This window comes from Mangrovimonas spongiae (assembly GCF_003944795.1).
In the GTDB taxonomy this organism is placed as follows: Bacteria; Bacteroidota; Bacteroidia; order Flavobacteriales; family Flavobacteriaceae; genus Mangrovimonas; species Mangrovimonas spongiae.
Window position 1 is genome coordinate 1 of the sequence record NZ_RWBG01000002.1, and the last position, 230,686, is coordinate 230,686.

The 230,686-nt window shown below is 33.9% G+C and carries 199 protein-coding genes and 3 tRNA genes (1 of these 202 cut by a window edge); 84 read left to right on the forward strand and 118 right to left on the reverse strand.

Annotated elements, in window-relative coordinates:
• Positions 1 to 2,680, reverse strand: a 2,680-nt coding sequence (locus tag EJA19_RS04380) for a hypothetical protein (protein ID WP_206075159.1), incomplete at its 3' end; no start/stop codon positions are given.
• Between the two features lie 439 nt (positions 2,681 to 3,119).
• Positions 3,120 to 5,030, reverse strand: coding sequence for a molecular chaperone DnaK (dnaK, locus tag EJA19_RS04385; protein ID WP_125467142.1), 1,911 nt, complete (start codon positions 5,028 to 5,030; stop codon positions 3,120 to 3,122).
• Positions 5,031 to 5,252: 222 nt separating this feature from the next.
• Here dnaK and EJA19_RS04390 point away from each other — a divergent pair, with 222 nt between their 5' ends.
• Positions 5,253 to 6,326 carry a BamA/TamA family outer membrane protein gene (locus EJA19_RS04390; protein ID WP_125467143.1) on the forward strand — a complete coding sequence of 358 codons (1,074 nt, stop codon included), beginning with the start codon at positions 5,253 to 5,255 and terminating at the stop codon, positions 6,324 to 6,326.
• 132 nt (positions 6,327 to 6,458) lie between these two features.
• Complete coding sequence (locus EJA19_RS04395) at positions 6,459 to 7,883, forward strand: L-serine ammonia-lyase (protein ID WP_125467144.1); 1,425 nt, start codon at positions 6,459 to 6,461, stop codon at positions 7,881 to 7,883.
• Here the strand turns inward: EJA19_RS04395 and EJA19_RS04400 are convergent.
• Complete coding sequence (locus tag EJA19_RS04400) at positions 7,880 to 8,338, reverse strand: nuclear transport factor 2 family protein (RefSeq protein ID WP_125467145.1); 459 nt, start codon at positions 8,336 to 8,338, stop codon at positions 7,880 to 7,882. The genes EJA19_RS04395 and EJA19_RS04400 overlap by 4 nt on opposite strands.
• A gap of 122 nt (positions 8,339 to 8,460) precedes the next feature.
• Between EJA19_RS04400 and panB the strand changes: the two genes are divergently transcribed.
• Together panB and EJA19_RS04410 are read left to right on the forward strand one after the other, a co-directional pair.
• A complete protein-coding gene (gene panB / locus EJA19_RS04405; protein ID WP_125467146.1) occupies positions 8,461 to 9,279 on the forward strand; it encodes a 3-methyl-2-oxobutanoate hydroxymethyltransferase in 819 nt (272 codons plus the stop codon).
• A gap of 2 nt (positions 9,280 to 9,281) precedes the next feature.
• Positions 9,282 to 9,980 (forward strand): RluA family pseudouridine synthase, encoded by a 699-nt coding sequence (locus EJA19_RS04410; protein WP_125467147.1) that lies wholly within the window; start codon positions 9,282 to 9,284, stop codon positions 9,978 to 9,980.
• Here EJA19_RS04410 and EJA19_RS04415 read toward each other — a convergent pair.
• From EJA19_RS04415 to EJA19_RS04470, 13 genes are all read right to left on the reverse strand, one after another.
• Entirely contained in the window at positions 9,977 to 10,777 is an 801-nt protein-coding gene (locus EJA19_RS04415; protein ID WP_125467148.1) for a sensor histidine kinase, read from the reverse strand. The two genes, EJA19_RS04410 and EJA19_RS04415, sit on opposite strands and share 4 nt — an antisense overlap.
• Positions 10,753 to 11,472: a hypothetical protein gene (locus EJA19_RS04420; protein ID WP_125467149.1), complete on the reverse strand. Its 720-nt coding sequence runs from the start codon at positions 11,470 to 11,472 to the stop codon at positions 10,753 to 10,755. The genes EJA19_RS04415 and EJA19_RS04420 overlap by 25 nt, the downstream gene beginning before the upstream one ends.
• 6 nt (positions 11,473 to 11,478) lie before the next feature.
• The gene (locus EJA19_RS04425) at positions 11,479 to 11,982 is read right to left on the reverse strand and encodes a hypothetical protein (protein ID WP_125467150.1); all 504 of its coding nucleotides are present in this window, start codon (positions 11,980 to 11,982) and stop codon (positions 11,479 to 11,481) included.
• 93 nt (positions 11,983 to 12,075) lie between these two features.
• Positions 12,076 to 13,614: a YifB family Mg chelatase-like AAA ATPase gene (locus tag EJA19_RS04430; RefSeq protein ID WP_125467151.1), complete on the reverse strand. Its 1,539-nt coding sequence runs from the start codon at positions 13,612 to 13,614 to the stop codon at positions 12,076 to 12,078.
• A 47-nt stretch (positions 13,615 to 13,661) separates the two neighbouring features.
• The gene (locus EJA19_RS04435) at positions 13,662 to 14,513 is read right to left on the reverse strand and encodes a phosphatase PAP2 family protein (RefSeq protein WP_125467152.1); all 852 of its coding nucleotides are present in this window, start codon (positions 14,511 to 14,513) and stop codon (positions 13,662 to 13,664) included.
• Between the two features lie 7 nt (positions 14,514 to 14,520).
• Complete coding sequence (locus EJA19_RS04440; protein ID WP_125467153.1) at positions 14,521 to 16,389, reverse strand: CocE/NonD family hydrolase; 1,869 nt, start codon at positions 16,387 to 16,389, stop codon at positions 14,521 to 14,523.
• A 55-nt stretch (positions 16,390 to 16,444) separates the two neighbouring features.
• Positions 16,445 to 18,067, reverse strand: coding sequence for an adenine deaminase (gene ade / locus EJA19_RS04445; RefSeq protein WP_125467154.1), 1,623 nt, complete (start codon positions 18,065 to 18,067; stop codon positions 16,445 to 16,447).
• An 83-nt stretch (positions 18,068 to 18,150) separates the two neighbouring features.
• Positions 18,151 to 20,154, reverse strand: coding sequence for a protein-disulfide reductase DsbD family protein (locus EJA19_RS04450; RefSeq protein ID WP_125467155.1), 2,004 nt, complete (start codon positions 20,152 to 20,154; stop codon positions 18,151 to 18,153).
• A 2-nt stretch (positions 20,155 to 20,156) separates the two neighbouring features.
• Positions 20,157 to 21,473 (reverse strand): tRNA lysidine(34) synthetase TilS, encoded by a 1,317-nt coding sequence (gene tilS / locus EJA19_RS04455; protein ID WP_125467156.1) that lies wholly within the window; start codon positions 21,471 to 21,473, stop codon positions 20,157 to 20,159.
• Between the two features lie 16 nt (positions 21,474 to 21,489).
• Positions 21,490 to 22,785 carry an aminodeoxychorismate synthase component I gene (pabB, locus tag EJA19_RS04460; RefSeq protein WP_125467157.1) on the reverse strand — a complete coding sequence of 432 codons (1,296 nt, stop codon included), beginning with the start codon at positions 22,783 to 22,785 and terminating at the stop codon, positions 21,490 to 21,492.
• A 156-nt stretch (positions 22,786 to 22,941) separates the two neighbouring features.
• On the reverse strand, positions 22,942 to 23,769 hold the full coding sequence (locus EJA19_RS04465; RefSeq protein ID WP_125467158.1) for a mechanosensitive ion channel family protein: 828 nt from the start codon (positions 23,767 to 23,769) through the stop codon (positions 22,942 to 22,944).
• 12 nt (positions 23,770 to 23,781) lie between these two features.
• On the reverse strand, positions 23,782 to 23,958 hold the full coding sequence (locus EJA19_RS12735; RefSeq protein ID WP_170160049.1) for a hypothetical protein: 177 nt from the start codon (positions 23,956 to 23,958) through the stop codon (positions 23,782 to 23,784).
• Between the two features lie 2 nt (positions 23,959 to 23,960).
• Complete coding sequence (locus EJA19_RS04470) at positions 23,961 to 24,500, reverse strand: RNA polymerase sigma factor (protein ID WP_125467159.1); 540 nt, start codon at positions 24,498 to 24,500, stop codon at positions 23,961 to 23,963.
• Between the two features lie 560 nt (positions 24,501 to 25,060).
• Here EJA19_RS04470 and EJA19_RS04475 point away from each other — a divergent pair.
• A complete protein-coding gene (locus EJA19_RS04475; protein WP_125467160.1) occupies positions 25,061 to 25,651 on the forward strand; it encodes a hypothetical protein in 591 nt (196 codons plus the stop codon).
• Between the two features lie 54 nt (positions 25,652 to 25,705).
• Here the strand turns inward: EJA19_RS04475 and lpdA are convergent, their stop codons facing one another.
• Both lpdA and EJA19_RS04485 read right to left on the reverse strand, forming a co-directional pair.
• The gene (lpdA, locus tag EJA19_RS04480) at positions 25,706 to 27,106 is read right to left on the reverse strand and encodes a dihydrolipoyl dehydrogenase (RefSeq protein WP_125467161.1); all 1,401 of its coding nucleotides are present in this window, start codon (positions 27,104 to 27,106) and stop codon (positions 25,706 to 25,708) included.
• A gap of 92 nt (positions 27,107 to 27,198) precedes the next feature.
• Positions 27,199 to 27,657 carry an Lrp/AsnC family transcriptional regulator gene (locus EJA19_RS04485; protein WP_125467162.1) on the reverse strand — a complete coding sequence of 153 codons (459 nt, stop codon included), beginning with the start codon at positions 27,655 to 27,657 and terminating at the stop codon, positions 27,199 to 27,201.
• Positions 27,658 to 27,824: 167 nt separating this feature from the next.
• Between EJA19_RS04485 and EJA19_RS04490 the strand changes: the two genes are divergently transcribed.
• The 10 genes from EJA19_RS04490 to ribB all read left to right on the forward strand — a co-directional run bounded on the left by EJA19_RS04490 (position 27,825) and on the right by ribB (position 38,720).
• A complete protein-coding gene (locus EJA19_RS04490) occupies positions 27,825 to 29,024 on the forward strand; it encodes an aminotransferase class I/II-fold pyridoxal phosphate-dependent enzyme (RefSeq protein ID WP_125467163.1) in 1,200 nt (399 codons plus the stop codon).
• Between the two features lie 118 nt (positions 29,025 to 29,142).
• Entirely contained in the window at positions 29,143 to 30,624 is a 1,482-nt protein-coding gene (nhaC, locus tag EJA19_RS04495) for a Na+/H+ antiporter NhaC (protein ID WP_125467164.1), read from the forward strand.
• A gap of 215 nt (positions 30,625 to 30,839) precedes the next feature.
• Positions 30,840 to 31,484, forward strand: coding sequence for a peroxiredoxin (locus EJA19_RS04500; RefSeq protein WP_125467165.1), 645 nt, complete (start codon positions 30,840 to 30,842; stop codon positions 31,482 to 31,484).
• 5 nt (positions 31,485 to 31,489) lie between these two features.
• Complete coding sequence (locus tag EJA19_RS04505) at positions 31,490 to 31,798, forward strand: thioredoxin family protein (RefSeq protein ID WP_125467166.1); 309 nt, start codon at positions 31,490 to 31,492, stop codon at positions 31,796 to 31,798.
• 6 nt (positions 31,799 to 31,804) lie between these two features.
• A complete protein-coding gene (locus tag EJA19_RS04510; protein WP_125467167.1) occupies positions 31,805 to 32,062 on the forward strand; it encodes a DUF6952 family protein in 258 nt (85 codons plus the stop codon).
• A 103-nt stretch (positions 32,063 to 32,165) separates the two neighbouring features.
• Entirely contained in the window at positions 32,166 to 32,534 is a 369-nt protein-coding gene (locus EJA19_RS04515; RefSeq protein WP_125467168.1) for a diacylglycerol kinase, read from the forward strand.
• 63 nt (positions 32,535 to 32,597) lie between these two features.
• Positions 32,598 to 34,991 carry a DNA translocase FtsK gene (locus tag EJA19_RS04520; protein ID WP_125467169.1) on the forward strand — a complete coding sequence of 798 codons (2,394 nt, stop codon included), beginning with the start codon at positions 32,598 to 32,600 and terminating at the stop codon, positions 34,989 to 34,991.
• 20 nt (positions 34,992 to 35,011) lie between these two features.
• A complete protein-coding gene (locus EJA19_RS04525) occupies positions 35,012 to 35,650 on the forward strand; it encodes a LolA family protein (RefSeq protein ID WP_125467170.1) in 639 nt (212 codons plus the stop codon).
• 7 nt (positions 35,651 to 35,657) lie between these two features.
• Positions 35,658 to 37,526 (forward strand): LptF/LptG family permease, encoded by a 1,869-nt coding sequence (locus EJA19_RS04530; protein WP_125467171.1) that lies wholly within the window; start codon positions 35,658 to 35,660, stop codon positions 37,524 to 37,526.
• A 39-nt stretch (positions 37,527 to 37,565) separates the two neighbouring features.
• The gene (ribB, locus tag EJA19_RS04535) at positions 37,566 to 38,720 is read left to right on the forward strand and encodes a 3,4-dihydroxy-2-butanone-4-phosphate synthase (RefSeq protein WP_125467172.1); all 1,155 of its coding nucleotides are present in this window, start codon (positions 37,566 to 37,568) and stop codon (positions 38,718 to 38,720) included.
• Here ribB and EJA19_RS04540 read toward each other — a convergent pair.
• The 11 genes from EJA19_RS04540 to EJA19_RS04590 all read right to left on the reverse strand — a co-directional run bounded on the left by EJA19_RS04540 (position 38,717) and on the right by EJA19_RS04590 (position 57,589).
• Positions 38,717 to 39,676, reverse strand: coding sequence for a hypothetical protein (locus tag EJA19_RS04540; RefSeq protein ID WP_125467173.1), 960 nt, complete (start codon positions 39,674 to 39,676; stop codon positions 38,717 to 38,719). The two genes, ribB and EJA19_RS04540, sit on opposite strands and share 4 nt — an antisense overlap.
• 129 nt (positions 39,677 to 39,805) lie before the next feature.
• On the reverse strand, positions 39,806 to 40,219 hold the full coding sequence (locus EJA19_RS04545; RefSeq protein ID WP_125467174.1) for a hypothetical protein: 414 nt from the start codon (positions 40,217 to 40,219) through the stop codon (positions 39,806 to 39,808).
• An 11-nt stretch (positions 40,220 to 40,230) separates the two neighbouring features.
• Entirely contained in the window at positions 40,231 to 40,695 is a 465-nt protein-coding gene (locus EJA19_RS04550) for a T9SS type A sorting domain-containing protein (protein ID WP_125467175.1), read from the reverse strand.
• 268 nt (positions 40,696 to 40,963) lie between these two features.
• Positions 40,964 to 43,636: a tail fiber domain-containing protein gene (locus EJA19_RS04555; RefSeq protein ID WP_125467176.1), complete on the reverse strand. Its 2,673-nt coding sequence runs from the start codon at positions 43,634 to 43,636 to the stop codon at positions 40,964 to 40,966.
• 109 nt (positions 43,637 to 43,745) lie between these two features.
• Positions 43,746 to 45,470 carry a MopE-related protein gene (locus EJA19_RS04560; RefSeq protein ID WP_125467177.1) on the reverse strand — a complete coding sequence of 575 codons (1,725 nt, stop codon included), beginning with the start codon at positions 45,468 to 45,470 and terminating at the stop codon, positions 43,746 to 43,748.
• A 272-nt stretch (positions 45,471 to 45,742) separates the two neighbouring features.
• The gene (locus EJA19_RS04565) at positions 45,743 to 49,735 is read right to left on the reverse strand and encodes a hybrid sensor histidine kinase/response regulator transcription factor (protein ID WP_125467178.1); all 3,993 of its coding nucleotides are present in this window, start codon (positions 49,733 to 49,735) and stop codon (positions 45,743 to 45,745) included.
• 379 nt (positions 49,736 to 50,114) lie between these two features.
• Positions 50,115 to 50,549 (reverse strand): hypothetical protein, encoded by a 435-nt coding sequence (locus EJA19_RS04570; protein WP_125467179.1) that lies wholly within the window; start codon positions 50,547 to 50,549, stop codon positions 50,115 to 50,117.
• Between the two features lie 94 nt (positions 50,550 to 50,643).
• Positions 50,644 to 51,483 carry a DUF4412 domain-containing protein gene (locus tag EJA19_RS04575; protein WP_125467180.1) on the reverse strand — a complete coding sequence of 280 codons (840 nt, stop codon included), beginning with the start codon at positions 51,481 to 51,483 and terminating at the stop codon, positions 50,644 to 50,646.
• 251 nt (positions 51,484 to 51,734) lie between these two features.
• Positions 51,735 to 55,640, reverse strand: a complete 3,906-nt coding sequence (locus EJA19_RS04580; RefSeq protein WP_125467181.1) for a two-component regulator propeller domain-containing protein — start codon at positions 55,638 to 55,640, stop codon at positions 51,735 to 51,737.
• Positions 55,641 to 55,679: 39 nt separating this feature from the next.
• Positions 55,680 to 56,873: a DegT/DnrJ/EryC1/StrS family aminotransferase gene (locus EJA19_RS04585; protein ID WP_125467182.1), complete on the reverse strand. Its 1,194-nt coding sequence runs from the start codon at positions 56,871 to 56,873 to the stop codon at positions 55,680 to 55,682.
• Between the two features lie 86 nt (positions 56,874 to 56,959).
• Positions 56,960 to 57,589: an NAD(P)H-dependent oxidoreductase gene (locus tag EJA19_RS04590; protein ID WP_125467183.1), complete on the reverse strand. Its 630-nt coding sequence runs from the start codon at positions 57,587 to 57,589 to the stop codon at positions 56,960 to 56,962.
• A gap of 150 nt (positions 57,590 to 57,739) precedes the next feature.
• Here EJA19_RS04590 and EJA19_RS04595 point away from each other — a divergent pair.
• Positions 57,740 to 57,824 (forward strand) — tRNA-Ser (locus tag EJA19_RS04595).
• A gap of 49 nt (positions 57,825 to 57,873) precedes the next feature.
• On the opposite strand, the gene EJA19_RS04600 is transcribed toward EJA19_RS04595, so the two are convergent.
• Positions 57,874 to 58,038, reverse strand: coding sequence for a hypothetical protein (locus EJA19_RS04600; protein WP_240640212.1), 165 nt, complete (start codon positions 58,036 to 58,038; stop codon positions 57,874 to 57,876).
• Between the two features lie 191 nt (positions 58,039 to 58,229).
• Here EJA19_RS04600 and EJA19_RS04605 point away from each other — a divergent pair, with 191 nt between their 5' ends.
• The 5 genes from EJA19_RS04605 to EJA19_RS04625 all read left to right on the forward strand — a co-directional run bounded on the left by EJA19_RS04605 (position 58,230) and on the right by EJA19_RS04625 (position 63,037).
• Positions 58,230 to 59,012 carry a DUF3108 domain-containing protein gene (locus EJA19_RS04605; RefSeq protein WP_125467184.1) on the forward strand — a complete coding sequence of 261 codons (783 nt, stop codon included), beginning with the start codon at positions 58,230 to 58,232 and terminating at the stop codon, positions 59,010 to 59,012.
• Positions 59,013 to 59,016: 4 nt separating this feature from the next.
• Complete coding sequence (locus EJA19_RS04610) at positions 59,017 to 59,454, forward strand: DUF2232 domain-containing protein (RefSeq protein WP_125467185.1); 438 nt, start codon at positions 59,017 to 59,019, stop codon at positions 59,452 to 59,454.
• 88 nt (positions 59,455 to 59,542) lie between these two features.
• On the forward strand, positions 59,543 to 60,586 hold the full coding sequence (locus tag EJA19_RS04615; protein ID WP_125467186.1) for a M20/M25/M40 family metallo-hydrolase: 1,044 nt from the start codon (positions 59,543 to 59,545) through the stop codon (positions 60,584 to 60,586).
• A gap of 97 nt (positions 60,587 to 60,683) precedes the next feature.
• Entirely contained in the window at positions 60,684 to 62,246 is a 1,563-nt protein-coding gene (locus EJA19_RS04620) for a M28 family peptidase (RefSeq protein ID WP_125467187.1), read from the forward strand.
• Between the two features lie 83 nt (positions 62,247 to 62,329).
• Positions 62,330 to 63,037: a class I SAM-dependent methyltransferase gene (locus EJA19_RS04625; protein WP_125467188.1), complete on the forward strand. Its 708-nt coding sequence runs from the start codon at positions 62,330 to 62,332 to the stop codon at positions 63,035 to 63,037.
• Positions 63,038 to 63,077: 40 nt separating this feature from the next.
• Here the strand turns inward: EJA19_RS04625 and EJA19_RS04630 are convergent.
• The 4 genes from EJA19_RS04630 to EJA19_RS04645 form a co-directional block, all read right to left on the reverse strand.
• Positions 63,078 to 63,153, reverse strand: a tRNA-His gene (locus tag EJA19_RS04630).
• Positions 63,154 to 63,211: 58 nt separating this feature from the next.
• Positions 63,212 to 63,934, reverse strand: a complete 723-nt coding sequence (gene bshB1 / locus EJA19_RS04635; RefSeq protein WP_125467189.1) for a bacillithiol biosynthesis deacetylase BshB1 — start codon at positions 63,932 to 63,934, stop codon at positions 63,212 to 63,214.
• A gap of 43 nt (positions 63,935 to 63,977) precedes the next feature.
• The gene (locus tag EJA19_RS04640; protein WP_125467190.1) at positions 63,978 to 65,045 is read right to left on the reverse strand and encodes a PCMD domain-containing protein; all 1,068 of its coding nucleotides are present in this window, start codon (positions 65,043 to 65,045) and stop codon (positions 63,978 to 63,980) included.
• A gap of 11 nt (positions 65,046 to 65,056) precedes the next feature.
• A complete protein-coding gene (locus EJA19_RS04645) occupies positions 65,057 to 65,761 on the reverse strand; it encodes a hypothetical protein (protein WP_125467191.1) in 705 nt (234 codons plus the stop codon).
• A 292-nt stretch (positions 65,762 to 66,053) separates the two neighbouring features.
• Between EJA19_RS04645 and EJA19_RS04650 the strand changes: the two genes are divergently transcribed.
• The 4 genes from EJA19_RS04650 to EJA19_RS04665 are packed head-to-tail and all read left to right on the forward strand — an operon-like array spanning position 66,054 to position 71,205.
• Positions 66,054 to 66,734 carry a TetR/AcrR family transcriptional regulator gene (locus EJA19_RS04650; protein WP_125467192.1) on the forward strand — a complete coding sequence of 227 codons (681 nt, stop codon included), beginning with the start codon at positions 66,054 to 66,056 and terminating at the stop codon, positions 66,732 to 66,734.
• Complete coding sequence (locus tag EJA19_RS04655) at positions 66,724 to 68,385, forward strand: peptidase domain-containing ABC transporter (protein ID WP_125467193.1); 1,662 nt, start codon at positions 66,724 to 66,726, stop codon at positions 68,383 to 68,385. The genes EJA19_RS04650 and EJA19_RS04655 overlap by 11 nt, the downstream gene beginning before the upstream one ends.
• A gap of 5 nt (positions 68,386 to 68,390) precedes the next feature.
• On the forward strand, positions 68,391 to 69,755 hold the full coding sequence (locus tag EJA19_RS04660; RefSeq protein WP_125467194.1) for an HlyD family secretion protein: 1,365 nt from the start codon (positions 68,391 to 68,393) through the stop codon (positions 69,753 to 69,755).
• Positions 69,756 to 69,774: 19 nt separating this feature from the next.
• Positions 69,775 to 71,205: a TolC family protein gene (locus EJA19_RS04665; RefSeq protein WP_125467195.1), complete on the forward strand. Its 1,431-nt coding sequence runs from the start codon at positions 69,775 to 69,777 to the stop codon at positions 71,203 to 71,205.
• A gap of 95 nt (positions 71,206 to 71,300) precedes the next feature.
• On the opposite strand, the gene EJA19_RS04670 is transcribed toward EJA19_RS04665, so the two are convergent.
• From EJA19_RS04670 to mnmE, 7 genes are all read right to left on the reverse strand, one after another.
• Complete coding sequence (locus EJA19_RS04670; RefSeq protein ID WP_125467196.1) at positions 71,301 to 71,801, reverse strand: heavy-metal-associated domain-containing protein; 501 nt, start codon at positions 71,799 to 71,801, stop codon at positions 71,301 to 71,303.
• Positions 71,802 to 71,835: 34 nt separating this feature from the next.
• On the reverse strand, positions 71,836 to 73,539 hold the full coding sequence (locus EJA19_RS04675) for an efflux RND transporter periplasmic adaptor subunit (protein WP_125467197.1): 1,704 nt from the start codon (positions 73,537 to 73,539) through the stop codon (positions 71,836 to 71,838).
• Between the two features lies 1 nt (position 73,540).
• Positions 73,541 to 76,045 (reverse strand): heavy metal translocating P-type ATPase, encoded by a 2,505-nt coding sequence (locus tag EJA19_RS04680; RefSeq protein ID WP_125467198.1) that lies wholly within the window; start codon positions 76,043 to 76,045, stop codon positions 73,541 to 73,543.
• 2 nt (positions 76,046 to 76,047) lie between these two features.
• Complete coding sequence (locus tag EJA19_RS04685) at positions 76,048 to 77,283, reverse strand: TolC family protein (RefSeq protein ID WP_125467199.1); 1,236 nt, start codon at positions 77,281 to 77,283, stop codon at positions 76,048 to 76,050.
• Complete coding sequence (locus tag EJA19_RS04690; protein ID WP_125467200.1) at positions 77,280 to 81,011, reverse strand: efflux RND transporter permease subunit; 3,732 nt, start codon at positions 81,009 to 81,011, stop codon at positions 77,280 to 77,282. Before EJA19_RS04690 ends, EJA19_RS04685 begins: the two co-directional genes overlap by 4 nt.
• A 128-nt stretch (positions 81,012 to 81,139) precedes the next feature.
• Positions 81,140 to 81,553: an HYC_CC_PP family protein gene (locus EJA19_RS04695; protein WP_240640214.1), complete on the reverse strand. Its 414-nt coding sequence runs from the start codon at positions 81,551 to 81,553 to the stop codon at positions 81,140 to 81,142.
• A gap of 78 nt (positions 81,554 to 81,631) precedes the next feature.
• Positions 81,632 to 83,020, reverse strand: coding sequence for a tRNA uridine-5-carboxymethylaminomethyl(34) synthesis GTPase MnmE (gene mnmE, locus EJA19_RS04700; RefSeq protein ID WP_125467201.1), 1,389 nt, complete (start codon positions 83,018 to 83,020; stop codon positions 81,632 to 81,634).
• A gap of 109 nt (positions 83,021 to 83,129) precedes the next feature.
• On the opposite strand from mnmE, the gene EJA19_RS04705 reads away from it, so the two are divergent.
• Positions 83,130 to 84,260 carry a redoxin domain-containing protein gene (locus EJA19_RS04705; protein ID WP_125467202.1) on the forward strand — a complete coding sequence of 377 codons (1,131 nt, stop codon included), beginning with the start codon at positions 83,130 to 83,132 and terminating at the stop codon, positions 84,258 to 84,260.
• A 54-nt stretch (positions 84,261 to 84,314) separates the two neighbouring features.
• On the opposite strand, the gene EJA19_RS04710 is transcribed toward EJA19_RS04705, so the two are convergent.
• Complete coding sequence (locus EJA19_RS04710) at positions 84,315 to 84,965, reverse strand: rhomboid family intramembrane serine protease (RefSeq protein ID WP_125467203.1); 651 nt, start codon at positions 84,963 to 84,965, stop codon at positions 84,315 to 84,317.
• A gap of 62 nt (positions 84,966 to 85,027) precedes the next feature.
• Here EJA19_RS04710 and EJA19_RS04715 point away from each other — a divergent pair, with 62 nt between their 5' ends.
• Positions 85,028 to 85,918, forward strand: coding sequence for a lysophospholipid acyltransferase family protein (locus tag EJA19_RS04715; RefSeq protein ID WP_125467204.1), 891 nt, complete (start codon positions 85,028 to 85,030; stop codon positions 85,916 to 85,918).
• A 5-nt stretch (positions 85,919 to 85,923) separates the two neighbouring features.
• Here the strand turns inward: EJA19_RS04715 and glmM are convergent, their stop codons facing one another.
• Positions 85,924 to 87,312 carry a phosphoglucosamine mutase gene (glmM, locus tag EJA19_RS04720; protein WP_125467205.1) on the reverse strand — a complete coding sequence of 463 codons (1,389 nt, stop codon included), beginning with the start codon at positions 87,310 to 87,312 and terminating at the stop codon, positions 85,924 to 85,926.
• Positions 87,313 to 87,385: 73 nt separating this feature from the next.
• On the opposite strand from glmM, the gene EJA19_RS04725 reads away from it, so the two are divergent.
• The 8 genes from EJA19_RS04725 to EJA19_RS04760 all read left to right on the forward strand — a co-directional run bounded on the left by EJA19_RS04725 (position 87,386) and on the right by EJA19_RS04760 (position 99,760).
• On the forward strand, positions 87,386 to 87,988 hold the full coding sequence (locus EJA19_RS04725; protein WP_125467206.1) for an acyl carrier protein phosphodiesterase: 603 nt from the start codon (positions 87,386 to 87,388) through the stop codon (positions 87,986 to 87,988).
• A 106-nt stretch (positions 87,989 to 88,094) separates the two neighbouring features.
• Positions 88,095 to 90,926, forward strand: a complete 2,832-nt coding sequence (uvrA, locus tag EJA19_RS04730) for an excinuclease ABC subunit UvrA (protein ID WP_125467207.1) — start codon at positions 88,095 to 88,097, stop codon at positions 90,924 to 90,926.
• Between the two features lie 38 nt (positions 90,927 to 90,964).
• On the forward strand, positions 90,965 to 91,654 hold the full coding sequence (locus tag EJA19_RS04735) for an LOG family protein (RefSeq protein ID WP_125467208.1): 690 nt from the start codon (positions 90,965 to 90,967) through the stop codon (positions 91,652 to 91,654).
• A gap of 164 nt (positions 91,655 to 91,818) precedes the next feature.
• Positions 91,819 to 94,605, forward strand: a complete 2,787-nt coding sequence (locus EJA19_RS04740; protein WP_170160050.1) for a gluzincin family metallopeptidase — start codon at positions 91,819 to 91,821, stop codon at positions 94,603 to 94,605.
• A 182-nt stretch (positions 94,606 to 94,787) separates the two neighbouring features.
• A complete protein-coding gene (locus EJA19_RS04745) occupies positions 94,788 to 97,199 on the forward strand; it encodes an alpha-ketoacid dehydrogenase subunit alpha/beta (RefSeq protein WP_125467210.1) in 2,412 nt (803 codons plus the stop codon).
• 74 nt (positions 97,200 to 97,273) lie between these two features.
• Positions 97,274 to 98,884 carry a class I SAM-dependent methyltransferase gene (locus tag EJA19_RS04750; RefSeq protein WP_125467211.1) on the forward strand — a complete coding sequence of 537 codons (1,611 nt, stop codon included), beginning with the start codon at positions 97,274 to 97,276 and terminating at the stop codon, positions 98,882 to 98,884.
• A gap of 10 nt (positions 98,885 to 98,894) precedes the next feature.
• Positions 98,895 to 99,275, forward strand: coding sequence for a DoxX family protein (locus EJA19_RS04755; RefSeq protein WP_125467212.1), 381 nt, complete (start codon positions 98,895 to 98,897; stop codon positions 99,273 to 99,275).
• A gap of 5 nt (positions 99,276 to 99,280) precedes the next feature.
• Positions 99,281 to 99,760, forward strand: coding sequence for a hypothetical protein (locus EJA19_RS04760; RefSeq protein WP_125467213.1), 480 nt, complete (start codon positions 99,281 to 99,283; stop codon positions 99,758 to 99,760).
• Here the strand turns inward: EJA19_RS04760 and holA are convergent.
• Positions 99,757 to 100,761, reverse strand: a complete 1,005-nt coding sequence (holA, locus tag EJA19_RS04765) for a DNA polymerase III subunit delta (protein ID WP_125467214.1) — start codon at positions 100,759 to 100,761, stop codon at positions 99,757 to 99,759. The two genes, EJA19_RS04760 and holA, sit on opposite strands and share 4 nt — an antisense overlap.
• 26 nt (positions 100,762 to 100,787) lie before the next feature.
• Here holA and EJA19_RS04770 point away from each other — a divergent pair, with 26 nt between their 5' ends.
• From EJA19_RS04770 to EJA19_RS04780, 3 genes are all read left to right on the forward strand, one after another.
• On the forward strand, positions 100,788 to 101,234 hold the full coding sequence (locus EJA19_RS04770) for a type I restriction enzyme HsdR N-terminal domain-containing protein (RefSeq protein ID WP_125467215.1): 447 nt from the start codon (positions 100,788 to 100,790) through the stop codon (positions 101,232 to 101,234).
• Entirely contained in the window at positions 101,231 to 102,211 is a 981-nt protein-coding gene (locus EJA19_RS04775) for a glycosyltransferase family 2 protein (RefSeq protein WP_125467216.1), read from the forward strand. Before EJA19_RS04770 ends, EJA19_RS04775 begins: the two co-directional genes overlap by 4 nt.
• Positions 102,212 to 102,317: 106 nt before the next feature.
• Entirely contained in the window at positions 102,318 to 103,178 is an 861-nt protein-coding gene (locus EJA19_RS04780; RefSeq protein ID WP_125467217.1) for an OmpA family protein, read from the forward strand.
• A 53-nt stretch (positions 103,179 to 103,231) separates the two neighbouring features.
• On the opposite strand, the gene EJA19_RS04785 is transcribed toward EJA19_RS04780, so the two are convergent.
• Complete coding sequence (locus EJA19_RS04785) at positions 103,232 to 103,852, reverse strand: L-threonylcarbamoyladenylate synthase (protein WP_125467218.1); 621 nt, start codon at positions 103,850 to 103,852, stop codon at positions 103,232 to 103,234.
• A gap of 59 nt (positions 103,853 to 103,911) precedes the next feature.
• Between EJA19_RS04785 and EJA19_RS04790 the strand changes: the two genes are divergently transcribed.
• Positions 103,912 to 104,775: an alpha/beta hydrolase gene (locus tag EJA19_RS04790; RefSeq protein ID WP_125467219.1), complete on the forward strand. Its 864-nt coding sequence runs from the start codon at positions 103,912 to 103,914 to the stop codon at positions 104,773 to 104,775.
• A 5-nt stretch (positions 104,776 to 104,780) separates the two neighbouring features.
• Here the strand turns inward: EJA19_RS04790 and EJA19_RS04795 are convergent, their stop codons facing one another.
• A complete protein-coding gene (locus EJA19_RS04795; protein WP_125467220.1) occupies positions 104,781 to 107,099 on the reverse strand; it encodes an ATP-dependent helicase in 2,319 nt (772 codons plus the stop codon).
• A 141-nt stretch (positions 107,100 to 107,240) separates the two neighbouring features.
• Between EJA19_RS04795 and EJA19_RS04800 the strand changes: the two genes are divergently transcribed.
• Positions 107,241 to 108,800, forward strand: coding sequence for an FMN-binding glutamate synthase family protein (locus EJA19_RS04800; RefSeq protein WP_125467221.1), 1,560 nt, complete (start codon positions 107,241 to 107,243; stop codon positions 108,798 to 108,800).
• Positions 108,801 to 108,865: 65 nt separating this feature from the next.
• Positions 108,866 to 109,384 (forward strand): DUF7935 family protein, encoded by a 519-nt coding sequence (locus tag EJA19_RS04805; RefSeq protein ID WP_125467222.1) that lies wholly within the window; start codon positions 108,866 to 108,868, stop codon positions 109,382 to 109,384.
• A gap of 2 nt (positions 109,385 to 109,386) precedes the next feature.
• Here EJA19_RS04805 and EJA19_RS04810 read toward each other — a convergent pair whose 3' ends face one another.
• Together EJA19_RS04810 and EJA19_RS04815 are read right to left on the reverse strand one after the other, a co-directional pair.
• On the reverse strand, positions 109,387 to 110,277 hold the full coding sequence (locus tag EJA19_RS04810; RefSeq protein ID WP_125467223.1) for a patatin-like phospholipase family protein: 891 nt from the start codon (positions 110,275 to 110,277) through the stop codon (positions 109,387 to 109,389).
• 3 nt (positions 110,278 to 110,280) lie between these two features.
• Positions 110,281 to 112,239, reverse strand: a complete 1,959-nt coding sequence (locus tag EJA19_RS04815) for a M1 family metallopeptidase (protein WP_125467224.1) — start codon at positions 112,237 to 112,239, stop codon at positions 110,281 to 110,283.
• A gap of 82 nt (positions 112,240 to 112,321) precedes the next feature.
• Here EJA19_RS04815 and recG point away from each other — a divergent pair, with 82 nt between their 5' ends.
• Positions 112,322 to 114,442, forward strand: coding sequence for an ATP-dependent DNA helicase RecG (recG, locus tag EJA19_RS04820; protein ID WP_125467225.1), 2,121 nt, complete (start codon positions 112,322 to 112,324; stop codon positions 114,440 to 114,442).
• Between the two features lie 58 nt (positions 114,443 to 114,500).
• Here recG and EJA19_RS04825 read toward each other — a convergent pair whose 3' ends face one another.
• From EJA19_RS04825 to EJA19_RS04835, 3 genes are all read right to left on the reverse strand, one after another.
• Positions 114,501 to 115,073 (reverse strand): hypothetical protein, encoded by a 573-nt coding sequence (locus EJA19_RS04825; protein ID WP_125467226.1) that lies wholly within the window; start codon positions 115,071 to 115,073, stop codon positions 114,501 to 114,503.
• A gap of 20 nt (positions 115,074 to 115,093) precedes the next feature.
• On the reverse strand, positions 115,094 to 115,303 hold the full coding sequence (locus EJA19_RS04830; RefSeq protein ID WP_125467227.1) for a hypothetical protein: 210 nt from the start codon (positions 115,301 to 115,303) through the stop codon (positions 115,094 to 115,096).
• An 84-nt stretch (positions 115,304 to 115,387) separates the two neighbouring features.
• The gene (locus EJA19_RS04835; protein ID WP_125467228.1) at positions 115,388 to 116,545 is read right to left on the reverse strand and encodes a THUMP domain-containing class I SAM-dependent RNA methyltransferase; all 1,158 of its coding nucleotides are present in this window, start codon (positions 116,543 to 116,545) and stop codon (positions 115,388 to 115,390) included.
• Between the two features lie 91 nt (positions 116,546 to 116,636).
• On the opposite strand from EJA19_RS04835, the gene EJA19_RS04840 reads away from it, so the two are divergent.
• The 4 genes from EJA19_RS04840 to EJA19_RS04855 all read left to right on the forward strand — a co-directional run bounded on the left by EJA19_RS04840 (position 116,637) and on the right by EJA19_RS04855 (position 119,808).
• The gene (locus tag EJA19_RS04840; protein WP_125467229.1) at positions 116,637 to 117,368 is read left to right on the forward strand and encodes a class I SAM-dependent methyltransferase; all 732 of its coding nucleotides are present in this window, start codon (positions 116,637 to 116,639) and stop codon (positions 117,366 to 117,368) included.
• Positions 117,369 to 118,052, forward strand: coding sequence for a ZIP family metal transporter (locus EJA19_RS04845; protein ID WP_125467230.1), 684 nt, complete (start codon positions 117,369 to 117,371; stop codon positions 118,050 to 118,052).
• Between the two features lie 16 nt (positions 118,053 to 118,068).
• The gene (locus EJA19_RS04850; RefSeq protein ID WP_125467231.1) at positions 118,069 to 118,500 is read left to right on the forward strand and encodes a DUF4268 domain-containing protein; all 432 of its coding nucleotides are present in this window, start codon (positions 118,069 to 118,071) and stop codon (positions 118,498 to 118,500) included.
• Positions 118,501 to 118,668: 168 nt separating this feature from the next.
• Entirely contained in the window at positions 118,669 to 119,808 is a 1,140-nt protein-coding gene (locus EJA19_RS04855) for a PorT family protein (RefSeq protein WP_148101710.1), read from the forward strand.
• Between the two features lie 58 nt (positions 119,809 to 119,866).
• On the opposite strand, the gene trhA is transcribed toward EJA19_RS04855, so the two are convergent.
• On the reverse strand, positions 119,867 to 120,493 hold the full coding sequence (gene trhA, locus EJA19_RS04860; RefSeq protein ID WP_125467233.1) for a PAQR family membrane homeostasis protein TrhA: 627 nt from the start codon (positions 120,491 to 120,493) through the stop codon (positions 119,867 to 119,869).
• Between the two features lie 9 nt (positions 120,494 to 120,502).
• Positions 120,503 to 121,177, reverse strand: coding sequence for a DUF4294 domain-containing protein (locus EJA19_RS04865; protein ID WP_394342045.1), 675 nt, complete (start codon positions 121,175 to 121,177; stop codon positions 120,503 to 120,505).
• Positions 121,178 to 121,308: 131 nt separating this feature from the next.
• Here EJA19_RS04865 and EJA19_RS04870 point away from each other — a divergent pair, with 131 nt between their 5' ends.
• The 8 genes from EJA19_RS04870 (at position 121,309) to EJA19_RS04905 (ending at position 129,887) form a co-directional block, all read left to right on the forward strand.
• A complete protein-coding gene (locus EJA19_RS04870) occupies positions 121,309 to 122,397 on the forward strand; it encodes a M42 family metallopeptidase (RefSeq protein ID WP_125467234.1) in 1,089 nt (362 codons plus the stop codon).
• A gap of 33 nt (positions 122,398 to 122,430) precedes the next feature.
• Entirely contained in the window at positions 122,431 to 122,982 is a 552-nt protein-coding gene (locus tag EJA19_RS04875; RefSeq protein WP_125467235.1) for an NUDIX hydrolase, read from the forward strand.
• 4 nt (positions 122,983 to 122,986) lie between these two features.
• Entirely contained in the window at positions 122,987 to 123,658 is a 672-nt protein-coding gene (locus EJA19_RS04880; protein ID WP_125467236.1) for a PrsW family intramembrane metalloprotease, read from the forward strand.
• Positions 123,659 to 123,700: 42 nt separating this feature from the next.
• Positions 123,701 to 125,623, forward strand: coding sequence for a DUF294 nucleotidyltransferase-like domain-containing protein (locus tag EJA19_RS04885; protein WP_125467237.1), 1,923 nt, complete (start codon positions 123,701 to 123,703; stop codon positions 125,621 to 125,623).
• Positions 125,623 to 126,288 carry a 3'-5' exonuclease gene (locus EJA19_RS04890; protein ID WP_125467238.1) on the forward strand — a complete coding sequence of 222 codons (666 nt, stop codon included), beginning with the start codon at positions 125,623 to 125,625 and terminating at the stop codon, positions 126,286 to 126,288. Before EJA19_RS04885 ends, EJA19_RS04890 begins: the two co-directional genes overlap by 1 nt.
• A 77-nt stretch (positions 126,289 to 126,365) precedes the next feature.
• Positions 126,366 to 126,848 (forward strand): acetyl-CoA carboxylase biotin carboxyl carrier protein subunit, encoded by a 483-nt coding sequence (locus tag EJA19_RS04895; protein ID WP_125467239.1) that lies wholly within the window; start codon positions 126,366 to 126,368, stop codon positions 126,846 to 126,848.
• 49 nt (positions 126,849 to 126,897) lie between these two features.
• Positions 126,898 to 128,346 carry an acetyl-CoA carboxylase biotin carboxylase subunit gene (gene accC / locus EJA19_RS04900; RefSeq protein WP_125467240.1) on the forward strand — a complete coding sequence of 483 codons (1,449 nt, stop codon included), beginning with the start codon at positions 126,898 to 126,900 and terminating at the stop codon, positions 128,344 to 128,346.
• Positions 128,346 to 129,887 (forward strand): acyl-CoA carboxylase subunit beta, encoded by a 1,542-nt coding sequence (locus tag EJA19_RS04905; protein WP_125467241.1) that lies wholly within the window; start codon positions 128,346 to 128,348, stop codon positions 129,885 to 129,887. The genes accC and EJA19_RS04905 overlap by 1 nt, the downstream gene beginning before the upstream one ends.
• Positions 129,888 to 129,929: 42 nt before the next feature.
• Here EJA19_RS04905 and EJA19_RS04910 read toward each other — a convergent pair whose 3' ends face one another.
• From EJA19_RS04910 to EJA19_RS04930, 6 genes are all read right to left on the reverse strand, one after another.
• Entirely contained in the window at positions 129,930 to 130,307 is a 378-nt protein-coding gene (locus EJA19_RS04910; RefSeq protein ID WP_125467242.1) for a hypothetical protein, read from the reverse strand.
• Between the two features lie 26 nt (positions 130,308 to 130,333).
• Positions 130,334 to 130,726 carry a GreA/GreB family elongation factor gene (locus tag EJA19_RS04915; protein ID WP_125467243.1) on the reverse strand — a complete coding sequence of 131 codons (393 nt, stop codon included), beginning with the start codon at positions 130,724 to 130,726 and terminating at the stop codon, positions 130,334 to 130,336.
• A 13-nt stretch (positions 130,727 to 130,739) separates the two neighbouring features.
• On the reverse strand, positions 130,740 to 132,032 hold the full coding sequence (locus EJA19_RS04920; RefSeq protein ID WP_125467244.1) for a Glu/Leu/Phe/Val family dehydrogenase: 1,293 nt from the start codon (positions 132,030 to 132,032) through the stop codon (positions 130,740 to 130,742).
• Between the two features lie 15 nt (positions 132,033 to 132,047).
• Positions 132,048 to 132,218, reverse strand: a complete 171-nt coding sequence (locus tag EJA19_RS12700) for a hypothetical protein (protein ID WP_158611352.1) — start codon at positions 132,216 to 132,218, stop codon at positions 132,048 to 132,050.
• A gap of 190 nt (positions 132,219 to 132,408) precedes the next feature.
• Positions 132,409 to 133,725, reverse strand: a complete 1,317-nt coding sequence (locus tag EJA19_RS04925) for a sigma-54-dependent transcriptional regulator (RefSeq protein ID WP_125467245.1) — start codon at positions 133,723 to 133,725, stop codon at positions 132,409 to 132,411.
• A gap of 5 nt (positions 133,726 to 133,730) precedes the next feature.
• Positions 133,731 to 134,822 carry a sensor histidine kinase gene (locus tag EJA19_RS04930; RefSeq protein ID WP_125467246.1) on the reverse strand — a complete coding sequence of 364 codons (1,092 nt, stop codon included), beginning with the start codon at positions 134,820 to 134,822 and terminating at the stop codon, positions 133,731 to 133,733.
• 137 nt (positions 134,823 to 134,959) lie between these two features.
• Here EJA19_RS04930 and EJA19_RS04935 point away from each other — a divergent pair, with 137 nt between their 5' ends.
• Entirely contained in the window at positions 134,960 to 136,186 is a 1,227-nt protein-coding gene (locus EJA19_RS04935) for a multidrug effflux MFS transporter (RefSeq protein ID WP_206075160.1), read from the forward strand.
• Between the two features lie 24 nt (positions 136,187 to 136,210).
• Here EJA19_RS04935 and EJA19_RS04940 read toward each other — a convergent pair whose 3' ends face one another.
• From EJA19_RS04940 to EJA19_RS05005, 12 genes are all read right to left on the reverse strand, one after another.
• Positions 136,211 to 136,771 (reverse strand): YceI family protein, encoded by a 561-nt coding sequence (locus tag EJA19_RS04940; protein ID WP_125467247.1) that lies wholly within the window; start codon positions 136,769 to 136,771, stop codon positions 136,211 to 136,213.
• A gap of 107 nt (positions 136,772 to 136,878) precedes the next feature.
• Positions 136,879 to 137,463: a Crp/Fnr family transcriptional regulator gene (locus EJA19_RS04945; protein ID WP_125467248.1), complete on the reverse strand. Its 585-nt coding sequence runs from the start codon at positions 137,461 to 137,463 to the stop codon at positions 136,879 to 136,881.
• Positions 137,464 to 137,535: 72 nt separating this feature from the next.
• Entirely contained in the window at positions 137,536 to 139,443 is a 1,908-nt protein-coding gene (gene acs / locus EJA19_RS12765; protein ID WP_125467249.1) for an acetate--CoA ligase, read from the reverse strand.
• Between the two features lie 21 nt (positions 139,444 to 139,464).
• Positions 139,465 to 141,363 carry an acetate--CoA ligase gene (locus EJA19_RS12770; protein ID WP_125467250.1) on the reverse strand — a complete coding sequence of 633 codons (1,899 nt, stop codon included), beginning with the start codon at positions 141,361 to 141,363 and terminating at the stop codon, positions 139,465 to 139,467.
• 273 nt (positions 141,364 to 141,636) lie between these two features.
• Positions 141,637 to 142,002, reverse strand: coding sequence for a response regulator (locus tag EJA19_RS04965; protein WP_125467252.1), 366 nt, complete (start codon positions 142,000 to 142,002; stop codon positions 141,637 to 141,639).
• Between the two features lie 16 nt (positions 142,003 to 142,018).
• Positions 142,019 to 144,706: a sensor histidine kinase gene (locus EJA19_RS04970; RefSeq protein WP_125467253.1), complete on the reverse strand. Its 2,688-nt coding sequence runs from the start codon at positions 144,704 to 144,706 to the stop codon at positions 142,019 to 142,021.
• A gap of 282 nt (positions 144,707 to 144,988) precedes the next feature.
• Positions 144,989 to 146,767, reverse strand: a complete 1,779-nt coding sequence (locus tag EJA19_RS04980; protein WP_125467255.1) for a sodium:solute symporter family protein — start codon at positions 146,765 to 146,767, stop codon at positions 144,989 to 144,991.
• Between the two features lie 24 nt (positions 146,768 to 146,791).
• The gene (locus tag EJA19_RS04985) at positions 146,792 to 147,052 is read right to left on the reverse strand and encodes a DUF4212 domain-containing protein (protein WP_125467256.1); all 261 of its coding nucleotides are present in this window, start codon (positions 147,050 to 147,052) and stop codon (positions 146,792 to 146,794) included.
• A gap of 12 nt (positions 147,053 to 147,064) precedes the next feature.
• Positions 147,065 to 148,315 carry a hypothetical protein gene (locus EJA19_RS04990; protein ID WP_125467257.1) on the reverse strand — a complete coding sequence of 417 codons (1,251 nt, stop codon included), beginning with the start codon at positions 148,313 to 148,315 and terminating at the stop codon, positions 147,065 to 147,067.
• 111 nt (positions 148,316 to 148,426) lie between these two features.
• On the reverse strand, positions 148,427 to 148,846 hold the full coding sequence (locus EJA19_RS04995; RefSeq protein ID WP_158611354.1) for a transposase-like zinc-binding domain-containing protein: 420 nt from the start codon (positions 148,844 to 148,846) through the stop codon (positions 148,427 to 148,429).
• Positions 148,847 to 148,979: 133 nt separating this feature from the next.
• Positions 148,980 to 149,351, reverse strand: a complete 372-nt coding sequence (locus tag EJA19_RS05000; protein ID WP_125467259.1) for a DUF779 domain-containing protein — start codon at positions 149,349 to 149,351, stop codon at positions 148,980 to 148,982.
• 70 nt (positions 149,352 to 149,421) lie between these two features.
• Positions 149,422 to 150,918: an aldehyde dehydrogenase family protein gene (locus EJA19_RS05005; RefSeq protein WP_125467260.1), complete on the reverse strand. Its 1,497-nt coding sequence runs from the start codon at positions 150,916 to 150,918 to the stop codon at positions 149,422 to 149,424.
• Positions 150,919 to 151,146: 228 nt separating this feature from the next.
• Between EJA19_RS05005 and EJA19_RS05010 the strand changes: the two genes are divergently transcribed.
• Positions 151,147 to 152,061, forward strand: a complete 915-nt coding sequence (locus EJA19_RS05010; protein ID WP_125467261.1) for an AraC family transcriptional regulator — start codon at positions 151,147 to 151,149, stop codon at positions 152,059 to 152,061.
• A gap of 24 nt (positions 152,062 to 152,085) precedes the next feature.
• On the opposite strand, the gene EJA19_RS05015 is transcribed toward EJA19_RS05010, so the two are convergent.
• Positions 152,086 to 153,033 (reverse strand): phosphoribosylaminoimidazolesuccinocarboxamide synthase, encoded by a 948-nt coding sequence (locus EJA19_RS05015; RefSeq protein ID WP_125467262.1) that lies wholly within the window; start codon positions 153,031 to 153,033, stop codon positions 152,086 to 152,088.
• Positions 153,033 to 153,986: a PhoH family protein gene (locus EJA19_RS05020; RefSeq protein ID WP_125467263.1), complete on the reverse strand. Its 954-nt coding sequence runs from the start codon at positions 153,984 to 153,986 to the stop codon at positions 153,033 to 153,035. The genes EJA19_RS05015 and EJA19_RS05020 overlap by 1 nt, the downstream gene beginning before the upstream one ends.
• Positions 153,987 to 154,096: 110 nt before the next feature.
• Between EJA19_RS05020 and EJA19_RS05025 the strand changes: the two genes are divergently transcribed.
• The 4 genes from EJA19_RS05025 (at position 154,097) to dnaN (ending at position 158,829) form a co-directional block, all read left to right on the forward strand.
• The gene (locus EJA19_RS05025) at positions 154,097 to 154,933 is read left to right on the forward strand and encodes an SAM hydrolase/SAM-dependent halogenase family protein (protein ID WP_125467264.1); all 837 of its coding nucleotides are present in this window, start codon (positions 154,097 to 154,099) and stop codon (positions 154,931 to 154,933) included.
• A 2-nt stretch (positions 154,934 to 154,935) separates the two neighbouring features.
• On the forward strand, positions 154,936 to 155,232 hold the full coding sequence (locus EJA19_RS05030) for a putative quinol monooxygenase (RefSeq protein WP_125467265.1): 297 nt from the start codon (positions 154,936 to 154,938) through the stop codon (positions 155,230 to 155,232).
• A gap of 6 nt (positions 155,233 to 155,238) precedes the next feature.
• On the forward strand, positions 155,239 to 157,620 hold the full coding sequence (gldG, locus tag EJA19_RS05035) for a gliding motility-associated ABC transporter substrate-binding protein GldG (RefSeq protein ID WP_125467266.1): 2,382 nt from the start codon (positions 155,239 to 155,241) through the stop codon (positions 157,618 to 157,620).
• A gap of 90 nt (positions 157,621 to 157,710) precedes the next feature.
• Positions 157,711 to 158,829 carry a DNA polymerase III subunit beta gene (dnaN, locus tag EJA19_RS05040; protein WP_125467267.1) on the forward strand — a complete coding sequence of 373 codons (1,119 nt, stop codon included), beginning with the start codon at positions 157,711 to 157,713 and terminating at the stop codon, positions 158,827 to 158,829.
• Between the two features lie 157 nt (positions 158,830 to 158,986).
• Here the strand turns inward: dnaN and EJA19_RS05045 are convergent, their stop codons facing one another.
• From EJA19_RS05045 to EJA19_RS05150, 22 genes are all read right to left on the reverse strand, one after another.
• Positions 158,987 to 159,544 carry a hypothetical protein gene (locus tag EJA19_RS05045; RefSeq protein ID WP_125467268.1) on the reverse strand — a complete coding sequence of 186 codons (558 nt, stop codon included), beginning with the start codon at positions 159,542 to 159,544 and terminating at the stop codon, positions 158,987 to 158,989.
• Between the two features lie 9 nt (positions 159,545 to 159,553).
• Complete coding sequence (locus EJA19_RS05050) at positions 159,554 to 162,088, reverse strand: T9SS type A sorting domain-containing protein (protein ID WP_125467269.1); 2,535 nt, start codon at positions 162,086 to 162,088, stop codon at positions 159,554 to 159,556.
• A 105-nt stretch (positions 162,089 to 162,193) separates the two neighbouring features.
• Positions 162,194 to 162,946, reverse strand: coding sequence for a LytR/AlgR family response regulator transcription factor (locus tag EJA19_RS05055; RefSeq protein WP_125467270.1), 753 nt, complete (start codon positions 162,944 to 162,946; stop codon positions 162,194 to 162,196).
• 4 nt (positions 162,947 to 162,950) lie between these two features.
• Positions 162,951 to 165,869, reverse strand: coding sequence for a sensor histidine kinase (locus EJA19_RS05060; RefSeq protein WP_240640217.1), 2,919 nt, complete (start codon positions 165,867 to 165,869; stop codon positions 162,951 to 162,953).
• Positions 165,870 to 165,997: 128 nt separating this feature from the next.
• A complete protein-coding gene (locus EJA19_RS05065) occupies positions 165,998 to 166,336 on the reverse strand; it encodes a DUF4870 domain-containing protein (RefSeq protein ID WP_125467271.1) in 339 nt (112 codons plus the stop codon).
• Positions 166,337 to 166,410: 74 nt separating this feature from the next.
• A complete protein-coding gene (locus EJA19_RS05070) occupies positions 166,411 to 166,824 on the reverse strand; it encodes a YeeE/YedE family protein (protein ID WP_125467272.1) in 414 nt (137 codons plus the stop codon).
• Position 166,825: 1 nt separating this feature from the next.
• Positions 166,826 to 167,380, reverse strand: coding sequence for a YeeE/YedE family protein (locus EJA19_RS05075; protein ID WP_125467273.1), 555 nt, complete (start codon positions 167,378 to 167,380; stop codon positions 166,826 to 166,828).
• Between the two features lie 53 nt (positions 167,381 to 167,433).
• A complete protein-coding gene (locus EJA19_RS05080) occupies positions 167,434 to 167,628 on the reverse strand; it encodes a YgaP family membrane protein (protein ID WP_036122771.1) in 195 nt (64 codons plus the stop codon).
• A 16-nt stretch (positions 167,629 to 167,644) separates the two neighbouring features.
• Entirely contained in the window at positions 167,645 to 167,950 is a 306-nt protein-coding gene (locus tag EJA19_RS05085) for a hypothetical protein (RefSeq protein WP_036122768.1), read from the reverse strand.
• A 1-nt stretch (position 167,951) separates the two neighbouring features.
• Complete coding sequence (locus tag EJA19_RS05090) at positions 167,952 to 171,146, reverse strand: efflux RND transporter permease subunit (protein WP_125467274.1); 3,195 nt, start codon at positions 171,144 to 171,146, stop codon at positions 167,952 to 167,954.
• Between the two features lie 241 nt (positions 171,147 to 171,387).
• Positions 171,388 to 172,464: an efflux RND transporter periplasmic adaptor subunit gene (locus EJA19_RS05095; RefSeq protein WP_125467275.1), complete on the reverse strand. Its 1,077-nt coding sequence runs from the start codon at positions 172,462 to 172,464 to the stop codon at positions 171,388 to 171,390.
• Between the two features lie 79 nt (positions 172,465 to 172,543).
• Positions 172,544 to 173,851, reverse strand: a complete 1,308-nt coding sequence (locus EJA19_RS05100; protein WP_125467276.1) for a TolC family protein — start codon at positions 173,849 to 173,851, stop codon at positions 172,544 to 172,546.
• A 319-nt stretch (positions 173,852 to 174,170) separates the two neighbouring features.
• On the reverse strand, positions 174,171 to 175,628 hold the full coding sequence (locus EJA19_RS05105; protein ID WP_125467277.1) for an NAD(P)/FAD-dependent oxidoreductase: 1,458 nt from the start codon (positions 175,626 to 175,628) through the stop codon (positions 174,171 to 174,173).
• Positions 175,629 to 175,826: 198 nt separating this feature from the next.
• Complete coding sequence (gene cydB / locus EJA19_RS05110) at positions 175,827 to 176,903, reverse strand: cytochrome d ubiquinol oxidase subunit II (RefSeq protein WP_125467278.1); 1,077 nt, start codon at positions 176,901 to 176,903, stop codon at positions 175,827 to 175,829.
• Positions 176,904 to 176,905: 2 nt separating this feature from the next.
• On the reverse strand, positions 176,906 to 178,237 hold the full coding sequence (locus EJA19_RS05115; RefSeq protein WP_125467279.1) for a cytochrome ubiquinol oxidase subunit I: 1,332 nt from the start codon (positions 178,235 to 178,237) through the stop codon (positions 176,906 to 176,908).
• A gap of 103 nt (positions 178,238 to 178,340) precedes the next feature.
• Positions 178,341 to 179,066: a peroxiredoxin gene (locus tag EJA19_RS05120; RefSeq protein WP_125467280.1), complete on the reverse strand. Its 726-nt coding sequence runs from the start codon at positions 179,064 to 179,066 to the stop codon at positions 178,341 to 178,343.
• A 168-nt stretch (positions 179,067 to 179,234) separates the two neighbouring features.
• Positions 179,235 to 179,867 (reverse strand): DUF2202 domain-containing protein, encoded by a 633-nt coding sequence (locus tag EJA19_RS05125; protein WP_125467281.1) that lies wholly within the window; start codon positions 179,865 to 179,867, stop codon positions 179,235 to 179,237.
• A 181-nt stretch (positions 179,868 to 180,048) separates the two neighbouring features.
• Positions 180,049 to 180,633 carry a methyltransferase domain-containing protein gene (locus EJA19_RS05130; RefSeq protein ID WP_125467282.1) on the reverse strand — a complete coding sequence of 195 codons (585 nt, stop codon included), beginning with the start codon at positions 180,631 to 180,633 and terminating at the stop codon, positions 180,049 to 180,051.
• A complete protein-coding gene (trxA, locus tag EJA19_RS05135; protein WP_125467283.1) occupies positions 180,633 to 180,929 on the reverse strand; it encodes a thioredoxin in 297 nt (98 codons plus the stop codon). The genes EJA19_RS05130 and trxA overlap by 1 nt, the downstream gene beginning before the upstream one ends.
• Before the next feature lie 11 nt (positions 180,930 to 180,940).
• Positions 180,941 to 181,939 carry a c-type heme family protein gene (locus EJA19_RS05140; RefSeq protein ID WP_125467284.1) on the reverse strand — a complete coding sequence of 333 codons (999 nt, stop codon included), beginning with the start codon at positions 181,937 to 181,939 and terminating at the stop codon, positions 180,941 to 180,943.
• Positions 181,940 to 181,945: 6 nt separating this feature from the next.
• Complete coding sequence (locus EJA19_RS05145) at positions 181,946 to 182,215, reverse strand: heavy-metal-associated domain-containing protein (protein ID WP_125467285.1); 270 nt, start codon at positions 182,213 to 182,215, stop codon at positions 181,946 to 181,948.
• Positions 182,216 to 182,225: 10 nt separating this feature from the next.
• Positions 182,226 to 182,567, reverse strand: coding sequence for a rhodanese-like domain-containing protein (locus EJA19_RS05150; RefSeq protein WP_125467286.1), 342 nt, complete (start codon positions 182,565 to 182,567; stop codon positions 182,226 to 182,228).
• Between the two features lie 142 nt (positions 182,568 to 182,709).
• On the opposite strand from EJA19_RS05150, the gene EJA19_RS05155 reads away from it, so the two are divergent.
• Positions 182,710 to 183,708: a metal-dependent hydrolase gene (locus EJA19_RS05155; RefSeq protein ID WP_125467287.1), complete on the forward strand. Its 999-nt coding sequence runs from the start codon at positions 182,710 to 182,712 to the stop codon at positions 183,706 to 183,708.
• Between the two features lie 38 nt (positions 183,709 to 183,746).
• Here EJA19_RS05155 and EJA19_RS05160 read toward each other — a convergent pair whose 3' ends face one another.
• The 3 genes from EJA19_RS05160 to EJA19_RS05170 form a co-directional block, all read right to left on the reverse strand.
• Positions 183,747 to 185,165, reverse strand: coding sequence for an MBL fold metallo-hydrolase (locus tag EJA19_RS05160; RefSeq protein WP_125467288.1), 1,419 nt, complete (start codon positions 185,163 to 185,165; stop codon positions 183,747 to 183,749).
• 72 nt (positions 185,166 to 185,237) lie between these two features.
• Complete coding sequence (locus EJA19_RS05165) at positions 185,238 to 186,032, reverse strand: sulfite exporter TauE/SafE family protein (protein WP_125467289.1); 795 nt, start codon at positions 186,030 to 186,032, stop codon at positions 185,238 to 185,240.
• A 56-nt stretch (positions 186,033 to 186,088) separates the two neighbouring features.
• The gene (locus EJA19_RS05170) at positions 186,089 to 186,718 is read right to left on the reverse strand and encodes a Crp/Fnr family transcriptional regulator (protein WP_240640218.1); all 630 of its coding nucleotides are present in this window, start codon (positions 186,716 to 186,718) and stop codon (positions 186,089 to 186,091) included.
• Positions 186,719 to 186,890: 172 nt separating this feature from the next.
• Between EJA19_RS05170 and EJA19_RS05175 the strand changes: the two genes are divergently transcribed.
• Complete coding sequence (locus EJA19_RS05175; RefSeq protein WP_125467291.1) at positions 186,891 to 187,262, forward strand: hypothetical protein; 372 nt, start codon at positions 186,891 to 186,893, stop codon at positions 187,260 to 187,262.
• 81 nt (positions 187,263 to 187,343) lie between these two features.
• Here EJA19_RS05175 and ccsA read toward each other — a convergent pair whose 3' ends face one another.
• The gene (gene ccsA / locus EJA19_RS05180) at positions 187,344 to 190,532 is read right to left on the reverse strand and encodes a cytochrome c biogenesis protein CcsA (protein ID WP_125467292.1); all 3,189 of its coding nucleotides are present in this window, start codon (positions 190,530 to 190,532) and stop codon (positions 187,344 to 187,346) included.
• A 103-nt stretch (positions 190,533 to 190,635) separates the two neighbouring features.
• Positions 190,636 to 191,022, reverse strand: a complete 387-nt coding sequence (locus EJA19_RS05185) for a group III truncated hemoglobin (RefSeq protein WP_125467293.1) — start codon at positions 191,020 to 191,022, stop codon at positions 190,636 to 190,638.
• Between the two features lie 49 nt (positions 191,023 to 191,071).
• On the opposite strand from EJA19_RS05185, the gene EJA19_RS05190 reads away from it, so the two are divergent.
• The 9 genes from EJA19_RS05190 (at position 191,072) to EJA19_RS05230 (ending at position 200,915) form a co-directional block, all read left to right on the forward strand.
• Positions 191,072 to 191,830, forward strand: coding sequence for a Rossmann-like and DUF2520 domain-containing protein (locus EJA19_RS05190; RefSeq protein WP_125467294.1), 759 nt, complete (start codon positions 191,072 to 191,074; stop codon positions 191,828 to 191,830).
• On the forward strand, positions 191,820 to 192,350 hold the full coding sequence (locus EJA19_RS05195; protein ID WP_125467295.1) for a KdsC family phosphatase: 531 nt from the start codon (positions 191,820 to 191,822) through the stop codon (positions 192,348 to 192,350). The genes EJA19_RS05190 and EJA19_RS05195 overlap by 11 nt, the downstream gene beginning before the upstream one ends.
• An 8-nt stretch (positions 192,351 to 192,358) precedes the next feature.
• Positions 192,359 to 193,273 carry a geranylgeranylglycerol-phosphate geranylgeranyltransferase gene (locus EJA19_RS05200; RefSeq protein WP_125467296.1) on the forward strand — a complete coding sequence of 305 codons (915 nt, stop codon included), beginning with the start codon at positions 192,359 to 192,361 and terminating at the stop codon, positions 193,271 to 193,273.
• Complete coding sequence (locus tag EJA19_RS05205) at positions 193,273 to 193,857, forward strand: Maf-like protein (protein WP_125467297.1); 585 nt, start codon at positions 193,273 to 193,275, stop codon at positions 193,855 to 193,857. Before EJA19_RS05200 ends, EJA19_RS05205 begins: the two co-directional genes overlap by 1 nt.
• 60 nt (positions 193,858 to 193,917) lie before the next feature.
• Positions 193,918 to 194,460: a mechanosensitive ion channel domain-containing protein gene (locus EJA19_RS05210; protein ID WP_125467664.1), complete on the forward strand. Its 543-nt coding sequence runs from the start codon at positions 193,918 to 193,920 to the stop codon at positions 194,458 to 194,460.
• 23 nt (positions 194,461 to 194,483) lie between these two features.
• Positions 194,484 to 195,551 (forward strand): magnesium/cobalt transporter CorA, encoded by a 1,068-nt coding sequence (gene corA, locus EJA19_RS05215; protein ID WP_125467298.1) that lies wholly within the window; start codon positions 194,484 to 194,486, stop codon positions 195,549 to 195,551.
• A gap of 77 nt (positions 195,552 to 195,628) precedes the next feature.
• Entirely contained in the window at positions 195,629 to 198,151 is a 2,523-nt protein-coding gene (locus EJA19_RS05220; RefSeq protein ID WP_125467299.1) for a PIG-L family deacetylase, read from the forward strand.
• A 110-nt stretch (positions 198,152 to 198,261) separates the two neighbouring features.
• Positions 198,262 to 199,938, forward strand: coding sequence for a sodium:solute symporter (locus tag EJA19_RS05225; protein ID WP_125467300.1), 1,677 nt, complete (start codon positions 198,262 to 198,264; stop codon positions 199,936 to 199,938).
• Complete coding sequence (locus EJA19_RS05230; RefSeq protein ID WP_125467301.1) at positions 199,935 to 200,915, forward strand: Gfo/Idh/MocA family protein; 981 nt, start codon at positions 199,935 to 199,937, stop codon at positions 200,913 to 200,915. Before EJA19_RS05225 ends, EJA19_RS05230 begins: the two co-directional genes overlap by 4 nt.
• A gap of 60 nt (positions 200,916 to 200,975) precedes the next feature.
• Here EJA19_RS05230 and EJA19_RS05235 read toward each other — a convergent pair whose 3' ends face one another.
• The gene (locus tag EJA19_RS05235; RefSeq protein ID WP_125467302.1) at positions 200,976 to 201,821 is read right to left on the reverse strand and encodes a DUF2911 domain-containing protein; all 846 of its coding nucleotides are present in this window, start codon (positions 201,819 to 201,821) and stop codon (positions 200,976 to 200,978) included.
• A gap of 186 nt (positions 201,822 to 202,007) precedes the next feature.
• Here EJA19_RS05235 and EJA19_RS05240 point away from each other — a divergent pair, with 186 nt between their 5' ends.
• Genes EJA19_RS05240 through EJA19_RS05260 form a run of 5 tightly spaced genes read left to right on the forward strand, consistent with a single transcriptional unit; the run spans position 202,008 to position 205,324 of the window.
• Positions 202,008 to 202,520, forward strand: a complete 513-nt coding sequence (locus EJA19_RS05240; protein WP_125467665.1) for a glutathione peroxidase — start codon at positions 202,008 to 202,010, stop codon at positions 202,518 to 202,520.
• The gene (locus tag EJA19_RS05245) at positions 202,520 to 202,984 is read left to right on the forward strand and encodes a TspO/MBR family protein (protein WP_036122694.1); all 465 of its coding nucleotides are present in this window, start codon (positions 202,520 to 202,522) and stop codon (positions 202,982 to 202,984) included. The genes EJA19_RS05240 and EJA19_RS05245 overlap by 1 nt, the downstream gene beginning before the upstream one ends.
• Positions 202,985 to 203,449: an SRPBCC family protein gene (locus tag EJA19_RS05250; protein WP_036122691.1), complete on the forward strand. Its 465-nt coding sequence runs from the start codon at positions 202,985 to 202,987 to the stop codon at positions 203,447 to 203,449.
• On the forward strand, positions 203,446 to 204,027 hold the full coding sequence (locus EJA19_RS05255; protein WP_125467303.1) for a pseudouridine synthase: 582 nt from the start codon (positions 203,446 to 203,448) through the stop codon (positions 204,025 to 204,027). The genes EJA19_RS05250 and EJA19_RS05255 overlap by 4 nt, the downstream gene beginning before the upstream one ends.
• Positions 204,020 to 205,324, forward strand: coding sequence for a cryptochrome/photolyase family protein (locus EJA19_RS05260; protein ID WP_125467304.1), 1,305 nt, complete (start codon positions 204,020 to 204,022; stop codon positions 205,322 to 205,324). The genes EJA19_RS05255 and EJA19_RS05260 overlap by 8 nt, the downstream gene beginning before the upstream one ends.
• A 53-nt stretch (positions 205,325 to 205,377) precedes the next feature.
• Here the strand turns inward: EJA19_RS05260 and murA are convergent, their stop codons facing one another.
• The 3 genes from murA to EJA19_RS05275 all read right to left on the reverse strand — a co-directional run bounded on the left by murA (position 205,378) and on the right by EJA19_RS05275 (position 207,687).
• Positions 205,378 to 206,688, reverse strand: a complete 1,311-nt coding sequence (gene murA, locus EJA19_RS05265; protein ID WP_125467305.1) for a UDP-N-acetylglucosamine 1-carboxyvinyltransferase — start codon at positions 206,686 to 206,688, stop codon at positions 205,378 to 205,380.
• A 9-nt stretch (positions 206,689 to 206,697) separates the two neighbouring features.
• Complete coding sequence (locus EJA19_RS05270; RefSeq protein ID WP_125467306.1) at positions 206,698 to 207,330, reverse strand: DUF4290 domain-containing protein; 633 nt, start codon at positions 207,328 to 207,330, stop codon at positions 206,698 to 206,700.
• A 63-nt stretch (positions 207,331 to 207,393) separates the two neighbouring features.
• Positions 207,394 to 207,687 carry a DUF493 family protein gene (locus tag EJA19_RS05275; RefSeq protein ID WP_125467307.1) on the reverse strand — a complete coding sequence of 98 codons (294 nt, stop codon included), beginning with the start codon at positions 207,685 to 207,687 and terminating at the stop codon, positions 207,394 to 207,396.
• Positions 207,688 to 207,779: 92 nt separating this feature from the next.
• Between EJA19_RS05275 and EJA19_RS05280 the strand changes: the two genes are divergently transcribed.
• The 5 genes from EJA19_RS05280 to EJA19_RS05300 all read left to right on the forward strand — a co-directional run bounded on the left by EJA19_RS05280 (position 207,780) and on the right by EJA19_RS05300 (position 212,327).
• Positions 207,780 to 208,322, forward strand: coding sequence for an AAA family ATPase (locus EJA19_RS05280; protein ID WP_125467308.1), 543 nt, complete (start codon positions 207,780 to 207,782; stop codon positions 208,320 to 208,322).
• The gene (locus tag EJA19_RS05285; protein ID WP_125467309.1) at positions 208,322 to 210,226 is read left to right on the forward strand and encodes a RecQ family ATP-dependent DNA helicase; all 1,905 of its coding nucleotides are present in this window, start codon (positions 208,322 to 208,324) and stop codon (positions 210,224 to 210,226) included. The genes EJA19_RS05280 and EJA19_RS05285 overlap by 1 nt, the downstream gene beginning before the upstream one ends.
• Positions 210,223 to 211,173, forward strand: coding sequence for a methionyl-tRNA formyltransferase (gene fmt / locus EJA19_RS05290; RefSeq protein WP_125467310.1), 951 nt, complete (start codon positions 210,223 to 210,225; stop codon positions 211,171 to 211,173). The genes EJA19_RS05285 and fmt overlap by 4 nt, the downstream gene beginning before the upstream one ends.
• A gap of 195 nt (positions 211,174 to 211,368) precedes the next feature.
• The gene (locus EJA19_RS05295; protein ID WP_125467311.1) at positions 211,369 to 211,641 is read left to right on the forward strand and encodes an HU family DNA-binding protein; all 273 of its coding nucleotides are present in this window, start codon (positions 211,369 to 211,371) and stop codon (positions 211,639 to 211,641) included.
• A 125-nt stretch (positions 211,642 to 211,766) separates the two neighbouring features.
• Positions 211,767 to 212,327: a YqgE/AlgH family protein gene (locus tag EJA19_RS05300; RefSeq protein ID WP_125467312.1), complete on the forward strand. Its 561-nt coding sequence runs from the start codon at positions 211,767 to 211,769 to the stop codon at positions 212,325 to 212,327.
• Here EJA19_RS05300 and EJA19_RS05305 read toward each other — a convergent pair.
• Both EJA19_RS05305 and EJA19_RS05310 read right to left on the reverse strand, forming a co-directional pair.
• Positions 212,320 to 213,165 carry an aminotransferase class IV gene (locus EJA19_RS05305; protein ID WP_125467313.1) on the reverse strand — a complete coding sequence of 282 codons (846 nt, stop codon included), beginning with the start codon at positions 213,163 to 213,165 and terminating at the stop codon, positions 212,320 to 212,322. The genes EJA19_RS05300 and EJA19_RS05305 overlap by 8 nt on opposite strands.
• Positions 213,166 to 213,233: 68 nt before the next feature.
• Positions 213,234 to 213,620, reverse strand: a complete 387-nt coding sequence (locus tag EJA19_RS05310; protein WP_125467314.1) for an START-like domain-containing protein — start codon at positions 213,618 to 213,620, stop codon at positions 213,234 to 213,236.
• 131 nt (positions 213,621 to 213,751) lie between these two features.
• Here EJA19_RS05310 and EJA19_RS05315 point away from each other — a divergent pair.
• From EJA19_RS05315 to EJA19_RS05325, 3 genes are all read left to right on the forward strand, one after another.
• Positions 213,752 to 213,825 (forward strand) — tRNA-Met (locus EJA19_RS05315).
• A gap of 54 nt (positions 213,826 to 213,879) precedes the next feature.
• Positions 213,880 to 215,253, forward strand: coding sequence for a tyrosine-type recombinase/integrase (locus EJA19_RS05320; RefSeq protein ID WP_125467315.1), 1,374 nt, complete (start codon positions 213,880 to 213,882; stop codon positions 215,251 to 215,253).
• A gap of 3 nt (positions 215,254 to 215,256) precedes the next feature.
• Entirely contained in the window at positions 215,257 to 215,907 is a 651-nt protein-coding gene (locus EJA19_RS05325; RefSeq protein ID WP_125467316.1) for a hypothetical protein, read from the forward strand.
• Between the two features lie 292 nt (positions 215,908 to 216,199).
• Here the strand turns inward: EJA19_RS05325 and EJA19_RS05330 are convergent, their stop codons facing one another.
• From EJA19_RS05330 to EJA19_RS05385, 12 genes are all read right to left on the reverse strand, one after another.
• Positions 216,200 to 217,183, reverse strand: a complete 984-nt coding sequence (locus EJA19_RS05330; RefSeq protein ID WP_125467317.1) for a type II toxin-antitoxin system HipA family toxin — start codon at positions 217,181 to 217,183, stop codon at positions 216,200 to 216,202.
• On the reverse strand, positions 217,183 to 217,509 hold the full coding sequence (locus EJA19_RS05335) for a HipA N-terminal domain-containing protein (RefSeq protein ID WP_125467318.1): 327 nt from the start codon (positions 217,507 to 217,509) through the stop codon (positions 217,183 to 217,185). Before EJA19_RS05335 ends, EJA19_RS05330 begins: the two co-directional genes overlap by 1 nt.
• Positions 217,509 to 217,724, reverse strand: a complete 216-nt coding sequence (locus EJA19_RS05340; protein ID WP_125467319.1) for a helix-turn-helix domain-containing protein — start codon at positions 217,722 to 217,724, stop codon at positions 217,509 to 217,511. The genes EJA19_RS05335 and EJA19_RS05340 overlap by 1 nt, the downstream gene beginning before the upstream one ends.
• Before the next feature lie 368 nt (positions 217,725 to 218,092).
• Complete coding sequence (locus tag EJA19_RS05345) at positions 218,093 to 218,530, reverse strand: hypothetical protein (protein ID WP_125467320.1); 438 nt, start codon at positions 218,528 to 218,530, stop codon at positions 218,093 to 218,095.
• A complete protein-coding gene (locus EJA19_RS05350; protein ID WP_125467321.1) occupies positions 218,530 to 219,048 on the reverse strand; it encodes a helix-turn-helix domain-containing protein in 519 nt (172 codons plus the stop codon). Before EJA19_RS05350 ends, EJA19_RS05345 begins: the two co-directional genes overlap by 1 nt.
• Before the next feature lie 29 nt (positions 219,049 to 219,077).
• Positions 219,078 to 219,626 carry a hypothetical protein gene (locus tag EJA19_RS05355; RefSeq protein WP_125467322.1) on the reverse strand — a complete coding sequence of 183 codons (549 nt, stop codon included), beginning with the start codon at positions 219,624 to 219,626 and terminating at the stop codon, positions 219,078 to 219,080.
• 55 nt (positions 219,627 to 219,681) lie between these two features.
• Positions 219,682 to 222,804 (reverse strand): type I restriction endonuclease subunit R, encoded by a 3,123-nt coding sequence (locus EJA19_RS05360; protein ID WP_125467323.1) that lies wholly within the window; start codon positions 222,802 to 222,804, stop codon positions 219,682 to 219,684.
• A complete protein-coding gene (locus EJA19_RS05365; RefSeq protein ID WP_125467324.1) occupies positions 222,797 to 223,843 on the reverse strand; it encodes a PD-(D/E)XK nuclease family protein in 1,047 nt (348 codons plus the stop codon). Before EJA19_RS05365 ends, EJA19_RS05360 begins: the two co-directional genes overlap by 8 nt.
• Before the next feature lie 41 nt (positions 223,844 to 223,884).
• A complete protein-coding gene (locus EJA19_RS05370; protein WP_125467325.1) occupies positions 223,885 to 224,511 on the reverse strand; it encodes a photosynthetic reaction center family protein in 627 nt (208 codons plus the stop codon).
• Between the two features lie 3 nt (positions 224,512 to 224,514).
• Complete coding sequence (locus tag EJA19_RS05375; RefSeq protein WP_125467326.1) at positions 224,515 to 225,789, reverse strand: restriction endonuclease subunit S; 1,275 nt, start codon at positions 225,787 to 225,789, stop codon at positions 224,515 to 224,517.
• Positions 225,786 to 227,327 (reverse strand): class I SAM-dependent DNA methyltransferase, encoded by a 1,542-nt coding sequence (locus tag EJA19_RS05380; RefSeq protein ID WP_125467327.1) that lies wholly within the window; start codon positions 227,325 to 227,327, stop codon positions 225,786 to 225,788. The genes EJA19_RS05375 and EJA19_RS05380 overlap by 4 nt, the downstream gene beginning before the upstream one ends.
• 1,066 nt (positions 227,328 to 228,393) lie before the next feature.
• Positions 228,394 to 230,686: the 3' portion of a zinc-dependent metalloprotease gene (locus tag EJA19_RS05385; protein ID WP_158611356.1), read on the reverse strand. Its footprint extends 578 nt past the window's final position; only the last 2,293 of its 2,871 coding nucleotides appear in the window; the start codon falls outside the window, past its right edge; the stop codon is at positions 228,394 to 228,396.

The window sequence follows — 230,686 nt, forward strand, 5'->3', positions numbered from 1 at the left end:
CGGAACCATCGTCTACTCCACCATCGGAAGTGATTGATCCGCCATCGGAACAGTTATCGCTCCAAGTGGTATCTAAACTTTCTGGCCATGCTGTGTTACAGCCGTCTAACATATAGTCGTCTATATCGGCTATCGTTGGATCTGTCTCGTCGTACATTCTTGAGACACGTACCGTTTCTGTGGCATCGTTACCACAAGCATCAGTCACACTAAAGGTGTATAATCTATATTGGATACAACCGTCAGAACCATCGTCTACTCCGCCATCGGAAGTGATTGATCCGCCATCGGAACAGTTATCGCTCCAAGTGGTGTCTAAACTTTCTGGCCATGCTGTGTTACAGCCGTCTAACATATAGTCGTCTATATCAGCTATCGTTGGATCTGTCTCGTCGTACATTCTTGAGACACGTACCGTTTCTGTGGCATCGTTACCACAAGCATCAGTCACACTAAAGGTGTATAATCTATATTGGATACAACCGTCGGAACCATCGTCTACTCCGCCATCGGATGTGATTGATCCGCCATCGGAACAGTTATCGCTCCAAGTGGTATCTAAACTTTCTGGCCATGCTGTGTTACAGCCGTCTAACATATAGTCGTCTATATCAGCTATCGTTGGATCTGTCTCGTCGTACATTCTTGAGACACGTACCGTTTCTGTGGCATCGTTACCACAAGCATCAGTCACACTAAAGGTGTATAATCTATATTGGATACAACCGTCAGAACCATCGTCTACTCCGCCATCGGAAGTGATTGATCCGCCATCGGAACAGTTATCGCTCCAAGTGGTGTCTAAACTTTCTGGCCATGCTGTGTTACAGCCGTCTAACATATAGTCGTCTATATCAGCTATCGTTGGATCTGTCTCGTCGACTGCAACAGTAAATGTAGTTTCGCAAAATTCTTCTTGATCACATTCGTCTGATACAGTATACCTTATTTTAGCAACACCTCCATCACAAAAGTTAGGCGCAACAAAATTTTCTAACGCAACCTCTACATCATCTAAATAGTATGTATAAGCTTCGGTTACAACACCACCGCCTCCAGTATATGAAAATCCTGAATTATCCATCCATGCTGTAAAAGCTGTTGCGATATCATCCTCACAATCTACATTCACATTAGTAGGACATGAAGGTACTAATATTTCAGCTTGTGTTCCTTGAGTAACAGTTGCTGGATTACTTTCTGCTGTACAACCAGCTATACCATTTCTTATAATTGTAGCTTCTGCCATATAAGTTCCAACGGTCGCTTCATAAGTACTATTTACAGCACCTGGAATAATATCCCATGATTCCGTTGCTTCATTCCATTCATACCATTGATAATCATAAGAAACTCCTGGTGGACTTGAAGGAGGTACTGTTGTTACTGTTAGAGTAGCTGAAGTTTCAAAGCACTCATATTCGGCATCATCTACTTCTACAACAATTTCTGGTTGATCACCTAAATTAAATGGTCCTGCCATATCTTTTAATGATGATGTAAATGACGCTGAAGATCTTGATTTTACAATAACACTTCCTAATGGGTTTTCACAGGATCCGCTTTCTGATTGTGTGTCGAATCCTAATAATGTAGAGTTAATCGCGAATTCTACAAACGTATCTGTTGGATATTCAAATACTTGATCTCCTCCAGAGTCTATAGTTCCCCATGGTGGAGCTGCCGTAGGACCAGTATTGTTTAATTGCGAAAATACTGGTACTTGAGAAATTCCTTGTCTTAAGGTAATTCTTGCATAACCAAAGTTAGACTCGTCGCCTTCTATAGAATTGGTACAAGCAGCAAAAACATAGCCATTACCATCATCATAAAAATCAAAAGGTCTGTCTCCTAAGGTGTTGAAATTATCAAAATCTGCATCGGTAGGGAAGTCATTTTTATCAATCCATACTAATAATGTTATATCTGCTTCTCTACCGCCTTGTTTATAATCTACTGAAAGTAAAATATCACCATGCTCTTCCACATTACCGGTGGCTCCAAATTTATATGTGGTATGTCCACAATCTAGTCCTTCTTCAGTAGGGTTTTCATAAACTATATTAAACCCATCTAATTGGATTCGTTTTCTAAAATATTCAAAATCTAAGTGATTACTACCATCTGCATCTGAGGTTGAGGCTGCAATATAAGCCCATTGAAATGTAATTGGAAAGTCTCTTCTTAAGTGGGCATAAACATCAATAATATCAGTTTTTGCAGGTACATCACCTACTTTTAACTCCCATGCTCTTGGATCATCAAAATTTTTATTGATGGATTGATCAAACACTGTTGCATCTTGGTTACTTCCTGCCACGTATTGATCTCTATAAAACGCTGCATCAATCCATATACGACCATCGCCTTCGGGTGTTGAGTACAGTGGGGCTGATTGTCGTAGTTCAGCAAAGTTATTCTGACCAGAATTAATTCCAGAAATAGCAGATAACGCTTCTGGTGAAAAGATATCGATAATTCCAGCTCCAGTAGCTGTGTTACCGTCTGGTTCTGTATCTAACCAATCATCAATTCCTAATGCTTGAGTAACATAAGGAGGCTCTATTAAAGGCCAATAAGATAATTGATCATCATACACATCACCGTCGATACCAAAATCGGCATGAACGGACGTACCAGTATCAATAGTCTGGGATTGAAGTGTGTTAGTAAAACACATACAACAGACTATAACAAAAAAGATCATGAATTTTTTCCAGAGAACCTCCCTAAAAAAAAGCATTGTAATGTTGTTAGCATTCATGGTTAAATAGTTTTAAGATTAAACAATAACCATAAACATTAGCTAACGCTAAGAACAAAAAGTAGCTTGAGCAAAAATCTAACTCTTTATATTACGAAGAGTTAAATACTGCTATTAATCATAATTTTATGCTATTATATATTTAGTAAAGGTATGTAACAAATATATATATATTTTGAATTTAAAACTAAGAAAAACACAATAACTTTTTGATTTATAGGAATTTACGCACACTATAAATGATTAAAAAAAACTCTAAAACCCTTATTTTAAAGTCGTTTTGCAATATTGACCTAAACAAAAAAGCGCAACCATAATGGTTGCGCTTTTTAAAATAAATTTAGTATAAAAAACGTTATTTTACTTCTTCAAAGTCAACGTCTTCTACATCGCTACCTTCGTCGTTATTGTCACTACCAGCATTTCCTTCTGGTTGCGCTCCAGCGCCGTTGGCTTGTGCTTCTTGCTGTGCTTTATACATGTCTTCGCTAGCTACTTTCCAAGCTTCGTTGATTTTTTCTAAAGCTGGTTCGATAACCGCAATATCTTTAGATTCGTATGCTTTTTTAAGCTCTTCTAAAGCCTCTTCGATTGGTTTTTTCTTATCATCAGATAATTTATCACCAAATTCTTTCAGCTGACTTTCTGTTTGGAAAATCATTGCATCGGCTTGATTTAACTTATCGGCAGTTTCTTTTGCTTTAGCATCGGCTTCAGCATTGGCTTCTGCTTCTTGTTTCATCTTTTCGATTTCTTCTTCAGTTAATCCAGAAGATGCTTCAATTCTAATATCTTGTTTTTTTCCTGTAGCTTTATCTTCAGCAGATACTTTAATAATACCGTTGGCATCAATATCGAAGGTTACTTCAATTTGAGGGGTTCCTCGTTTTGCTGGTGGAATACCATCTAAATGGAAACGACCAATGGTTTTGTTATCGGCTGCCATAGGACGTTCACCTTGCAATACGTGAATTTCTACTGAAGGCTGATTATCTGCAGCTGTTGAGAACACTTGCGATTTCTTTGTAGGAATCGTTGTGTTTGCCTCGATAAGCTTGGTCATAACATTACCCATGGTTTCGATTCCAAGTGATAATGGTGTTACGTCTAATAATAGTACATCTTTAACATCGCCTGTTAATACACCACCTTGAATTCCAGCTCCAATAGCAACAACCTCGTCTGGGTTAACCCCTTTACTTGGTTTTTTATTGAAGAATTTTTCTACAGCTTCCTGTACGGCAGGAATACGTGTAGAACCACCTACTAGAATAATCTCGTCGATATCGCTAGTTGATAATCCTGCTGCTTTAAGTGCAGATTCACAAGGCTCGATAGTACGTTTTACTAAATCGGCAATTAATTGCTCGAATTTAGAACGTGTTAAAGTACGTACCAAGTGCTTTGGTCCACTAGCAGTTGCCGTGATATATGGTAAGTTAATTTCTGTTTGTGCAGAAGATGATAATTCAATCTTTGCTTTTTCGGCAGCCTCTTTTAAACGTTGTAATGCCATAGCATCTTTGCGTAAGTCCATATCTTCTTCAGATTTGAACTCTTCGGCTAACCAATTAATAATTTTTTCATCTACATCATCACCACCTAAGTGTGTATCTCCATCGGTAGATAATACCTCAAAAACGCCATCTCCTAATTCTAGGATAGATACGTCATGTGTACCACCACCAAAATCGAATACTACAATTTTTTGGTCTGAATCTTTTTTATCTAAACCATAAGCTAAAGCTGCAGCAGTAGGCTCGTTAATAATACGTTCTACTTTTAAACCTGCAATTTCTCCGGCTTCTTTAGTTGCTTGACGTTGTGAATCGTTAAAGTATGCTGGAACGGTAATTACAGCTCCTGTAACATCTTGGCCTAGATAATCTTCGGCAGTTTTCTTCATTTTTTGAAGAATCATAGCCGAAAGTTCTTGTGGTGTATATAAACGACCGTCGATATCTACTCTTGGTGTATCGTTATCGCCTTTTACCACTTTATATGGTACGCGTTCTGCTTCTCTTTGAGACTCAGAATATTTGTTTCCCATAAAACGTTTAATAGAATAAACGGTTTTGTGTGGGTTTGTAACTGCTTGACGTTTTGCTGGGTCGCCTACTTTAATTTCGCCACCTTCAACAAAAGCAATTACAGATGGTGTAGTACGCTTACCTTCTGCATTTGGGATTACAACGGGTTCGTTACCTTCCATTACTGAAACGCACGAGTTGGTTGTACCTAAATCAATTCCAATAATTTTACTCATAACTTTTTGTTTCTGTATTTTTGTTTCGTTCTTGTTTTCTAGTTACAAGAACATTTATTATTCATTTTATACTCATCAAGTATTTGTCAATCTTTATGCCAACATTTTCATACTGACAAGCTGTCACCTGTAAAAATTAAACTATTACCTTTTATGTATATTTTATTCAGAAAATTGAATATTTAGTTTTAACTTAGAGAAAATTATACCAACCAACTATTTATGAAAAACGCTTTATTTGTTGCTCTTATACTCTTTTCTGTAGGACTAAGTTTTGGGCAATCTAATCAAACAGATAGTCTAACAACACCCCAAAAGAAAATTAAAAAAGTAGATTTTAGTGTGATGCCATTTGTAAGTTACAATCGTAATTTAGAGTTTATGTTTGGGGCAATTCCTATGATGATGTATAAACTAAATAAAGAGGATAATACTTCTCCTAAATCCTTGACCGGTCTTTCCGCAGTTTATACAACTAATAGTTCTTATTTTCTAGCCTTTTTTAATCAGTTTTATTTTAAAGAAGATACTTGGCGGGGTAAATTATTTGCTGTTCATGGCGATAATAATTCACAATTTTACATGGAAGGCATTGAAGCTTCTGGATTTTATGATTATGGCACCTTGACAACTATTATAAGTGCAGGAATACAACGTAAAGTAATAGATAAGTTATATGTAGGGCTTACTTATACGTTTGCACATTATGATACGGAATACGAAAATGAGGTATTACCACAATCTACAACCCAAACAAATGCGTTAGAAATTAATGCACTATACGATGGTAGAAATGCGGTTTATTACCCTACAAAAGGTGAAAAAGCTCAATTTAAATTTATTTCTTTCCCAACATGGTTTGGAAATGATGTACAAGCCAATAAAATAGTAAGTGAATACAATAAATATTTTTCAATGAAAAATGAACGCGATGTTGTAGCTGCTAGATTTGCTGGAAAATTTGGGCTTGGTGATATTGCTTTTGAGCAACAACAAACCTTAGGCGGTAAAGATATTCGCGGTTACTCTGAAGGGAAATATCGTGGTGAGGGTTTAATGGCTATTCAAGGTGAATATCGCCTTAATTTTCATAAAAAAATGGGTATCGTAGGTTTTGCAGGCTTAGCCACCATTTACGGTTCTAGTAATGATGATTTTAATTGGAAAGCTTATCCAGGTATTGGTCTAGGATATCGCTACAAAGCATTTAAAACTGTAAACTTTAACATAGGGCTTGATGCTGCTGTTGGAAAGGATGATTGGGGTATTTACTTTAGAATTGGTGAAGCCTTTTAATACGCTGCTAACTTGAGCTTTTAATAACCTAAAGAAACTTTCATTTACACTCAAGCTGAATTTAACTGTACATTTCATGTGTTTGGAATGAAACTTACATATATTTGCCGAAAATATACAACGTTTTCGTAAATGGAATGTATCTCGGTTTTTGATATGCTTAAAATTGGTGTAGGACCTTCAAGTTCGCACACCTTAGGTCCATGGCGCGCTGCCGAAAGATGGATTAAAGAGTTAAAAGACAAAAAACGCTTTGATAAAGTTGAAAAAATTTCAGTAGATCTTTATGGGTCACTATCGTTAACAGGCAAAGGACATGCCACAGATTATGCGGTTATGTTAGGCTTAAATGGCGCCGATCCAGAACGTATGCCAACCGAGAATATTGATATAATCATATCTAATATAAAAAATACAAATACACTTGTATTTAATAACGAAAAAACACTGCCATTTAGCATAGATACCGATATTCGTTTTAATAAAAAGTTCTTACCATTTCATGCCAATGCCTTAACATTTACAGCAACCATAAATGGCCGCAACTATAAATCTACCTTCTATTCTATTGGAGGCGGTTTTGTTGTAAAAGAAGAGCGAAAAAACGCTAAAGCAAATAAAATTATATTCTACTGTACATTTCCTTATCCTACTCAAAATGGGGTAGAATTATTAAAATACTGTAAAGATTTAAACCTTCCTATTTCTGGTGTTGTGTTGGAAAACGAAAAATCTATCAGAGATACAGAAACCATAGATGCTGAGCTAAAACGCATTTGGGATACCATGCTAGAATGCATGTACCTTGGTTGCCATACCGAAGGCGAGCTTCCTGGCGGACTTAATGTTAGAAGACGAGCTTATGACATGCATCAAAAATTAAAAGGTGAACTAACTTATAATTCGCCTGAAGAATGGTTGCAAGTTATTAGACAAACGGAAGTTAAGTTTAGACAAATTTTAAAATGGGTAAGCTGTTTTGCTTTAGCTGTAAACGAAGTTAACGCCTCTTTAGGTCGTGTTGTAACTGCACCTACAAATGGTAGCGCTGGTGTAATTCCATCGGTACTTATGTATTATATGGTTATTGAAAATCATGAAGCAAATTTTAAACACATAAAACAATTTTTATTAGTAGCAGGTGAAATAGGTAGTATCTTTAAAAAAGGGGCCACTATTAGTGCTGCAATGGGTGGTTGTCAAGCTGAAATAGGCGTATCATCGGCTATGGCTGCAGGAGCGCTTTGCGAATTACTGGGCGGCACACCAGAACAAGTCTTAATGGCTGCCGAAATTGCTATGGAGCATCACTTGGGCTTAACTTGTGATCCTATTGGAGGCTTGGTGCAAGTCCCGTGTATAGAACGCAATTCTATGGGAGCTATAAAAGCTATTAATGCAGCTGAGTTAGCATTGGATAGCGACCCGACAAAAGCAAAAGTACCTTTAGATAAAGTTGTTAATACTATGTGGGAAACTGCCAAAGACATGAATTCTAAATACAAAGAAACTAGCGAAGGTGGTTTAGCTGTTGGAGTTAACTTAGTTGATTGCTAATTTTGGCAGCCTTCTCGCCTTCTAGTATCAATAAGATAAATAATTTTCCAAGTTCCATTATCGTTAAATAACTGGAAAGAGTTTACACCACAATGACTAAAACTACCATTAAACCAAAATTCATAAGGTGTCCAGGCATTAGCCATATTACCATCTACTTGAATATTATAACTTAGTAGTTTTTCGTTCCATTTTTGCTCTTCAGGGCGGTTACCTATTGCAGAAATTAACTTTGAAAGATCCTCTGATACTAATTGATCCTTACCTTCTTTATCCTTAAACGCCGTTTGCAACAATACTTTATCTGCCAAAACCGATTTCATTAAAGTAGTATCCCCCTTATGAAACCCTTCAAAAAAAGTTTCAATAGTATGCTTAACCTTCATTTCGGAATTGGTTTGGCCAATGGCAGTAGTAACTATCAAACAAGCTACAAATCGTAAAATTTTTATCATAATAACAAACTTTAGGGTTACTAAAATAGAAGAAAGTTGTTTTTAAAATTATCAAATAAAGAAAAGTTTAACAGTTATACCATTGCATTTTGTTAATTTTACAATCCAATAAAAATAAAACTATGTCAACAGCAAAAAAAGAATATAAACGGGTTACTGTAAAGTCGTTAATCGACATGAAACAATCTGGCGAGAAAATCTCCATGTTAACAGCTTACGATTATACTATGGCAAAAATTGTTGACGGCGCCGGGATTGATGTTATTTTAGTTGGCGACTCGGCTAGTAATGTTATGGCTGGACATGAAACCACACTGCCCATTACCTTAGATCAAATGATTTATCATGCCTCTTCGGTTATTCGAGCAATTGATAGATCTCTAGTTGTTGTTGATTTACCCTTTGGAACCTACCAAAGCGACCCTAAAGAAGCCCTCCGTTCTGCTATTAGAATCATGAAAGAAAGTGGCGGACATGCTGTAAAACTAGAAGGAGGAAAAGAAATTAAAGACTCTATAAAACGTATTCTAAATGCTGGTATTCCTGTTATGGGACATTTAGGATTAACTCCTCAATCTATATATAAGTTTGGTACTTATACCGTAAGAGCCAAAGAGGAAGAGGAAGCTAAACAACTTATTTCTAATGCCAAAATGTTAGAAAAAATAGGCTGTTTTGCAGTTGTTCTTGAAAAAATTCCTGCAGAACTTGCCAAACAAGTAGCTGACGAATTAACTATTCCTGTTATTGGTATAGGTGCCGGAAATGGCGTTGATGGCCAAGTTTTAGTATTGCATGATATGATTGGTATGACTCATGAGTTCAACCCACGTTTTCTACGTCGTTATATGAATTTATATGAAGACATGACCACAGCTATTTCACAATATGTAGACGATGTGAAGTCTGTAAGTTTTCCTAATGAAAATGAGCAATATTAATTGTGAGTAAAACTTTTTCAAACAAATCCAACTTACAAGTACTCTATGAAGACAACCATATTATTGTGGTGAATAAACGTGCTGGCGATATTGTTCAAGGTGATAAAACAGGCGACAAACCTTTAAGCGATGTTGTAAAAAGCTATCTAAAAGATAAATACAAAAAGCCTGGAAATGTTTATTTAGGTGTCGTTCATAGATTAGACAGACCTACAACAGGTATTGTTTTATTCTCTAAAACCAGTAAAGCATTACCACGTTTAAATAAGCTTTTCGCAGAAAAGAAAGCACAAAAAACATATTGGGCTTTAGTTAAAAATACACCACCAAAACCTCAAGATACTTTGGTACATTGGTTACGAAAAAATCCTAAAAACAATAAATCAACAGCATTTATTAAGGAGACGAATAATAGTAAAAAAGCGATTCTTCACTATAAAATTCTAAAAAAATTAGACCATTATTTTCTATTAGAAATAGAATTAGAAACCGGTAGGCATCATCAAATAAGATGTCAGTTAGCGAGTATTGGTTGCCCTATAAAAGGTGATTTAAAATATGGTTTTAACCGAAGTAATCCAGACGCTAGTATTAGTTTACATGCCAGACAGCTAGAATTTACACATCCAGTTAAAAAAGAACCTATACAAATTATAGCACCATTACCTAACGATGCGTTGTGGCAGGCTTGTAATAACTAAACTAATGGGTAATTTAGAACTAGTTTAGTCCCTTCTCCTTGCTTAGATGTTAAATTAAAACTTGTTTTTATTAATTCGGCGCGACTTTTCATATTGATTAATCCAGAACCTTTTTCGGCTAGTGCAACATCAAAACCTTTACCGTTATCGGCTACTGTAATTTCTAATATGTTGGGTTGATAATTTAATTGAATAGAAAGTGTATCTGCTTCAGAGTATTTTATCGAGTTAGAAAAGAACTCTTGTAATATTCTAAATAAAATAACTTGATGCTTTTTATCTTGTAAGGGTTTTTCTTCTCCTACAATATTAAAATTAACAGTTTCAAACTTTAAGCGCTCTAATCGTGTTACTTCATTTTTAATAGAATCAATTAGCCCCATATTTAACAATACATCGTTATTTAAGGATTTTGAAAGCGCTCTTACTTCCTGTAAACTTTGTTTAATGGTTTCGGAAGTGGCATTTAAAGTAGGCTTTACCTTCTCTTCTACTTGAGCATTTAGCATATTCATTTGCATATTGGCATAGGCTAACAATTGTCCAACATTATCATGGAGTTCCCATCCAATATTTTTTAAGGTTTGTTCTTGTACTTCGGTTTGGGCGCGTTGCATTTCTTTATCAAATGCACGCTGTTGCTTTATTTTATCCATAAGCAACTTATTTTTTCGTTTTTGAAAAAACACAAAAAATACAATAACCAAAGCGGTAAGTATCACCAAAACTGCTATCATATAGATAAGCAAGTAGCGTTGAGCATCTGTAGTGACTAATTGTTCTGTGGTTTGCACCATAATAAAGCAAAACTAAAGGTTAAATACATAAACATAATGGCTCCTAAATATATTTGCCATTTTAATACAACAAAGTTCCAATCGGCTGTGGTAAAATATACATTGTAAAATGACATAGGTGTTATAATTAACTCCCAAATAAACAATACGGCAGCAATATAAAAATTAAGCGATTTGTAAAAGTTTAAAATTTTATCTGATAGCAACACCTCTATAAAATAAAATATACAACACAAAAAGATGATTGCCGCTCCAAATATTTTTAAACTAATATGAGTAAAATATAAAAACAGACTTTCAAAATGTATTGCATAATAAGTTAAATAAGTAATAACGTAACTTATTGTAAGTACTTTAATCACTTGTTTAAAGTACTTATTTTTAAGAATCTTTAAAAAGTATAGAATAAAAAACAAGCGTGCGAAAAAAAAGCTAAAAATAGAATACCACCAGTAATTTTTTTCAAACCAGGTACCTTCTATTTTAGGTTTTATAAAATGAAGCCACTTATAATTATTAATATCAGTCATATAGCCACCTAAACGGTCTACCAATACCCAATAAATTACTATATAAATAAAGTACTTAGCTGTAGTATGTTTATATTTTTTTAGGCAAAACACACCAATGATAGCGGCCAGCATTTCTACTGACCGCACTAATAAAACATAATTCTGTCTTAAAAATTCTTCCAAAGAAAATTATTGTGGGTAGTTAGCACTTGGCGGTTCGCCATTTTCTCCATTATTCAACCCATCGCCTTCAGAAATATCACCACTTCCTTTTAATGTAGGTAAAGGAGAACTGCTGCCTTCTTCTAGATTTTTAGTTCCTGTAGGAATTAAAAACATGGTGGTATACCCTACTTGGTCGCCTTCGTTAGCATGGGCGCCTAAATAAATACGCACACCATCCATTGTATAACCTAATTCTTTAGCTTGGTTTTCGGCATAATCTAAATAGTTACGCATATCTTCTAGCGAATACCAACTAGAGCGATTATCTGGTCGCTTTACAATAGAATCGCTAATTAACTCATGTCTAGAGTTAAAAGCAGCATCTAAGGTTTTCGCTTCTTTTGATGTAATAACACCTTTTGGTTTAATAATTTCTGGTTCTTCTGCCATATTATCTGGTTTTAAATATAAATAACATAATAACATCCCTAACAGAACTCCTAAAATAAGTAAAGCAAGTTTTTTCATAATGTGTTAGAATTGATTAATAACGGTTTTAAATGTATTAAAAAGTTAGAATATGAACAGCTTAATAAGAAAAATATTACAATATATTTTACACTAGCCTAGCCAACCTTCTCGGTCTAAACTTCTATATTGAATAGCTTCTGTAATATGTTGTCCTTGAATAGTAGGTGATTCTTCTAAATCTGCAATGGTTCTTGCTACTTTTAAAATTCTATCATAAGCTCTAGCTGAAAGATTTAAACGTTCCATAGCTGTTTTTAACAATTCTTTAGAGGGTTCGTCTAAAGCACAATATTGTCGAATTTGCTTGGTATTCATTTGGGCATTATAGTGTATACTATCATTATCTTTAAATCGCTGTGTTTGGACATCTCTTGCTACTGTAACGCGTTTTCGTATATCTACTGAAGATTCTCCTCTTCTATCATCTGATAATTTTTCAAAAGGTACTGGAGTCACTTCTATATGAATATCAATTCTATCTAACAAAGGCCCTGATATTTTACTTAAATAGCGTTGCATTTCGGCAGGAGAAGACGTTACGGGAGCATCAGGGTCGTTAAAATAACCACTCGGACTTGGATTCATACTGGCCACCAACATAAAAGACGATGGATAAGTTACTGTAAACCTAGCTCTGGAAATGGTAACTTCTCTATCCTCTAACGGTTGTCTCATAACTTCTAAAACGGTTCGTTTAAACTCAGGAAGTTCATCTAAAAACAATACACCATTATGCGCTAATGAAATTTCGCCTGGTTGTGGATAAGTCCCACCACCAACTAATGCGACATCACTAATAGTATGATGTGGACTGCGAAAAGGACGCTGTGCCATAAGTCCAGTGTGAGCTTTTACTCTACCAACAACCGAATGTATTTTGGTGGTTTCTAAAGCTTCATGAAGTGTCATTGGGGGCAAAATACTAGGTAACCGTTTCGCTAACATGGTTTTTCCTGCTCCTGGTGGACCAATTAAAATAATATTATGACCGCCAGCTGCTGCAATTTCCATGCATCGTTTTATAGACTCTTGCCCTTTAACATCGGCAAAGTCGAACTCTGGAAAATCTAAATTCTTATAAAACTCTTGTCGTGTATCGATAACCGTTTGCTCTAACGTATCACCTTTATCAAAATGATTAATAACTTGTTTGATATTGTCAACACCAAATACATTTAAATCATTAACTATGGCTGCTTCTTTAGCATTCTGACTTGGCAAGATAAAGTTTTTAAAGCCTTCTTCTCTAGCTTTAACAGCTATGGGTAAAGCACCTTTTATGGGTTGCAAGTCACCATCAAGAGACAACTCGCCCATGATTAAATAGTCTTCTAAATGGTCTGCTTTTATTTGTTTTGAAGCAGCTAAAATACCTATAGCCAATGTAACATCGTAAGCACTGCCTTCTTTACGTAAATCGGCAGGTGACATGTTAATGATAATTTTCTTCCCTGGAATTTTATACCCATTATTTTGAAGAGCTGCCGCAATACGGTAATTACTTTCTTTTATAGCATTATCTGGCAAACCTACTAAATGATAGCCAATACCAGAATCAACATTAACCTCTACAATTATAGTTGTTGCTTCGACACCAAAAACGGCACTTCCAAAAACTTTTTTGAGCATGAAAAAGACTTGTTTGCTCTTAAATGTAGGAAAAAAAATTAAATTATCTAGAATGTACCTACAACGCCAAAAGTATTGTACCCTGCTTTAAATCGCCAAGAAATTTTATTTTTTGTAGCTTCTGGATAGCGGTTGGCTTTGTTTAAATAGTTATCTATACTATCAACAGTTAGAATACTTATTACTGTACCAAAAACAACATCGGTAGCCCAATGTGCACGATCCCACATTCTTGACAATGGTGTTATAGATCCTACAGCATAAATACCTGCTTTTAACCAAATATTATCAAACTGTTTGGCAAGAGAATGTGCTAATGTCATACTTAACATGGCATGACCTGATGGAAATGAATGGTGACTTGCTTTACTACTAAACATTTCAAAATCGTGTTTTCCTAAACCTGCTCCAGGTCTTGCACGGCCTACAACAGTTTTTATAACCGTTTGGAATACGCCCGTTGCTGTGGCAGAAGAAATCATTAAAACGCCTGTTCGTCTTACTTTTTCATTTTTGGTTAATAAGCCTCCGGCATAAATACCTCCTATAATTAAGTAGTTGTATTGTGGTTTTCCTAAATACCATCCAAAGTCTTTTATACCTTGTGGTATATCTTTACCTTGATTTCCAAAATAAGTATCTAAATCTGTATCGACAGAATAAAACAGCGCTTCACCAGCGATAATGGCTCCTGCAGTTAACCAATCGTCGCCTTCCCAATGAAATGGTCTTGAATACACGTGCGTGATGCCTTTAAAAGCCGATACGCCATCGTATTTTATTTTTTCCCATGTTGTTTGTTGATCTGGTAATGAGTCTGTTGGTTGCTCTATTGTATTTATTTGCGAAAACGCTAATCCACAACAAAGAAAAACACAACTTAAAAAGAATCGTTTCATTTATATCTTATCTTAAAACTGTAAATTCTATCGAAGAATCGTTAAATACCTTATGCGTTTGCGCTTTAAAATCGGTTTCTTTAGCTTCAAAAATATTATCTACATAAGTTTGCGGATTAATATCTATATAAGGGAAAAACGTACTTTGAACCTGTATTTGTATTTTATGTCCTTTTTTAAAGGTATGAAAAATATCTTGTAGCTTGATATTTACATTGGTTTTCTCATTTGGCTTAAAAGGCTCTGGAGCGGACATACTGTTTCTAAACCTTCCACGCATCACTTCACTTCTAACCATCATATGGTAATTGCTTAATTTTAAGTGATCCTGTACATCGTTAGTACTTTCGGTATTGTTAGGAAAAACATCTATAACCTTTACAATCCAATCGGCGGCAGTTCCCGTAGTCGCTACTTTTAGCTTTGCTAAAATATCTCCAGCCATCGTAATGTCACCTTTTAAAGGTTCTGTTTCAAATACTAAAACATCTGGGCGTCTAGCGGAAAAACGCTGGTCGTCTGTCATGAATTTTCGTGGTGTAAACACCACTTTAATATCTTCTGAATATGGTACAGGTTTCTTTGGGTCGCTAATAAATTCAGATGCACTAATCTCTTTGCTTGCTTTTTGAGTTAGCTTTTCATCTGTTTGCAAAAAGAAACTCATTTTACTGGTGCTTTCTGGTGGCCATGCGTTAAACGACGCCCATGTTTTGGTTCCTGTATTAAACATATGAGCTTCTGGTAATGCTGTTTTTCCATTAGCTTCACCTTTAAGGAAATGATTAAAAAACTTGGTTTCTATATTTTTTTGAAAATAATCTGAAATACTATCACCAAAATGAATGTTCCCTATCACTTGTCTATCATTAGATCTTGCCCAATCGCCATGACTCCATGGTCCAAAAACAATAGTGTTGTAATTATTTTCACTATGCTTTTCAATACTTTTATAGGTGTTAAATGGGCCATATAAATCTTCGGCATCAAATAAGCCACCAACAACCATAGTTGCCGGTTTTATATTTTTTAAATGCTGAATAATGCCTCGTTTTTGCCAAAATTCGTCGTACGTATTGTGTTCTTTTAGTTGTTCCCAAAATACGTTATCCTTATCATAATAACTGTTTAAACTACTTAACGGACCAGCATCTAAAAAGAATTGATATTGATCTTCTGTACCTATATCTGGAAACTCGTACCACGCTTCTGTCGTTGGTTGGTCTTTCATATAACCAAATACCGATGTCGCTCTCCAATAACTTAATAAATAGGCGCCATTGTGGTAAAAATCATCAAAAAAGAAATCACCGATACAAGCTTGCGGAGAAGCTGCTTTTAAGGCTGGATGTGCGTCTAACAATGAATATGTTGTGTAAAATCCAGGATACGAAATACCGTAAGTTCCTACTTTTCCATTATTATTTGGCACATTATTTACCAACCAATCAATGGTGTCGTAAGTATCGCTAGATTCATCTACTTGATTTTCTGTTTTATTGGGAATATAGGCACGCATATTATCGTAAACGCCTTCGCTGTTCCAGCGTCCACGCACATCTTGATATACCATAATATTGCCTTCTTCCATTAAATATTTGTTAGGACCAATTTGAGTAGGGAATTCGTTTTCACCATAAGGTCGGCAACTATATGGCGTACGCTTTAACAACATTGGATATGTTTTTGACGTATCTTTAGGAGAATAAATCGTGGTATGTAATTTTATACCATCACGCATGTCTATACTAACTTCTTTTTTTGTGTAATACTGCTCTACATAAGATAAATCAGTATCTTCACTACTTTTTATTGTTGTTTTTTTACAAGCGATTAATGTTATGCTAAAGCATAATAACACAAGTGTTTTTTTCATGACTGTTGTTAGTTTTTAGAGAGGTTAAAGATATTCAATAAAAGTCAAAAAAATGTTAATGGTTTTCTAAAGGCAAGAAATTAAAATTTGCGCCATCAAACAGCCCTTTATCACTCAATTTTAACTCAGGAATAACCAGCAATGCCATAAAACTTAGCGTCATAAAAGGTGCTTTTAATTTGCTTCCTAAGGCTTTTGCTTGTTTATCTAATTTTTCATATTGATTACCAACTGTTTCGGCATCTTGGTCACTCATAATTCCTGCCATTGGCAATGGCATACTATAATTCTTTTTATTAGATACCACAGAAATTCCTCCTTTGCTTTCAATAATTAAATTAACGGCTTTACAAATAGCGTCATCACTTACACCAACAGCAACAATATTGTGCGAATCGTGTGCTACAGAGCTTGCAATAGCACCTTCTTTTAGTCCAAACCCTTTTATAAAAGCTATTGCTGGTTTGGTGTTATTGTACCTGTTTACAACCGCTATTTTTAAAATATCTTCTGAAGTATTTGATATTATATTTCCATTTTCAACATGAGCTTTGGCTTCTATTTTTTTGGTTATTAACTCTCCATCTAAAGCTTGGATAACATTTATTGTTGAACTTGTTGAACGTGTTTTAAAGTCTGATACTTGTTTTTTATCTGTATTAAATTTATTTAAATTTTTAAACGGAACATGCTTTACAATCGAGGTGTTATTTTTAAATACACAAATACCATTTATGTATGTTTCAAGCACTTTAAAATGTTTTAAATCTTCTACTACAACTATATCGGCTTGATCGCCTTGTTTTAATAATCCAACATCCAAATTATAATGCTTTACAGGATTTATACAAGCTACTTGAAGCACTTTAAAAACATCTATTCCTTTAGATACGGCACGTTTACAAAGTTGATTAATGTGCCCTAACAATAAATCGTCTGGATGTTTGTCATCACTACAAAACATCATATTTTCAAAATGGTCTGGAAGCAAATCTATCAACGCTTCAAAGTTCTTAGCTGCGCTTCCTTCTCTAATAATGACTTTCATGCCCTTTTGAAGCTTTTCTAAACCTTCATTGTAAGTAAAACACTCATGATCTGTCGTAATTCCAGCAGAGATATAATTTTCTAAATTTTGCCCTGTAACTCCTGGCGCATGACCATCAATAGGTTTGTTGTAATGTTTTGCCCAGGCTATTTTTTTCATGACTTCTAAATCGCTATTTAACACACCTGGATAATTCATCATTTCGGCTAAATACTTAATGTCAGGATGCTGTAATAAGGTTTTAATATCTTCTGAATCGATTACTGCTCCAGCCGTTTCAAAGGCTGTTGCAGGTACACAAGATGGTGCGCCAAAATTAAACTTAAACGGTGTTTGTTTGCCATTTTCAATCATAAACTCAACGCCTTCAATTCCTAAAACATTTGCTATTTCATGTGGGTCGGAAACCGTTGCCACTGTGCCATGTTTTACTGCTATTTTAGCAAATTCACTTGGGACTAACATGGAGCTTTCTATATGAATATGTGCATCGACAAATCCTGGTAAAATATAGTTGTCAACCTGATGGTCTTTTTCTATGATAGACGTGATTTTCCCTGCGTCAATTGTGACTTCTCCTTTAAAAATCCTCTTATTTAAAATATCAACAATATTACCTTGTAATGTCATTTTTGTTACTTTTAGTAAAGCTAAAACATTTCTTATAAAAAAAGCGGGAAAAAATCCCGCTTTAATGTTTTGTATGTTTCTTTTTAATTGTCTTTAAACTTGGTTATACCACTCATCATCCATTCAAAATACTCGTTGGCATCTGGTGTATATCCTACGGTTTTTGTTAAATCGTTACCATTTGCATCTTGAATAACGTATAAGGGCTGCGCATTGGTATTATATCGTTTCTGTTGAAATTCTAACCACTTCTGTCCGTAAGTTCTAATTTTATTTCCAGAAAACTCCGATTCGTATTGTTCGTCTTTTGGTAATTTTTCTCTATCATCAACATATAACGAAATAAGTACCAACTCGTTATTAAGTAACTTGAATATGCGATCGTTTATCCACACTTGCTCTTCCATTTTACGACAATTTACACAGGTAATTCCTGTAAAGTCAAGCATAACGGGCTTGTTCACCGATTTGGCATAGGCTAAACCAGTATCGTAATCGTGAAACGCTATAATATCGTGTGGCCCAAAATGTGCGCCTTCTGGTAGCTCGCGTACTTCTTGAGAAGTTGCTGTTGTTCCCACTTGTTTTTTCATATAACCAACGCCATAAGGCGATTCGCTATTGGTACTCATTGGTGGCGGGAACCCACTTATAAGCTTAAGTGGTGCGCCCCAAAGTCCAGGAATCATATATACGGTAAAGGCTAATGTTATAATAGCTAAACTTAATCGGCCAACCGAAATATGGTTTAATGGTGAATCGTGAGGTAATTTAATTTTTCCTAAAAGATAAAGTCCTAACGTTCCAAAAATAGCTATCCAAATAGCTATAAATACTTCACGCTCTAAGAAGTGCCATTCTAATACCAAATCGACCATAGACAGGAACTTAAATGCAAAAGCTAATTCTAGGAACCCTAATACTACTTTTACCGTGTTTAACCAACCACCCGATTTTGGCATGGAGTTTAACCAACTTGGGAAAAAGGCAAACAACGCAAAAGGTAATGCTATTGCCGAAGAGAATCCTAACATACTAATAATAGGAGCAATGCCACCTTTAGTTGCAGCATCTAACAAGGCTGTGCCAGCAATTGGAAATGTACATGAAAACGATACAACTGCCAAGGCTAAAGCCATAAAAAATATGCCTAAAATGCCTCCCTTATTAGCACCTTGATCGACTTTATTTACCCACGAGTTAGGTAACATAATTTCGAAAGCACCCAAAAATGAAAAGGCAAAAATTACTAACGCAAAAAACATGATGGTATTAAACACCACTCCAGTAGAAAACTCATACATGGCATTACTACCAAACAAGGCTGAAACTGCTGTACCTAAAAGCGTATAAATTACAATAATAAAAACCCCATAAAGTAGCGCATTTTTAATACCTGACGCTCTGTTTTTACTCTGTTTGGTAAAGAAGCTTACCGTCATAGGAATCATTGGGAATACGCATGGTGTAAGTAATACTAAAAACCCTAGAAAAAAGGCCGTAAAGAATATTTTCAACAAGCCTTTAGACTCTTCTGTTTTATCTATAGTTTCTACTTCTAAAGCACTTTTATCTGTATCTGTTTTATTTGGTGAAACAGTTGTTTTTTCTTCTGTAGCTTTAGTACTATTATTTAGATTAAAGTCTATGGTTTTAAACTTGTAAATACAACGTTCGTCATCACAAGCTTGATAAGCTATTTCGACAGAAACTGTTTTTAATGTGTTTTCTAAAACTTCTATTTTTTGCGCGAAAGTGGCTTCACCATCAAAAAAATTCAACTCCATATCAAACACCTTATCATACTCGGTAATAGATTCGCTTTCTGTTACTTTTCCTATAAGCTTAAAGCTTTTATCGACTTGTGTAGAATCAAAAAGAAATTCTGTTGGTAATGGTCCATCTTCTGGAAGATGTTGCGAATACAAATGCCAATGGTCTTCTATATCGGCTTTAAAAACAAGTTCGTATTCGTTTTCTGAAGTTTTCTTAACTTCATGAGTCCATGTTACGGGTTCTAAAATTTGGGATTGAACATTAAAAAAGGTAACCAAAGTTAAGATTAATGTTGCTAAAAATGACTTCATATTTATTGCAATTGAATTTTTATAACTTGTTTAGTTTGTTGTGTTACTTTATATCTGTCGTCGGCACGTTGCCCCATTATCCAAACAATATCATCACCAGAACAAAGTACCAAAATACGTTCTTTTTCAAGTAAGGACACTTTCTCATCTTTTAAATATTTGCTTACTTTTTTTTTACCACGCATTCCAAAGGGATAAAAATAGTCGCCTTTTTGCCATTGTCTTACACACAACGGGTATTTTAACAAATCTTTATCAATGTAAATAATATTTGCTGTTGTTTTGGTAATATGTTCAACTTCTTGAAACGACAACTTTCCTGAGGGAGTTATCACGTTATTTTGGCCTTCCTTAATTTGAAGTTTTAGTTTCTCGTTACTTAGATTGCTGTTTTTTGACAAAATAAGATAATCTCGATTCTTTAATAACGTGTAATTTTTCGATAAAACTTGTTTACCTGATTGGGCTGTAAGTAAATTTATAACATCGTCCCACTCGGAAAACCCATAAGTGTTTAATAACTGATACAAATAAGCTTTAGGACTAGATAATGCTTGAATTTTTTCAATATTAAAGTAAATAGCATCCTCTGAAATCGTATCGACAACTTGATTGAACACCTCGTCTACCCTATCTTGAATTATGGTTTCACTTTCCTGTAAGTGTTTTTGCGTTTTTTGAAAGTTTTGTAAAAACGTTGTATGTAGTGCTTTTAATGTTGGAATAACCTCATGACGTAATTTGTTTCGTAAATATTTTGTAGAAGCATTACTACTATCTTCGCGCCAAGACAAGTTGTTTTCTTTAGCATACGCTTCAATTTCTGCTCTTGAAAATGGCAATAAAGGCCTAACGACATAGTCATTAATTTCTGGTATACCAGAAAGTCCTTCTATTCCTGTACCACGTGACAGGTTAATTAAAAACGTTTCCAAATCATCATCGGCATGATGCGCTGTAAGCACATAATCGAACTCAAGTTGTTTGGTTAGTTCTTGAAACCAATCGTAACGTAATGTTCTTGCGGCCATTTGTGTGGACACTTTTTGATTTTGTGCATAACTAGTCGTATCAAATTTTTGAACAAAAACTTCAACACCTAGGTTTTCTGCTAGATTAACTACAAACGTTTCATCGGCATCGCTTTCTTCTCCTCTAAGGTTAAAATTACAGTGTGCTAAGGTTATAGGGTAATTTAAAGCCTTCAAAACATGCGTTAACACCACACTATCAACACCTCCAGAAATAGCAATAAGTAAGTTACTATCTTTAAGAAATGGTAATGTTGTGTTTAAATGTTGTTGTAAAGCTTTAATCATGCTTCAAAAATACTATTTAATTTTCCAAAACCTCTCGCATAGCTTTAGCTTTAATTAAACATTCTTCATACTCTTTTACGGGGTCACTTTTTGCAGTTATGGCACCACCAACCGAGAATGAGACGTATTGTTTGGTTTTATTGTATAAAATGCTTCTGATAATAACATTAAAATCGAAATCGCCAGCAGGTGAAATATATCCTACTGCACCAGAATATACACCGCGCTTTGTTTCTTCTAAAGCTTCAATAATTTTCATGGCAGATACTTTTGGTGCACCTGTCATGCTTCCCATTGGGAATGTGGTTTCTATAATATCGATAGGATGCGTGTCTTTATTAACTATTGATGCAACTGTAGATATCATTTGGTGTACTTGAGGAAATGTATACACTTCGCACAATTCTTTAACAGTAACACTTCCTTTTGTAGCTGTTTTAGACAAATCGTTACGCACCAAATCTACAATCATAATATTTTCGCTACGTTCTTTTTCATCTATCTTTAAAGCTTCTTTTAGCTCTTTATCTTCCTTTAAGTTGGCGGAGCGTTTTGCTGTTCCTTTTATAGGTTGTGAAATAATTGTATTGCCTTGTTTTTTTAAATAACGTTCTGGTGAAGCAGAAAGTATATACTTATCTTCAAATTTTAAAAACGTTGCAAATGGTGGCTTTGAAATGTGATTTAAGTTAGCGTAAATTGCTAATGGGTTTAATGTGACTTCTTCTGCATAAAACTCCTGGCAAAAATTGGCTTCATAAATGTCGCCTCTATGAATATGTTCGAGCATATTTTCTACCTTACTATAATACTCATCTTTATGAATACGACGTTTTATTTTTAACTCTTTATTATTACTTGCTGTTTTTTCTGTTAGTTTATATGATATAATTGCATTTATGTCATCTTCTATTTCATCTTCAACCATATTTAAATATTGTATAACAACATCTTCGCCTTTAATAAAGAAGAGTTTTTTTGGTTGAAAAAACATAAGCTCTGGAAATTGCAGTCCATCAAAATTATTTGAATACAGAGCTTCTACATCGTTTTTTAAATCGTAGGATAAGTAGCCAAAAATCCAATCGTTTGTATTGGTTTGGTATTCTTTTAAGTTTTGAAACCCCTCATGGTAATCGGTAGAAATTGAGGTTAGCGCATCTACAGCTAAAACAGCATCGAAGTTAGAATAAGCATTTTTAAAGTTATTGGAGTCTAACCAAACAACTTCGTAAAATTGTTGCGCCCAAGCCAATAATTGCTCTTTAAAACTAGTTATATTGTTAGGATTATATGTGTACGTTTTTCGCAAAGACTATCCTTTTTTGCAAAGTACCGAATAAATGCTCTAGCTTACAAATACACTTTAATGAAAATAAAAAAAGCCCTTTTCAATTAAGAAAAGGGCAAGCAAGATAATCGCTGTTTCAAAAAAAAACTCCTAACAATTTATTAACCCTAAACAAATTTAGCTTTTAATTTCAACTTGATTATCTACTATTTCCTTAATAGGCACTATGAGCTTTCCCTGCTCAGTTTTTAATGTTATTGTTATATCATTTACGGCTACTATTTCTCCAGTTACTCCATTAAACGATACAACTTGTCCTAATACAAATAAACGTCTTGTGTAATATGCTTTTAATAAACTATCTACCACATCTCTAGCTCCAAGACCAATAGCTAATGCTAATGCTAACAAGAAGCCTGCAAGAATCATGGTAATATTGTTAGTAATTATACCGGTATCTATTCCGGCTTGATTTAAAGCTGTTATAGTAATGAATGTAAAAAGAATTAGAAAGACTATGCTACTTATTATTTTACCGCCAGAAAACCCTACTTCTTTAAAGAATTTTTGTAGTGTATTTTTTACAAAACCAGCAATATAAAGTCCAATTAAAAACAATGCTATTGCACTGATTAGTTGCGGTAAGTAACGAAGTAGATTGCTTATTTCTTCTGAAATAATGGTCCACTCCATAATTTGAGTTGCTAAAATTAAAAATATTAAAAACAGTCCCCATTTGGCGAATGCCGATACTATATTTATAATGTTGAAATTAAATTTTTTGTCTCCAAAAAACCTAATATCGTTAAGCTTATCATCTAATTTATCGGCTTTAATAATTCCTAATGCCTTTTTGATAATTTTAACCACTATTTTTGTTAAAATCCACCCTATTAAAAGGACTACTAGGGCTCCTAGAATTTTAGGTACTACTGCTATAATATCATTCCATATTGCTGAGAGTGAGTTTAGAAGCATTTCCTTCCACTCATTAATTTTATTCATGTTGATTAGTTTTTATATACTCTTTCTTTTACTTAATGTTCTTTCTATAACATCGCCTACGTTTACAGCAAATAGCCTTGATAAGTCCATCAAGAATTTGGCAAAAGCAATGTCTTTCATAACCTTACCTTTAAGCTCTTCTGGAGCTGCCCTTAAAGGTTTTTGCAATTCTTTAAACGGGTTTTCCATAACTAAAGCGTATTATATGCGTTAATTAATTTATCCTTGGCTCGTTTTAACCTCATTTTCACAGCGCTTTCTCCTATGCCAAGTATGCCTTCCAATTCATTAATAGTCAAGTAGTCTTGATACTTAAGTAATATGATCATTTTATCGTTTGGGGGTATTTCTTCTAATGCTATTTTAAGCTTATCAACTTTCATTTGATATAAACTATAGTCTTCTTCCTCATAGCTTTCTTCTTTTATTTCTTTAGCTTCTACAGCATTTTTTTCAATCTTTTTAGCTGTATTTCTTGTCACATAATTAACACAGTGGTTATATGTAAATGCATACAACCATGTTGAAAATTTTGATTTTCCTTTAAAAGACGATAACTTAACAAATAGTTTTAAAAATACATCCTGTGTTAAATCTTTGGCTTCGTCTGCACTTTTTGCAAAGCCATAACATTTGTTGTAAACCAAATCGGCATATCTATCGTACAGTATCTCAAAAAGAACAGTATTATTAGACTGTGTAATCTTGGCTACAAGCTCTTCATCTGTCATCTTTTTTGAAATACAATTCGGCCTCAATTATTACTATTCGTTTAGGTTATCTATTTTTTAGACACACTATTTTTATTGAAGTCACATTAAACTTAATTTTTTTATTTTTTTTAATCAAAAAACCATTAACACACTAAAATACAATGCGCTACTTGTAATAGTAATTATTATGGGGCGGGTTAAATCAAATAAAATATACCAAAAACAATACCAATTCTATATAGAATATTTATTACAAGGTACGTATTGGTAGTATTTTATATTATTTTTATGGTTTGGTGAGGTTTAAAAAAATAACTCATTAACAATAATGAAGTTGTCATTTATAACCTGATCTATGGTGTTTTAGATTGTTTAGACGTAAGAAAGAAATAAAACATTACAAAATTTAGCTTTTAAAAGGCTAATAGCATGAAAAACACATTATTTTAAAATTGGTTCTTATAATATTACAGAGTAAAAAACATGCAGTCTACCAAAACTTTTATAACTTTTTATACGATAATTATTAATCGCTGCGTTTTATAACCACTAAACATTTATTATATCTTAATTTATTTGTGAAACACTTTTACAACAAAATTCTCCCAAAACTAAAACCTTTTAATTTTGATAAGCATTTTAAATCGTACTTAAAAGATATTAAATGGGTACTTATTAATGGTATAGCAAACAAAAAAGTGGTTTATATTTTTAAAAATGATACACTTTTAGAAATCATAGAAAACACAAAAACAATAAAAACATCATGGCAACATATTGCCGCGAATTTTATTTCTATAAAAACTGAAGATGGTGAACAAATAGTCTCGTTACATTACAAAGATGATGACTTGCTAGTAATTAATAAAAAAGGTACCGAAGATTATGCTTTTTTTGTAGATGAAAGTAGTTATGAAAATGACTTAAATACAGAAGAAGATTTAAAAAACTTTTTATTAAATAAGTATATAAATAAAGCTAAAAATCTTATTAAAGAGCATGAGTTTTATTACATAAAGAACTTTAAAGAATATGGCCCTTATAGTGTAACCGAACTTTTAGAGCGCGTTAAAAACAATTTAGCAGATGAACGCTGCTTTGTTCGTGATATAAACGAACATGATTATAATAATCGTATTCGTATTTCAGATTTACTTCGAGAGTTATAAACAAAAAGCGCAAACTAAGAGTTTGCGCTTTTTGTTTATTGATAATATTACTTTTTAAACATGCAAAGCACGATCATCGGTTGCAGCTAATGCCGCTTCTTTAATCGCTTCGGTAAAAGTTGGGTGTGCATGAGACATTCTGGCAACGTCTTCAGCTGAGGCTCTGTACTCCATAGCTACAACAGCTTCTGCTATCATATCGGCAGCACGAGCACCAATCATGTGTACACCTAAAATTTCATCGGTATTTTTATCGGCTAATACTTTTACAAAACCATCAATATCCATACTTGCTCTAGAGCGTCCTAAAGCACGCATTGGAAACTGACCTACTTTATAAGTTACACCTGCTTCTTTAAGCTGTTCTTCGGTTTTACCAACAGCAGCAACCTCTGGCCATGTATAAACTACGCCAGGAATTAAATTATAATCGATATGTGGTTTTTGCCCTGCTATAGTTTCGGCCACAAAAACACCTTCTTCTTCGGCTTTATGAGCTAACATAGCGCCTTTTACTACATCGCCAATTGCGTAAATATTACTTGCGGTGGTTTGTAAATGCTCGTTAACTTCTACTTGTCCTCTATCGTTAAGTTTTACGCCTGCAGCTTCAGCATTTAAGCCATCGGTATAAGGTTTACGCCCTACCGATACTAAACAGTAATCGCCTTTAAACTCTACTTCGTTTCCTTTTTTATCGTCTGCCTTCACAATAACATCATCTCCTACACGCTCAACAGATTTTACCTTGTGAGAGGTATTCATTTTAAACTTGGCTTTTTTAAAGACTTTATTAAGTTCTTTAGATAACCCAGCATCCATAGTAGGAATAATACGATCCATATATTCAACCACAGTCACTTCGGCTCCTAGACGTCTATAAACTTGACCTAATTCAAGACCAATAACACCGCCACCAATAATAATTAAATGTTTTGGTACTTCCTTTAATTTTAAAGCCTCTGTAGAGGTTATAATACGTTCTTTATCTATCTCTATAAATGGTAATGTTGATGGTTTAGATCCTGTAGCAATAATAGTATGCTTTGCTTCAATTTCTTCGTCTTTTTCACCTTTTATAGTAATATGCGTAGCATCTTTAAAACTTCCCACACCTTGGTAAACATCAACCTTATTTTTTTTCATCAAGAAATCGATTCCGCCAGTAGTTTGATCTACAACTGTTTGTTTACGGGCAATCATTTTTTCCAGATTAACTTTAACATCACCTGGTATTTCAATACCATGATCTTCAAAGTGTTTTACAGCATCTTCGTAATGATGGGAAGAGTCTAAAAGTGCTTTACTAGGAATACAACCTACGTTTAAGCAGGTTCCACCAAGTACAGAATATTTTTCTATGATTGCAGTTTTCATTCCTAGTTGAGCGCAACGAATGGCAGCTACATATCCACCAGGACCAGAGCCAATAATGGCTACATCGTATGAGTTCATAAGATTGTTTTTTTCGTATTTATTAAAACGATAACAAAAATACGAATTTCCTTTTACTCAACACTGTTTTAAAAGCGCTTAATTTTAATTAACTAAACTGTAACAGCTGTAGTGTATTTAACCTCATTAATCACAAACATACTATGCGTGCTTCCTATATGGTTTATAGAGGTTAATTTATTTACTAAAAACTCCCGAAAGGCTTCCATATCTTTTACCACAACTTGTATTAAATAGTCGTAATCGCCACTAATATGATAACAAGACATGACTTCTTCTAATTTGGTGACCTCTTTTTCAAACTGAACCACATAATCGTGCGTATGTTGTACCAACTTAATATGACAAAACACGACAAAAGATTTATTAACAGCTTCCTTTTTTATTAAAGCGACATACTTATCGATTACACCTGATTTTTCAAGTTTTTTTATACGCTCGTAAACGGCAGTTACCGAAAGATTTAACTTTAATGATAATGCTTTGGTGGTTTGTTTACAATCGTCCTGTAATAAGGCGATTAACTTTTTATCTACCGAATCTAAAATCATCTTATTTGAAAATTATTCTAACATCATAATTAAAACACTAAAATTACAATAAAAATAACTGAAATATAAACCATATATAGAATAAAAATCTATAATAATAAACTAACATTGATTTTTAACCTGTTTATTCCGAATTTTGAAGTATTAACACCTAAAACAATAATATCATGGCTTTTAAACCCGCAAATAATATACAAGATTTACAATACTTTGGAGAATTTGGAGGTGTGAACCCTTCTATTTCCGACTCATCTACCTATACATTTTTATCGGCAAAAACTATGTTCGACACTTTTGAAGGAAATGCCGATGGTTGCTACCTTTATTCACGTCATTCATCACCGTCAAATCTATATCTTGGTGAAGCTTTAGCAGCCATGGAAGGCACAGAAACCGCTACTGTAACTGCTTCAGGAATGGGCGCAATTACCCCTGTAATTATGCAGTTATGTCATGCTGGAGATCACGTAGTTTCTAGCCGCACTATTTATGGCGGCACCTATGCATTTTTAAAAAATTTCGCACCTAAACTTAGTATCAACACTACATTTGTCGACATTACTAAATTAGATGCTGTTGAAGCTGCGATAACTAAAAACACAAAAGTATTATATTGCGAAACCGTAAGCAATCCATTGCTTGAAGTAGCTGATATTAGGGGGCTTTCTGAATTAGCCAAAAAATATAATTTACAATTAGTTGTAGACAACACCTTTTCACCACTATCAATTTCACCAGCAAAATTAGGGGCCGATGTTGTAATACATAGTTTAACAAAATTTATTAATGGTTCATCTGATACTGTTGGTGGAGTTATTTGTGGTACACAAGAATTCATCGACACTCTTAGAAACGTAAACGATGGTGCATGTATGCTTTTAGGAGCTACTATGGATAGCCTTCGAGCTGCTTCTATTTTAAAAAACCTACGCACTTTACATATAAGAATGCAACAACATAGCAAAAATGCACAGTATTTAGCCGAAAAATTTGAAAACGATGGTTTAAAAACTGTTTATCCAGGATTGCAATCTCATCCTTCTCACAAGACTTTCAAAAATATGATGAATGATAAATATGGATATGGTGGTATGCTAACTATAGATGTTGGCTCTTTAGACAAAGCCAATACCTTAATGGAAATGATGCAAGACAAAAACCTAGGATATCTAGCGGTTAGTTTAGGGTTTTACAAAACCTTATTCTCTGCACCAGGAACATCAACATCTTCCGAAATTCCCGAAGAAGAACAACAAGACATGGGACTAAGCGATGGGTTAATTCGTTTTTCTATTGGTCTTGATGCCGATATAGAACGCACCTATAATATGATGCACACATGTATGAAAGTCTTACATATACTCTAAAGTCTTTTTTAAAAATAATTGTTTAAGCCCAACATATTTAATGTTGGGCTTTTTGTTGTATTTGCAAAACTTCGGCTAATGTCGTAACATTACAATCCAAATTAACTAACTAATATATATGGAAAGCCAAGACATTAAGCCTAGACAACCACAAGACGAACATATTGTAAGTAATAAAGAATTAAATATTTGGGAAGCATTAATTCCTGTTTTTGCCTTGGTTGTCATGTTATTTTATAACGTGTTTTTTGTGTATGGCGATGATGCCTTAAGTGGAAGTAATCAATTTATTTTACTTTTAGGAGCTGCTGTAGCTGCCATAGTTGGCTTTTTTAACAAAGTATCTTTCGACCAAATGGTTGAAGAAGTTGCCGAGAATGTTAAATCAACCTCTGGAGCCATTATTATTTTGTTAATGGTTGGCGCCTTAGCTGGTACATGGTTAATTAGTGGTATTATTCCAACCATGATTTACTACGGACTTCAAATTTTAAACCCTACTATTTTTTTAGCTGCTAGTGTTGTTATTTGCGCTATTATTTCTATAGCTACAGGTAGTAGTTGGACAACTTCGGCTACCGTTGGCATTGCTTTAATTGGTATTGGCGAAACACTTGGGATTTCATTAGGAATGACCGCTGGAGCCGTATTATCTGGCGCGTATTTTGGAGACAAAATGTCTCCGTTAAGCGATACGACTAACTTAGCACCAGCCATGGCTGGAACCGATTTATTTACACATATTCGCTATATGGCTTTTACAACCGTACCCACAATTACAGTAGCATTAATTGTATTCATTATTATAGGTCTTAATATTGATACTACAGGTACTCCAGATATATCAGATAAACTTGCAGCAATCGACGGCGCTTTCACTATTTCACCTTGGCTATTTTTAGTTCCTGCAGCTGTTATCTTTTTAATCGTAAAAAAAACGTCACCATTAATTGCCCTATTAATAGGAACACTTTTAGGTGGTGTTGCCGCCATAATTGCACAACCCGATATTGTAGCTAATATTGCTGGTAGCGATTCGCTAACTTTTAAAGCTGCTTATCGTGGTGTTATGGATGCCATTACTGTTGATGTTGCTGTAGAAACCTCTAGCGCTGAATTGAATGATTTATTTTCTTCTGGTGGTATGAGTGGTATGTTAGGAACCATCTGGCTTATTGTTTGCGCTATGGTATTTGGTGGTATCATGGATGCTATTGGAGCATTAAGCAGAATTAGTAAAGCCTTATTAAGTTTAGCGTCTTCAACTTTTGGATTGTTTGCCAGTACAGTAGCAAGTTGTTTAGCTTTAAATGTTACGGCTTCCGATCAATATTTAGCATTAGTTGTACCAGGAAAAATGTTTAAAAAAGCTTATGAAGAAAAAGGACTTGCTCCAGAAAACTTAAGTCGTACACTTGAAGATTCTGGTACTGTCACTTCTGTATTAGTCCCTTGGAATACCTGTGGCGCCTACCAAAGTGGTGTTTTAGGTGTTTCGGTAGCCGATTATTTCTTCTATGCTATTTTTAATTGGTTAAGCCCGTTTATGACACTCCTTTTTGCGGCCTTTTCTATAAAAATAAAACAGCTAACAAAATAAACGTAACAAAACTACCTAAATACTATTAATTCTTCAAAAACACACTGTTTTTAATACTGATTTAATAAAACACCTGTCGTTTTTTTAACACAATTATCATTTTCTATTTAACAATAGTATTAAATAATTAAAATCAATTTTAAATCTAGATTTTGTGTGTAATTTTGTACCTGATTCAAAACAGAAATAGTAACAATTAAATAAAAACATAAACTATGGCATTCGTAGGAAAAAAATTCCCAAATCTAAATGTAGACGCAATGAACGATATGGGCGATACATTTAAGCTTAACGTATTAGAAGAAGCAGTAAACAACAAGAAAAAAGTAGTTCTTTTTTGGTATCCAAAAGACTTTACTTTTGTTTGCCCAACAGAATTACATGCATTTCAAGCTGCTATGGCAGAGTTTGAAAAAAGAAACACAATTGTAATTGGTGCTTCTTGTGATACTCCTGAAGTACACTTTGCTTGGTTAAACACACCAAAGGATAATGGTGGTATTGAAGGTGTAACATATCCAATTCTTGCCGATTCGAACAGAAACCTTGCTTCTACTCTAGGTATTTTAGATATCACTAACGAGACTTACAACGAAGAAACAGGCGTTGTAACAGTAGATGGAGACAATGTAACTTACAGAGCCACTTATATTATCGATGAAGAAGGTATCGTGCAACACGAAAGTGTTAACAATATGCCATTAGGTAGAAACGTAAACGAGTACTTACGTATTATTGATGCTTTAACTCACGTACAAGAAAAAGGTGAAGTTTGCCCAGCAAACTGGGAAGAAGGAAAAGATGCTATGAACGCCAATAGAGATGGTGTTGCAGATTACCTTAAAGCACACTTAAACTAATATATATGGTTAAGGAATTAGATCAAGATAATTTAGCTGATTTAGTATCTAATAACGACACTGTAGTTGTGCAATTTTCTGCCGGATGGTGTGGGAATTGCCGAATCATGAAACCAAAATTTAAAAAACTGGCTTCAGAAAACGAGACTATGGCGTTTGTTATTGCTGATGCAGAAAAATTCCCAGAATCTAGAAAATTAGCAACAGTAGATAATTTACCTACGTTTGCTACATTTCAAAATGGAGAATTTAAAAGTCAAGTTCAAACCAATAAGTTTGATGTGTTAAAAGAATTGGTTAACGACGTTAAATAATTAATAATGAAGTTACCTGTAATAAAACATTTAACACAATTTATAGAAGACAATGACGAAGATTTCGTGATTGAAACTATTGAAACCCTTGAAGCGTTAACAGAAGTTCCTTCGTTAAAAGATGAAGAACTAGATATTATTGGAGAGCTTATCTCCAACATGTATGGTGCCGTTGAAGTTAATAAAATGATTAAAGACGGAACACCCAAAAAAGAAGCCTTAAACGGCTTTATGAAACGCGTTATGGGATCAATAGATACCTAAGCAACTCCTTAAGTTGATTAATAGCACCCCTAAAAGCCTTTTGTTAATTTTAGCAAAAGGCTTTTTTTATGCTAAATTTACACTTACATAAAACACAACGCTCTTGAATAAAAAAGAATCCTTCTTAAAAAACAGACTAAAAAGTATTGGTTATGCTAGTAAAGGCGCTATAATACTTTTAAAAACAGAATCTAGTATACAAATACAATTTGTTATTGCTATTATTGTAACTATCTTAGGTTTTTATTTTAATATTTCTAATTCAGAATGGATGATGCAAATTTTTGCTATTGGTTTAATTATAACTGCTGAAGGGCTTAATACTGCTATAGAAAAAATAGCCGACTTTATTCACCCAGAGCATCATAAAAAAATTGGTTTTATAAAAGATGTAGCTGCTGGGGCAGTATTTATAGCTGCTATAACCGCAATAATTATTGGGCTCATTATTTACTTTCCTAAGATATTCTAAATACAATTATATAATAGGATAAACGTTTGTAATTTGTATTTTTGCTAACCAAATACCGCATGAATGGCGAAATCTAAAAAGAAAACTAAAACTTCAAAAAAACGACAATTAAAACGTCCAAGTTTAACACTATCCAATCAACAAAAACTCGTATTGGGTAGTTTTTTGGTTATTTTTGGAGTACTTCTTTTTATCTCGTTTATCTCCTATTTTTTTACAGGACGTGCAGACGAAAGTGTATTAACCCAGTTTTCATCTCGTCATATAGAAGCTAAAAACTGGTTAAGTAAAACTGGAGCTTGGCTAAGCGATTTCTTTATAAAGAAAGGGTTTGGTGTCGCCTCGTTTATTTTTGCAGGTCTTATCATGCTATCTGGCTTTTTTGTATTTTCTAATGCCAATAAAAATAAACTGAGAAAACATTGGATATGGGGAACCTTAATTGTTATATGGTTATCTGTAGCTTTAGGATTTTTCACTAGTAAAATTGACGTATTAGGGGGCACCATAGGTTTCGAAATCAATTCGTTTTTACAAGACTATCTTGGTAAAATTGGCACTATATTACTCCTTCTATTTGGACTAATCACATACTTAGCTATTCGATTTAAAATGACGGCAGAGAACTTTAAAACGTTATTCAAATCTGCACAAAAAGATCTAAAAAGTGATTTTGAAAATAGTACAAATGATACCGATACAAAACCTATTATTGATAACGATCTTACAGCAGAAGCCGAAGACATAAAGTCAACTTTCGATCTTGACTCAAAACAAGACACTTCAAATTCTAACAAAGAAAAAACAGAAGAAACCACAAAGAGTGATTTAGAAATTTCTACGCCTGTTGAAGAAGAAAAAGAAGAAGATATAGCTATTGAAGTAGAACAGGCACCTGAAGAAGAAGCTGAAAGCGATAATCTATCTAATAAACTAGTGGAAGATTTTGGTGAATTCGACCCTAAATTAGAACTAAGTAAGTTTCAATTTCCACCACTAGATTTACTTAAAAAGTACGATAGCGAGGGCATTACCATAAATCAAGAAGAACTAGAAGAAAACAAAAACAGAATTGTCGAAACCTTAAACAATTATAAAATTGGTATTTCTAGTATTAAAGCCACTATTGGTCCAACAGTAACGCTTTACGAAATTGTGCCCGAAGCAGGTATTCGAATTTCTAAAATTAAAAATCTAGAAGACGATATTGCACTGTCGCTTTCGGCATTGGGTATTCGTATTATTGCACCTATTCCAGGACGTGGTACCATAGGTATAGAAGTTCCTAATAAAAACGCTACCATTGTTTCCATGCGTTCTGTAATAGCCTCTCAAAAGTTTCAAAAAGCAGACATGCACTTACCTATCGCTTTAGGTAAAACTATTAGTAACGAAACCTTTGTTGTAGACTTAGCTAAAATGCCACATATGCTTATGGCTGGTGCTACTGGACAAGGTAAATCGGTTGGTTTAAATGCCGTATTAACATCCTTATTGTATAAAAAACATCCTGCAGAAGTTAAGTTTGTACTTGTAGACCCTAAAAAAGTAGAATTAACATTATACAATAAAATTGAACGCCATTATTTAGCAAAGTTACCTGATAGTGAAGAAGCTATAATTACCGATAACACCAAGGTTATAAACACCTTAAATTCGCTTTGTATTGAAATGGACGATCGTTACGAACTGCTAAAAAATGCTATGTGTCGTAACATTGCCGAATACAATGCTAAATTTAAAGCCAGAAAATTAAATCCCAATGATGGACACCGCTTTTTACCTTACATTGTTTTAGTTGTTGATGAATTTGCCGATTTAATTATGACCGCTGGTAAAGAAGTAGAAACACCTATTGCTCGGTTAGCTCAGTTAGCACGTGCTATTGGTATTCATTTAATTATTGCCACGCAACGTCCATCGGTTAACGTAATTACAGGTATTATAAAAGCCAATTTCCCAGCGCGTATTGCTTTTAGGGTAACCTCTAAAATAGATTCCCGTACCATTTTAGATGGTGCCGGAGCCGATCAATTAATTGGTCGTGGTGATATGCTATACACACAAGGAAACGACATGATACGACTTCAATGTGCTTTTGTAGATACACCAGAAGTTGAAAAAATAACCGATTTTATTGGGTCGCAAAAAGCCTATCCAGATGCTTATCTTTTACCAGAGTACGTTGGTGAAGAAAGTGGCACAAGTCTTGATGTAGATATAGACGACAGAGATAAACTATTTAGAGATGCTGCCGAAATAATTGTTAACGCTCAACAAGGATCGGCTTCCCTACTCCAACGTAAACTAAAATTAGGATACAACAGAGCAGGTAGAATTATAGATCAATTAGAAGCCGCTGGCATTGTTGGTGGTTTTGAAGGCAGTAAAGCACGACAAGTTTTAGTACCGGATCTTGCAGCTCTTAATCAGTTATTAGAAGAAGAAAAACAATAATTTTTTTGAACCATAGTATAATGAAGAATATATTTTTAATTGTAACACTAATAATTTCAACACTTAGTTTTTCACAAGATAAAAAAGCACAAACACTCCTAAATGAAGTCTCTAGTAAAGCAAAAGCCTATAACAATATATCTATAGACTTTAAATATACGTTAGAAAACCTTTCGGAAAACATTAAACAAGAAACCAGAGGCGATGTTGTTTTAGAAGGCGATAAATACCGCTTAAATATTTTAGGATCGACAAGAGTTTACGACGGAAAAACACTTTACAGTATTAGCCCAGACGATGAAGAAGTGACTATTTCAACAGAAAATGCCGATGATGAAAATAGTATTACGCCAAGTAAAATGCTAACATTTTACGAAGATGGCTACACCTATAAAATGGATATTACACAAAATGTTAAAGGACGTAAAATTCAGTATGTTAAATTAACACCTATCGATTCTAATGCCGAGATAAAATATGTATTACTAGGTATCGATGCACAAACAAAACACATTTATAACCTTATCGAGGTTGGAAACAACGGAACAAAAACCACATTAACTGTTAATTCTTTTAAAACAAATCAACCTATTTCAAAGTCCTTATTTACCTTTGATGAAAATAAGTACAAAGATTACTACATTAATAAACTAGATTAGGTTTTAATTGAAAATACTAGACCGTTACATACTCACCTCCTATCTTAAAACGTTCATCAGTGTACTTGTCATACTACTGATGATCTTTGTTTTACAAGCCGTTTGGTTATACATCAAGGAACTTGCTGGAAAAGACCTAGATGTTATGGTAATTGCTAAATTTTTAATTTACGTAATACCAGAGCTTATGCCATTGGTTTTACCGCTTACCATTTTGCTTACCTCCATTATGGTATTTGGTAATTTTGCAGAAAACTATGAGTTTGCGGCTATGAAGTCTACTGGAATTTCTTTGCAACGCGCCATGAGAAGTTTGGGTGTTTTTATTGTACTCTTAGCTATCACAACGTTCTTTTTTAGTAATAATGTTATTCCTTGGGCAAAATATAATTCTTACAACCTTAGAAAAAATATTGCAAAACTTAAACCAGCTATGGTTATTGCCGAAGGTCAGTTTAACGAGGTTGGCGACCAATACAATATTAAGGTAGCCAAAAAATCTGGTGATCGCGGGCAATTTTTAGAAGAAGTCATTATTCATAAAAAAACGGGTAATAAAACAGGAAACTATACTACTATAATTGCAAAAAACGGAGAACTTAGCGGAAATGAAGAATCCGATGTATTAAAGCTTATTTTATTTGATGGGTATTTTTACGACGACACACCACCTAAAGATTATAAAGACCGTCAAAAACGTCCTATGACAAAAAGTTACTTTGAAAAGTATACTATAAATGTCGACTTATCAAACTTAAATAACGTTGATTTAGATCAAAAAAACGTATCCGATAAGTATGATATGCAAAGCATAAAGGACTTAAACTACTCGATAGATTCCTTAAAAGTAGCTCAAACAAACGATTTTAAAAATCATGCTAAAAACCTCTACACCCGAACTAATTTCCCTATTATAAACGCCGGTGTTAACGTAAAAAAGAGAGACACTCTTTATAAAGATAACTTACTATCGCTTTTTAACACAAGACAAAAAGCACAATTGGTAAACCTGTCGTTAAACACCTTTAAAAGCACAAAACAAATTGTGCAATCCAAAGAAAAAAACTTAAAAAACAATCAAATTTGGTTAAACAAACATATTATTGCCTTACATGAAAAACTTGCTTTAGGCTTTGCTTGTATTATCTTATTTTTTGTTGGCGCACCTTTAGGCGCTTTAATTAGAAAAGGTGGCTTAGGATTACCTATGGTTATTGCCATATTATTATTTTTAACCTACCATTTTATAGGTATTTTTGCTAAAGAAAGCTCTGAAACTGGTAGCATTAACCCGGCATTATCTCCTTGGATATCTACATTAATTATGTTGCCGTTAAGTGTTTATCTTACAAAACGTGCTACAGAAGACAGAGGTTTATTTGAATTTGACCACTTAATCGAACCCATTAAAAAATTACTTAAAATTAAACATAAAGATGATGAAGAGCGTAAAGAAATACCCGATGCTGTAGCAGATATTATTGAAGATAAAAAGCCTAAAACACCTCAATTAAGTGTAGAAAACAAACATACCGTTTTAAAGCTTCAAGAAGATTTTAACACCTATGCTAAATTTAGTTTAATATTCTGGATTTGTGGTGCTGTGTTTGTTCCTCTATTCTTTATCCTTAAAAACAATAAGCTACCAGAAATTGCTTTAATATGCATTCAATTAGGTATTATCTCTCTCTTTATCTATTTAATATACTACGTAATATCTTATATTAAACTCTTAAAACTCGATAGATTAGTTCCTAGTGAGTCTGGCCTTTCTAAAAATCTTATTCTTATTATTTTAGGAATAATACTCTACCCTCTCACCTACCTTCTAAGAAAAAACAAATTAAGCAATGACATTTCTGATAGTTTAAAATAACACTATCTTTGCATCATAAAAAAACAAGTTACTCCTCTCATGGCAACAGAAACTGCTAAAAATAAAACGACTATTACATTAAATACAATAGAAGAAGCCATTAACGATATTAGGCAAGGAAAAGTCATTATTGTAGTTGATGATGAAGATCGTGAAAACGAAGGTGATTTCTTGGCAGCTGCCGAAAAAGTAACCCCAGAGATGATAAACTTTATGGCCACTCACGGTCGTGGGTTAATTTGTGCGCCATTAACCGAAAATCGTTGTAAGGAATTAGACCTTCATATGATGGTAAATAACAATACCGATCCTATGGAAACGGCCTTTACAGTTTCGGTAGATTTACGTGGTAAAGGAGTAACAACAGGGATTTCGGCAAGCGATAGAGCTAAAACAGTAGAAGCTTTAATACATCCTGACACTAAACCATTTGAATTGGCTAGACCAGGACATATTTTTCCTCTTATAGCAAAACAAGGCGGTGTTTTACGTAGAACAGGTCATACCGAAGCAGCCATAGATTTTGCTAGACTAGCAGGCTTAAAACCTGCTGGCGTAATTGTGGAAATAATGAATGAAGATGGCTCAATGGCACGTTTACCACAACTTATGGAAGTGGCAAAACGTTTTGACCTTAAAATTGTGTCTATCGAAGATTTAGTTGCTTACCGTATGCAACATGACTCCCTAATTGAAAAGAAAGAAGACTTTGATATTGTAACGCGTTTTGGCACTTATAGACTAAGAGCCTATCAACAAACCACCAACAATCAAGTACATATAGCGTTAACAAAAGGGAATTGGGCAGAAAATGAACCTGTGCTAACCAGAGTTAACTCTACATTAATTAATAACGACATTTTAGGAACCCTAACCAATAACGCCGATAAAAAGTTAGACGACATGTTTAAAGTCGTTAATTCGGCAGGAAAAGGGGCTATCATTTTTATAAATCAGCAAAACCAATCAACCAATCTACTTAACAGGCTTCACACTTTAAAAGCTACCCAGAATGCTAAAGATGTTGTTAAGGCTCCTAGCATTAAAATGGATAATAAAGATTTTGGTATTGGCGCTCAAATATTACACGACCTAAACATACACAAACTACGTTTAATCTCTAATAGCGAACAAACTAAACGTGTTGGTATGATTGGTTATGGGTTGGAAATTATAGATTATGTTAATTATTAATCTAACACCTCAAATTCCTTAAACAGTCCTTTTGCCTTAGCATTAGGAACTTCAGAAATAAAAGCATACTTGCCAGGTTTTAAATCGGCATAAAAATAGCCTGTGCTGCCTTGGAAGGCATCATTAAAACCTCCTAAAAACGTAATGCCATTAGGTACAGGAGTTATAAACCCTTTTGGATCGTACCAAACCATCCAAGACTCTAATTCATCTTTGTTAGCATAATCCTCTAGCTTTACTAGATGCACATCGGTTGAAGCAAAGTTTTCATGTAGTTTTTGACTTTCAACATTAACTTGAAAAATATGTTTTCCTGTACGAATATCAGGGTTAAAGTGAAAACCATCTTCTCTTATATTTATTGTATCTGTTGCTTGTGGTGCTACATTACCGCTAGTTGTTTCACTTACAAAAACCTGCTTAACCATCCCCATAGTAGAGTGAAATTTACCGTTAGGCATTTTTACATAACACTCCATACTATATAAACCTGGTTCCAACGAAAGTGCCGTATATGTTTTACTTTTAGGTGCGATTAATCCTGAACCTCCGGTAGGAATACATTTACTAAACCACTCTGGTAATTTACCAAAAGCAGCAAACCCTTCTTCTGCTTTACCTGCGTTAATAAGGTCCATGCCCTCTTCAAAAACAGGATCTGCTTCTTTTTTAAAATTTTCTGCGGTTATGCCTTCTGGCATTTTTGACAACCTAAAAAAATGTGTTTCGTTTGCTCTGTTATCATATTTAAAGGTATTCCAACCCGAAGCAATGGTGTCTGGCATTATAAATTCCATACTTTTGGTCAAGATATCTATGGTATTAGTTGGTATTTTCACCGTTTCCTCTACCACTTTTGTCTCAGTAATAGACTCAGCTTTTTTATCACTTTTACAGCTTAAGAGCATTGTAAACAAGCTTACAAGACATAGGAAGTTTTTAAAAATATTTTTCATAAGTAATTGATTATTTGTTTGTTGTTAAGTTACTACAAAAAAATGAATTGACTATTTTCACATTATAGTCTATACATTATTTGTAACGTATATTTTATCTAGGTTAAAGGTTAATTCTTAAAAAAAATCTTAATTATTTGTATCTCGATAAAATAATTCTGCCGAATAGTCTGTACCATTAATGGATTGTTGGACAGTTATTGTATGATTTTGAAGATTAGTAATTTTTAACCAAATTGTATTAGAAACCTGTCCAGTACCTTCAAGATTATCTATTCTTATTATTCTTGAATCCTCATCTTCAAACACCCAATTTCCAGTTCCAGTATATTCTGTACCTTGTACTATCTTCTTCTGTTGATATTCTCCATTTGAATGAAAATATATATCAGCTGCAAAATCATTTGAGTCGTACCACCACTTATCTAAAAGAGATGGCGTTTCAGAAGGATTTTGAGCATCATCATCGCTACTACAACTTGTTACTAGAGTAAGTAGTAATATAAAAGTGCCTACTAATCTTAAATAATGACCATTTTTCATAAGTTTTATGTTTATTTTATAATAATTCGTTTGGTAACTTGCTTGTCACCTATTGTTATTTTTAACAGATACATCCCTGAACTTAAGTTGTTCACATCGATTTTATTTTTATTTTCTACAGAAAGTTCTAATTTCCCTAGTATGTTGTATAAGTCAAGCTTATCAACCTCTGTATTTGAAGTGACCGTTAAGGTTTCAGAAACTGGATTAGGGTAGACTTTTATACTACTCAAAACTACTTCTTGATCAACATCTAAGGTTTGATCCTCCTGAAGTGGATTGATAAACCCCTCAGACACTAAAATACTTCCTCCACTAACTTCCTGAATATCAACCTCGCCAATAGTGTATATTAATTCAATATTACCATTAAATACACTAGTACCACCACTGTCTATACTGAATTTTTCTATGGTTTGGGCGGTGCCTGAAAACCACAGTAGAGAGATTATTAAAAAACTGGTTGTTAATTTCATACTTGTTTTTTTATTATGAGATTGCCACGTCGCTACACTCCTCGCAATGACAAAGTTCTTTTGGTTTTACTTCTCGATACATCCAGAGCTTTCTGCCGAAAGCCTGTACACTCGAAGTGACGGTAGAGCGAAAATTATTAATTGATTTCATTTTTGCTTTTTTAATTGAGAGTCCTCCTCGTCCCTACGCTCCCGATGTTTTTATTTGGACATCAATGCTCGTAATGACGCAGCGTCACTGCGAGGACGTAGGACACGGTAGTCTCTTTTATTGTTGAGATTGCTTCGTTGCACTTGCCATGACGGCCTTATCGTTATGCTTGTTTTTTTCTAGAGCTTCTACTCTTTTTAGGAGAGCCTCTAAGACTTGGCTTTGCTCTGCACTAGCCGTTTCCTGATTTTGGATGGTTTGGGCTTGCTGATCTATAATAGCTTGCTGCTCTTGTATAGCCTTAATAAGTACTGGTATAAGCTCCGTATAGCTAACACTTAAGGTTTTGTCTTTATCTCCTGCCTCGTGTACTATCTCGTTGATGATAGGCTGTACTTCTTGAGCGATAAGTCCTAAGGTTTTACGGGTTTGCACTCCGCGGTTTTTCCAGTAGTATTGCTTGGGTGCCAGTTGTAGCACTTCCTCTAAACCATAGGGCAAGGTTTCTATATTACGTTTTAACCGGCGATCGCTACTATGCACTACGGCACCACCAGCATACACATCGCCACCACTTTGCTGTAAATACAGCCCAGAAGCGATCCCATTGTTACGTGCCAAAATCTCGTTACTATCTATCACAATATTGTCTCCCGTAACATCTCCCAACACCACAAACCCTGAAGTATCTGCATAGGTTGCATCTGTTCCTCCTGTAATATGCAGCTTACTGACTGGATTGGATGTTGTGATGCCTACATTACCACTCTGAACTACAGTAAAGGCATTACTTCTAGCTGTGCTATTAGTTCCATTACCTATTTGAAAAAGAGAAGTGGTTGTAGCAGATTCATTATTAAAGTAACCTACAACAGTAGAAGAGAAGTCATCTGCTATAGTATTATATCCTATAGCTGTTGAATGAGTTCCTGAAGCAAGTGTACCACTACCCATCGCTGTTGAAGTTTCTCCTGAAGCAATTGTACCACTCCCCATTGCTGTGGAGGTTAGTCCAGATGCTTCAGTTTCGTTACCCATTGCTGTTGAACTTATTGATGAAGCTATTGTTAGCGTCCCCATTGCTGTTGAGCCCATTCCTGAAGCTATTGTTTGCGCTCCCAATGAGGTTGCATAAATGTTATTAGCTTCAACTTGATAACCTAATGCTACCGAATAATCTCCAGATGCTACCGATTCATAGCCTCCAGCAAAAGCATTAGACCCTGAAGCACCTGACAAAGCACCAAAAGCAAAACTCGAAACACCTGATGCTATGGTATTAATACCTAATGCAACAGAATTGGATGCATTTGCTGTGTTGCCATATCCTGCCGCTAAAGAATAATTACCTGTAGCATAAGTTCCTCGTCCAAAAGCCATTGATGAGATTCCAATTGCTTGAGTACCCTCTCCAATTGCAACTGAACTCTCTCCTTCTGCATTACTAAAATATCCAGAAGCAAAAGATCTATATCCGTAAGCAGATGCCGTATCTCCTAAAGCAATGGAATTAGAACCACTGGCATTTGAACTTACACCTATTGCTGTCGAAAAGTTACCTGAAGCTTTTGTTAAATAACCCGAAGCAAAAGAATGTGCTCCAGTAGCACCACGCGTATCGTCTGATGACAAGCTTACACTTAAATCCACAGCATTCAACCCAATGTCACCAAAATTATTAGGATTACTACCAATCAATCTCCAACCCGTTCCGTTACCTTCATCCAAAGCTTCTAGACCTGTTGGTGAAGTTCCAGTACCTCCACCAGAATAATTGGCATCTGCATATTCTTTGGTAATGAGAGCTTTTGGGTCGGTAATTTGTTCTATTTCAAAGCTTGGGGCGGTAACGGTACCGTTTCTCAACACGGTTAATGCATTACTACGAATATCATTGGTACCATCAATAAATTTACCGTTTCCTACTTCAAACAAAGGATCGTTTTCTGAAGCTAGTAATGGATCACCACCACCAACATTAAATAGACCTATGGCAGTAGTATTTGGTGCTTCTGCTATCGTACTTTGTCCTAGAGCTATTGAAGTATGTCCTGAGGCAATTGTACCTGACCCCAAAGCCGTAGCTTGTGTGCCAGATGCCATTGTAATGATGCCCGAAGCAAATGAACCATGACCTGAAGCCGTTGTTTGATACCCTAAAGCAACGGCATAATTACCAGTAGCGCCACGAGTTGTAGAACTCGCGGGACTGTAGCTTAAATCAACTGCTCGATCACCAATTGTGCCATAAAAATCTGGATTTCTACCTATAAAGCGATAGCCATTCCCGCTGCCTTCGTTAACAATCTCCAGTCCTGTATCATTAGTGTTTTCAGCATATAAAGCAAAGGGTACTGCTTTAAATTCCGTGGTTCCCATATCGGTAAGTCCAGAACCTGTATCTATTTGAACTTTTAAAAAGTGTGAACCAAAATAGCTTCCCCAATTAATGGTTTCATAAACATCTTCATAGCCAGCCTCAGGGTTTCCTTCACCAATATTAGCTATAACAATGCCATTGGCATCGGTAGTTACTGTATGAGTTTCTATATAAACTGGATTCAAAAAACCTATTTCAGGACCTTCTAAAATTGAAAACTCAATGGTAATATTTTGGTTGGCAACTACATTACCCGAATCGTCCTTAATCAAGGCTTTATAGTTGATACCTTTTTGGGCTGTTGCTGTGCCCGCTAGCATAAAAAATAAAGCTACAAGCGGTAATATTTTTGATTTCATGGTTCTTAATTTTAATGGAAGCGATGGTCTAAAAAGGTCTAGCTTTGTCAATCTGAACTCGGTTTAGGTTCTAACTTGTAAAATCGTTTGATTGAGATTCTGAAACAAGTTCAGAATGACAGACTTTTTATGATTTTTTTAGACCACCTCTTCTTTTCTATTATTTTGCTATAATTATTCGTTTTGTAACGGTGGCATGTTCACTTGTAATACATACAAAGTAGATCCCGTTTCTTTTTAATTGGTTTTGTAAATTCAATTCAACCTGTTGTGCGCTTGAAAAACTACTCCTGTAGACTTCCAGTCCGTAGGTGTTTTTAACACTTATAGTTACCGTTTCGTTACTACGTGACCAGTTCTTGAAAGCTAGGGTAAACATTCCGTTATTAGGGTTTGGATAAAGTGCTATAGCTTCTGTATCCATAGCTTGTCTTGCTTGGGTATTGCAGCCTCCTATGGTATCGCCATGATCCAAGTGACGTTGTAATTGGTTTTCCCTAACACACATTTCTATAGTATCGCCATTATTTTTATAGTGGCAAATAAGGGTTTCACCTACAGCACATGGGTTTGAGTTACACAGGTCGTTTGGATCGTTAGGACACACATCTAAACAATCTGGAACGGTATCGCCATCAGAATCCAAGGTATCGTCTTGACCATTACATATATCGTTACAATCGGCCACGCCATCGCCATCAGAATCTTGGTCTCCTATACAAGGATCTATACAATCTGGAATACCATCGTTATCTACATCTACAGTATCATCTTCCCTATCGCACACATCATTACAATCGGCGATACCATCATTGTCTTTATCTCTATCTACAGTACCACAACCACAGTCTCCTGGCTCTGTTTTCTTTCTATCGTTAGGACAGCCATCTTGACAATCTGGTGTGCCATCGTTATCACTATCCAAAATACAGTCGTTAGTATCTGGTGTGTCCGGATTACAATCGTCGTCTATACCATTACCCACTATTTCTGTGGCTCCCGGGTTTACACTAGCATCTTGATCGTCGCAATCCTCTGATTGTAGATAACCGTCACCATCTAAGTCATCATCTGGAGTACTTGCATCACAATCGTCATCAATGCCGTTATAAGGTATTTCTGTATTTCCTGTGTAAATAGCTGCATTGGTATCGTCGCAATCACCTTCATTTTCTGTTTGGCCATCACCATCGTTGTCTATATCCAAAGAGCTGTCTGGTGTGTTCGGATTACAATCATCATCTATACCATTGTCCACTATTTCTGTGGCTCCTGGGTTTACATCTGGGTTAGTATCATCGCAATCTCCTGCAATTTCTACATACCTTCCTCCTGGATGGCTGCATTTATCTTCTGATACTAAATCTGGGTTTCCATAGCCATCTAAATCGGCATCCCAATAATAGGTTGTTGTTGGTAAACCTTCGTCTGTATTGCCATCGCAATTATTATCTTTACCATCACAAATTTCTGGAGCTCCTGGATAGATATTGGCGTCTTGATCGTCACAGTCAATATCTGCTGTCACGCCATCGCCATCGTCATCAAGTGAACTACAGCTTGGTAAAAAAGAAGTATATAATTGACTACATTGTGTACCATCAAGTTCACCCCCTACATAAACAGTTACAATAGATTGTTGCGGTTGTCCACATATAGAAAAAGTATACAGCCCAGAAGAAAAAATTGGATGTGCTTGGCTGTCTCCATTTTCATATTCAAAAACCAGAAACTGGTTTTGAATCCCTTCAGTATATGCTACAACAGTTACACACAAGTCATTGCTTTCGCAATAGGGAGTCACACTTATAATTTCACAAGCGCCTTGGGCATTGGAGTAAGCTACTGTAAACAGTAAACAATAAAGTAATAGTAATTTTTTCATGATTTAGAGATTTTAATTGATTTAATAGGCTTTTTATTTTGCATGATATTAATTGTATAATCACCACGTTTTAAATGATCTATATAGATAAAGATGTTCTTATCATCTTTGATTACTTTATTTTTTTTAAACATGCTATTAAATACTTTCTCGTAGGAATTGTTACTAAGAATAGGGAGTCCTTGTGTATGTAAAGCTAGAGTGAGATAAGAAAACGTGGTATGACTTATGTAACAAAACGTTACACTTATGTAACAATTCGTTGAAACACCTTATTTTTCGGTGTTTTGAAGATGTTCTTTAGGCGTATAACGATATACTTCTTTAAAACATTTAATAAAATAAGATGGTGAGTTAAAGCCTGTTTGGTAAGCGATTTCGGAAATGGTGTAATTAGAGTTTTCCAACAGCGACATAGCTAATTTTAAACGCTCATTTCGGATAAATTGCGACGTAGTTAACCCTAAAAGCGCTTTTAGTTTTCTATGCAATTGCATACGACTCATATGCATAGATTTGCTTAAGGTTTCGGCTGTGAAGTCTGATTGTACAATATGCTCTTTAATGGCTTCTTGAAGCTGCTTAAAAAACTGTTCTTCGGTCTTAGAAGCTTTTATATTGTGAAAATCCAGAACGTTGTTCTTGCCATAAAACTCCTGAAGTTTTTTTCGAGTGGTTATAAGTTTTTCTACTCTTATCTTAAGCTTTTCACTGTTGAAGGGTTTGGTCATATAAGCATCGGCACCTGTTCTTAGACCTTCTATTTCGTTATGATCGCCAGATTTTGCCGTAAGTAGAATAATAGGAATGTGACTAGTTTTGATGTCTTCTTTTAGGGTATTACAAAGTTGAATACCATCTACTTTGGGCATCATGACATCACTTATAATAATATCTGGAATATGCTTTACGGCCTTTTCAATACCTTTTTCACCATTACAAGCTTCTATTATTTTATATGTATCTTTTAAAATAGACTTTACAAAAGCTCTTATGTCTTCATCATCTTCCACAATAAGCAATAAAGGTTTTGTTTCTTTACCATTAAGTTGGATACTTGTTTCTTCTTTAGTATTCGGTTCGTTGGAATCTTCTTCATTTAATACAATAGCTGATATTTCGGTTGAATTAAAATAAGCTTTTTCTATAGGTAGCGTTACCACAAACTGGATATCATCCTGATTCATTGAGTGTGCTACTACACTCCCATGGGAAAGGACACTAAGTTCTTTTACTAAAGACAACCCAATACCTACACCTTCACTATGGGTATTGTTTTGGTAATACCGCTGAAATAATGCTGGAAGTTCTTCATCTTTTAAATTGTTTCCATTATTAAGGATTGTAAGTGTAACATAACCTTGATTAACAGAAGCATCAAATTTTACATAACCATTTTCTGGAGTATATTTTACCGCGTTGTTTAATAGATTAGATACTATTTTTTCTACTAAATCCTTATCAAACCAAGCTGCTTCCATGTTTTCAATACTATAAGTAAACTCGATATTTTTCTGCTGGGCTTTAAATGCAAAAGCGGTGGCTAATTGTTTTAATAACACCGACAAATTACCTTGTGTCACCAATAACTTAATATTACCTGTTTCTAATTTTGAAAGGTCTAGTAATTGATTTACTAAATTTAGTAAACGCTTGGAGCTTCTTTTAATAAGGTTGAGTTCCTGCTTATCATTTTTTGAAATATTGGGCTTACACAATTGATTTTCTACTGGACCAGAAATAAGTGTTAGTGGCGTACGAAACTCATGAGAAATATTGTTATATAGTTTGGTTTTAAACTCGTCTAACTTCTTTAACCTGGCTGTTTCGCGAGACTCTAACTCCAATTTCATTTTCATTTGCCAGCGCCAACTAAAATATTTATAAATTCCATAAACCGCTAATAGAAAAAGCATTGTATAAACCGCCTTAGCCCAATTGCTTAAATACCAAGGCTGTAAAATGGTAAAGGAATAGGTGTCTGGAGTGTTGTTCCATAATCCATCATAGTTACTAGAAATAACTTCGAAGGTGTAATCGTTTGGTGGTAAATTAACATATCTAGCAACATTATTATTTCCCGATTCTATCCATTCGTTATCATGATTGATTAATCTGTATTTAAAATTATTTCCTCTTGGTTTTGAAAAACTTAAACTTTTAAAATCAAATGATATAGAGTTCTTCTCACTATTAAAAGTATGCACGGATTTAAAATCAATTTCGTTATTAAGCACCTTAATTTTAGAAATAATGGTTTTAGGACGATTAGGATTTTTAGTAATGGTTTCTGGTTTAAACCAATTTACCCCAGACAACCCTCCAAAGTACATGACGCCGTTATCGTCTTTATAGTAGGCATTGGAATTAAACTCCAAAGATTGCAAACCATCATTAGTATTAAAGTTCTCTATTTGGACATTATCTTTATCATGGTAGAAAAACTTAACTAGCCCTCTATTGGTACTCATCCAAAGGGTATTATGTTCATCAAAAAGAATTCCATAGATACAGTTATCTGGTAGTCCTTCCTCTGTTGAAAACAGCTCTTTTTTATTAGATATAATATCGTATCTAATAAGCCCCTTCCCGTTAGTTCCAATCCATAATATATTTTTATTAACTGGATCAAAAGCTATGCTTTTTATCTTCTTAGACTCTTTAAGTTTTTGCTCGATTTTACCCGAATTAAGATCTACTGTATAAATGCCATCGGAGTAGGTTGATACCCATAATGTTTTCTGATTGTCTTCGATAATACATGAAACTGCATTGATTGGTTCAGAATTAATATCATCTATTTGATAATGGTACTTTTCAATCACTCCTAAACTTCTATCAAATTTAACCAAACCATAATCACAGGCTAGCCACATTTGCCCATTTGAATCTTTAAAAATTTTATTGATATAGTTAATATCTAATGGTACTTCAGAAAATTTATTGTACACCTCTGCCCCACCATCTTCTTTTAAAATTGTTAACCCTCCTTTTTTCTTTAACACAGTTCCATTTCCTATCCAAAGATCACCATCTTCATAATACAAAGCATCAATAGCTGAGGTAAGTAAAGGTGAGTTTTTATCGGTTAGGGTTTTAAATTCATTTGTTAATTTATTACTAACTGTTAGACCGTTGGTTGTGCCCAAAAAAACACGTTGTTCATTATCTGATGTAATAGAAAGTACTACTTCTACATTTATATCTTTAGGAACCTGACCTGCGGTTAGCACATTGAATTTAGATAAATATTCATCGTAATACGCTAAACCTGATACATTGGTTCCTAACCAAATTACACCATTCGAATCTTCATACAAACTAAATATTTCATTATCGCTTAGAGCGTACAAATTCCCTTTTTGAAATTTTAGTTTTTCAATGGTATTCGTTCTTAAATCAAGTAGTAAAATTCCTTGTTTTAAAGTACAAATCCAGAGTCTTTGGTATTTATCTTCATGTAAAGACAGAATATACAAATCCTTTGGAAGTTTAGGATTTATCACATTTGCCGATTGGAAGTCTTTATCTAACTTGGTTTTAAAATATAACCCATCTCCTAAAGTCCCCAACCAAATAGTACCATCTTTCGATTTTTCTAATACATGGTTTCTTTTAGAGTTTTGATTGTATATCGTGTTATATTCTTGAGTTTTTAAGTTATACTTATAAATATGTTTAAATGTTGTAAAGTATAAATCCTCTTCAACTTCTAGAAAATGATGAACAACCAAGTCTTTTTTAGTTGGTTTAAATATGATGGTTGTATCTTTTGTTTTAGCATTTACCGATACAATATTACCGTTGTACATACTAAAATACATATTAGAATAAGAGTCTTGAAAAAGATTTACTACAGAATCGTTTGGAAAAACCCTAGAAAATTTATCGGTCTTCTTTTGGTATTTTTCCAATTTACAACCAGAAGATATAATCCACAAATCATCTTGACGATCTACAAAGACTCTTCCTAAAATTTTACCCCTTCCTTTGGCAGTCGCATCAAATTGTTTGTTGTAAGCTTTAAAGGTATTTCCATCGTACCTATCTAAACTACTTCTTGTTGCTATCCATAAATACCCTGTACTGTCCTGCGCCATGCTAATAACACTGTTTTGCGACAGTCCATCTTCGTTGTTTAAGTACCTAAATGTAACTTGTTTAAGATTAGGGTTTGTTAATTTAATTTCTTGAGTTTGGCTAAATACCAACGATGAGTAAAATAAACTTATAACAAGCGATATGTAGATATAACTCCTAGTCATTCAGTATTTTATTAAAAATACACGAATTTAAAATAGAGAAGCCTCCTTTGTTATTTCAAAGGAGAACCTGTTAGCTCTATCTAAATTTGATGGTTAATACTTATAAAGTTACTATTTTTTTAACATCATTCATACTGTATCCATATACTATCCATACTTAAACCATAAGGAAACACGTTATACCTTTACTAATTCTTTACTGTTTTTTTAACGTACTCCCCTATGGTTATTTCTATCTTAAGTAAATAGATTCTACTTAAAAGTGAAGCCATATTTATTTGGTTGAGATTGTCATTTTTTACTTTTAACACCTATTTTCCTCATACATGCATCAAATAATCTAATCGTCAAAAACCTGTTATTTTATAGCTTCATCTTATTATTGGCGTGTCCACTCTTGATAGTTACCAGCCCCAGAAGCATCTACTGATATCCAAATAACATCATCTGATTGAAAGTTTATATTTGCACTGTAATAATTGTAATCGCTACCCAATTCTGAATGGGTAAAATCGTTAATATCATCAGCTTGTATATTCATCCATTTTACATCATCTATCTCAAATCCAGAGGTAACAGGATCTACAATAACTCCATTTTCATCTATTATATTAATAATCATTCCTTCATTTCCTTCATGGTTTCCTCCTGTACGTAACCAAGTGCCTTGTAAATCATCAAGTGTATAAGAAGTTTCATTATCGGGGTTATTGTTATTGTTTTCATTAATAAATGGATTATCGTCTTGAGAGCAAGACATTATAGTAATAAGTAGTAAGGCGAATAAATAAATGATTTTAGAATTTGTTTTCATAATGTGATTTTTTAATGGTTTTTTGTTTTTAATTAAATACATATTGGTTAAATAATTTTTGATAATGTTAAGATTGACACTTGCTATGATGCATTTACATAAGTTTTTTATACTCTTTAGAGTTTATCGTTACATCTTGCTCTTCTAGTGCCACACAGCGCATGGTTATGGTTTCAGGTTTTCTTTTTGAAGTATCGGTAACCTGCATATCCAAAACAAGACCATTTACTTGAGTCATCCATTGCTGGTTAGTGGCTTGTTTTTTATTGCTTATATTGTAAAATTCATTTGGGAAACTAACATCTGCACTTTGGGTTACCCAAACATAGCCTTTCATGTCGCTAGATGTAATAAGGTATTCTTCGCAAGGATACCCTAATATGGTTTTTGTTTTTCCAGATTTTTTAATACGTGCATCACTTTCGCTATCAGCTTTATCTAGTATTTGATTAAAGTTTAAGGATGTTGCCATTAACATTTTGCTATTACCAGCTTCGGTATACATAAACATGGTTTTTTTCTCGAAATCCATCACAGTGGTCATGGTGCTTGCAGACTCAATAGTACTTCCCAAATAAGATTCTCCTTTAGATAAATAATAATTTATAGTGGTATTATACTTCCCGCTTTGCAGTTGCATAACATATTTATGGGTAAATTGGTAAACTGCTCTTGGCGATTTATTAGATTGAGCGCTTGAGGATTTCTTATCGCTTTTTTTCGATGTCTTTTTTCTGTTGAATGTCGAGTCGAAGGCTTTTTCGGTTTCTTTTCTACTTTTTTGTTCAACTTTTCTTTCAACGGTACGTTCTGCAGAATTAACAGCCTTGTCTGCCAAGCGCTCCAAAAACTGGGCTTGTCCAGTAAATGAAAACAGTACGGCAAAACTTAATGTGCTAATACATTTTCTGATTTGTAGGTCTTGATGCTTCATTTTTTATTAATATTTATTGTTTTAATTATTTCGTCTTTTAACAGAATATTGAGTTGATAAGATCCCGACTTTAAATGATCTATACTCAAATAAATGGTATTGTTATTAAGTAGTGTTTTATTTGGTGTATCCACTATTATTATAATTTAAACGTTAAAAGACAGGGTAAAGATAATTGTGAAGAATGCATGCGTATACGACATATGTTCCAAAGTATAGAACATATGTTCCATGTTATAAAACAGTAGGTTTTATACGTGTTTAGAAGCGTACTCGTTAGGCGTACAACCAAATATTTCTTTAAAACACTTATTAAAATAAGATGGTGTATTGAACCCTACTTGATAGGCTATCTCTGCTATGGTAGCATCTGATTTTTGTAATAATTCCTGAGCTAGTTTTAAGCGTTGGGTTCTTATAAATTCGGTAGCGCTAACGCCAAATATTGCTGTAAGTTTTCTATGCAGTTGTGTGCGGCTCATTTGCATATGTTTACAGAATTGTGTGTTATTGAACTCTTGATTTGTAATATGTTTGTCTAAAACTATTGTTAACCTTTTTAAAAACTGGTCATCGTTAGATATTATTTTTAAGTCGGGTGTAATACTTAATGTTTTTCCGTAATGTTGCTGTAAGCGTTTACGAAGTTCTAATTGTTTATTTACAATTAATTTTAGTTTTTTAGGGTTAAAAGGTTTTGTTATATAAGCATCTGCACCTGTTTTAAAACCTTCTATTTCATTAGCCTCACCAGATTTTGCGGTTAACATAATAATGGGAATATGGCTAGTTTTAATATCCTGTTTTAATTCGTTGCATAGTTGCACGCCATCTAGCTTAGGCATCATAATGTCTGTAATAATAACATCGGGAATATGTTTTAATGCAAATTGTTTACCTTCTTCCCCATTACTTACTTGAATAACATTATAAGTATGTTTAAAAATAGTTGCTACAAAATCATTAATTTCTTTATTATCTTCAACAATTAACACCATAGGGTTCTTACTATTGTGTTTAGTTGTTGAGGTCGATGGTATATCTTCTAATTTCTCTCTAAAGTTGTTTTCTGAAATCTCATCACTAATTTCTGAAATTTGATAAAATGAACGCTCAATAGGTAGTGTTACCGTAAATTGGATATTGTCTTCATTAATAGTATTTGCAACAATATTACCATGCGTTACAATAGCAAGTTCCTTTACAAGGGATAACCCAATGCCTACACCATCTGTACTCTTTTGGTTTTGATAATACCGTTGAAATAGTTTTCCTAATTGCTCATTAGGTATGGTGTTCCCATTATTAATAAAACTCATTACAAGTTGGCCATTTTTTCGTGTAGTTTCAAAATATATCTGTCCATTTTTAGGCGCATATTTTACCGCATTAGATAATAGATTAGTAACTATTTTCTCTACAATATCACGGTCAAACCATACTTGTTTTAGCTCTGGTATAACATAGGTAAACTGAATATTCTTTTGTTGTGCTTTATATTGAAATGCTTCTGCTATTTGTTTTAACAATACGTCTAAGTCTCCTTGTTGTATCGCTAGTTTAAAGTGACCTGTTTCTAATTTTGACAAATCTAACATCTGGTTTACCAAGTTTAATAAACGCTTAGAATTGTCCTGAACCATTAATAACTCTTTTTTGTCTTGTTTAGTTAGTTTTGGTTTGGCTAATTGTTTTTCTATAGGCCCTGTAATTAAAGTTAGTGGCGTTCTAAATTCATGGGAAATATTAGTGTATAATTTGGTTTTAAATTCATCTAATTTCTTTAACCGTATGGTTTCTTTATGTTCAAACTCCAGTTTCATTTTCATATGCCAGCGCCATTTTAAATATTTATAGACCCATACACTAATTCCTAATAGTAATAAGGCATAACATATAATCGCTAGTGTGCTTAAATACCATGGTTTATTTATAGTAAAAGTATAAGTAGCAGGAGTTTCGTTCCACACGCCATCATAATTACTAGAAATAACTTTAAACGTATAATCGTTTGGGGGTAAATTTGTATAGTGCGCTGTATTGTTATTTCCAGAAGAAATCCAATTAGGATCATGATTAACTAACTGGTACTTATATTGATTTCGGTCTGGCTGCGAATAATGTAAACTTGAAAACGTAAATGTCATGGTGTTTTGCTTTGATGAAAACACATCGTTTTGGGTTATTTTATGCGGCTTGGCAAAAATGTCAAAACCAGAAATTATTGTTCTAGGCTTATCTGAATTATAGGATAATTGATTAGGGTTGAACCAGTTTAATCCTTCCAAACCACCAAAGTATAACATACCTTTTTCATCTTTAAAATAAGCTCCAGTATTAAATTCATTGGTTTGTAAACCATCGTAATTACTAAAGTTTTCAATAGCAACAATCGTATCGTTATCAATTGTAGCTTTTGTTAACCCTTTATTAGAACTTAACCAAAGATTATCTTTTGAATCTGGTAAAATGGCATAAACTACATTATTTGCTAACCCTTGGTTTGTGGTAAAATGTTTTATGGTTTTAGATTGTGTATTATAAGCTTTTATACCGTTGCCATTAGTTCCTACCCATAATATATTATTATTGTAATAAAGTGATTTTATTCGGTCTTTAATCTCTTTAACATCCACAATAATTCCCGTTTTAGTATTTAAAACATATAAACCGCTGCCTTCTGTTCCAATCCAAAGTTGATTGTCGTTACCAGACTCAACTGTTCTTATAGCATTGGATGTTAATACAGAGTTTTTTGAATGATACGTTTTAACAACTCCTTGCTCCTCATCAAACAAGACCAAACCATTTAAGGTACATAACCAAAGTCTATTATTTGCCGCTTGATAGATTTTCCATATAGACATTCCTTTAGTTACATCAAAAGATTTGAATGTCTCATTGGCAATCCACTTTTGAAGTCCGCTATTTTGATGTCCAATCCACAATGTACCTTGGCTATTAAACAAACTCATTACTCTATCACTCGATAAAGTTGAGTTTTTTGTAGTGTACATCTTATAACTGTTGGTTTCAAAATCTATAGCCGTTAATCCTTTGTTTGAAGTCCCTAGCCAAACCTCGTTGTCCTTTTTAACAATAGCTCTTACAAAATCTATACTTATATTGTCTGGCGCTTGTTTATTGGTTAACACATTAAATTTAACCAGATCTTCATCGTAATAACTCAATCCGGAACCATCGGTTCCTAACCAAACAATTCCCGTAAAGTCTTCGTAAAGGCTTAACACATCATTATAGTGTAAGGCATAAGGGTCTGTTTTATTAGCCACAAAATGTTGTATGGTTTGCTTTTTAAAATCGATTAAATAAGCGCCGTCGCCATACGTTGCTACCCATAACTTCTCGCTACTATCAACCAACACATCTTGAATAATCAAATTGCTAGGTAATGTGGTCTTTTCAAAACCAGTAAAAGGTTTAAAATTCATTTCGTTACCATTTGAAACAAACAACCCTTTCCCATAACTCCCCAAGAACAATTTGTCGTTTTTTAAAGATTTTGTAAAGGCACTAAAGTTTGTGTTTTTAGCAATAGTAAGAAACCGATAGGTATTATTTGTGTCTATTTCAAGTATTCCGTTTAGTGTAGCAACCAGAACCTTCTCGCCATCTTGAAATAAATCATAGGTAACTAAGTGTTTATCCTCAGCTTTAAGGATTTGAATGGTATCTTTAGTTTTGTGCTGTATTTTATAAAGCCCAGAACCATACGTTCCTATAAAATAGTCGTTATTGGCAGCTTGCAAAACAGTACTTGCCTTTTTAATATTACTTACCAACTTAAAGGTTTCAGGCGTATTACCTTGCTTATGAAGCTTTCCTGAATTAGCTACAAACCAAACTTTATCATAATTATCTACATAAATCTTACCTAATTTACTAAAAGTATTTCTGGTAACATCTTCAAATTGATAAGGAAAATGCTTGAATTGTTTTCCGTCGTATTTGTTTAAGCCATCTTGTGTAGCAAACCACATAAAACCTGTTTGATCCTGAGCAATACTTACTACACTATTTTGGGATAATCCTTGCTCAACTGTTAATTCACGGAAAGCGACTTGTTTGTCGTCAGATTGTGAAAACATAAAAGCAGGTAACACTAAAAAAAGAAAGTGTAATTTTAAATGATTCATTAATAGCTAGTTTCAACTATTAAAGTTATCAAAAAATTCTTATAAAACAGAAGAAATTGCCTTAACCATATTTTGAGCTCTTTCCTTAACGTCCTGTTCTGTCCAAGAGAGTTTAATTAAACACGAAATATTTCTTCCTATGTAATGATCGGATTGTGTAAAGGTCTTTGTTTGTAGATACTTTAATCCTTCTTTGACTTCAGCTGAAATAGGGTACAATGATTTTAAATCTTTAAGGTGTTCCCACTTTCTCACATAATGCCAATTGTTGTCGTAATAATGAAAACAACCATCCACTCCTGCTTCTTTTAATGCTGCTGAAGCTTTTTGTGCTGTTTCCAAATCGGGTAAAAAGAAACTTAAAAAGGCATAGCTTTCTTCACCTCCTTCAGGAATAGCTCTAAAACTTACTTGTGGTAATTCTGATAAAGCTTCACGAAGTATACTATAATGCTTTTTTTGAATATTAATAAACTCTGGCAAGCGTTTTACTTGTGCTAAACCAACTGCAGCATTTAATTCTGAAATTCTAAAATTATAACCTAAAATTGGATGAGATTCTGCCCCCCTATCATTACCAACATGATCGTGACCGTGATCGGAATAATGGTCGGCACTTAAAGCGTAGTCTTGATTGTTGGTTACTACTGCACCACCTTCGCCACAGGTAATTGTTTTTACAAAATCGAAAGAAAAACAACCAACATCGCCAATAGTTCCAAGCGCTTTTCCTTTATACGTTGCTCCAATAGCTTGGCAAGCATCTTCTATCAAAAGCAAATTATGCGTGTTACAAATACCTTGTAAAGCTTCTAAATTAGCCATACTACCACACATGTGTACAGGCATAATAGCTTTTGTTTTAGGAGTTATAGCGGCTTTTACAGCTTCGGGATCGATTGTTAAGGTATCGTCAATATCAACCAATACGGGAATTGCTCCTAGCATCATGATGGCTTCAAAGCTTGCTACAAACGTAAATGTTGGCATAATAACTTCGTCTCCAGCTCCTATACCAGCAATGGCTAAAGATACACTTACTGCTGCTGTTCCGCTAGAGACTAATTGCGCATATTTTACGCCTAGTTTTTTTTGAAGTTCTATTTCTAATTCTTTGGCTTTCCAATGACCATTTCGCATGGCATCAAAACCATAACGCATTAGTATTCCGCTATCTAACACATCTTGAACTTCTTGTCGTTCTAAGTCGCTAAAAAACTCAAATCCAGGCATAATATTTTAATTTGATGTTATGTCAAAGCTACAATTAAATACGAGCTAAAAAAAGTAGCTTGATAAATTTTAAAATTTTAAAAAAATCACCACTTAATAACGGCGTCTTCTATGTTTTTTCTCACTTTTTTAAAAGCTGCAAACTTATCGTCTTGTGCTCTATATCCTACAGGCATAAGCAAAACTGATTTTAACCCTTTTTCTCTTAGATTAAGGGCTTCATCGATTTTATGAGGTAAAAAGCCTTCCATTGGGCAAGCATCTATATCTTCCATAGCACAAACAGTCATTAAATTCCCCATGGCTAAATAGGCTTGGTTAGTCGCCCAAATATCTATGTCTTTTTGCGATTTGTTTTCAAAATCATTGATTAAAAAGTCTTCAAAAGGCTGAAGAATCTCTTTGGGCGTCTTTCTAATGGTATGAACTCTATTAAAATATTCGTTTACAAAATGTTTATCAATTGTGGTCTGGATACAAAATATAAACAGATGCGATGCTTGCTCTATTTGTTTTTGGTTCATAGCATGCTGCATTAATTCATGCTGCAATGCTTTATTTTGAATAACAATAAGTTTTATAGGTTGTAACCCATAAGAAGTAGCTGTTAAGTTAAAGGCTTGGGTTAATGTATGTATTTTATCTTCTGTTAAAATAGCGTTCTCATCAAAAGATTTGGTAGCATAACGCCATTTTAGTTGCTCAATAATGTTCATTCTTATTAATATTTGGTTGCAAAATTACATATACAAGCTTATAAAGCATTAATTAATAGCTACAAATAGTAAACTTTAAAATAAAATATTAAAAAGTTGTTTTTTTATTTGAAGGAATTAAAAAAGGGTTATATATTTGCACCCGCATTGGGAGAGATGGCAGAGTGGTCGAATGCGGCGGTCTTGAAAACCGTTGAGGGTCACACCTCCGGGGGTTCGAATCCCTCTCTCTCCGCAAAAAAGCCTTGTATAGCCCATTATACAAGGCTTTATTTTTATTTGAATTATTGATACAAAACATACCTTGGCGGTGTTTCTCCAATTTTATCTATCATTTCTTTTTTCGATTTATTATCTACTTTAAGCTCTGTATCAGTATTCCAATCTCTAGCTTTGCGTTCTCCCATTAACGATTGACTATGCCAATCCATTGCCCAAGCTATATGCATTAAATTTTTAGCAAAGAACTTCTGTCATACAATACTATTTTACCAGAATTTACCCAATAAGTAATTTAAAACGTCTTTAAGTTGTACACCTTAATTTTACACAAAAATTTAGATTCCTATAATTATGTATTGTATTTTCGGCATAATAAATGCTAATAAAATCGTTAATAGAATACATTAACATTTTTAATATGAAAAAAATTGTTTTCCTTTTAACTTTAGGTATCTGTTTTACAACCGCTAAAGCACAAAATACTGCTGTAGGCAATTCTGAAAAGTTAGTTTATACAGCCACCTATAACATGTCTGGTATATTAAACGACCTAGCTCAGGTAACCATGGAAACCAGCAAAGTTAGAACCTCTAAAGCAACTTTACTTAGACTTAAATGTACTGCAACTACGTACAGTAAATGGGACAGTTTTTTTAAAATAAGAGATTTATACGAAAGCTATGTAAGTCCAACATCTTTAAAGCCATACCTTTACAAACGAGAAATTAACGAAGGAGGGTATTATAAATACATGAAATACACCTTCAAGCATAGTTCTGGGTATGTAAAAAGTTTAAAAAAGAAAAAACGTAGCGATGGTACTATATGGGAAGAAAACAAAAAAGTACTTATTAACCATAATACAAACGATCTTGTTACCACATTATATAAACTTAGAACGATAGATTTTTCTAATATGTCTAGCGGACAATCTAAATCCTTTAAAGTTATTTTTGATAATGAAGAGCACACCGTAAACTTTAAATATTTAGGAACAGAAACCATTGCATCTGCCATAGGAACTAAAAATTGTTACAAGTTAGCTATTTCAATCAGTGATAATAATGTTTTAAAAGGTGCTAACGAAAACCTACTTTGGTTATCTGCCGATGCTAATAAAATCCCAATTTATGCTAAATTTAAAATTGCCGTTGGAAATGGCGAGTTAAAAATTAAATCTGCTAGCGGACTAAAAAACTAAAAACATGAGAAAAATTTCTATTATAATCGGGTTAATTTCTGCTATACTTGCGGTAATTTTATCTGTATTACCGCTTTCCAATCTAGCTTATATTCCAGCTATAATCGCTTTAATTTTAGGGGTTTTAAGCATTTACCTATCTAATAAAGAAGGAAAAAGTAAAAAAACTATTCAAATTGTATTTTTACTATCAATAATTGCTTTATCATTAGCTATTTACAAATCCATATTTACCACTGTAGAAGTTGGTAACACCGAAGAACTTGAAAAGCGAGAACAACAATCGGAGCAAGAAGCTATCGAGGAACTTGAAGAATTAGATATAGATGAAGAAGACCTTGAAGACATAAATAATGAACTTGAAAGTCTGGATAATGAAGACTTAAATGCTATTGAAAATGAACTTGAAGAGATAGACACAGAGGATTTAGAAATAGAATAACGTCCTAAATCCTGATGTAAAAAAAAGATAATGCTTCGGTATTATCTTTTTTTTTTATTTTATTTGAAGTAACAAGCTGCTAATCACTATGAAATCATTTCTTGTTGCCACCGTTTTAACGTTAATAGGTTCTTGTGCTACCACAAAGTATAGTACTAAAATAAGCCACCTAAAAAAAAACATTACGCTTAAGGATTCTGCTCTGGTTTTAAAATACGCAAATACCATAACATCTCAAGAGCTTGAAGAACTCTTATACGAGTATACTAACAAAGAATTTCAAGGTAGAAAAACAGGAGAAATAGGCCAAAAAAAAGCCGCTCATTATTTAAAAGATTATTATAGTAACCATAATATAACATCACCATTAAAAAGCAACACCTACTTTCAATCTATTCCAGAAGGCTTTCTACCTGAAGGCATAAAATCTTCCGAAAATGTTCTTGCTTTTATCAAAGGATGTGAAAAACCTAACGAAGTTTTAATTATTTCTGCACATTACGATCACTTAGGCTTAGAAGATGGCAATATTTATTACGGAGCCGATGATGATGGCTCTGGAACGGTCGCTATTTTAGAAATAGCCGAAGCTTTTAAGGAAGCGCAAAACAATGGATTTCCCCCTAAACGAAGTATTTTATTTATACATTTTACTGCCGAAGAAATTGGACTTCATGGCTCAAGATTTTATACAGAAGAGTCACCTATTTTTCCATTAAATAAAACCTTCGCCAATCTTAATATTGATATGATTGGAAGACAAGATTACGCCTATCAAAACACAAATAAAGATTATATATACCTTATTGGCTCAGATAGACTTAGTAAAGAACTACACTACATTTCAGAGAAAGTAAACACCACACACTTTAACCTAGAACTGGACTATAAATACAATTTAGAAAGCGATCCGAATAAATACTATTATCGTTCCGACCACTACAACTTTGCCAAAAACAATATTCCTGTTATTTTTTATTTTAATGGTGTTCATGACGATTATCATAAACCAACCGATACGCCAGACAAAATTAATTATAGCTTATTAGAAAAAAGAACCAAACTTATTTTTGCTACAGCATGGCAACTAGCAAATCAAGATAAACAACTAACCATGAATGTTGATTTGTAATTTGTAACAAAACATCTTGTTAAAATTAACAAAAACCAACTCTTTTCACATTCTCTTTATCCTTACATTTGTAAGACAAATTAAAAAATAACTAGTAATGAAGAAAGCATTATTTCTCGCATTAGGTGTATTGGTATTTTCTTGTGGTACACAAAAAACTAAAAATACCAATAACTCTAAATCACAAAACGAAACAGCCAATGCAACCACATTTGCAGAAACAATAACATCTAAAGAACTAAAAGACCTTTTATACGTCTATGCTTCAGACGAATTTGCTGGTAGAGAAACTGGTAAACCAGGGCAAAAAAAAGCGGTTGACTTCTTAAAAAATCAGTATATAAAAATGGGGATTTCTTCTGGGTTACCTAACAATAATTACTTTCAAGAAGTTCCTCTTGAAATAGCTCAAAAACCAGATGCTTCTATAACAGTAAACGGTACAAATTTTTCATATATAGATAACTTTGTATCTGTTTTATCTAGCAAAAGTGGAGACATTAACGCTAACAATATAGTTTTTGCTGGATATGGCATTGAAGACGATACTTACTCCAATTATACCAATATTGATGTTGAAGGAAAAATTGTTTTAATTAAATCTGGCGAACCCAAAACAGAGGATGGTAACTACGTTATTAGTGGCAACAAAGAAACCTCTAAGTGGTCCAATTTAAGACAAGAATTTGCTTTAAAAAGAGACCTTGCTAAAGAGAAAGGCGCTAAAGCACTATTCTTTTACAACCCAGAAATATACCAAATGGCAGCGGCTCGCTTTGGGAAAGCCTCTGGTAGAATGAGCCTTAAAGGTAATGCCGAAAATATGTATTATTTTTTAATAAATACAGATTTAGCTAAAGCGCTTTATCCAGAGATTAGCAACGCCACAACATCTAAAACTATTAAAAATGTTGTAAACATTTCATATAAAAATAATTCTGAAGAGATTCTTTCAGAAAATGTTTTAGCTTATATTAAAGGAAGCGAAAAACCTAACGAATTGGTTGTTATTTCGGCACACTTAGACCACGAAGGTATTAAAGATGGTGAAATATATAATGGTGCCGATGATGATGGTTCTGGAACAGTCTCCATTTTAGAAATAGCCGAGGCTTTTAAAACAGCCTCTAAAAATGGTATAGCCCCAAAACGCTCAATTTTATTTCTTCATGTAACAGGTGAAGAAAAAGGGTTGTTAGGCTCACGTTATTATACCGATTTCGATCCTGTTTTTCCTTTAGAAAATACAGTTGCCAACCTTAATATTGATATGATTGGTCGTGTAGATCCAAAGCATGAAGAAGCTGGCGTTGACAATTATTTATATTTAATAGGAAGTGATAAATTGAGTACAGAACTTCATCAAATTTCTGAAAACGTTAACAATAAATATATTGGGATGACTTTTGATTATACTTATAATGATAATAACGATCCTAATAGATTTTACTACAGAAGCGATCATTACAACTTTGCCAAAAACAACATTCCTGTTATTTTTTACTTTAATGGCACCCATGCCGATTATCACAAACCTAGCGATACAGTAGAAAAAATACGTTTCGATTTATTAGAACAACGCACAAAATTAATCTATTATACTGCTTGGGAGTTAGTTAACCGTGATGATAGAATTATTGTTGATAAAGCCTTTAAGTAAATCATATCATACAATTATAATTAAAAAGCTTTCCCAATAAGGAAAGCTTTTTTAATTTAGAACCCAACAACTGTAACCAAGTCATGTCTTACGCCAAACTAACCAGAGAAAACAAGTCTAAAATTAGAAAATACTCACATCAAAAGCGACTTGATATGGCTGTAAAACTGATTGATTTAAAACAGGACGAAAGCTTAATAGACTATGGCACTGGCGACGGCTATTTACTTAAACTTATTTATACAAAACTAAAAAACAAACAACTCTATGGTTTTGATCCTGTAGATGACATGTTTGAAGAATTAAAACAAACCATAGCGACTTATAGCTTACAAGATGTTAGCATAACGAAAAACTTAAATACGTTAGAAAACAAAAAATTTGATGTCGTATCTTGCCAAGAGGTTTTAGAGCATTTTTCTGCCACTAAGCAACAAGAACATCTAAAAAACATATCAAATCTTTTAAAAGATAATGGTCGTGTAGTTATCTCTGTACCTTTAGAGATTGGTTTCCCATCTTTAGTTAAAAACAGTATTCGGTTTTTAGTTGGACAAAGTAAAGCTGAAGCCACGTTTAAAAATATCGTAAAATCGTTTTTAGGTTTAGAAATAAATAGACCTAAGGATGATTATATTTACACACATATAGGCTTTAACCACAAACACTTAGAAAAAGTATTTGAAGACGTTGGTTTTATTATTGAAACAAAACAATACTCGCCTTTTAAGTATTTATATAACTTTGTAAACTCTCAAGTATTTTATATTCTAAAGAAACAACATGTATAAAACAAAAAAAGCTTCACAAATTTGTGAAGCTTTTACTTTTGGGTGGAAGATCGGTCTCGAACCGACGACCTCCTGAACCACAATCAGGCGCTCTAACCAACTGAGCTACAACCACCGTTTAAATAGGTTTGCAAATTTAAGCGATTTCCTTATTTCTACAAACCTTTTTTTAAATTATTTTAAATCAAAAATGCTATCAACTGCCGGATAGCGTTCTACAGTAAATCCTTCGGCATGTTCAACACCTATTAATCGCCCTAAATCGCGGGCTCTATAAATAACACTATCGGTAAAGTTCTTACTAGATATAGGCGTTTGTGGCGCTTTGCTATCAGGGTTAAAAAACTGCGTTTTATAAGCTAGTACGGCATCCATTTTTTTATCGATAAATCCTGAAACATCAACTACAAAGTCTGGTTCAATATTTTTCCATTGAATATAGTGATATACCTGTTTAGGTCGCCATGGTTCTTGCCACATCTCACTTTCTTCGCATTTGGTATCAATTTTTAATAAACCACTTAAAAAACAAGCATCACTGACCAACTTACTGCCTTTTCCATGATCTATATGTCTATCATCTATGGCATTGCACAATACTATATCTGGCTGATATTTTCTAATCATTTTTATAAGTTCCAGCTGGTGTACTTTATCATTTACAAAAAAGCCATCGGCAAATTCCATGTTCGTTCTCATAACAACCCCTAAAATATCTGCAGCATCTTGCGACTCGATATCTCTTGTTTCGGCTGTACCACGAGTTCCTAATTCACCTCTGGTTAAATCTATAATTCCGACTTTTTTTCCATTTGAAATTTCTTTTGCCAATGTAGCTCCGCATCCTAACTCCACATCGTCTGGATGCGCGCCAATAGCAAGTATATCTAATTTCATTTAATAATTTTTAGTGTTATTCTATTCAATTATAAGAGGTAAGCTAATAGTTTAGTACTAAATTATCTATTATTAACTCACTTCCTTCTGCACCTTGAAAATAATCTCCAAAAGCACTAGACGAAAATACGACTTTAATATGTGTTGGCGGTTCATTTTCTTGTGCATATATCTCATTATTTTGTGGTTGCATATATGAAGGGGTTTCTTGGGGTAATTCTCCATAAATAAAATCGACAGAAATAGTTTCTAGACTCATGTTTGCCTCCTCTACCCTATACCATGCTGTTGCAACACGCTTTACAATGCCTTCTTCACGTCGTTCTAAAAGAATATAAATATCGCCTACATCTGGATACGTTAATTCGTTTTGATTGGCGTCCATATTTGTATCTCCCGGCATGTATTGATACTCGATAGTAAACGACGCTGGTGTTGCAGTAAACGGTATTCCCATACTTACAGCTGCTTGTGGGTTTGCTAGTGTTATCTCATCTTCTAAAAAATCTCCTGTAAAGACCGATCCTGCCGCTATAGGTTTATTAACAACAGCTCCTAAAGACGTATATCTTGTAATTAATTTAATGGCGTAATCTCCTGGAGTTATTTCATGTTGTAAAACGTTAGGATTAATCCCACCAAATACAACACCTGGATTACTTGTTCCCCATGATGAGGAAACATCGTCCTCGCCTAAATCTAAATAATCACCTTGATTGTACCAGGTGTTAAAATCTGAATTATCGATTTGTGGTTCACTGCCTATTTCAGTAACTGTTATTTCCCAGTTTGTAACCGAACCACTTTCTGCTGTAATAGAAACAAGAATAAATCCATTATTAAAATTTAAAATATCACCTTCAGTAATATTTGATATCGCAAATGGTGATACTTCTAATTTATTTAGTGTTAACTGCGTGATATTTGCACCATTAGCAACAGCTATTTCAACTGTTTTTGCTTCAGTATTTATAATTGGTGTACCACTTTGGTTACTAATTTCTATACTTAAAATATTGGCATAATCACTTGCGCCAAAATAGTCTTCATCTACACAGGAAGTACATAGTGTAATAAAGAAAGCTGTTAATGTAATTATTTTAAATCTCATATGTTTAAGTATTAAAAATAATAAGCTAATCCAAAATCTAAGGATAGTAACGATATATCGAAATCGAAATTAAAATCGGATCGACTTCCTTCTTTTACACCGTCTTTTGTTACATCTTCATTAGAATATGTTAACCCTAGTAAGTCTAATGACACTTCAAAAGCAAACCCTTTGGTTAGTATAACTGAAATTCCTGGCCTAACACCTAATTTTAAATTATATTCATCTGTAAATGTTTTAGTGATATCGGTGTCACTTTTGGTATGCCTAAAATTACTATTACCAAAACCAAAACTCAAATCGGTTTCGTTAAAAAAATTAAAGCGATTGTTTGCTGAAATTGGAAAATAGTTTCTTAAAAAGGCTGTTGCTGTATGGCGGGATAATGCCGATTGTCGCCTGGCTTCGTTATCATCTAATTCATATATTAAATCGCGTTCACGTTTTAAATAACTATATTGAATACCTACCGACATAGCTTCTTTAACAAAATAACCTCCCAAAACATTTATCTCAAAACCGTTACGCTCATTTTCTATGACATTATAAAGTAGGTTGTCTATGTTTTCATCTTCAGAATCATCAATACTTAACGTGATACCTGTATGCCACATTCCTTTTGAAAAAGTAATAACTTTTTCTTGATCTTGCGCATAATTATCTAGGATTACTGTAAATAATACTATTAATAAAAAGTAGACGTCTTTATTTTTCATAGGATATTCTATTTGGTTTTAAAAGTATTATTAGTAATAAACATCTTAAATGTTGTTAATTACAAATACATGACACACTAAAATAAAAGTGACAACAACTACAAATATACTATAAAATAAGTCGTTTGTTTACAGCTATTTTTACATTCATAAATATGAAAAACAACTATTTTAAAGCCTAAAAACCACCAGCCTATTTTTAAATAAGTGTAAAATTTCACAAAAATTTAATATTAAAAATCACACTATCAATAGTAATACTATTATTTTTGCGATATAAATATATAGTATTATGGATGATTTACTTAAAAACTTTAAAATTGAAGTTCCTAAAGGGATTTTTATTAAAGATCCAGAATCATCGAACTTAGGGAAGCGCATTATAAAACACAGTATAGTATTAATTAGCGAGCTGGGCTTTGAACAGTTTACTTTTAAAAAATTAGGCCAAGCGATCAACTCTAACGAAAGCTCGATTTACAGATATTTTGAAAGCAAACACCACTTACTTATGTACCTTAACTCTTGGTATTGGATATGGATAGAATATCAATTAGTAATAGAAACTTTTGCTTTAAGAAATGCCGAAGAAAAGCTAAAAAAAAGTGTACAAATAGTTACACGAACTATAGAAGAAGATGCTAACTTTAAACATATTAACGAAATAACTTTAAACAAAATTATTATTAACGAAAGTGCTAAGGCGTATTTAACAAGCGATGTTGACAACGAGAATAAAGAAGGACTTTTTATGCCTTTTAAACGTGTAGTAAAACGTTTTTCTAACATTATACTGGAGTATAACAACACTTACAAATATCCCTTAAGTTTAGCAAATACAGTTATTAATGGCGCTTTAAACCAGTATTTTTTTCAGGAGCACTTTAAAACCATTACTAACTGTAATGATACATATTCTGTTACAAAATTTTACACCAACTTAACACTAAACACCTTAAAATATGGCCAATAAAACTTTAACCCCTTGGAAACGTTTTTTAGGGCTCTTACAGCTTGAAAAGAAAGATATTTTTAGGGTGGCCTATTTTGCTATTTTCGAAGGTATTTTAGCCTTAACACTCCCTTTAGGTATCCAAGCTATAATAACACTATTACAAGGTGGACAAGCCTCAACATCTTGGATAGTTTTAGTTGTGCTTGTTACTGGTGGTGTAATGTTTACAGGAGTTTTAAAGCTTATTCAAATTAGAATTATAGAAAGTATTCAACAGCGTATATTCACGCGGGCGTCTTTTGATTTAGCTTACCGGCTTCCTAAAATAAAAATGAGTGAGTTACGAAATTATTACTTACCAGAATTAGCCAATCGGTTTTTCGATACATTAAGCATTCAAAAAGGATTATCAAAAATACTTATTGATATTCCATCGGCAGTGTTACAAATCGTTTTTGCACTTATTCTACTATCATTTTACCATCCCTTTTTCATTGCTTTTGGGTTATTATTACTAGGCTTAATCTTTATTGTATTTAAATATACCGCAAAAAAAGGATTAGACACCAGTTTAGACGAATCTAAGTATAAATACAAAATGGCACATTGGCTAGAAGAAGTTGCCCGAACAGTTATTAGCTTTAAATTATCAGGAAAAACTAGTTTGGCTATGAATAAAACCGATGATTTGGCTTATGATTATGTTAACTCTCGTGAGAAACACTTTAAAATTTTAGTGCTTCAATTTAAACAAATGATTGGCTTTAAATCTATTGTTACAGCTGGACTATTATTAGTTGGTGGCTATTTAGTACTTGAACAACAAATGAATATTGGTCAGTTTGTGGCTGCCGAAATTATTATCCTGTTAACGATCAATTCGGTTGAAAAACTTATTCTAAGTTTAGAATCTTTTTACGATGTCTTAACGGCCATTGAAAAATTAGGTGAAATAATAGACAAACCTATCGAAAATCAATTTGGCGAAGAGCTTTCAAGCAACAAGTCGTTTACAATAGAACTTAAAGATGCTGGTTACCAAGTTGCCAATCGTAAGCAACCTATATTAGAAGATATTTCGTTTACTATAAAGCCTACCGATAGGGTTTTAATTCAAGGAGAAAGTGGCTCGGGAAAATCGAGTTTGTTACAACTTATTTCGGGTGTTATTGCACCTACCGATGGCTATGTTTATATTAACAACCTATCTATAGAAAGCTTGCATATTAATAAATATAGATCGCATTTGGGAATGATTCTTTCAGAAGAATCTCCTTTTGAAGGTACAATACGAGAAAATGTTACGTTTGGCAATAAAGACATAACCGATGATGCGATATACGATATTTTTGAAAAAGTAGGTTTAAGCTCCTTTTTAAAACGTCAGTCAAATGGTTTAAACACCTTATTAAAGCCAGAAGGTCAACAAATACCTTACTTCATTTCAGGTAAATTATTGCTAGCAAGAGCTATATTAAAACAACCTAAAGTACTCATTTTAGAAGAGCCCCTAAAGCAATTTAATATTGAAGAATCTCAAAAAATATTCGAATACTTATGCCATCCATCCAATCCGTGGAGCGTTGTTGTTGTTAGTAATTTAAATGTTTGGAAACGCATGTGTAATAAGCACATCACTTTAGAAGACGGTCGTGTTATTAAGTCGTAAATACTATGCTAAATATATCTCATAATAATGTTTCAAAATATCTTGATTTAAAACAATTTAAATCAGGACGAGCAACCCTACATACTAATCACCATAAATTATTTAAACGCGTTTTACTAATTAGTTCTGTATTGGTTATTATTATTTTATTTTTACCGTGGACACAAAACGTTACAAGTAAAGGTTTGGTAACAACGTTAAAGCCAGACCAACGTCCGCAAACCTTACAATCTCCAATCCCTGGAAGAATTGATGCTTGGTTTGTGCAAGAAGGCGATTTTGTAAAACAAGGCGATACCATACTAAAAATTTCAGAAATAAAAAGTGATTATTTCGACGCGCAACTTACTAAACGTACAGGCGATCAAATAAAGGCAAAATCTGCCTCTGTAGAGGCTTACCAGTCAAAAGTTAAAGCATTAAAAAACCAATATGCTTCCTTACAACAAGAACGCAAACTCAAACTAGAGCAAGCTAAAAACAAGTACCTACAATCACAGTTAAAAGTAGAATCGGATAGTATTGATTTAGAAGCAGCAAAAACGAAAGCCGCTATTGCTAAAACACAATTCGAACGTACTGTTTCGCTTCAAGAACAAGGCTTAAAAGCTGTAAAAGATGTTGAAGAGTATAGAAACAAGCTCCAAGAAGCAGAAGCCAAACTAATTTCGCAAGAAAACAAATGGTTATCAGCTAAAAATGAGGTTATCAACGCCGAATTAAACATTTCAACCATAAAAGCGACCTATGGCGACAAATTATCTAAAGCACAAAGCGATTTATACACCGCACAATCTAGTGCTTTAGATACCGAAGCACAAGTCTCTAAATTAGAAAACAGTTTAGCTAATTACGAAAAACGTAATAGCTTACAGTATATTACAGCGCCTCAAGATGGCTATATTAACAAAGCTATAAAATCTGGTATTGGTGAAACCTTTAAAGAAGGTGAGCCTTTAGTAGGTATTATGCCTTCTAACTATGAGTTGGCTGTTGAAATGTGGGTAAGACCTATCGATTTACCTTTATTGCACAAAGGGGAACATGTCCAAGTAGAGTTTGAAGGTTGGCCAGCTATAGTTTTTAGTGGTTGGCCTAATGTATCTTACGGAACTTATGGTGCCGAAATTGTTGCTATTGAAAATTTTGCTAGTAATAATGGTATGTATCGCGTTCTTATTACAAGAGATCCTGATTACGGCCCATGGCCTAAAGCACTTCGAGTAGGCTCGGGAGCAAAAACTATTGCACTTTTAGAAGATGTGCCAATTTGGTTTGAATTGTGGCGACAAATTAACAGTTTCCCGCCTAACTTTTACACACCAAAAGAGCAACATACTTCAAAAGAAAAAAACACTAAAAAACAGTAGTCGTATTTAATTTTAAGACATGACTTTAAAAAATAAACCGATAATCAAATTCTTCACGATTAAACTACTTGTATGTTTGTTACTGCCTATTTTTAGTATTCAAGCACAAACAACAACCGATAATATTTTTACTTTAGAAGAATATTTAGGTTATGTTAAACAATACCACCCTATTGTAAAACAGGCACAATTAATAGCTACTGAAGGTGAAATTAAATTATTAAAATCGCGTGGAGCTTTCGATCCTAAAATAGAGGTTGATTACAATAAAAAAACCTTTAAAGGAACCGAATATTACGACAAATTAAATGCCGCTTTTAAAATTCCAACTTGGTACGGCATTGAACTTAAAGCTAATTACGAGGATAACGAAGGTTATTATTTAAATCCTGAATCTAATGTACCGCAAGATGGTTTATATAGCGCAGGTGTTTCTATGTCTTTAGCAAAAGGACTTTTAGCCAATAAACGTATGACGACCTTAAAACAAGCCAAGTTATACAAAAACATTAGCCTTAACAAACAAAGTATGGCTGTTAACGAAGTTCTTTATAATGCTGTTGAAGCTTATTTTAATTGGCTAAAACATTATCAAGAATACCAAGTTTATATCGACTATCAAAACAATGCTAGCATACGCTTAAACAATGTAATTGCTAGCTTTGAAGCTGGCGATAAACCAGCAGTAGACACTCTAGAAGCTAGTATAAACCTTAAAAACAGAGCTTTAGATAGAGAGAAATCGCGTGTCAAGTATATTAAATCGCAATTAGAACTTTCTAACTTTTTATGGTTAAAAGATAACACACCTATTGAGCTTGATTATAGCCTAATTCCAGACACAAATTCACCATTAATAGTAGATAGCGTATTAAATAGTAGTCTTTTGGAAGTAAACAATGATGTTTTAGAAAATCATCCAAAAATTAAATCGTTAGTACTAACAAAAGAGCAATTGGTACTAGAAAAACGCTTAAAAACTAATAACTTATTACCTAAAATAGATTTGCAGTATAATTTTCTTACAAGTGATTATAATAACTTAAATTCATTAAACACACATAACTACAAAACTGGTCTCAACATAAGTATGCCCTTATTTTTACGTAAGGAACGTGCCGATTTAAAATTAGCAAAGCTACAATTACAAGATATCGATTTTAGCCTATCGGAAACCAAAGTAAGTTTACGTAATAAAATTACTGCCGTACAACAAGAAATTGCATCGTATAATACACAACAGCAAATTGCAGAAAACTTAGTAAACGACTATAAAAAACTTGTTATTGCCGAAGAAAAAAAGTTTCAATTAGGTGAAGGATCTTTATTTCTTATTAATTATCGTGAGGCAAAGCTTATTGAAACCGAACTAAAGTATATTACTATTTCCAATAAACTTTTATCTACCAAAGCTAAATTAGCCCAAATTTTAAATACTTTAAATGAATAGCTATTCTAGATGTAATAAAGTAGGACAAATAAAGTATAAATTAAAAAAAGCCTTAATAAATCATTAAGGCTCTTATTTTTTAGTTTTTTAATCTTTTAATGTCCATGATTAGCATGATCCTCAGCCTTTACTTCACCCGTTTGGTTCATCGCCATTGTATGGTCGTACTGGCAACATCCTGGTAAGTTTTTATAAGCTTCTTCATTACCAGCTACCTTTTCAGTATCATAACCTGAAGCCGCAATAGCTTTGTGAATAGCCATTTCGTTGGTTTTTGTGTCGTCAAAAGACACATCAATTTTCTTTTTGTCCACATCCCAATTGGCTTTTGCTACACCATCAACAGCATTAACGGCTTTTTCTATGGTAGTTTTACACATACCACAGTTGCCACGTACACCAAATGAAATATCTGTCATGGCCATGTCTTTTGAAACTTCCGTAGTTGTCGTTTCTGTTTCTGTTTCTGTTTTGGTGTTGTTTTTACAGCTTGTAAAACCAATAGCTGCCATAACAGCTACACTTAAAATTACTTTTTTACTAACGTGGTTTACATTCTTGCTTTTGTGTTCGTGATTTTTCTTTGTAAAATTCATTGTTAAAAATTTAATAGTTATTATTTATATGTATTTATTGAATGACTTGTTTTACTTCGCCACAGGTTAGCATGGCATCTCCAAAATACGGATTGCGAACTTCCTTTTCTGTACTCAACCAAACGGCACCTTTATTGTTATTGGCCATTGGGCATCTTTGCACATATAAAGTACTTTCCAATCCGTTTAAGTTTTTGGCTATGGCAACTATATTATCGTTTAAAATAACAAAAGCAGCCCTTTGCTTCTCTAAATTATTAGTTTGCGATATATTTTCTACCATCTCTATACTTTTAGATAGGTGGTTTTGAAGCATTTTAGATACTTTCTCTTGATTGACATTTTGAAGTTTTGAAAGCATCTTTTTTGCCAAAGTTGAAACGTTTTTAGTATGACTTTCTACAAAAGCATCTTTTAGGTTTAAATAAGTAGGAAGTAATGTTATAAATTGCTTTTTAAAATCTTCTGAAAGTTCCATTGTCATTACCATGGTATTATCTTGCGGGTTGCTTTTATGATTCATCATGCTCTTTTTGCCTTGCAACTGGGCAGCAGCATCTACAGTAAAAGTACCGTTTGTAACAATTTCATCGCCGTTGTTCAATCCTTCAATAACTTGATAAGAATCGCCATTTTTATGTCCTAGAGTAATCTCACGCATTTCAAAAACAGGTGCATCGGAGTTACTTTTCAGGTAAACTACCGAACGTTTTCCTGTCCATAAAACTGCCGATGCGGGTACAGTTATAACGGCTTCACTCCCATTACCCAAAATACCTTCAATAGTGCCTTTTACAAACATACCTGGTTTAAACATTTCATCGGTATTGTTCAATACAACTCGAAGTGTCACGGTACGTGTATTGGTATTTAAAATAGGATCTATAAAATCAACTTTTCCTTTAAACACCTTATCGGGATACGCATTTGACAATATACTTACGCTTTGTCCTTTTTTAAAGTAATCTATCTGGTTTTCGTAGATATCAAAATTGGCCCAAACTGTGTTTAGATTGGCTATTTTTAAAAGTGGTTGACCTTGTTTAATATAATCGCCTTGATCAACCAATTTTTCAGTAACCGTTCCAGAAACCGTGGCGTAAACTGAAAATTTTTCTTTAGGTTTTCCTGAAGTTTCAATAGCATTGATTTGACTATCTGATAACTTCCATAACTTTAGTTTATTTCTCACAGCTTTATATAACTCTGGTTGCGATTCTTTTAAAGATGAAGCTGTAATTAATTCCTGTTGAGCGGCATAAAGTTCTGGTGAATAAATGCTTGCCAATAATTGACCTTTACTTATAGTTTCGCCAGTTGAATTTACATTCAATCGTTCAATTCTTCCCGAGAAATAACTAACCTGAACCGAATTGGCCTCTTCATTTTCAGCGATTTTACCAGATAACGTTATGTCATTATTTTCAATATTATCTTCACCTACAATGGTCGTTTGAATATTGGCTAACGCCATAGCATTTCTGGTGAGCTTAAATTGGTCTTTTGTTAAACCGTCTGCTCCAGCTTCTGCAGGGATTAAATCCATGCCGCAAATTGGGCAATCGCCTGGTTCGGGTTGCATAATCTGGGGATGCATCGAACAGGTCCACATTTGATCGGCTTGAGAAACCTCATCGTGATTATGGTTTATTTCTTCATTAGATTTATCACCAAAAAGCAACCAGCCCAAAAAAAGACCAACTACTAATATTGCTAAATAGATAAGATACTTTTTCATTTTAGTATATTTTTATTCTTCTTAAACGTAACGCATTCGTAATTACTGAAACCGAACTAAAACTCATGGCCAAAGCGGCTATCATAGGTGATAATAAAATACCGAAAAACGGATATAATACGCCTGCTGCAATAGGAACACCTATGGTGTTATAAACCAATGCAAAAAACAGATTTTGTTTGATATTTTTCATGACGTTGTCACTCAAATTTCTAGCTTTTACAATGCCATGTAAATCGCCTTTTACTAGCGTTATCATAGCACTTTCAATAGCAACATCAGTACCGGTTCCCATGGCAATGCCCACATCACTTTTGGCTAATGCTGGAGCATCGTTAATGCCATCGCCAGCCATAGCGACTACCTTGCCCTTTTCTTGTAGTTTTTCTACTTCTTTAAGTTTGTCCTCTGGAAGCATTCCCGCTTTAAAATTGGCTAGATGTAATTCTGAGGCTACGGCTTGTGCCGTGTCGTGATTATCGCCTGTTAACATAACCACATCAATTCCTTTGCTCTGAAGTGTTGTAATAGCTTTGGCGCTGGTTTCCTTTATCTTATCACCTATAACCACATAACCAACAACCTCTTCACCAATCGCTAAAAACGACACGGTTTTTCCTTGCTTTTGATAGGTTTCAGCTTCCGACTCCATATCAGCACTAATTTCTGCATTGGCATAAGCCATCATTTTGGTGTTTCCTAAAGCTACTTGCTTACTATTAATACTGGCTTCTACACCTTTTCCTGTAACAGCGCTAAAACTATTTGACTTTAGTATTTTTGTGTTGTTCTCTTTACCATATTTTACGGTTGCTTCGGCCAATGGATGTTCGCTATTGGTGTTTAACGACACAATATATTGCAGCACATCTGCTTCATTAAAATGACTATTAAATGCTCCAACTTTTTCTACAGTAGGTTTTCCTTCGGTAATGGTTCCCGTTTTATCAATAATTAATGTATTGACTTTATCCATTTTTTCGAGGGCTTCGGCATTTTTAATCAGCACACCATTTTGAGCGCCTTTGCCTACACCAACCATTACGGACATTGGTGTTGCCAAGCCTAAAGCACAAGGACAAGCAATAATCAATACTGCAATAGCATTCACCAAGGCATACACGTAAGCAGGTTCTGGTCCCCAGACAGCCCAAACGATAAAGGTTATTACTGAAATAATAACCACTATAGGCACAAAATACGCCGATACTTTGTCGGCCAGATTTTGAATTGGCGCACGACTTCTACTAGCGTCGTTAACCATGTGAATTATTTGAGAAAGTAAGGTGTCGCTACCAACTTTTTCAGCTTTCATTAAAAAGGTTTGGTTGCCATTAATGGTCCCGCTACTTACGTTATCGCCTTCAGTTTTATTAACAGGAAGTGGCTCTCCTGTAATCATAGATTCATCAATACTTGTGTCTCCTTCAGTAATAACGCCATCAACCGGAATTTTATCGCCTGGTTTCACTTTTAAAATATCATTAAGTTCAATAGCATCAATACTGACTTCTACTTCTTCACCATCTACAACTTTTATGGCTTTATTAGGTGCCAATTTCAGTAATTCTTTAACAGCCGAATTGGTTTTACTGTGGGCACGTGCTTCCAACAGCTGTCCTAATAGAACTAAAGTTAAAATAACCGTTGCCGCTTCAAAATATACATGAACCGCTCCTGATTCATTTTTAAATTGTGCTGGAAAAAAATCGGGAAACAACAAACCAAATACGCTAAATATCCACGCGACTCCAGCACCTATACCAATAAGTGTAAACATGTTAAGGTTCCATGTTTTAATACTACGGTATGCACGTTCAAAGAACATCCATGTGGCATAAAACACTACAGGAATGGATAAAACGAATTGCACCCAGTTCCAATATTTTTGATCCATGATACCGTACAGCGGATTATTATTAAGCATATCGCTCATGGCTATTAGGAAAATTGGCAAGGTAAACCCCAAGGCAAGCCAAAACTTTTTCAATAGCTTTTTATAGGTTTTCTCCTCCGCAGAAAGTTCGGGTTGCATAGGCACTAAATCCATCCCACAAATAGGACATGATCCCGATTCGTCTTTAACCACTTCAGGATGCATGGGGCAAGTCCATTGTTGGGATGACATGCTAGCTGAAAGATTTTGTTCTTCTACTAAATCCATACCGCATACAGGGCAATCACCTGGTTTATTATAGGTTTTATCGTCTTCGCAACGCATGGGGCAATAAAAAACGCCCGTTCCTTTTCCTTTGGATTGGTTGTCTTTTTTGGCTTCGGTATGTTGATACGCTCCTGGTTTGTGGATACTGTATTGTCCGCCATCATTTTTTAGTGTCTTTTGAAATGTTTCCAAAGGAATGTGTTTTTCCATTTCGATAGTAGCTTCAGCCTTTTCCAAATTAACCATAGCTTTGGTGACGCCTTTTACTTTTGAAAGGGTTTCTTCAACGTGATTTCGGCAGCCATTGCAGGTCATGCCATGTATATGATAGGTATGTTTCATTTTTAATTTGTTAAATAATTAATGTTTGTACTTTGTACATAGTAACTTTTAACAGCTTCAATTTGATTTATTTGAAACTTTAATTGCAGTTCTTGAATATCCAGTACATCGTTAAAATCGATGGTACCTGTTTCGTAGCTTTTAATAAGTATCGCTTCGGCATCTTTGGCTTGCTTTAAGTTCTTGGTTTGCGTTGCATAACTTATTCTTGCAGAAATACGTTCATTAATCGCCTTGCTTAAAAGCGTTTCCAAAGTGTTTAAACGGTTTTGCTTTTGGTAGTTGATTTCTTGTTGCTGTAACTCATTTTGCTTGCTAACCGATTTGTATTTTTTATTGAAAATGGGAATGGATACAGATACCATAGGCATAACAATATCTTTACCATTCTCTGAAAAATTCATATTAGGTCTTGGCTCGACATTAATATAATCTAACCCAAAACCAATCATGGGGCTACTTTCCTTTTGGTTTAGTGACTCTGATGCTTCCACCGATTGATAGAGTTTGTCGTATTTAACTAACTCTGGGTGTAATGCTAAATTTTGCGTGTTGACCTCGATATCTTCCGAAGGGATTATTAATTCATCAACTGTTTTAACTACGACATCTTTTGATCTGTTTAAAAGATTGTTCAAATTACTTTGTTCTGCGGTATATTGCTGTTCTAAAACTTGTTTTAATTGCTGTAAATCGTTTTGGCGCATTTGCAAACGCAAGACATCAACAGCTGATGATTTCCCGATTTCAACCGAGGTTAATGCCATGGTTTCATAGGTTTCCAAAAGGTTTATGTTTTCTGTTAGCACTTGCTGTTTCGCCTTATTAGCGTACAATTTATAATAGGATTGTGAAACCGACAACATGAGTTTTCGTTTAGCAATAACGATGTCTTCGTATTTGGTATCGGCTAATGAGGAAACATAATTTTCCCGCGATGTAATGGAACCAAACCAAGGTAACATTTGTTTTACCGATAGTTTAAAACGTTGTGCTCCTGTTCGAGTTTCGGGTTCGCTTACAAAGTAACCTGCACCAAATTCGGTATTTGGAATGGTATTGACTTCATTCACTTTTTCTGAAACTCTTTTGTATTGCAATTCAAATTTTTGAATTTCGGGATTATTAACTAAGGCTTCGTTAATAAGCACTTCCAACTCTTGAGCAGTTACAAAAAGGCTCAAAAAACAAGAACCAAAAGTCAAGATAAATTTTATATATATCACTCTATGTTTCATTTTGATGTTCTTTTAACTTTTAACTCCGCTTTCCAACTATATAAAACAGGCACTACAAACAAGGTAATTAAAGCAATGAGCATACCTCCAAAACTTGGTATAGCCATAGGAATCATAATATCGCTACCGCGTCCTGTTGAGGTCAATACTGGCAGTAATGCCAAAATGGTTGTAGCTGTAGTCATTAAACACGGTCTAATGCGTTTTTCACCTGCTTCAATAATGGAAGCCCTGATTTCTTTTCTAGTTTCTGGCGAATTTCTGTTGAATGTTTGGGTTAAGTAAGTCGCCATAACCACACCATCATCGGTCGCTATTCCAAACAAGGCAATAAATCCAACCCAAACGGCTACACTTAAATTTATAGTGTGCATTTGAAATAAATCACGTAGGTTTTCACCAAACAGACTAAAGTTTAAAAACCAATCTTGACCGTAGAGCCAAATCATAATAAATCCACCGGCAAAGGCTACAGCAATACCAGTAAATACCATTAACGAAGTTGCCACCGACCGAAATTGAAAATACAGAATTAAAAAGATGATTACTAAAGCTAATGGTACAACAATCGACAATGTTTTCTCTGCTCTAAGTTGATTTTCATAGCTTCCTGTAAATTGAAAATTAACACCCTTAGGAATTACCAATTCTCCTGAATCAATCTTGCTTTGAATTAATGCCTGTGCATTTTCAACAACGTTAACTTCGGCAAAACCATCTTTTTTATCGAACAAGACATACCCTACTAAAAAAGTATCCTCACTTTTTATGACTTGTGGGCCTTGTTCATAACGAATAGTTGCCAATTCGCCTAAAGGCACTTGATTTCCACCTTCCACAGGTATATAAATTTGCTCTAAATCGGTTGGATTGGCACGTAATTCTCTTGGATATCGCACACGTACTCCGTAACGTTCTCTTCCTTCAACGGTTTGTGTTAATACCATGCCACCTACAGCAACTTTAAGCACATTTTGCACTTGATCTATACTAATACCATAACGCGCAATATTATCTTTATCAATATCAATTAGTAAATAGGGTTTTCCAACAATACGGTCGGCAAAAACGGCTTCAGGTTTTACGCCTTTGGCTTGCTTTATAATATCTTCCAATTGTACACCAAAGGCTTCTATTTGTTTTAAATCCTGTCCTTTTACTTTTATTCCCATTGGTGCTCGCATACCTGTTTGTAACATGACCAAACGCGTTTCAATAGGCTGTAATTTTGGTGCAGACGTCACACCTGGTAATTTGGTGACTTTTACAATGTTGTTCCAAATATCGTCGGGTGATTTAATTTCTGGTCGCCAATTGCGGTAGAACTCACCATTGTTGTCTGGGATTAATTGTTCTTTTGCATTTAGAGATTGCCACGCTTCACGTTGTTCCGCTCGTAATGACATTCCGTTTTTTAAAACATACTCACCATCTTCATTTACTTTGTAGCGTTGGCGTTTGCCATTATCATTCAGCATATATTCAGGTTTATACTGAATGATATTTTCGTACATAGACAAGGGTGCAGGATCTAAGGCCGATTCGGTTCGTCCAGCTTTACCAACTACGGTTTCAATTTCAGGAATGTTTGCTACTGCCATATCTAATTGCTGCAGCACACGTTTATTTTCTTCTATACCAGAATGCGGCATAGACGTTGGCATTAATAAGAATGCCCCTTCGTTTAACGCTGGCATAAACTCTTTACCTGTGTTTTTCATGATAACAAACCCTGCAATAACAATAGCTGTTGGAATAGATAGAAACATAAGTTTATTATCTAGACACCATTTTAAAATATGTGTGTAATTTTTTCGGAATACGATAAAAACTCCCAATAGTCCAAAACATATAAAACCTACAAAGATGAGGTTCCAGAATATACTAGTTTCGACGCCCAAAGGTCGCCAATATTCAGCTAAAAGGTATACAATAGCACAAGCTGAAATAAGAATATTAGCTAAGTTTGAATTAAGTGATATCTGGTAATTGAACCATGAAATATGAAATTCATTTTTTGCGGTAATCAAATACAATAAGGCAACTGTACCAAAAGCTATAAGGATTATTCCTAAACCATTTCCGAAGCTAACAGCCATTATTCCTAATACAATTAAAATACTATTCACAATATATTTTAATTGCTTTTGTGTTTGTTTCTTTTTAAATAAAAAGGCTGCAAATGGGGGGATTAAAAATAGGGCTACAATAATAGACGCCGTTAAAGCGAAGGTCTTGGTAAAAGCCAGTGGACGGAATAGTTTTCCTTCGGCACCTATCATCGTAAATACTGGAATAAAACTGATGATGGTTGTCATGACTGCGGTTACTATTGCTCCCGATACTTCGGCAGTAGCATTGTAAACCACTTGGTTGATTGGTAATGTGTCGTTCTCATCTAAATGCCTTATAATATTTTCTGAAAGTATAACCCCCACATCCACCATAGTTCCTATGGCAATGGCAATACCTGATAAGGCGACAATATTGGCATCGACACCAAAAGTTTTCATAGCAATAAACACCATTAACACCGCCACAGGCAACAAGCCCGAAATTAATACTGATGCACGCAGATTAAATACCATAATGATAATAACCAAAATAGTAATGAGTATTTCCAAAGTTAGTGCTTCGTTGAGTGTTCCTAAGGTTTCGTAGATAAGTTCAGTTCTATCATAAAACGGTACAATAGTTACTTGAGAGGTTCTACCATCAGTCAATTGTTTTGAAGGCAAACCAGTACTTAATTCGTTTATTTTTTCCTTTACATTGTTAATTACTTCCAACGGATTGGCACCATAGCGAGCCACAACAACGCCGCCAACCACTTCGGCTCCTTCTTTATCTAAAATGCCACGACGGGTAGATGGCCCAAGCAAAACTTTAGCAATATCCTTAACTTTAATGGCTGTAAAGTCTTTAGAATTTACAACAGCATTTTCAATGTCTTCAATAGATTTTACATACCCCAAACCACGCACCAAATATTCTGCTTGGTTAATTTCTAAAGTTTGAGCCCCAATATCTTTATTGCTTTTCTTGACTGCTTTTACAACTTGATTTAAACCAATATTGTATTGGCGCATAAGTTCTGGATTAACATCTATTTGGTATTCCTTTACGTAACCTCCAATAGACGCCACTTCAGAGACACCGCTTGCAGAGGATAGTGCATATTTTACATAATAATCTTGAATACTACGTAGTTCCTGTAAATCCCAACCACCTGTTACATTTCCGTTTTTATCACGTCCTTCCAACGTGTACCAAAATATTTGCCCTAATCCTGTGGCATCAGGCCCAAGAGTTGGATTTACACCATCTGGCAGCAATCCGCTTGGGAGCGAATTAAGTTTTTCAAGAATACGACTTCGGCTCCAGTAAAATTCCACATCTTCTTCAAAAATGATATAGATACTGGAAACTCCAAACATAGACGAACTACGAATAGTTTTTACACCTGGAATACCTAAAAGTGATGTCGTTAATGGATAGGTAATTTGGTCTTCAATGTCTTGTGGCGAACGCCCATCCCATTTGGTAAATACAATTTGCTGATTTTCGCCAATATCTGGAATAGCATCAACCGCTACGGGGTTATTAGGTAAGAATCCTATATTCCAATTAAATGGTGCATTTACAGTTCCCCAACCAATAAAAAGGACGAGCAACAAAACAGCTACAAGTTTATTTTCTATTAAAAATTTGATGCTTTTGTTTAGCATTGAAATAAGATTTTAGTAGTGAGCACAAAGTATTAAGTACCTTGTTTTGATAAACTCATTTTAACGTTTTATCAAAACAAAAAAGGGTGTAACACAAAACAATTTGTATTATACCAACTACAAAAAAATCAAATTAGATAGGTCTCGTCAATCTTGAAGATTTGACACGTGACGAGAGGCGGTTTGTATTCTTCGTAAGAAGACACATTGCTTTCTAAACCTTCAAAAAGGTTAATATATGTATAAATAAATGAAGTAATGAATACTTGTTGTTCGAAAGAGATTTTGTCAACGGAAAGTTGTAACTCATCTTGTCCTTCAATTGATAATTGCTTATCATCACAACAGTTTTTCTTTGTAATTGAACAGCCTTCAGTTGAAGGTTTTTCCATTTCCATACCACAACCTTTGGCTTTATGAAAGATAGCTGTTTCAACAAGTTTATCACCACAATAATGCATATCAATAGTAAACGACATTGTAGAGAATAGCACTACAAAAGCCATTAACATGGATAATATTTTGTGGAATACTTGTTTCATTATTTAGTTACAAATTTATAAAATTTTATCAATACCTCTTTTTAATTAACAGAATATTAAACAGTCTTACATATATAATTACTTCCCGATACAGAAATTAGCAAAAATGTTACCAAGTAACTCATCATTAGTTACTTGCCCCGTAATTTCGCCTAAATGATATAATGCTTGACGGATATCGATGGCCATGAGATCTCCAGATAAACCTTCATCTATACCTTCGCTCACTTTTTTAATCTCTTCAAGAGCTTTTAATAAAGCATCGTAATGACGTGTGTTGGTTACGATAGTTTCATTATTTCTTAAAGCACCTTGGTTTATTAACTCTAACAAACTATGGGTTAGACTTTCAACACCAAACCCTGTTTTAGCAGAAAGTAAATGCACGCCTTCAATCTCGTTTTGGAGCCTTGCTAATTGAGTATCATCTAACCTATCAATTTTATTAGCTATAATTAACAGAGGCTTCTGAGGATATTTATTCTTTATCTTTTCAATCTCTAACGTTACTTGTTCTAAGTTTGAAATACTATTTGAACTATCAAATAAATACACCGTTACTTGCGATTGTTCTATCTTTTCAAATGTTTTTTTAATCCCAATGCTTTCAACCTCATCTTTAGTTTCCCGAATTCCTGCGGTATCAATAAAACGAAACCCAATTCCACCTATAGATATTTCATCCTCGATTGTATCTCTTGTGGTTCCTGCAATATCGCTAACAATGGCACGTTCTTCGTTTAGTAGCGCGTTTAATAACGTTGATTTTCCTACATTAGGTTCACCAACAATTGCCACAGGAATCCCATTTTTAATTACATTTCCTACAGCAAACGAATCGATTAAGCGTTTTAATACAAAACTTATACGGTCTACCAAGGCTTTAAATTGTGTTCTATCGGCAAACTCGACATCTTCTTCGGCAAAGTCTAATTCAAGCTCTATTAACGAGGCAAAATTTAGCAACTCTTCACGCAGTTTAGCAATTTCACTTGAAAATCCGCCACGCATTTGTTGCATAGCTATTTTGTGTGATGCTTCGTTATCACTAGAAATAAGGTCGGCTACGGCTTCCGCTTGACTTAAATCTAATTTTCCATTTAAAAAGGCGCGTAAAGTAAATTCTCCCGCATCGGCCATTCTACATCCATTACGTAAAAATAGCTGTAAAATTTCCTGTTGTATGTATGGCGAACCATGGCAACTAATTTCTACAACATCTTCACCCGTATAAGATTGTGGGTTTTTAAATACTGAAACTAAAACTTCATCTAGCTCTTTTTTACCATCAACAATATGCCCTAAATGTATGGTATGGGTTTTTTGTTGAGTTAATTTCTTTCCATGTATCGATTTAAAAAGCTTCGCGCTTATTGTTATAGCGTCTTTTCCTGAAACTCTTAAAACAGCAATAGCACCAGCTCCAGAAGGTGTGGCTAATGCAATTATAGTATCGTTATTTACCATACAACAAAAGTACTAAATTACGCAAATAAAACATTGCATATCTATTAACAGATATAGTATTATTAATCTATTATATTTGCAGGAATAACGATAAAACGCAAAAATTAATATGTTAAAAAAAATCTTTTACATTAGTATTCTAACTTTAACCATTGTGGCATGTAAAAACGAACCAAAGGTTGAAGGCTTTCTTATTAATGGAACTATAGATGCTTCTGAAAACGGAAAAAAAATCTCGCTTTACAAAGCTGATCGTAGTAATCAAGTCTTATTAGATAGTACAAGAGTTGTTGATGGAAAAATTACACTAGAAGGTAAAATAGACTCTCCAGAAATATATTTAGTTGCTATTGAAGGGAATAACCAAAGACTTCCTATTATAGTTGAAAATACTGAGATGGATTTAACACTTTACAAAGATAGCTTAATGGCTTCTAAAATTAGTGGTAGTAAAGAAAATGACGTCTTTGGGTTGCTTCAAGAAAACATGAAACCTATTCGAGCAAAAAATGCCGAGTTAATGCAACAATTTTCTGAGGCGAGAAAAAACAACGACTCCACTTTAATGCAAACTATTAGAAATGACTTTGAAGCGTTTGTTGCTACAATAAACGACAAAAACTTAGCCATAGTAAAAGACAATCCCGATTTGGTTATTGGAGCTTCTTTTCTTGAAAGTATGATAAAATCAAAAGGAATTAAAGTAGCTGAGGCTAATGAAGTTTTTAATGCTTTTACCGATAAAGTTAAAAACAGTACTATTGGTAAAAAGCTAGGTGAAGACATTAAAAACGCTTTAAAAACTGCCGAAGGTAGTATGGCACCTAACTTTACTGCGCCAAACCCAGAGGGAGAAATGATTACTTTAAACGATATTAAAGGGAAAGTGACTATTATAGATTTTTGGGCGGCTTGGTGTGGCCCTTGTAGAAAAGAAAATCCAAATGTGGTAAAAGTTTATAATAAATACCACGAACAAGGATTAGAAATTATAGGAGTTTCTTTAGATGGTACGCCTAGACAAAAAGATGCCAAAGCTGCGTGGGTTGAAGCTATTGAAAAAGATGGTTTAACTTGGCATCAAGTATCTAATTTAAACTACTTTAACGGACCAGTTGCTAAGCAATACAACATAAGCTCTATTCCTGCTACATTTATCTTAGATGCTGATGGTAAAATTGTAGCTAAAAATTTAAGAGGTAAAGCCTTAGAAGATAAAGTTGCTGAGTTACTACAATAGCATTTATCTAAATAAATAATGAAAAAGCCTTCAGAAATATGAAGGCTTTTTTTGTTATATTTTATTCATCTTCTTAAGTATAAATAGTAATATAATTGGTAACGCTAATAATACAATCATAATTAAATTGGTTTTAAACAACCACGGCGCTAACAACAATGTTATAGCATAGCCGCCAATAGCACCACCAAAATGTGCATCGTGTCCTATATTGCCTACTTGGTTTTTCATACCATAAATAGTATATAATAAATAACCAATTCCAAAAATGTATGACGGTATAGGAATTGGAATAAAGAACAGGTACAAATCCATATCGGGACGAAGTAGTATGGCCGAATAAATAATCCCCATAACAGCACCACTTGCACCAACAGCACTGTAATGAAATTCATCTTTATGAAAATACAAAGACAATAAATTACCCAACAATAAACTCCCCAAATAAATAATAATAAAATTGATTACAGACATGTTATTAATAACAACATCGGCAAAAATGTAAAGCGTAAACATGTTAAAAAACAAGTGCGCTGTATCTACGTGTAAAAAGCCGCTACTAAACATTCTAAACTGCTCTCCACGTCTTATTCCACCAATATTAAACTTGTATTTTTCAAAAAAACTGTAATCGTTAAATCCTTTGAAAGAAATAATAGCGTTGGCCGCTATTATAACAAGTGTTACAAAACTTAAATTGCCCATAATTGTAAATGTTATCAATCAAATATAGTATATATTTGCATCTGCAAAGCTAAAATTTATTCATGCAATTTCTCGCTTATATAATAATTTATCCGTTTTTGTGGATTATTTCTATTCTCCCTTTTAAAGTACTGTATTTTATTTCAGATGTGCTTTACATCTTTTTATACAAGATTTTTGGGTATCGTAAAAAAACTGTACAAGAGAATTTAAAATTGGTGTTCCCTAATAAGTCTGAAAAAGAAATTCAATCTATCACGAGTGCTTTTTATCATCATTTATGCGATATGATTTTAGAATCGATAAAATCGATGACTATTTCAGAATCCGAAATGAACAAGCGATTTAAGTTCACTAATATTGACGTTATAAATACTCTTGGCGAAAAAAATCGAAGCATTGTATTAATGTGTGCCCATTATGCAAGTTGGGAATGGATTTTTATTATGCAAAAGCACGTTAATCATAAAGGCTATGGTATTTATAAGCAACTTGCCAACAAGTATTTTGATCGTTTAGTTAAACGTATTAGAGCAAGATATAATAGCCGTCTAATTACTACCAAAGAGACTATTCCTACGCTTATAAAATCTAAAGAAGATGGGGAATTATCTATTAGCGGTTTTGCTTCTGACCAATCTCCTAAAGCACATAAAGCTTTTCACTGGACAGAATTTATGGGTATAAAAGTTCCTGTGCACACTGGTGCTGAAATGTTAGCCAAAAAGTTAGATATGGCTGTTGTATTTTTTAATGTTGAAAAAGTAAAACGAGGTCATTACCAAGCCACTTTTAAAACTATTACAGAAACGCCAAAAGAATATCCTAATTACACTATTACCGATGAATTTTTAAAGTTAGTTGAAAAACAAATCTACGACGATCCTAGATATTATCTTTGGACACACAAACGCTGGAAACACCGCAATAAAGTGCCCAAAGAATTTCAATAACCTTTTTATTTATTGGCTAAAGCATTAAGCTCTTCTATAAATCTATCTGCTAAATTATTAGCTTCGTCTTGCGATTTAGCTTCGGTATAAATTCTAATAATAGGCTCGGTATTACTTTTTCGTAAATGTACCCAACTATCTGCAAAATCTATTTTTACACCATCTATAGTCGTTGGATGTTCTTTACTGTATTTTTCTTCAATAGTTTTTAAAAGAGCATCTACATTTAAGTCTGGTGTTAACTGAATTTTCTTTTTGCTCATAAAGTAGTTTGGATATGATGCTTTAAGTTTACTGACCGCTATTTTTTTCTCGGCTAATAAACTTAAAAATAACGCAATCCCAACCAAAGCATCGCGACCATAATGCAATTCAGGTAAAATAATACCACCGTTTCCTTCACCACCTATTATAGCATTGTTTTTCTTCATCATAGTCACCACATTTACCTCACCAACAGCACTAGCTTCGTATGTCCCTCCATGTGTTTCGGTAACATCTCGCAAGGCACGCGTAGAACTCATATTACTAACCGTATTACCAGGTGTTTTACTTAACACATAATCGGCACAAGCTACTAGAGTATATTCTTCGCCAAACATTTCGCCGTTTTCATCCATAAATGCTAAACGATCTACATCAGGGTCGACCACAATTCCAAAATCGGCATGTTCTTTTACAACAGCCTCCGATAAATCGGTTAAATGTTCTTTTAGCGGTTCTGGGTTGTGCGGAAAATGACCTGTTGGCTCGCAGTATAATTTAACATAATCTACATTAAGCGCATCTAAAAGTAATGGAATAGCAATGCCTCCTGTAGAGTTTACAGCATCTATAACCACTTTTAAATTGGCTTTTTTAATAGCGGCAACATTTACAAGATCTAAGTTTAAAATTTCTTCTATGTGTAAGTCAAAATAGGCTTGATTTTTAGTAATTATTCCTAAATCATCAACTTCAGCAAAAGTAATCTCACCAGAGTTTGCAATGTCTAATATTTTTTTGCCTTCCTCTCCATTTAAAAACTCCCCTTTGGTATTCAATAGTTTTAAGGCATTCCACTGTTTTGGGTTATGACTCGCTGTTAAAATAATCCCACCATCGGCATGTTCCATAGGTACGGCCATTTCAACTGTTGGCGTTGTAGACAACCCTAAATCAACAACATGAATTCCCATACCTATCAAGGTTTGCATAACCAAACTTTGTATCATATCGCCAGATATTCTAGCGTCTCGCCCTACAACTACCCTATAATCATCTTTTTCTCGTTGTTGTTTTATCCATGTACCGTAAGCAGCTGCAAACGTTACGGCATCAATTGGAGTCAGATTATCCCCTACTTTTCCGCCAATGGTTCCTCGTATTCCTGAAATTGATTTTATAAGTGTCATAAGTATTCTATTTTCCAACAAATATAATAGGAAATAACTGTAATTCTTTATTATGAATTTGTAAATTAGAAAAATGAATTTCCTAGCACATATTTATCTCTCTGGAGATAACGAATTAGTTACTATTGGTAACTTTATAGCCGATGGTATCCGTGGTAAAAAATACAAACAATACCCTAAAGAGGTACAAATAGGCATTTTGCTTCATCGTGAGATAGACACCTTTACCGATGCACATCCTACGGTAAGACAAAGTACTAAAAGACTGCATGAAAACTACAGCCATTATAGCGGGGTTATTGTTGATATTTTATACGATCATTTTTTAGCAAAAAACTGGGAGCATTACTGCAAAACACCGCTTTCTATTTACGTCGAAAATTTTTATGATTTACTTGAGAAGCATTACGAATTACTTCCCATAAAAACCCAACGCATGATGCCTTACATGATTTCTGATAATTGGCTATTAAACTACGCTAATATTGAAGGGATTCAAAACGTTTTAAATGGCATGAACAGAAGAACAAACCATATTTCAGGAATGGATAAAGCCACTAACGAGCTAAAAGAATACTACAAAGAATTTGAAAAAGAGTTTACCACTTTTTTTGCCGAACTTATAGTGTTTACCAAAAAAAAACAACTAGAAATTGAAAAACGCATCAAGCCATAAGAAGCTTAAAATTTTAACAGAATCTTACAAGTTTATACTTATTATCAAATAGTAAGTCGCTTCATTTTTCATCTCAAATTAAGTACCTTTGCAACTTTGCGGTTTTATGAGTCAGTTTGAAGAACATATTGAAGTTAAGGGTGCTAGAGTCCATAACTTAAAAAATATAGATGTTACGATTCCTCGTGACAAATTGGTGGTTATAACAGGGTTGTCAGGGTCTGGAAAATCCTCTTTAGCTTTCGATACTATTTATGCCGAAGGACAACGACGCTATATTGAAACATTTTCGGCTTATGCCAGACAATTTTTAGGTGGATTAGAACGTCCCGATGTTGATAAAATTGATGGGCTTTCACCAGTAATTGCTATAGAACAAAAAACCACCAGTAAGTCGCCAAGATCTACCGTAGGCACTATCACCGAAATATACGATTTTCTAAGACTTCTATTTGCCCGTGCTAGCGATGCTTACAGTTATAATACTGGCGAAAAAATGGTAAGCTATAACGACGAGCAAATCAAGCAACTTATTATAGAAAGTTACCACGGAAAACGGATTAATATTTTAGCACCTGTTATTCGCTCTAGAAAAGGACATTATCGCGAATTATTCGAGCAAATTGCCAAACAAGGTTTTGTAAAAGTTAGAACAGATGGAGAAGTTCGTGACCTTGTAAAAGGGATGAAATTAGATCGTTACAAAACACATGACATTGAAATTGTTATTGATAGGCTTAAAATAGATGACCAAGCCGATAACGACAAACGCCTAACCGAAACCATAAACACAGCCATGTATCATGGCGATGATGTACTTATGGTTCTAGATCATGACACACAAGAAACACGATATTTTAGTAGAAATTTAATGTGTCCTAGTTCTGGTATTTCTTACCCAAATCCAGAACCCAATAACTTTTCGTTTAACTCGCCAAAAGGAGCTTGCCCAAAATGTAATGGCATAGGAACATTGTACGAGGTTAATGAAAATAAAATTATCCCAGACGACTCAAAATCTATTGCAACTGGCGCTTTAGCACCACATGGTCCAGAAAAGAAGAGCTGGATTTTTAAACAATTAGAAATCATTGCGCAACGCTATAACTTTTCGCTAAACGATCCTTACAAAGATATTCCTAAAGAGGCTAAACAGGTTATTTTATATGGTGGCAACGATCAATTTTCTATTGAAAGTAAAACTCTAGGCGTAACTAGAGATTATAAAATAGATTTTGAAGGGGTTGCTAATTTTATCGAAAGTCAATATAAAAATGCCGATAGCACCTCTTTAAAACGTTGGGCAAAAGAGTACATGGATAAAGTAACTTGTTCAGCATGTAGCGGCTCAAGATTAAGAAAAGAATCGCTTTACTTTAAAGTGAACGATTTAAATATTGCCGAATTGGCAAATAAAGATATTTCCGATTTAACCCAGTGGTTTAATAAACTTCCTAAACAACTTTCCGGGGCACAGTTAAAAATTTCAGAAGAAATTATTAAAGAAATATCTACCAGATTACAATTTTTAATGGATGTTGGTTTAGATTATCTTTCCCTTAACCGAAGTTCCAAAACACTTTCTGGTGGCGAAGCCCAACGTATTCGTTTAGCCACGCAAATTGGGTCTCAGCTTGTTGGTGTACTTTATATTTTAGACGAACCTAGTATTGGGTTACACCAACGCGATAACGAAAAATTAATCAATTCACTTGTATCGCTTCGCGATGTTGGAAATTCAGTCATTGTAGTGGAACACGACAAAGACATGATTGAACGTGCCGATTATGTAATTGATATTGGCCCAAAAGCTGGAAAACATGGTGGTGAAATTATAAGTATTGGTACTCCAGACGAGTTAAAAAAACACCATACACTAACGGCAGATTACTTAAACGGAAGCAAAGAAATTGAAGTCCCTAAAAAACGACGTAAAGGTAACGGCAAGTTTATAACGCTTTCTGGCTGTACAGGTAATAATTTAAAGAATGTTACCGCTAAATTTCCATTAGGAAAAATGATTGGTGTAACTGGTGTTTCTGGAAGTGGAAAGTCTACCTTAATAAACGAAACCCTCTACCCTATTATGAATGCGCATTACTTTAATGGGGTAAAAAAACCCATGCCATATAAAAAAATAACGGGTCTTGAGCATATCGATAAAGTTATAGACATTAACCAATCTCCCATAGGAAGAACTCCGCGAAGCAATCCTGCAACTTATACAGGTGTATTTAGCGAAATACGAAGTTTATTTGCTAAAATTCCAGAAGCTATGATTCGTGGTTACAAACCCGGTAGATTTAGCTTTAATGTTAAAGGTGGACGATGCGAAACCTGTCAAGGTGGTGGTTTACGAGTAATAGAAATGAATTTTCTTCCAGATGTTTATGTGGATTGCGAAACCTGCCAAGGCAAACGCTTTAATAGAGAAACGCTAGAAATACGCTACAAAGGAAAGTCTATTAGTGATGTTTTGGAAATGACGATAAATGAAGCTGTGGCGTTTTTTGAACACATTCCTAAAATTCATAAAAAAGTTAAAACCATAAAAGATGTAGGTTTAGGCTATATCACGTTAGGACAACAAAGTACAACACTTTCTGGTGGTGAAGCGCAACGTATAAAACTAGCAACCGAACTTAGTAAACGTGCCACTGGAAATACTTTTTATATTTTAGACGAACCTACAACAGGCCTTCACTTTGAGGATATTCGAGTACTCATGCAAGTGTTAAACAAATTAGCCGATAAAGGAAATACAGTATTAATTATTGAGCATAACCTAGATGTTATTAAAATGATGGATCATATTATCGACATAGGCTATGAAGGCGGAAAAGGCGGTGGAAAAATAGTTGCAGAAGGTACTCCTGAACAAATTATTAAAGACAAAAAAAGTTATACCGCTAAATTCTTAAAAAAAGAACTAACTTAGTCTGTTGCAAAAACCGAATTAAAAACAAGTATCATAATATGAGAAAAGAACAACATCACAAAAGATGGAATGAAATAAAAACAAACGACTCCTGGGCCATATTTAAAATTATGGGAGAGTTTGTAAATGGTTACGAAAAATTAAGTCGTATAGGTCCTTGTGTATCCATTTTTGGATCGGCAAGAACAAAACCAGATCATAAATATTACAAATTAGCAGAAGACATAGCAAAAAACATTGTAGATCATGGTTACGGTGTTATAACAGGTGGCGGACCAGGAATTATGGAAGCTGGTAATAAAGGTGCGCATATTGCTGGAGGAACATCGGTTGGATTAAATATCGAACTCCCATTCGAACAACATGATAATCCGTATATAGACTCCAACAAAAGCCTTGATTTTGATTACTTTTTTGTTAGAAAAGTTATGTTTGTAAAATACTCTCAAGGGTTTGTTGTTATGCCTGGCGGCTTTGGAACCCTAGACGAGCTTTTTGAAGCGATTACACTTATTCAAACCAAAAAAATTGAAAAATTCCCTATTATTCTAGTAGGTTCTGATTTTTGGAACGGCCTAATAGATTGGGTAAAATCCACCTTATTAGAAGCTAATAATAATATTAGCCCAGAAGATTTAAATTTAATACATGTTGTAGATACAGCAGATGAAGTTATTACTATTTTAGATAGCTTCTATAACAAATACGGCTTAAGTCCTAACTTCTAATAACTTTAAAAGCATGGTATTTTAACATTTTATTGATGCCATGCTTTTAAAATTTCTGTTATATTCCATAAAAAATTGCTATAACCTTTTCAGGATTGTTTAGATTGCGTTTCCTTTCTAGTTTACCGTATTTACTACTTATATTAAGTTTATTTTTAAGTAGTATGCCACTGTTATGCCAAAACAAGATTGATATTAAGGCTGATTTTAATGTTACAAACAAGAGCATAAAAATCTCGCAAAACATAACCTACTACAATACATCAAACAAAGTTTTAGACACCATTTATCTAAACGATTGGAGCCATAGTTACTCAACTAAAAAAACACCATTAGCTAATAGATTTGCCGAGGAATACAAAACAGAATTTCACTTCGCTAAAAATGAAGACAGAGGGTATTCGGTAGTAACATCTATTACCCAAAATGGTGAAGATGTTTTCTTCGACAGATTGAAAAATCATATCGATGTAATTAAAGTCGCGCTACAAACACCACTACAACCAAGCCAAAGCTACACGATAAAAATAAATTACATTGTTCAAGTACCCAATGATAAATTTACGAGGTATGGTTTTACTTCTGATGGCAATTTTAACTTAAGATATTGGTATATTACACCGGCTGTTTTTAATGGCGAATGGCAATATTACAGTAATAAAGATTTAGACGATTTATTTGCTCCTGAAGCCAATATAATACTGCAAGCTACATACCCTAAAATCTATACATTAACTTCCGAATTAGATGAATTAACTTCCACAGAAAACGATAGCACTATAACAACTGTACTAACTGGAGAAAAAAGAATTAATTCCAGATTATTTTTACAAAAACAAAACAACTTTAGCACTACCGGCACAGATAATTTCTTGTTAGTTTCTAATATAGATGACGAAGAGCTACATATTGTAGATAAAGCTTTAGTTATAGATAATGTTTCTAAATTTTTAAAAGAGAATTTAATTGAGTACCCTCACAAAAAGTTATTACTAACGCACATCGATTATAAAAAAAATCCTATTTATGGGTTAAACCTTCTCCCCGATTTTATTCGACCTTTTCCTGATAAATTTCAATACGAACTTAAAATTCTAAAAACAGCATTACATAATTATTTAGAAAATACCTTAATAATCAATCCAAGAGAAGATCAATGGATTATCGATGGGCTTCAAACATATTTTCTTATGAAATATGTAGATGAATACTATCCTAATATGAAAATCTTTGGAACACTATCTAAAATATGGGGTATTCGTTCGTTTCATGCAGCACAATTAGATTTTAACGATCAGTATAACTTTCTATACATGCATATGGCTAGAGAAAACCTAGACCAACCATTACTTATGGAAAAAGATTCGCTGTTAAAATTTAACGAAAACATTGCTAACAAATATAAAGCAGGTATTGGATTACGCTATTTAGACGATTTTGTAAACGCCAATACCGTAGAAAAGACCATAAAACAATATTTAAGTGACTATGCTTTAAAACAAACCAACTCTAAAGACTTTGAAAACCTGCTTAAAAGCAATACAACCAAAGATATTAATTGGTTTTTTACCGACTATTTAAAGACAAACAAGCAAATAGATTTTAAAATAACCCAATTAGAAAGCACTAAAGACTCCATTAAAGTTACCATAAAAAACAAGCGTAATAACAACATGCCCGTATCGTTATTTGGCATAAACAACGATACTGTTATTTCTAAATATTGGGTAGAACACATTCATGGCGAAAAAACTATTACCATACCAAACAACAATATTGAAAAACTAGTCTTAAATTACGACAAGTCCATTCCCGAATTTAATTTAAGAGACAACTGGAAATCTACTAAAGGCTTTTTACTAAACAATAGACCTTTACAATTTAGATTGTTTACCGATATAGAAGACCCCTATTACAATCAAGTCTTTTTTATGCCACAATTTGATTATAACTTATACGATGGCGTCTCTCCTGGTATTAAACTAGCTAATAAAACAGTACTGGAAAAACCGTTTCATTACGATATAAGACCAACCTATGGTTTACGAAGCAAACAATTAAGAGGAAAGGCCAAATTTAGTTACAAACACAATTTAAAAAACAACAACTTATACTACGTAAGGTATGGTTTAACAGGAGAATACTCCAATTATGCACCAGAATTATCTTATTCAGAATTCACACCATACCTACAATTTAGATTTCGAGACCACAAAAATCTTAGAGACAACAAAAAAAAGTATTTAACACTTCGCTACGTAAATATAAACCGCGAAGAAGACCCAACTGGTGAATTTAACGTAGAAGACGAGCCTAGTTATAGTGTTTTTAATATGAATTACGGTCAAAGCGACCCAAATTTAAAAAACTACAACTCATGGAATGCCGATTTACAATTAGCCAAAAAATTTGGTAAACTTTCATTCACTTACGAATATAGAAAGCTAACCGAAAAAAACCGCCAATATAATTTAAGGCTCTTTACTGGTTTATTTCTATATAATAACTCCTACCAAACATCCAATTATTTTAGTTTTGCTCTAGACAGACCAACAGATTATCTTTTTGATTACAATTATTATGGTAGATCTGAAGAATCAGGATTATTTAGCCAACAATTAATTATTGCCGAAGGTGGTTTTAAATCTAAACTAAACACACCTTACGCCAACCAATGGATTTCTACAATAAATGGTAGCACAACCATTTGGAGGTACATTCATGCCTATGGCGATGCGGGATTAGTAAAAAGTCATTACAACGATGCTAAATTCGTTTACGATTCTGGCATACGATTTAGCTTAGTAGATGATTATTTTGAACTCTACTTTCCTATATACTCAAACTTAGGATGGGAAATAGCCCAACCTAACTACGATCAAAAAATACGCTTTATTATCGCGCTCGACCTTCAAACCTTATTTGGATTATTCTCAAGACGCTGGTATTAAAATTAAGAATTCAGCTCGTTTTTCTTTAATGAATTCTCATTTATGATGTGTTTTGTTAGTTATTCTTCAATTTAACTTCCTAAAAAGAGAAAATTGTTAACAAATATTCAGTTTTTCAAGCAATAGTTCAATTGCAATTCACACAATAATTAACTACCTTTGCAACAACTCAAATTAAAGCTATGCAAACAAATCCAGATATTAAAAACGACTTATCATTTGAAGACTTTAAAAAAGAAGTTATTAACGATTACAAAATAGCCGTAACATCGCGCGAATGTAGTTTATTAGGACGACGAGAAGTTTTAACTGGAAAAGCTAAATTTGGAATTTTTGGTGATGGAAAAGAAGTCCCGCAATTGGCCATGGCTAAAGCATTTAAAAATGGTGATTTTCGTTCTGGTTATTACAGAGACCAAACGTTTATGATGGCTATTGGAGAGTTAACTATAGAACAATTTTTCTCTGGACTATATGCCAATACCGATTTAGAAAAAGAACCTATGTCTGCCGGTCGCCAAATGGGAGGTCACTTCACGACCCATAGTTTAGATGAGAATGGGAATTGGGTTAATTTAACCAAACAAAAAAACTCTAGTGCCGATATCTCTCCTACTGCTGGGCAAATGCCACGCTTATTAGGCTTAGCACAAGCCTCAAAAATTTACAGACATGTTGATGGTATAAACACCGAAAACTTCTCGGTAAACGGAAATGAAATCGCTTGGGGAACCATTGGTAATGCTAGTACTAGCGAAGGCTTGTTTTTTGAAACCATAAATGCCGCAGGCGTTTTACAAGTTCCTATGGTTATTAGTGTTTGGGACGACGAATATGGTATTTCTGTTCACGCAAGGCACCAAACAACTAAAGAAAATATTTCCGAAATCCTTAAAGGATTCCAAAGAACCAAAGACGCAAAAGGCTACGAAATTTTAAAAGTTAAAGGTTGGGATTATGTATCCTTAATTGAAACTTATCAAGAAGCCAGCGAAATTTCTAGAGAAGAACATGTTCCTGTACTCATTCACGTTCAAGAATTAACACAACCACAAGGACACTCAACCTCTGGTTCGCATGAACGCTATAAAAGTCCAGACAGATTAAAATGGGAAAAAGAATATGACTGTAATCAACAAATGAGAGCTTGGATGATTGCTGGTGGTATGGCTACCGAAGAAGAACTTACAGCTATTGAAAAAGCCATTAAAAAAGAGGTTAGAAATGGCAAAAAAGCGGCTTGGGAAGCATTTATGCAACCTATTTTAAAAGAACGTTCAGAATTAGTTAACTTATTACAAAACTTAGCTAAAGTTGGTGCCAACAAAGTATTTATAGAAAAATTAGCCAACGATTTAAATACCATAGACGAGCCTATGCGAAAAGACATTTTCTCGGCAGCAAGAAAATCGTTACGCTACGTAATAGGTGAAGACTCAAATGAAAAAAACCAATTAATAAATTGGTTTAATACACTATCTAAAGACATTCAACCTAAGTATAGCTCGCATTTATACAGTCAATCCGATAAATCTGCGACCCAAATAGAAGGTGTCGCTCCTATCTACAATGAAGACAGTAAAGATGTTGATGCTAGAATTATTATACGCGACAATTTTGACGCTATATTTAACAAATACCCAGAAGCGCTCATTTTTGGTGAAGATTCAGGAAATATTGGCGATGTAAACCAAGGACTAGAAGGGCTTCAAGAAAAATACGGTGAATTACGCATAGCCGACGCTGGTATACGTGAAGCCACCATTCTTGGACAAGGTATTGGTATGGCAATGCGTGGATTACGCCCAATTGCCGAAATTCAATATTTAGATTACTTAATGTATGCACTACAAATTATAAGTGATGATTTGGCCACTTTACACTACAGAACTAAAGGACGCCAAAAAGCGCCATTAATTGTTCGTACACGTGGACATAGATTAGAAGGTATTTGGCATTCTGGATCGCAAATGGGTGGCATTATTAATTTAGTTCGAGGAATACACGTGCTTGTTCCTAGAAATATGACGAAAGCCGCAGGGTTTTACAACACCCTATTAGAAAGTGACGAACCTGCACTTATTGTAGAATGCTTAAACGGCTACCGTTTAAAAGAAAAAATGCCAGCAAATATTGGTGAATTTAAAACCCCTATTGGTATTGTTGAAACTGTAAAAGAAGGTACAGATATTACATTAGTATCCTACGGATCAACATTACGCATTGTTTCAGATGTTGCCAAAGAACTTCTTGAAGTTGGTATTAATGCTGAAGTTATAGATATTCAAAGTTTATTACCATTCGATTTGAATCACGATATTGTAAAAAGTGTTGCTAAAACCAATAGACTAATGGTTATAGATGAGGATGTTCCTGGTGGTGCTTCAGCGTATATTTTAAACGAAATATTAAACACCCAAAACGCTTACATTCACCTTGACAGTAAACCAATAACACTTACGGCTAAAGAACATCGCCCAGCTTATGGAACAGACGGCGATTATTTTTCTAAACCTTCTGCCGAAGATATTTTTGAAGCCGTTTACAACGTTATGCACGAAGTTAGTCCTAACGACTATCCAAAACTTAAATAACAAATTTTAAATATCATTTTGAAAAACCTTTTAGGTAATACTATAAACCTAAAAGGTTTTTTTATATTTAATACATGCTAACAAAATCTGAAAAAGCGATATTTCGAGGAACTATTTTTAAACACTTAGATGGAATTGCTACAGCTACAACGGCATATGCGCTTTATAAAAAAGGTGTTCTAGATTATTTACTCAAACATCAAAAAGTTGCTTTAGAAGACATCACTAAAGACTTTAATGCTAACGAAGGTTACTTAAACGTAGGGTTAAGAATACTTTGCTCACAAGGTTGGTTAACGCAACATTTAAATAACGCTACCAATAAAATTTTCTATGAAATAAATAACCAAAGTGAAGAAGCTTTTAGGTTAGCAACACTTTATGAAGATGCGGTTAAGCTACTCGCTTATTCGGTTAAATTCCCAGAAGAAGGTCATATTGGTCCGGATGCTTTTATCGTACTAGAACGTATTTTTAAATCGTACGAAAATCATTTTGGACTTGCCGAGTATGAAACCAACCCCATTCAACAACAGATTTTAAAACATATTGAAGGTGCTATTGTCGCCCCAATAATTGTACTTCTTGGTGTTAACGGACTGTTTCATAAGTACTTTATGGAAGCGTCTTTTAGAGCTGAAGAATATCATAAAGATCCTGAAAGTTTTAAAAAAATATTAGATTTCTTTGCGTATCTAGGATGGTTCAAAAAGAAAAAAGACACCTATCAATTTACCGATAAAGGCTTGTTTTTTGCAAAACGTGCCACAGCTTATGGTGTTACGGTATCTTACCTACCAACGTTTATCGCTTTGGATGACTTGATTTTTGGCAATCCATTGGTTCTAAAAACAGACAACCCTGGTGACACCGAAAAACACGTCCATCGCGAAATGAACGTTTGGGGAAGCGGTGGCGCGCATTCAACCTATTTTAAGGTCATTGATCAAGTTATCATTGAACTGTTCAACAAGCCTATAGAAGAGCAACCCAAAGGTATATTAGATATGGGTTGTGGGAATGGTGCTTTTATCCAGCATATTTTTGAAGTCATTGAGCATCAAACCTTACGTGGAAAAATGCTTGAAGAACACCCATTACTACTTGTTGGTGCCGATTTTAACCAAGCAGCGCTAAAAGTTACGCGTGCTAACTTAATAAAAGCTGATATTTGGGCCAAAGTTATTTGGGGCGATATTGGTCGTCCAGATTTGTTGTCAAAAGATTTGGATGAAGATTATAATATTAAACTTAGCGATCTATTAAACGTTCGTACATTTTTAGATCATAACCGTATTTGGGAAGCACCACAACAAACCACTAAAAACATTAGTGCATCATCTGGTGCTTTTGCTTACAAAGGAAAACGCATCAGTAATAATTTAGTTGAAGATTCCTTACGTGAACATCTTGAAAAATGGAAACCTTTTGTAGAACGTTTTGGATTATTAATTATTGAATTACATACTTTAAAACCAGAACTTACGGCAGTTAATCTAGGAAAAACACCAGCAACCGCCTACGATGCCACACATGGATATAGCGACCAGTATATTGTAGAAATAGATGTATTTAAAACTATCGCTGAAGACATTGGGTTAAAACCGGTGGAAAAATATGTCTCTAAATTTCCCAATAACGAACTTGCAACAGTTAGCATTAATCTTTTAAAAGGAAAAAACTAAAACAAACTATATGAACAAAAATTTTACAGACTTAGCTTTAGCCATACTACGCATTGGCTTTTCGGGAATGATGCTTACACACGGTATTCCTAAAATTAGTATGCTGTCTGATCCTTCTAGTTTTGGTGACCCGCTTGGTGTTGGACCAACAGTTTCATTAATACTAACATTAATAGGCGAAGTTCTTGCCCCTATTATGATTATTATCGGATTTAAAACCAAACTAGCCGCAATTCCTGCTGCTATTACTATGGCTGTTGCTGCGTTTATTGTTCACGCCAGCGACCCATTAAAAACAAAAGAAATGGCTATTTTATATCTTTTGGCTTTTGTGGTTATTTTCTTGGCTGGTCCTGGACGTTTATCTATTGATGGAAGAAAAGGGTATTAATCTTTATGAAAGCCGAACGCTTAAGCAACATAAAAAAAGAATTACAGCATCAATCTAAGGACGAGCTACTGCAGCTTTGCCTTAGGTTGGGGCGTTTTAAAAAAGAAAATAAAGAGTTACTTACCTATTTACTTTTTGAAGCCCATGACGAAGATGGCTACGTTGCTTCTATTATTAAAACCTTAGATGAAGACTTTGAGGCAATTAATACGGCTAGTTATTTCTACATTAAGAAAAGTATTCGGAAGATTTTACGACAAATTAGAACCTATAGTAGATATTCCAATAGCAAAGCTACGGAAGTAGAACTCCTGCTCTACTTTTGTAAAAAACTAAAAGACTTTAAACCCAATATTTTTAGAAATAAAGCTTTAAGCAATCTTTACGATAGGCAAATAGTAGCTATTAAAAAGAAAATAACAGCCTTACACGACGACTTACAACACGATTATTTATTAGAATTAGAGGAACTGTTGGTCAATTAATTTAAAATTCTCACCATTAATTCGTTTAACAAATCGCCTTGGGGAATAGCATTAGCACCAACACCTTTACTTTTACCATCAAATGTTCTTAAATCGGCAATAATAGCGCTTACTTTTCGCATAGGAAAGTTTCTAGCAGCTACAATATATTCATTTACAAAATAAGGATTTACTTTTAAAGCTGAGGCCACGCTCCTAGCCGATTTATCGTTTAAACCGTGGAGTTTTAGCAACCTTGAAAAATAGGTGTACAACAAGCTTACTGTAACAATCATAGGGTTGTCTTTAGGGTTTTCACCAAAATATTTCACAATACGAAACACTTTTTCACTATTGCGTTCTCCTATGGCTTTATGCAACTCAAAATTGTTGTAATCTTTGCTAATTCCTATGTTTTCTTCAATATGTTCTGGCGTAATTTGTGTCCCTTCAGGAAGTAGCAATTTTAGCTTATTTAATTCGTTACTAATTTTGCTTAAATCGGTTCCTAAAAACTCGGCAAGCATTTGCGCAGCTTTTGGCGTAATGCTATAGTTTTGTCCAGAAAGTACCCGACGAATCCAATCAGATATTTGATTATCGTAAAGTTTTTTACTTTCAAAAACAACACCACTTTTCTTTAAGGTTTTATACAGTTTTTTACGCTTGTCTATGGTTTTGTACTTGTAATTAACAACAAGAATAGTGCTAAGTTGCGGGTTTTCGGCATAAGCAGCCAAATTCTCTATGGTTCGCGATAAATGTTGCGCCTCTTTAACAATAACCACTTGATGCTCTGCCATCATAGGAAAGCGTTTGGCGTTGCTTACAATATCATCAACAGCAACATCTCTTCCATACAACACCATTTGGTTAAAGCCTTTTTCTTCTTCGGTTAATATGCTCTCCTCAATAAATTCTGTAATTCTATCAATATAATACGGTTCATCACCCATTAAAAAGTAAATAGGTTTTAATTTTTTCTGTTTTATATCGGTTACAATCTGTTTTACTTCGTCCATTTAAAAAAAATCACCAAATTTGCGATGTGCAAAGACTTAACTTTCCTACATATTCGTTTCGTTTCAAAAATAGCGAAAATAAAGCTTCTATTTTTGATGTTATTCGTAAAAAATTTGTGATTTTACAACCCGAAGAATGGGTGCGTCAACATTGTGTTCATTATTTAATAGAAGAAAAACATTATCCCAAATCGTTAATTAATGTTGAAAAAGAACTCTCCGTTAACAGCTTAAAAAAACGCTACGATATTGTCGTGTTTAATCCAGATGGTAGTATTCATTTAGTTGTGGAATGCAAAGCACCAAAAATCAATATCACCCAGGACACTTTTGACCAAATTGCGCGATACAACCTAACGTTAAATGCGTCATATTTGATGGTAACCAATGGTTTAAATCATTATTATTGTCAGATGGATTTTGATAACGAACGTTATAATTTTTTAAGAGACATTCCAGAATACAGTAAATGAAAACAGCCATCGTTATATTAAATTGGAACGGAAAACAGTTGCTCGACACGTTTTTGCCTTCGGTTTTGGAACATTCTCAAAATGCAGATATTTATGTGGCCGACAATGCTTCTACAGATGATTCGGTAGCCTATATAAAAAAGCACTTCCCTACTGTTTCTATTATACAAAACCAAATCAACGGCGGCTATGCCAAAGGCTATAACGATGCTTTAAAACATATTGATGCCGATATATTTTGCTTGTTGAATAGCGATGTAGAAGTTACTCAAAATTGGTTAACTCCTATTTTTGAAACATTTGAAAAATTCCCTGAAACAGTCATTATTCAACCAAAAATAAAGGATTACAACAACAAGGATTATTTTGAATATGCTGGAGCTGGTGGTGGATTTATAGATAAATTTGGCTACCCATATTGTCGCGGACGCATTTTTAATACCATAGAAAAAGATAATGGCCAATACAACGATACCTCTGATATTTTCTGGGCATCTGGAGCGTGTCTTTTTGTAAGAAAAGAAGTGTTTAACGCTTTAAATGGTTTTGACGAACGCTTTTTTGCCCATATGGAAGAAATTGATTTGTGTTGGCGCGCTTTCAATTTAGGATACAATATTAAATATGTAGGTGCTTCAACTGTTTTTCACGTTGGCGGCGCTACTTTAAAAAATACCAATCCTAGAAAAACATTTTTAAATTTTAGAAATAGTCTATTTACTTTAACAAAAAATGCACATGGCAACGTATTTTTATTAGTTTTAACGAGGTTAATTCTTGATGGTGTTGCTGGTATTATGTTTTTATTTCAGTTTAAATTTGTTCATATTTTGGCTATTATTAAGGCACATTTTAGTTATTATGCACACTTGGGGCAACTTTTAAAATTTAGAAAAACCACTTCAAAAAGAAAAAACTATTACAAAAAAACATCCATAGTATGGTCTTATTTCGTAACTAGAAACAAGACATTTTAATTGTTCATAAAAATGTTAAAGTTTTTGTTAAGACCTGTAAAAGCGAGCAATCTTTTACATAATTTTGATATGTTAAAATTGGTAACCATTTAATTCCATAACAACTATGAAAAAAATAATGTTATTAGGTGTTTCAGCTATGTTACTTTTAGGATCATGTGTTTCTAAAAAAGAATATGCTGCACTTGAAGCAAAACAAAAAGAAACGCAAGATCGTTTAAACTCTGCAACTGTAAAGCTTAACTCGTGTTTAGCTGATAAAGCTTCGGCTCAATCGCGTGTAACGTCGCTAGAAGAGCGTATTGCAGACCTTAAAAAATCTAACGAAAACTTAATTCAGAGCAATAAGGACTTAACCATGCTAACCACTAAGGGAGCTTCGAATGTTGAAAAAACTTTAGAAAGCCTTAGAGAAAAAGACCTTAAAATCAATCGTTTACAAGATGCCGTTAACAAGAAAGACAGTGTTATGTTAGCCCTTGTTACTAGCTTGAAAAAAGAAGTTGGTATTAACGACCCAGATATTGAGGTAAATGTTGAAAAAGGTGTAGTGTTTATTTCTATTGCTGATAAATTATTATTTAGAAGCGGAAGTTATATTGTAAACGAACGTGCTAAAGAAGTGCTTGGTAAGGTTGCTAAAGTTGTAAAAAGTAAACCAAACTTTGAATGTATGGTAGAAGCACATACCGATCCAGTTCCATATAACAAGCCGCCATTAATTGACAACTGGGATTTAAGTGTAAAGCGTGCAACATCGGTTGTTCGTGTACTTGAAGATTTAGGTGTAGATTCGGCTAAACTAATTGCTGCTGGACGTGCTTCTTTTGTCCCTGTAGCGTCAAACGATACTGCTGAAGGCAAAGCCGCTAACAGACGTACAAGAATTGTGATTTTACCTAAAATCGATGAATTCTACGAAATGATAGAGCAAGAAATGAAAAACTTAGAAGCAGGCGGAAACTAATAGCTTCTTATGTAGGATAAATGAAAGCCCAACAAATTGTTGGGCTTTTTTATTTAAAAGATATTTAAATCGCCTTTACCCTCCCTAACAATAATTGGCTCAGACTCTGAAAGGTCAATAACCGTAGACGCCACATTGTCGCCATAACCACCATCAATTACTAAATCTACAAGTTTATCCCATTTTTCATGAATCAACTCAGGATCTGTAGTATATTCTAAAACTTCATCTTCATCATGGATAGAAGTAGAAATAATAGGGTTTCCTAATTTATCTACAATTTCTAAAGCTATATTATTATTAGGCACACGAATACCTACTGTTTTTTTCTTCTTAAAAACACTTGGTAACGATTTCGATCCTGGTAAAATAAAGGTATATGGTCCAGGAAGTGCGCGTTTCAAAATTTTAAATGTCGATGTATCTATTTGTTTTACGTAATCGCTTAAATTACTTAAGTCTTTACAAATAAACGAGAAATTAGCTTTTTCAAGTTTTACACCTCTTATTTTCGCTACGCGTTGAAGAGCTTCTTTATTAGTAATATCACAGCCTAAACCATAAACCGTATCGGTTGGGTAAATAATTAATCCTCCACGTTTTAACACCTCGATTACTTTCTTAATTTCTCGAGGGTTCGGATTTTCTTCATAAATTTTTATTAATTCGGCCATAATATGTATCTTAAAAAGGCGTTAAATTACTGTAACACTTGCAATTCCTGAAATAAAACATGAAAATTACAAAAAATATTCTTCTAACAATAAGTATAATATCTGTTTTACTATCCTGTTCTATTGATGAGAATAATTCGCAAAACGCTACTTTTCCACAAAGTTTAGACTATAGAGAAGAACTTGATCTACCTTACGGTAACGATTCTGAACAAACTTTTGATATTTTCCTGCCCGCTGATAGAAACTTTAACACTAAAACACTTCTATTAGTACACGGTGGCGGCTGGTCTTCTGGCGATAAAAGTGATATGAACGCTTTTAGAGATTACTTAAGAACTCACTTTCCAGATATTGCTATAGTAAATATAAATTACCGTTTAGCTAATGAAAACACCTCACCTCATCCCATGCAAATGAATGATCTTACAAGTGTTATAACTCACCTTGTTAATAATCAAAATAATTATATTATAGATGATGAGTTTGGTTTTATTGGCGTTAGCGCTGGCGCTCATTTAAGTATGCTTTGGAGTTATGCTTACGATACTAATAATCTAATTTCTATGGTGGCTAATATTGTTGGTCCTACCAATTTTACCGACGAAGTTTATTTAAACAATAACAATCCCGAACTACAAGAATTATTAAATCTTTATGGTGTAGATGCCACTACAGGTTACCTACAAGAAGTAAGTCCTTATCATCAAGTTACAGAAATTGCTCCACCAACTATATTATTTTATGGTGGTCAAGATCCGTTAGTGCCAACCTCACAAGGGACTGCTATGCGAGACAAATTAGAAGCGCTTAATGTTATTCATGAATTCACCCTTTATGAAAATGAAGCCCACGGATGGACGGGAACCAACTTACTTGACACTATGAATAAACTGTCTACTTTTATAGATACACATTTATAAAAATACTAACCTAAAACCTCTAGTTTAGCAAAGCGTAGTAGTAATTTTTTTACACCGCCATTTTCAAAATTAATTTCGGCTTTAGTATCGGCACCAACACCTTCAATTTTTAGAACTTCACCTTTTCCAAAACGCATGTGTTCTACAATATTACCTTTTGCTAATTTCCCATCAAACAAATTAGCATCATCACTTTTCCCTCCTACTTTTGAGACAGGCTTTAATTTTTTAGGAGGTATAAACTTTGGCGGTTTCTTTTCGGTTGTACGCTTTTTAGGTTTTTTAAAACGAATTTTATCTGGCTCTACATCACCAAAAATATCGGCATCTAACATGGGGTTGGCACGTTGATGTTCCTTAGGTTTTAAAAACTCTAAATATTCATCATCTATCTCTTCTATAAATCGGCTAGGCTCTGCGTCTATTAATTTTCCCCAACGATAACGTGATAAGGTATAAGTTAAATACGCTTGTTTCTCAGCTCTAGTTAGCGCTACATAAAACAAACGACGTTCTTCTTCTAGCTCGCTTCGGGTATTCATACTCATGGCACTTGGGAACAAATCCTCTTCCATTCCCACAATATACACGTATGGAAACTCCAACCCTTTTGCTAAGTGAATTGTCATCAATGCAACTTTATCTCCATCGTCTTTGTCGTTATCCATATCGGTGGCAAGAGCGACATCTTCCAAAAACTCTGCTAACGATCCTGTGGTATCTGCCAATTCTTTCTGCTCTTCCACAAAATCCTTCATACCATTAAGCATTTCCTCAATGTTTTCAATACGAGTTATACCTTCTGGTGTTTGGTCTTTATTAAATTCTTTAATAAGACCTGAGGCTTTAACGACGTGTTCGGCTAGATCAAACGCATTGGCAGTTTCATTCATTATTTGAAAGCTTTCAATCATCGTTACAAAATCTGAAAGCTTTTGTTTGGTTCCAGAGTTTATCTTGATGTCCACCTTGTCAATATTCTTCATCACTTCAAAAATGGAACGATTATAATGGCTTGCAGCAACAAGTAACCTATCTAATGTGGTTTGCCCAATTCCTCTTGCAGGAAAATTGATGACACGCTTTAGAGCTTCTTCATCCTTAGGATTAATGATTAATCGTAAATAGGACAACACGTCCTTTATTTCTTTACGTTGATAAAATGAGAGTCCACCATAAATACGGTATTCTATGCCACGTTTTCTAAGTGCATCTTCCATAGCACGCGACTGGGCATTAGTACGATATAATATAGCAAAATCACTATTGCTAAGCTGATGGTTCATCTTATTTTCAAAAATAGAACTTGCCACATAGCGACCTTCATCTCCATCGTTTAGCAAACGATTAACGATTATTTTTTGACCTTGATCGTTTGCGGTCCAAACTACTTTTTCAAGTTTGGTTTTATTTTTATCGATAATAGAATTGGCTGCATTTACAATATTTTTAGTAGAACGGTAATTCTGCTCCAGTCTATACATTTTTACATCATCATAATCCCGTTGAAAATTGAGAATATTATTAATGTTTGCCCCACGGAAAGCATAAATACTTTGCGCATCGTCACCTACCACACAAATGTTTTGAAAACGATCGGACAAAGCTCTAACTATTAAATATTGACTATGGTTGGTATCTTGGTACTCATCGACCAAAATATACCGAAACCGATCTTGATATTTTGCCAACACATCTGGGAATCTTGTCAACAATTCGTTGGTTTTCAATAACAGATCATCAAAATCCATCGCACCTGCTTTAAAACAGCGATCGACATATTCTTTATAAATATCGCCCATTTTAGGTCGCTTTGCTGCTACATCGGCCTCTATTAATTCTGGATTGTTAAAGTAAGCTTTAACAGTAATAAGACTGTTTTTATACGATGAAATTCGCGAACGCACCTGTTTGTATTTATAAATATCTTTATTAAGGTTTAACTGCTTAATAATATCTCGGATTAAACGATCGGAATCTTGCGTATCATAAATGGTGAAGTTGCTTGGATACCCCAAACGGTCGGCTTCAATACGTAGTATTTTGGCAAAAACCGAGTGAAATGTTCCCATCCACAAGTTTTTTGCTTCGCTATCACCTACTATTTGTGCAATACGCGCTTTCATTTCACGCGCTGCTTTATTGGTAAATGTAAGTGATAAAATATTAAAAGGATCTACCCCTTGATGCATTAAATACGCAATACGATATGTAAGCACTCTGGTTTTACCAGAACCCGCTCCAGCAATTACTATCATTGGCCCTTCTTTTTGTAGCGTTGGCGCTAACTGGGCATCATTTAACTGACTTAAATACTTCTCCAATTTTCAATCTCATTTTAAAACGTGAAAATAACCATTACAGCCCTTTTTATTAAAGGATTTTATGAATAATTATAAACAACTTTTTCAATGTTGGTTTTTCATCAATTTTAATATCTTTAACAAAAATTACGTTACTTTTTTATGGATACTGTTCTAGAGTTTATAGGGAATATTAGTTGGTGGATGTGGCTGCTTATTTTTTTAGCTATCGTAGTTATTCGTGATGTTTTTGTTCAAAAAGCACATACCATAAGTCATAACTTTCCTATTGTTGGACATTTACGTTATATGTTGGAAAGCATTGGACCAGAAATGCGCCAATATTTTGTAGCTAACAACCGTGAAGAGCTTCCTTTTAATCGAATAGAACGTGGCTGGATTTATGCATCGGCTAAGCACGAAAACAACTATGAAGGTTTTGGTACCGATAGAGATATTTATGCACATCAGCATATTTTTGTAAATAATGCCATGATGCCTTTTAAAGTTGATAAAAATCATCCTAATGCCATAGACAAAAGCTTTTTACCCTGTGCCAAAGTTATAGGTGCTTACAACAAACGCAAAAAACCTTACCGACCAGCTTCTGTGATTAATGTATCGGCTATGAGTTTTGGGTCGTTATCTGCTAAAGCTGTCGAATCGCTTAACAAAGGGGTGAAAATAGCGGGAGCTTACCACAATACAGGCGAAGGTGGCTTATCGCCTTACCACTCTAACGGTGGTGATGTAATCTTTCATTTTGGAACCGGCTATTTTGGGGTTCGCGATAAAGATGGTAATTTTTCAATGGAAAAATTAGTTGAATTAGTAAATAACAATCCTTTTGTTCGTGCCATAGAAATTAAACTCTCGCAAGGCGCAAAACCAGGGAAAGGCGGTGTTTTACCAGGAAAAAAAATCACTCAGGAAATTGCCAATATTCGTCACGTAGAAGTTGGTAAAGACGTCTTATCTCCTCCAAACCACTCGGCATTTTCCAATGTTCAGGAAATGGTTGATTTTATTGAAAATATTGCCCAACAAACAGGATTACCTGTTGGTATTAAAGCGGCTATTGGTAAATTGGAGCAATGGGAAGAATTGGCACAAATCATGAAAACTACTAAAAAAGGCCCAGATTTTATTACGGTTGATGGTGGCGAAGGTGGTACGGGTGCTGCGCCTCCTAGTTTTGCCGACCATGTGTCTTTACCTTGGGTTTACGGTTTTAGCGACTTGTACAAGTTATTCCAAAAACACGATTTAACAGAACGTATTGTCTTTATTGGCAGTGGTAAATTAGGTTTTCCTGCAAAAGCAGCTATGGCTTTTGCTATGGGTGCCGATTGCATAAACGTAGCTCGCGAAGCCATGATGAGCATTGGCTGTATTCAAGCGCAAATTTGCCATACCAATCGCTGTCCAAGTGGTGTGGCTACTCAAAATAAGTGGCTGCAAAGTGGTATTAATGTTCCGTTAAAATCGGAACGACTAGCACAATACTTTAAAACCTTTAGAAAAGAGTTTATAGAAATTACACATGCTGCTGGCTACGAGCATCCTTGCCAGTTTAAAATGAGTGATATTGATGTGAATGTAGACGACCATAACTTAAGTAAAGAACTAGACCGAACTTATTATTACAACAAAACGATAGTCCCTTTTAAAGGCATGCAAGATTTAAAGAATTGCAAGCATCTAGGAGGCAAAAACACTTAATTAAGACTAAAGTGTTATCAATATTGCAAATAGTTATTTATGTTTGCAACAAATAAAAAAAGAGTATGCAAGATCAATTATTAAATCTGTTAATGTACTGTATTCCTACTTTAGTTACAGGCGCTATTGCTTTTATGTTTTTTAGAGAGCATTTGGATAATGAAACTAACCGCAGGAACTTTTTAATTAAAAAAGATTTACAAAAAGAAGCACTTCCGCTTCGTCTTCAAGCTTACGAAAGAATGGCTTTATTTTTAGAGCGCATTTCTCTAAACAGATTATTGGTTCGTGTACAACCTACATCAGAAGAAAGTAATGATTATGAGGCATTATTAATTGCTACAATTGAACAAGAGTTTGAACATAATTTAACACAGCAAATTTATGTAAGTTCTGAATGTTGGGGTATAATTACTACCGCTAAAAATGCAACGATTCAACTTATTAGAAAAGCTAACAATTCGGATAAAGTGACTGATGCCGATAAACTTCGCGAAGTTATTCTTACCAACTTAATGGAACAAGAATCTCCTAGCAATACTGCCTTGGCTTATATTAAAAATGATATTAGCGATATGTGGTAAGGCTATTCTGGCGCATTAAATCGTTTATGAGCATAATCGTAACCTTGCTCCCACCACTTTGTCATTAAACGTTTACTAAAAATTAAAGAATTCTCGGTAAGCTGTGTTGGCGTATAGTATAAATTTAGCTTGACATTGTTATTTTTTGCCGCCAATTTTCCTATTAATACATCGTTACGCTCCATTTGGTCTAATAAATGCCCAAATAAACTAATCATTAAGGAAAATGGATTTTTCCCTAACACTTTATTACGATCCATGTTTTCAGATTCTAAAATAATAGCATCAACTTCTGTAGCGCCACGCTGTATGGCTTCGCGAATAGGCACCACACAGCCTAAACCACCATCGCCATACTCATAACCATTTACTTTGGCTAACGACATAAATGGAATATAATTACACGAAATCCAAATCCAATTACAAAACTCTTCGTACGTACATTCATGAATAGACTTATATTCTACTTTGTTTTTGGAAAGATTGGAAACCGTTACTACCAAATCTTCTTTAGTAGCTTTTATTTTTTCATACTCTTCTTTAGTAAAGTTTCGTTTTATATTTCTCTTTAACGCTTTGCTTTCTCCAAAGGTGCGTTTCATTCTAATAAATTGCCAAAGCGAATTTATAAAATCGATAGACACATATTCTCTATCTCCTTTTTTACGTTGTACGAATGGGCTTATACTAAAAATATCGCTCTGTTGCACATTGGTATAAATATCGTAAAGCTTACCTATATCGTTAGTTGCCAAATGAGGAACAAGCAAACTTCCTGTCGATGTTCCTAAAAACATATCGTAGGTTTTCTTTTTTTCTTCTATAAGATATTGGGCTACACCGCCAGCAAAAGCGCCTTTACTACCACCACCCGAGATGACTAATGCTTTCATTTATTAGTTAGTTAATCGTTTTTTGAGGTCTTTAGCAAATGTAACCATTCTCCAATTATGATGTTTTGTGGCTTCATTTAAATTTTCTTGACAAATGTTATTACAAGCTTTTAAAACTTCTAAATATTGAAAAGCACTTATTCGTAACTCATAATTATAAGCTGAAGAAGTATAGTTTACTAATTCGTTATAATACAGCATATTGTTATCTGGCTCAAATTCTGGTGATGACAATGCTAAAACCAGCCATAATAACCTCACATTTTTTGTAGCATCGCCTATAACGTGTCTTGTTTTGTTAAAAAATACTTCTCGCTCGTCTGGAAAGTTTAACCATAAATGATACAATGCTGCTTCTTTGGTTTTGTAAGAAGCATCGTTGAGTAAGGTTTCGTAATCACTTTTTAAGGCTAAGGGTATTTTCGATACACTTTCGGCAATAGCTTGCCTGACTTCTATAGCATTTTTAAATGTTTCCGATGTTACTAAATGTGGCACTTGACGTACTATTTTCGCCTTTGCTTGATCTGAAATACCAGACTCCAAATAATATGCGCACTTAGAGTTAACCGTTTCGCAATCGGCCATTTCATACTCTTGTATAAAAGTAGATTGCATTAATAACGCTTTGGCTTCGGTTTCTGGAAAAGGTTTGTTTTTAATCCAAAGAGTTACAAACTCAGACAAATCTTCACCACTTGCTTGTTCGGCTTCTAAAATAAAATCTGATGTTGTTGCATTCTTAAATTGATATTTATTTAAATACGTTTTAACAGCTTTCTTAAAAGCTAAGTCACCAATTCTCTTTCTTAAAGCGTGTAATACCCAGCAACCACGCTTGTAAAATGTTAAACTACTTGATTTTGGATTTAACAGCGACGTGCCTTTACTATTTCTATCTTGCGTAACCAACTCTTGATAATATTGATACAATTGCCAATAATAATGCTGCTCTCCAAACACAGACTTTTCAGCTAATAAGGCATAATATGTTGCAAAACCTTCTTGCAACCAGTGATGCTCTCCACTTTTTGCTGTTACTAAATCTCCAAACCATTGATGAGCCAATTCATGCGCATTTACATTAATATAATTTCTATCGTTAAACGCTATAGAATCGACCACAAAGGCGTCAGAGAAAATGGTTGCGCTCGTGTTTTCCATCCCAGCATAAAGAAAATCGTGTACCGGAATTTGCTTATAATTTTGCCACGGATAAGGTTTTCCTATTTCTTCTTCAAGAAAATTGAACATCTGTTTTGTGTAACGATACGTTGGTTCTACTTTGTTTGAATCTTTAGGGTAAAAATACATTTCCAAAGGAATTCCTGACGCTGATATGTCTAACTTTTTATTGTATTTACCAACAACTAATGCCACCAAATAACTAGGCATAGGATTGTTCATGTTATAAATCCAGGTTATTGTAGCATCGTTATTTGGTTTTTTCTCGACTAAGTTTCCATTGGCAACTACGTCATATTCTTTATCAAACGTTATGTTTAAATCAAACTCAATTTTATCGTTGGTATCGTCTATACTTGGCAGCCAGTTGCTCGTATATTTCCCTTGTCCTTGTGTCCAAATTTGATTTGGCGCCGCACTATCCCAACCCACAAAATACAATGCTTTTTTAGGCGTTGCTTGATATGTAAATGTTAGATTATACGTTGTATTTGTCTTGAAATCGTTTATAATCCAAAGCTTTTTATCATCGTTATACCATTTGGTTTCTTGATTATTTACCTTCACATTATCAATTAACATACTAATAGCATCAATATAAATAGAATCGGTCGCTTGACGAATTTTAAAACGATACACTAGCTCTCCCATTACACTACTTTCCTCTGTATTAAAACTTAAATTAGCCTTAAGGTGCTTAAAATCTACAATTTCAGTCTGTTGGCATACACCAACAATACTCCAAATAAAAAAAAGACAAACAATAACTTGTTTCATACTTAAACTTATACAACGATTACGCCAAAATACACATTTTTTAAGGTTTTATCTTTCAGGTTTAAGCATTATATTCGTTTCCATGAATACCAAGTTACAAACTCCCATAGATTACTTAAAAGGTGTTGGCCCAAATCGCGCAGATCTTTTACGCAAAGAGTTAGGTATTCACACCTATCAAGATTTACTTAACCTGTTTCCTAATCGCTATTTAGATCGTACACGCTATTACAAGATTAACGAATTACAACGAAATTCCTCTGAAGTTCAAGTAATAGGTAAAATTATCCGATTTAGAGAAGTGGCTCAAAAACGCGGAAAACGCCTTGTTGCAACATTCCAAGACGATACAGGAATTATGGAACTCGTATGGTTTCGTGGGCAAAAGTGGATTAAAGACAGCTTAAAAGTTAACAGGCCCTATGTTATATTTGGAAAAACTAATTGGTATAACGGCACGTTTAGCATGCCTCATCCAGAAATAGAACTGTTAGATGAGCATAAAAAAAGTTTACGCTCTGCAATGCAACCCATTTATCCTTCTACCGAAAAATTAACTAATAAAGGCATTACAAATCGAGTGGTAAGTAAGGTAATGCAACAACTGTTTTTAGACACCAAAAATAGGTTCGCCGAAACGCTACCTGAACACCTTGTTTCTGAGTTAAATTTACTATCGAAAAGTGAAGCACTTTTTAACATACATTTTCCAAAAAATCAAGCCCTTTTAGCCAAGGCGCAATTCCGATTAAAATTTGAAGAATTATTCTATATTCAACTGCAATTAATTTTAAAAAATTTAATTCATAAATCGAAAATAAAAGGGGTTACTTTCGATAAAATTGGCACATATTTTAATACCTTTTTCAACAACTATTTACCTTTCGAATTAACGCATGCACAGAAGCGCGTTATTAAGGAAATTCGTTCGGATTTAGGTAGCAACGCACAAATGAACCGACTTTTACAAGGCGATGTGGGTTCTGGGAAGACCATAGTTGCTTTCATGTCAATACTCATAGCACTTGACAACGGTTTTCAAGCCTGCTTAATGGCTCCAACTGAAATTTTGTCAGTTCAACACTATAACGGATTGCTAGAATGGTGTAAAAAACTGAATATCAGAACAGAATTACTTACAGGATCAAGTAACACTTCAAGTAGAAAAAAAATTCACAAAGAACTAGAAAATGGTGAATTACAACTCTTAATCGGCACACATGCCCTACTTGAAGATAAGGTTAAATTTAAAAATTTAGGGCTTGCCATTATAGACGAGCAACATCGTTTTGGAGTGGCGCAACGAAGTAAATTATGGCATAAAGGTGAAGCGGTAAATGGGACTGTTATACCCCCTCATATTTTAGTGATGACAGCCACCCCTATTCCACGTACTTTAGCCATGTCAGTTTATGGTGATTTAGACATCTCAATTATTGACGAATTACCTCCAGGAAGACGCCCTATAAAAACGGTTCATCGGTATGATAAAAATCGCTTAAAGGTGTTTGGTTTTATACGCGATGAAATTGCTAAAGGAAGACAGGTTTATATTGTCTATCCGTTAATACAAGAAAGTGAAAAAATGGACTATAAAGATTTGATGGACGGCTACGAAAGTATTGCTCGAGATTTTCCTGCACCAAAGTATCAAATCTCGATCGTTCACGGCCAAATGAAAGCTACCGACAAGGATTACGAAATGCAACGCTTTGCCAAAGGCGAAACTCAAATTATGGTTGCCACAACAGTTATTGAAGTTGGCGTTAATGTACCTAATGCTACCGTTATGGTTATTGAAAGTGCCGAACGTTTTGGACTATCGCAATTACACCAATTACGAGGTCGTGTTGGGCGCGGTGGCGAACAGAGTTATTGTATACTAATGACCAGCCATAAGCTTTCTAGCGATAGCAAAACACGCTTAGAAACCATGGTTCGCACCAATGACGGTTTCGAAATTGCCGAAGTGGATTTAAAACTGCGTGGACCAGGTGATATTATGGGAACACAGCAAAGCGGCGTTCTTAACTTAAAAATAGCCAACATAATAAAAGATAAAGAGATTTTACAAAGTGCTCGCTATTACGCTAAAAAGCTATTAAAAGAGGATTCCTCCTTAACACTACCAAAACATCAGGTTGTATTACATACTTACAAACAACTTAGTAAGTTTAAAAATATCTGGAACTACATTAGTTAAGATTTGACACAAAAAAAAGGCAAACTCATGGGTTTGCCTTTTTTTTGTTTTAATAACCTTATTTTTCTTCCTTATAAATCTTGGAAAGCCTCTCGTTTTGAGTTCTCATGACCTTTTTCTTATTATCTACAGATAATTGCAACTCTTTTAGCTTCTTTTCTGCGGTAAGAATTTGTCCTTCTTTAGTTTTTAGTTCTTTTTCAGATAACTCTCCTTTTTCTTTAGCAACTTGCAATCGCTTTCTAGCTTCTCTTATACGCTTTTCACTGCGATCTAACATAAGTTCGTTTTCTTCTAAGCGTTGTTTTTCTTTTTTCATCATAGCTTTTGCTTCTGTGGCTCTGGCTTGTCCAAATTCACGTCCAGATAGGTTTCCTTTGTTTTTACCATAAGCATTAGCTTTATTCTCTTCTTTTTTCTTTTGAGATGTCTCTTTTGCTTTTTCTCTCTGTTTTTCAGCTTTTTTGTTGGCTTCTTTTTCTAGCGATTTAGCTTTATTTTTAGAAGCTTTATTATCCTTTTTTAAAGTTTTTTCAACTTTTTCTTTTTTCCCTTTAGATTTTTCTTGCGCTGTTACTAACGTAAATGTTAGTAAGGCCATAAGTAACATTACTTTTTTTATTGCTTTCATAATGATTTCAATTTTTTTAATTAAATACTATCTAATGCTTTCATAGCTTCTTCGAGCTCTTTGGCATCTTCATTTACATCTTCTGATGCTTTTTCAACTTCGGCTTCAACACTTTCTATTTGCTCAACAGTAGCTTGAACCTCTTCTGCTTCTTGTTCTTTTTTTTCGTCCCTGCACGAAAACACAAAAATTACAGACAATAGTAATATAACTTTAAAAGTTGTTTTCATAAAAAATTATTTTGAGTGTTATTAATAAAGCTACAAAGTACATATATTTTTTAACATATAAAGAGAGCTTCTAGTCTTCATGTATTAATTATTAAATTTTGCTTTTTTACTGCCCTCATACATCACATATTTTACTAAGCGCGATTCTAATTTCCCATTAAACAGCTTTATTTTTCTTGAGGGTCGTAAGCCTACGTGTTTTAAAGCTTCTAAATTTGAAGTGATAAACCATGCGTCTGTACCGGGATAATTTTGCTTTAACGTATCACCAATATCTTTGTAAAACTGCTCCATCTCTATAGCCAATCGCTCTCCATAAGGTGGATTAAAGACCATATGCAATCTGCCTTCAACAGGTTTTTCGGTTTTAAAGAAGTCTTCATGTTCAATCGTTATAAAATCGTCTAAATGGGCGTTTTTTATATTTTCTTTTGCTTTTCTTACTGCCGAAGGCGCTTTATCGTACCCTATAATTTTATAGTGGAAGTCTCTGGTTTTCTTTAATAACGATTCTTCAATCGTTTCAAACAAATCGACATCCCAATCTTGCCAACGTTCAAAAGCAAACTCTTTTCGCATTAAGTTAGGCGGAATATTACAAGCTATCATAGCGGCTTCGGCCAATAAGGTGCCACTGCCACACATAGGATCCATGAAATCGCTTTGTCCGTCCCAACCAGATAACATAATCAGTCCTGCAGCCAACACCTCGTTAATTGGCGCAATATTAGTTGCTAGTTTGTAACCGCGCTGGTGTAACGATTCTCCAGAACTATCTAAAGAAATGGTACAGCGTTGCCTATCTATATGGACGTTAATTTTTAAATCTGGGAATCTTAAATCTACATCAGGGCGTTTTCCTGTCGTATCTCTAAACTTATCTACAATGGCATCTTTAGTTCTTAACGCTACATATTTTGAATGCTTAAACACTTTGGAATGCACCGTAGCATCTACAGCTAAAGTTCCTGTAGGTTTTAGGTATTTTTCCCACGGCAATTTGTAAACCATTTTATACAAATCATCTTCGTGTCGTAACTGAAAGGTTTTTATTGGTTTTAGGATTTTTATAGCTGTACGCAATCCTAAATTAGCTTTATACATAAAGCCTTTATCACCCACAAAACTAACATTTCTAACACCTTTTTTCACATCTTGCGCACCAAGCTGTCTTAATTCTTTTGCTAGTAATTCTTCAAAGCCAAATAAGGTTTTGGCAACCATATTGAAATTATTCTCCATTTCTTTTAAAAGATAGAATACAAAAATACAGTATTTTTGCGGCAACAAAAGCTTAATTTCACTAAAGAGATTTCTTCTGTTTTAAAAAGGTATGACAAAAAACACAACACAATGGTATGCTTCGTGGTTTGACACACCATATTACCACATTTTATATAAAGACAGAAATTACAAGGAAGCCGAATTATTCATGAATAATCTAACGGCTTATTTAAACCTACCTGAACAAGGCTGTATTTTAGATTTAGCCTGTGGCAAAGGACGACATTCTATTTTTTTAAATACTTTAGGCTATAATGTGATTGGTGCCGATTTGTCTGAGCAAAGCATTGCCTATGCCAAACAGTTTGAAAACGGATCACTAAAATTTAAGGTTCATGATATGTCTCGCCCATTTGGGCAGAAATTTGACGCCGTTTTTAATCTATTTACCAGTTTTGGTTATTTTGATGATGATAACGATAACCTAAAAACCATTAAAGCCATAAAAGAGAATTTAAAACCCCATGGCTTTGGGGTAATTGATTTTATGAATGTAAATTATGTCCTTGACAATTTAACACCAGAAAGCACCAAAACTATTGATGGTATTACCTTTAATCTTGAGCGCTTTTTTAAAGACGACCATCTTTACAAATCGATTTCTTTTCATGATAATGGGCAAGATTTTCAATTCGAAGAACGTGTAAAAGCCTTACATTTGCATGACTTTGAATCCTTTTTTAATGAAGCCGGTATTTATTTATTAGATGTTTTTGGCGACTATAACTTAAGCAAGTTTAACCCTAAAACATCCGAACGTTTAATTATGATTTTTAACTAAATGATTGCTTATCTTTTTCCCATTTTAGCTGTTATACTAGGTGTTGTTTTGGTAACTGTTTTTAAACACCAAAAAAGGAGCTATGTAAAACCTTTACTTGGCTTTAGCGGTGCCTTTTTATTAGCTATGACGCTGTTTGAATTGCTTCCCGAAGTATATCATCATTTAAGTGCCAAACGTACAGGACTGTTCATTATGTTGGGTATCTTGCTCCAAGTTATTTTGGAATTTTTCTCAAAAGGTGCCGAACATGGTCACATTCATATTCATAAGCATCAAAAAAACCAATTTCCCTGGTTACTTTTTATCAGTTTGTGTTTGCACAGTTTTTTAGAAGGCTTTCCTATTCACGAACACAACGATATGGTTTACGGCGTGTTAATTCATAAAATTCCTATTGCTATGCTTATTACCTCGTTTTTAATACAGTCTGGTTTTTCTAAAAAACAAATGATTTTATTTTTAACTGTATTTGCTATCATGACCCCTTTAGGCACCTATATTTCTAATAATACGCATTTAAACGACACAGTTTTATTAAGTATTCACGCACTAGTAATTGGTATCTTTTTCCATATTGCTACCATTATTTTATTTGAAAACGAAGAAGGGCATAATCATAAATTAAGTTTTGGCAAACTATTCGCTATTTTATTAGGTATCGCTATTGCATACATTATTTAATTAAATTCTATAACCTGTGTTTTCAAAAGAAGAATCTAGACAGTTACGACAAGACTTTTGGACAAGTTTTGGGAAGTCTTTTCCTAGAAAATGGATTTTGTACAATACCAAAATTAAAGGACTTAGTTTTAAGTTTCATTTTGACACAAAAAAAGCATTTATCGCTTTAGACCTTGAAGACGATTTGGAAAATCGTATTATGTGTTGGGAAAAATTAGTTGCTTTAAAAACGATTCTTACCAATGAATATTTACCAGATGTTATTTACGAGGAAGCGTATTTCTTAGATAATGGGAAAGAAATTTCCAGAATTTATTTGCCTTTAGAAGGTAAGGTTAGTATTCATAATAAAAATAGCTGGCAAGACGTGATGGTTTTCTTTAATACCAACATGATCCTTTTTGAGACGTTTTTTGAAGAATATAATTATTTTTTGGAAACTCGTTAAAATAATATATTATTGCAGCATAACTTATAAGAATCAGTCATTTTGAAAAAAAGTATCTTTTTTATTTTTTTATTAATTTTATCCGTATCCGTTTTTGGTCAAGTAACTTTTAAAGAAGGATACTTTATAACCAGTTCAAAAGAAAAAACAAACTGTCTTATAAAAGATATGGGGTGGAAAAATAACCCAACCTCTTTTAAATATAAACTTGCAAAAGAAGGAAAAGCACAAACACTAAATATTCAGCAAGTTAACGAATTTTCTATCGATAGACATACTAAATTTATAAAAGCGACTATTAATATAGATAGATCTAGTGAACACACCAATAAACTAACAAAAACTAAAGACCCAGTTTACAAAGAAGAAACTGTTTTTTTAAAATTACTTGTTGAAGGAAAAGCTAATTTATACTCTTTTAAAGACGGCGAGATCATTCGCTACTTTTACAGTCTTGACAATTCAACACCCATCATGTTAATTTATAAGAAATACTTAAGGCCTGTAAGCGATAATGACAATCTTGACAGTCCAAAATATGTACAAGGTGGTAATTTTTACGTTCAAGAAAACAATGAATACAAACAACAAATTTGGGAAAATTTAAATTGTGATGATTTAGACCTAGAAGAATTAAGACATACTGAGTATAGAGAAAAGTCTCTAATTAAAGTATTTAAAGAATATAATACATGTAAAACTAATACTTATACTGTTTACAAGGGCAATAACAAAGCTAAATTGCATTTATCAGCAAAAATAGGACTACAAAGTGCCTCATTAAAAATGTCAAACTCACAAGCTCCTAGAGATGTTGATTTTGGAAATAATACAAATATTACATTCGGCTTAGAGACAGAATTAGTTTTACCTTTTAATCATAATAAATGGAGTGTTTATTTGGAGCCAACTTATCAATCTTATAAATCTGAAGGGCTTCTGTATTATACTAATTACTTTTTACAAAACAAATCTACAAATGTAGAAGTAGAATACGCTTCAATTGAAATACCTTTTGGTGTAAAGTATTATTCTTTTCTTAGCGAAAAGTCTAAACTATTTCTTAATGCAGCTTATGTTTTTGATGTAGAACTTACCAATAAATTTTATTCAGAAGAGAGAAGTGATTTAGTAGATTTAGAAGGTAAATCTAAAGGTAATTTTTCTTTTGGCATAGGTTATAAATATAACAATAGGTATAGTATCGAGTTTAGATACCAAACATCTCAAGAGCTACTTGATGAATATGTTTTTTACAATACTGATTATAAGAGTCTTTCCTTATGCTTAGGCTACACTTTTTTATAAGAAAAAACTTACTTATACGGGGAATCTACGGAGTACCCATTAAGTAGGAATAAAATGGTTAAATAACGTAAAAGAAAATCATGATAAAATGACTAATAGCACCTGCTAATACAAAAAGATGCCAAATAACATGATTGTAAGGAATACGATTTATGGCATAAAAAATAATACCTACGGTATAGGCTAAACCACCAGCAAAAAGCCACAAAATACCATCGGCTCCTAAAGTATTGGATAAAAAACTAAAATCAAACACTACAAGCCATCCCATAGCGAGATATAACAACACAGAAAACACCTCGAATTTCCCTGTAAAAAACACCTTAAGCACCACTCCAAAGGCTGCAATACCCCAAACCCACCAAAATAACGACCATCCTTTACTCTGCTCTAAAGCTATTAAACATACTGGCGTGTATGTTCCTGCGATTAAAAGATATATACTTATATGATCTAGTATCCTGTAAAAATACTTTATTCTTTCACGTTTTGAATAGTGATATAATGTTGATGCCAAGAATAAAATAATAATAGACAAACCATATGCCACAACGCTAAATAAGCTCCATGGTGTTTTATTACTTTGAAAAACAACCATTAAACTTAAAGCCACAACTCCCAAAAGTACACCAAACGCATGCGTTGATGCATTTAGTTTCTCTTCAAAAGGCGTTTGCACTCTCATTTTACTGTATTATTGATTTACCCATTTATTGGCAAGCTCGTAAAAATCGAAATCTAAGGCCGATTCTTGATATTCTAGTTTCCCGCTTTGAAAATTACGTTGTAATATATCTTCAATTAAATAATCTTCTTTATTATTCTCTGGATCGAATTCTTCTTTTAACGAAATATCAAACAATCTGGCTGTACTGTTATACCAAAAGGCGCGCCAACCGCTACGTAAATCTTTAACCAAATCGAAAGTTGTTACGCCAGTTTGCCTGTGTACTAATTTAGCTAAAATTTGACCTTCGGTTCTTGTTAGTTTTTTTAATTCTGCTGTAAACTCATCTTCTATATACTTTTGAATAATTTTAGTGTAGCGTTTTTTATCACGCTTATTATCCATGCTTGCCAAACGTTGTGTTAGTGTTTCCAACCGTTCTGAAGCTAGTTTAGCATAAGGATACACCTTAAGTGTTTTTCGTCTTAAAATAATATAACGGCGCCTATCGTATTTATCTTCAAATTTTAGTTTATGAAGTATCATCACCTCTTCTAAATCAATACTTGTTTTAGGAATAGAATCGCCTTCAATAATAATGTATTTTGTTTCAGTAGAATCAATTTCAGTTTCGGGCATAACCTGTCCATATCCTAAAAAGGACATTATAAAGCACCCTATTGTTATTATTTTTTTAATCATACGTGCAAAAAACTTCAGTACACAATTATCTAAAACTATACCAAAAAAACTACGGTCTAAAATTAACAATTTACAGCCCTATAACCCTTAAAATCGTATTAATATTATTATTTTAGTGCAAAATTTTTTTAATGGCAAAACAAAGTATACTTAATAAAAAATCGTTAGACTTTTTAGAACAATATCTTAACAATGCAGCACCAACAGGTTATGAATGGACAGGGCAAAAGCTTTGGATGGATTACCTAAAACCTTATGTTGATGAATTTATAACCGATACCTACGGGTCTGCCGTTGGCGTGATTAACCCAGAAGCCAAATACAAAGTGGTGATTGAAGGACATGCCGATGAAATCTCTTGGTATGTAAATTATATTACCGATAATGGCTTAATTCACGTTATAAGAAATGGCGGTAGCGATCACCAAATAGCGCCAAGCAAGGTGGTAAACATTCACACCAAAAATGGCATTGTAAAAGGTGTTTTTGGTTGGCCGGCTATTCATACCAGAAACAAATCGAAAGAACAAGCTCCAACTATTGAAAACATTACAATAGATGTGGGAGCAAAAGATAAAGAAGAAGTTGAAAACATGGGCGTTCATGTTGGGTGCGTTATTACTTACCCAGACGAATTTCATGTTTTAAACGGCGATAAATTTGTTTGTCGCGCTTTAGATAATCGTATGGGTGGTTTTATGATTGCTGAAGTAGCACGTTTACTTCATGAAAACAAAAAGAAATTACCATTTGGATTATACATCACCAACTCGGTACAAGAAGAAATAGGCTTACGTGGTGCTGAAATGATTACCGAAACCATAAAACCAAACGTCGCTATTGTAACCGATGTGACTCACGACACCACTACACCCATGATTAAAAAAGAAAAAGAAGGACATTTAGAGCTTGGCCTTGGTCCTGTGGTAGCTTATGCACCAGCCGTGCAACAAAAATTACGCGATTTAATCACCGATACGGCCGAAGCTAAAAACATACCTTTCCAACGTTCGGCACTATCGCGAGCTACTGGAACTGATACTGATGCCTTTGCTTATAGTAATGGCGGCGTGGCTTCAGCTTTAATCTCGTTACCATTACGCTATATGCATACAACGGTTGAAATGGTACACCGTGATGATGTTGAGAATGTAATTAAGCTTATTTACGAATCGCTTCTTAACATTGAGGAAGGCGATACGTTTTCTTATTTTAAATAGTTAAAATTCCCACGAAAGTGGGAATCTTTTTTTATGACAGATGAACTTATAGATATTGTTACCAAAGACGGGCAGCCAACAGGTAAAACGGCCTTAAAATCTGTTATTCATAAAAAAGGCTATCATCATAACACAGCTCATTTATGGCTTTATACAACAGCAGGTGAAATCTTATTGGCACAACGCAGTTTTACAAAAGTGATTTGTCCTGGACTTTGGGATGTTTCCGTAGCTGGCCATGTAGATGCTGGCGAAACCACAGAACAGGCTATTATAAGGGAAACACAAGAAGAAATAAACTTAACCTTACAACAAAGCGACTTACATAAAATAGGTGTATTTCCATGTTTTCAAACTTATGATAATGGTATTATCGACAATGAATTTCATCATACCTTTATAGCTGAATTACGAGTTCCTTTAAAACAATTAAAGCCCCAAGCTGATGAGGTTGAAAGTTTAAAACTTGTAAGTACAATGGCATTTAAAAGCTTACTGAAAAATAGTAAAAACAACAACCATTTTATAGCCTCAAACCTAGATTACTATACCACTATTCTAGACCAAATTAAAATTGTACTTTAGCGTTATGAATCTCATCATATTTGCGCTCGCTCCAGTTTTTACCATTATTCTATATATCTACGTTAAGGATAAATATGAAAAAGAACCCAAACTGCTCCTACTCTACAGTTTTTTATTTGGGGCTTTTGTAAGTATTATCATAACCACGGTTATGTATGTTATTTTCGATTTTATTTTACCGTTAGATAGCTCTGTAGTCTTTCAACAGTTTATAAAAGCGTTTTTTATTGTTGGATTTACAGAAGAGTTTAGCAAATATATTATTGTTAGATTTTACAATCAGCCAAAACCTGCTTTTAACGAACCTTACGATGGTATTATGTATGCCGTTATGGTCTCGATGGGATTTGCCGCCACCGAAAATATCATGTATGTGTTAGATGGCGGCTATAAAACAGCATTACTGCGAGCATTTACAGCTGTTCCCGCCCATGCCACTTTTGGTATTTTAATGGGCTATTTTATGGGGAAAGCTAAATTTGCCGGTAAAAACAGAGGACTCCTTAATTTAATAGGATTACTCCTAGCCATTATTTTTCACGGAGCTTACGATTTCTTCTTGTTTATCGATTTTATTCCTGGCGTTTGGGTTGGTGCTTTTATATCGTTAGCCATAGGGTTATTACTCTCTAGAAAAGCCATTAAGAAACACCAAAATATCTCGCATTTTAAATAGTATTTCTTATGAAGTTTGCCTCTGGTGTTTTAAATTAGTGTTATGAAAAACACTATCGCTGAACGTATTGCCGATTTTTTAAAACGTTTTCCGCCTTTCGACCTTTTAAGAAAACCCCAATTACTAGAAATTTCTAAACAAGTTAAAATAACTTATGCAGAAAAAGGGCATGTTATTTACCGCCAAAACGAAACCTTACACAGTCATTTTTATATTATTCATAAAGGTGCCGTATCATTAATTAAAGCGTTAGAACCTGATAAAAGTGAGGTTCTTGACAAGTTTGACGAAGGCGATGTGTTTGGGTTACGTCCACTTTTTGCAAAAGAAAATTATGCCATTACAGCTAAAACAGCCGAAGAGTGTATTCTTTACGCCATTCCAATAGATATTTTTAGACCCATGGCCGAAAAAAATAAAAGCATTGGCAATTACCTTATAGAAAGTTTTGCTTCTAACACCGAAAACCCATTTACTAAAGAACATCATGTACAATTCTTCTCGGATGCAGAAATTATTTTAAACCCAACCGATAACCATTTCGAGCTTCAACCTGTTAATTACATCAAAAAAATTATTACAGCTAAGCCTTCTTCAAAAATAAAGACTATTGCAAAAACTATGAGCAAAAAAAATATAGGCTCAATTATTATTGAAGACGATGGAAAGCCCATTGGCATTGTAACCGATAAAGATATTAGAAATAAAGTTGCTACTGGACTTCATACAATTAGTGAACCTGTAACCAATATTATGGTATCACCTGTACTGTGCTATCCTAAAAATATTACCATAGCGCAGGCACAAATTACCATGTTAAAACACCGCATAGGCCATTTATGTATTACTGAAGATGGCACGCCAAACACCAAGATTATTGGTTTAGCCTCAGAGCACGATATGATTGTTATGAAAGGAACCAACCCTTCCGTTTTAATGAAAGCCATAAAACGTTCTAACACCACAAAAGATTTAAAACGTATTCGCGAGAAAATCATGGTGCTTTTAAACGGCTACATCATGCAAAACATTCCACTTACTCATACAAACAAAATTATTTTTGAACTAAACGATGCTACCATAAAACGTGTTATTGAACGCTGTTTAGTAAAAATGAAACAAGATCCGCCTGTGGCATTTGCCTGGATGTCGTTAGGTAGTCAAGGACGAAAAGAACAATTACTGCATACCGATCAAGATAATGCTATTATTTTTGAAAATGTTCCAGAAGACACACTTGAAGACACCAGAGCTTATTTTTTAAAACTAGCCAAAAAAGTAAACAAACGCCTAAACACCATAGGTTTTGATTATTGTCCCGCCGATATGATGGCCAAAAACCCCAATTGGTGTTTAAGCTTAGACGAGTGGAAAGCACAATTTACAAAATGGACCACCAATACAGGAAACGATGAACTTCTGTTATGCAATATTTTCTTTGATTTTGATATTAGCTATGGCGACTCTAGATTAACCAATGCCTTAGCTAATCATGTTTTAGATATTACAAAAAACAACACCATATTTATATCTAAATTGGCCGCAAACGCCTTAAGCAATGCTTCGCCTTTAGGCTTTTTTAGACAGTTTTTAGTAGAACCTAACGGAGAGCACAAAGACCAATTCGACCTTAAAAAAAGAGCCTTAATGCCTATTGTTGATGCTGGACGCGTGTTAGCACTTTCCTACCAAATAAAAAATATTAATAACACCGCCGAACGATTTGAAAAATTAGCAGACATGTTTCCACAAAATAAAGAGTTGTATTTAGGGTGCTCTTATGCCTTTAAAGCTATTTTAAAATTTAGAACAAAACACGGCCTTATAAATAATGATAATGGGCGATTTATTAAGTTAGAAGAACTCACTAAAGAAGAAAAAATGAAACTAAAACGATGTTTTAAAACCATTTCACACGTTCAAGAGTTTATAAAAGTTAGGTTTAATATTAGTACATTACTATAATGTTTAATTGGTTTAAAAAACGCGCAAAACAATTTACACTTCCCGAATTCTGGAATGAGTATGAGAATTCTTTTTCTCCAGATACTCATAAAGATTTAAAATCAGCTCGTTTTGTTGTACTTGATACTGAAACGACAGGCTTTAGCTATTCAAAAGATAGAATATTATGCATTGGTGCTGTTGAAATTCTGAATTACGAGATTCAAATAGCACATTCTTTCGAAATCTACATCAAACAAGAACGTTTTAATGAAAAAACAGTAGAAATTCATGGAATTATCAAAAATGAGCGCATAAAAACCTTAACAGAATATGAAGCTATAGAAAAGTTTTTAGAGTACTTAGGCAATGCCATAATTATAGCACACCATGCTAAGTTTGACGTCACCATGATTAACAAAATGTTAGAAAGACACGGTTTTCCTCATTTAAAAAATAAAATTCTTGACACAGTACGACTGTACAATGCCACCCGGATTAAAACCAACTTTAATCGCCAAGAAGAGTTAAGTCTAGATAATATTGCAGATAAGTATTTATTAGATGTTTCAGATCGCCACACAGCAGCAGGAGATGCGTTAATAACGGCTTTAATTTTTTTAAAAACCACCACTATATTAAAAAACAAAAAAGGGATGACACTTAAAACGTTATTTAAAGTATAGCAATTTAGCACATTTAACAAACCAACTTTACGAAAACGTTAGAGAATGTCTATCTTTATCCTTTAAAAGCAAAATTTATGAGTAAATTTCAAGTTTCGGTTAACGGAAACGTTTCAACAGAAATAGATTCAAAAGACGTTGAACAATTAGACCTTCAACAAATAGCTGATAATCATTTTCATCTTTTAAAAGATTTTAAAAGCTATAAAACACAAATCGTTCAATCCGATTACAATCAAAGAACATACCAGGTAAAAGTTAACAACAACCTTTATAACATGTCCATTTCTGATGATTTGGACGTTTTAATTAAAGATATGGGCTTCGAAATAGGAAGCGCTAAGCACGTTAACGACTTAAAAGCTCCTATGCCAGGTCTTATTTTAGATATTAATGTAAGCGTTGGACAAGAAGTAAAAGAAGACGATAGTTTATTGATTTTAGAAGCCATGAAAATGGAAAACGTCTTGACTTCGCCTAGAGATGGCATTATTAAATCCATAGCCGTAAGCCAAGGCGACGCTGTAGACAAAAATCAATTATTATTAGAATTTGAATAACAACATATAGACTATTCTTTTAGTCTATCCTATAAATAACATCTTATTTATGAAAAAAATATTAGTTGCCAATCGTGGTGAAATTGCCCTTAGGGTTATGAAAACCATAAAAAAAATGGGCATTAAAACCGTTGCTATTTACTCGACCGTAGATAGACAATCGCCACATGTTACCTTTGCCGATGAAGCTGTTTGTGTAGGCGAAGCTCCATCAAATCAATCCTATCTTTTAGGCGATAAAATTATTGAAATATCTAAAAAATTAGGCGTTGATGGTATTCACCCAGGCTACGGTTTTTTAAGTGAAAATGCCGACTTTGCGGAGTTATGCGAAGCCAACAACATTACCTTTATTGGGCCAAAAAGTAAAGCCATTAAAATTATGGGCAGTAAGCTAGCCGCTAAAGAAGCTGTAAAAGCTTACGATATTCCTATGGTTCCCGGTATTGACGAAGCCATTACCGATGTTGAAAAAGCCAAAACTATTGCCAAAGACATTGGCTTTCCTATTTTAATTAAAGCCTCTGCTGGAGGTGGTGGAAAAGGGATGCGTGTTGTTGAAAAAGAAAAAGATTTAGAATCGCAAATGAATCGCGCCATTAGTGAAGCCACTTCTGCTTTTGGAGACGGTTCTGTATTTATTGAAAAATATGTAGCCTCACCAAGACATATTGAAATTCAAGTCATGGCCGACACACATGGAAACATAGTCCATTTATTTGAACGTGAATGCAGCATTCAGCGTCGACACCAAAAAGTGGTTGAAGAGGCACCTTCAGCTGTTTTAACACCACAACTACGCGAAGCTATGGGTAACGCCGCTGTAAGAGTTGCTAAAGCCTGTGATTATATTGGTGCAGGTACAGTGGAGTTTCTTTTAGACGACCAACACAACTTCTATTTCTTAGAAATGAACACCCGTTTACAAGTTGAACACCCTGTTACCGAACTCATTACAGGAACCGATTTGGTAGAGCATCAAATTCGTGTCGCTCGTGGCGAAGAATTAGCACTAAAACAGGACGATTTAAACATTAATGGTCACGCCTTAGAATTACGTGTATATGCCGAAGATCCTTTAAACGATTTCTTGCCAAGTGTAGGAAAATTAGAAACTTACCAATTACCTATTGGCGATAATATTCGTGTCGATAATGGTTTTAAAGAAGGTATGGATATTCCTATTTATTATGATCCTATGCTGTCTAAATTAATCACCTATGGTAACACTCGCGAAGAAGCTATAGAACTTATGATTCAAGCTATTGGGAATTATCATATAAAAGGTGTTGAAACAACCTTACCTTTTGGAACTTTTGTGTGTCAGCATGAGGCCTTTCGCTCAGGGAATTTTGACACACATTTTGTAAAAAAATACTATTCTCCAGAAGCTTTAGAAAACAACCAAAAAGACGAAGCTCACATTGCAGCGTTAATTGCCGTAAAGCAATATTTAGAAGACAAAAAACAATTACGAGTACCAAATACAAGCCACTAATGGAAGATAAAATTAAAGACTTAAACAATAAACTTGCCGAAGCCCATTTAGGCGGCGGTGAAAAACGTATAGCAAAACAACACGACAAGAAAAAATTAACTGCTAGAGAGCGTGTACAGTACTTATTAGACGAAGGGTCATTTGAAGAAATTGGTGCACTTGTTACTCACCGAACCAAAGAGTTTGGCATGGACAAACAACAGTTTTATGGCGATGGCGTTGTAACTGGTTATGGTACTATTGACGGCAGATTAGTCTATGTTTTTGCACAGGATTTTACGGTTTTTGGTGGCTCACTATCTGAAACTCATGCCGAAAAAATCTGTAAAGTCATGGACTTAGCGGTTAAAGTTGGCGCACCCATTATTGGTCTTAACGATTCTGGCGGTGCTAGAATTCAAGAAGGTGTACGTTCGCTTGGCGGTTATGCCGATATTTTTTATCGTAATGTACAAGCTTCTGGTGTCATCCCACAACTTTCAGCTATTATGGGACCTTGTGCTGGTGGTGCTGTGTATTCACCTGCCATGACCGATTTTACTTTAATGGTAGAAAACAGTAGCTATATGTTTGTTACTGGACCAAACGTAGTAAAAACGGTCACCAACGAAGAAGTTACCAGCGAAGAATTAGGTGGTGCGTCCACACACGCTTCTAAATCGGGAGTTGCGCACAAAACCTCAGCAAATGATGTAGTTTGTCTGGAAGACGTTAAAAAACTATTGAGCTATCTTCCGCAGAACAATCAAGAAAAACCTAAGGCGATTCCTTATAAATTAAATGATGAAGTTCGTGAGCAATTATCTAACATTGTACCAGATAATGCTAATAAGCCTTACGATATGCACGATGTGATTTCTGGTATTATTGATGATAACTCTTTCTATGAAATTCATCAAGATCATGCCGAAAATATTATTGTAGGTTTTGCTAGATTAGGTGGAAAATCTATTGGTATTGTAGCTAATCAACCTATGTTTTTAGCTGGTGTATTAGATGTAAATAGCTCTAAAAAAGCAGCACGTTTTGTGCGTTTTTGCGATAGTTTTAATATTCCCTTATTGGTCTTGGAAGATGTTCCAGGATTTTTACCAGGAACCGATCAAGAATGGAATGGTATTATTGTTCATGGTGCTAAATTACTGTATGCTTTTAGCGAAGCTACAGTACCAAGAGTTACGGTAATTACTCGTAAAGCTTACGGTGGTGCATACGATGTTATGAACTCTAAACACATTGGTGCCGATATGAATTTTGCATGGCCAAGTGCCGAAATTGCGGTTATGGGTGCCAAAGGAGCAGCAGAGATTATTTTTAGACGCGACATTGCAGCATCGGATGATCCTGAAGCTAAATGGAAAGAAAAAGAAGCCGAATATGCCGACCGCTTTGCCAATCCATATAGTGCCACAGAACGTGGCTTTATAGACGAAGTTATCTTACCAAAAGATACCCGACGAAAGCTTATAAAAGCTTTTGCTATGTTAGAAGACAAACACGTAGATAAACCAAAACGAAAACACGGTAATATTCCGTTGTAAAAAGAAAAGGAGACAACTTAAAGTTGTCTCCTTTTTTATTGGCTATTTAAGAAGTTGAGTGTAAAACTCCTCTTTAAGTTCTCGATTATCTTTAATAATTTTTAAATACTCTTGCCTCACTTTTTCATGCTCATTTATATAATACAAATCACATTCTAAATGATCACATTCTTTATAATTAGGCATTGCCTTTTTATAATTACTTAACACCTTAGAGACAACAATTGCACGTTCTATCATAATTAAAAAACGGTCTCTTAATACACTTTCTTTTAATAGATTTGATGCTATTTTAGCCAACCTATCACTTTCTTCTATAATATAACTAACATGATTTACCCATAACGTTAATTCATTCTCACTACGCTTTTGAATAATTTGATCATCGGAATCATGGTCAAAATAAGTTTCTAATTTCATTATTATTAAAATTCTGTATGGTTACCTTAATTTTGCGACACATCTTTTATAATTAACGTTTTAACACCAGCAGGGAACTCCCACTCTATTTCATCGCCTATAGCATACCCTATTACGGCTGCTCCCATAGGTGCTAAAACAGATACTTTTTTTAAAGCTGCGTTAGTTTCGGTGGGAAGTACAAGTTGAAACGTTGTTTCCCAACTATTATCTTTTGTCGACACTGTTATTAGTGAATTAAATCTAATCACATCTTGAGGCAACTCTTCTCTATTAACTATTTGCGCTGTTTTTAACTCGTCCGACAAACGCTTAATGGAGTATTTTCGCGTGTCGACTTTATAGTTTTCCGATAAACTTAACAAGCGTTTTATCGTTACATACGCATTCTTTTCAAGTACAATACATCCATATTTCATACATCTTAATTATTTATGGGAAAATTCCGCGTTGAACATAAGCCTTTTCAATACGCTCTATAGCAATCACATAAGCCGCAGAACGCATATCCAAATTTCTGGCTGTTGCCGTTTGCAACACTTTTTTAAAAGCTTCTTTTAGTTTTTTATCGAGCTTGATTAAAATCTCGTCTAATTCCCATAATTCTCCGTTTCTATTTTGAAGCCATTCAAAATAACTTCCTATAACGCCACCAGAGTTGCACAATATATCTGGAATTATTTCTATACCGCGATCTAACAGCAATTTTTCGGCTTCAACAGTTGTTGGTCCATTGGCACCTTCGGCAATTAAAAAGGCTTTTATTTTTGATGCATTTTCTTTTGTTATTTGATTGCCTAAAGCTGCTGGCACACAAATGTCGCAATCTAAACCAAAGAAGTCTGCTTTATCAATATTTGAAGCTCCAGAATACCCTACAATACTCCCTTGATTTGCTTTAGAGTAGTTTAACAACTCTTCAACAGTAATACCTTGAGCGTTACTAATTGAGCCATAGGCATCTTGTACACCTACTAATTTTGCGCCATCTTGCTCTAAAAAGTGAGCTGCCCAATAACCAACATTACCAAAACCTTGAACAATAAATGTTTTATCTTTTAGGCTAATATTTTTATGCTCTGCCCAGTATTTTATAGTAAGATACACACCAAAACCTGTGGCTCTATCTCTTCCTTCTAATCCACCAGAACCAATAGGTTTTCCTGTAACAACATGTTGGTTTTTTGAACGCTCGGAAGGTGTTTTTGTAGACATATATGTATCTGCTATCCACGCCATTGTTTGCGCGTTGGTGTTTACATCTGGTGCAGGTATATCATGCTCTGGACCAATATTATCGCCCAAAGCATAAGCAAATCGTCTTGTAATACGTTCTAATTCTGCAGTTGAATATTTTTTAGGATCTATCTGAATACCACCTTTAGCACCACCGTAAGGCAAACCTGCTAAAGAGGTTTTCCAGGTCATCCACATAGCCAAGGCCTTAACCGCATCGATATCTATTGTTGGATGATATCGTAATCCGCCTTTGTATGGCCCTAAAGCATTATTATGCTGAACGCGATAACCTTTAAAAATCTCCACGTCACCATTATCCATTCTAACTGGAAAATGAATAATAAGTTCGTTATTTGTTACTGAAAGTATTTTTTTTATGTTTTTGTTTAATCCTACCATCTCTGAGGCCGAATTAAATTGTTTCATCACATTTTCTAGCATACCTTGTTTAGGTTGCTCTTTCTTTTTTAACTCTTGTGTTAACATGTGTAATAATTTAAATTAAATAAGCTCTAACTTTTTGGTGTTAGAATGTTTTAAAACTGTTTTGTTATTTTCGACTTGGTTTTCGCCTGCAAGTAAATACTCATTACAAGACCATATAATTTTTTTGTCGGAAGTAAAACTACAGTCTAAGTTATACTCACAATTAATACATATACTTTTTTCCATAATTACAGGTGTATTTTTTTATGTGTCTTGAGAATAACAAGCGACGTACCAAAATAAGCAGACAACTCACAACAAAAAGACAAACACCTAAAAACAAAGTGTTTGCAACATTAAAGTAATTTTTAAGGAAAGTAGATGCTGAGTAAAAATTACCCAACAGTGTATATTTTACACACTAAAAACAGTTATGTTACTTAATTTTTTGACTAAGTGTTTTTCGGTCTATTTGAAGAATTCTAGCTGCTTCAGATTTATTATTATTGGTATGGGCCAAAACCTTAAGAATATGTTGTTTTTCAACAGCTTTTAAAGGTAGTAATGCTGTTTCTTTAGGAAAGTCTATTGTAAATTTTAAATAATCGGGTAAACTGTCTACGGTTATTTGTTTATCGCTCATAATAACCGCATGCTGAATTACATTTTCAAGCTCTCGTATATTACCAGGCCAATGGTGACGCTTTAATATATTTATAGCCTCCTGTGTTATAGGCATAAGTTTATCTTTGTATTCCACACCATACTTAAATATAAACTTATCGACTAGTAGCTCTATATCTTCAAGACGATCTCTAAGTGGCGGAACATTAATTTGCACAACGGTTAATCGATAAAACAAGTCTTCTCTAAATTTTTGACTCGCTATTCTAGACTCTAAATTAAAATTGGTTGCTGCAATAATCCTAACATCTACAGGTTCTACTTTTTGCGCTCCTACTCTAACTACTTCTTTTTCTTGAAGCACTCTTAACAATCGTAATTGTGTCGCCATAGAGGCATTGCCTATTTCATCTAAAAAGATTGTGCCTTTATGTGCTGCTTGAAAAAACCCTTTTCTATCTTCATTTGCTCCTGTAAAAGCGCCTTTTACATAACCAAATAATTCTGACTCTAAGAGGTTTTCTGGTATGGCGCCACAATTAACAGCAACAAATGGTGCTGATGCATATTTACCATTATAATGAATGGCTCTAGCCACCAATTCTTTTCCTGTACCACTTTCACCATTAATTAGTACTGTGGCCTTATTATCTTTAACACGATCTATAATTTGAGTTACAGATTTAATAGCTTTAGAATTACCTATAATTTCACCATAAGCATTTTGCTGACGTGGTGTTTTAGTAACTTTTGGCTTTTTTTCTTTTAAAGAAATTGCAATTGCCTGCTTTAATTCGTCTTTAGTAAAAGGTTTAGTTAAATATTCTACAACACCAGATTTCATGGCTTCTAAAGCACCATCAACAGAAGGGTAGCCTGTAATGACTAGTTTTGGTAGTTTCGGGAAATGCTCTGAGGTATATTTTATAAGTTGCATACCATCTACACCTGGCATATTAAGATCGGTAATTAGTAAATCGATAGTTCTACTTTGAAGAATTGTAAGCGCTTCTTTTACTGAAACTGCTTTAAACGTATAAAAATCTAACGCTGTTAAATGACGTTGTAACAACTCTAAAATATGAATGTCGTCATCTACAATTAATATATTTTCTTTGTGTAATGGCATGCTTTTTATTTTGGAAAAACTAATTTAAAAATGGTTCCTTTTGGATGATTAGGTTGGTGTGTAATACTTCCTTGGTGACTTTGCATAATACCATGTACTACACTTAATCCTAACCCTGTACCTTCACCGACATCTTTTGTTGAATAGAATGGATTAAAAACTAATTCTGATTTCGCAGACTCTATACCTTCTCCTTCATCTGAAATATCTATATAAATATTGTTGTTATCTTCATATAATTTCACTTCTATTTTCCCTTTTTCTGGAGAAAAGTATATGGCATTCATTACAATATTAAACACTACTTGCGTTAATTGTATAGTATCAACCTTATAAAAAACGTTATCTGTTTGCGTTTGTAAAAAACAAGACAGTTGCTTTTTAGAAAAATTAGGTTTTAGTAATTTAATAGCTTCTGCAACAACAGGTACAATATTGGTTTTTGTTTTATGCTGCGGCATTTCGCAAGAAAAAAACATTAACTTTTTCACAACCTCTCTAGAATATATGGCACTATTAATAATTTTGTCTAAATCTTTAACTATAGTATTATTATCCTGTGTTTGTTCTTTTACTAATTCGGCATACCCTAAAATATTTGCCAAAGGCGTGTTTAATTCATGTGCTATTCCTGCAGTAATCTCGCCTAGAATTGATAATCTATCTGCTCTTTCAACTTGCTGTTTTGTGCGAATTTCACGTTCGGTTATTTGTTTTCTTTCAAATAATTTACCTATTTCTAAACCTATTGTTTCTAACAACTGACGTTCTTCGTTTAAAAAACTATTTGTGGTATACTTAGCTTTTGAATACCCAATACTTATTGCTCCTATAGACGTTTTAAATGCGTTAATTTTGGCTAACATATTAACTTTTCCATCTGTTGCTCTCCCTTCGTGCAAATTATAGTTTTCTACTATTAATTCTACCGACACATCCTCTGGAAATTGTACCGCTTTTTTTAAGCTTTTACAAATTGCTTGTAATGTAGGTTGCAAATTATCTAGGTTAGAATTTGCCATATAAGAACTTATCTCATATAAACAAGTGAGTTCTTTTATGCGTTCTTTTAATTTCTCTTCAGTTGAAATATTCATACAAGTTAGTATCTTAATACAAAATTACGGTTTTAATTCATCAAAAGAATAGTAGGTTTTTATAAACCCTTTAAACTTTAAGAACTCTTTATGAAAAGATAATATTTGGAAAAAATATTTAAAGGTACCTTTGCATTATGCAAGATTCCGCTTCACCTAAACACAAAGTTAATTTAGAATTTATTGGCTTAATGGCATCGCTAATGGCTATTGTTGCCTTAAGTATTGATGCTTTATTACCTGCTTTACCAGATATTGCTAACGACCTTAACGTCACCGATGTTTCTAAAAATCAGTTATTAATTACGATGATTTTTCTGGGACTTGGTATTGGACAACTTATTTTCGGGCCACTTTCGGATAGTTTTGGTAGAAAACCTATTATTTACACAGGCTTCATTTTATTCGTTATAGCAAGTATTGTTTGCGTAATGACCAACAGCTTTGAAATGATGATTTTTGGCCGCATTTTACAAGGTGTTGGCTTGGCTGCCCCTAGAACCATAAGTATTTCTATGGTTCGCGATACATATAGTGGCGATTACATGGCTAGAGTAATGTCTATTGTCGTTATGGTTTTTATTTTGGTTCCTGTAGTTGCACCAACTATAGGTCAATTTTTAATTACGTTTTTTGATTGGCATTCTATTTTTAACCTTAACTTAATTTACGGCTGTTTAGTGATGTTTTGGTTTTGGAAAAAACAACCTGAAACACTTCCAGAGAATAAACGTACAAAACTATCTGTTGGTTTATTTGTTAATGGCACTAAGGAATTTTTAAAACACCAAAGCGCTATTGTTTACACGTTAATTTCTGGTTTTATTACAGGGTCGTTTATGGTGTATTTAAGCACTTCGCAACAAATTTTTGAACACCAATATAAGCTAGCCGATTTGTTTCCTTATATTTTTGCTAGTTTAGCTATTTCTATTGGTTTTGCTACATTTTTAAATAGCGCTTTGGTGGTACGTTTTGGCATGAAAAAAATAGCCAAAACAGCAGCCATTGCATTTTGTGCTATTTCTATTTTTTACGTTATTCTTTTTCACAATGGTACAAATCCAGATCTTTCTGTTTTGGTGATGTTTTTTGCGCTTCAGTTTATAGCTATTGGGTTTTTATTTGGAAACCTAAGATCCTTAGCCATGGAACCTGTAGGTCATATTGCTGGGGTTGGCGCTGCTATTAATGGCTTTGTTTCAACTATTATGGCTGTACCAATTGCTAATTTTATAGGGAGTTATGTTACCGATAGTGTGTTACCGTTATTTATAGGCTTTTCGGTATGCGGAGTTATCTCTGTATTAATGATGTTTTTGGTGAAACAAAAAACCGCTTCTTCCATAGAAGAAACGGTTTAATGGCTATTAATCTAAATCTGAGTTTTAAAACTGTAAATCTACATTTAAGTCAAACTCATCGTAGATTGCTTTATCTTTTAAATTATCGAAAAAGCTTGTAGATCCGTAACGTACATCGTACTTAGAACGGTCTACTTTTAACGATGCTGTTGCTTTGCTCCCATAAACAGACATATCGAAAGTTACAGTGTTAGTTTTTCCTTTAATAGTTAAATCCCCTTCTACGGTGTAAGACGTTTTACCTTTTGGTGTTACTTTTGTAAATGTAATGGTTGCTTCTGGGTAGCTTTCAACACCAAAAAAATCATCACTTTTTAAATGACCATCTAATTTGTCTTTGTAGTCTCCTTCTAAGTCTGTTGCACTAATAGTCGTCATATCTACTTTAAATTCTCCGCCAACTAAAGTCTCATCGTTAAATTCAAGTACTCCTGAGGTTAAATTAATTGTTCCTTCATGAGATCCGGCTACTTTATAGCCTTTCCACTCTACTTTACTTTCATCTACTTTAATCATTTTCTTTTCTTTTTTTATTGGATTTGTCATTACTGTTAATGCTATAATAGCAGTTGTTAATAGTTTCATTTGTATACGTTTTAAATTTGTTTAATTATTACGGTACAAAGATCCTACAAGACCTAAACAATAAAAATGAAGTAGTTTATAAAATGATATTAAACTAGTTTAACATTCTAGTTTTCGAGTGCTAATTGACTTTTTATTTTACTTAAAAACTCTTTTGTTATACCTAAATAAGAAGCAATTAAATATTGTGGAATGCGCTGTTCTATTTTTGGATAAGTTTCTCTAAAAAACACATATCTATCTTTAGCCGTCATGCTAAAATTCCTAATAATTCGTTTTTGCGATGCCACAAAAGCTCTTTCGATTATTTGTCTAAAAAAACGTTCCATTTTAGGAATTTTTTCGAAAATCTCTTCAATAGAGTCTATATGAAATTGAATGGTTTCGGTATCTTCTAAACACTGCACATTAAAATCGGTTGGGCTTTGTGTACTAAAACTTCCTAAATCTGATGTCCACCAATCTTCAATAGAAAACATAATAATATGTTCTTGGCCTTCATCATCGACAAAAAACATTTTAGTACATCCTTTTGTAATAAAGCATTGCGCCTTGCTAACATCGCCTTGCTGTAGTATATATTGTCCTTTTAAATACTTACGATATACCAGTTTGCTAACCAAGAATTCGGTCTCTTCTTGGGTTAACGACACATAGTTTTTCATGTAATTTAAAAGTGGCTGAAAATTCATAGCATTACTTTAGGTAAAAATAAAAAAAGCATCCTAAAAATAGGATGCTCTTTCATTATAAATTTAAATACTCTAAAGTACGTTATCCATAATGTCTTGAACAACTTCTGGATTTAATAACGTACTCGTATCGCCTAGATTAGACGTATCTTTACTCGCTATTTTTCTTAAAATGCGACGCATAATTTTACCGCTTCTTGTTTTTGGCAAGCCTTTGGTAAATTGAATTTTATCTAGTTTAGCAATAGGGCCAATTTGCTCGGTAATTAACTGATTAATTTCCTTACGAAGGTTATCATGGTTACGACTTTCGCCTGTTTCTTTTAAAATAACATAGCCATACAACGCATTTCCTTTAATATCATGAGGGAATCCTACAATAGCACTTTCGGAAACTGCTGGATGCTCGTTAATAGCGTCTTCAATTGGTGCTGTTCCTAAGTTATGTCCAGACACAATAACAACATCGTCTACACGCCCTGTAATTCTATAATAGCCTACCTCATCACGTAAGGCCCCATCACCAGTAAAATACATATTTTCAAAAGCAGAGAAATAGGTATCTTTATATCTTTGGTGATCTCCCCAAATAGTACGCGCCATTGATGGCCATGGATACTTAATACATAATCGTCCATCGACTTGATTTCCTTTTATTTCTTCGCCATTTTCGTCCATTAAAGCAGGTTGTATACCAATAAACGGTAGTGTTGCATAGGTAGGTTTTGTTGGTGTTGCAAATGGTATAGGTGAAATCATAATACCTCCTGTTTCGGTTTGCCACCACGTATCTACAATAGGTGCTTTTTTCTTACCTATATTATCATCGTACCAGTGCCAAGCCTCTTCGTTTATAGGTTCACCTACGGTTCCTAAAACTTTTAATGAAGATAAATCATATTTTTCTACATGATCCATTCCTTCTTTAGCCAAAGCTCTAATAGCTGTTGGTGCTGTGTAAAATTGATTTACTTGATGTTTATCTACAATTTCCCAAAAACGCCCGAAGTCTGGGTAACTTGGAACACCTTCGAACATTAGGGTTGTTGCGCCATTTAATAATGGGCCATAAACAATATAACTATGACCGGTAATCCAGCCAATATCTGCTGTACACCAATACACGTCATCCTCTCTATATTGAAAAACATTTTTAAAAGTATAAGCTGTATAAACCATATATCCGCCACTAGAATGCACCATACCTTTTGGTTTTCCTGTAGAGCCTGATGTATACAAAATAAACAACGGATCTTCTGCATCCATAACCTCTGGGTCGCAATCATGATAAGCTTCATCCAATAAAGGTTGTAACCAATAGTCGCGACCTTCTTTCATTTTAATATCGCTATTAATTCGCTTTGCTACTAAAACGCTTTCTATACTACTACAATCTTCTAAAGCTTCATCTACAATACTTTTAAGATCTATCGTTTTTGCGCCTCTGTAAGATCCATCTGAAGTAATGACCATTTTACATTCGCTATCATTAATTCGTGTGGCTAAAGCTGTTGAAGAAAACCCAGCAAATACAACCGAATGAATAGCGCCTATTCTGGCACAAGCTAAAACTGAAATGGCTAACTCTGGAATCATAGGTAAATAAATACAAACGCGATCACCTTTACCAATACCTTTTTCCTTTAAAACATTGGCAAATCTGCAAACGCGATCGTGCAATTCTCTGTAAGATATGTGTTGTGTCTCTTCATCTGGGTTGTTAGGTTCAAAAATAATGGCAGTTTTATCGCCCCTTGTATTTAGGTGTCTATCAATACAGTTTTCGGTAATGTTAAGTTCGGCACCTTCAAACCATTTAATTTCTGGTTTAGAAAAATCCCATTGTAATACGTTATTCCATCGTTTTCGCCATAAAAAATGTTCTTCGGCAACTTCTTCCCAAAATACTTCTGGGTTTCTAACAGATTTTCTATAAACCTGATAATATTCTTCCAAATGTTTAATATGATAATTACTCATGATGTTTTATTTATATTAAGTTTAGTTTTTATAAATTCCTATTTGATTTTTTTTGTAAACTGATTGTATTTCTTGAATTATGTTCGTGTCATCTATTGTTGAAGGGATGTTAAATGATAAATCGTCTGCCATTTGACGCAACAATTTACGAAGAATTTTTCCCGATCGTGTTTTTGGTAATCGTTTTACTACTAACACCTCTTTAAACGATGCTACAGCGCCAATTTCTTGCCTTACGTCTTGAATAACTTCTGATGTAATAGTAGCTTCATTATCGACATCTTGAGATTTTAAAACAATTAATCCTAATGGTTTTTGTCCCTTAATTTCACAATGAATTCCAAACACAGCACATTCTGCTACATCCTTATGAGATGCTACAACCTCTTCCATTTCGGCCGTTGATAGTCTGTGTCCTGCGACATTAATAATATCATCTACGCGACCTGTTATAAACACATAGCCATCTTCGTCTTTATAACCACCATCTCCTGAAAAATAATATCCTGGGAAACGTTTTAAATAACCTGCTTTAAAGCGTTCTGGATTTCCCCATAAATTCATTAATGTTCCTGGCGGCAAAGGCAATTTAACAGCTACGTAACCTTCTACACCTGCAGAGACTTCCTCTCCATGTTCATCTAAAATAACAATATCATACCCACAAACAGGCATTCCTGCAGAGCCTGGCTTAACGTCTTGCAATTCTACACCAACCATATTAGCCAACATAGGCCATCCTGATTCGGTTTGCCACCAGTGATCGATAACAGGAACTTTTAAATGATTTTTCGTCCATGTTAAGGTAGCTACATCACAGCGTTCTCCAGCTAAAAACTGATATTTAAGACAAGATAAATCATATTTATTGATAAAATCACCATCATGATCTTCCTTTTTTATAGCGCGAATAGCAGTTGGTGCCGTAAACATAACTTTTACTTGATGCTCGCTTATTACTCTCCAAAACGTAGAAGCGTCTGGTGTTTTAATAGGTTTCCCTTCAAAAAGAATGGTTGTATTTCTATTTAATAATGGGCCGTACACAATATAGCTATGTCCTACAACCCAACCTACATCGCTTGCTGCCCAAAACACATCGCCTTCGTCAACCCCATAAATATATTTCATAGAAAATTTTAATGCCGTAGCATAACCTCCCGTATCTCTAATAATTCCTTTGGGCTTTCCTGTTGTTCCTGATGTATATAAAATATAAGATGGATGTGTTGCTTTGACTGAAACAGGATGTACTGGTTTTGAGTTGTATATTAATTCCTGATAATCTATATCGTACGTTTTTTGCGTTCTTTCTACATCAATACCTCTATCAAAAATAACCACCTGATTGGGTTTATGAGACGCTTGGCTTATAGCTTCGTCTACAAATGGCTTATATGGTATAATACGTTTAATTTCTATACCGCAAGTTGCCGTAATAATAGCTTTAGGTTTACAGTCGTCTATTCTTATGGCAAGTTCGTGTGGTGCAAATCCGCCAAAAACTACTGAGTGAATAGCGCCTATTCTAGCACAAGCTAACATGGCAAACAACGCCTGCGGAATCATAGGCATGTAAATAATAACGGTGTCACCTTTTTCTATCCCTAGGTTTTTTAAACCTCCCGCTAATCGCGATACTTCTTCCTTTAATTCGTTATAAGTTATCGCTCTTTTGGTATTTGTTACTGGAGAATCATATATTATAGCATTGTCGTTTCCGTAGCCATCATTTATATGCTTGTCAACACATAAGTAACTTAAGTTTAGTTCCCCATCTTCAAACCACTGATAATAATCGTTGGTGTCTTTAGAAAGACATTTTTTTGGTAGTTTATACCAATCGAGTTGTTTGGCTTGTGATAACCAAAACGATTCTGGATTCTCTATACTGTTTTTATAAAATTCTAAATAATTCATAGTCTTGATTTATTAGAATTAAACAATCCAAACCAGTTGGGATTTAAGACCTTTAATTTGATTAATGCCCAAATAATTACAACAAAACACACCCCCATGACTATGGAGTTTAACGGGCTTATGGGTGTTTGACTTTCAAACTTAAAACGAAGATATAAAGACCCTAGAGCATATACAGCTATAATAATATCTGATGCTAGGGGTCCAACACGGAATTTCATAATAAACTAACTTTAATTATACATAGGTTTAATTTGCACACAAAACCAAATGTTAATTAAGTAAATCTAGTACTTCCGAAATTATTTTCTTTATTGAAAACGGCTTAGTTAAATATTTATCTGCTCCTAGTTTTAAGCCTTTCTCAATATCTGAAGCTTTATGCTTTGCAGTTAAAAATACCACTTTTACTTGTGATAAACTGTCTTTTTTCTTGATAAATTCTAAGGTTTCATAACCATCTACCTTAGGCATCATAATATCCAATAATATAACATTAGGAATATTAGTTTCTAAAATTTGTAATGCTTCGGTTCCATCTCTAGCAATAAACACTTCAAAGCCTTGTTTTTTAAAGGCATATTCTAAGGTCATTACTATATTTGGCTCATCATCAACAATTAAAATTTTCCTATTCATATATTGGGGTTACAAGTTACTTAAATGGTAATTTAAAAACAAACTTTGCACCATTTTTATAGGTTTCATCAACCCAGATGTTTCCTTGGTGTTGCTCTATAATCTGTTTACAAATAGCCAATCCTAAACCGCTACCTTCTGGTTTTTTGGTATTTTGATTTTTGGATTGATAAAACTTATCGAAAATAAAACCAATGTCTTCAGGAGGAATACCATTTCCGTTATCTGATACCGAAAACTCGATACTCTTATTTGCCATTTTGTAATCGATAGTAATAACGCCATGTTTTTCTGGGCAAAATTTTATAGCATTAGACAGTAAATTTGTAACTACTTGCAGCAAACGGTCTTGATCAAACTCTAAAAATAGTTTATGCGGATTCTTGTTGACTATTTTCACCTCTTTTTTATCGGCTAGGTGTTTTACGACCTGAATTGCCTTTTTTACAACTTGCTGTATATCGTTATTTTTAACATCGAGTGTCGTTTTTCCTTTTGATAGTTTTTCGAAATCTAAAATACTATTTATTAACCTTGATAACCTATCGCTATCCTGCAAGATATTACTTAAAAACTGTTCGCGTATCTGTTCTGGCATATCATTATCTTCCAAAACCAATTCTGTTGATGCTCTAATTCCTGTAATTGGTGTTTTTAACTCATGTGCTACAGTGTCTAAAAACTCATCCTTTTGCTGGTCTTTATTTAACAATTCTAAATTAGCTTCCCGTAATTGATTTGTTAAACTGGTTAAAGCTGCCGACTTTTCACGAAGCATTTTATTTCTTGCTATGGTTTCTTTTGACTCCTCTAAAACCTTCAACACCTCTACCAAGCTTACTTCTTCTTCTTTAACAACACTTGAAATTAGTATTTTGGCAGATGCACTTCCTATGGTTCCTGTTAATAGCTTTTCAGAAAAGTTAATTAATCTAGCATCGGCTATTTGGGTATCTTTTGGTAAATTATATTTCGTAAAAAATACTTTTAGGGCTCGATTAGCTTCTCTTTCTCCTAAAAATTTTTCTAATACATTTTTGATATCGGCCACATAAGCCTCACCCTTCCATACTAACGCATTATCTTGTAGCGAAGAATAATTTTTACTATCCACAAACATTTCGGCATAATTTCGTTCTCGATAATTCCCACGATACACCAATGATAACACAAGATAAAACGCTAAGTTGAAGCTTAAGCTCCAAAACATAGCATGTGCGTATGGATTAAGAAAATTAATTCCAAATAGCTCATAAGGTTTTAAGTATTCTATTCCAAACAACCCATTTTCAACAAAACTATTTGACCCCGATATAATGTTGATTGTAAATGGTAAAATTAAAGTATAAATCGTTATTAAAAATCCTATTACAATGCCAACTATGGAAGCTCTTGCAGAGCCACGATTCCAATACAAACCAAGAAAAAAAGATGGTGCTAACTGAGCCACAATAACAAAGGATACCAAGCCAATTGAAATTAAAGAACTCTCTATAGAAAAATTGTAATAAAAAACATAAGCTAAAATAATTATTAAGAAAATAGAAATACGACGAATATTCTTGATGTAGTACGCATTTTTTTCAGGGTGATTTCTAATAAACTTATCTAAAAATCCATAAGGAATAATTAGATTGTTACTTACCATTGTTGATAAAGCTAAGGTTGAAACAACTACCATTGAAATTACCGCCGAAAATCCGCCTAAAAAAACCAACATGGCTAAAAACACATTATCTTGACTTAGCGGTAATAATAAGGTGTAATATTCTGCATGAGCTACATCGCCTAACAACAATCTTCCGCCAAATGCAATAAATACTACAAACAAATTAAACAGCAATAAATACAACGGGAACAACCAAATAGCTGTTTTTAAATGCTTTTCTCTTGTGTTTTCTATAACACTGATTTGAAATTGCCTAGGTAAAAGAAAAATAGCGAAAAAGGATAAGGCTATCATGAAAAACCAATTAAGGCCTCCTTCTAAATTAGGTATCGTGGTTAAGGTTTCAATATTATCTATTTCAGAAAATTTTGTTAGTACATCTTGTGGTCCATCAAATAACCAATAAGTCACATAAACCCCTACAATTAGGAAGAACCCTATTTTAAAAATGGATTCCAACGCCACAGTAGCTACAATACCACGATGCTTTTCTGATGCATCGGTTGCTTGAGTTCCAAAAAATGTGGCAAAAACAGCTAATAAAAACGCGATGTAGAATGTTGAATCGTCCCATATACTTGTAGATATGTAACTGGTTTCATCTGCGATAACTTCAAAACTTCCAGATATTGCCTTTAGTTGCAATGAAATGTAAGGCAAAATAGCTAAGAAACAAATAATAGTAATTAAAGCTCCTAGAAACCTATTGTTACCATAACGTAGTGAAATAAAATCGGCAATCGAAGAAATATTATGTTGCTTAGAAATACGTATTATCTTTCTTAAAACAACAACCCAAAGTGGTGCTGCAATTACAGGACCTAAGTAAATTGGCAAGAAATCTACACCAGAGTTAGCCGCAATACCTATACTCCCATAATATGTCCATGCGGTACAATAAACAGCCAGAGATAAAGCATAAACATAAGGGTTGTTTACCCATTTACTTTTTGTGTTTCTTTCCGTTTTAAAGGCTAAGAAGAACAAAAAGGCTAAATAAAAAACAATAATGGTTATTAGAATGTAATTACTCATAATGCTTTTTTAGAACGATATATGAAATTATAATTGATAATAACCAAATAGAAAAAATGGAGACATAAAAAATTGGAATCCCTAAAAGGTTTCCATTTAAGTTAAACACAAAAATAAAAGGCAGATTAAACAGTAAGCATAATACAATTGATAATACTACTAATTTTTGTTCATGTCGTTTTTTCATACTTTAAATGTGAGTGTCTAAATTTAATAAAAAAACAGTGTTATGACTACCATAACACTGTTTTTACTAACTAAATTAACTTAAAATAAAAAGAATTAGTGGTGTGTTGCTTCACCTGCGCCACTTGGAATTCGTATATGCTCTACTATTTCCTGCACTTCTTGTGGTGGCGGTGGTGTTAATCTTGAAACAACTACAGAAACTACCACATTAACAATCATGGCTACAGTACCAAAACCTTCTGGAGAGGTACCAAACCACCATTCGCTTGACGGTCTTGGTTCAAAAACACCAATTAAACCTGTTTTATAGCGTACCATATAAAATAACATTAATACAATACCTACAACCATTCCTGAGATGGCGCCTTGCTTATTCATGCGTTTATCAAAAATTCCGAGAATAATGGCTGGGAAGAAAGATGCTGCTGCCAAACCAAAGGCCAAAGCAACTACTGCCGCTACAAAACCAGGAGGGTAAATCCCAAATAACCCTGCAATAATAATAGCTACTAAAATAGCTAATCTTGCTGCCCATAGTTCGCCTTTTTCTGAAATATCTGGTTTAAGTTGTTTCTTAATCAAATCATGTGATATGGATGTTGAAATTACCAATAATAATCCTGCTGCTGTTGATAATGCTGCTGCTAAACCACCAGCTGCAACTAAAGCTATTACCCAATTAGGCAACTTCGCAATTTCTGGGTTGGCAAGTACCATAATATCTCTATCTACATATAATTCATTCTCTGTGTTTGCATTCACATTTTTTAACACACGTTCGCCGTGAGTTCCTCTACCATCTGAAAATAACGGATTTTTCCCTTCAATAGCACTTCCAGCAACATATTGAATTTTTCCATCACCATTTTTATCACTCCAACCAATTAAACCCGTATTCTCCCAGTTTTTAAACCATTCAGGAACTTCAGTATATTTTGTGTTACTTACAGTATCGATTAAGTTAGTTCTGGCAAAAACAGAAATGGCTGGCGCTGTTGTATAAAGAATAGCGATTAAAAACAATGCATATCCTGCCGACTTTCTAGCATCTTTAACCTTTGGCACTGTAAAAAACCTTACAATTACATGCGGTAATCCAGCTGTTCCAACCATTAAGGCTAGTGTAATGGCAAACACATCCCAAGTCGATTTTGTACCACTAGTGTATTCATTAAATCCTAATTCTGTATGCAACGTATCTAATTTATCTAAGAGATACATTCCACCTTCTAGTTTGCCTCCCATTCCTATTTGAGGAATTGGGTTCCCAGTCATTTGCATTGAGATAAAGAATGCAGGCACCATAAACGCAAATATTAACACACAATACTGTGCTACTTGCGTGTAAGTAATTCCTTTCATTCCTCCTAAGAAAGCAAAGACCAATACTACAGCCATACCAATAACAACACCTGTATTAATATCTACTTGAAGGAATTGTGAAAACACAATACCAACGCCTCTCATTTGTCCAGCTACATAGGTAAATGACACAATTAAAGCACATATAACAGCTACTGTTCTTGCGCCGTTAGAATAATAACGATCACCTATAAAATCTGGCACTGTAAATTTTCCAAATTTTCGTAAATAGGGCGCTAATAATAGCGCTAAAAGCACATAGCCTCCTGTCCATCCCATAAGGTAAACAGAGCCATCATATCCTGCAAAAGAAATAATTCCTGCCATTGATATAAAAGACGCTGCGCTCATCCAATCGGCTGCAGTCGCCATTCCATTTGCTAAAGGAGAAACCCCTCCACCAGCTACATAAAAATCTTTTGTAGAGCCTGCCCTAGCCCAAATAGCAATTCCAAAATATAGGGCAAAAGTTACTCCTACTAATATCCAAGTCCACGTTTGTACACTCATAATTGTTTATTTTTTTGTTAAAGGCTACTCGTCGAAGCCGTATTTTTTATCTAATTTGTTCATAAGTCTTACGTAAACGAAAATGAGTATTACGAATACATAGATGGATCCTTGTTGTGCGAACCAAAAGCCTAGTTTAAATCCGCCTAACCTAATATTGTTTAAAGCATCTTTAAACAATATTCCAGCGCCATAAGAAACCACAAACCAAACACTTAGTAAAATAATTAAGTACTTTAAGTTTTCTTTCCAATACGCCGTTGCATGTTTTTGTTTATCTGTCATATCTGTTAGTTTTTATAAATAAATCATTGCTTGAAGGGTTACAGAACCTACATTAGAATCTCCAAATTTCTGATTCTTATATTCCAATGTTAGTTTTGAATTGTGACCACTGAAATATGCATTAGCTCCTATTCCTAAAACATCTCTATTATCATTAGCGCCATCGTAACTATTTGAGGCAAAAGAAACATAAGGCTGAAATCTAGGTTTTGTCACATCTCCTGGTAATACATATCCTACGTGACCATAAATCATAGAGCCTGTTCCGTAAGCACTATATAAATAGTCTTCGCCATAATCGTTTGATTGAAATGTTGCGTACGCAGTAATGGCACTTCCATTTTCCCCTAAAGGACTATCGTAAAAAGCATCAATAGCAAAAATAGATACATCCTCGCCTTTTAGTTCTGTTCCTTCCATTCTAACAGCGCCTTCTGGATGTAAAAAGAATCCTGCTCCAACATTAAATATGCGTTTTCCTCCTAGATAAGTTCCTACTTTATAGGGTAAAAAATTAGATTCTTCATCTAAGAAATGATAATCAAAATACCCTGCATAACACTTACCGGCATCTTTAGAGCCTAATAATTCTCGTCCGGCATAATATGTTGTGTTTTCTGAAATATTTGGACTTCCATCGGCATTATAAGCTACTCTATTTTGAACATCTAAGGAGTTTGAAATAGCATCATTAATAGCCAATCGGTATTGCAACTTCCCAATTTTTCCTTTAGCAAAAACACCCATGTGTCTCGCAAACTGGTCTGAAAGCCCAATTGTAGCCCATGATTGACGATTATTATCCATCGTCATCATATTTAACGTACTTTGATTGTTAAGTCGGGAAATACCATTAAAATAATGCAAACCACCACCAATGGAGTGATTTTTAGTAATGTTGTATTGTGCCCAAACATCGTGAAAGAAAAGTTGAGAATTGTTTCCTGTTCCTACAGCACTCATATTGGATGCGTTTAAGCTATTTAATCCAAAATGTGTTAAAATGAGAAATTTGTCATTAATCTGCGCATACATTAAAACTCTTGCGCGCCGTAAGTTAAAATTTAGTTTACTGGATTCTTCTGGAACATCATCGCTGTAGGATCCTTGAACCTGAGCCCAAGATAAGATACGAAAGTACTTTTTACCTTCTTCATCAAATTTCACCTTAAATCCGCCATTATAATCTGGAGAACCTTGTGAAAACATAAACTGGCTGAAAAAAAAGATACTTCCAGCCAGTAAATACAGTGTTTTTCTCATAAGTTTTAAAAAGATTAGTTAATTAACATTATGGTTTTGTGTGCTTAGCTAATCTCTTAAAAACACTGTATTAACAAAAAATTAATATATCTTTTTGTTAATTATATATATCTAATCTTTGAAACGCTCCCATTTTATTAACATAAACTTATCTCCAAGCTCTGTAACTAGCACTCCTGCCCCTGTTAAATTAGCTGCATCCGAGAAGTATTTAGCTAATTCTTGAGCGTTTAATATTTTATATGTAGGATGATAATCTGTTTTGTACGGTCTTTTAACGTTATACTTTTTAACCCAGTTCATTATACTTACATGCGAGATTCCTAAAATGCGTTCAATCTCACGATACGTTAACCCCTCTAAATACAGCTGCAATGCTTTATTAACGTAATAATCATCTATTTTTTTTCCTAGCTTATTTACCGTAAAAAAGTAACCACAACTTTTACATTTATAACGTTGCCTATTATTAACTATACCGCTTTTAATATAAGCATCGGAACCACAATTAGGACAAAGATTTATTTTCATGTATAGTAATTTTGCATAAATATAGTAATTTAGCAACATTAAAATATAAATACGTTAATTTAATTGATAAAAAAGTACGAACACCCTAATAAAACAAAGGCAAAAATGTCAAAATACTAACAAATAACCTATTTTAACCTATTATGCTAGAATCTGGATTAAAAAACGCTTCTTCGTCTTCTGTTAATAATCTTGAATGAATTATAAACCGTAATCCTAAGGGAATCTCTAAAGAAAAGCTTGCGCCACGACCTTCGGTAATATCTATAGTTAAATGCGTATGTTTCCAGTATTCAAATTGGTCAATATTCATATAAAAACTAACGCCTTCCAGCTCTCCTAACAACACATCACTTTCATCTAAATACATGTCGTCTTTTTCAAAAATCATTGGGGAGGACCCATCGCAACACCCACCACTTTGATGAAAAATGAGTTCGCCATGTTTCTCTTTTAATTGTCTCACAACTTTAGCAGCTGCTTCTGTTATCGCTATTCTTTCCATATTTATAAATTTAATAAAAAAAGGCTGAACATAATTATTCAGCCTTGCTACTAATCAAACATGTTCTCTATTAAAAGAAACCTAACTTATTCTTATCGTAAGAAATAAGCATATTTTTAGTCTGACGGTAGTGATCCATCATCATAAGATGATTTTCTCTACCAAAACCAGATTTTTTATACCCTCCAAATGGCGCATGAGCTGGGTAAGCATGATAACAATTTACCCATACACGCCCTGCTTTAATAGCTCTTGGTATTTGATATAATTGGTGCGCATCACGTGTCCAAACTCCTGCTCCAAGACCATATAGGGTGTCGTTAGCAATTTCTAAGGCTTCAGCTTCATCTTTAAACTTGGTAACACAAACAACTGGCCCGAAGATTTCCTCTTGAAAAACGCGCATTTTATTATGCCCTTCTAAGATGGTTGGCTTTATATAGAACCCGTTTGCTAAATCACCTTCTTTATTTGCTTCGCCACCACAAAGCACTTTAGCGCCTTCGTCTTTACCTATTTTTATGTAAGATTGAATTTTCTCATATTGATCATTAGAGGCTTGTGCTCCAACTTGAGTATTTACACTATAAGGACTATCTTGTACAATAGCTTTGGTACGTGCTATAACACGCTCCATAAATTTATCGTAAATATCCTCTTGCACTAAAATACGCGATGGGCAAGTACACACTTCACCTTGATTAAAAGCAAACAACACAGCACCTTCAATAGCTTTATCTAAATAAGCATCATCGGCATCCATAACACTGTTAAAGAATATATTTGGTGATTTACCACCCAATTCCATCGTAACAGGGTTTAAGTTTTTAGAGGCATATTGCATAATTAACTGTCCGGTTGTGGTTTCCCCGGTAAAAGCCACTTTATCTACCTTAGAACTTGATGCTAAAGGCTTACCTGCTTCGGGACCAAAACCATGCACCACATTAACAACACCAGGAGGAAATACGTCTGCAATTTTTTCCATTAATAAAGTAGCTGATGATGGTGTTTGCTCGGCTGGTTTTAACACCACACAATTACCTGTGGCTAAAGCTGGCGGCAATTTCCAAGACAACATTAATAATGGAAAGTTCCATGGAATAATTTGCCCTACAACCCCCAATGGCTCTTTAATATTCATGGAAAGGGTGTTAGCATCTAGCTCGGTTGCCGAACCTTCTTCGGCACGAATACAAGACGCAAAATAACGCCAATGATCTACAGATAATGGCACATCGGCATTTAAAGTTTCTCTTATAGGTTTTCCATTATCACAGGTTTCTACTAAAGCAAACTCTTCTAAATTAGCTTCTATAATATCGGCCACTTTGTTTAACAAGGCTGCTCTTTCGGTAGCCGAAGTATTCCCCCAACTTTCTTTTGCAGCATTAGCTGCATCTAATGCTAGTTCGACATCTTCTTTTTGCGATCTTGGATATTTTGCTATTAGACTATTGTCTATAGGTGATCTGTTTTCAAAATACTCGCCCCCTTTAGGAGCTACAAACTTCCCATTAATAAAATTATCATAGGATGTTTTAAATTCTGGTTTAGAATAACTCATACTGTTTTATTTAATGATTATTTTTCTATGTATCAACATGTTAAATACTTTTAATTAAAATATTAAATATTTTAACATTTCGCTAATTTTATCACAACAAAACCAGCTTATTGATAATTTTTATAAAGTTATTTTATCAAATCCTAATAATCTTGAACATATTTATTAAATTGTTGAACATATCTATCACGTGTGTTTTAAACAACACCTTTTTTTGTAATATTGAATATGAGTCAACTTTTAAAACATCATAGAAGTCACAGAAAATTAACCACTTTGGTTGAAAACCGCACGACTTATAATGCGGATTATGCCGAACTTAATATTTTTGAAACTCACGAATATGCAGAACAAGTTTCTTTAACGTTCGATTTTCCAGTTATAGCCAGTATGTTAACAGGAAAAAAAGTCATGCATATAGACGGTTTACCATCGTTTGAGTTTTTTCCAGGAGAATCTGTTGTGATGCCAACTAATAAAGAAATGATTATTGATTTTCCTTTGGCAAAAGCTAATGACCCAACGCAATGTCTCGCGCTTGGAATAGATAGCGATAAAATTGATGAAGTGGTTGAAAAGTTTAATCATCATGTAACTATTGAAAACGAAAACAACAATTGGAAATTAGATGATAACGCGTCGCATCTTATTAACAATACAGATGTTAACCATTTAGTTGAGCGTTTGGTACATACTTTTACTAATACTACTTCGTCAAAAGATGTTTTATTGGATTTAATGATTCAAGAGCTTATTGTAAGGCTTTTACAAACCAAAGCCAAAGTCTTTTTACTTAACGATACCGATGGAGTTTTTAGCGATACACGTATAGGTATGGTTATTAAATACATTAAGCAAAATTTAACCAACAAAGACATTACAGTTGATTTACTTGCTGAGAAAGCATGTATGAGCACGTCTCACTTTCACAAGAAATTCAAAAATACGCTAGGCGTGTCTCCTATAGACTATATTAACTCTGAAAAGATTAGGTTTTCTAAAAAACTTATTAAGGAAGCAAAAGACTTGCGCATGTCTGAAATTGCTTTTAAGTCTGGTTTTAACAACACCAGTTACTTTAATAGGCAGTTTAAAAAAATGGAATTAATGACACCTCAGCAGTTTAAAAATTCAATTGACTAATAATTAACAGTAATATGTTAATTATTATTTCAAATAGTTTAAAACGTTTTCTTCTATGCGTTTATGTATGTTGGACACATCTGCTTTAACAAAGGTTTCTCCAGTTATGTTTTCGTATAACTCAATGTAACGTTCGCTTACGCTTTCTATATAGTCATCGCTCATTTCTGGTAAAACTTGTCCTTCTAAACCTTGAAATCCGTTAGAAATTAACCACTGGCGTACAAATTCTTTTGAAAGCTGTTTTTGTGCTTCTCCTTTATCTTGACGTTCTTGATAGCCATCGGCGTAAAAGTAACGTGACGAATCTGGTGTGTGAATTTCATCTATCAAGACTATTTTTCCATCTTTAGTTTTTCCAAACTCGTATTTGGTGTCCACTAAAATTAATCCTCGTTCGGCAGCAATTTCGGTACCTCGTTGAAATAATTTTTTTGTATAGTCTTCTAAAACGTTATAATCTTCTTCTGAAACAATACCGCGTTTTAAAATATCTTCACGTGAAATATCTTCATCATGATCGCCCATTTCTGCCTTAGTTGCTGGCGTAATAATAGGTTGCGGAAACTTATCGTTCTCTTTCATACCTTCTGGCATTGGCACTCCACAAAGTAACCGTTTTCCGGCTTTATATTCTCTTGCAGCATGACCAGACATGTAGCCACGAATAACCATCTCTACTTTAAATGGTGTACATAAATGCCCAACTGCCACATTAGGGTCTGGTGTTGCTGTTAACCAATTAGGAACAATGTTTTCTGTGGCTTTCATCATTTTTGTAGCAATTTGATTAAGGATTTGTCCTTTATAAGGAATTCCTTTTGGCATGACAACATCGAAAGCACTTAATCTATCTGTGGCAATCATAACTAATTGCTCATCATTAATATTATAAACTTCACGCACTTTTCCTTTGTAAACACTTTTTTGCCCTGGAAAGTTAAAGTTGGTTTTTGTAATTGTATTACTCATTATTCTCTATTCTCAATACTTTTATAAGCTTCAATAATCTTTTTCACTAATTTATGGCGAATCACATCTTTATCATCTAAGAAAATAATTCCTACTCCTTTAACATCTTTTAGAACCAAAAGCGCTTCTTTTAACCCAGAAATAGTACGACGTGGTAAATCGACCTGTCCAGGATCGCCTGTTAACATAAATTTGGCGTTTTTCCCCATACGGGTTAAAAACATTTTCATTTGGTTATGTGTCGTGTTTTGGCCTTCATCTAAAATAACAAAGGCATTATCCAAGGTACGACCACGCATAAAAGCTAAAGGCGCAATTTGAATGGTTCCGTTTTCTATATAGTGAGTCAGTTTTTCAGCAGGAATCATATCACGAAGTGCATCGTAAAGCGGTTGCATATATGGATCTAATTTTTCTTTTAAATCGCCTGGTAAAAACCCTAAGTTTTCGCCTGCTTCTACAGCTGGACGTGTTAAAATAATTCGCTTAACTTCTTTATTTTTTAAAGCTTGTACAGCTAAAGCAACGCCTGTATAGGTTTTCCCTGTTCCAGCTGGCCCTATAGCAAATACCATATCGTTTTTACGAACACTCTCTACTAATTTGCGTTGATTAACGGTTTGCGCTTTAATTAATCGTCCATTTACACCGTGAACTATTACTTCGCCACTTTGTTTGCTGGTTTCGTAATCGTCTTTGCTTTGACTAGTGAGTACACGCTCGATAATATTTTCGTCTAGCTTGTTGTACTTCATATAATGCTCCATGAGCATATTAAATCGCCTATCAAACTCCTCTAGTAAATCTTCGTCGCCATAAGCTTTTATTTTATTGCCTCTGGCTACAATTTTTAATTTTGGAAAATATTGTTTTAAAAGTTCGATGTTGGTATTATGCGCTCCAAAGAATTCTTTTGGAGATACCTCTTCAAGTTCGATAATGATTTCGTTCAAAAGCTAAGCGATTTAATTAATTTTTTCAGTTTAGTTTATTAGATTTGCCTTACAACAAAACTACGCATTTTTACGTTGTGTTAGGTTAAAAAAATATCAACAATCCACTTATGGCAATCATTACATTAACAACCGATTTTGGTGAGAAAGACCACTTTGCGGGTGCTATTAAAGGCGCTATCTATAATGAGCTACCTGACGTAAGAATTGTTGATATCTCACATTCTATATCGCCTTTTAACATTGCAGAAGCAGCTTATATTATACAAAATGCCTTTAGCAGCTTTCCTAAAGGAACTATTCATATAATTGGTATTGATTCTGAGTTAAACCAAGAAAATAAGCATATTGCACTTAAACTAGACGACCATTATTTTATTTGTGCTAACAATGGTATTATGAGTATGATTTGTACAGAAATTGCGCCAGAAAAGATTGTAGAAATTAATATTCACGATAAAATACAAAGTAGTTTTCCTGTGTTAGATGTTTTTGTAAAAGTGGCTTGCCATATTGCACGGGGCGGTACTTTAGAAGTTATAGGAAAAGCTATAAATACAATAAAACCTATTAAAAACTTACACCCTTTTGTTAATGATGAAAAAACACAAATTATAGGAAGTGTTATTTATATTGACAATTATGGAAATGTGGTCACCAATATTAAAAAGTCGTTTTTTGAAAGCACTCAAAAAGGGCGCTCTTATGAAATTTTTGCCAGACACCACAAGTTTAAAAAAATATTCACAAAGTATAGCGATATTGTTAACTTTGATATTCCGCCAGAAAAAAGGCAAGATGAAGGTCGAGGTCTTGTTGTTTTTAACGCTTCTAACTATTTAGAAATTGCTGTTTACAAAAGTAATAGCGAAACTTCTGGAAGCGCCTCTACTTTAATGGGATTAGGTTTAATGGATACCGTAACGGTTAACTTTTTAAAAGAATAAACATGTTTGTACGTATTGTAAAAATGGGATTTCAACCAGAAAAAATTAATGAGTTTCTTGCTAATTTTGAAGCAAACAAAGAACACATAAGGAGTTTTGATGGTTGTGAGTTTTTAGAATTATATCGCGATAAAAATAATCCCAATATATTTTTCACTTACAGTTACTGGAATCACGAAGATGATTTAGAACGTTATAGACAGTCCAGTTTATTTAAAAGTGTTTGGGCAAAAACCAAACCTCTGTTTAACACTAAGCCAGAAGCATGGAGTGTCAACAAATTACATAGTTTAAAATAATCCTTTATGATTGCCATATTAAAAAAAGAAATTAACGCGTTTTTTGCCTCGCCAATTGCCTATCTTGTTATTGCTATTTTCCTTTTATTAAATGGGTTGTTTTTATGGCTATTTAAAGGAGAGTTTAATATTTTAAATAGCGGGTTTGCTAGCCTATCGCCATTCTTTTTATTAGCACCATGGATTTTAATTTTTCTTGTTCCTGCTGTTACCATGCGAAGCTTTTCGGAAGAAAACAAACAAGGCACTTTAGAGCTTCTACTAACAAAGCCTGTTAGTTTATTACAAATAGTTTTAGGAAAATTTTTTGGTAGTTTTTTGTTAATTATAATAGCCTTATTACCTACACTTTTATATGTTTATACAGTTTATCTGTTAGGAAATCCAGTAGGTAATTTAGATTTAGGAAGTATTCTAGGCTCATACTTTGGGCTGCTATTTTTAGTTGCTGCCTACACGAGTATTGGTGTTTTTTCTTCGGCCATTACCAACAATCAAATTGTGGCTTTTATTTCAGCAGTTTTTTTATGCTTCTTATTTTACATTGGTTTTGAAGGTATTGCCGATATTACTTCCAGTAATTTTATTGAACAATTAGGCATTAGCTATCATTTTAAAAGTATTGGACGCGGTGTTATTGATACTAGAGATATTATTTATTTTATTTCAATAGTTCTGTTGTTTATTATGGCGACAGAAAGCAAGCTTAATAATAGAAAAAACAAGTCATTAAACTTACGCTACATTATTATAGGGTTGATTGTTGTTCTAGGATTAAACGTAGTTGGTCAACAAGTTTATCAACGTTTTGATTTAACCCACGATAAACGTTACACCCTAAGTAATGCCACAAAAACGATTATAGAACAAGCCCAAACCCCTATTATTATTGATGTGTTTTTAGAAAGTGATGAATTCCCTTCAGAATTTAGACGCCTTAAAGCAGAAACGCAACAATTATTAGAAGAGTTCGTGGCAAAAAACAAACAGATAAAATTTACATTTATCAACCCTATTGAAGACGATGCTAATAGGCAACAAAACATTCAGCAACTAACACAACGAGGTTTAACACCTATGCAGTTATCGGTTGAAGAAAGTGGTAAAAGTAGTTACGAGGTTATTTTCCCATGGGCTTTAGCTAGCTATAATGGCACGACGGTTAAAATCCCGTTATTAAAAAATAAACTAGGGGCTTCTCAAGAAGAACTTGTAAGTCATTCTATACAACATCTTGAATATGCTTTTGCCGATGGTTTTAGTAAACTTATCAACCAAAAAAGTAAAAAAGTGGCTATTTTAAAAGGAAATAAGCAACTGGACAACAAGTATATTTTTGATTTTGTAAAAACCATCCGCGATTATTACTACATCGCACCCTTTACTTTAGATAGTGTTGACACAAATCCTACAAAAACATTAAACGATTTAAAAGCATACGACTTGGTAATATCGGCAAAACCCACCGAAGCCTTTACAGAAAATGAAAAGTTTGTTTTAGACCAATACACCATGAACGGCGGTAAAAGCCTTTGGTTGCTTGATGCCGTAGCTATGGATCAAGATAGTTTACAAAACAATACAGGAAAGGCCATTGCTATTCCAAGAGATGTAAACCTTACCGATTTCTTTTTTAAATATGGCGCTAGGGTTAACCCTGTTTTAATAAACGACCTCTACTCTGCTCCAATAACTTTAGCTGTTGGTGAAGGGAGTAACGCTAGGTTTCAATCATTTCCTTGGTTTTATTCGCCTTTAGTAAATCCGCAAGGTAAGCACCCTATTGTAAATAATTTAAACTTAGTAAAGTTTGATTTTGCAAATCAAATTGATACGATTAAAAACAATGTTTCCAAAACTATTTTGTTACAAAGTTCTGTTTTAAGTAAAGTAGATGGCGTTCCTCGAGAAATTGGTTTAGACATGACTACTCAAGAGCCAGACCCTAAGCAGTACAAGAACCCAAATCAAAATTTAGCTGTATTGCTAGAAGGCGAATTTCCTTCGGCATATTCCAACAGAATTAAACCTTTTGCAATAGAAAATACAAAAGATAAAAGCACGCCAACCAAAATGATTGTTATTGCCGATGGCGATGTTATTAAAAATGATATTGGTAAAAATGGGCCATTAGAGCTAGGCTTCAACAGAAGTACTGGCCAGCTATATGGTAATAAAGAGTTTTTACTAAATGCCGTAAATTACCTCTTAGACGATAGCGGACTTATAAACATTCGTTCTAAGGAAATATCTGTGGCATTTTTAGATCAAGAAAAAGTCGCCTCTAACAAAACCTTGTGGCAAGTTGTAAACATAGGCCTTCCCTTAATTTTACTAGGGTTATTTGGTGTTCTATTTAATACGGTTAGGAAGCGAAAATACAGCTAACAAATGTTAATAAGTTTGTTTCTTATATTAGTTTCAAAGAAATATATTTGTAAATAGAAATGTTTACAACATAAAAACGCTTAGGAATTCATGAAATTTATTGTATCAAGTACTTACTTGCTTAAACAGTTACAAATTCTTGGTGGAGTTATTAATAACTCAAACACCTTACCTATATTAGATAATTTTTTATTTGAACTAGATAATAGTGCACTTACCATCTCTGCTAGCGATTTAGAAACAACCATGTCTACAAAGCTAGGTGTAGAAAGTAACGATAGTGGTAGTGTTGCTGTACCAGCAAGATTGCTTCTAGATACTTTAAAGACATTCCCAGAGCAACCATTAACCTTTGTTGTTGGTGATAATAATGCTATAGAAATTAGTTCAAACCATGGTAAATATGGCTTAGCTTATGCCGATGGTAACGAATTTCCAAAAGCTGTTACTTTAGAGGATCCAAATACAACTACTTTAGAAGGCGACGTATTAGCAACCGCTATTAGCAAAACTATTTTTGCCGCTGGTAATGACGATTTACGCCCCGTAATGAGTGGTGTATTCTTCCAGTTTTCACAAGACAATTTAACGTTTGTAGCCACCGATGCTCATAAACTTGTAAAATATACAAGAGAAGACCTTTCGGCAGACCAAGTAGCCGAATTTATTATGCCTAAGAAACCATTAACACTACTTAAAAATGTGTTAGCTGGTAGCGAAGAAAATGTAACTATTGAATATAATGAAAGTAATGCGAAATTTACTTTTGATAACACGGTTTTAGTTTGCCGCTTAATTGATGGTAAATATCCTAATTACGAAGCGGTTATTCCTAAAGAAAATCCTAATAAACTAAGTATTGACAGAACACAGTTTTTAAACTCTGTTAAACGTGTTAGCATTTTCTCAAATAAAACCACTCACCAAATACGTTTAAAAATTGCTGGTGCCGAATTAAACATTTCAGCTGAAGACATTGATTACAGTAATAAAGCAGAAGAGCGTTTAACTTGTGATTATCAAGGTGACGATATGCAAATTGGTTTTAATTCGCGTTTTCTTACCGAAATGTTAAACAACTTAACTAGCGATGACGTACAACTTGAAATGAGTTTACCTAATAGAGCAGGTATTTTAACTCCTGTAGATGGTTTAGATGAAGGCGAAAAAGTAACCATGCTTGTTATGCCTGTTATGCTTAATAGCTAAAATAACACATCAATATTATATATTAAAACCGTAACATTAAGTTACGGTTTTTTTGTGCATTATTTTTAACTTCTCAATTACTTAACATGAAAAACGCTCACTAAAAAAGTGAGCGTTTAAACAATTTCCCCTAATGTTTAATTAATAGCAACTTCGTTTAACCATCTGTATTATCCATACTAATGTAACTCCCTTTATAACTTCCATTAATGATTTTACCATCATTTCTAGTAAACTGAAAACTAAGCTCAATTTCATCAACAGCATATAAATCTAATGTAAAACTTCCTGTCGAAGCATTTAAATTGGCATCTATATTATTTCTATCAAGTAATATATCTCCGTTTTCTAATTCTCCGTTAATGATTTGAGCGTTTACTGAAAATTCAAAATTTGATATATCTGAAAAACTATACGTTTGTTCTCCTAATGAACTTTGATTAATACGCATATTAAATACATTAATATTATTAAGTTGTGTACCGTTATCAATTGCATCAAAAACTTCTGCTTCAGACTTATTGATTAAACTTATAAAAGTATTACCTCCTACTGAAGGTTCTACAATAACTGTATTAACAACATATGTTTCGTTATTTAATGTAATTACATTAGTGCTTTGTGGTTCTTGATTATTGTTATCATCGTCTGAAGAGCAATTAAATACTGTTAAAGCCAGACAAAATAGGATTACAAGTTTGTTTAATTTTTTCATTTTTAAAATTTACTGTTTTAAGATTTTTATGTTTTTATTAGATTGATTTGTTTTTATACTTAAAAAGTACATTCCTGTTGGTAAGTTAGACACGTTAATTTGAGATTGATTAGGAACTTCTAATACTTTTTGACCATTGATATTAAAAACTGTTACGTTTTTAATAGTTTCATTGGTATTAATGTGTACAATATCCGTTGCTGGATTAGGATATAATTTTACTGAATTTATAGCTAAAGAAACATTATCAACTCCTAGTGTAGAATTGTATTCATAAGCGCCTAAATCTATCGTAGTGTTAAAAAACCTTGTGTTACCCGATAAATCTAAATCGCCAAATAAAGCTACATCGTAGTAAGAATTATCTCCTTGATCTATGATATAAGAAGAACTTGCTGTTGGTTTGTAGTTGCTATCTAAATTTAGATTATCTGTTGCAGGATCTAAAGTCGTAACATTGGTTGCAGAAAATGTGCCGTAAGTACCAGCATTATTAGGTACGGCAGCAATGGCATTATTTATAACAACATCATAATTAGTTTCAGCTCCATTTGAAATATCTCTAGTAGAAGCTACGCCATTAGTGGTGTTATTCCAAAAAATAGAATTGTTTACATTTAGATTGGCACTTCCATTTCCTGACACCATAATAGAATTACCATACGTACTGTTGTAATCGTTATTAATAAACGTGCTATTAGTAACTACAACATCTAAAGTATTACCATTAGCCCAATCTGATCTATAAATATTTAAAGCTGCAATGTTAATATCATTATCTGCAACTAAAATATTTGCCCAACGCGTAAAAATATAACCGTTGGTATTATCTGATTGTACATAAACTAATCCCAAGTTAACCGAAGTATTACCTATAAACTTTGTGTTTTCAAGAAGCAACCCACCACTTAACTTTCTCATTTTAAGTAAATACCCATTAGAATAGTTGTTTCTAAATAGGGAGTTTTTAACTTTTAAGTTGATAATATCTGAGCTATTTGGTATAAAAATCACACCATTTTCTTCAACACCGCCAGAAGTTGATGTATCATAAATATTTTCAAATACGATACCATCAAAAGTAACATCATTTGCTATTACGCTAAATAACCTTTCTGCATTATCAGTTTTATTAGAAGTGAAATCACCATCAATATCATCTCCATTTATATCTCCTGTAAAAATGGTTGCATTAGTCGTATGTATTAAAGCTAAATCTCTATCTGCTAAAGTTGTTTCGGTTCCTGAAAAACCTCCAACAATGTTAATTTCATTAGTAGTTACAGAGATTGGCGTATTCACGTTTGTTAATGTATAGGTTCCTTTTGCTACCCAAATGTCATCATTAAGACTTGTTGCAGACAAAGCATCTGTGATATTGTTATAAGCATTACTCCAAGAGCTTCCATCGTTTGCTCCTGTTGCTGAAGCATCTACATAATATACCATAGGAATACAATTAACACTATAACTTGCTTGACCATCTTTAGTCCACCCTTGCACATACTGACCACTATTAGCTGGTGGCGAAAACCCGTTATCAACCTCAATACAGTATAAGCTTGGGTTACTGTACGCTTTCATGTAATTGAAATTGCTATTATTTCCGTTAGAAATTAACAAAGTCTCTAACTGACTATTATTGTAACAGAAAATTTCGTTAATACTTGTATTTAAACGAATATCTAAACTTGTTAAATTATTAGCAGCAACATGCAAACGTGTTAAGGATAAGTTGTTGCTCACATCGATAGTTGTTAAGCTGTTATTAGGAACATCTAAACGCGTTAAATTGGTAAAAGCTTCAATACCTGTTAAGTCTGCAATACCAATACCGTTCATAATTAACTCGGTAGTAGCTTGTGCTTCAGCCATAGTAATTTCAGAATCTCCATTTACGTTTATACTACTATCATTTACCAAAAAGCTTTTAAAATTAGCATCTGGAATAGTTACAATTTGATTTAATGCAGCACAATCTTCACTGTAAAATGCAGTACCACCTTTAGTCCAACCTGGGTTATAGGCACCAGCATCTGTAGGCGGTGTAAACCCTGCATCTATTTGAATACACGATAAACTATTGCCATAGGCTTTCATCCAGACAAAGTTGCTGTTATTTCCGTTCGCTAAGTTTAATTCATATAACACACCATTATTATGGCATTGAATGTCTGTAATTAATGTGTTTGCACTAATATCTAAAGTTTCGATTTGATTAGCTGCGCAATGCAAACGCGTTAATGCGAGGTTATTACTTACATCTAAAGCCGTTAAATTATTACTATAACAATCTAAACGTGTAATATTTACAAAAGCTTCAATACCTGTTAAATCTGAAATGGATAACCCATTTACCAATAATTCACCTGAGAAAGCTTGAGCTTCAGCAACAGAAATTTCACTATCGCTATTCGTATTAATTGATGTATTTCCTAGTAAATAAGTCTTAAAATTTGCATCAGGAATGTTTACATTTTGAGCAAAAAATGCAGACACTCCCAAACATAGGTAGGTTGTAAATAAGAGTAATGTTTTTTTCATTGTAGTTGAGAATTTTTATAATTAATCAACTACAAAGCAACATGTAAAAAGTAATAAGGTAAGTGAGATTTTTCTGAATAGCTCTAATTTCTTTCTGAATGAAAATCACATAAACGTTTCCTTAACAACCTCTAAAAACTGATCGCGTTTAGATTTTGAAATTGGAATGCGTTTTTGATTGCTCATTAGTAAATAATCACCATCGTCTTTCACCAATTCGTCTACATATTTTAAGTTGATTAAATACGAACGATGACATTTAAAAAACATGGCATTGCTCTCTAATTGCTCCACAAAATGCTTCAACGGTTTGCAAATGATTTTTTGTTTACCATCTATAAGTTGTACGTTGGTGTACATGCCATCGGCTTCAAAATATACAATATCGCTATGCGAAGCAAACAGGATCCCTTTTGGGATTTCTAAAGCAATTTTATCCATTGAGAGTTGCTTTAACGAGTCACGCAACTTGTTTAACTGATCGTTTAAATTGTTAGCTTTTATAGCCTCTTCGGCTTTTAAAACGGCTTCTTTAAGCTCTGTAACATCAACTGGTTTTAACAGATAATCTACTGCAGAAAGCTTAAATGCTTCTATGGCATATTGATTATACGCCGTTACAAAAATGATTTTAAAATTAATTTGATTTGGGAAATATTCTAAAATATCTAATCCTGATTGATTGGGCATTTCAATATCTAAAAACACAACATCTGGTTTTGACGCTTTAATCAAATCTACACCAGACGCCAAATCTTGCGCTTCACCAATACTAGTTATACTCGCGCAATGCTCAGCAATTAAGTTAGAGAGTAAATGTCTGGCACGTTTTTCGTCGTCTATAATTATCGCTTTCATTTTCTTATTGTATTGGCATGGTTATAACCACTTTTGTACCTGAAGGTATTTGATTTTTATCCTGCAAATCTTCAATAGCAATGGTTATATCGCGTTTTAACTTGTTTTTGTATAGATGCACACGTTCTTCATTTGCTTTGGTAGCAAAAGGTTTGTGTTGTTGGTTTGGTCGTTTTAATTTTTCGGATTTCGCCCTACCAATGCCGTTATCTTCAATAATAATTTGCAATTTATTTTGCTCAATAATTTTTGCTTCAACGGTCAACTTTCTGTCTGTCAATTTATGTAACAATCCGTGTTTTAAGGCATTTTCAACATACGGCTGAATGAATAATGACGGTACTTTTATTTTATTGGTTTTTAACAAACCATCTATCACTATTTCATATTCTAATTCATCCTCAAAACGAACCTTTTCTAATTCTAAATAAAGTTTTAAAGCTTTTAATTCTTCTTCTAAAGTAATTTCGTTTTGCTGACTGTAGTCCAAATACATTCTAATTAATCGGCTAAATTTCACTAAATAAGAGCTTGCCAATTCTTTTTCATTTGAAATGATATAATCTTGAATGGAATTTAACGCATTAAAGATGAAATGCGGATTCATTTGAGAACGCAAGTTTTCCAATCGAAGATTAGTAATTTTCTTATCGATTAAAATCTTATCAATTTCTGCAATTCGTTGTGTTTCTTTTTGTTTTAATCGCTTTCTAAAATACAACCAAAACAAACCAACAATAATTATCAAAACAAGGGCATAAAACCAGTATGTTTCCCAAAATGGCTTATTAATGGTAAAAGTAATAGGATTTGCAAATTGTATGTCTTTACTGCTAATATTTTGCCCTTGCAACTCAAATGTATATTTACCGTTAGACAGACTGTTAAACACTACAAAATGGGCATTTAAAGGCACTTCTCGCCATGTTGTGTCAATAGGTTTTATACGGTATTTGTAACTAACATGTTTATTAGATTGAAATCCGTTAGAGTTAAAATCAAACCTTAAATTATTAAAGTTATATGGTAAATTATAGTTGGTATTAACTAGGGTATCTTTGTTATTAATTTTAACAGACTCTATCCAAACCTTAGAGGTTTTAAACGCTTTAAAAAGCATGTCGTTTTTTGGCATTAAGTAAAACGAATTAGGAAAAATAGCCACCAAATAATCTTCAAGAATAATAAATTTATCTACCGATAATGTTAAGCCATCTTGGGTATTTAAGCTTCTTAATGCATTAGTTTTTGGTTGAAATCTGTAAAAACCTTCATCTGTTGAAATCCATAGAAATTCACCATCAGATTTTAGTGTATTTATCTGAATTTGCTTTGGTAATATATTTTGTTTTGAAATCAATTGGTTATCCTTAAAACAATACAAACCATTATGCTGTGTTGCTAACCAGATTTCATTATTAATTTTTGTAATTGAATTAACTAAAATACTTTCATTTTCAAGTTTAATTTCCTTTGAATAGAAACTGTTCACATCAAATTGATACAAACCATCTATAAAAGAAACAAAAAGTTTATTATTTAAAACTTCAGAGGTTTTTACTCTACTTTCTCTAATAATTTGTGTTGAATCTGAAGTGTACGGTTGGTTATAAATTATAGCTTCTTTATAACTACCATAAAAGAGATTTTCATTATTAATCTTTGAGAATGTTTTTGCAACAGAATACTTATTTTCTTCGTCTTTTACAGTAAATGTTTTCAAATCGATACTGTAAGATTCTGATGCATTAATACTAACAATAACTTGGTTATATGAGGCATCGAAAAATAAATTACCAATAATCTTAGAACCAGGTAATTTCAGGGTTTTAAAAACTTGATTATTACTATAAAACAGCAACTTACCACTATTTGTTCCAAGTAAAAATTGATTTTTATTTAATGCACATGCAGCTGTAATTTTGTCTTTTGTATTCTCTAAATTAAGATGTCTAATATTTAAGTTAGAAGACACAAAAACACCGTTATCCAATGTAGTAAACCAATAATTTTTATTAAAATCTACTAATACTTCAGTAACAGATTCGCTACTAAACAATTGCTCTTTAAAATTTAACTTATTTTTCTCTAGTTGAAATATAAATACCCCAGAAGTTGTCAAAAACCAATAGTGATTATTTAACAATATAATATTATAAATAGTTACATCTTCAAGGTTTTTTGGTGTTTTAAGTTTAAGGACTTTATCTGCTTGAGCTCTGTATAAATAAAGTTGATTCTTACCTTGTTCTTTGAAATTTAATAGCGCAGAGTTTTTAAAGGCATAAACCTTTGGGGACTGCATTCTGTATGTTGAAGTCAGCTCTATTAGTAATTTTATATGATTATCTTTAATTTGATACCAGTTTTGCTTCTCTTTTGAAGGTTTCTCATGAGAATCTATCTTGATTACATAAGATACCCCCTTAAAAGAACTCTCACTAACAGACATACCATTAAAAAGCCTATTTGCCTTTTTATCTTTAAAATTGATATCATAAATACCATCTACAGTAAACAATCGTATTGATCTACTTGTAATTTCAAAAGGTGATAATTGTCCTTTTACTAGCTCATTTGCATCGTAAAAAAGGGTTAGTTTATCGTTTTCAATATAAAAAAGTTGCCCATAAAGATTAATACACCAAAGTCTTCCTTTTTCATCTAATTTTAATTGAAATAATGAGTTAACCCTTTGCTTTGAATTTGTAAATTTTTGATAAATTTTACCGTTATATCTGTATAAGCCTTTATCAGCTGCAAGCCAGATGTAGTGGTCATTATCCTCTAAAATATCATAAAATTCTACATCTGGTAAATTAGATATTTTAGACATATGCTGCACCACAGGATTTTGAGCATCAATAGCATTTCCAAAACCCAACAAACTAAATAAAAGTATATATCTAATTATTAATTGCATAGCTTATAATTAGCAAACTTAATATTTAATTAACTAATCAAGCTTTGTTTTTTCTGTAAGCAGTCTTTTTTTTTCTAAATAAAAAAACGCCCATATTGCTATGGGCGTTTTATTTACCTCGATAATAACTAACTAATAAAATTAAGAGATAAAGGATATTTTGGTATTTCGCCATTATTTGTTTTAATAGCATTAATAATAGGAAAAACTATAGATATAAGTCCAATAACTATTAACCCTAAAATGCCTACTCCTAATAACAAAATAAGAGGAATACAGATTAATGAATAGATAATTAAACTTAACTGGAAGTTTACTATACGCTTACCATGTTCGTCCATAGTATAAACCGTTTCTTTTTGGGTTAACCATAAAATTAGTGGCACTAACAACCCACCAAACCCCGTTACACAAGTTAATAATTGTGTTAAATGTGTAATTGTTAAAAGTTGTCTATCTTCTCTCATGATGGCTATGTTTTTGATTGATGTACTTATTTGACGTGCAAAAATCAAAAATGTTACAGCTTTAAACCTAAAAATTAGTGGGGAAGTTTATCACATAACAAACCGTAAACAAATGTTCCCAAAACTGCGGAAGCAAGAACAATTATAACGGGTAAAAAGCCAGCGCCTAAAAGCACAAAAATAGGGCCAGGACACGCTCCTACTAACGCCCATCCTAATCCAAATAAAATACCACCTACTATATAACGTGTAAATGATTTTTCTTTTGGTTGAATATAAATGCTTTGACCACTAAACGATTTAATACGGAAGCGTTTAATAATAAAAACAAAAAGCACCCCAAATACTAAAGCTGTTCCTATTATACCATACATATGAAAAGATTCGAACCGAAACATCTCGTAAATACGAAACCATGAAGCCGCTTCAGACTTATACATGATAATACCAAACACCACACCTACTAATAAATATACAATCTGTTTCATCTTAAAAAATTAAAGGGAAAATTAAATGCACCATAATTAGGCCACCTATAAAAAAGCCAACTACAGCAATTAAAGAAGGGAATTGTAAATTACTTAAGCCAGAAATAGCATGACCCGAGGTACAACCACCGGCATAACGAGCTCCAAAGCCCACTAAAAAGCCTCCTACAATAAGTATGGCTAAAGTTTTTACATTTAAAGTTTCAAAAGCGAATAATTCTACGGGTAAATAGTGATTTTCTGAAGCTATTCCAAGAGTATTTAAAGCTTCTAAGGTGTGCGTACTTATTTGAGGCATATCATTTTCAAGAGACAAATAATGTGATGCTAAAAAGCCCCCTATAACAGCGCCAAAAACAACAATTAAGTTCCACAAATCGTTGCGCCAATTATATGTGAAAAAATGGCTAAACTTATTACCGCCACTCATGGCACACATAGTTCTTAGGTTAGACGACATGCCAAATTTTTTGCCTAACAATAGTAATAAAAGCATTGTAACGGCAATTAAAAAGCCCGATATATACCAAGGCCAAGGCTCATAAATAATTTCCATAATCTATTTTTAAGCAAAAATACAGCTAAAAATAGATTATGGAAAATTGAAGTTTAATTACAGTCCTTCTTAACGCCTAATTTCTGAAGGATATCTTCCATTAAGCACCATTTTGTAATACCTGATTGTAAAAGATTGGCACCAACAAACAAGGTAAACCACAGCCAATTTTCATTGACATACATTCCTAATAAAACACTTATAATAACAAATGTTCCGGCTATTACTCTAATATATCTATTCATCATAATTAATTATTTTAGTTTAAATAAATTGCTCAACAGGAACAACAACAGCTCTAATAGCATTTTCTTCTTCTATTGTTGCGTTAAACGCTTTAAGGTTTTTAAAAAGTAAATCGATGTTTTGCTGTTCTGCAAAAAAGAAAAACAATTCTGAATCTGTACCAAACTTCTGTCCAGCAAACCAGTTGCTTCCTAAATTGGAAGATCCTCCTAGCTTAAACCCAGCAATGTCAGACTCGTTAAAATCGTTAATATTAGACTGTTTAAATAACTTATAAACAGACTCTTTATATTCATCAACCAGTGTTATAATTACTAATTTCATTTTACTTATGGTTTTTACGTTCTATCATATAATACACTAAAGGCACAACTAATAAGGTTAATACGGTAGATACAATAGTTCCGCCCATTAACGAAATGGCCAAGCCTTGAAAAATGGGGTCGAATAAAATAACAAACGCACCAATTACAACTGTTCCTGCAGTTAATAAAATAGGCGTAGTACGTACGGCACCAGCTTCTATGGCGGCTTGTTTTAATGGCACGCCTTCTTCTAATCTCAGATTGATAAAGTCAATAAGTAATACCGAATTACGCACCATGATTCCTGCTAATGCAATCATACCAATAAACGATGTTGCTGTGAAAAACGCCCCCATTAACCAGTGACCTAAAATAATACCAATCAACGACAACGGAATAGCAACCATCATTACGATTGGTGCTTTAAAGTTTTGGAACCAGCCTACAATTAAGATGTAAATAAGTATGATAGCGCCTAAAAAGGCTATTCCTAAATCTCTAAAGACTTCCAGAGTAATTTGCCACTCGCCATCCCATTTTACGGTGTAATCGTCTTCGTATTCGGGTTGGCCTAAATACATTTCATTGATTTCATAGCCTTGTGGTAATGGTATTGCTTTTAACTTTTCTTCCATGCCTAAAATGGCATACGCCGGACTTTCCAATTCACCAGCCATATCGGCTAATACATACACCACGCGTTTTTGGTTTTTACGATAAATGCTTTTCGCACTTGTTGTTTCGGTAATATCTACTAAATCTACAATCGGAACTAAGTTACCTTGTTGCGATTTTACTTTTAATTGTGAAATATCTTGAATGGTTGACTTTTCTTGTTCATCCAACGCTAACACTAATCCTATTTGATTTACTGCATCTTCATCATACAAAACGGTTAACGGTCTGTTTGATAAGGCCATATTCATGGTATAAGCAATTTGTTGTGGTGCTACACCGTAAAGCATGGCTTTTTCTTTGTCAATCGTAAATTGAAACTCTTTTTGGTCGGCTTCTACCATCCAATCCACATCAACAACATCTTCTGTATTATTCAAAATATTCTGAACTTCGTTAGCAATTTCCATTTGCTTATCATAATCAGGACCATAAATCTCAGCCACTAAGGTTGATAACACTGGTGGTCCTGGCGGTACTTCAACAACTTTTACATTCGCATTATATTTTGAAGCTATTCTTTGAATTTCAGGACGTAATAACTTAGCAATATCGTGACTTTGAGCGCTTCTTTCACCCTTGTCAACTAAATTCACTTGAATATCTGCCATATTACTTCCGCCGCGTAAATCGTAATGACGAACCAATCCGTTAAAGGTAATTGGCGCAGAAGTCCCGATATAATTCTGATAGTTAACCACTTCTGGTCGCGTTGATAAGTATTGCGAAATTTCTTGAGCCACAACTGCAGTACGCTCTAAAGTGGTGCCTTCTGGCATATCGATAACTACCTGAAATTCGTTTTTGTTATCAAACGGTAACATTTTTACAACGACCGAATTGGTAAAGAACATCACCATGGTTCCCATCAACAACACAAAGGTTAATCCTAAAAACAACCAACGTTTTGAACGGCTTTCAATTAACGGACGTTCTAGTTTCTCATAAAACTTGTAAATTTTAGTGTCTTCTAATGGTTTTTTAGGTTTTTCAGCTACACCTTTCTTGTCTTTTTCACGTAAGAAAATATAACCTAAATACGGTGTAATGGTTAAGGCTACGAACAACGACAAAATCATCGCAATAGATGCTCCAATTGGCATTGGCGCCATATATGGTCCCATTAATCCAGACACAAACGCCATAGGCAATACCGAAGCAATTACAGTGAATGTTGCTAGAATGGTTGGGTTACCAACTTCATTTATCGCATAAAGAGCTGCTTGTTTAAATGGCAAGCGTTTCATTTTAAAATGCCTATGCATATTTTCGGCAATGATAATAGAATCGTCTACCACAATACCAGTTACAAATACTAATGCGAATAAGGTAATTCGGTTAAGCGTGTAATCCAGCATATAATAGCTTAGTAGCGTTAATGCGAAGGTGATTGGCACCGATAAAAACACGACCAATCCACCACGCCAACCCATGGCCAACATCACGACAAACGTTACGGCAATGATAGAACCAATAAGGTGTAATAATAATTCTGATACTTTATGTGATGCGGTTTCACCATAGTTTCTGGTAATTTCTACGTGAACATCATCCGGAATTAAGGTTTTACGCAAATGGTCTACTTTATCGATGATGACGTCGGCAATTTTCATCGCGTCTGCGCCTTTACGTTTAGCGACCGAAATAGTCACAGCAGGATATTCCGATTTGTAATCGCTTGCTTTTGCGCTTGCTTGTCCAAAACCAAGACTAACGTAATTTTGTGGTACTTCTGGGCCGTCAACAATTTTTGAAACTTGCTTTAAGTAAATCGGTTGATTTTGCTGCACGCCAACGACTAAATTTTCAACATCGGTTACCGACTCCAAAAACTTACCGGTGTTTACCACAAATTCGGTATCATTTTTATCAAACGTTCCAGAATTTAATTGAGCGTTATTGGCTTTAATCATTTCAGAAACCGATAAAAAGTCCAATCCGGCACTAGCTAGTTTATCTTTATCTAAAACAACACGTATTTGACGCTCTCTTCCGCCTATTTTATGCGTAATGGCTACGTCATTCACTTTTTTAATTTCGGCTTCCAATTCTTGAGCCATTTGCCCCAATTGGAAATCGTCGTAATGCTCGCTCCACAACGTTAACCCTAACATGGGGACATCATCGATAGCACGTGTTTTTACTAATGGAAACGTTACACCTTCCGGCATTTGGTCCATATGCTTATTGATTTCGTTGTATAATTTCACAAAAGAACGCTCGATATCTTCGCCCACATAAAACTGAACGATAACCATACCTTGTTCTTTCATCGACGTAGAATACACATATTCCACACCTTTTATATTTGAGATTAATTGCTCTAAAGGCTTGATAACTCTACTTTCAACTTCGGTTGGACTCGCGCCGGGATACCCTACAAAAATGTCTGCCATTGGCACATCAATTTGTGGCTCTTCTTCACGAGGAATTAAAAACGAGCTGTACACACCAATGACCATAAATACAATCATTAAAAGCACTGTAAGCTTCGATGTCATAAAGACTTTGGCAATTTTTCCTGCTAAACCTTCTTTCATTTTTTCTTTTTATTTTTTGGGCGTTTTACGGGCTATTCGCTATATCTTTTATTTGCTTTGTCATTGCGAAGCAAACAGTTTGTTTGCTGTGGCAATCTCTTAGTTCTCAGAGATTACTTCGTCGTTGTTCTCCTCGTAATAACCTTTATTTTATTATTCAAATAAAAGGATGCCGCTTCTATCCCTAACGCGACTTTTAACTGTTAATTAAATTTGTTATTAATTTCTAATGCAGTACTGCTTACTGCACACTAATTTTCACGCCGTTAAATAACTTTCCATCAGCAGAAACAATGTAGTTTTCATTAGCATTTAAACCAGATAATACTTCCACTTCATTACCAAATGTTCTACCTAAACGCAACCAGCGTAAAATCGCTGTATTACTTTGGCTTACCGTATACACACCACTTAATTGACCGTTGGTGATAATGGCTTCTTTTGGTATTAAAACCATAGCCGTTTCCGCCTTTCTTTCTACAGGAAATTGCACTGTAGTGAACATTCCCGATAAGATGTTGGCATCGGTTTTATCCAATGTTATCTTCACCAAATATTGTCCGCCTGTTTGTGCTGCCGAGGTACTTACTTCGGTTACTGTTCCTGAGATGGTTTGGTTAATGGATTTTACATTAACATCAACTTTTGTATCTTTTTTTATATCTGCTATCTCGGTTTCTGGCACCATAGCAATTACTTCAAAATAGCCTGGCGCTTCAATGGAAATCAATGGCTGCCCTGGATTGGCCATATCGCCTTTTTTTACTGTTTTGCTCGTAATAACTCCGCTAAATGGCGCTGTAATGTTGGTATACGCAAATTGGGCGTTGATTTCATTTTTCATTTGTTTAGCGGCTTCCAAACCAGCTTTTGCCATTTCGTAATTGGCCGTCATATCATCCATCTCTTTTTGAGACGCACTATTTTGTGCAAATAAGGCTTTAAAACGCTCGTAGTCTTTTTTGGCATTATTAAAAGCTGCTGTTGCTTTAGTAATATTGGCATCAACTTGTGCCTTTTGCGCTTGCAAATCGGCATTGTTAATAGCAACCAATAATTGTCCTTTACTAACTTTATCGCCAACATTAACAGGAACGCTATTAACGTAGCCCATCATTCTTGTACTTAAATTGGCGCTGTTTTCGGCTTGAATTTTTCCGCTAACCGCTAAAAACGGATTGTTGTTATCACCGCTAACTTGTGCTACTTGTACAGGAATAGCTGGAGAGTTATCTGCAACGGTTTTTTTATCTTCGCTACCACAACTTGCTACTAATATTGCGGTTGAAAGTGATAAGATGGTATATAGTTTTTTCATTTTTCTTGAGTTTATTTTTGTTTGCCACGAATTCACGAATAATCGTCATTTATCTTGGCTCTGTATTCTTGTTTCTCTTTTATTCTTTAGTTAAAAAATTGACGTACGCTAAAGCGTAATTATATTCGAAAATGGTTTGATAATATTCTAATTCTTTTTGTGCGTATTGCGTTTCTGCCATCAATAAATCTGACGTTTTTTCTAAACCTTCTTTAAATCGGTTGGTACGAATTCTTAATGATTCTTCCGATTGGTCTAACGCTAATTTTGAGAGATTCAGCTTATTTTCGGCATCAATAAGCATGCGTTTTGCTTTGTTTAATTCTAACTTACTTTTTGATACATATTGGTTGTATTCCAATTTCGATTTTTCAAATTCAGCTTTACTTTTTTGTGCTTTTCCAAAACGTTTAGATCCTTGAAAAACATCCCAGCTTAATTGTGCACCAATGACATAACCGTTGGCCCCACCTTGAAATATTTGGTCGTCGTACAACTCGTAACTTCCAAAAGCGTTTAAGCGTGGTAGAAATGCCATTTTATCGGCTTTATTCATTGTTTCATAGGCTTGGGTTGCCATCTGCATCGCTTTAATATCGCTACGATTTTCTGATAACGATTTCACCGCCATTGTATGTGCCAACGTGGTCAAACTGTCACTTGGTTTGTAAACAACATACGTCTCATCATTCATTAAAAATGATAAGTAATTGGAGGCGTTTTGCACATTACTTTTGGCTTGTTGTAATTGGTTTTTCACTTCGGTTACACGTACTTCAACATTCAATACATCAGCACGTTGTAAATACCCTTGCTTAAGGCTATTATCGGCAAGTTTTTTGTTTTCATTGGCTGCTTCTAAAGCTTTTTCAAGTACATCAACCGCTTTGTAGGCTAATTGCAATTGCATGTAGGCTTTATCGACTTCAAACGCTAAAAAATCTTCTGTTCGTTGCGTTTGCAAAGACATGGCTTCCATTTTGGATTTTGCTGCTTTACGTTGGTAAATACCATCCACATTAATTAATGGTTGTTGTATTTCTAGCTTTGTAGCGAAGTTTTGTGTTTGATCGGGATCGTTCAGTAACGCTGGATTGAAATCGGCTTGGGTTAAAATTTCCTGGTTCAGTTTAGAACCAAATGCCATAAGCGGATTTGTTGTTGAAATCCCTGTATGGCTAGCGGTTATATTAGGTAAAAACACCGCATTGGTTTGTCTGTAATCGGCTTTTGCTCGATTAAATTCTTCCTTGGAAATTTTAATAGACGTATTATTATCTGATACTTTTGATAATACCTCTGCCTTCGTTACAGGCACCACATCTTGAGCTCTTACAGAGAATGTGAAAACAAAAAGTAATAATGGTATATAAATGTATTTTTTCATCTTTCTTTATTTGTTATACAAAGATACGTTTGCTAGCAATCCAAGTCAGTAACAAAAGTTACAAGTAAAAAGACACCTATAAAGTACTCATAAGTGCCTTTTACTAACTAACCTAAAATTAAAAACTGACAACCACATCAATTTACGTTTCTAGTTCCCCCATGTCCTCCAGCTACTATTATCATTATTTTTATGCTTAAATAAATGAACTTGAAAAACTGAATGATAGGATTCTTCATTTTAAACTTCTGATATTTTGATATTCTTTGAGTCATTACTATCTGTTATTTTTTATAATTATTCTTTTACGCATGAACTCCTACTCCGGAATTAACCACCAAAATGGCTTCATTTTAGCTTTATAAATAAATGCATAATGCAAGGCTAGTTTAAGCCAATGTCCTGCCAAACCTATTTCGCCAAAGGTTTTCCCTAATTTTCTACCTTGTGTTTTAGGATACTTTTCGTAATCTGGCACAATAGGAAATGTTGTAATACTTACACCACTTCCTTTTGTCATTCCAAAACCAGCTGAGGCAATACAAGCAGCTCCCATATTTCCCATAGATCCTTTATGAGTTAAAGATTGTTTTCCACTTTTTATAGAGTCTATAATATTATCAGCTACCAACTTAGCTGTTATACCAGAAGGCATTCCTGTACGAGGAGGCGCTGGAGTAATGTCTGTTCCATTTTTACTTTTTCTAGGTTTAGAAATACTGTGTGGAGGAGCAAATGCAATACCTGGTGCAAAAATGTTTTTGTATGTTGGGTTTTGATAGGTCTCTGGCCAATCCTTTACAGACCATTCTTTGTAAGGTTTTGGTGTGTAATCTGCATCGACAACCATAAATCCTCTAAAGAGCTTTTCGGTAATATCGTTTTCATTTTTATCATAAGCTTTAAAGCCATGTCCTGAAAACGACGGTATTAACATAGCAAAATCGTATGTTTCCGATTTGTGTTCGCCGTCTAAGTTTTCATAATAAGCAATGCCATCTTCTATTTTATTAACACCTGCTCCTAAAATCCATTTTATATCGCGGTCTTCAAAAATCATTTCTATCATTTCATGAGATTTCATAGTCAAACTTCCGTAACTTAAAAGCATACCATCCATACCAAAATCACCTAATTGGTACTCGTTTGAAATCCATGTGACTTCTGCCATATTGCGTACATTATGTCGACGTAATTCTTGTTCTACATTTAAAATATACTCGAAAGCAGCACCTTGACAAGTAGATTTTGCATGACCAGTCCCTATTAAAATTTTTGCTTTTTTACCTTTTTTCATTTCTTGGATTAAAGCGTTTAATCCTTCCCAAGCATGATCGGCATGTGTATATGTACAGACTGAATATGCTTTGTTTTTCCCGGGGATTAATCCTTCTGTAGCTTCAAAGTTTAATTTTGGGCCTGTCGCATTTATTAAATAATCGTATGTGACTTTTTCTTGTTGTCCTTTGTTACCTGAAGACACATATTGTACCAAAACAAAAGGTTTTTTTTCAGTTTTATCGCCTTCTGGATAAAATGAAATGGCTTTTGCTTGTTTGTAATTAATTCCTTTTTTCTTGTACAAAGGTGCTAGAGGAAACAATATCTTATCTGACTTCATTCTTCCAATTCCCACCCAAATATTTGATGGAATCCATTGGTAATTACTATTTGGGGATACCACAAGAACCTCATGATCTTTTGGTAGTTTTCTACGTAAATGCGCTGCAGCTACGTGTCCTGAAATTCCTGCTCCTAAAATGACAATTTTAGACATGGTTTTGTGTATTTAGTTAAAATTAGGGTAAAAAAACAAATTATAAAATGATAGATATCATTTTGAAAACTAAATTATTACACCTTATTAATCTTCTGATAAAGATGGCATTTTTCAACAACTTAAAACGTAACTTATGTTACACAAAAAAAGCAGCCTAATTGCTGCTTTTTATAAACTAGTTGTTACTATTAATAATTAATGCTCTCCATAACCAACATCATCCATTTTACCTTTAAAAACACGATACTGAATAGTAAAATATGCTATAACTAAAATAATAGCAATAATAAACCAATAAACACCTACAGATAGGCCATAATCGTGTGCAGCCACATTGTAAATAGTTAAATCTGGATTTACAGTATTTGTAGACGGTAAAACCTTTGGAAATATAGATGCTACTGTGGAAGTTAATCCGCCAAATAAAAACAATGATGAAAACAAAAAACCATATCCATCTTTTTTAAATCCTTTTACGTTAAACAGCCCTAAAACGCCTATCAATGTTATTACGGGAAAAATCCATAACCAAGGGTTGCTTAAAAAATTATGAAACGGTTTAGGTTCTATAATATGCCAAATTAACAATGAAATAACTATTAGTCCCAACAACACAAAATTGAGGTTGAAAACAATACGCTTTAGTTTATTATTTAAATTAGAATTTGTTTTAAAAATAATCCAATTAGCACCATGAATTGTTAAAGAAACTACTCCAATTATTCCTAATAAAAGGGTAAACCAGTCTATAATGCCTAATTGTTCTGTTTGTGGACTAAATGTTGGGTTCCAAAGTGGTAAAAAGAAATAATGTGCTTCATGTGTTGACACACCATTAACCACATTTCCTAAGTTTACACCTCTTACAACGTTTCCTAGTGCTACTCCAAAAAACAAGGCCAATAACAAACTCGAAATACCAAAAGCTTTATCCCAAATGCTTTCCCACATTTTATTATGTATTTGCCCTCGAAGTTCCAAACCAACAGCCCTAAAAATAAGTAACCATAAAATAATAATTAGTGGCAAATAAAACCCGCTAAATGAAGAAGCATATAACGTTGGAAAAGCAAAAAACAACACCCCTCCAGCTGCAATTAACCAGACTTCGTTAGCATCCCAAAACGGACCAATTGCATTGGTTATAGCCTTTTTATCTTTCTCTTTTTTTGCAAAAAATAAATGAATAATACCGGCGCCAAAATCGTAACCATCTAAAATAACATAAATAGCGAGCATACACATTAAAACGATATACCAAAATAATTCCATAATTAGCTTTGATTAAGTTGTGGTCCTTTATTAATAATTTTCCCTGCTAGTATTAAAAATAATAAGCCTAACAATAAATATAATCCTATAAAACCAAGTAAGGTAAATAGTGTATTACCCGAAGAAACTGTAGGAGAAGCACCTTCTGCTGTACGTAATAAGTTGTAAACCAACCAAGGCTGTCTCCCTAATTCTGCTGTATACCATCCTGTTGTATTCGCTATATAAGGAAATGGTAACATAAACATTAGTCCCCATAAAATCCATTTTGTTTTATATAGCTTTTCCCTAAATAATTGGATATTGGCTAATAACATAATTCCTATAAAAATGGTTCCTAAGCCAACCATAATATGGTATGCATAATATAATCCTGGAATATTTGTTGGGTAATCTTCTTCGTTAAACTCATTAAGCCCCTTTATTTGCGCATCCCATTTTTGATAGGTTAAAAAGCTGAGTACATTTGGAACGGCTATTTTATTATCTAATTTCTTTTCTAACACATTTGGCTGACCAATAAGCACAATTTCTGAGCCGCCTTCTTCGGTTTCAAAAATACCTTCCATAGCGGCAAAGGTTACAGGCTGGTGTTTTGCTACATTTTTTGCTGTCCAATCACCGGTTGGAAATGCCACAAGAACACTAGATATTAATCCAAAAATAACGCCTGTTTTTACAAAAAGCTTCCCAAACTCTGTATGCTTTTTATTTAAAAGATAAAACGCTCCAACTGCAGAAACCACAAAAGATGATGTGATGATTGAAGCCAATTGATTATGTAAATAAGATGGCAGTAACCAAGGATTAGAAAATAAAGCACTAAAATTATTAAGCACAAATTTTCCGTTTTCTAAAATTTCATATCCTACAGGGTATTGCATCCATGAGTGGGTAGCAATTATTAAATAACCACTTGCCCAAGACCCTAAAAAAACTAAAAAGCCTGTTACAAAGTGTAACTTATGACCTAATAATTTTTCTCCAAATAAAAAGAGACCCAAAAAGGAGGATTCCAAAAAGAAGGAAAACATACCTTCCATGGCGAGTGTTTGACCTATAATACCTCCTGTAAGTTCTGAAAACTTGGCCCAATTGGTACCAAATTGAAACTCCATAGGAATACCAGTAACTACCCCCATAGCAAAGTTAAGCGCAAAAATTTTCATCCAGAATTTTGCAGCATCGTTGTATTTATCAATTTTGGTTCTGAGAAATTTCCATTTAAAGTAGACTATCATTAAAGATAATCCCATAGTTAATTGTGGAAATAAATAATGGAATGTGATAGTAAATGCAAACTGCATCCTATCGTAAAAAAGCATATCTTCCATAGTTGGTTTTTGTGTTCTTTAAAAATACAATGTAATTAGTTGTTTTATACTATTTTAATATAAAAAAAGGCTCTCAATATTGAGAGCCTTTTCTTTTTTAAAATTATGATTTTAAAACTTCGTTAAGTACTAAGTCTTTATCTAATTTCTTAGTACAGAAAAACCAATCTTCACAAGTTAAATCTTCTGTGCTTGTCATTCGTTCTTCAGCTACACCACAAGAACCTGCAGGAGAAACAATAACGTCTTTTCCTGGTTCCCAATCTGCCGGAGTTGCTACATTAAACTTATCTGATGTTTGCATGGCTATTAATGCTCTGTAAATTTCGTCGAAGTTTCTTCCTAAGCTTAACGGGTAATAAATTATTGCTCTTACAACACTTTCTGGGTCTACAAAAAAGACAGCTCTTACAGCTTGTGTTTTATGTTCACCTGGCTGAATCATACCATATTTCTTGGCGACTTCCATGGTAATATCTTCAATTAAAGGAAATTTAACTTCTACATTTTCCATACCGTTAAATTTAATTTTATCCTTTATTGTTCTAAGCCAAGCGATATGACTATACAAGCCATCTACCGATAAACCTACTAGTTTACAATTGGCTTTATTAAACTTTTCTTCTAAATGAGCAAAGGTCATAAACTCTGAAGTGCAAACTGGTGTAAAATCTGCTGGGTGACTAAATAAAATAGCCCATTCACCTTTATAATCTGACGGAAAATTTATTTCACCTTGTGTCGTTACTGCTTTAAATTCTGGTGCTTTATCGCCTATTCTTGGCATTGAAAACACTTCTTTTTCTGTTGTTGATTCTGAATTATTCATGATGTTTTTGTATTAAATTTATTTATACCAAATATAATAAGTTATAAAATTTATCAATGCTACTTAAGTTACACAAGAGACTTAAAAAAAACGGTTTTTACTTTTCGTGATTAACTAAATTAGTACAAAAAGAAAAATCATAAAATGATATCTATCAAGTCTTTATTTTTAATTACACTGTTCGTGACTTCCTACTAAAATGCTATTATAATCTTCTTGCGATAAGTATTGTGGTGTATACGTATCACCCGCATTTTCTATAGCGCTAACAAAGCTTCTTAAATGGTTACGAGAGCCACATTGAAGCTTTTCAAAGACACGAATTAAATTGGTATTCGATGTGGCATTTATATAATCTTCTAAATCTACAATATCTAAATCTTCGATAGTGGCTCCAATTTGAAGCGCATTTGCTTGGCTTATCGTTCCATCTATGATAAACTGGTCATAAAGATCTTGCAACATATTATCTTGAAACTCTCCTAAGGGTAAAATAGTATAAGCTACATTATATTGCGTTAAAAGGTTTTCCACAGCATCCATATGCATCTGTTCACTATCTTTTATGTTATTAAACTGGCTTAAAGACCACTCATTATTTAAATATATGTAGGTGTCTCTTGCTAGCTTTTCTTCTTCTAACATAAATAGCAATGCATCTTTATCTGTTTCTGTTAGTGGTTGATTTACATTGAAGTTTCTCGCATTCGCATCGTCATCTGAGCTACATGCACTTAAAAATGACATTGATACTGTTATAATAAGAGCGGTAAGGATTGACGTTATTTTTAGCTTTTTCATGGTGAGTTGTTTTTATATTTGTCCATGTTAAAGTTAGTGTGTATTACCCTTTTTTATTGTAACCTATGTTACTTAATACTTTTTGCACATACCTTGTATTAAAGCTTTTACACATAAAAAAAGAGGAAAGCTTGTAAGTCACTTTCCTCTTTTCTTGTTTTTAAGTTTTTTTAAATTATGGCTAGTCTTTTTTCTTGATAATAAAAAAGAGTTCTTTTCCGTGTCTTGTATCATGAGAGTTATAAGCTTCTTCCATTAAAACAATATTAAAATACTTTTCAAAATATGTTATATAATCCTTTTTGCAGCCACCAAATGGTGGTTTGTCGGTATTTAAAGGCACATCGAAAAGTAGGCCTACAACTTTACCTTTAGGTTTTAAAAGTTCGTTAGACTTGGTAACGTATTGTTCTCTTAAATTAGGATTTATGGCGCAAAAAAAGGTTTGCTCTAAAATGACATCGAAAGTCATCTCTAAATCGAAAAAATCTTTTTGAATTAAATGTGATGACGGAAACGTTGGTATACGTTTTTTAAGATTAGATAATGCTGTTTTAGATAAATCCACCACATACACATTTTTAAAGCCTTTATTATGTAAATATTCGGCTTCGTAAGAGTTTCCGCCACCAGGAATTAAAATATGTGACGATTTATTGGTTAATTGATCTATGTAAGCTTTTATGGGCGGCGATACCTCTCCTAAATCCCAACCTGTTTCGTTGTTTTTATATTTATTATCCCAAAACGTTTCAGATAAATTCATTAATTTGTTGTCTTTATTACATTGATTATCTCATCTTTTTGCAACACACCTGATTGCCGCCAAACTTGCTTTCCATTTTTAAATAACAATAGTGTTGGTACGCCTCTTACTTGGTATTTAGCTGCTAGTGTTTGATTTTTATCAACATCTATTTTAATAATAGAAACGTTATCGCCCATACTCTCTTTTACTTGCTTTAAAATAGGACTCATCATTTTGCATGGACCACACCATTCAGCAAAAAAGTCGACCAATACTGGTTTTTCTTGATTTATTATTTCTGAAAACTTGCTCATAATTCTTTAATTTATTTTGCAAAAGTAACACGCCACATTCCTCTAACCTCATTAGCATTATACCCTATAGCCTTATCACTAGGATAAAGTGCTTTAATCTTTGTAAATGTAGATTGCGCCAAAGTTTCATTAGGTTTACCATGGCATTGTAAACACATGGTATTTGTAACAATAGGATAATAGACCTGCACTTTATTGTCTAATTTCTTTACCATAGGTTTAGGTTCTTCGTTACTTGCAACTACTTGCTTAAATGTCTTTATGTAATCTAATTCTTCTGAATTAGCTTGATTATTTTGGTTTCTTGGTTTATCTGATACGCGCTTAATATTAGCGTTATGTACAACCGACATACTATCTGTTAACGGATAGGCCTTTTCATTACAAAAAGCTAGGGCTTCTATGGTGCCTTGCTTTTGTATGGTTCCCATAAGGTTTTTCCCTAATACTGCTTTTGTAGATAAGGCATATTTTAAACCGCGTTCGGCATAAGGAAGGGCTTCATCATTAGTTTGTACTTGTTTTTTTTGCATCCCTTTTCCTTGCCCCTTTCTAGCGCCTTTTCCTTGCCCTTTCTGTTCGTTAAAATGATCTTCAAACCATTCGGGTTGTTCAATATCAAAATCGTACATGTAATCAGCTATTTGCCGTATGGTTTCTTCTGGAAAATGTTGTTTAGGCATAACGCCAAAACGCTTTACTGCACCAAACATTTTTGCATTGTCTTCAGTGGGGTTTTTAATCCACTCTTGCATAGACTTTATAAACGCTTCTTTAGAAGTATTACTATCTATATAATGCTTTTTAATAGCGATCATAGGCGGACCAATTCTATCTTCATGACTAGCCGAAGGACTGTGACAGGTATAACAATTTGTCTCCATTAATTTTTTACCAGGGTGACTTTGTGCCTGTAATTGCTTATCTAAAGCAGACACTTGAGTTTTTGTATCATTTTTACAACTAAAAATGACCATCGATAAAAAAGCTAATATTATTATTTTTTTCATAATATGTTATTTAGATAGTTTTCCTGTGGCACAACTTACAAACGATTTTGCTTTAGCTGTTAGCGGATTTGCAGCATCTATTGAAGGATACCCTAAATTTCTTAAAGCTTGTTTTACTAGCATGACATCTGTCTCTTTATTATGAGTAAACGTGACTTTACTTTCTTCTATACTAATACTTAAGTTTGAAATGGTATTAACCTCAGACAGTTTATTAGTTATAGTATTAGCACAACCTCCACATTTTAAGTTTTGAACGATTATTGTTGTTTTCATAGGTGCGTTTTTAACTATATCTTAAAATTCCACCATTAAGGTCGTAAATTTTAGTAAAGCCCATTTTGGCTAACTTATTTGCTGCTTTACGACTTCTGTTACCACTTCTACAATATACATAAACAGGTTTTTCTTTATCTAATTTAAGACATTCTTTGTTAAACGTTCCAGAGAAAAAATCTATGTTTTTGGCTTTTTTTATACAACCCGATTTAAACTCTCTTGGAGTTCTAACATCTATTAATTGCACTTTTTTATGTTCTATTTGCGTTTTAAATTCTTTTGAAGAAAGCCCAACTACAGACTTGCTGTCTTGACTTTTAGATGTAAATAATGCTGATAAAAATGACATACTTTTATTATTAAATTTATACGAAGTATAAAATTAAGCTATATATCTATATTTATTAGTAACCTATGTTACACTACTTAAATTATAACTAACATTTAGCTGTTTAAACACTTTTTTAAATAGCTTTGCACAGCAAAAAAATATGGATTCTCTTACTCAAATTGTATTAGGTGCTGCGGTTGGCGAAGCCGTTTTAGGACGAAAAGTTGGCAATAAAGCCATGTTTTATGGAGCCATTGCTGGTACTATTCCAGATTTGGATGTTATAGCTTCTTATGTGACCGATACCGTTTCTGCTTTAGAAATTCATCGTGGGTTTACACATTCTATTGTTTTTTCTATTGTATTTGCACCTATTTTTGGGTGGTTAATCTCGAAAATTGAAACTCATAAAAGCATTAAAGACTGGACTTGGTTATTCTTTTGGGCGTTTTTAACACATCCTTTACTAGATGCTCACACGACTTGGGGAACACAACTTTTTTGGCCGTTTGATTTACGTTTAGCCTACAAAAATATTTTTGTTATCGACCCCCTATACACGTTGCCATTTTTGGTGTTTTTGATTTTAACTATGCTTCAAAACAGAACGAGTAAAAAACGTCGGTTGTTTAATACTTTAGGATTAACGATCAGTTCTTTTTACTTGTTGATTAGTTTAGGATTAAAGTGGGCCGCCCATACACAATTTAAACACGCTTTAGAAGATCAAAATATAGATTATCTTGCTATTGATACAAGACCTTCTCCATTAAATACTATTCTGTGGAATGCTAATATAGATACCAAAGAGGCGTATTTATTAGGAAATTATTCTTTTTTCGATTCTAAACCTATTCGTTTTACCTCGTATCCTAAAAATCATCATTTACTAGGTGAGTTACAAACACATGAAAAGGTACAACGTATGATTACTATTTCGGAAGGTTGGTATACGATTTCACAAAAAAATGGTGACCTATATTTTAACGACTTACGTTTTGGGTTGTTAAACTTAAAACCCAACTCTCAAGACTTTGTGTTTCAGTTTTTAATACAAAAAGATGCTTTGGGGCATGTTACATTTATTGAACAACCTAGAAAGCCAGGTGATGCCAAAGCTATGCTTAACGATTTATGGGAGAGAATTCAAGGAAATTAATCAGCATAACAAAAAGCCATGCTGATTAATTTTTAAGTTTATTTTTTAAGGGTTGTTGGACAGACTTCATCGGTTACAGAAATACCTGCCTTTTTTATAGCTGAAAATCCGCCAGCAACATCTATTAAATTATGAATACCACGACTTTTTAAAATGGAGGCTGCTATTACCGAGCGGTATCCACCAGCACAATGCACGTAAAAATCGTTGCTTTCTGGAAATTCGCTAAGGTGTTTGTTTAAAAAGTCTAACGGTGTTAAGTGTGCTGTTTCAATATGAGAACTTACATACTCTCCTTCTTTTCTAACGTCAAAAATAGGAAGTTCATTATTGGATTCTAATCTGTTTTTAAATTCTTCGGCAGAAATAGATTCTATAGTATCAACTTCTTTACCAGATGCTTTCCAAGCCTCAAAACCACCCTCTAAGTATCCTAATGTATTATCAAATCCAACACGAGATAAGCGTGTAACGGTTTCTTCTACACGATCTTCGTTGGCTACGATTAAAATAGGTTGTTTCACATCGGCAATTAAAGCGCCTACCCAAGGGGCAAATCCACCATCTATACCAATAAAAATAGATCTTGGAATGTGTCCTTTCACAAATTCTGTTTGATGACGAACATCTAACACAATTGCGCCTGTTTCATTGGCAGCTACTTCAAAAGCTTTTGGTGATAATGCTTTTGTGCCACGCTCTAACACCTCATCAATATCTTCGTAACCTTCTTTATTCATTTTAACATTAAGCGGAAAATACTCTGGTGGTGGCGCTAAGCCATCGGTAACTTCTTTAATAAATTCCTCTTTAGTCATATCGGCACGTAAGGCATAATTCATTTTCTTTTGGTTACCTAAAGTGTCTACCGTTTCTTTCATCATATTCTTCCCACAAGCCGATCCGGCACCATGCGCAGGATAAACAATAACCTCGTCTGCCAAAGGCATAATTTTTTGACGTAAACTATCAAATAAATAGCCTGCTAAATCTTCTTGTGTTAACTCTTTTCCTTTTTGGGCCAAATCTGGACGACCAACGTCTCCTAAAAATAACGTATCTCCACTAAAAATAGCATGGTCTTTACCATTTTCATCTTTTAAAAGATAGGTAGTACTTTCCATAGTGTGTCCTGGTGTATGCAAGGCTATTATGGTTATATCTCCAAGTTTAAATTCTTGTCCATCTTTGGCTATTACGGCATCAAAACTTGGGTTTGCATTAGGACCATATACTATTGGTGCTCCTGTTTTCTTTGATAAGGTGACATGTCCACTAACAAAATCGGCGTGAAAATGGGTTTCGAAAATGTATTTTATATTCGCGTTGTTTTCTGAAGCTTTATTAATGTATGGTTGTACTTCGCGAAGCGGATCTATAATAGCCACTTCTCCTTTACTTTCTATATAATAAGCTCCTTGAGCTAAACATCCTGTATATATTTGTTCTATAATCATTATCGTTTTTTTTAGTGACTCAAAATTACTAATGTTTTTTTAGTTAATTAGTGACTTAAGTTACAATTATTACTACGCTGAAATTTCTCTTATTAAGATATAAATTGCCATTAACATAACAAACCAACCAAAGCTTTTTTTAAGTTTTTTGTTAGAAATATATTTTGAAAAATAGCCTCCTAATAAAATGCCAATAATTGTAATGGCTGAAAAGGTTAATAAGAACCCCCAATCTATCTCTAAGGTTTGTATATCGCCTGTAAACCCAATTAATGAGTTAAAAGCTATAATAATTAATGAGGTGCCTACGGCTTTTTTCATACTTAATCCACCCCAAATAACTAATGCTGGCACATACAGGAAACCGCCTCCTGCTCCTATTAAACCTGTTACCAATCCTATAAACAGTCCTTGTATAAAGGTTTTATAATAAGGTTGTGATTTTTGTTGATTTTCGTCTTCTAGATTTTTTCGGCCTCTTATCATCGATATCGAAGCCAAAAACATGACTAACGAGAAAAAAACCATGATAGCCATTTCTTTGGTTAAAACAAAACTACCAAGAGAGAATACCTCATCTGGTATGTAAGGAACTAAAAACCGTCTGGACATGTAAACCGCTATAAACGATGGAAAAACAAAAGTGAATCCCGTTTTAAAATCTACTTGCTTTTTTCGATGCTTTTGAATTACCCCTACTACTGAAGAAGATCCTACTACAAAAAGCGAGTAAGCAGTCGCTACTACTGGGTTATACCCTAATAAATAAACCAATAAAGGAACGGTTAGTATAGAACCACCGCCACCTATTAATCCTAACACTAACCCTATAACCAATGCGCCTAAATATCCTAAAATATCTTCCAAATCACTTATTTTGCTTCAAAGGTAATAGTGTTAATTTATATAAAGCGTAACAATGGTTACAATTTTAGAACTTTAATACAGTTTCTTTGTAGCTCTATTATGTTTTGTTTTTCTAACGATTTAAGCAGTCTAGAAACAACAACTCTTGATGTGTGTAAATCGTTTGCTATTTGTTGATGTGTTACCTCTACTAAGTCGTTACGGTTTACCATAGCTTTATCTTTAAGATATTTATATATACGCTCATCCATTTTTAAAAAAGCAATGGTATCTACGGCTTCTAAAAGTTCGCTTATACGTTCATTATAACTTTCTAAAATAAAGTTTTGCCAACTTTGGTATTTAGACATCCAAATAGACATATATTTAACGGGAATCATAACCAAACTAGAGTCGGTTTCTGCAATAGCTGTAATTTCACTTTTCTTTTGTCCTAAACAACATGAAATAGTCATGGCACACGTATCGCCTACCTCTAAGAAATACAACAACAACTCTTCGCCTTCTTCATCTTCACGCATCACTTTTATAGCTCCTGAAACAATTAAAGGCATATATTTAATGTATTCGCCAACATCAAGAACTAACTCCCCTTTCTTTACTTTTTTAAATATACCAACTTGAGTAATTTCATTGACTAAGTCGCTTTCAAATATATTTTGATAATTCTCTAAAAATGTTTCCATATTGTGCATTGTCCTACAAGTTGCAAAATACTACTTCTTAATTAATTTCCTGTACTCTATACAGAACAAAAACTAAGCACAAAACACTTAAAAAGCTATATTTCAAAGAGTCAAGTTGTTTTTTTAACATTATATAAATAAAATAATTAATATTTTTTTATATCTTAATAGCATGATAGCACAAGATAAAACTGAAAACGAAGTTTTCTTACAAGAAACCTTAGCTTATTTAGAGAAGCGTGGCTTTAGTAACATTAAAGCTGATTTAGAAGGTTATGAAGCGCCTAAATCGTACCTTAAAAAAGGTAGCGATATAACAATTACACCAGATATAGTTGCCGAAAAGGCAGGTAGGAAACATTACTTTGAAATTAGTTTGAAATCTGAAAAACCTAAACTTTTAAAATCTAAATGGCGCTTTCTTGAAGTCTTAACTAGAATGAAAGATCATAGGTTTAAAATTGTAACTAGGCGTGGACATTATAAATTCACCCAAGATATGCTAGATGATTTAAATTTAGATAAGAATCCTATAAAGTTATAAAAAGTACACTTTACAAAACAAAAAAAAAAATCAATCTTAAACAAGATTGATTTTTTTTTGGTTTAATGATATTAAGGTAACCTATTTTTTATAAAACTTTGCATACTTCCTGTAAGCCAAGATGGCTAAAACAGCTACTATTGCACATGCTATTCCAATAAATTTTAAACTTATTATTTGGTCTCCACTTGCATAAGAATGTAATCCAGCTAAATAAAAATTCACCCCAAAATATGTCATCATGATACTAGCAAATGCTATTATTGAAGCTAGGTTAAATCCAAATCTACTGCGTAAGCCTGGAACCAAACGCATGTGAATTACAAATGCATAAACCATAATACTAATTAAAGCCCAAGTTTCTTTAGGATCCCAACCCCAATAGCGTCCCCAACTTTCGTTAGCCCACATACCGCCTAAAAAGTTTCCTATGGTTAACATAACAAGACCTACGGTTAATGCCATTTCATTTATAATGGTTAGTTCTTGTATGTTTAGCTTCATTTTCTTCTTGTTATCTTTTGTTGTAAAAATCATTAGTAATAATGACACAACACCTAAAATCATACCCAATGTAAATGGCCCATAACTTGCTACAATTACAGCGACATGAATCATTAACCAATAACTATCTAATACAGGTTGTAGGTTTGCTATGGCAGGATCCATCCAATTCCAATGAGCAATCATTAAAATCATAGAAGTAACAAAGGCTGTAGAAGCTAAGGTTAAATTACTCTTTCTTCCAAAAATTAATCCAAATAACATGGTTGCCCAAGCGACATAAATCATAGACTCGTAAGCATCGCTCCATGGTGCATGGCCAGAAACATACCACCTTGCTATTAAACCAGCAGTATGTAACACAAAAAGTAAAAGAATAATCCCTATAAATACATTGATTATTACTGGTAATACTTTACTCTTATCATTAAAAATTTGTATGATAATAAGTATAAACATTAAAGTAGCAGCGTACATATACCAACTAAATAAGTTTTTAAAAATATCGTACTTATTGTAGAGTATTTCGGTATTTATCTTTTTATCAGATAGCATGACCTCGCTACCGTATTTATGCTGCGTCTTTTTAAAGGCTTCTAATAGTTCTTCGGCTTTTTTAAAGTCTTTTGTTTGTTTTGCCTTGTTTAGTGTAAAAAGATAAGCGCTAAATCCGCTATTAATAAAGTTTCCGTATAACGAATCGTTTACTTGCTCTTTATAACCATCTCTTCTGTATTCTGTAGAAGATATCCATTTATTATTTTCGTTATTTGGAAGCGGGAATATTCTTAAAGCATAGCCTTCTATGGTGTTATACAGTAAATTTACTTTCTGGTCGGCTTCTTTAAGTTCTTTTTGATATCCGTTAGGTATTGGTGCCTTATAAGCTTCTTCTAAATATGGACCAAGTTTATAATCGCCTCTGTCGTTAAAAAAGTCAACTAAAGCTGCATAATCTCGCTCTTTAGGAACATCTATTAATTGTTTTAATGAATCTGATTTTTTAGGCTTTAGGTAAATGATAGGTACATTGTACCATAACATAGGGCTTTCATGAATAGATAAAAACACCTGATTGGCATCTAAATCGTTATAAGTATCGTGTTTACTTAATTTACGAAGCATTTCAGAAGCAAATGTGTTTACAGGCATCATTCTTCCTCCTGCATCTTGTATTACCAAATGCGCAAACTTATCAGCATGTTCTTTGGGTGTTATATTAGCATGGATTATAGAATCTATTTCTGCTTTTGTTGGCTGATTATGAATATGACTAGTCTGTGTTGCCTCGGTTTGTGCAAACGATGTTGTAAAAAACAATAACGCCACTATAGTTAAAGCACTTTTTTTGTTTTTAACTTTTTTAAGCAATCGTTTTAATTCTCCAAAACGCGTATTCTTATCAAATAAAATAGCCAACAATCCTAAATATAATAATGCATAACCAATGTAAGTAATCCAAGTCCCCCAAAAGTCATGATTTACAGAAAGTCTTGTGCCTTTTTCATCGGGATCGAAACTAGCTTGAAAAAAGCGATAACCACGATGGTCTAAAATATGATTCATAAAAATTCGATAGTCAAAATCGCCTTCTTGTTTATCTAAAACAGTGACTTCACTGGCATATGAAGAATAGCTGTTTTCGGTTCCTGGGTAACGCTCTGCAATAAAGTCGTTTAACTTAATACTAAATGGTAATTCTCTTGTTTTTGAACCATATTTAACTGCAATATCTAAGCCTGCAATGTTTACTTGTTCAAAAGGGTTGCTATGACCTTGTCCGCCTAGTAGGTGAACTTGTTTTGTTTCACCTTCAGAGGTGATTTTTAATATCACACCGTCTTCATCGCCTTTTAATAGTTTCGATTTTTTAACAGCTTCAAATTGTCCTTTAACCACAGGCTTAGGAAACACCATTTGCATGTCGCCGATAATATAACGTGAACGTAATATTAGAGGCTGAATAGAGTCTTTCACCAACGTTCCTGTTGCCATAGTAGCCATAGTCATATACTCGCCTTCAAAAGGAGATTCTATGGTTAATTTTCCATCTTGATTAGTAATATTAACGGCACCTTCTATAGGCTTGTTTAATGTAAAAATAACATTGTGTATAAGTTGCTCCTTACCGCTTTGAAGGAAGTGATTATGCGGTGCTCCTCCTCCTGCTTCTACTATTTTTAAATATTCTTCCCCATCTTCCGAAGGCACTACATCGAGTTCTGCTCCTTGGATAAATCGTTCCAGCTCAAACGTTACAGGTTGATTATTATAAACAGCTGTCTCTTTAAAATCGTTTTCTAATCTATGTGAGAAATCTACTGGCCATTCTCTAGGTAAGCGTTGTGCCACACCATTTATTTCGTAATCGCCATCTATATAAGCTGTAATATATGTTTCTCTAGACAGGAACGTGTTTTCGGTAGCGCCTTCACGAATTCCCATCATGCCTTCGTAACCTATATATCGTGTAATTCCTGCACCAACAATTATTAAAATAAAAGATAAGTGTAGAATTAAAGTAGCCCACATTTCTTTTCGTAAAAGCCGATACTTTTTAATATTTCCTATAAAGTTAATAACAAACATAACCATAATGGTTTCGAACCACCAGGTATTGTAAATCATGTTTCTTGAGTATGCTGTAGGCGATGTTTCTTCTCCAGCATCCATAAAAGTTCCTATGGCCATTGCTGCAGCAAATACAATAAATAAGACAGCAGTAAGTTTTGTGGAGAAAAGTGTTTTGGTAAGTTTTTTTAGCATGATAAAGCGGCTTATTTTTTGCTCGTGCAAAGGTAAGTCTTTTTGTTTACTTTAAGCCTTTTTAAATGAACTTGAGATGTTAAAAATTATAAAATTATGACAACTATTTTCTCGCGGAAAAAATATTTATATACATGAAACTAGCCATTTTCCTTGCTTTGCTTTTAGCATTTTCAGCATAGTCGCCTTTATAAAGAGTATCAACAGTATTAACCCATAAGTTTAGCCATAAACCAAAATGTTCTTGCGTAATACTATGGTTATTATTTCTATCTACTTCTATATGTGCTTGTAGCGGATTACCATAAAACTTTGTTTTTAAAAATAAGCTAGCCTCCCAGAAGTCTGTTAGTTTTTCAATATGTGCATCCCAATCTGTAATGGCTTTTTCAAAAAAAGGTGCTAACACCTCGTGTGTTCTTATTTTATCGTAAAAACTACAAACCAATAGCTTAACATCTTCTCTATTTTTTAAATCCTTTTTATTCATACTTACAAAGATACTTTTAAATCATAAGATACTTCAGTATTTTAGCGGCATGATTTCAATTTGCATTATAGGAGCTGGAAATGTAGCCACACATTTATATAAGGCTTTTACACAAAGTAACCAATTACAAGTAAAGCAGTGGTATAATCGCGATTTGTCTAAAATTAGTACGTATAAAAATGAGGTTGCAATTACCAATACATTAGATGATTTAGTTGAAGCCGATGTTTATCTTATGGCTATTAGTGATGATGCCATAAAACAAGTCTCATCTAATCTACCTTTTGAAAACCGATTAGTTGTACATACTTCGGGTAGTGCTGGTATTCATGATTTAGACAAAAAATTAAGACGCGGTGTATTTTATCCTTTACAAACGTTCTCTAAAGGCGTTGATATGGATTTTAAACAGGTGCCTATTTGTATAGAAACTATAGATAAACAAGATATTGACATCCTAAAAACCATTACAGAAGCCATTGGAAGCAAATGGTATAGAATTAATACCGAACAACGCCAAACGCTACACCTTTCGGCTGTATTTGTAAATAATTTTACCAATCAATTATATCGTATTGCTCATGAAATAAGCGACGCTAAAAGCATTGATTTCGATATCTTAAAACCTTTAATTATGGAAACGGCCAAAAAAGTACAAACCGTTTCGCCTTACATGGCGCAAACTGGACCAGCCGTAAGACATGATAAAAAAACAATAAAACGTCATTTAAAACAATTAGAAAACTCGAAACATAAAGACATATACGAGCTGCTTACAGCTTCAATAAAAAACACACATGGAAGATAAAAGTTACAAAGAATACTTAGAACATATAACCACATTTATTTTTGATGTTGATGGCGTGCTTACCGATGGCACAATAACCATTACAACTAACGGCGACATGTTAAGAACCATGAATATTAAAGACGGTTACGCCATAAAAACAGCGTTACAAGCAGGATTTAATGTATGTATTATTTCTGGCGGCACCAACGAAGGGGTTCGTAAACGTTTACGTGGCTTAGGAGTTACCGATATTTATCTTGGCGCACATAATAAAATTGAACAGCTAGATGAATATTTAGACATTTACAATATTAAAGCCGAAAATGTGTTGTACATGGGTGACGATGTTCCCGATTACCCGGTTATGAAATTAATAGGTTTACCATGCTGTCCACAAGATGCTGTTCCAGAAATAAAAGGCATTTCTAAATACGTCTCTCACAAAAATGGTGGTAAAGGTGCTGTAAGAGATGTTATTGAGCAAGTTTTAAAAGTTCAGGAAAAATGGAATAGTAACTTTGATGCTGAATACGATTAATACAACTTATGGCGATTTTAAACCTTATCCGTTGGAAAAATTTAGGCCTAATAGCCTTATCTCAAATTTTAGTTAAATATGCCCTTTTAGAACCCTTTGGAGTTGCCACGGCCTTAAACGGACTACATTTTACACTTCTAGTTTTAGCATCGGTATGTATTGCTGCAGCTGGGAACATTATTAACGATATTTACGATGTTGATACCGATTTAATAAACAACCCAAACGCTGTTTTAATTGGAAAGTCTATTTCCGAGAAATTGGCCTACAATCTGTTTTTTGCATGTAATATTGTTGGCGTTTTATTAGGGTATTATGTTGCTACAGCCATTGGGAAAGATGTGTTTTTTGGACTCTTTGTTTTTGTATCGGCTTCGCTATATTTTTATGCCAGTTATTTAAAACAAGTCCTTTTAGCAGGTAATATTTTAATTTCTATCCTTGTGGCTTTAAGCCTAATTATTGTTGGTGTTTTCGACTTACTCCCTGTAATTACACCTCAAAACCAAGACACTCAATCTACATTTTTTAAGATTATTTTGGACTACGCCATGTTCGCTTTCTTTATTAATTTAATTCGTGAAATTGTTAAAGATATTGAAGATATTGATGGCGATTATAAATCTGGAATGAATACGCTACCTATTGCCATTGGTAGAGACCGTGCTATAAAAATTGCTTTTATAATATCCTTACTTCCTATTCTTTCAATAGTTTATTATACCGCAACATATTTATACCATCAAATAATTGCTGTTACTTACTTTTTGTTGTTTGTTATTGCACCATTAATTTACATTAGTATTAAATTATTTTCTGCTGAAACAAAAAAGCAACTACATGGTATTAGTAATTTGCTTAAATTAGTTATGCTTTTTGGTATCTTATCCATGCTTTTATACCCATTTATTTTAAAAGATTAATGCTAAACGACAAACTTAAAAACTATCATATTATTTTAGCTTCAGGGTCTCCTAGAAGACAACAGTTTTTTAAAGATTTAGGCCTAGATTTTGACATTCGTTTAAAACCTGTAAAAGAAGAATACCCCAACAGGTTACACCATTTTGAAATAAGTGATTATTTAGCACAGTTAAAAGCACTACCTTTTAAAGACGAGCTTAAAGAGCAAGATATTTTAATCACTAGCGACACTATAGTTTGGCACAACAACGAGGCGTTAGGAAAACCAACATCTGAAGACGAGGCTTTTTTTATGTTAAATGCCTTGAGCAATACTACACACGAGGTTATTACATCGGTTTGTTTTACCACTAAAACACTTCAAAAAACAGTAAATTCAATTACAAAAGTTACCTTTAAAAAATTAACTAGTGAAGAAATTGAGTATTATATAAAAACGTATAAACCATACGATAAAGCTGGTGCTTACGGTATACAGGAATGGATTGGAAAAATAGGCATTACAAAAATTGAAGGCTCGTATTTTAACGTTGTTGGCTTACCAACAGATCTCGTTTATAAAACGTTAAATAGTTTTCTTTAAATGCTTCAAAATTTATTTTGTAAACTATCTTTGTTAAACAACCCTAGATATTTTACAACTATGTTTTTTGAAACGTATAAATCAGAACTCATTCAATCGGTAATATTAATCGCTATTTTATTAATTATCCGTTTTTTAACACGAGTCACTATAAATAAAATTGGAAAAAAAAGTGGTATAAACGATGCCCGTATTCATTTAATAAACCGCTATGTTACCGTTACGCTCCTATTAATTGCGCTGTTAATCGAAACCATTATTTTTGGCACAGAGTTTAAAGACATTGCCTTAGTTTTTTCTTCAGTTTTTGCTGTAATAGGTATTGGTTTATTTGCTGTTTGGTCTATTTTAAGTAACATTACTTCGGGTATTATTATGTTTTTTAATTTCCCTTATAAAGTAGGTGACAAAATAGAAATACACGATAAAGATTTCCCTATTAAAGCTATTATTGAAGACATTGGCGCTTTTCAACTTCATTTACGCTTGGACAATGGCGATTTAGTAACTTACCCTAACAACCTTATCCTACAAAAACCAGTAACATTATTAAAAAAAGATGCTATTGCAAATAGTTACGACGATGGCCACGATGCTTTATAAAAATTATGTACTTTTAGTAAACTATGGGCAAAAAACGTACCTCCAAATATAAAAAACATGTTGGGCAAGTTCCTGGCGCAATTGTTTATACAGGTGATAAAATATCTGAAAAACTCTTTATTGAATCTTTTGATTACAACCCAGAACAAGCTATTGAAGCCGAATTAAAAAGTGTAGAAGAAGCCTTTAAGTATAAAGCGTCAAACACCATTACTTGGATAAACCTTAACGGTCTTAATCATATTGATGAAATAGAAAAAATAGGAATACATTACGATCTTCACCCTTTAATTTTAGAAGATATTGTAAACACATCGCAACGTCCAAAAATTGACGAATACGATGATTACATTTTTATTTCGTTAAAAATGCTTTACTACAACACCAACGAAGATGTTGTTATAGAGCAAGTAAGTTTTGTTATGGGAGAAAACTACGTGCTAACTTTTCAAGAGTCGGAAGGCGATGTTTTCGACACAGTTAGAGAACGTATACGTAATGGAAAAGGTCGCATAAGAACATCCAACTCAGATTATCTATTATATGCTTTAATAGATGCCATAGTCGACCATTATTACATTGTTTCGGAAACTTTAGGAAATAAAATTGAAGATATTGAAGACGTCCTTTTTGAAGGCGAAGCTGCCGATAACATGAGCCAGCAAGTTCTTAATTTGAAAAAAGAACTCCTAAAAGTACGTCGCGCTATTTTTCCATTACGAGAAATTATTAATAGAATAGAAAAAAGCGAGACAAAGTTTATTCAGAAAAAAACCATACAGTTCTATCGCGATATTTACGATCATATTATTCAATTATCAGACACTATCGATATTTATCGCGAAATGATATGGAGTTTAATGGACCTTTACATGACCAATATTAGCAACCGCATGAATGAAGTTATGAAAGTACTAACCATAATAGCTACCATTTTTATTCCACTAACATTTATTGCGGGAATCTACGGTATGAATTTCGATAACATGCCGGAACTTCATTACAATAACGCCTATTATGTTGTTTGGGGGATTATGATTATTATATTTCTAGGAATGATATACTATTTTAGAAGAAAAAAATGGCTTTAAACTTTACGTTAAAGAAATTTTAAAACCAGCTTAACCGCTGGTTTTCTTTTTATATTTAACGCTGAAAAACACTAACTATGACAAAACTGTTACGCCTACTCACGTTAATTTTCGTTTTATCTACACTAAACATTGCGGCACAACACCCCCAAAAACCAAATGCTTCAGAAATTTATCAAGATATAAAAAAGCTTAATTTCCTTGGATCTGTCTTGTATCTAGCCGCCCATCCAGACGATGAAAATACGCGACTTATCTCCTATTTCTCAAACAATATTCATGCTAGAACCGGTTACTTATCATTAACACGAGGCGATGGCGGTCAAAACTTAATTGGCCCAGAAATACGTGAACTTTTGGGCGTTATCAGAACACAAGAATTACTTACTGCTAGAGCCATAGATGGGGGCGAACAATGTTTTACACGGGCTAACGATTTTGGTTACTCCAAGCATCCCGATGAAACTTTAGATATTTGGAATAAAAATGAGGTTTTAAGCGATGTTGTTTTAGCTATTAGACAATTTAAACCAGATGTTATCATTAATAGGTTTGACCACAGAAGTCCAGGCAGAACTCACGGCCATCATACAACCTCGGCTATGTTAAGCTTAGAAGCTTTTGATTTAGCAAATAACCCTGAAAAATACCCAAACCATTTAAAAGTCACTTCTACATGGCAACCTAAACGAGTGTTTTTTAACACCTCTTGGTGGTTTTATGGCAGTCAAGAAAAATTTGAAAAAGCAGACAAATCTGAAATGCTTTCCATTGATATAGGAACCTATTACCCTGAATTAGGCTTGAGCAACTCCGAAATCGCCTCATTAAGCCGAAGCCAACATAAATCTCAAGGATTTGGCAACACCGGAACGCGTGGTAAGCAAATGGAATATATCGAGTTAATTAAAGGCGATATGCCGTCTACTAATAATGTATTTGAAGGCATCGACACCAGTTGGAATCGTGTAAAAGGAGGAAAAACTATTGGAACTATTTTAAAACAAGTTGAAGACAACTTCGACTTTACAAATCCTTCGGCCTCTGTTCCTAAATTAATTGAAGCTTATAAACACATTCAAAATTTAGAAGATGCTCATTGGAAAGCTCTAAAAACTAAGGAAATTAAGCATATTATTGCTGCTTGTTCTGGATTGTATCTTGAAGCAGTTGCGAACACTAATTTGGCAACTGCTGGAGAAACTATCGATTTAAATATAGAAACCATTAATCGTAGTCAAAACCCTATTGAATTAGTCAGTTATAATACAGGAAATCATAACGTTTCAAAAAATATTAACTTAACAAATAACACCTCTTTTCAATTTGAAGAACAACTAAACATTCCTAAGCACCAAACGCCCACTACGCCATATTGGCTTACACAAAAAGGCAGTTTAGGCATGTATAAAGTTGATGATATTAATGTAATTGGTGATCCAGAAACACCAAGAGTTTTTAATGTTACTTTTAACTTACGTATAGAAAACACCCCTATTTCGTTTACAAAACCTGTTGTTTATAAATACAACGACCCTGTAAAAGGCGAAGTTTACAAACCGTTTGAAATTGTACCAGTAGTTTCGGCAAAAATTGATGAAAAAGTTATCATTTTTAATACGAATGAAGAAAAAGAAATTCCAGTTGTTATTAAAGCTGAAAAAGATAATTTAGAAGGTTTTGTACAAATAGCACATCCAAAAGATTGGCAAGTTTATCCCGAAAGACAAAACATTAGTTTATCACACAAAGGCGAAGAACAAACCGTAATTTTTACAGTGATTCCGCCAAAAAATCAAAGTGAAGGCTTTATTTCTCCAATGGTAAATATTGATGAAATATTTTATACTAAAGAACTCATTGAGATTGATTACAATCACATTCCTTATCAAACCGTTTTATTGCCTAGCGAAAGTAAAGTTGTACGATTAGATATTAAAAAAAATGGTAAAAACATTGCTTACATAGAAGGTGCTGGCGATGTTGTTCCAGAAAGTTTACAGCAAATTGGATACAACGTTGAAACACTCGCGCCTGAAGATATTTCTCTTGAAAACCTTTCAAGTTTCGATGCGGTTGTTATTGGTATTCGTGCATATAATACCGTTGAGGAATTAAAATTTAAACAACAAGCATTATTTAATTTTGTTAAACAAGGTGGCAATATGATTGTGCAATACAACACTAGTCACCGACTTAAAACACAACAACTAGCACCATACAAATTAGAATTGTCTCGCGATCGTGTTACCGATGAGTTTGCAAAAGTCACTTTATTAAAACCTAAACATCCGGTATTAAACTATCCAAACAACATTACTCAAAACGACTTTGAAGGCTGGACACAAGAACGCGGATTATATTTCCCTAACAAATGGGACAAACACTTTACGCCTATTTTGTCTATGCACGACAAAGGCGAATCGGCTAAAAAAGGAAGTTTATTAGTAGCGCAATACGGTAAAGGCTACTACATTTATACAGGTTTAAGTTTCTTTAGAGAGTTTCCTGCTGGTGTATCTGGTGCTTACAGATTATTTGCCAACATGTTATCGTTAGGAAAAGAAGAAAACAATACCCAACAAACCTTAAACGACTAAAAAAATGAATCAGCAACCCAAGGAAAAATGGTCTAAACTTTACACTTTGGTTTTAGTTGCAAACACCATTTATATTGTACTATTCTACCTTTTAATGCAAGCTTTTTAATATGGAACTACTCGATTGGATTGTATTAATAGGAACTCTGTTTACAATTGTTGGTTATGGCACTTGGAAAACTCGCGGAAGCAAAAACGTACAAGATTATGTACGTGGCGGTAATAGCTCGAAATGGTGGACCATTGGTTTATCTGTTATGGCAACACAAGCAAGTGCCATAACCTTTTTATCTACACCAGGACAAGCCTTTCATGACGGTATGGGGTTTGTGCAGTTTTATTTTGGTGTACCATTAGCCATGATTATTATTTGTATGGTATTTATTCCTATATACCATCGTTTAAAAGTTTACACAGCATACGAATTTTTAGAAAATAGATTCGATTTAAAAACACGAAGTTTAACCGCTATTTTATTCCTAATTCAAAGAGGGTTAGCTGCTGGAATCACCATTTATGCACCTGCTATTATTTTATCGGCTGTTTTGGGTTGGAATTTAACATACCTCAACATTATTATTGGCATCTTAGTTATCATTTATACCGTTTCCGGCGGAACCAAAGCGGTAAGTGTTACTCAAAAATATCAAATGGCCGTAATTTTTACAGGAATGTTTATCGCATTTTTTTTAATATTTAGCTACCTACCAGAAAATATTACATTCTCCAATGCTTTAGATATTGCTGGCGTAAGTGGCAAAATGGATATTTTAGATTTTTCTTTTGATTTTGAAAATCGCTATACGGTATGGAGTGGCTTAATTGGTGGTACTTTTTTAGCGCTCTCCTATTTTGGCACCGACCAAAGTCAAGTACAACGTTACCTTTCTGGAAAATCAGTCAAAGAAATGCAAATGGGCTTAATTTTTAACGGCCTATTAAAAGTCCCTATGCAATTTTTTATTCTTTTGGTTGGTGTTATGGTATTTGTTTTTTATCAATTTAACACCTCGCCTATTAATTTTAATCCATCGGCACAACAAACCATTTTAAATTCTGCCTATGCTGAAGATTACAAAACTCTTGAAAATGAGCAAACAGCTATTTTTAAAGAAAAACAAACCTTAATAACGAATTATATAACGACCAACAATAAGGCATTAACAAAAGACATTCAAGAATTAAACAAACAATCTGAAGCTAATCGTGAGGCTGCAAAAACGTTAATAGCACAAGCTGCTAAAGAAAAAATAGTAGATGTAGAAACCAACGATAAGGATTATGTGTTTATTCATTTTATATTAAATAATTTACCCCGTGGTCTTATAGGGCTTTTATTAGCGGTTATTTTAAGTGCTGCCATGTCTAGCACTGCAAGCGAACTAAATGCTTTAGCATCAACCACAGCATTAGATTTATACAAACGTAATTACGCTCAAAATAAAGATGAAAACCACTATGTAGAAGCTACTAAATGGTTTACATTAAGTTGGGGTATACTTGCCATTATTGTAGCCTGCGTGGCTTATTTAGCCGATAATTTAATTCAATTAGTGAATATTATTGGCTCCATTTTTTATGGTAATGTTCTCGGAATTTTCTTGCTCGCATTTTTCTTTAAAAAAATACGTGGAAATGCTGTTTTCACAGCTGCAATTATAACACAAATCATCGTTATAATTGGCTGGTGGTTTAATTGGATGCCCTACCTATGGCTTAATTTATTTGGCTGTGTTTTAGTAATTGCATTGGCTATATTAATTCAAACTTTAAATGGTAAAAAATGACCACTAACAAAACAATAAACTGGGGGATTATTGGGCTTGGTAAAATTGCCCACAAATTTGCTGAAGACCTAGCTACAATAAACGATGCCAACCTTTATGCAGTAGCATCGAGAAGTCAAGGTAAGGTTAACGATTTTGCTACATTATACCAAGCAGAAAAAGCATACAACTCCTACGAAGCTTTGGCTAACGATACTACTATCGATGCCGTTTACATAGCAACACCACATGTGTTTCACAAAGAGAACACTATCATGTGCTTAAAAAAAGGGATAGCTGTATTGTGCGAAAAGCCTTTTGCCATGAATCTTGAAGAGGTTTCTGAAATGATTGCCATTGCAAAAACCAATAACACCTTGCTAATGGAAGCCCTTTGGACAGCTTTTTTACCTCACTACCAACATGTTCAAAGTCTATTACGAAAACAACATTTTGGAAAGCTTTTAAAAATGGAAGCCGATTTTGGGTTTCAACCAGAATACGATGAAAATTCACGAGTTATAAAAAAAGCCCTTGGCGGAGGTAGTTTATTAGATATTGGTATCTACCCTATTTTTGCAGCCTTATCTACCTTAGGAAAACCACAAACTATCGAAGCTTCGGCTACATTTTTTGACAATGGTGCAGATGCTTCTTGTAACATTATGTTTAAATACCAAAATAATGTTATAGCTAATTTAAAAAGTACCCTTCTCGAAGAAACCGAAACGCTAGCAACTTTTTATTGCGAACAAGGCATTATTAAAATAAATAGCCGTTTTCATGAACCCTCTACAGTAACTCTACTCCCTAAAAATGGAAAAGAAGAAACTCTAGATTTTGGTTACAATACTATTGGATATAGTTTTGAAACACGTCATTTTAATCAACTTATTCGCGAAGGAAAAACGCAAAGTAATATTATGTCTTTTAAATTTAGCAAAACATTAATTTCGACTTTAGATTCCGTTAGACAAACAATCAATTTAAATTATTAGAAAATAAAAAAGCGCACCTATTTGATGCGCGTTTTTATTATTTAGCCTATTGCTTTTCTACTACATGGCTCCCCATGCCTTTAAAGAATCGGTATTCATTTTTACATAATCGGCATTTCCTGCTTCTTGAGCACCTTCTAAAGATTTCTTTGCAGCCTTTATTGCACCTTTCTTATCGTCTGCTTCAGCATAAATTAAGGCCTGTTTTCTGTATTGCCAAAATTGTGGTTTATCTACCATAGATATAGCCTTGTCTATCCATTTTTTCGCTTGTTTTATATCTTTACCTTCTTCTAAGTAATAAACAGCTGCAGCATAATAATCGTTTGCACCAGGACCATCCATAACACGATTAATAGCCGATGTTACTTTAGCTTCTGTTGGTACAGAAAACGGTACGGCTGCGTAGGTTTTTTCCCAAATAAATTCTAATGCCGCCCCATTATTGGTTATCTGATTAATATCTATAGTGTAAGTTTCTACATTAAATGGAACGTCGTGTGTTTCTACAGTCGTTTTTGCCGCTACTTTACTATCGTCCCAATCTTTTGGTGCTCCCCAATTATTAGTATCGTTATAAAAATACACTTCCCAAGAACCTTTCATGGGTTTAACAAAAATAGCATAAGATCCAGCTTTAAGTGTTTGGTCGCCTATAGTTACATTGTCGCTAAAGGTTACCATAGTATTTTTATTTGCACCTGCTCGCCATAACTTTCCGTATGGCACTAAGTCGCCAAAAATGGTTCGTCCTCTAACTCCTGGACGCGAATATTCTAATGTCACATCTGTTAAACCAACCTTTTGCTCCAACTTACTAGCTGGACTTGGCTGTGGTGTTTCAATTTGTGCTTTGGCATTAATTGTAAATGCAACTAAAGCAACAAGTAGTAATAATTTTTTCATTGTAGTTAGTATTAATATGTTTTTTAAATTTATTAGGTTAAAATTACAAATTAAGTGACCTTTTAATTGTTAATGAATCCTTAAATAAAAGCAAAAGATTATATTTTTGTCTAACTTTTATTTATTTTTGTTGAACATTATATTTTTAACTTTTATATGAGAACAATCATTCCAATACTAACTTTTATGGTACTTTTTAATTGTAAAACCAAAGCTCAAGAACCTAAAACATCTATTTACGATATTGAGATTAATAGTCTTTCTGGGGATCCGGTGGATTTATCTGATTTTAAAGGCAAACACATATTGTTTGTTAATACGGCTTCTAAATGTGGTTTTACACCGCAGTACGAAGATTTACAAAAACTTCACGAAACCTATCAAGATAAACTTGTTGTTATTGGATTACCTTGCAATCAATTTGGAAGTCAGGAACCGGGTTCGGCAACTCAAATCCAAAATTTCTGTCAATCTAATTATGGTGTTGACTTTTTAATGACTGAAAAAATAGATGTAAAAGGTGAAAATCAACATGAACTTTATAAATGGCTAACAAATAAAGATCTTAATGGCACAAAAAACTCATCGGTTAAATGGAATTTTCAAAAATATCTTATTGATGAAAACGGTCATTTTGTTGATGTATATTACTCAATGACAAAGCCCTTAAGCAAGAAGATTACCAAACATTTAGAATAATGAAAACGGCCAAATTAATCATACTATTTTTAGTTATCAATTTTGGCTGTTTGGCCTTGGGTAGTTGGTTAATGGATAATGGCCCGCAATCGCAATGGTACCTTAATTTAAACAAAGCGCCTTGGACACCCCCAGGATGGGTTTTTGGGGTAGCTTGGAGTACTATTATGATATGTTTCTCCGTGTATTTGGCGTATTTATTTAAAGATTTTCAATCACAGTTTGTAAAAATACTGTTTAGTATACAAATTATTTTAAATGTTAGTTGGAACTATGTTTTTTTTAATCAACATTTAGTTTTTTTAGGGCTCGTTATTATAAGTTTACTTACGCTAGTAATAGGATATTTTTACATAAAATACCAACTAGATTATATGAAACGCATGCGGTATTTACTACTCCCCTATTTAATTTGGTTATTACTAGCTACATCTTTAAACACATATATTTTTATAAATAATTAAATGAAGGTATATACGTTACATACCACTCAGAAATTACCTATTTCTGTTGAAGAAGCTTGGACTTTTCTATCCAATCCAGCAAACCTAAAAACCATTACACCAGATTATATGAGTTTTGATATTTTGTCTGGAGCCGACAGAGCAATGTTTCCTGGACAAATCATTCAATATATAGTAACACCGGTTTTTGGTATTAAAACAAAATGGGTTACCGAAATCACTCATGTTAAAGACAACACCTATTTTGTAGACGAACAACGTTTTGGGCCTTATGCCTTATGGCATCATAAACATTTTATAAAACCTATTAATGGTGGTATTGAAATGGAAGATATTGTTCACTATAAACTTCCTTTTGGGGTTCTAGGACAACTTTTTCATCCTGTATTGGTAAAACCAAAACTAAACGAAATATTCAATTATAGGCAAAAAAAGCTCATTGACTTATTTGGTGAATTTAAATGATGGAACAACATTTTAAAATACATAAGCCTTACGGGTATTTAAGTCAGTTTGTTAATAATCAAAATAAACGTCGTAACAAAAAGCTCTTGGGCGAACTTGGTGAGTTTCCCGAAAACACTATGGCCATTGGTAGACTTGACGAAACTTCTGAAGGTTTATTACTATTAACAACTTGTGGTAAAACAAGTCATTACATAAACAGCTCCAAAGTTGAAAAAGAATATCTGGCACAAGTTGATGGTGTAATTACAGAAAACGCTTTAAATCAACTTAAAACTGGTGTTACCATTAGTATTAACGGAAAACCATATCAAACAAAACCTTGCCAAGTAACTACCAATATTAATCCAAATCATTTCCCTATAGAAAAGCGCCATGTTCGCGACTCTCGTCATGGCCCTACTTCTTGGGTAAGCATTACACTTACCGAAGGAAAATTTAGACAAGTACGTAAAATGACAGCCAAAGTAGGCTTTCCAACCTTGCGTTTGGTTCGCGTTCGTATAGGAAATATTCATTTAGATTTAAACCCAGGAAAACACAAACCTTTACAAGAAAACGAATTACCTAATGAGTAAAACCATAAACATATTTTGGTTTCGTCGTGATTTACGATGGGAAGACAATGTTGGCCTATTTCATGCTTTAAACAACGGTTTACCTGTCCTACCAATATTTATTTTCGATACCGAAATCTTGGACAAACTACCTAAAGACGATGCGCGCGTAACGTTCATATTCAATACTTTACAGCAAATGCGTAGTTATATTGAAGGTAAACATAATAGTGGTTTGGCGCTTTTCAAAGGAAAGCCTATTGATGTTTTTAAAAAACTGACGGCAAATTATACCATTAACACCGTATTTACCAACCACGATTACGAACCTTATGCTAAAAAACGTGACAAGAATATTGAAACGTTCTTAAAAGATAAGAATATCGCTTTCAAAACTTACAAAGACCAAGTAATTTTTGAAAAAAATGAGGTAGTAAAAAACGATGGTAATCCTTATGTGGTGTATACACCTTATATGAAAACCTGGAAAGCCAATTTTAAAACCATTCAATTAAAAACCTATAATACAAAGCCGCTTCTAAAACATGTAATCAAAGAAAACCATTTACCAAACATCAGTTTAAACGACCTAGGTTTTACAATCTCTAATCAAACTATAAAACCATATACTGTGTCGCCAGAGCTTATTCAAAACTACGAAGCTACCCGCAATTTTCCATCAAAAGATGCTACATCTCACTTAGGACCACATTTACGTTTTGGAACAGTAAGTATTCGAGAAATAGTGAAAAAAGCCATTGCCGAAAACAATGAAATCTTTTGGCAAGAACTTATCTGGCGTGAGTTTTTTATGCAGATTTTGTGGCACTTTCCACATACGAAAACCAAAAGCTTTAAACCAAAATACGATCGTATTGAGTGGCGCAATAACGAAACCGAGTTTAAAGCTTGGTGCGATGGCAAAACAGGATACCCTTTGGTAGATGCTGGAATGCGAGAGCTTAACAAAACAGGCTATATGCACAATCGCGTTAGAATGTTAGTAGGTAGTTTTCTATGCAAACATTTACTAATTGATTGGCGTTGGGGCGAAGCTTATTTTGCCGAAAAACTTCACGATTATGAAATGGCTAGTAATATTGGTAACTGGCAATGGGTAGCTGGGTCTGGTGTTGATGCTGCTCCTTATTTTAGAATTTTCAATCCCACGACGCAAATTAAAAAATTTGATAAAGACCATAAATACATCAAAAAGTGGGTGCCCGAATATCAGGAACTAACCTACCCTAAACCCATTGTAGATCATAAAGAAGCACGTGAACGTTGCTTAGCAACTTATAAAAATGCTTTAAACTAAAAAAACGCCTGAAAATACAGACGTTTTTAATTATTTATGATAATATAAATTGTTTAATCTAAGCGTTCAATTTTGGCACCTATGGCTTGTAAACGTTCAACTATATGCTCGTATCCACGATCAATTTGTTCTATATTATGTATGGTAGATGTTCCTTTAGCTGATAAAGCCGCAATTAACAATGAAATACCCGCACGAATATCTGGCGAGGTCATTGTAGTGGCTTTTAGTTGCGATTTAAAATCGTGACCAATTACAGTGGCACGATGCGGATCGCATAAAATAATTTTTGCACCCATATCGATTAATTTATCGACAAAGAACAAACGGCTTTCAAACATTTTTTGGTGCACTAAAACACTTCCTCTCGCTTGTGTAGCTGTAACCAAAATAATACTCAATAAATCTGGTGTAAATCCTGGCCATGGTGCATCGGAAACCGTTAAAATAGAACCATCTATATAGCTTTGTATTTCGTAACCATCGGTATGTGCTGGAATGTGAATATCATCACCGTGCTTTTCAACTGAAATACCTAGTTTTCTAAAGACATTAGGAATTTGTCCTAAATCATCCCAACTTACATTTTTAATAGTCAGCTCACTTTTAGTCATGGCTGCCAAGCCAATCCAACTTCCTATTTCAATCATATCTGGCAACATGGTATGTTCGGTTCCGCCTAATGCATCAACGCCTTCAATGGTTAGTAAATTAGAGCCTATTCCTGAAATTTTGGCGCCCATTCTGTTGAGCATCTTACACAATTGCTGCAGATAAGGTTCGCAAGCAGCATTGTAAATGGTTGTTGTGCCTTCGGCCAAAACTGCTGCCATAACTATATTTGCTGTTCCCGTTACCGAAGCTTCATCAAGCAGCATATAGGTTCCAGTAAGTTTGTCGGCTTCTACACCGTAAAAATACTCTTCTCTGTTGTATCGAAATTTAGCACCTAGGTTTATAAAACCTTCAAAGTGAGTATCTAATCTACGACGACCAATCTTGTCGCCTCCAGGTTTAGGGATATAACCTTTTCCAAATCGTGCTAATAACGGTCCTACAATCATAATCGATCCGCGAAGACCGCGACCGTCTTGTTTAAATTCTGCCGATTCTAAATATTTTAAGTTAATAGCGTCTGCTTGAAAAGAATAAGACGATGTTGAGAGTTTTTCAACTTTTACGCCAAGCTTCCCTAAAAGAGTAATTAATTTATTAACATCAACAATGTCTGGAATATTCTTGATAGTTACTTTTTCTGGAGTAAGAAGCACCGCACAAAGAATTTGTAATGCTTCGTTTTTGGCGCCTTGGGGTTGGATACTTCCTTTTAATTGATGGCCGCCTTCAATTTTAAAAATTCCCATTTTGGTAGTTTAGTAGCGTTTACGGTTTCTATTCTTTTTTCCTTTCTTGTTACTATGATGACGTTGTTTTTTGCCACGCATTAAACTTGAGGCATCTGTTAAATCTTCATCAGACGTTTTTAAGTTTATTTTCCCGTCAGATAATTCATACAAATGCTGAAAAATCACAGCATCGTCTACAGTATCTTTATTCCAATTTAAGAAACATTTCTTCATGTGGTTTGCAATGGTGTAAGCCAAGGCTTCTTTTTTATCGCCTTCTTCCCAAGTACATGCTACATCTATCATGGTTTTTATATTGTTCCCATAAAACCTGTATTTAGGGTGATTTTGTGGGTAACGTAATGGCTCTGGACGTTCTTGAAGTTTATCTTTAGAAGGTTTTTCGAATGGAGAGTCAACATCTAATTCAAAATTAGACATGATAAATAACTGATCCCAAAGTTTATGTTGGAAATCTGTTACATCTCTTAAATGGGGTTGTAAATTCCCCATAACATCGATAATTGATTTTGCTACTTTATTTCTTTCGTCTCTATTTTCAACGGTTTTGGCATGGTTTACCATTTTTTGAATATGCCTTCCGTATTCTGGAATAATCAAATGTTCTCTTTCTGAGTTATATTCTAAATTGTCTATCAAAATGTGTTACGGATTAAAATTGTCTTGAAGTCATTTTCCTTAAGCGCAAAATACAAAAAATAATTATAGGCTAATAACACCTTCTACTTTTTCTCCAACTTCTATATATTTTTCTACAACATGCTCTGGATTACGCATTAATAAGTTAATAGACACACTGGTATATTTACCGTTTTTAGATTCGGCTGTTTTAATAACGGCGCCCATATTGTTAAATATAGCTTCTATTTCGGCTATTTTATGCGTATCGGATTTTACTATAAATTTATATAGATATTCTGCTGGCCATGAATTGTTTTCGTAAAGTTGCGACTTTAGTTTTTCGTAAAATTCTTCTGTTTTTTTATTTAATTCCATAGTCTTCGTAAGTATTTAGCAAAGATACACTTTAGTTTCTATTTTTTATTTCCCTTTTAAATTACGATTTTTACAGCTAAAACCTTGCCAATTTGAAAACAAAAAAAATAGTTATAACTGGTGGCCCAGGCACAGGGAAAACATCGCTTATTAACGAACTTAAAACTCGTGACTACATTTGCTACGATGAAGTTTCTAGAGACGTTATTTTAGAAGCCCGTAAAGAAGGAATTGAACAGCTGTTTCTTACAAAACCGCTTTTGTTTAGTGAACGCCTTTTAGAAGGTAGAAAACAACAATATATTGAAGCGAATAGCTCTAAGTCGGATATCATCTTCTTAGATCGTGGTATTCCTGATGTGTTAGCTTATATGGACTACGCTAATGAAACCTACCCTAATCACTTTGTTAACGCTAGTCAAGATCATACTTATGACGCTGTGTTTGTTCTAGCTCCTTGGGAAGCCATATTTGAAAGCGATAATGAACGTTACGAGAATTTTAAACAAGCCGAAGAAATTCATGACTTTCTATTAACCACCTACAAGAAATTTGATTACAACTTAACCGATGTCCCTTTTGATACCATTGAAAACCGTGTTGATTTTTTACTTAATCACTTGAGTTTACTGTAATGCAACAACCGCTAGACATATTGGAGCGTTTTTGGGGATACACCTCGTTTAAACCTTTACAAGATGTTGTTATAAACGATGTTATAAATGGATATGACACTTTGGCACTTATGCCAACTGGCGGCGGAAAATCGATGTGTTTTCAAATACCTGCATTAATAAAGGATGGTATTTGCATTGTTGTATCGCCTTTGGTGGCTTTAATGAAAGATCAAGTACAACAGTTAAACCAAAAAGGTATAAAAGCACTTTGCCTAACGAGTGGGATTTCTTATAACGATTTAGATACCTTTTTAGATAACTGTATTTATGGAAATTACAAGTTTTTGTATTTATCGCCCGAACGACTTCAACAAGAACTAGTACAAGATCGGATTAGGCAAATGAATGTTAACCTAATTGCCATTGATGAAGCACATTGTATCTCGCAATGGGGAAACGATTTTCGTCCAGCATACAAAAATATTAGTCTATTAAGAGAGTTAAAGCCTCATGTTAATTGTATTGCTTTAACGGCTTCGGCTACAGAAAAAGTCGTAGATGATATTGTTGCAAATTTAGATTTTGTAACCCCTAAAATACATAAACAATCTTTTGAGCGAGCTAACTTAGCTTACATGGTTTTTCATGAAGAAGATAAACTTTATAGGCTAGAAACTATTTTAAAAAAGAACCCAGCCTCTTCTATTGTTTATGTTAGAAATAGAAAAGCAACTCTAGATACAGCACTCAAACTAGAACAATTAGGGTTGTCTGCTACCTATTATCATGGTGGATTGTCTAACAAAGAGAAGGAAAAACATCAACATCAATGGATTAACAATCAAAAGATGGTGATGGTTGCTACCAATGCGTTTGGTATGGGTATAGATAAACCCGATGTAAAAACTGTTATTCATCTACACTTACCCGAAAGTATTGAAAGTTATTTTCAAGAAGCTGGACGTGCTGGTAGGAATGGCAATAAAGCGTTTGCTGTAATTTTAAAAAATGATAGCGACAAGCAACTGGTAGAAAATCAGTTTTTAAGCATTTTACCATCAATAAAAAAAGTCAAGTACATTTATAAAAAACTATGCAACTACTTTCAAATTTCTTATGGTGAAGGAAGCTACGAAACGTTTGATTTTAAGTTTAACCATTTCTGCAAAACATACGAGCTTAACAGCCTTTTAGCATACAATGTTTTACGTGTTTTAGACAGAACAAGTGTTATTGTACTTTCTAAGCAATTTAATAAAAAAACAACGGTTAAGTTTGTGGTAACCGATACAGCTTTATTTGCTTATTTAAGCAAACAATCCTTAAAAGTTAACCTTATTGTAAAAACTATTTTACGAACTTATGGCGGGATTTTTGAACACGATATAAAGATAAATTCTGTTTTAGTTTCAAGTAAAGCGAACATTCCTGAAGACGATGTCATAACTGTTTTAAAGCAATTAGAAGCCGATAGTATCATCTCGCTTCACCTTACAACTACCGATGCGCAGATTACTTTTATTGAACCGCGTGAAGATGATAAAACCATTAATAGAATATCGCATATTATAAAGCAGCAAAACGAACTAAAGCATCAACAGGTTTCTTCTATATTACGCTACATTGAAAACACCACAACTTGTCGCAGTGTACAATTACTGTCCTATTTTGGCGAAACCAATGCTAAAGCTTGTGGAATTTGTTCGGTTTGCATTCAACAAAAAACAAAAGCAACACCTCATATAAACAATGTAAAAGCCTTAATTTTGCATCATTTAAAAGCAACCCCTAAAAGTTCTAGAGAATTAACAGAACTTACTAAAATATCAGAAAACAATATACACCAAGCTATAAAACAACTTTTAGAAGAAGATGTTATTAGTGTAACGGTAAAAAACACATACAAAATCAACAAAGAATGACAGATAAATTACGCATTGTTTTTATGGGAACTCCAGATTTTGCTGTAGCTACATTGCAATCTCTTTTAGACCATAATTATAATATAGTTGGCGTTATTACAGCTCCCGACAAACCTGCTGGACGCGGCAGAAAACTCCATGAAAGCGCTGTAAAAGTATTTGCCAAGAAACACGATTTACATATTTTACAACCTACCAACTTAAAAGACCCAGATTTTATTAAGGACTTAAAAAATCTTCAAGCTAATTTACAAATAGTTGTAGCCTTTAGAATGCTTCCTGAAGTTGTATGGCAAATGCCAGAATTAGGAACGTTTAACCTTCATGCGTCTTTATTACCTAATTACCGCGGTGCAGCACCAATTAACTGGGCTATTATTAACGGGGAAACAAAAACCGGTGTTTCCACTTTCTTTATTGATGAAAAAATTGATACTGGTGAAATGATTCTTCAAAAGGAAGTTCCTATTGATTTTAACGAAAATGCAGGTAGTCTTCACGACAAACTAATGCGTACAGGCAAAGAACTAGTTATAGATACGGTACAGCTTATAGAACAAGGGAATGTTAAAACAACCCCACAACCACAAATACCTAATATAAAAACAGCCTATAAATTAAATCGAGACAATTGTAAAATAGACTGGCAAAAACCTATACAAGACATTTATAATAAAATACGGGGGTTAAGCCCATACCCAGCTGCGTGGACTATCTTAAAAAATGGTGATGAAGAATTAGACATAAAAATTTACTCGGCTAGTATTAGTGAAGATTCCCACACATTTGATGTAGGAACTGTTATAACCACAAAAAAAGACATAAAAATTGCTGTAAAAGATGGATTTATAATAATTGACGATATTAAGTTACCTGGAAAACGAAACATGAAAAGTAAAGATCTTTTAAATGGATACCATTTTCAGGAAAATGCTAAAGTGCTGTAACCCCTTATTATCATTGACAAAAAGAAAAAAATCGATGAAATGCATAATGGTTATTAACAAATCGCCTAAGTTATTAACAAAATGGTGTATTTGCCCTGTCATTACTTGCATGGTTGCATAATCCGTATAAATTTGTAGAGGATTTAACAAAAATTATGTTTAACCAACAATTTATTAATAATTAAATTTAAAATTATGAACAAATCAGATTTAATCGATGCAATGGCAGAACACGCTGGAATTACTAAAGCTGCTGCTAAAAAAGCTTTAGAGTGTATGCTAATCGAAATTGAAGGAGCATTACAAAAAGGAAACCGCGTTTCTTTAGTAGGTTTTGGTTCTTGGTCAGTTTCTAGAAGAGCGGCTAGAGAGGGAAGAAACCCACAAACTGGAAAAACTATAAAAATCAAAGCTAAAAACGTAGTAAAGTTTAAAGCAGGTTCAGATTTATCTAGCGCTGTAAACTAAGTTTAAGCTTCTTTTTTAAATCATATTTAAAGCCTTCTGAAAACAGAAGGCTTTTTAATTATCGTTTTCAAACATTTGTTTTTTAACATTTTTTTATTAGCTTTAGATAACTAACTCCTAACAGTATGATTACACTTCAGCCAAAAAAGGGTAATTTATTAATCGCCGAACCATCGATTATTGGTGATATGTCTTTTAACAGATCGATTGTTCTTTTGGCAGATCATACTAATGAAGGCTCGATAGGTTTTATTTTAAATAAACCATTAGATTTTACACTTAACGATATTATTCCATCTATAAATGCTAAGTTTAAAGTATACAATGGTGGTCCTGTAGAACAGGATAACCTTTACTTTATTCATAAAGCACCCGATTTAATCCCTAATAGTATAGAAATATCTTTAGGTATTTATTGGGGAGGCGATTTTAACCAAGTTGCCGAGCTTATTTCTAATGGCGAACTTACAGAAAGCGATATAAAATTCTTTCTAGGCTATTCGGGGTGGACAACCAACCAACTTGAGCAAGAACTAAAACTAAGCTCTTGGGTTGTTACCGAAAATATTTATAAAAAGGCTATTATAGAAAAGGACTACCAGTCTTTCTGGAAAGAAAAAATGCTTGAATTAGGTGGCGAATACAGTATTTGGTCTAACGCGCCAGAAAACCCTAGTTTTAACTAGATAGTCTTACTTTTACATTAAGTTTTTGCAATAACAACTTAGCAACATCTGTTGTATAAGTTTTCTTTCTATATTTTGATATAGGCTGAATCCCTGTTATTACGTTTGTTATAAACATTTCGTCTACACGTTGTAACTCAAAAGGCGACACCGATTCTTCTACCAATGTATAATCAGGTAGTATGTTTATAATATCTATAAGCTGTTTTCTTAAGATCCCTTTTAAACAACCATCGGAAATTGGTGGCGTTTTTATTTCCTTTCCTTTTACTAAAAACAAGTTACCGTTTAAAGCTTCTACAACACTTTTCTTTGTATTTAACAACAAACAATTTGCTAAATCATTCTCACTAGCATACACACTACCAACTACATTAATCGCTTTGTTATTGGTTTTTAGGGTAGATAATAAATCTGGAGACACATAGTAATCTTTAAATAAATCGACCTCGTAAGCCGATTCATCTAACAAATAAAAATCGCTTTCTAGAGAAGTTGCTGAAATTACATAACTAACAGCTTCATTTTTGGGCAAATACAAGCCACCCGTTTCTCTAAATACGACTATTTTAACTCTAGCTGTACGTTTACTTAGCTGGTTAGCTTCTACTGTTTTTAAAACCTCTTCTTTAATAAATTCCATGGTAAAACTCATAGGAATTTCCATACGTAAAATGCGCATTGAAGCCATTAACCTAAAATAATGATCTTCTAAAAAGAGGACTTTACCATGCACTACTTTTATGGTTTCAAAAAGGGCATCGCCATAGTTAAACCCTCTATTATTATAAGAAAGCGTTTGCTCGTTATTACTTAATGTACCGTTAAGATTTATCATTGCTATATCATTAAAAAATCCCGAAAAACTCGGGATTTGCAAATATATGATATCTTAAGTGAAAAATATTATGCTGAGCCTAAGACTTGCTTTAAATCGGAAATTTGGTTTTCCCAAAGCATCTTTGCTTCATCTAATTCATCTTCCTCTGTATAATCGGTAATAATTAACGACACATCTTTGGTAATTTCATCTACTTGAATTTTAATTTCAAAATAGTAGGATGAATCTTCATCATCAACCCATCTAAATTTAACGCGCTCGCCACTTTTCTTGCTTAATAATTTGGCTTGCTCCTCTGCGCCGTCCCAAATAAATTTAAAAAGTTCGCCTCTAGAATTTACATTTTCAGCAAACCACTCTGACAATCCAGAAGGTGTTGATATATATTGGTAAAGCAATTGCGGTGACGCATGAATGGGGAATTCCATTTCGTACTTAATCTTATCGTCCATAGTCCTTAAATAAAAATTATTTGCTCAATATATAGATTAATTAATAAGTTTTAAAACTATTTTTAAAATATTTTAAACAGATTATGTTTGCTTGATATAAATTTGTTTTTATATTTGCAGCCTTGAAAAACGGCGAGGTAGCTCAGTTGGTTAGAGCGTCGGATTCATAACCCGGAGGTCCCGAGTTCAAATCTCGGTCTCGCTACAAAATGTAAACAATTCAAAATAAGCGGTTTAGGTTCACTAAACCGTTTTTTTTATGTCTTTATTGAACGATTTTATTACATTTGAACACGGAAATGAACACGATTTGGAACACGATTCGGAACACGATTTGAGAAAAAAGCCCCAATTTTCTAGCCCAAAAATTTACAATGCTAAAGGTGATTTAAGCAAACGCTGGTACGTCTATTTTTCTTTTAGAAATCCCAAAACGGGAAAATTAGAGCGTATGAAAAATATTTATGGCATTGCTAACACTTACAAAAAGAAAGAAGAACGTTTAGCAGTTTTAAGTGTGTATAGAAAAAGGCTCCTTCTTCTACTTAAAAAAGGCTATAACCCTTTTGAGGATAACAAGCATTTATTAAAACAAAGCAAACCATCTAAAATCCAAAAACAGCAAAACGAGGTTGCAACCATACCCCATCCTATACAAGTGCAACAAACGCCTATTATTCAAAGACAGGATACCAATATAAATGTGCCTAACAATAACGCACAAGAAGTTACAGGCACATCGCTAGAGAAAGCCTTTGATTTAAGTTTACATTTAAAAAAGAATGTTGTTGGCGATCGAACGCTTAGAGATTATAGAGCTCATGCTGATAAATTTATTAGTTGGCTTAAAGAGGAACATCCTAACATAACCACCATAAACTTGGTCGATAAAGCTATTATAATGAGGTATCTTAATGAGGTACTGTCAAGATCAAGTGCTAGGAATTGCAATAACTACAGAACCAATCTTAGTTCTTTAATGCAAACTATGGAAGATAACGATATCATTCCTGCTAATCATGTTAAGAAAATAAAGGCTCTAAAAACGAAACCAGAACGTAACAAAACGTATTCTCATAAAACACAAACTGAAATTTTTAAGTACTTAGAAAAAGAAGACCCTGTCCTACTCCTGTATATTAAATTTATTTCCTATAACTTTTTAAGACCTATTGAGGTTTGTAGACTTAAAGTTAAAGACATCAACGTTAAAGAAGGCTTACTTCAGTTTAAGTCAAAAAACAATCCGCTTGAAGTTAAACGTATCCCTAACATACTACTAAAAGATCTGCCTGATTTATCACAATTTAATGGCGACATGCATTTATTTACGCAAGACAAAATAGGTGGATATTGGGATATTGATGAAACAAACAAAAGAAACCACTTCTCTGCGCGCTATAGAAAAGTTGTTAAACACCATTTTAATCTTGATAAAAATTATGGTTTATATAGCTTTAGGCACACATTTATAACAAAGCTCTATCAATCCTTAATAAAGGGTAGCACACCGCATGAGGTTAAAAGTAAAATCATGTTAATTACAGGGCATTCTACCATGGATGCTTTAGAGAAATATTTACGTAGTATTGATGCGGCTATCCCTGATGACTATTCGCATTTATTAAAATAGCATATGAAAGAAACCTTTAACACGTTACGTAACAATTTAACCAGATCGTATATCTTTTACGTCCCTAGCAAAGTATATGATGATGTTCAACGTACACAATTAAAGGATATGATTCCCTATCACTTAACTAACACTATTGTTTACATGGATGATGATAGGAAGACTATAGAAGATATAAGTGAATTTAATAAAGTTGAAATAATTTCTAAGAATAGTCTCTTTGATGAGAATATATTCACCCTTATTGATGCCCAAAGTAAACTAAGTGCCCCCCAGTTTAAGCACTTAATTAACAAGTATTGGGAGCATGTAGAAACGCATACCTACCTAACTAATTTAATGTACACACATCTTTCGGAATACATTAAAGATGCCTCTAAAAATGTGAGCGATATGTTTCTTTTGCAAAAAGATTACTTTTCAACGCACCACACAGAGATAAAAAGAACGTTTGGAGCGTTGTTGACGTCTAGGTTTACTAACGCTCTTATTTCTTATAACAAGAAACCCGTCCAAACTAAAAAGCAAAAGCCTAAAAAACCGCAAATTATAAGCGACGAAGACGCTGATGTCTTTTTATTGGAAACCGTCTTTAACATCCCTTCTAAAATGACTTCAAAAATTGTCAATACAGTAAACAAAACTAAAAAATAATTAAATTATACGTCAACCGTACGTAAGTTTGACGTTAATTTTTTTAAACGTTATATTTTCTCAAAATGCTTATTTAACTCTCTATTTCTTTTTTGTCTCACACCACAAAATCTCATAGAGGGTAACACCAATTTTCACCGAGGGACGCATCTTTCTCATCGAGGGTAGTCAACATTCTCACCGAGGGTAAACTAAAATCTCACCGAGGGTAGCGACTTCATTTGTAGTCAAATTATATGAAAATTGACTACAGATGATGTCAATTTCACCTTGTACCAACAGTTATAACATATTAACGCATTAGTTTTTTTAATCTGGTTTGGTATGCTTGGGTATAGTTTCTTTTTGCTTTTTCATCTAAAAAAGAGGCTTCAATTAATGCTTGTACCTTATCCTGTTTAGACGTTAAATTAGTAAACACGTTTTCTATTTGTTGTTTCGCTATGTTAGCTTCGCTTCCTAAAATATAAAACTGCTCTTTAATTTTACCTTTTGTTAAATTAGGTGGCAACAAACCCTCGTCTAATGCAAAATCTTTATCAGCTATATGTAATCTACTATTTAGTAAATCGTAAGCAGGGCTTAATTTAAAATCTCCCAGAGGGGTTTCTATTAAAGAAAAGTTTTTAAAATGTGCATCGCCATTAGAAAATAAATAGTTAAACAAAATAAGCTTAAACAATTTAATAGACTCTATAGTATAGGCAGGCACATACGTTTTTAATAGTGTAAAAAGCTCTAAATAATTACCTGTGTACTTATAATCTTCGCCATGTGTTTGCGGGGTTCTACCTGCCAATGACGCAAAGTCTTCTTGTGCCCATTTGCTGCCATCATTTTTAACATCAAACCGTTTTGTTATATAAGCGGGTGCGCCATTTTTAAAAAATATCAGTGCATTTTCTGCGGTATCAATTCCAAACACTTGACGTGCTATTTGCATGGTTACATGCTCGTTTGCTGGCATTAAATAGGTATTTTTACCAACATTTGGAATAGGCTTTAAGATGTATTGCCCTTGCTCGCCTTCTTGTATCAACCGTAATTTATTTTTATCTAATAAAACTGAAAATTTTTCTTGCACGCCAGATATAGACATACGGCTTCTATTGTCTGAAAATAATTCATCTGTAGTAGCATTATTTGTTGGCGAATCGTACGATAAAACAACACTTACTTTTTTACCATTAAACACACGTCTTAAAGCTGTATTACTATAAGTTGTGTAACCTTCTGCAAGTGTACTTGGGCAATATTTTATATCTGTAAAAGTCATTATTTATTTACTGCTTTAATGGTTATCGCCCCGATCGTATCATGCATGGCTGTTACCATTAAGATACTAAAGTAGTCTTTAGCATCTATACGGTTTTCAAAACAAACAACTTGTTTATTAGAGCCTTCTGGCAACATGTTATAAAAAAAAGGAAACAGATGTTTAGATGTATATTCTTGATGTGTTTTGGGTAGAGTTAAACTAATAGCTGGCTTATCTGAGTTATTAAACCATTGATCATAATATTTAAACACAAAGCTACCATTATCTAACTGTGTTAATACCCCAGCAGCTTCCTTTTTATATAAAACTTGGACTTGTCGCATTAGTCAGCTGTTAAGTTTTTAGCAGTAAAAATAAGTTCCATACCTAACGTATCACCTATTTTGGTTAACGTTTCCAATGTTGGATTGCCTTTACCACTTTCAAACTGTTTTAGTGTACGCAAACCTACACCTGAAAGATCTGCAAGCATTTCCTGTGTGATTTTAAGCGTATCTCTACGGGATTTTACACTTTCTATTAATGTTTCATGGTGCATTTTATTGCTCTTTTAATGTAAATATATAAAATATTCACAAATAATCATAAAAAAAGTGCACTAAACCACACTATTGATTAATTTTTACTAAAACAACTAATAGAACATCTTGAAATGTGCATTAAAACGCACTTTTCAGATAGTAAAGCGAATTATTTTTTTAAGCTGTAAAAGAAATCTCATCGAGGGTAGCCAACATTCTCATCGAGGGTAATTACAGTTTTCACCGAGGGTAGCGACTTCATTTGTAGTCAAATTGTATGAAAATTGACTACATATGAAGTCAAATTTAACTACAATAAAAAAGGATATCTAAATATTAATAATAGTTAAATGGGATAACAAAGCAGTGCATTAAAAATTAATTTCTAATCTAATCCTAATTTAAAAGCCACACCTGATTTTACAATTTCAGTAACATTGATTGTAGGCATTAAGAAGTCATTAAAAGGCGTATTTTCTGTTCTACTATGCAAAACACCTCTTGCCGTACCAATGGTTAACATAATTAAATGACGAATAAAACCAACAGGAATAGTCAATTTGGTTTTGTCTTTATTTTTAAAACTTTCCCAAGCATCATCTACAATTTTGAAATGACACGCTATTTCCAATACTAAAAATGCTTTTTTATCTTGATAAAATGCTGGTGATACAAAAACCGCTACCATTTTGTCTTTTTCATTAATGCCATATTTAGCGTTTACGCTAAATTGTACATCTTCCCCTTCTTTAAAAGCAGATTCAATTATTGCAAATTGCTCTGTTGTTATTTTCTTTAATGAAAATCCTATTTTATCAGACATTATGCCACTACCTTTAAATGATTATCTCCACGACGCACATAAGTTGATGTTTCTACCATTTCACTATAATCAAAAGACAACTCGTTATCCTCTTGAATTAATTTTCCAAAATGATATTTGAAACGCATTAACTCTTTGGCCTTAATAGTAACCGTAAACTTATCTTCGCTTGAAAGCATTTCCTCTTTCTTGACTTCCTCTTGAGGTACTTCAATTAGCTTTACACCTAATATTTTACCTACTTTGGTAATGGTATCAATTCCTAAACGTTCTTGACCTTTTAATAGTTTACTTATGTATTGTGGTGAGCAGTCTAAAGCCTCTGCCAATTCCTTTTGGCTTTTAGGGTATGTATCTGTAGCCTTATTTGCTTTTAAGGCAGATAATACTTTAACTGCAATTTTGAAAGAAATATCAAGCCACTCTTCATTTTCCTTTCTCCATTTGGCTTTTTCTAACCAAGCAGTATCCTTTTTTGAGTTCTTTAGTAATTTATTTTTGATGTTGTTTATGCTCATAACGTTGTGGTGTGTGCTGTTTTGTGTGTTTAATACGACTCTACAAAATCTAATTGGTCATTCTCTTCGTCGAGTAAAAATTGTTTTGTTATTTCAAGTTTATCCAATTCAAGAATTAAATGGTCTGTTTCGTTCATAGTTGGTGTTAATTTAATTGCACCTCCTGAAACTACAAATAAGTTGACATCAACTCTAATGGCATAGATGCGAAGCCAACTGGGTTTAATGATTCCTTTGGCTTTGTCTTTTTCATAATCTTCAATAACTCCTGTTGAGAGTGGTTCAAATAGTGTAGATAATGTTTCAAGTCTTTCGGTTTTTCCAAGTTCAGCAATTTCTAATAGTTCTTGCTCAAATAATTTAGCGTCTTCACGTGTTTTAATAATAGCTTCATCAATTGTGATGCCATTCCAAAACACATTGTCTAAATCTTCTTGGTGTTGCTCGAAAAACTCCCGTAAGTAGACTGGATCGTTCCATAATTCAAAACATTTTGCAAATTCGTGTGTAGCTTCTGTATCATATTGTACCGAATACAAGCTCTCTTCCACTACTGCAAATGTATCAATTATTTTCATTAAATCAACCTGTAGGTTTATTTTTTTAATTTATTTAACTATTTATTCTTCAGTCTTATTTGCCATTTGAAAACATTTCAGCCAAAGCTTCTCCTTGGGCTAATACTTTATCGGCTTCCATTTTGGCTATATCTGGTGGGTAACCGTAGCGCATTAGTATTTTCTTTACGGTTAACCTTAATTTTGCTCTTACATCGTCTCTTTTGCTCCAATCGACTGTAGCATTTTTTCTAATAACATCTACAATTGTATGAATCAATTCCTTCATACGATCATCTTCTAAAAAGTTGGTTGACTCATTTTGTTTTAACACACTATAAAACGCATATTCTTCTGGTGTTAATCCTAAATCCTCTGATTTACTATCTTCTAATCGCATTTCCTTTGCGATTTCTGATAGTTCTGCTAGTACTTGAGCGGAATCTATTTGATTGTTATGATAGCGTTTTACAACTGACTCTAACATTTCAGAAAACTTCTTTCCTTGGGCTAGGTTTTTTGTTTTACGGATTCTTACCTCATCACTCAACAGTTTTTTAAGCAATTCAAATGCAATATTTTTTTGTTGCATATTTTTTACTTCCAACAAAAACTCATCCGATAAGATACCTACTGATGGTGCTTTTACACCTGCTGCTTCAAAAACATCTATAACTCCATCACTAGACAGTGCATCATCTACAATTTGCTTAATGGCTGTTTCTACTTCGTAATCTGATTTTACGCCACTTCCTGTAAACTTGTTCAATCTTGCTTTAACAGCTTGAAAAAATGCGACACCATCCTTTAGTTTTTCCGCATCTGGACTTGGAATTGACATTGCGAATAACTTCGATAACAACGTCACTTCTTTGAGAAAACGGTCTTTTAGTTTTTGGTCTGCTAAAATGTAGTTTTGAGCACCCAATAATACTTGTAATTTTTGTGCTGTATCAACTTTAAAATATTGCTTAAAATCAAAACCGTTGAACATTTGCTCTACGATTTCAAATTTCTCTTTCATACCTGCAATCGCTTCTTTAATATCTACAACTGGTGAACCTTCTCCGCCACTTTGTAAATAAGTTGCCATTGCTTTTCTTAAATCTTGACCTATACCAAAATAATCAACTACTAATCCTCCTGGTTTGTCTTTGTACACACGATTGACTCTTGCAATAGCTTGCATTAAATTTGCCCCTTGCATTTTCTTATCAACATACAACGTGTGCATACTTGGCGCATCAAAACCAGTTAACCACATATCGCGAACAATAACCAATTTAAGTTCGTCGTTTGGGTCTTTCATACGAGTAGCTAAATCCTTTCTTTGGTTTTTAGTGGTATGATGTGGCTGCAATATTGGTTTATCAACAGTAGCACTTGTCATTATGACTTTAATCATTCCTTTATCTATATCGTCATTATGCCACTCTGGTTTTAAAGCTATTATTTCATTGTAAAGTCGTACACAAATATTTCGTGTCATCCCAACAATCATAGCTTTTCCTTCAAATACGTTTTGACGGGCTTCAAAATGTATAACAATATCTTTCGCCACATCTTTCAATCGGTCTGGATGCCCAACCACCGCATCAATCGTAGCAGTTTTCTTTTTGGCTTTTTCTATTTGCTCTTCGGTTGCACCTTCAATATCGTTTATTTCATCGTCTAACTGTTTAGATGTTTCCTCATCTAGTTTAATTTTAATTAAACGGGATTCGTAGCTAATAGGAACAGTTGCACCATCATCTACCGCTTGTTTAATATCATATACATCTATATAATCACCAAACACCGCAGGTGTAGATTTATCTTCTTTCTCAATAGGTGTTCCTGTAAAACCAATGTAAGAGGCGTTTGGTAGGGCATCACGTAAGTATTTGGCGTTTCCGTATCTTATTTCTGAACCATCATCTGTTTCTACTACACGACCAGAAAAACCATATTGACTTCTATGTGCTTCATCTGCCACTACCACGATATTCGTTCTATCTGATAGAGTTTCGTAAACATTACCTTCGGTAGGTGCAAATTTTTGAATGGTGGTAAATATCACACCACCACCAGAAACCTTTAATAATTGTTTGATGTGTTCTCGACTTTCTGCTTGTATTGGTGTTTGCCTTAATAAGCCCACGCAATTACCAAATGTGCCAAATAATTGGTCGTCTAAATCGTTACGGTCTGTTAATATGACAATGGTGGGATTTTCCATTTGCGGATGGGTAATAATTTGTCCGCTATAAAACACCATTGAAAGCGATTTACCTGAACCTTGTGTATGCCAAACGACACCTACTTTGCGGTCTCCTTCTTCACTATGAGTTGCTCGTAACGTTTGCGTTACTGCTTTTTGAACAGCGTAATATTGATGATAAGCCGCTACTTTTTTAATTTTTATTTGGGATACAATACCTGTTTCTTCATTTTTCTTTTCCTCTTTTTCAAACACCGTACAGTAGCGTATTAGCTCCACTAATGTTTTTTTGTTCAGCATATATTCGGTAAGAATTTGCAATTGCGTTCTTACCTCGTTTGGCTCTTCTTTTGGTGCTTTCCAAGCAAGGAAACGTGAAAACGGTGCAGATACACTAGATGTTGCTGCATCTATACCATCGCTAATCACGCAAGTGGCATTGTAATAAAAAATGCTTGGTACTGCTTTCTTATAATTTTGTAATTGGTCGTAGGCTCTACGTAAGGTTGCTTTCTCGCTTGTGGCACTTTTCAATTCTATAAATACCAATGGTAATCCATTGATGTAAATTACCACATCAAAGCGTTTTTCGTTGTTGTTTTCTTTAACGACTAATTGATTGACTACCCAAAAGTTATTGTTCTCTGGCTTTTCTACGTCTAACAACTTTACGTTAATCCCTTTGGTTCTACCTTCTTTGGTGTATTCTACGGTAACACCGTTTGTTAGCAAGGTATGGAAACGCTCGTTGTTTTCCATAATGTCTTCTGTACCCAAATTAATTACCTTTTGGTAGGCTTCTACACGAGCTGATTCTGGTAAAGTAGGATTTAGTTTTTTAAGTGACTCCTTAAACTGATTTTCTAATAGCACCGAACTAAAACTCTCGCGTTGTGGATTTTCACCAATAGGTGAAATATCAGTACCGTTATAATACGCATAGCCTTGATTGACTAATTGGTCTATTAAAGAATGTTCTATGTTGTTTTCGTTAAGCATCGGTGTAATTAATTGCGAATTGATTAGCCACTTCTTTGTAATCTGTAATTAACGCTAAAAATTTATCGTACTTGATGTTCATATCAACATCGGTTACTTGAGCCAAGCACAATGTTTGTTTTGATTTTCTAAAATGCGGCTTTCTATGAATAATTCCTTCTTTATTAAGAACAGACGAAAAGGCGTTATATATCTTATTTCTATTCCTATTGTTTGTTTGTGGATGCGCCTCTAAATTTCCTAATCTAAAATTTATATTTAGACTATTTGTCGCATAAATGACATCAAGATATAAATCTAATTTTAGGTTTGCTCCAGTATCGGCATCTTTAATGTTTAACGGTGCTCCCTTACACCACATAGCCAATAATGGCTGTCTATTATTACCTACCGAACCCCAACCTGCGCTAAAATTGTTGCTATATTCACTAAAGAAACCTGTACACTCCCACCATTTCCAATTAGACACGGGTATTGTTTTATAATTTACATACGCATACTTTGCATTATCAAACTCTTTTTCTTTGGACAAAATATACTCGTAATAATTGTTTAAAATGGCATTATCAATATGCAGCCCTGTTTTTAAAACACTAATCAGTTCTTTTACTGAATAAGGATAAAAACCTTTTGATTGCACATCTTTATAACAATGTTGAAACCCTGTTTTTAAGTAAATAGGTACAACTACATCAAAGTCTTTGTTTTCTATTTTATTTTTGTATGTAGTTAATTGATTAGAATGGTTGTTTGTATATACTTTATCTTCTATAATAATCCCATATTTTTTCCCATTCATTGTAAAATCAACAAATACATCTATTTTATGAAACTGGGTTTTAACTTCTAGATTCGAAATGTTGGTTAGTTGGATCTTTTGTTTTGCTAACAATGACTTAAGAAAGCTAAAACCTAACTGGTGCAAGTCGTTATCTATATTTTTATAAATAGGATTTGCCCAACTTAATAACCAAGCTAAAAAGGCATCTTGACTTAACTCGCTGGTAGCGAAATTGAATATGTTAGGATGTTTATTCATAAATAATTACCTCTTAAAATCGTGGTTTACTATTTAGACTTCTAAATACTACTTTTATCTTTTCCCTGTTCTGCTAGATATTTATTGAGTTTATCTTTATAGCTTTCTGGGTCTGTGTTGTAAATCACTTCACTTGGCAAGTAATCTGCATCGTATAACGTTATATTTTCCGTGCCCTCGTCTAAATAATCATTAAATTCTTGGTGGTCGTTGTAGCGAATTTCTTCTTTATCGTCTTCAGCTTCTCTAATTTTTCTTTTTTCCTCCGCTATTTTAACCTTCTCTTCGTAATCTAATTTTCTTTTAATAGTTTCCTTATTCAGTTTGAATGTTTCGTTACGCTCATAAAATCTTTCGGATAATCTACTAAACCACCAAACAAAAATATATGCAGAAAATGCGGGTATTAATATTAATTTTGAAATAGACCAAACACTAACCCAAAACCCATTCATTGGATAAAAACTCATTAAGTAATGTAATTTCCAAATTTTCATATCTGATTGTTCTACAGAGAATAATACATATAAAAATTTCCAATTTGTGATAATCCAAGAGAGAATAAAGTAAAAGTACATTGGGCTAAAAAACCGTTGTCTTACAACTTCTTTAGCATCCTCTAGTAAATCTTTTGCTGTGTCCGTTATGTTGTCTATTGGGTCTGCCATAGTTTAACTTTTAAACTCATTTACCCTAATTTGCCCACTCATTAATTTGGGTAATAAGGTATCTCTGGTTTTTTTTAGTGATTGAATGGCGATATAATTATGTTTTCTTTTCTCAAATAATGGTTTAACTAAATCATCAAATTTTTTATTCGTTTCCTTATCAGGTATTTTGAATAAACTTTCTTTTATTGCTTGAGTTGATAAATTAACTTGCACACCACTATTAGCACGACCTCTTAAATTAGCAATGAAATGTTTGTCGTTTGTTAAAAGATAGAGGAAAGGATAATCAATATTGATATCATTATTTGCTCTAATTAAACCTACACGTTGATTAACGATATACTCATTATCATAAATCATTAATGCTGTATGACCTAATAATGAAATTGCATCTTTCATATCTGTCATACTCATTAATAGATCACCATTTTTTAGAATATATTTTTCTAATTTATCAGAACCTTTTTTCGGAAAATAATTTTTGGTCTTATCGTGATTGAATCCACCTCCTTTTTTTATATCACCCATTTTGAAGACTTTAAAACAATTTGGTTCTTCTTCTTTTAGTAAATCTTTACTTTTAAAAGCATAACCATTGATAAATTCAATTACCTCGTCAAGTTCTCCAACACGCCACCCATCAGGCAATTCATCGCCTACTTGGTATTTACCAAACCATTCTTTAAAAATAGTTTGTGCGGTTTGCTCTAGGGTTTTGTTTTGGGCTTGTAGGTTTTCTATTTTATCATCAAAAGCTGTGAGGATGTTGGCTATGGCTTTTTGTTCTGGTAGTGGTGGTTTTACTATTTCAACTCTTTTCAAAGCTGTCATAGTATAGGCTTGCTGTGTTGAGCCAATACGTGCGTGTGACAAGTTCTCTTTTCCTTGAGGTGATATTAGCCAGTAAAATAAAAACTTTGAGCTTATCTCATTGAAATTTTTAAACCAAGTTAAATTTCCATCCTTAAAATAAAATTTAAAATCTTTTTCTACTATATAAGGGTTTCCTAGAGTACCTACAGATGTAAGTAAAATATCTTTATAGACTGGAACACCATACTTTTCTTTTATTTCTTCATATTTTTCTTTTGTAATGAATAACTCTGTTGAAACTTCATTACCGTTAAACTTTTCAGTAACCTCTTTTCCTCTAAAAAATGGTATACCAAAAGTTTTATACTCTTTAGCGAATATTCTCTTTGCCGATGTTATTTCGCATACCTCTCCCAAATTAGTTTCTTCCCAGCCATTTGGTTTGTCATTTGCACTACTCATAAACTCATCCCAATTTTAGCCAATTGTTTAGCAATTTCATCATTCAGCTCTTGCTCTTTGTCCATTTGTTCTTTTAAAGTAGCGGTTAGGTCTGCCATTTTTTCTTCAAAAGGGATACCATCGTCTTCTTCGTCTGGTATGCCTACATAACGTCCTGGTGTGAGTACGTAGCTGTGTTTTTGTATGGCTTCTAGGGTTGCAGATTTGCAGAAGCCTTTTTCGTCTTGGTAAGGATGAGACCCTTCGACTGCGCTCGGGGTGACATCATTATTTTGTTTTCGCCAATTGAGGTAGGTATCGCGTATTTTGGCAATGTCCTCTTCCGTAAAATCTCTATGTACACGAGATTTCATATAGCCCATTTCGGAAGCATCTATAAATAGTACTTCTTTACTTGTATTACTTTTTTCTCTACGTAAAAACCAAATACACGCAGGTATCCCTGTGTTGTAAAACAATTGTTTTGGTAAGGCAACAATACATTCTACCAAATCGTTATCAACTAAATTTTTACGGATGTCGCCTTCACCAGAGGTATTAGAACTTAAAGAACCGTTAGATAATACCGTTGCCATAACCCCACGTGGTGACAAGTGGTACAGCATATGTTGCATCCAACCGTAATTGGCGTTTCCGTTGGGTGGTGTGCCGTATTTCCAACGTGCATCGTCTGCTAGAATATCTACGCCCCAATCCTTTTGGTTAAACGGTGGATTGGCAAGAATAAAGTCGGCTTTTAAATCTGGGTGTGCATCTTTTAAAAAGGTTCCTTCGTTATTCCACACCACAAACTTGCTATTGATGTTACGAATGGCAAGGTTCATTTTAGAAAGTTTCCACGTGGTGTGGTTGCTTTCTTGTCCGTACACGGTAATATCCTTAATATTTCCTTGGTGTTCGGTGACGAATTTTTCACTCATTACAAACATACCCCCAGAGCCACTGGCAGGATCATACACACGCCCTTTATAGGGTTCTATCATTTCTACCATTAATTTTACTATGGCTTTTGGTGTGTAGAATTGTCCGCCTTTTTTACCTTCGGCATTGGCAAATTCGCCCAAGAAATATTCATACACACGACCAAAAAGGTCTTTAGAGTTTTCGTTTTCGGCTTGTAGTTCGGTGTTAGAGATTAAGTCAATCAATTCCCCTAAAGACGTTTTATCTAAATTGGCTTTACCATATACTTGTGGTAGTACGTTTTTAAGCTCTTTGTTTTCCTTTTCTATGGCTTCCATCGCTTCATCTATAGTTTGCCCAATAGAAGGCAATTTGGCTTGTGCGTGTATGTGCGACCAACGTGCAAGTTTAGGCACAAAGAAGGTGTTTTCGGCGATGTACTCGTCTCTATCTTCTGGGTCGCTCCACTCGTCTTCCTCTAGTTTGTGATAGAGTTCTGTAAACGATTCTGAAATATATTTTAGGAAAATTAAACCGAGTACTACGTGCTTGTATTCGGCTGCATCAATGTTTTTACGAAGTTTATCGGCTGCTTTAAAGAGTTTCTTCTCGAAACTGGTGTCTGTTTTTGGCATTTATGATTGGTGTGTTAGTGGTATTTAAAACCTTAAAAATATAAATCTTTTGTAGGAATCAGGAATATTTACAAAACAAATCTATTAACTTAAATAATAAAAACTGTACGGTAATCCGTAACACCTAATCTTGTACCAGAAAAAGTAAGCGTTAATTTAACCCAACAAAATAACACCCAAAATCTCACCGAGGGTAGCGACTTCTTTTGTAGTCAAATTGTATGTAATTTGACTACAAATCGTGTCAATTTTTAAGCAAATCACTAAAATTTGTCCTCTAAAATTCTAATGATAATTCATCTTCTTTTTACAAAAAAATAGTACTTTTATAACAATTAATTTTTTAACAAGAATCTGAACACGTTTTAGAACACGATTTTGCACATTTTTAGCCTCTCAGCCCAGTAAATAACTGATTATGAACACGTTACGCAAATTCATAACCCGGAGGTCCCGAGTTCAAATCTCGGTCTCGCTACAAAATGTAAACAATTCAATATAAGCGGTTTAGGTTCACTAAACCGTTTTTTTTTATGTCTTTATTAATTACAAACTAGGTATGTAAGTAGGCATATAATTACTTCTAAATCCCAAGTATAAATTTCATATATAAAAGCGTTAACCTTTTTATTGTTTTTAAAATATAATAGATTTGTTAAGTGCAATAATATATTTACTAATGAGCATATGGAATGAAAGGTAAGGTAAACACATATTTAATTTCAGGAGTATTTCTGATCTATTTTGGCCTGAAAGATGATGATTTTGTGATTTGGTATAACGGAGTAGCCTTAATTTTAGGAATTACTGCGCTAATTTTTGCATTAATCGAATATAGAAAAACCAAGAAACAAGAATAAAAAACTGTCTATAACAATAGCTATCAGTAATCACTCGCTCTCCCTTACTTCTGAAGGTGATAAATTACATACGGAGAAACTGTAATCCATATTAAAAACAGAAGCCAAACTCAGGCGAAAAAAATAAAGGATTTGTTTATACTCCCGAAAAAAAGAGAGGCCATTTGGCCTCTCCTATATTATCGAATGGTTTTTTTCATTATTGATTATTTCAAAATCACCTTCTTTGCAATCATTTCACCATTAGATTTTAGAATCACAAAGTAAATGCCACGTGGTAGCAATGTACCATTTCCTGAAGTGCCATTCCATTTAAACTGACTTCTACCAGAGTCTATAACTCCTCTATGAACACCATACACACGCTGTCCTAAGAGATTATAGATTTCAACATTAGCAAAACTGTTTGGAGGCAGACTAATTCTGATAGTAGTTTTATCATTCACAGGATTCGGCGACACAACTAGTTGCATCATAGAGGTGTTATCTATAAGTTTGGCCATAACATCATCACAATTGGCAGCATCACATGAACCAAGATAGTCTCCATGTTCAAGATGAGACTCCACAGATGACTCCCCTACGCAAATAGTCTGATGGTCATCAAGGCTACCTACTGGTCTATGACAAAGCACTACTTTTTTCTCATTTACACCACATATCCACTCATCAATAAGGTTATCAAATCCTGGATAATAAGCGCAGTCTGGTAAACCATCGCCATTATTGTCAATTGTATCATCACCTCCTGGGCATTCATCACATTGGTCAGCCACGGTATCACAATCTTCATCTGGACCTTCTAAGGTGACTTTTGCGATACAAGAGCTTACATTACCACACGCATCAGTAACCGTTAACGTTACTTGGTGATCTCCCAACATATAGCAAGTAAAGACAGACTGATCGATTGCCAGTGTAACATTGCTACAAATATCATTGGAGCCATTATCTATTTGACTGGCGGTTATGGATACCGATTCTTTATCGCCCAATTGCACTGTAATATCTTGGCAAATGGCAGTAGGTGGTGTTGTATCAATAATGCTAATTATTTGCTCGCAAGACGAAACATTACCACAGGCATCTGTAGCTGTCCACGTTCTAGTGATTGTTCCCGTAGCACCACAACCATTTAAGTCTGTAACATCGCTATAAGTCAATACCGGGTTTGTATCGCAATTATCAACGGCTGTTGCAGTACCTGTCGCAGAAGGACTATAATCACTTCCACATTCAACATCTAAATCATCCGGACATGTGATTACTGGGGCACTAGCATCTACTAGCGTAATGATTTGAGTACAACTAGACGTGTTTCCGGAGCCATCTGTTGCTCTCCAAGTACGAGTTATAGTGCCAGTACCACCACAGCCGGTCAAATTCTCTACATCGCTAAACGTGATGTTTGGAGTAGCATCACAATTGTCCGTGGCCGTTGCAAATCCAGTATTAGCTGGAGTGCTATCTTCATCACACTTTATGCTTCTACTAGAAGGACATGTAATAATAGGGTTTACATTATCCTCAACAGTAACCGTAGCAGTACAGCTACTTATATTACCATCACTATCCGTAACATTTAGGGTAATACTATTGGTACCTAAATCACTACAATTAAAGTTGGTTTTGCTGAGTGAAAGCGATGGCACACCACCACAGGCATCATAAGAACCGTTATCCACAGCAGAGGCTGTTGTAGAGGCATTACCATTCGTATCAAGTTGTATGGTGATGTCCTGACAAATAGCTATCGGTGGTATCTCGCTGCCATTAGTCAAGCAAGAAGCGTTCGCTACATAGTCACGCATTACATTTCCAGGTTGGGTTCCCATTCCATTGGAAATTGGAAAGGCGCCGTGACCATAACTATCATAGTAACTCATAATGGTTGGGAATACATCCAGTAAGTACGGCTCACTAAGGCAAGAATTTCCTTCAGGTTCATCAACTGGATCTCCAGCATTATCAACATTACCATAATCATCAATCTGTGTGTCATCTCCATTCCAAACACAAGCATGCGTGTGTCGCGAATTAAGATTGTGGCCTATTTCGTGTGTAAGCACCTTTACATACCTAGAGTAGGATGTCCAAGGCATTATTGGTGCATCAATTCCGATTCTTGTTAAAGAATAGGAGTTGCTTGTGCAAAGTCCATCGAAATAGGCAACACCACCTCCCCAGTTACCTTCTGTTCCAGAAATTAAGGCTGCCAAATCGCCAGGCCATCCATCACCGTCGCCGTTATAATAGTCTCTAAAATCATCTCTTTGATCACGGGCCTCTTCTTCGGTTTCATCAAAGGTATCCTCTTCATCCCATACAAATACGCCAGAAAGCACCATATAGATATCCTCTGCGTTATAAGCATTGATGGTCTGAGCAAAGGCAGAAGTCATCTTGTTAGTAGTCTCTTCTGCATCGTTACCGTTAAGGGTATAATAAGAATAATCTGCTACAAGATAGACTTGCACGACTTGGCAATCATGTGATCTG

Coding starts and splice junctions, on each gene's coding strand:
- dnaK (WP_125467142.1), bottom strand. CDS start 5,030: ATGAGTAAAATTATTGGAATTGATTTAGGTACAACCAACTCGTGCGTT.
- EJA19_RS04390 (WP_125467143.1), top strand. CDS start 5,253: ATGAAAAACGCTTTATTTGTTGCTCTTATACTCTTTTCTGTAGGACTA.
- EJA19_RS04395 (WP_125467144.1), top strand. CDS start 6,459: ATGGAATGTATCTCGGTTTTTGATATGCTTAAAATTGGTGTAGGACCT.
- EJA19_RS04400 (WP_125467145.1), bottom strand. CDS start 8,338: ATGATAAAAATTTTACGATTTGTAGCTTGTTTGATAGTTACTACTGCC.
- panB (WP_125467146.1), top strand. CDS start 8,461: ATGTCAACAGCAAAAAAAGAATATAAACGGGTTACTGTAAAGTCGTTA.
- EJA19_RS04415 (WP_125467148.1), bottom strand. CDS start 10,777: ATGGTGCAAACCACAGAACAATTAGTCACTACAGATGCTCAACGCTAC.
- EJA19_RS04425 (WP_125467150.1), bottom strand. CDS start 11,982: ATGAAAAAACTTGCTTTACTTATTTTAGGAGTTCTGTTAGGGATGTTA.
- EJA19_RS04430 (WP_125467151.1), bottom strand. CDS start 13,614: ATGCTCAAAAAAGTTTTTGGAAGTGCCGTTTTTGGTGTCGAAGCAACA.
- EJA19_RS04435 (WP_125467152.1), bottom strand. CDS start 14,513: ATGAAACGATTCTTTTTAAGTTGTGTTTTTCTTTGTTGTGGATTAGCG.
- EJA19_RS04440 (WP_125467153.1), bottom strand. CDS start 16,389: ATGAAAAAAACACTTGTGTTATTATGCTTTAGCATAACATTAATCGCT.
- ade (WP_125467154.1), bottom strand. CDS start 18,067: ATGACATTACAAGGTAATATTGTTGATATTTTAAATAAGAGGATTTTT.
- EJA19_RS04450 (WP_125467155.1), bottom strand. CDS start 20,154: ATGAAGTCATTTTTAGCAACATTAATCTTAACTTTGGTTACCTTTTTT.
- tilS (WP_125467156.1), bottom strand. CDS start 21,473: ATGATTAAAGCTTTACAACAACATTTAAACACAACATTACCATTTCTT.
- EJA19_RS04465 (WP_125467158.1), bottom strand. CDS start 23,769: ATGAATAAAATTAATGAGTGGAAGGAAATGCTTCTAAACTCACTCTCA.
- EJA19_RS12735 (WP_170160049.1), bottom strand. CDS start 23,958: ATGGAAAACCCGTTTAAAGAATTGCAAAAACCTTTAAGGGCAGCTCCA.
- EJA19_RS04470 (WP_125467159.1), bottom strand. CDS start 24,500: ATGACAGATGAAGAGCTTGTAGCCAAGATTACACAGTCTAATAATACT.
- lpdA (WP_125467161.1), bottom strand. CDS start 27,106: ATGAACTCATACGATGTAGCCATTATTGGCTCTGGTCCTGGTGGATAT.
- EJA19_RS04485 (WP_125467162.1), bottom strand. CDS start 27,657: ATGATTTTAGATTCGGTAGATAAAAAGTTAATCGCCTTATTACAGGAC.
- EJA19_RS04490 (WP_125467163.1), top strand. CDS start 27,825: ATGGCTTTTAAACCCGCAAATAATATACAAGATTTACAATACTTTGGA.
- nhaC (WP_125467164.1), top strand. CDS start 29,143: ATGGAAAGCCAAGACATTAAGCCTAGACAACCACAAGACGAACATATT.
- EJA19_RS04500 (WP_125467165.1), top strand. CDS start 30,840: ATGGCATTCGTAGGAAAAAAATTCCCAAATCTAAATGTAGACGCAATG.
- EJA19_RS04505 (WP_125467166.1), top strand. CDS start 31,490: ATGGTTAAGGAATTAGATCAAGATAATTTAGCTGATTTAGTATCTAAT.
- EJA19_RS04510 (WP_125467167.1), top strand. CDS start 31,805: ATGAAGTTACCTGTAATAAAACATTTAACACAATTTATAGAAGACAAT.
- EJA19_RS04520 (WP_125467169.1), top strand. CDS start 32,598: ATGGCGAAATCTAAAAAGAAAACTAAAACTTCAAAAAAACGACAATTA.
- EJA19_RS04525 (WP_125467170.1), top strand. CDS start 35,012: ATGAAGAATATATTTTTAATTGTAACACTAATAATTTCAACACTTAGT.
- ribB (WP_125467172.1), top strand. CDS start 37,566: ATGGCAACAGAAACTGCTAAAAATAAAACGACTATTACATTAAATACA.
- EJA19_RS04540 (WP_125467173.1), bottom strand. CDS start 39,676: ATGAAAAATATTTTTAAAAACTTCCTATGTCTTGTAAGCTTGTTTACA.
- EJA19_RS04545 (WP_125467174.1), bottom strand. CDS start 40,219: ATGAAAAATGGTCATTATTTAAGATTAGTAGGCACTTTTATATTACTA.
- EJA19_RS04550 (WP_125467175.1), bottom strand. CDS start 40,695: ATGAAATTAACAACCAGTTTTTTAATAATCTCTCTACTGTGGTTTTCA.
- EJA19_RS04560 (WP_125467177.1), bottom strand. CDS start 45,470: ATGAAAAAATTACTATTACTTTATTGTTTACTGTTTACAGTAGCTTAC.
- EJA19_RS04565 (WP_125467178.1), bottom strand. CDS start 49,735: ATGACTAGGAGTTATATCTACATATCGCTTGTTATAAGTTTATTTTAC.
- EJA19_RS04570 (WP_125467179.1), bottom strand. CDS start 50,549: ATGAAAACAAATTCTAAAATCATTTATTTATTCGCCTTACTACTTATT.
- EJA19_RS04575 (WP_125467180.1), bottom strand. CDS start 51,483: ATGAAGCATCAAGACCTACAAATCAGAAAATGTATTAGCACATTAAGT.
- EJA19_RS04580 (WP_125467181.1), bottom strand. CDS start 55,640: ATGAATCATTTAAAATTACACTTTCTTTTTTTAGTGTTACCTGCTTTT.
- EJA19_RS04585 (WP_125467182.1), bottom strand. CDS start 56,873: ATGCCTGGATTTGAGTTTTTTAGCGACTTAGAACGACAAGAAGTTCAA.
- EJA19_RS04590 (WP_125467183.1), bottom strand. CDS start 57,589: ATGAACATTATTGAGCAACTAAAATGGCGTTATGCTACCAAATCTTTT.
- EJA19_RS04600 (WP_240640212.1), bottom strand. CDS start 58,038: ATGCATATAGCTTGGGCAATGGATTGGCATAGTCAATCGTTAATGGGA.
- EJA19_RS04605 (WP_125467184.1), top strand. CDS start 58,230: ATGAAAAAAATTGTTTTCCTTTTAACTTTAGGTATCTGTTTTACAACC.
- EJA19_RS04610 (WP_125467185.1), top strand. CDS start 59,017: ATGAGAAAAATTTCTATTATAATCGGGTTAATTTCTGCTATACTTGCG.
- EJA19_RS04615 (WP_125467186.1), top strand. CDS start 59,543: ATGAAATCATTTCTTGTTGCCACCGTTTTAACGTTAATAGGTTCTTGT.
- EJA19_RS04620 (WP_125467187.1), top strand. CDS start 60,684: ATGAAGAAAGCATTATTTCTCGCATTAGGTGTATTGGTATTTTCTTGT.
- EJA19_RS04625 (WP_125467188.1), top strand. CDS start 62,330: ATGTCTTACGCCAAACTAACCAGAGAAAACAAGTCTAAAATTAGAAAA.
- bshB1 (WP_125467189.1), bottom strand. CDS start 63,934: ATGAAATTAGATATACTTGCTATTGGCGCGCATCCAGACGATGTGGAG.
- EJA19_RS04640 (WP_125467190.1), bottom strand. CDS start 65,045: ATGAGATTTAAAATAATTACATTAACAGCTTTCTTTATTACACTATGT.
- EJA19_RS04645 (WP_125467191.1), bottom strand. CDS start 65,761: ATGAAAAATAAAGACGTCTACTTTTTATTAATAGTATTATTTACAGTA.
- EJA19_RS04650 (WP_125467192.1), top strand. CDS start 66,054: ATGGATGATTTACTTAAAAACTTTAAAATTGAAGTTCCTAAAGGGATT.
- EJA19_RS04655 (WP_125467193.1), top strand. CDS start 66,724: ATGGCCAATAAAACTTTAACCCCTTGGAAACGTTTTTTAGGGCTCTTA.
- EJA19_RS04660 (WP_125467194.1), top strand. CDS start 68,391: ATGCTAAATATATCTCATAATAATGTTTCAAAATATCTTGATTTAAAA.
- EJA19_RS04665 (WP_125467195.1), top strand. CDS start 69,775: ATGACTTTAAAAAATAAACCGATAATCAAATTCTTCACGATTAAACTA.
- EJA19_RS04670 (WP_125467196.1), bottom strand. CDS start 71,801: ATGAATTTTACAAAGAAAAATCACGAACACAAAAGCAAGAATGTAAAC.
- EJA19_RS04675 (WP_125467197.1), bottom strand. CDS start 73,539: ATGAAAAAGTATCTTATCTATTTAGCAATATTAGTAGTTGGTCTTTTT.
- EJA19_RS04680 (WP_125467198.1), bottom strand. CDS start 76,045: ATGAAACATACCTATCATATACATGGCATGACCTGCAATGGCTGCCGA.
- EJA19_RS04685 (WP_125467199.1), bottom strand. CDS start 77,283: ATGAAACATAGAGTGATATATATAAAATTTATCTTGACTTTTGGTTCT.
- EJA19_RS04690 (WP_125467200.1), bottom strand. CDS start 81,011: ATGCTAAACAAAAGCATCAAATTTTTAATAGAAAATAAACTTGTAGCT.
- EJA19_RS04695 (WP_240640214.1), bottom strand. CDS start 81,553: ATGAAACAAGTATTCCACAAAATATTATCCATGTTAATGGCTTTTGTA.
- mnmE (WP_125467201.1), bottom strand. CDS start 83,020: ATGGTAAATAACGATACTATAATTGCATTAGCCACACCTTCTGGAGCT.
- EJA19_RS04705 (WP_125467202.1), top strand. CDS start 83,130: ATGTTAAAAAAAATCTTTTACATTAGTATTCTAACTTTAACCATTGTG.
- EJA19_RS04710 (WP_125467203.1), bottom strand. CDS start 84,965: ATGGGCAATTTAAGTTTTGTAACACTTGTTATAATAGCGGCCAACGCT.
- EJA19_RS04715 (WP_125467204.1), top strand. CDS start 85,028: ATGCAATTTCTCGCTTATATAATAATTTATCCGTTTTTGTGGATTATT.
- glmM (WP_125467205.1), bottom strand. CDS start 87,312: ATGACACTTATAAAATCAATTTCAGGAATACGAGGAACCATTGGCGGA.
- EJA19_RS04725 (WP_125467206.1), top strand. CDS start 87,386: ATGAATTTCCTAGCACATATTTATCTCTCTGGAGATAACGAATTAGTT.
- uvrA (WP_125467207.1), top strand. CDS start 88,095: ATGAGTCAGTTTGAAGAACATATTGAAGTTAAGGGTGCTAGAGTCCAT.
- EJA19_RS04735 (WP_125467208.1), top strand. CDS start 90,965: ATGAGAAAAGAACAACATCACAAAAGATGGAATGAAATAAAAACAAAC.
- EJA19_RS04740 (WP_170160050.1), top strand. CDS start 91,819: ATGCCACTGTTATGCCAAAACAAGATTGATATTAAGGCTGATTTTAAT.
- EJA19_RS04745 (WP_125467210.1), top strand. CDS start 94,788: ATGCAAACAAATCCAGATATTAAAAACGACTTATCATTTGAAGACTTT.
- EJA19_RS04750 (WP_125467211.1), top strand. CDS start 97,274: ATGCTAACAAAATCTGAAAAAGCGATATTTCGAGGAACTATTTTTAAA.
- EJA19_RS04755 (WP_125467212.1), top strand. CDS start 98,895: ATGAACAAAAATTTTACAGACTTAGCTTTAGCCATACTACGCATTGGC.
- EJA19_RS04760 (WP_125467213.1), top strand. CDS start 99,281: ATGAAAGCCGAACGCTTAAGCAACATAAAAAAAGAATTACAGCATCAA.
- holA (WP_125467214.1), bottom strand. CDS start 100,761: ATGGACGAAGTAAAACAGATTGTAACCGATATAAAACAGAAAAAATTA.
- EJA19_RS04775 (WP_125467216.1), top strand. CDS start 101,231: ATGAAAACAGCCATCGTTATATTAAATTGGAACGGAAAACAGTTGCTC.
- EJA19_RS04780 (WP_125467217.1), top strand. CDS start 102,318: ATGAAAAAAATAATGTTATTAGGTGTTTCAGCTATGTTACTTTTAGGA.
- EJA19_RS04785 (WP_125467218.1), bottom strand. CDS start 103,852: ATGGCCGAATTAATAAAAATTTATGAAGAAAATCCGAACCCTCGAGAA.
- EJA19_RS04790 (WP_125467219.1), top strand. CDS start 103,912: ATGAAAATTACAAAAAATATTCTTCTAACAATAAGTATAATATCTGTT.
- EJA19_RS04800 (WP_125467221.1), top strand. CDS start 107,241: ATGGATACTGTTCTAGAGTTTATAGGGAATATTAGTTGGTGGATGTGG.
- EJA19_RS04805 (WP_125467222.1), top strand. CDS start 108,866: ATGCAAGATCAATTATTAAATCTGTTAATGTACTGTATTCCTACTTTA.
- EJA19_RS04810 (WP_125467223.1), bottom strand. CDS start 110,277: ATGAAAGCATTAGTCATCTCGGGTGGTGGTAGTAAAGGCGCTTTTGCT.
- EJA19_RS04815 (WP_125467224.1), bottom strand. CDS start 112,239: ATGAAACAAGTTATTGTTTGTCTTTTTTTTATTTGGAGTATTGTTGGT.
- recG (WP_125467225.1), top strand. CDS start 112,322: ATGAATACCAAGTTACAAACTCCCATAGATTACTTAAAAGGTGTTGGC.
- EJA19_RS04825 (WP_125467226.1), bottom strand. CDS start 115,073: ATGAAAGCAATAAAAAAAGTAATGTTACTTATGGCCTTACTAACATTT.
- EJA19_RS04830 (WP_125467227.1), bottom strand. CDS start 115,303: ATGAAAACAACTTTTAAAGTTATATTACTATTGTCTGTAATTTTTGTG.
- EJA19_RS04835 (WP_125467228.1), bottom strand. CDS start 116,545: ATGGAGAATAATTTCAATATGGTTGCCAAAACCTTATTTGGCTTTGAA.
- EJA19_RS04840 (WP_125467229.1), top strand. CDS start 116,637: ATGACAAAAAACACAACACAATGGTATGCTTCGTGGTTTGACACACCA.
- EJA19_RS04845 (WP_125467230.1), top strand. CDS start 117,369: ATGATTGCTTATCTTTTTCCCATTTTAGCTGTTATACTAGGTGTTGTT.
- EJA19_RS04855 (WP_148101710.1), top strand. CDS start 118,669: ATGGGGTGGAAAAATAACCCAACCTCTTTTAAATATAAACTTGCAAAA.
- trhA (WP_125467233.1), bottom strand. CDS start 120,493: ATGAGAGTGCAAACGCCTTTTGAAGAGAAACTAAATGCATCAACGCAT.
- EJA19_RS04865 (WP_394342045.1), bottom strand. CDS start 121,177: ATGATTAAAAAAATAATAACAATAGGGTGCTTTATAATGTCCTTTTTA.
- EJA19_RS04870 (WP_125467234.1), top strand. CDS start 121,309: ATGGCAAAACAAAGTATACTTAATAAAAAATCGTTAGACTTTTTAGAA.
- EJA19_RS04875 (WP_125467235.1), top strand. CDS start 122,431: ATGACAGATGAACTTATAGATATTGTTACCAAAGACGGGCAGCCAACA.
- EJA19_RS04880 (WP_125467236.1), top strand. CDS start 122,987: ATGAATCTCATCATATTTGCGCTCGCTCCAGTTTTTACCATTATTCTA.
- EJA19_RS04885 (WP_125467237.1), top strand. CDS start 123,701: ATGAAAAACACTATCGCTGAACGTATTGCCGATTTTTTAAAACGTTTT.
- EJA19_RS04890 (WP_125467238.1), top strand. CDS start 125,623: ATGTTTAATTGGTTTAAAAAACGCGCAAAACAATTTACACTTCCCGAA.
- EJA19_RS04895 (WP_125467239.1), top strand. CDS start 126,366: ATGAGTAAATTTCAAGTTTCGGTTAACGGAAACGTTTCAACAGAAATA.
- accC (WP_125467240.1), top strand. CDS start 126,898: ATGAAAAAAATATTAGTTGCCAATCGTGGTGAAATTGCCCTTAGGGTT.
- EJA19_RS04905 (WP_125467241.1), top strand. CDS start 128,346: ATGGAAGATAAAATTAAAGACTTAAACAATAAACTTGCCGAAGCCCAT.
- EJA19_RS04910 (WP_125467242.1), bottom strand. CDS start 130,307: ATGAAATTAGAAACTTATTTTGACCATGATTCCGATGATCAAATTATT.
- EJA19_RS04915 (WP_125467243.1), bottom strand. CDS start 130,726: ATGAAATATGGATGTATTGTACTTGAAAAGAATGCGTATGTAACGATA.
- EJA19_RS04920 (WP_125467244.1), bottom strand. CDS start 132,032: ATGTTAACACAAGAGTTAAAAAAGAAAGAGCAACCTAAACAAGGTATG.
- EJA19_RS12700 (WP_158611352.1), bottom strand. CDS start 132,218: ATGGAAAAAAGTATATGTATTAATTGTGAGTATAACTTAGACTGTAGT.
- EJA19_RS04925 (WP_125467245.1), bottom strand. CDS start 133,725: ATGCCATTACACAAAGAAAATATATTAATTGTAGATGACGACATTCAT.
- EJA19_RS04930 (WP_125467246.1), bottom strand. CDS start 134,822: ATGAATATTTCAACTGAAGAGAAATTAAAAGAACGCATAAAAGAACTC.
- EJA19_RS04935 (WP_206075160.1), top strand. CDS start 134,960: ATGCAAGATTCCGCTTCACCTAAACACAAAGTTAATTTAGAATTTATT.
- EJA19_RS04940 (WP_125467247.1), bottom strand. CDS start 136,771: ATGAAACTATTAACAACTGCTATTATAGCATTAACAGTAATGACAAAT.
- EJA19_RS04945 (WP_125467248.1), bottom strand. CDS start 137,463: ATGAATTTTCAGCCACTTTTAAATTACATGAAAAACTATGTGTCGTTA.
- acs (WP_125467249.1), bottom strand. CDS start 139,443: ATGAGTAATTATCATATTAAACATTTGGAAGAATATTATCAGGTTTAT.
- EJA19_RS12770 (WP_125467250.1), bottom strand. CDS start 141,363: ATGAATTATTTAGAATTTTATAAAAACAGTATAGAGAATCCAGAATCG.
- EJA19_RS04965 (WP_125467252.1), bottom strand. CDS start 142,002: ATGAATAGGAAAATTTTAATTGTTGATGATGAGCCAAATATAGTAATG.
- EJA19_RS04970 (WP_125467253.1), bottom strand. CDS start 144,706: ATGAGTAATTACATTCTAATAACCATTATTGTTTTTTATTTAGCCTTT.
- EJA19_RS04980 (WP_125467255.1), bottom strand. CDS start 146,767: ATGAGTGTACAAACGTGGACTTGGATATTAGTAGGAGTAACTTTTGCC.
- EJA19_RS04985 (WP_125467256.1), bottom strand. CDS start 147,052: ATGACAGATAAACAAAAACATGCAACGGCGTATTGGAAAGAAAACTTA.
- EJA19_RS04990 (WP_125467257.1), bottom strand. CDS start 148,315: ATGAGAAAAACACTGTATTTACTGGCTGGAAGTATCTTTTTTTTCAGC.
- EJA19_RS04995 (WP_158611354.1), bottom strand. CDS start 148,846: ATGAAAATAAATCTTTGTCCTAATTGTGGTTCCGATGCTTATATTAAA.
- EJA19_RS05000 (WP_125467259.1), bottom strand. CDS start 149,351: ATGGAAAGAATAGCGATAACAGAAGCAGCTGCTAAAGTTGTGAGACAA.
- EJA19_RS05005 (WP_125467260.1), bottom strand. CDS start 150,918: ATGAGTTATTCTAAACCAGAATTTAAAACATCCTATGATAATTTTATT.
- EJA19_RS05010 (WP_125467261.1), top strand. CDS start 151,147: ATGAGTCAACTTTTAAAACATCATAGAAGTCACAGAAAATTAACCACT.
- EJA19_RS05015 (WP_125467262.1), bottom strand. CDS start 153,033: ATGAGTAATACAATTACAAAAACCAACTTTAACTTTCCAGGGCAAAAA.
- EJA19_RS05025 (WP_125467264.1), top strand. CDS start 154,097: ATGGCAATCATTACATTAACAACCGATTTTGGTGAGAAAGACCACTTT.
- EJA19_RS05030 (WP_125467265.1), top strand. CDS start 154,936: ATGTTTGTACGTATTGTAAAAATGGGATTTCAACCAGAAAAAATTAAT.
- gldG (WP_125467266.1), top strand. CDS start 155,239: ATGATTGCCATATTAAAAAAAGAAATTAACGCGTTTTTTGCCTCGCCA.
- dnaN (WP_125467267.1), top strand. CDS start 157,711: ATGAAATTTATTGTATCAAGTACTTACTTGCTTAAACAGTTACAAATT.
- EJA19_RS05045 (WP_125467268.1), bottom strand. CDS start 159,544: ATGAAAAAATTAAACAAACTTGTAATCCTATTTTGTCTGGCTTTAACA.
- EJA19_RS05050 (WP_125467269.1), bottom strand. CDS start 162,088: ATGAAAAAAACATTACTCTTATTTACAACCTACCTATGTTTGGGAGTG.
- EJA19_RS05055 (WP_125467270.1), bottom strand. CDS start 162,946: ATGAAAGCGATAATTATAGACGACGAAAAACGTGCCAGACATTTACTC.
- EJA19_RS05060 (WP_240640217.1), bottom strand. CDS start 165,869: ATGCAATTAATAATTAGATATATACTTTTATTTAGTTTGTTGGGTTTT.
- EJA19_RS05065 (WP_125467271.1), bottom strand. CDS start 166,336: ATGAGAGAAGATAGACAACTTTTAACAATTACACATTTAACACAATTA.
- EJA19_RS05070 (WP_125467272.1), bottom strand. CDS start 166,824: ATGAAACAGATTGTATATTTATTAGTAGGTGTGGTGTTTGGTATTATC.
- EJA19_RS05075 (WP_125467273.1), bottom strand. CDS start 167,380: ATGGAAATTATTTATGAGCCTTGGCCTTGGTATATATCGGGCTTTTTA.
- EJA19_RS05080 (WP_036122771.1), bottom strand. CDS start 167,628: ATGATGAATAGATATATTAGAGTAATAGCCGGAACATTTGTTATTATA.
- EJA19_RS05085 (WP_036122768.1), bottom strand. CDS start 167,950: ATGAAATTAGTAATTATAACACTGGTTGATGAATATAAAGAGTCTGTT.
- EJA19_RS05090 (WP_125467274.1), bottom strand. CDS start 171,146: ATGAAAGAAGGTTTAGCAGGAAAAATTGCCAAAGTCTTTATGACATCG.
- EJA19_RS05095 (WP_125467275.1), bottom strand. CDS start 172,464: ATGAAAAAACTATATACCATCTTATCACTTTCAACCGCAATATTAGTA.
- EJA19_RS05100 (WP_125467276.1), bottom strand. CDS start 173,851: ATGAAAAAATACATTTATATACCATTATTACTTTTTGTTTTCACATTC.
- EJA19_RS05105 (WP_125467277.1), bottom strand. CDS start 175,628: ATGTCTAAAATTGTCATTTTAGGAGCAGGAATTTCAGGACACGTAGCT.
- cydB (WP_125467278.1), bottom strand. CDS start 176,903: ATGGAATTATTTTGGTATATCGTTTTAATGTGTATGCTCGCTATTTAT.
- EJA19_RS05115 (WP_125467279.1), bottom strand. CDS start 178,237: ATGGAAGATATGCTTTTTTACGATAGGATGCAGTTTGCATTTACTATC.
- EJA19_RS05120 (WP_125467280.1), bottom strand. CDS start 179,066: ATGAATAATTCAGAATCAACAACAGAAAAAGAAGTGTTTTCAATGCCA.
- EJA19_RS05125 (WP_125467281.1), bottom strand. CDS start 179,867: ATGAAAAAGCTAAAAATAACGTCAATCCTTACCGCTCTTATTATAACA.
- EJA19_RS05130 (WP_125467282.1), bottom strand. CDS start 180,633: ATGAATTTATCTGAAACGTTTTGGGATAATAAATATAAAAACAACGAA.
- trxA (WP_125467283.1), bottom strand. CDS start 180,929: ATGAGCAAGTTTTCAGAAATAATAAATCAAGAAAAACCAGTATTGGTC.
- EJA19_RS05140 (WP_125467284.1), bottom strand. CDS start 181,939: ATGAAAAAAATAATAATATTAGCTTTTTTATCGATGGTCATTTTTAGT.
- EJA19_RS05145 (WP_125467285.1), bottom strand. CDS start 182,215: ATGAAAACAACAATAATCGTTCAAAACTTAAAATGTGGAGGTTGTGCT.
- EJA19_RS05150 (WP_125467286.1), bottom strand. CDS start 182,567: ATGTCATTTTTATCAGCATTATTTACATCTAAAAGTCAAGACAGCAAG.
- EJA19_RS05155 (WP_125467287.1), top strand. CDS start 182,710: ATGGATTCTCTTACTCAAATTGTATTAGGTGCTGCGGTTGGCGAAGCC.
- EJA19_RS05160 (WP_125467288.1), bottom strand. CDS start 185,165: ATGATTATAGAACAAATATATACAGGATGTTTAGCTCAAGGAGCTTAT.
- EJA19_RS05170 (WP_240640218.1), bottom strand. CDS start 186,718: ATGGAAACATTTTTAGAGAATTATCAAAATATATTTGAAAGCGACTTA.
- EJA19_RS05175 (WP_125467291.1), top strand. CDS start 186,891: ATGATAGCACAAGATAAAACTGAAAACGAAGTTTTCTTACAAGAAACC.
- ccsA (WP_125467292.1), bottom strand. CDS start 190,532: ATGCTAAAAAAACTTACCAAAACACTTTTCTCCACAAAACTTACTGCT.
- EJA19_RS05185 (WP_125467293.1), bottom strand. CDS start 191,022: ATGAATAAAAAGGATTTAAAAAATAGAGAAGATGTTAAGCTATTGGTT.
- EJA19_RS05190 (WP_125467294.1), top strand. CDS start 191,072: ATGATTTCAATTTGCATTATAGGAGCTGGAAATGTAGCCACACATTTA.
- EJA19_RS05195 (WP_125467295.1), top strand. CDS start 191,820: ATGGAAGATAAAAGTTACAAAGAATACTTAGAACATATAACCACATTT.
- EJA19_RS05200 (WP_125467296.1), top strand. CDS start 192,359: ATGGCGATTTTAAACCTTATCCGTTGGAAAAATTTAGGCCTAATAGCC.
- EJA19_RS05205 (WP_125467297.1), top strand. CDS start 193,273: ATGCTAAACGACAAACTTAAAAACTATCATATTATTTTAGCTTCAGGG.
- EJA19_RS05210 (WP_125467664.1), top strand. CDS start 193,918: ATGTTTTTTGAAACGTATAAATCAGAACTCATTCAATCGGTAATATTA.
- corA (WP_125467298.1), top strand. CDS start 194,484: ATGGGCAAAAAACGTACCTCCAAATATAAAAAACATGTTGGGCAAGTT.
- EJA19_RS05220 (WP_125467299.1), top strand. CDS start 195,629: ATGACAAAACTGTTACGCCTACTCACGTTAATTTTCGTTTTATCTACA.
- EJA19_RS05225 (WP_125467300.1), top strand. CDS start 198,262: ATGGAACTACTCGATTGGATTGTATTAATAGGAACTCTGTTTACAATT.
- EJA19_RS05230 (WP_125467301.1), top strand. CDS start 199,935: ATGACCACTAACAAAACAATAAACTGGGGGATTATTGGGCTTGGTAAA.
- EJA19_RS05235 (WP_125467302.1), bottom strand. CDS start 201,821: ATGAAAAAATTATTACTACTTGTTGCTTTAGTTGCATTTACAATTAAT.
- EJA19_RS05240 (WP_125467665.1), top strand. CDS start 202,008: ATGGTACTTTTTAATTGTAAAACCAAAGCTCAAGAACCTAAAACATCT.
- EJA19_RS05245 (WP_036122694.1), top strand. CDS start 202,520: ATGAAAACGGCCAAATTAATCATACTATTTTTAGTTATCAATTTTGGC.
- EJA19_RS05250 (WP_036122691.1), top strand. CDS start 202,985: ATGAAGGTATATACGTTACATACCACTCAGAAATTACCTATTTCTGTT.
- EJA19_RS05255 (WP_125467303.1), top strand. CDS start 203,446: ATGATGGAACAACATTTTAAAATACATAAGCCTTACGGGTATTTAAGT.
- EJA19_RS05260 (WP_125467304.1), top strand. CDS start 204,020: ATGAGTAAAACCATAAACATATTTTGGTTTCGTCGTGATTTACGATGG.
- murA (WP_125467305.1), bottom strand. CDS start 206,688: ATGGGAATTTTTAAAATTGAAGGCGGCCATCAATTAAAAGGAAGTATC.
- EJA19_RS05275 (WP_125467307.1), bottom strand. CDS start 207,687: ATGGAATTAAATAAAAAAACAGAAGAATTTTACGAAAAACTAAAGTCG.
- EJA19_RS05285 (WP_125467309.1), top strand. CDS start 208,322: ATGCAACAACCGCTAGACATATTGGAGCGTTTTTGGGGATACACCTCG.
- fmt (WP_125467310.1), top strand. CDS start 210,223: ATGACAGATAAATTACGCATTGTTTTTATGGGAACTCCAGATTTTGCT.
- EJA19_RS05295 (WP_125467311.1), top strand. CDS start 211,369: ATGAACAAATCAGATTTAATCGATGCAATGGCAGAACACGCTGGAATT.
- EJA19_RS05300 (WP_125467312.1), top strand. CDS start 211,767: ATGATTACACTTCAGCCAAAAAAGGGTAATTTATTAATCGCCGAACCA.
- EJA19_RS05305 (WP_125467313.1), bottom strand. CDS start 213,165: ATGATAAATCTTAACGGTACATTAAGTAATAACGAGCAAACGCTTTCT.
- EJA19_RS05310 (WP_125467314.1), bottom strand. CDS start 213,620: ATGGACGATAAGATTAAGTACGAAATGGAATTCCCCATTCATGCGTCA.
- EJA19_RS05320 (WP_125467315.1), top strand. CDS start 213,880: ATGTCTTTATTGAACGATTTTATTACATTTGAACACGGAAATGAACAC.
- EJA19_RS05325 (WP_125467316.1), top strand. CDS start 215,257: ATGAAAGAAACCTTTAACACGTTACGTAACAATTTAACCAGATCGTAT.
- EJA19_RS05330 (WP_125467317.1), bottom strand. CDS start 217,183: ATGACTTTTACAGATATAAAATATTGCCCAAGTACACTTGCAGAAGGT.
- EJA19_RS05335 (WP_125467318.1), bottom strand. CDS start 217,509: ATGCGACAAGTCCAAGTTTTATATAAAAAGGAAGCTGCTGGGGTATTA.
- EJA19_RS05340 (WP_125467319.1), bottom strand. CDS start 217,724: ATGCACCATGAAACATTAATAGAAAGTGTAAAATCCCGTAGAGATACG.
- EJA19_RS05345 (WP_125467320.1), bottom strand. CDS start 218,530: ATGTCTGATAAAATAGGATTTTCATTAAAGAAAATAACAACAGAGCAA.
- EJA19_RS05350 (WP_125467321.1), bottom strand. CDS start 219,048: ATGAGCATAAACAACATCAAAAATAAATTACTAAAGAACTCAAAAAAG.
- EJA19_RS05355 (WP_125467322.1), bottom strand. CDS start 219,626: ATGAAAATAATTGATACATTTGCAGTAGTGGAAGAGAGCTTGTATTCG.
- EJA19_RS05360 (WP_125467323.1), bottom strand. CDS start 222,804: ATGCTTAACGAAAACAACATAGAACATTCTTTAATAGACCAATTAGTC.
- EJA19_RS05365 (WP_125467324.1), bottom strand. CDS start 223,843: ATGAATAAACATCCTAACATATTCAATTTCGCTACCAGCGAGTTAAGT.
- EJA19_RS05370 (WP_125467325.1), bottom strand. CDS start 224,511: ATGGCAGACCCAATAGACAACATAACGGACACAGCAAAAGATTTACTA.
- EJA19_RS05375 (WP_125467326.1), bottom strand. CDS start 225,789: ATGAGTAGTGCAAATGACAAACCAAATGGCTGGGAAGAAACTAATTTG.
- EJA19_RS05380 (WP_125467327.1), bottom strand. CDS start 227,327: ATGCCAAAAACAGACACCAGTTTCGAGAAGAAACTCTTTAAAGCAGCC.